Genomic DNA, 226,523 nt, shown 5'->3' with positions numbered 1-226,523 from the left:
ACTGCCCCGCGTACAGTGCCTTGCCCACGATCGCGCCTTCGACGCCGAGCGGTACCAGGTCGCGCAGCGCCGCGATGTCGTCGAGGCTCGACACCCCGCCCGACGCCACGATCGGCTTCGGGGTGCGCTGCGTCATCTCGCGCAGCAGTTCGATGTTCGGGCCGCGGAGCGTGCCGTCTTTGGTGACGTCGGTGACGACGTAGCGGCTGCAGCCGGCGTCTTCGAGCCGGTCGAGGACGGTCCACAGGTCGCCGCCGTCGCGGGTCCAGCCGCGCGCGGCGAGCGTGGTGCCGCGCACGTCGAGGCCGACGGCGATCGCCTCGCCGTAACGATTGATGACATCGGCGGCCCACTCGGGGTTCTCGAGCGCGGCCGTGCCGAGGTTGATGCGGCTCGCGCCGCTCTCGAGGGCGGCCTCGAGGGAGCGGTCGTCGCGGATGCCGCCCGACAGCTCGACCTGCACGCCCTTGACCTGCTTGATGACCTTGCGCATCACCGCGGCGTTGTTGCCGCGACCGAAGGCGGCGTCGAGGTCGACGAGGTGGATCCACTGCGCGCCCTGGCGTGCGAAGTCCGCGGCGGCGTCGACGGGGTCGCCGTAGCTGGTCTCGGTGCCGGCCTCACCCTGGGTCAGGCGGACGGCTTTGCCGTCGGCCACATCGACCGCGGGAAGCAGGACAAGTTCGGGCGTCGACGCGAAATCGTTCATGGCTCCTCGCACCCGTCAGCGCACTTCGCCGAGCCTGGGCACGAGGTCACACAGTAGTCGTGCGCAGCCCGTCGATCCAATTGGCCAGGAGCCGGATGCCGGCTTCGCCCGACTTCTCGGGGTGGAACTGCGTCGCCGACAGCGGACCGTTCTCGACCGCCGCGAGAAACGGTGCGCCATACGTGCACCACGTCAGTACGGGCTCCGGGAACGGCGGCGTGACCTCGAGCGACCACTGCTGCGCCGCATACGAGTGCACGAAGTAGAAGCGCTCCTTCTCGATGCCCTGGAACAGGCGCGACCCGTCTCCGGACGCCACGGTGTTCCAGCCCATGTGCGGCAGTACGGGCGCTTCGAGCTCGCCCACCGTGCCCGGCCACTCACCGAGCCCGGGGGTGTCGGCACCGCGCTCGACACCCCGCTCGAACATCACCTGCATGCCGACGCAGATACCGAGCACCGGGCGACCCCCGGCGAGCCGCCGGTCGATGATCTCTCCCCCGCGGCTGGCGTTCAGGGCGCCCATGACCGCGCTGTACGCACCCACACCGGGCACGAGGAGCCCGTCGGCGTCGAGGAGCAGCGCGCGGTCGGAGGTCAGTCGCGCATCGGCACCGGCTTCGATGAGCGCCTTGACGGCCGAGTGGACGTTGCCGGAACCGTAATCGAGGACCGCGACGACGGGCTTGCGCGTCACAACGCACCCTTGGTGCTGGGGATGCCGTCGACCAGCGGGTCGAGCGCCTTGGCCTGACGGAAGGCACGCGCGAACGCCTTGTACTCGGCCTCGGCGATGTGGTGCGGGTCGCGCCCACCCAGAACGCGCACGTGCACCGTGAGGCCGCCGTGGATCGAGATGGCCTCGAACGTGTGACGCACGAGCGAACCGGTGAAGTGTCCGCCGATGAGGTGGTGCTCGAAGCCCACGGGCTCACCGGTGTGCACGAGGTACGGGCGACCGCTGATATCGACGACCGCCTGGGCCAGCGCCTCGTCGAGGGGAACGAGCGCATCGCCGTAGCGGGCGATCCCCGACTTGTCGCCCAGGGCCTGACGAATCGCCTGGCCGAGCACGATCGCGGTGTCCTCGACCGTGTGGTGGGCGTCGATGTGGGTGTCGCCCGTAGCGCGCACCCGCAGATCGGTCAGCGAGTGCTTGGCGAAGGCCGTGAGCATGTGGTCGAAGAACGGCACCGTGGTCTGGATGTCGCTGACCCCGCGACCGTCGAGGTCGAGTTCGAGTTCGATGCGCGACTCGCTCGTCTCGCGCGTGATCGAGGCGGTACGGGGCGTGGCGGGGCCGGTCATGACCGCGATCCTACCGAGGCGAGGGCGTCGAGGAACGCGGTGGTCTCGTCGTCGGTACCGGCCGTGACACGCAGGTGGTGCGCGATGCCGACGTCGCGGATGAGCACACCGCGGTCGTACAGCGCCTTCCACGTGGCGGCGGGGTCGTCGACGCCGCCGAAGAGCACGAAGTTCGTCCACGACTCGTGGGCGGTGTACCCGAGGGCGGCCACGGTGGCCGAGATGCGGTCGCGCTGCGCGACGATCTCGTCGACCATCGACAGCATCGTTTCGGCGTGCACGAGGGCCGCCGTCGCGGCGGCCTGCGTGAGCGCGCTCAGGTGGTACGGAAGTCGGACGAGTCGCAGCGCGTCGACCAGAGCAGGATCGGCGGCCAGGTACCCCACGCGTGCGCCGGCGAAGGCGAAGGCCTTGCTCATGGTGCGCGACACCACCAGACGCGGGCGACCGGGCAGCAGCGACACGGCCGAGGGCTCGTCACGCGGAGCGAACTCCTGGTAGGCCTCGTCGACGATCACGATGCCGTCGGTCTCGGCGTATACGGCCTCGATCACATCGAGACGCAGCGGGGTACCCGTGGGGTTGTTCGGCGCGCAGAGGAAGACGATGTCGGGGCGGTGCTCACGCACCTGGGCCGCGGCGGCCTCGGCGCTCAGCGAGAAGTCGTGCGCGCGTTCCCCGGCGATCCATCGCGCGCCCGTCGCGCGGGTGAGGATCGGGTACATCGAGTAGGTGGGTGCGAAGCCCATGGCCGTCCGGCCCGGTCCACCGAAGGCCTGCAGGATGTGCTGGAGCACCTCGTTGGAGCCGTTGGCCGCCCAGATCTGCTCTCGCGTCAGGCCGTGACCGAGGTATGCGGCGAAGCTCTCTCGGAGCGCGGTGAACTCGCGGTCGGGATACCGGTTGACGTCGCGCAGGGCCCGAGCCACGGCGTCGAGGATGTCATCGGCCACCTCGGGCGGAACCGGATGCGTGTTCTCATTCACGTTGAGAGCCACGGGCAGGGCGGCCTGCGGGGCTCCGTAGGGGGTCATCCCCCGCAGATCGTCGCGAAGAGGCAGGTCGTCGAGGCGTACGGTCACCCCACCCATCGTAGGCGGCGTGCCGAGGAGCGGCTCATCGCGCACCCGCGGAGGTCAGCCGGCCTGGATGTACTCGGTGGGGATCGCGATGCGCTGACCGGCCGCGAGCGAGCCGCCCTGGAGGGCGTTCAGACGCGTGATCTCGGCGACGACGTCGCGCGGATCGGCCGCGGGGGCGATGTCTTCGGCGATCGACCACAGGGTCTCGCCGCTCATGACCGTGATCTCCGTGAACGAACCAGCCGGTGCGCCGGCGTCGCCCGAGGCGAGTGCTGCTCCCCCACCGACGGCGGCGACGCCGAGGGCGACGGCGAGCGGGAGGGCGACGACGAAGGCGACGACACGGCGCCCGCGGGCGGTGATACGCAGGCGGGTCGTCGAGGCGGTGGAGGTGATGCTGCTCATGGTGTGCTCCTTGGTGGGGAGAGATTCGCACCCCGCCCTCGGCCGGGAGGGCGGTGTGCGAATCTGTATTCCGAATCTATCTTCGATACTGCGACGGTGTCAACACACCGGTTGTCGGAAACGAATCGAACGCGACACGCGTGCGGCTCCGTGTCATTCGTGTCGTCGACCGGATACGGTTTCGACACGGAGACCTCATCACCAACCTCCGACATTCGAATTTCCGCCGCCCTTCCCGCGGCGCGAGGGGAGCACAGATGACCGACGCGACGACCGCCGCAGGGCGCGAACGACCGCAGACGCGACGGCGCAAGAACCTCAGCGACAAGCAGCTCGCGATCCTCGAAGTCATCCAGCGATCGATCGCGCGGCACGGTTACCCGCCGAGCATGCGCGAGATCGGCGACGCCGTCGGCCTGAAGTCGCTGTCGAGCGTCACGCACCAGCTGAACCAGCTCGAGCTCAGCGGCTACCTGCGCCGCGACCCGGGTAAGACCCGCGCCATGGAGGTGCTGATCGACCTTCCCGGCACCGCCGCCGAGAACCCCGCCGACACCGCCCCCGCGGTGGGCGACGCCGCCCTCGTGCCCCTGGTGGGCCGGATCGCGGCGGGCGTGCCCATCACCGCCGACCAGCACGTGGAGGAGATCTTCCCCCTCCCCCGCCAGCTCGTCGGCAAGGGCGAGTTGTTCATGCTCAAGGTCTCGGGCGACTCGATGATCGACGCGGCGATCTGCGACGGCGACTGGGTGGTCGTGCGTTCGCAGGCGAACGCGGAGAACGGCGAGATCGTGGCCGCGATGCTCGACGGCGAGGCCACGGTGAAGACGTTCCGTCGCCGTGACGGCCACACCTGGCTTCTCCCCCGCAACAGCGCGTTCGAGCCCATCCTCGGCGACGAGGCCGTCGTGCTCGGGCGCATCGTGGCGGTGCTGCGCGCGGTGTGAACCGTGCGTCGCGGTGGCGGGCGCGCCACAATGGCGCCATGACCGCCGGCCCGCCCTCGACCGCATCGACCTCGACCAAACGCGTCGCGAAGCCGTCCGTCGTGGTGCGCGTCACGGCATCCGTGGTGGTGCTGATCGTGGTGGCCCTGCTCACGCCGGTGGCCCTCGTCGCCTCGTGGGCGCGCGTGCAGCTCGTCGATGAGGACTCCTTCGTCGCCACGCTCGCGCCCCTCTCGTCCGACCCCGCCGTGCAAGACCTCGTCATCGCCGAGACGACGAGTGCCATCTCGGCGTCGGTCGACTTCTCGGCGATCGCGGGCGCGGGCGTCGACGGTCTCGTCGCCCTCGGCGTGCCGCAGGAAGCGGCGCGCGTCCTCGGCCTGGTGGCACAGCCGTCGGCCGACTCGCTGCGATCGATCACGCAGCAGGCGGTGACCGACGTGGTGCACTCCGACCGGTTCTCCGACGTCTGGTCGGGGGTCGTGCGAACCGCGCACCGCGCCTTCGTCTTCGGAGCCACCTCCGACGGTGGCGGCATCATCGTGCAGACTCCGGACGGCCTGGGAGTGCAGATCGGCGGGGTGGTCTCGGCGATCGTCGCCGAGCTGGACCTGCAGGGCTCGCCCGTGGCCGCCCTCGTCCCCCCGATCGACCGGGTCGTGGTCCTGAGCGACGGAACGACGCTGCAGGCCGTGCGGTCGGCGTACGCCGCCACCACCACGGCGGGAGTGGCGGCACCCCTGCTCGTGGGCGTGCTCCTGATCGGCGGGGTCGTCATCGCTCCCCGCCGGCGACGCGCACTGATCGGCGCCGCCATCGCGGTCGCCGTCGGCTCGGCCGCGGTGCTCGTGGCGGTCGCCGTGGGCGCGGCGCAGGCGCACCTCACCGCCGTTCTCCGGGGCCTCGACGCCGCGGGGATCGACGCCGTGGTGCGGCAGCTGTCGTCCGGTCTCGTGGGCACCGCGAGCGCGGTTCTGGGCATCGGCCTCGTCGCGGGCATCGCGGGCGTCCTGCTCGTCCGGCGTGCCCGACCCCGACGGATGTCGGAGCCCCGGCCTACGCTGGAGTGATGGCAGACACCCTCCCCTACGGTTCCTGGCCCTCGCCGATCACTCCCGAGTCGGTGGCGCAGTCCTCCCCCCGCATCGACGGCGCGCTGTTCGTCGGCGATGAGGTGTGGTGGGCGGAATCCGTGCCCGCCGAGGCGGGTCGCGTCGCGGTGAAACGGCGCCGCACCGACGGTGCGGTCGAGACGGTGCTGCCCGCACCCGCCAACGCCCGTTCCGCCGTTCACGAATACGGCGGCGGGGCCTGGACCGCCTCCGACGACGGGGAGCTGTTCTACGTCGAGAAGACCGACCAGCGCGTCTACGCCCTTCGCCCGGGCGGCGAGGCGCGCGCGCTGACGCCGGCCGACGACACGGTGCGCCACGGCGGGTTGCGGTTCGAGCACGGCACCCTGCTCGCCGTCCGCGAGACGCACGGGAGTGACCGCGTTCCCGCCCGCGCCATCGTGCGCATCTCGCTCGACGGCGCCGTCGACGTGCTCGCCGAGGGCAGCGACTTCGTCGCGCAGCCCGCGCTGTCGCCCGACGGCCGGTCTCTCGCGTGGGTGGCGTGGAGCCACCCCGACATGCCCTGGGATGCCACGACCCTGCGCGTGACCGAGATCGGCACCGGCGAGGTGCGCGAGATCGCCGACACCCCGCGCCGCGCCCCGCTCCAGCCCGTGTGGCTCGGCGACGACGAGCTGCTGTACGCCGACGACCCCGACGGCCGGTGGAACCTGTTCCGCCGTCCCCTCGACGGCGAGCCGCAGCCGGTGTCGCCGGTCGACGCCGACACGGGCGGCGGGCTGTGGGTGCTCGGGACGCGGTGGTTCGGAGCGACCGACGACGGGCGCATCGTCGCCGTCCGCACCGACGGTGCCGACGAGATCGTCGAGATCGCGCCGTCCGGCGTGCGCCCGGTGGACGTGCCCGTCGTGGCCGGCGCGGCGATCGATGACGTGCGCGGGCACCGAGTGCTCGTGTCGGGCTCCGACGCCGGCGGCCGCTCGGGGCTGTGGGCGGTCGACCTCGACGCCGGCACCGTCGACCTGGTGACCGGTGGATCCGGGGCCTGGGGCGACGAATGGATGCCGACGGCCCGTGCCCTCGAGACCGAGGGGCCGCACGGACCCGTGCACGCTTTCGCTTACGCGCCCACGAACCCCGACGTCGCCGCGCCCGAGAACGAGCGCCCGCCTTACGTCGTGCTCGTGCACGGTGGCCCCACCTCGCACGTGGGTCCGGCGCCGTCAGCCAAGACGGCGTTCTTCACGAGCCGTGGCATCGGCGTGCTCGACGTGAACTACGGCGGTTCCACCGGATACGGTCGCGACTACCGTGACCGGCTGAAGGGTCAGTGGGGCGTGGTCGATGTCGATGACGTCGCCGCCGCGGCCTCCGCCCTCGCCGAGGCGGGTCTGGCCGACCGCGAGCGCCTGGCGATCGCCGGGGGCTCCGCCGGCGGATGGACGGTGCTCGCCGCCGTGACGAACACCGACGTGTTCTCGGCCGGGATCTCGCGCTACGGCGTGGGCGACGCCCGTGCCCTCGCCGAAGACACTCACGACTTCGAGGCCCGGTATCTCGACGGCCTGATCGGACCGCTGCCCGAGGCCGAAGCGGTGTACGTGGAGCGCTCGCCTCTGAGCCATCCCGAGCGCTTCCGCGTTCCCCTGCTCATCCTGCAGGGAAGCGAGGACCGGGTCGTGCCGCCGTCGCAGGCCGAGGCGATCCGTGACGCCCTCGCGGCGCACGAGATTCCCCACGCGTACGTCCTGTACGAGGGCGAGGGCCACGGCTTCCGCCGCGCCGAGACGGTAGTCGACTCCCTGCGACGCGAACTGGGCTTCCTCGGGGCGGTTTTCGGCTTCGAGACCCCCGGTATTCCGCCGCTCGAGCTGAGCTGAGGCTGTCGCGCGGCTGAAGCGGGCGATGCAGGCTCTCGGTGCGGAAGAAGCCGAGGCGTCGGCGCGCGCGTCGGGACAGCGTCGGGGGCGAGGTCGGCGTGCACGGTGCGCGCCCCCGAACCGCACGCCGACGGGCCCCCACCGCGATCGGAGGGGGCCCGTCGTGCGACGGCCGTCAGGCCGCGAACTGCTCCAGCTCGGCCGCCAGGCGCGCCCCCACGTGAGCGTGCAGGAACGTCCCGGTGTCGCGGTGCTCCTGCGCCACGATGAGTCCGCTCTCGTGCACGGCCGACACGAGGTCACCACGGTCGTACGGGACGACCGCCTGCACCTCGACGGCGGGCAGGGGCAGAGCGTCCTCGATGGCGGCGCGAAGCTCCTCGATCCCCTCGCCCGTGCGCGACGAGACGAACTTCGCGTTCGGGGCGAGGCCGCGCAGCACCAGGCGTTCGTCCTCGGTCACGAGGTCGGCCTTGTTGAAGACGACGATCTCCTGACCGAAGTTCGCGTCGACATCGCCCATCACGTCGCGCACCGTCATCAGCTGCGCGGCCGGATCGGGATGCGACGCGTCGACGACGTGCAGGATGACGTCGGCGTCGCCGACCTCTTCCAACGTCGAGCGGAACGCCTCGACGAGCTGGTGCGGCAGGTTGCGCACGAAGCCGACCGTGTCGGTCAGCGTGTACACGCGCCCGTCGGTCGTCTCGGAACGGCGGACCGTGGCATCCAGGGTCGCGAACAGCGCGTTCTCGACCAGCACGCCCGCGCTGGTGAGGCGGTTGAGCAGGCTGGACTTTCCTGCGTTGGTGTACCCGGCGATCGCGACCGACGGGATGGTGTGACGCTTGCGCTCGGCACGCTTGGCCTCGCGCGCCGGGGCGAAGTCGCGCAGCTGCTTGCGCAGCAGAGCCATCTTCGTGCGGATGCGCCGACGATCGAGCTCGATCTTCGTCTCACCCGGACCGCGCGAGCCCATGCCCGCGCCTCCGGCACCGACCTGTCCACCGGCCTGGCGCGACATCGAGTCACCCCAGCCGCGCAGACGCGGCAGCAGGTATTCGAGCTGCGCGAGCTCGACCTGCGCCTTGCCCTCGCGGCTCTTGGCGTGCTGGCTGAAGATGTCGAGGATCACCGTGGTGCGGTCGATCACCTTCACCTTCACGACGTCCTCGAGCGCGCGACGCTGGCTGGGGGCGAGCTCGGTGTCGGCGATGACGGTGTCGGCGCCGACGGCGGCGACGATGTCGCGCAGCTCCGCCGCCTTGCCCCGACCGACGTAGGTCGCGGGGTCCGGATGCGGGCGGCGCTGCAGAACGCCGTCGAGCACGACGGCCCCGGCGGTCTCGGCCAGCGCCGACAGCTCGCGCAGGGAGTTCTCGGCATCGGCCTGCTCGCCCTGCGGGTGCACGCCGACGAGAACGACGTTCTCGAGGCGCAGCTGGCGGTACTCGACCTCGGTGACGTCTTGGAGCTCGGTCGACAAACCGGCCACGCGGCGCAGCGCTGCGCGTTCCTCGCGGTCCCACTGGTCGCCGTCGGCGTCGCCGCCGTACGCCGTGGAGGCGTCTTGGAGCGCCTGCGCTGCACCGAAGACCCGGACCCCGCGGTGCGCTTCGGCGCGCGACAGCACGCGGTCCACCGGGTCGACCGGCGTCGCGTCCGTGCTCGGGGGTGTGGTCTGTTCGGTCATGTGTTCCTTCCGTCCGCGGGTGTTCCCGCGGGTTTTCCTGGTGTTCTCGCACTTTAGCCGCCCGCGGCGTCGCGCGGCCGGGTCGGATATTCTGTGGGGATGGGGAGCGAGCACTACTTCAGCGCGTCGCCGTCGAGTCCCGAACAGCTCCGCCGTATCCGAGTGACACTCGCGGGGCGCGAATTCGAGGCCGTGACGGCGGGTGGCGTCTTCAGTCCCGATCACGTGGATGCCGGAACCTCGGTGCTGCTGCACAACACCCCTCCCCCTCCCGCCGGCGGGGACTTCCTCGACCTGGGGTGCGGGTGGGGTCCGATCTCGTTGTCGCTCGCGCTCGCCTCACCGCACGCGACCATCTGGGCGGTCGACGTCAACGAACGTGCTCTCGATCTCGTGAGGCGGAACGCACAGTCTCTCGGCCTCACCAACATCAACGCGGTGCGACCGGAAGATGTTCCCGACGACGTGTCGTTCCGGACGATCCGATCGAACCCGCCGATCCGCGTGGGCAAGAGCGAACTGCACGGCATGCTCGAGCACTGGATCCCGCGGCTCACCGAGCGCAGCGACGGGTGGTTCGTCGTGCAGCGCAACCTCGGCTCCGACTCGCTGCAGCGCTGGCTGTCCACGACGTTCGAGAACGGTTACAGCGTGCAGCGGGCCGCCACCGGGCGCGGTTTCCGTGTGCTCCGGGTGCGCCGTCACGGCTCGCCGCCGAGCGAGCCGATCGACATCATCGCCTGAGTCGCCGTCGTTCAGGCGCACGGAACGATCCCGGCCACCAGCGGGGTTCCCACGACCCCTCGACGCGCGCCGGACCGCGGCCCATCGACGGGCTCAGGCCAGTGCGACCTCGCCGGTGAACACCAGCGATGCCGGCCCCGACAGGAACACGCGCCCCTCGGCGACCCGCACCCCGAGCGTGCCGCCGGGGGTGTCCACGACCCACGAGTCGGGAGCAGCCGCCCCCGCCCAGTGCCGCACGGCCAGGGCGGCGGCCGCGACGCCGGTGCCGCAGCTGAGCGTCTCGCCGACGCCGCGTTCGAAGACGCGCAGGCGGATCGCGCCGACGCCGTCACGCACCAGCGGATCGGCGGGAACGACGAACTCCACGTTCGCCCCGTGCCGCGGCGCGGGATCGAGCACCGGCTGGTAGGCGAGCTCGAGGCCGTCGAGCTCGACCTCGGACGACAGCGCGACGACGACGTGCGGGTTGCCCACGTCGATGCCCACGCCCGGTCGCGCCACCGGAAGCCCCTTCGCGCGGACGAGGGTCTCTTCCGCCTCGATCGCGTAGGCCCCCAGATCGACCTCGAAGCCGCGATCGCTGCGGGTGAGGGTCTTGACCCCCGCGCGGGTGCCGATGCGCAGGCCCCCCTCGATCGAGGCGAGGCCGGTGTCGGTGAGGTAGCGGGCGAACACGCGTGTGCCGTTGCCGCACATCTCTGCCGCGGACCCGTCGGCGTTGCGATAGTCCATGAACCACTCGGCGCCGGATGCCATGGCATCCGCCCCCTCGTCGATCGCCGAGGAGCGCACCACGCGCAGCAGACCGTCGGCACCGATGCCGAAGTGGCGGTCGCAGAGCGCGGCGATCTGCGCGGCGGACAGGTCGAGCTCCCCGTCGGGGTCGGCCACGACCACGAAATCGTTGCCGGTGCCGTGGCCTTTGGTGAACGCGAGAGTCGCCATGCGACCAGTCTAGGAGCGGGCGTCGGGGTCGCTTCCCGGGGCGTCCACGAAACGGCACCGCGCGGGTGACGGCACGCGCTCTTCGCGGCGGTCGCTAGGCTGTCCCAGCCCTCCGCCCTTCCGTTCGAGGAGACCCATGCCGAAGCCCCCCGCCCTGGTCGGGCCCTCGTTCGATCGCCCTCCGCTGGACGATCTCGATCCGGGAGAGCCCGCGGCCCTCGCTCCCCGGGCGGCCCTGGAGGGGCTGTCGTTCCGCGACCTCCGCGTCGACGGTCTCGACCTCGAGAGCGCGGAACTGACGCTGTGCCGCATCGAGGGCCTCCGCGCGCCCGAGGTCACGCTGCGGTATGCGCACCTGTCCGAATCCGCGCTGTCGGGCTGGGACGTGCCGATCGTCCGGTCGGCGCGGACCACGTGGCGCGACGTCGAGATCGAGGGGTCGCGGACGGGATCGCTCGAGGCCTACGAGTCGACCTGGAACGGCGTGCATTTCGTCAACTGCCGACTCGGATTCGTGAACCTGCGCGGGTCCCACCTGCAAGACGTCGCCTTCACCGACTGCACGATCGACGAACTCGACCTGGGGCAGTCCCGGGTCACCCGCTTCGCCGCGAACGGCACCCGGATCTCGCAGCTCATCGTCGAGCAGGCGACGCTGCAGCACACCGACCTCCGCGGCGCCGAGCTGGAAGGCCTCGCGGGTCTGTCGGCGCTACGAGGCGCGACCATCTCGTCGATGCAGCTGCAGCAGCTGGCCCCGCTCCTGGCCGCGGACCGCGGCATCACCGTCCGGGACTGACACGAGCGGGCGCGGGTCGGCGATCGTCCCGTGCGACCGACGCGTGAGGCCCGCGCCGGAAACGCAGACCGCCGCGCTCAGCCGGGTGGCGGCGGTCCGCCGGGTCCGTCGACGACGAGCCTCTTCCCGGTGGCCCACGTCTCGAACGGTTCGTACCCCAGGGCGTCGTAGAAGCCCCGGGCGCCCGTGTTGTCGGGACGCACCATGAGCTGCACCTTCGGACAGCCGAGCGCCTCGAGCAGCCGCTCCGCCTCGGCCACGAGCAGGCGACCGACACCTCGACCGCGGTGCGACGCCGCCGCGGCCAGGTAGTAGAGCCATCCGCGGTGGCCGTCGTAGCCCGACATGACGCTGCCGACCACCGTGTCGCCGTCGACGGCCACGAGGAACAACTCCGGCTGCACCGTGAGCTTGCGGCGGATGTCGGCTCGGGGGTCGTTCCACGGTCGGGTGAGACCCGCCTCCTCCCAGAGGGCGACGACGGCGTCCTCGTCCTCGAGCTCGAAGCTCCGCACGACGATGCTCACTCCCCCGCCTCCCCCACGGACACCAGGGTCGTGGCATCCACGGTGCGGGCGTCGACCCATCGAGCCTCGGCGTAGCGGCGGAACCACGACACCTGTCGCCGCGCGTACCGACGAGTGAGGGCTTGCGTCTCGGCCACCGCCTCGTCTCGTGTCAGGTCGCCGCGGAGCTGGGCGAGGGCCTGTGCGTACCCGATCGCCCGTGCGGCCGTGATCCCGCGCTCGAGCCCGTCGCCGCGCAGCCGCTCGACCTCGTCGAGCATCCCGGCCGCCCACATGCCCTCCACACGGGCGTCGAGAAGCGGCACGAGCTGTTCGCGGTCGACCGTCGTCGCGATGATCCGGGTATCGGGATGCCAGAACTCCGGCGCGGAGGGAAGGGCGCCGCCGTGCGTCTCGCCGCCCTGTGCCAGCACCTCGAGCGCCCGCACCACGCGGCGACCGTTGCGCGGATCGATGCGCTCGGCGGCGGCGGGATCGGCCTCGCGCAGTCGCGCGTAGAGCGCACCCGCGCCGAGACGGTCGAGCTCCGCCTCGAGCCGCGCCCGGACGGCCTCGTCGCGCGGGGGGAACCGGAAGTCCCACAGCACTCCCGAGACGTACAGGCCGGAGCCGCCCACGAGGATCGCGTCGGCTCCGCGCCCGTGGATCTCGGCGATCGCCGCGCGGGCGGCATCCTGATACCAGGCCACCGCCGCCTCGTCGGTGACGGCGAGAGCGTCGAAGAGGTGATGCGCAATGCCGCGTCGGTCACCGACCGGGAGCTTCGCGGTCCCGATGTCCATGCCCCGGTACAGCTGCATGGCGTCGGCGTTCACGATCTCGGCCGCGCGTCCCCGGGCGGCGAGGGCCTCGGCGAGATCGAGGGAGAGCCCCGTCTTGCCGGTGCCGGTGGCCCCGACGACTGCCCACAGGCGCGGCGCGGCGGAACTCACACTCCGACGCGCAGGGACGGCAGACCGAGCGAGACCGCGCGCGGGGTCGCGGCGTCGCCCGCCGGCGCCGGGACACCGCAGGACTCCGCCTGCGAACGGTCCCAGGCATCTCCCGCGCGCGTCCGACGGATGCGCAGGGGCGCGGCATCGGGCGCGTCGGCCAGCAGGTGGAAGGGCGCGGCGTGCGTCACGGTGACCGAGACCACGTCGCCGGGGCGCGGGACGGGAGAGCCCGCCGGCACCTCGAAGTGCACGAGACGATTGTCTTCGGCGCGACCGGTGAGGCGGTGCGTCGCGGCGTCCTTCTTGCCCTCGCCGGCCGAGACGAGCACCTCGAGCGTGCGTCCGAGCTGCTTCTGGTTCTCTTCGGCCGCGATACGGTCCTGCAGCGCCATGAGCCGCTCATAGCGCTCCTGCACGACGGCCTTCGGGACCTGGTCGGGCATGGTGGCCGCCGGCGTCCCCTCACGGATGGAGTACTGGAACGTGAAGGCGGTCGCGAACCTCGATGCCTCGACGACCCGCAACGTCTCGAGGAAGTCCTCTTCGGTCTCGCCGGGGAAGCCCACGATGATGTCGGTCGTGATGGCCGCGTGCGGCATGCGATCGCGCACCCGGTCCAGGATGCCGAGGAACTTCTCGCTCCGGTAGGACCGGCGCATCGCCTTGAGCACACGGTCGGACCCGGACTGCAACGGCATGTGCAACTGCGGCATGACGGCGGGCGTCTCGGCCATCGCCGCGATGACATCGTCGGTGAACGCGGCGGGGTGCGGGCTCGTGAACCGGACGCGCTCAAGGCCCTCGATCTCGCCGGCCGCGCGCAGGAGCTTGCTGAAGGCGAGGCGGTCGCCGAATTCGACGCCGTAGGAATTGACGTTCTGGCCCAGGAGGGTGACCTCGATGGCACCGTCGTCGACCAGGAGGCGGATCTCGTTCAGGATGTCGCCGGGGCGACGGTCTTTTTCTTTGCCGCGCAGGCTCGGCACGATGCAGAACGTGCAGGTGTTGTTGCATCCCACCGAGATCGACACCCAGCCGCTGTGCACCGAGTCGCGCTTGGTGGGCAGGGTGGAGGGGAAGATCTCGAGCGACTCGAGGATCTCAAGCTCGGCTTCGCCGTTGTGGCGGGCGCGCTCAAGCATTCCGGGCAGCGATCCCATGTTATGCGTGCCGAAGACGACATCGACCCACGGCGCCTTCTGCTGCACGGCGTCCTTGTCCATCTGCGCCAGGCACCCCCCGACCGCGATCTGCATACCCGCGTGGGCGTCCTTGCGGGACTTCAGGTGCCCCAACGTCCCGTACAGCTTGCCGGCGGCGTTGTCGCGCACGGCGCACGTGTTGATCACGACGACGTCGGCCTCGGACCCGACATCGGCGCGGACGTACCCCGCGCTCTCGAGCGATCCCGACAGGCGCTCCGAATCGTGGACGTTCATCTGGCATCCGAAGGTGCGCACCTCGTAGGTGCGGGCGCCCGTCTCGCCCTGTGCGGCGGGAGAGGGAGCGATGAGCGTCGGGGAGGAAACGGGGGTCGTCATGATGCGAGCAAGTCTAAGCGCCGGGACGGGACGACCCTCGGGCCGGACTCGGCGTCACTCCGACAGGCGCGGAGCGACCGTGGTCGCCGGAGACTACCGAGAGGCACTACTGGTCGATGGCCGCGGACTACCGGTGTGCCACATTTAGCGCAAAAGGCGCATACGCTTCGGTTAAAGGCCGGACGACGCTGTGGTCAGTAGGTAGCCTTTTGGTCGTACGCCATAACCCGTCCGCCTGCGGGTTTTTCCGGGGGGAGATGGGCATGCGGAAAGAACGATCGAGGGAGTGGGCGAAAGCCCTCGTGGGGGCAGATCGGAACGCCGGCGTGCTGGCATCCCGACTGCGAGAGGGGACCTCTCTCGTGCTGGCGGGGCCACGAGGAAGTGGACGGAGCTACGTGCTCCGCACCGTCGCCGCCGAGCTCGAACGCTGGGGGTCCGCGCCCGTCGTGCTACGGCCGTCCGCCCTCTTGAGCGACATCCCGTTCGGCGCGATCGACGCCACCGACGACCCGCGGGCCTCCGCTCTGCGGGACGGCCCGCCACCCGACTCCGACCGCACCATCGTGATCGTCGACGACGTCGACGCGCTCGATACCGCCTCTACGACCGCGATCGTCCGCGCGGCGGCCGCGCGGCGGATCACCCTGCTCATCGGCGTGCGCACCGCGCGGGCGCGGGCAGCCCGCCCCACCGCAGAATCCGACGCGCAGCGCCTCGCCCTGGGACTGTGGCACGACGGCTTCGCGAAGCGGATCGATCTCGGCGAGCTCATCGCCCCCGACGCCGAGGAGCTCGTGGCCCTCTTCCCCGGGAGCGAGACTCTCGACAGTGCCACCCGCGCGGGGCTCGTGTGGCGCGCCGACGGCTCCCGCACGCTTTTGCGGCACCTGCTTCTCGAGGCCCTCTCGGCCGTGGCCGCGGGACGTGATCCCCTGCGCGCGCTCGAGAACATCGCACCGCAGAGCCGCCTGGCCGTCGCCGTCGAGAGTCACGTCGCCGACATCGCCCCCGACGACCTCATGTGCCTCTCCATCGTCCACCGACTCCCCCACCTCGAGCTCAGCGTGGCGACACGCCTGTTCCCGACCGACACCGTCGGCGGCCTGGTGGCCGGTGGACTGATGCACGCCGACGGCACTCCGGCTCGGCGCCTCACGGCGAACGATCTCATCGCGCGCGAGGCCGAACGCCAGCTCGGGTCGGCGTGCGTGCGCGCGGTCATCGACGCCGCCTGTGAACGCATGCTGGCCGAGGCAGAAGAATGGTGGAGCCTGCCGATCTCGCTCCACGTGGCCGAGAAGTGGCATCGTGACGGTTCCTCGGCGGCCGACGCCCCGCCGGTCGATCCCCTCGTCCGCGCGCGGATCGCGCTCGACGCGGCGAGGATCGCCAACGATCGAGGCGACTCCGCTCATGCGGCCGCACACGCCGCGCGGGGCCTGCGCGCCCACGATCATCCCGACCTGCGACTGGAGGCAGTGCTCGCCTCCGGGGGGTGGAACGATTCCGCGTCCGGAGTCGACGCGGTCGACGCGTCGGATCGCGACGTCCTCCGGCGACTCGCTCGGCTGCGCGCGCGACCGCGCGACGGAGCCGCTGACTCCGCAGCCCCGCGTGACGAGGGTGACGCGGACACCCAGATCGAGGTCTTGCTGGTGCGATCCGGCCAGGCGGGCCACGCCCTCGACTCGGCTGGGGCCGCCGACCTTGCGGCCCAGGCCGTGGCGGTCCAGGCTGCGTCGCCCGAAGCGCGTCTGCGCGCACTCATCACCGCCGGAACATCGGCGACCTTCCATGGCGGGTGGAGCGCCGCATGCCGGTACTACCGCGCCGCGGAAAGACTCCTCGACTCCCGCCAGAAGATCACGGGGATCGCGGCCAAGGACCGATTGTCAGCCGTGATGTTCATGCTCGCCGGGTATCAGGTGGCGGGGGCTGACGGCAACGACGTGCGCCAGCGGCTCGACGAAGAGCTGCGTACCGCGGCACGCGAGGGCGGGGCAGCAGAGCTGACGCTCGCGGGGGCTGCGGCCTCCATCGCCTTCGCCGGCGAGGGCCGACCCGTCGAGTCGCAGCGGGAGTTGGAGGCGGCGCTCGGCCGGCAGCCGCTCGCCGTCACAGACGCGAATGCCGCCATGATCGAGCTGGGCGTCGCCGAAGAGCTGGCGATGAGCGGGCGCACGAAGGAGGCACGCGCCTCTTTGGCGAGTCTCGACCTGGAAGCCAGCCCGATGCTCCTTCACGGCATGCGGTACGTCGAAACGACCATCCTCGCGGCCGAAGGGCGAGACGAGGAGGCGCGGGCGACCGCTCGCGCGGCGGCCGAAGTGACGGCCGGGACGACCGCCGCAGCGCTGCGGATCCGCGACCTCTTCCGCCTGTCGACCCTGGGAGCAGCCACCCGGGAGGAGACCGACGAACTCATCCAGCTCGCCGCCACCACAGACCTCCCCCTCGCCGCCGAAGCGGTGCGGCGGTTGTCGGCCCGTTCGGCGGAAGAGGAATCGACGCCCGTCGATGATCTGCGCTTGCACAACCTGTGGACCGCTGATCACGGCGAGCGGTGGACGCAACCGGGCGGGATCGAGCGGCTCCCCGCGCACTCCCCGGCCCTGGCCTCGGGCGAAGAACTGACCCGACGCGAGCACGAGATCGCCGTGCTGGTCGTCGAGGGCCTGACGAACCGAGAGATCGCGACACGGCTGTTCCTGTCGGTACGCACGGTCGAATCGCATGTGTACCAGGCGCGCTTGAAGGTCGGGGCGGCGAGTCGACGCGATCTGGGCCGTATGGTGGCCGCCGGTGTGGTGCCTGTGCCGCCCGGGGTGCGGTAGCAGGCCCGCCGCGCGTGCGGCGAGCGGACCCGCCGGGCGTGCGGCGAGCGGACCCGCCGGGCGTGCGGCGAGCGGGCCCGCGGTGGGCGGACCCGCGGTGGGCGGACCCACGGTGAGCGAGCCGCCCGGGCCGCGGTGAGCGGGCCCGCCGACGTCTGGCGTGCGCGACCCGTCGGGCGACGCGCGACACTCAGTCGTCGGGTGTGAAACGAACGCTCGTCGTCGGCGAAGACCGGAACGTCGAACGGCTGCGGCCCAGTCCGGCCTCGTCGAGCGCCGTCCGCGCCGCCGTCAACGCCACCGACGAGGGGTAGCCGCGTCGCGCGAGCTGGCCGACCAGGCGGCGCAGATCGGTGTCGAAGTCTTTGCCGCCCACCGACCGCACCTTCGATCGAGCGAAGTCCAACGCTCGCTCGGCGTCGTCGTCGGGCATCTCGGCGATCGTCGCCTCCGCGACATCGCGCGAGATGCCGCGCTTGCGCAGAGTCTCGGCCACCGCACGACGACCCTGCCCGCGGCGCTCGGTCGCCGACATGGCCAGCTGCTCGGCGAACGATGCGTCGTCGAGATAGCGGAGGTCGAGGAAATGATCGATGATCTCGGCCGTGATCGCGTCGTCGACGCCGTCGACACCGCGCAGAACCGTCCGCGCCTCGGACAACGACAGCGAGCGGGAGTTCAGCTTGCGCAGCAACACGGATTCGGCACGCTCGCGGATCTCTTCGGGGCTCGGCGCAGCCTCTTCGGGGACAAGACCTTCGTCGGCGTCGCCGGGGCCGTCGACTCGTGAGAACCCTCGTCTCGATCCTCGTGAGCCGCGTTGCGCCGGGTGCTCGTTCCGGTCGCGCCAGGACGACGATCCGGCGGGAGCGTCGCCCGATGCGCCTCGCGAGGGGTGCGGAGCCGATTTCGCTCCGCCGTTTCCGAAGAGCGGGATGACGGGAGCGAGGGTGTCGTCGTCGAGGGCGCGCAGCGCGGGCCGCGCACCTCGTGCGTCGTCGACGCCGAGCGAGGCCTCGTCGCTCGACGCGACCTCACCGACGGAGCCCGAGTCGACGGCGCCGAGCCCTCGGTCGTCGACATCGTCGGGGTTCTGGTCGCCGCCCGCCCGTCTGAACGGACGAAGACCAGAACCCGATTCGTGTTCCGTCATCAGGCCGGGCGGCGGGCAGCCAGCTCGTCGTCAGCGGGAGCTTCGGCGACGACGGGAGGTGCGCCGATGCCCGTCTTGTTCTTGATCTTGGTCTCGATGTCTCCGGCGATGTCGGGGTTCTTGATCAGGAAGTTTCGGGCGTTCTCTTTACCCTGACCCAGCTGCTCGCCGTCGTAGGTGTACCAGGCCCCGGACTTCTTGACGATGCCGTGCTCGACACCGAAGTCGATCAAGCTGCCCTCTCGCGAGATGCCCACGCCGTACAGGATGTCGAACTCCGCCTGCTTGAACGGCGGAGCCATCTTGTTCTTCACGACCTTGACGCGCGTGCGGTTTCCGACTGCCTCGGTGCCGTCCTTGAGCGTCTCGATACGACGGATGTCGAGGCGAACCGACGCGTAGAACTTCAGCGCCTTACCCCCGGCGGTCGTCTCGGGCGAGCCGAAGAACACGCCGATCTTCTCGCGCAGCTGGTTGATGAAGATCATGGTCGTGTTGGTGGTGTTGAGCCCACCCGTGAGCTTGCGCAGCGCCTGCGACATCAGACGGGCCTGCAGACCGACGTGCGAGTCGCCCATCTCGCCCTTGATCTCGGCCTCGGGCACGAGAGCGGCGACCGAGTCGATGACGACGAGGTCGATGGCTCCGGAACGGATCAGCATGTCGGCGATCTCGAGCGCCTGCTCACCGGTATCGGGCTGCGAGACCAGAAGCGCGTCGATGTCGACGCCGAGCTTCTTGGCGTACTCGGGGTCGAGCGCGTGCTCGGCGTCGATGAACGCGGCGATGCCGCCGGCGCGCTGCGCGTTGGCGATCGCGTGCAGGGTCAGCGTGGTCTTACCCGAGGACTCCGGGCCGTAGATCTCGATGATGCGGCCGCGGGGCAGTCCGCCGATACCCAGAGCGACGTCGAGGGCGACGGAACCGGTGGAGATGGTCGCGATGGGCGCACGGTCGTCGCTGCCCAGGCGCATGACCGAGCCTTTTCCGAACTGCCGGTCGATCTGGGCGAGGGCTGACTCGAGGGCCTTTTCGCGCTCTGCGGGTGAGGGCATGACGTCTTCTTTCTGCTCGCGTTCCGGTCGCCTATAGGCTGTCGCGCTCCCCATCGACGATGGGGCTGCCCGACAAGGCGTTCAGAGTGTCGTTCGACGTTGTCCACGTTAGGGAGGGCCTCCGACATTGGCGGAGGAGAACCTCCCCGATGGGGATGAACGCGTCGCAATCGCTCTTGTGAAGAAGCCTACCGACAATCGAACGAAGATTCGATGACCGCCGCGCCCGGCGTGTCCGACTCCCGAAACCTCAGTGTCGTCGCGGCTCGAGGCGTCCGACGCCGTACCGACGGTCGGCGGGCACGTCGGTCTCGGCACACAACGCCAGCCAGACGTCGCGCGGGTCGACTCCCGCCGCCAATGCGTCGACGCTCGTGCGGCCGCCGACCGCGGACAGGACGAGGTCGGTCAGCAGAGAGCCGCCGCGTGCGCCGAATTCATCTGCCACGGCGCGATCGAACTCGCTACGACGCATGGAAGACGACGAGTCGGCTGCTCAGCGCAGCGAGAGCTCGGGTTCGACCGATGCGACGAGCTCGTCGGGAACGACGTCGGGGAACGTCTGGAGCCCCTCGAGGACGGAAAGTCGGTCTCCGACTTCGCGCATGATGGTGGAGATGGGAACGTCGAGGGCCTCGGCCACCGAGGCGAGGATCTCGCTCGACGCCTCTTTCTGGCCACGCTCGACTTCGCTGAGGTACCCGAGGGCCACGCTCGCGCGGCTCGCGACCTGGCGGAGGGTGCGACCCTTCTGCTGGCGGAGGTCACGCAGGACTTCGCCGATCTCTTGACGAACCAGGATCATTTCGGGCCCTCCTCACTGCTGATTCCGTCGCTGTCCGGGTGGACAACTGTAAACACCGTCTGTGTCACCCTAATGCCGCGCGCTGTGCACCGGATGGGAATCGCTAGACGAAACCGGGATGTGCGACCATTTGTTCCCGCGAATTCGGGCGGGTTCTCGCGACGGCTCGCGGACGGTCTCGGCGTCCGGTCGCGAGTCGCCGTCACAGCGCCGCCAGAGCCCGTCGGATCGCCTGGTGGGCCGTCTCGTGACGGATGCGATCACGATCTCCCGCGATCACGAGCGAGTCGACTCGCGTTCCCAGGGGCGTGGAGACGGCGATGTGCACGGTACCCACCGGTTGTCCGTCTTGCTCGTCGGGACCGGCGACGCCGGTGGTCGCGATCCCCACCTGAGCCGCCGCGCCATCGATGCCGAGCACGTCACGGACACCGCGAGCCATCTGGCGCGCCACGCGGGGATGCACGGCCCCGTGCGCCTCGAGCAGAGCCGCATCGACGCCCAGCACGCTGTGCTTCAGATCGGTCGCGTACGCGACGACTCCGCCCCGCACGACGCGTGACGCCCCCGGCACATCGACCAGCGACGACACCACGAGCCCACCCGTGAGCGACTCGGCGACCGCGACGGTCCACCCCAGCTCCACCAGCCGCTCGATCAACGACGCCGCACTCTCACGAGGGTCCCGGACGAAGGTCTCGTCGAAGTCCTCGGGAACGCCGTCGATCATCGGGCGACTCGGCCCTTGCGCGCCGCTCTGATCTCGGTGATGACGTAATCGAGGCCCGAGGCGATGGTCAGCACGACCGCGATCGTCATGGTGATCACGCTCACCCACCAGACGGTGTCCTGCCACGCGCTCGCGTCGGACAGACCGGCGAACGGAACCAACGCGATCGAGAGCGCCACGGCCTGGGCCACGGTCTTCAGCTTGCCCATCCACGCGGCCGCCAGCACGTGGTCGCTGACGACGATGAAGCGGTAGATCGTGATGCCGATCTCTCGGATCAGCACGATGATCGTCACCCACCAGGGCAGTTCGCCGAGCAGAGACAGACCGACGAACGCCACGCCCGTCAGAGCCTTGTCGGCGATCGGATCGAGGAGTTTGCCGAGATCGCTGACGATGTCGTACCGACGGGCGATGTACCCGTCGATGCCGTCGGTCGCGATCGCGACGATGAAGACGACCGCGGCCGCCCACCGGAGTCCTCCGCCCCGTCCGTCATCGGCCAGCAGCAACCACAGGAACACCGGCGCGCACAGGATGCGCGCGATGGTGATCGCGTTGGGGAGTTGGGGGTGCACTGCCATCAGTCGCGTCCTGTCAGCTGCCAGGCGTCTTCCGAGCCTTCGTCGTCGTCGCTCTCGACGACCGGGAGGCCATCGTACTGAGACGCGATGGCATCGGTACCGTAGCGGTCATCATCGGCGAGGGCCGATGCCGCCGACGGAGCCGCTGCCGGCGCGGGTGCCGACGGGGCGTCGTCGCCGCGCAGACGAGCGATCACCGCGGGAAGCTGCTCGTTGGTGACGAGCACGTCGCGGGCCTTCGATCCCTCGGACGGTCCCACGATCTCTCGGGATTCGAGCAGGTCCATCAGGCGGCCGGCCTTCGCGAAGCCGACGCGGAGCTTGCGCTGCAACATCGAGGTCGACCCGAACTGCGTCGAGACCACGAGCTCCGCCGCAGCGAGCAGCAGCTCGAGGTCGTCGCCGATGTCGGCGTCGATCTCTTTCTTCTCGGCGGCCACCTGCACGTCGGACCGGTACTCGGGCCGCGCCTGCTGGGTGACGTGCGCGACGACCTTCTCGATCTCTTGCTCGCTGACCCACGCCCCCTGCACGCGGACGGCCTTCGAGGCCCCCATCGGCAGGAAGAGCCCGTCACCCTGACCGATGAGACGGTCGGCACCCGGCTGGTCGAGGATGACGCGGGAGTCGGTGACGCTCGTCACGGCGAACGCGAGACGCGAGGGCACGTTGGCCTTGATGAGACCGGTGACCACGTCGACCGACGGACGCTGCGTGGCGAGCACGAGGTGGATGCCGCTCGCACGGGCGAGCTGCGTGATGCGCACGATGGAGTCCTCGACGTCACGGGGCGCCACCATCATGAGGTCGGCGAGCTCGTCGACGACCACGAGCAGGTACGGGTACGGCTTGAGCACCCGCTCGCTGCCCGCGGGCAGCGTGATCTCGTTGTTGACGACGGCCTTGTTGAAGTCGTCGATGTGACGGAAGCCGAACGACGCAAGGTCGTCGTAACGCATATCCATCTCTTTCACGACCCACTGCAGCGCTTCGGCGGCCTTCTTGGGGTTCGTGATGATGGGCGTGATGAGGTGCGGAACGCCGGCGTACGACGTCAGCTCGACGCGCTTGGGGTCGATGAGGACCATGCGCACGTCGGAGGGCTTGGCCCGCATCAGCAGACTCGTGATCATCGAGTTGACGAAGCTCGACTTTCCGGATCCGGTGGAGCCGGCCACCAGGAGGTGGGGCATCTTCGCGAGGTTCGCCACGACGAATCCCCCACCGACGTCCTTGCCGACGCCGATCGTCATCGGGTGCGTGGACGACGTCGCCGCATCGGAGCGCAGGATGTCGCCGAGCGTGACGATCTCGCGGTCGGCGTTGGGGATCTCGACACCGATCGCGCTCTTGCCGGGGATGGGCGCGAGGATTCGCACTTCGTTCGAGGCGACGGCGTAGGCGATGTTGTTGGTGAGCGCGGTGATGCGCTCCACCTTCACGCCGTGCCCGACCTCGATCTCGTACTGCGTGACCGTGGGGCCGCGCGAGAAGCCCGTCACCCGGGCGTCGACCTTGAACTGCTCGAGGACGCTCTCGATGGCCTTGACCACCGCGTCGTTGGCGGCCGAACGCGCCTTCGGCGGGGTTCCGGCGGCCAACGCCGTGACCGCCGGCAGACGGTAGTTCGCCGCGGGCGGGGCCCCCGCATTGTCGCCGCCGAGGCCCGAGATGCCGGGCAGTTCGTGGTCGGGTGCGTCGTCGACGGGCGAGTCGTCGTGCAGCCCCCGACCGGCGGCGGCTCCGGCGAGGGCGCGCGCGTCGAACACCTCGGTGAGGGCATCGGGCGTGGGGGTCGACGGCACCGGCGGACGAAGGGGGGCGGTGACGGGCTCAGGTGCCACGACCGCGGATTCGAAGCCGCCCTGCGTGGTGCCGGGGCTGAGCAGGGTGGTGAGGTCGTCCGACCCCAGGGCGCCGTCGGTGTCTTCTTCGCGACCGGACTTGTTGCGCCGCCACCAGGGCAGCGACTTCTCGGCCGGCTCGTCGTCATGATCGTCGACGGGGAGGACCTTGGTGGTCGCGTCGCGCTCGACGCGCTCGGCGCCGAACATCCAGGCGTAGAGGTCGCCGAGGCGACGGCCGATGCGGTTGGGCGGCGTCTTGGTGAGGATGAGGACGCTGAGCACGGCCAGCAGGGACAGGGCGATGTACGCGCCCACCTCGGTCAGCAGGGTGAGCGGTTCTCCGACGATCCAGCCGGCGATCCCCCCGGCGCGGCTGAGGACCGGCGGTCCGCCCTCGTTGGGGGCTGGTCGGCCGCCCGCCACGTGACAGAAGCCCGACACGGTGACGACGAACAGGCCGAAGCCGATGCCGACCCGGCCGTTGTCGTGGACGGAGGAGGGATGCCGGAAGAGCCATCCCGCCAGAAGCAGCAACAGCACGGGGAGCACGAAGGCGACCCGCCCGAAGAGGAGCCCGAAGCTGTACGCGCTGATCAGCGCCGCCGCCTCGGTCCCGATGAAGAACCACTCCACGACGGCACCGACGACGGCGAGCACGACGAGGAAGAACGGGAAGCCGTCTCGACGCTGATCCCGCTCGAGGTTCTCGGGGCCGAAGGTGCGGAACATCCCGCCCACCCCGTGGGCGAGCGCCATCCAGGCGCGGACGGCGGCCGAGGGCTTCTCGGGCTCGTCGACGTAGCGCTTCGGCGCCGGAGCCGAGGCTTTCGATCGCGGAGACCCCTTCGCGGGGGCGCGACCGCCGGTGGGGGACGAACTGCGAGCCATGCCTCCACGGTAGGCGGGACCCCCGACATTCGCCCGCACCGACGCGGGGTTCAGCCCAGGCGCTTCACCATCACGTCGCGTCCGATCCCGGGGCGCGTGACCGCGAAGCCCTCGGATCGGTACAGGCTGACGGCGTAGTTCCCGCGCTCGACGCTGAGGCTGATCCGGGTGTAGCCCTGCGCACGGGCATGATCGACGAGGCGCTGCAGGAGCGCGCGCCCGACGCCGTGGGCACGCCAGACGGGCCGGACGCCGATGATCAGCTCGGGCACCCCGGTGCCCACCCACCCGAATCCGGGTTCGTCGCGCGGCAGCATCCGGTACCAGGCCGCGCCGACGGCTTCTCCCCCGGGCGACTCGGCGATGAAGCCGGCGTCTCCGGGACGCATCCATCCCGCGATGTACCGGCGGTACTCGGGGCTGCTCACGATCTCGTGACGAGCACGTGCCGCTCCCGCGCGCCACAGGGCGGCCTCGACCGTCATGTCGGCGAGGAAGGCGCCGTCGGAGGCGACGGCCGCGCGGATCGGGAGACCGGGCATGCCCGAATGATAGCGGCGGCGCGCCGCTCCCGCGCCGGGTGAATCGACGAAGCGCCGCCGGCGAACCCGAGGGTCGTCCGGCGGCGCTTCGGAATGCGGGTCAGGCCTCGATGACCATCGGCACGATCATCGGCCGACGGCGCAGCGACTGGTTGACCCAGCGACCGATCGTGCGGCGCACGACCTGCTGCAACGCGTGGTTGTCGCGGACACCCGACTTGGCCGCTTCGGCCAGGGCCGCTTCGATCTTGGGCTTGACGCTGTCGAAGACCTTGTCGTCTTCGGCGAAACCACGGGCGTGGATCTCGGGACCCGAGATGATCTTGCCGGTCGCCGAGTCGACGACGACGATCACCGAGATGAAGCCCTCCTCGCCCAGGATGCGACGGTCCTTGAGGTCGGCATCCGTGATCTCGCCCACCGACGAGCCGTCGACGTAGACGAAGCCGATGTCGATCTGACCGACCACGCGGGCGACACCGTCGCGCAGGTCGACGACCGTGCCGTTCTCGCCGAGGATCGTGTTCTCTTCGGGGATCCCGGTCTCGCGCGCGAGCTTCGCGTTGGCCATGAGGTGGCGGTACTCGCCGTGCACGGGCAGGACGTTCTTGGGCTTGAGGATGTTGTAGCAGTACAGCAGCTCGCCCGCGGCGGCGTGACCCGACACGTGCACCTTGGCGTTGCCCTTGTGCACGACGGTCGCGCCGAGCTTGGTCAGCCCGTCGATCACGCGGTAGATCGCGTTCTCGTTCCCCGGGATCTGGCTGGAGGCCAGGATGATCGTGTCGCCCTCGCCCGGCTCGATCGCGTGGTCGAGGTTGGCCATGCGACTGAGCACCGCCATCGGCTCGCCCTGCGAACCGGTCGACATGTAGACGATCTTGTCGTCGGGCAGGTCGCGGGCCTTCTTGTAGTCGATCAGCACGCCGTCGGGGACGTTGAGGTAGCCGAGGTCGGCGGCAATGCCCATGTTGCGCACCATGCTGCGACCGAGCAGCGCCACGCGCCGGCCGTTCGCGTGCGCGGCGTCGAGCACCTGCTGCACGCGGTGCACGTGGCTCGAGAAGCTGGCGACGACCACGCGGCGCGGAGCGCGCGCGATGACCTGATCGAGCACCGGGCCGATGCCCCGCTCGGTGGGCGTGAACCCGGGGACGTCGGCGTTGGTGGAATCGACGAGGAACAGGTCGACGCCCTCTTCCCCCAGGCGGGCGAACGCGCGCAGGTCGGTGATGCGGCCATCGAGAGGAAGCTGATCCATCTTGAAGTCGCCGGTGGCGAGCACGAGGCCGGCGGGCGTGCGGATCGCCACGGCGAGCGCGTCGGGGATGGAGTGGTTCACCGCGATGAACTCGAGGTCGAAGGGCCCGACCTTCTCGTGCTGTCCCTCTTTCACCGTCAGGGTGTAGGGGCGGATGCGGTGCTCTTTGAGCTTCGCCTCGATCAGCGCCAGCGTGAGCCCCGACCCGATGAGGGGGATGTCGCCCTTGAGCTTGAGCAGGTAGGGAACCGCGCCGATGTGGTCTTCGTGTCCGTGCGTCAGAACGACGCCGACGATGTCGTCGAGACGGTGCCTGATCGGCTCGAAGTCGGGCAGGATCAGGTCGACGCCGGGCTGGTGCTCCTCGGGGAACAGCACGCCGCAGTCGACGACGAGCAGCTTGCCCTCGTACTCGAAGACGGTCATGTTGCGTCCGACCTCGCCGAGACCGCCGAGCGGGACCACGCGCAGCGTGCCGGGCGCGAGTGCGGGGGGATCGTAAACAGTCGTGGGCATAAGTGCCTCCTCGGATGCCACCGCGTGGCATCCCCTCGTGTGGCGTCCCAGGCCGCGGATCGGCGGACGCCCATGTCTATCTCGTGGTGCCGTGCACCTTCGGCAGGGCACCGCCGGCGGCCGCGTTGCGGTCGGGGCGGAAGTTGGAGAAGTCGGCACCCGCGACGTCGGCGACCAGGGCGAGCTCGTCTTCGATCACCGCGGCCTCCCACTCTTCGGGGCCGACCAGGGGCAGGCGCACGCGCGGGCTGGCGATGCGCCCGAGGCCGTGCAGGATGTACTTCGCGGCGACCGTGCCGGGCACGTGCGTCATGACGGCGCGCACGAGCGGCTCGAGGCCCCGGTGTGCGGCGGTGGCCGTGGCGAGATCGCCGGCGTTCACGGCATCCACGATCGTGCGGTAAGGCGCGGCGGCGATGTTGGCCGTCACGCCGATGAGCCCGCTCGCACCGATCGACAGGTGCGGCAGCACGTTGGCGTCGTCACCCGAGAAGTACATGAGGTCGGTCTGGTTGAGCACCCGGCTGACCTCGCTGAAGTCGCCCTTGGCGTCTTTGATCGCGAGGATGTTGGGGTGCTTCGCCAGGCGCAGGATCGTCTCGTACTTGATGGGCACACCGGTGCGGCCCGGGATGTCGTACAGGATCACCGGGAGGTCGGTCGCGTCGGCGACGAGACGGAAGTGCGTCAGGATGCCGGCCTGGGTGGGCTTGTTGTAGTACGGCGTGACGATCATGATGCCGTCGGCGCCGGCCTTCTCGCTGGCCTTGTAGAGCTCGATCGCGTGCGCGGTCTCGTTGGACCCGCCGCCCGTGAGGATCTTGGCGCGGCCCGCCGAGACGTCTTTGCCGACCTCGACCAGACGCAGCTTCTCGGGGTCGGTCAGGGTGGAGGTCTCACCGGTGGTGCCGGTGACGACGATGCCGTCGGCGCCCGCGGTGATGACGTCGTCCATGTGCTTCTCGACGGCGGGCCAGTCGACTTCGCCGTCGGCGGTCATCGGGGTGATGAGCGCGACGAGCACCTGACCGAAGGGATTGCCGGAGTGCGTCATGCACCCAGGATATCGGTTCGCGGCCCGCTCTCCGCGGCGTCCATCTGCATGATCGGTGGGGCAGCAGTGAACATCGGGCGTCGAAGTGCCCCCGCTGCATGATGCCGGTCATGCATACCGACCACCGCGCGCGTGTGCGCGGCGCGCCAGGACCGCCGCCTCCACCAGATGCCATTCGTGCAGCACCATCGCATAGTCGAAGCGCAAGGTCTCGAAGCCCTGCGCCGCGGCAATCGCGTCCCGACGCAGATCTTTGTGCCGCAGCGACACCCCGTCATGGTTCTCGCGGCCGTCGACCTCCAGGATGATCCGCCCGTGGAGCAGGAAATCGACCACGCCGACGCCGGGAATGCGTATCTGACTCTCCAGGCGGATGCCGAGACGACTCAACCGCAGCCGAAGGATCGACTCGAGGCCGCTGTCGGCATCGGGACGCGCGAGGTCGACGAGCCATCGTCGTCCAGCGCGCAGTCCCGCCCTCACCTCGGCCCGTTGTGCACGATCGATCAGCCCCTTGCGCCATGCGGACTCGAAGGCGGCGAAGAAGACCTCGTCTCCGAGGCAGGTCGCCACTTGCACGAGAGCCTGAACGATCGACACGACACCGAACGAGGCAGTCCCGGCATCGTGGTGGTTGACGCACCGGCATCCGGGATGACCGTGGCGGCGACCCGAGGTGCCCAGCCACACGTGGACGCGCGCATCGTCCTCCCACAACCAGACCCCGTACCGGCGGAGGGCGGAGGCGCACGCGACGGATCCGCCGTGCATCGCCGCCGTCGCGACGAGCGGATCGGTCTCGGGCAGAGCGAGCACGCCGTCGCGCAGGCGTTCGAACACCTCGCCCCGCACGAATCGGCGGACGTCGGCATGCGTGGCACCGCGGCGGATCAGGTCGGCACGCCGCATCACGCCCCCGGCTCGCGCCACGAGTTCGATGGCGGTGGATGTGCGCACTCGTGCAGCGTGCCCGAGCGCGACCCGCGCTCGCGCGCCTCCGGGCGCGGCTGTGGATAACAGCCCGCCCGCCGGGCGGGCGGGGGGCGCGGTGGGCGGTCGATATGCATGATCGCTGGTGCGCCTGCGCACAGATGTGGCGAATGGAGCCGTCGCGCCCAGCCCGATCCTGCATCTGAACCACGGCACGAGCCGCGCCGTAGGGTGACCTCATGGCCTGGACCACCCGCGCATCGCGCACCGTCTACGAGAACCGCTGGATCCACGTGCGCGAAGACGAGGTGACGGGGCCCCACGGCGACGGCATCTACGGGGTCGTCCGCGTGCAGCACCCGGCGGTGTTCGTGATCGCCCTCGACGACGACGAGCGCGTGTGCGTCATCGAGCTCGAGCGCTACACGACCGGGCGTTCGCTCGAAGTGCCCGCGGGCGGCTCCGACGGCGAGGATCCGCTCGAGGCCGCGAAGCGGGAACTCCTCGAGGAGACCGGGGTCACGGCATCCGAGTGGCACTACCTCGGCCGTATGAACGCCCTCAACGGCATCGCCGACGCCCCGGAGCACGTGTACCTCGCGCGGGGTCTCGAGACGACGGATGCCACGGCGTCCCAGCACGAGGAGGGGATCGACCAGGTGCGATGGATCCCGTTCACGGAGCTGCTGGCCCTCGTGGCCGACGGCACCGTCTCGGACGGCGAGACGATCGCCGCCCTCGCGTTCGCCGGCATCCACCTGGGACGCTTCCGCTGAGCAGCGACCCGGCCGTCGCGGTGGCCCGAGCCGGCCGCGGCGAGGGGCGTTTCAGCGCCCTCGAGCGGCGGCGAGCACGACCAGCCCGTCGGGCAGCAGCCGCGACGCGGCGACCAGCGCCTTGTACCGCAGCGACGGCACCGACACCGCGCGTCCGCGCGCGGCATCGCGGAGTCCTTCGCGCACGACGTCTGTGGCCGTCAACCACATTCCCGGCGGCACCCCCTCTTCGCCGGGAGGCAGGCCCAGACGCTCGTGGAAGTTCGTGTGCACGAACCCCGGGCACACCGCGGTGACGCTGACGCCCCGCTTGCGGTAGGCGACGTTGGCCCAGCGGCTGAAGGAGATCAGCCACCCCTTCGCCGCGCCGTAGGTGCCGCGCGGCACGAAACCCGCCACCGAGGCGACGTTGACGATGCGTCCACTCCCCCGCGCGAGCATCGCCGGCAGCGCGGCGTGCGTGAGACGCAGGGCGACCTCGACGTGCAGACGCAGGTGACGCACCTCGTCGTCGACGGCGTTCTCGTCGAACGCGAGGTCGAGTCCGAAACCGGCATTGTTGACGAGGATGTCGACGCCCGCGGCCACCCGCCTCTCGACGAGGGCCACGGCATCGTCGTCGAGGAGGTCGGCGACGACGACCTCGACCCCGACGCCGTGCGCGGCCCGCACGTCGGCGGCGACGGCCTCGAGTGCCTCGCGATTGCGGCCCACGAGCACGACGTCGGCGCCGCGCGCGGCGAGCTGGCGGGCGAACTCCGCGCCCAGACCGGAACTCGCGCCCGTGATGAGAGCGGTGCGCTTCATGTCAGGCGCCCCGGCGCTCGTAGGTCTCGAAGCGGTACCGGATGCCGCTGCGCGACACGCGCCATCCCTCGACGGGGGTGGCGGCGACAAGCGACCATCCGTCGAGGCTCGGAGCGTGGGTGTCCCCGTCGACGGCGACGTCGAGACGGGTGAGCTCGATGCGGTCGGCATAGCCGATCGCCTCGGCGTAGAGCTGCCCGCCCCCGATGACCCACGCACGCTCTCCCTCGGCGCGGTCGAGTGCTGCGTCGAGCGACCCCGCGCGATCGGCACCCTCGGCGGACCAGTCGTCGGAGCGCGTGACCACGATGTTGCGCCGGCCGGGCAGCGGCCGGAAGCGCGGCGGGAGCGATTCCCACGTACGCCGACCCATGATGACGTCGGACGACCCGGTGACCTCGCGGAAGTGCGCGAGGTCTTCGGGGACGTGCCACGGCATTCCTCCGTCGGCGCCGATGACGCCGCCGTGGGCCTCGGCCCAGACGAGCCCGATCGAGGTCATACCGCGACGGCTCCCCTGATGGCGGGGTGGTGCTGGTAGCCCTCGACGATCACGTCGTCGTAGCGGTAGTCGAAGATCGAGTCGGGCGTGCGGGCGAATCGCAGCGTGGGCAGGGCGTACGGCTCCCGCGTGAGCTGCTCCTGCACCTGCGCGCGGTGGTTGTCGTAGACGTGGCAGTCGCCGCCCGTCCAGATGAACTCGCCGGGCTCCAGGCCGGTCTGCTGAGCGACCATCAGGGTCAACAGCGCGTAGGAGGCGATGTTGAACGGCACCCCCAGGAACATGTCGGCGCTGCGCTGGTACAGCTGGCACGACAGCTTTCCGTCGGCGACCGAGAACTGGAACAGCGCATGGCACGGCGCGAGTGCCATGTCGGGGATGTCGGCGGGATTCCACGCCGACACGATCAGCCGACGGGAGTCGGGGTCGCGCCGGATCTGCTCGACGACCTGTGCGATCTGATCGATCGTGCCGCCGTCGGCGGTGGGCCAGGAGCGCCACTGCACGCCGTACACGGGTCCGAGCTCGCCGTCGGCGTCGGCCCATTCGTCCCAGATCGAGACGCCGTTCTCTTTCAGCCAGCCGACGTTGGACTCACCGCGCAGGAACCACAACAGCTCGTACACTATGGACTTCAGGTGCACGCGCTTGGTCGTGATGAGAGGGAACCCGTCGGCGAGATCGAACCGGATCTGTCGGCCGAAGACGCTCGTGGTGCCGGTGCCGGTGCGATCGGACTTGTGCGTGCCGTTCTCGAACACGTCGCGCAGCAGGTCTTCGTACGGGGTGAGGATGTCGGCGGTCACGCGCTTCACGATACCCGCGCGGGGCCCGCGACGACCGTGCCCGTACGGCATCGCGGACATCCGCCATCTGGGGAGGAGGGGTACTCCCGTCACGCGACGACTCATCCGCCCCGGTGTCGGTGGCGGCGGCTACCGTTGACGATCGTGGACCTGACCCTCGCCCTCGTGATCGCCGCCGCGCTTCTCGCGGCGACCGCCGCGGTGGGCCTGCTCCTGCGGCGCGGTCAGGGGCGCGTCCGCGCCGTCGACTCCGCCGAGTCGATCGACCCGCGCACGCTCGGCACGGGCCCCCTGGGCGAGTACGCGACCCTTCTGCAGTTCAGCACCGAGTTGTGCTCGCGCTGCCCGGGCGTCCATCGTCTGTTGTCGGCGGTCGCCGACGAGCGCACCGGTGTCCGCCACCTCGACGTCGATCTCACTCATCGCCCCGACCTCGCCCAGCGGTTCCGCGTGCTCCAGACCCCTACGACCCTCGTGCTCGACCGCACCGGCACCATCCGCACCCGTATCGCCGGCGCACCGACCCGCGCCGTCGTCGAAACCGAACTCGATCGTCTGCACGAAGAGGCCCCGCATGTCTGAGAACGCCCGCATCGACGTCCGCGGCCCCCGGTTCGCCGCGTCGATCACCGCCGTCCTGTTACTGATCGCCACGGTGCTCAGCCTGATCGGCGTCGCGACGGCGCACGAGACGTCCTCCCCCAACGGCTGGCTGCTGCCACAGGTCTCGGTCGTCGCGCGGATCGTCGACCCGGGCTTCCTGCTGCTGCTCGTCATCGCCCTTCTGTTCGTCTGGGGGGTCGCCTCCCCGCGCACCGCCCCCTGGGGTGTGCTCTTCCGCCGGGTCGTCCGACCGCGCCTGTCGCCGCCGACCGAGTTCGAAGACCCGCGTCCCCCGCGGTTCGCCCAGGGCGTCGGCCTGTTCGTCACCGCGGTCGGTCTCGTCCTGCACCTCGCCGGGGTCCCCTGGGCCCTGCCGATCGCCGCCGCCATGGCCTTCGTCGCCGCCTTCCTCAACGCCGCGTTCGGCCTGTGCCTCGGATGCCAGCTCTACCTCGTTCTGCAGCGCGTCGGCCTCATCGGGCGCCGGGGCACGGCATCCGCCTGACAGCCACCTTCGCGGAGGCTGTCAAGACCCGAGCGGTGTGGCAGACCCTCGTTAGGCTGGCCGCGTCGCGGTCGCTCCGGACCGCGCGTGATGATGGAGGTCCCCATGGCCGTCACGAGCGAAGCAGCCACCGCCTGGAAGGGCAGCCTGTTCGAAGGTTCGGGTGAGGTGACGTTCACCTCGTCCGGCATCGGCACCTTCGGTGTGAACTGGAAGGCCCGCAGCGAGGGGTCGAACTCGGTCACGACCCCCGAAGAGCTGCTCGCCGGTGCGCACTCGGCGTGCTTCAGCATGGCGCTGTCGAACGCCCTCGCCGAGAACGGCACCCCTCCCGAGTCGGTCGACGCCACCGCGTCGATCACGTTCAAGCCCGGCACCGGCATCACCGGCAGCCACCTGAACGTCAACGCCGTCGTGCCCGGTCTCGACGCCGCGACGTTCGAGAAGATCGCCGCCGATGCGAAGGCCAACTGCCCCGTGTCGCAGGCGCTCGCGGGCATCGACATCACCCTCGAGGCCACGCTTGCCTGAGTCTTCGGCCCGACGCGTCGTCATCGCCGGCGCGTCGGGCCTCATCGGCTCCGCTCTGGCCGATTCGCTGCGCTCCGACGGCGTCGAGGTCACCGCTCTCGTCCGACACGAGCCACGCGACGCGAACGAGGTGCAGTGGCTCCAGAACGCCGCCCCGCTCGATCCCGACGTGCTGGCCGGAGCCGACGCGGTCGTGTGCCTGAACGGCGCATCGATCGGCCACTTCCCCTGGACGCCGTCGTACAAGAGCCAGCTGCTGTGGTCGCGCGTCACGCCGACGCGCACCCTCGCCGCGGCCGTACGCGCGTTGGGCGACGACGCTCCGGCCCTGATCAACGCGAGTGCCACCGGGTTCTACGGCTCGCAGCCCGGCATCGTACTGACCGAGACCTCTCGGTCGGGTCGGGGTCTGCTCGTCGACATCTGCGTCGAATGGGAGGCCGCGGCCCGCGGAGCGGGCGACAAGGCGCGCGTCGCGTTCCTGCGCACGGCTCCCGTCGTGCACGAGCAGGGGGTACTCAAGCCCCTGCTGCTGCTCACCAAACTCGGCATCTCGGGCCCCATCGGCCGCGGCACCCAGGTGTGGCCGTGGATCACGCTCGAAGACGAGGTACGCGCCATCCGGCACGTCATCGACTCCGACCTCGACGGCCCGGTCAACCTCACCGGTCCCACGCGGGCGACCGCCAACGATCTGGGGTTCGCCCTCGCCCGACGCATGAACCGGCCCTACGCCCTGCGCGCCCCGATCTGGGGCGTCAAGCTCGCTCTCGGTGTCGACGCCACCGAGGCGCTGCTGACCTCTGACGCCGACGTGCGTCCGACCGCCCTCGAGAACGACGGCTTCACCTTCACGCACCGCACGGTCGACGAGGCCGTCGCCTCGGCCGTCCCCGCCCACGACGCCGCCTGAGACGCCCGCGCCGGGCAGTGCTTCTCGCCCGGCGCGGTGCGGTCGCGGCGCCGTCGGCGCCCCGGCTGCGACTCAGCGCGCGCGGCGCTCCGCGCCCTCGAGTCGGATCGCCGTGCGCACCGACTCGCGGGCACGGCGCCGATCACCCGCCGCGTCGTAGGCGAGGGCCAGGCGGTATCGGGCCCGCCAGTCTTCGGGATGCGCCTCGACGTCGGCACGGTACTGCGGAAAGAGGGCGTCGCCGTCTTCGCGCTCGATGCGCCCGCTGGGACGCACCGGCAGGTCTTCGTCGGGCAGCCCGCCCTCGGCATCGAGGCACTCCCCCAGGCGTTGCGCGCCCACGCCGAACCACAGCTCCCGGCCGATGGCCCAGAGCGCCAGCAACGGAAGCACGAGGAGCGCGACGCCCATCGCGATCCCGACCCCGTCGCCGCTCGTGAGCAGCACGATGGCCCGCTGTCCGGCCAGGACCACGTACAGCAGAAGCAGCACCGTCATCACGGCGACGGCGATGCGCGTTTTCATGCGCTGGTGGCGCCCGCCACCTGGCCCGAGACGTCGCCGTCGGCGATCGGGGCCCCCGGCTCGATCGGGCGGGTGCGCACGCCGATGTCGATGAAGCTGTCGAGCCCGACGATGACGCCCCGCGCCTCGCGCGCCGCCGCGAGGGCGATGCGGATGCCGGGGGCATAGGCGGTGGCGGGCTCCACCGTGTCGTGCACGATCGTGAGCGACTCACCGGCCCCCGACAGCACAGTCTCTTGGCGAGCGACCACGCCCGGTCGACGCAGCGAGTGGATCGGCACGGAGGCCACCCGCTGACCCCGTGCGCGCTGGTCGACGTGCGGCGAGTCGACGGGACCGACCTCGGCGCGCGCCGCGGCGATGAGCTCGGCGGTGCGTACGGCGGTTCCACTCGGCGAGTCGATCTTGGTCTCGCGGTGGGCCTCGACGATCTCGATCGACGGGAAGAACGGGGCGGCCGCGGCCGCCAGCGCGCTGCCGATGACGGATCCGAGTGAGAAGTTGGGGATGAACACGGCACCCGTGCCACTGGCCTCGACGAGCGCGCGGACGAGGGCGATGCGCTCGTTCGACCAGCCCGACGTTCCGACGAGCACGTTGATGCCGCGCTCGATCGCGGCGCGCACGACATCGATCGACACGGCGGGGGTCGAGGCATCGACGACCAGGTCGGCGCCGTCGAGTTCGCTGAGGTCGGACTTCGACGTCAGGATCACCGAGACCTCGTACCCGTTCTCGGCCTCGACGACTTCGCGGATCACCCCGCCCAGTTTGCCGGTACCGCCCACGATGGCCACACGCGTCGTCATGCGTCCAGCCTAGGCGGCGCGCACACGTTCGACGCGCTGTCCACGGATGTACGGTGCGCGGGCCGTCAGACCGGGAGCGGGTCCATCAGCCCCGTGCGCAGCTCGACCGGCAGGTGCGCCAGGTCGTTGTGCGAGAGCAGCGTCCAGGGCCGGCCCTTCTTCTGCGCGATGACGGTCAAGCCGCAGTAAGCCTGATTGATCGTCATCCAACGCCAGTCGGGGGCCTGCAGCACCTCGCGGACGAACCACGAGATGACGAAGTTGTGGGTGATGACGAGCTCGTGCACCTCCCCCGCCTTGCGGGCGAGGAACTCGGCGGTGGCGTCGGCCATCTGCGCGCGGCCGGCCTCGATCTCGGCCTCGGAGACCGACCCGAAGAACGACTCGTAGGCCGCGGGCGTTTCGGGCGTCATCCCCGTGGGCACGCAGTCGAACAGCAGGGCCGACGACTCCGGAGCCACCGACGGCAGACGCTCGGCGACGGCTCGCGCCGTCTGCGCCGCACGCTCGAGCGGGGAGTGCCACACCGCGTCGAGCGGAAGCCCCGACAGCCGGTCGGCGAGCAGGGCCGCCTGACGCTGACCACGCGGAGACAGGGGGCCGTCGGTGAGCCCGTGCTCGGCATCCTGGTGCTCGCCGTGGCGCACCAGATAGATGTAGTGCGTCACGTCAGCTCACCTCGTCGTCGATCTGCCGTCCCCCGGCCCCGTGTTCCAGCCTACGTCACGCTCTCGCGCGCGGGCCGGTCACTCGGCGGCGCGTGCGATATCCGCCAGCTGGGCCCGGCTGAGGCGCACGCCCACGGCGCGCATGCATTCGACGACGTGACGAGGCGCGAAGGCGTTGACGATGGGGGCCGTGACGATCTTCTGCGCGAGCAGCCAGGCGACGGCCACCGCGGCATCCGGGATGCCGAGCTCGGTGCCGACGGTGTCGAGGGCGCGCAGCACACGAGTCCCCCGGCGGTTCAAGTTGGCGGCCAGTTGGAACCCCCGCACCGACTGCGACGAATGGTCGCGCGTGCGGGTCTCGCCGGAGAGGAAACCGTGCGCCAGGGCGTGCGACGGCGTCACGGCCATCCCCTGCGCGGACGCGATCAGTCGCAGGTCGCCGTCGAACTCGTTCCGGCGCAGCACGTTGTAGGGAACGTCGAGCACCGAGATGCGCGGGTAGCCCGCCGACGACAGGATGCGGGCCTCGACGAGCTGCGCGGCGGTGTACCCGTGCGCACCGATGGCCCGGACCTTGCCCGAGTCGACGAGCCACTCGCTGGTGGCGAGCGTGTCTTCGAGCAGGGCCGTGTCGCCGCGGGCGGCGTCGAGCGACAGCACGTCGATACGGTCGGTGCCCAGGCGCGTGAGCGACGCCTCGACGGCACGCACGAGGTTGACGGAGTCGAGCCCGGGGTTGTCGGGGTGTCCTCCGATGCGCACGGTGACCACGGCCTCGTCGCGCATGCGCCGGGTGCGCAGCCACTCGCCGATGATGAACTCGCTGCGGCCGGCCGCGTAGCTGTCGGCGGTGTGCAGCGCATTCCCACCGAGCTCGGCGTAGGCGTCGAGGATGTCGTGGCTGGCGCCGGCGTCGACGTTCCAGCCGAACTCCCCCCCACCGAGGAAGAGCGGGAAGACCTCGAAGCCGGTCTCACCGAGCGGAACCCGCACGTGGGAGCCCAGACCGGGCCCCTGCAGGGTGATCGGAGAAGAGGGGTGCGACGCGCGATCACGACGCAGGCGTGGCGAGGCCGTCTCGTCGACGCCCGGGCCGCTCATGGTGAATCCCCTCGATGCCGGGCGACGGTACGGCGACCCCGTAACTGCACGCCCCCCGACGTACTTCGAGGCTAAAGCTTCGCCCGCGGTGGGCCGCCGATTCGCCCGCCACGGCGATAAACATTGCGTAACGCTTGTGCACCGATCACCCCATGCGTCACACCCGTCACACGACGGATGCCCGCCCCGCGAGAAGCGGGACGGGCATCCGATCAGACGAGAGGATCAGCCTTCGGCGGGAGCCTCGGGGCCCTCGCTCGCGGCGGCCGAGCTCTGCGTGTCGGCGGGCTCGGTCGCGTCAGCGGCCTCGTCGACGACCGGCTCGAGCGACAGCTTGCCGCGGTCGTCGATCTTCGTGATGCGCACGAGGATCTTGCGACCGACCGACAGCACGTCTTCGACGTTCTCGACGCGCTTGCCACCGGCGAGCTTGCGGACCTCGCTGACGTGCAGCAGTCCGTCCTTGCCGGGCAGGAGCGAGACGAACGCACCGAAGGTCGCGATCTTGACGACCGTGCCCAGGAACTGCTCGCCGACCTCGGGGTTGGTCGGGTTGGCGATCGCGTTCACCTGCGCACGGGCAGCCTCGGCCGAGGGGCCGTCGGTCGCGCCGATGTACACGGTGCCGTCGTCTTCGATCGAGATCTGGGCGCCGGTCTCGTCCTGGATGGAGTTGATCGTCTTGCCCTTGGGTCCGATGAGCTCACCGATCTTGTCGACCGGGATCTGCACGCTGATGACGCGGGGCGCGGTGGGCGCCATCTCGTCGGGGGCGTCGATGGCCGAGTTCAGGACGTTGAGGATCGTCAGACGAGCCTCCTTCGCCTGGGTGAGGGCAGCGGCGAGCACCGACGACGGGATGCCGTCGAGCTTGGTGTCGAGCTGGATCGCCGTGATGAACTCCGACGTACCCGCGACCTTGAAGTCCATGTCGCCGAGGGCGTCTTCGGCGCCGAGGATGTCGGTCAGGGCGGCGTAGCGCGTCTGTCCGTCGACCTGGTCGGTGACCAGGCCCATGGCGATACCGGCGACGGGAGCGCGCAGCGGCACACCCGCGTTCAGCAGCGACAGGGTCGAGGCGCAGACGGAGCCCATCGAGGTGGAGCCGTTGGACCCGAGGGCCTCGGACACCTGACGGATCGCGTACGGGAACTCCTCGCGGCTGGGCAGCACGGGCACGAGCGCGCGCTCGGCCAGGAAGCCGTGCCCGATCTCGCGACGCTTGGGGCTGCCCACGCGACCGGTCTCACCGGTCGAGTACGGCGGGAAGTTGTAGTGGTGCAGGTAGCGCTTGCTCGTGATGGGCGACAGCGAGTCGATCTGCTGCTCCATCTTGAGCATGTTCAGCGTCGTGACGCCCAGGATCTGGGTCTCACCGCGCTGGAAGATCGCCGAGCCGTGAACGCGCGGGATGACCTGCACCTCGGCGTCGAGCGGACGGATGTCGGCCAGACCACGGCCGTCCATGCGGACGCCCTCGGCGAGGATGCGGCCGCGGACGATCGTCTTGGTGACCGACTTGTACGCGGCGCTGAACTCGAGCGTCGCGACGGCGGGCAGCTCACCCGACTCGACGGCGGCGACGAGCTCGGCCTTGACCGAGGTCTTGATCTCGTCGTCGGCGTTCTGACGCTCCTGCTTGTCGGCGATCTGGTACACCGGCACGAGGCGGTCGTAGGCGCGACCGGCGACGAAGTCGTACGTCTGCTGGCTGTAGGCCGGGAAGACGGGGAACGACTGGATCTCCTTGGCCGCCGTGCGGGCGACCTCGTTCTGGGCGTCGACCAGCTGGCGCAGGAACGGCTTGGCCGCTTCGAGGCCTTCGGCCACGACCTGCTCGTTGGGCTTGGTGGCGCCGCCCTTGATCATGTTCCAGCTGCCCTCGGTGGCCTCGGCCTCCACCATCATGATGGCGACGTCGCCGTCGTCGAGCACGCGGCCCGCGACGATGAGGTCGAAGACGGCCTCTTCGAGCTGCGTGACGGTCGGGAACGCGACCCACTGGTCGGCGTTCTCACCGTGGCCGGGGATGAGCGCGAGGCGCACACCGGCGATGGGACCCGAGAAGGGCAGACCCGAGATCTGGGTCGACAGCGACGCGGCGTTGATCGCGAGGGCGTCGTAGAACTCGCCGGGTGCGATCGACAGCACGGTGACGACGATCTGAACCTCGTTGCGCAGGCCCTCGACGAACGAGGGGCGCAGCGGGCGGTCGATGAGGCGGCAGACGAGAATGGCCTCGGTCGAGGGGCGACCCTCGCGGCGGAAGAACGAGCCGGGGATCTTGCCGGCGGCGTACGAACGCTCTTCGACGTCGACGGTCAGCGGGAAGAAGTCGAAGCCTTCACGCGGGTGCTTGCCGGCGCTGGTGGCCGACAGGAGCATGGTCTCTTCGTCGAGGTAGGCGGCAACGGCGCCCTGGGCCTGCTGAGCGAGGCGTCCGGTCTCGAAGCGGATGGTGCGGGTGCCGAAACGGCCGTTGTCGAGAACGGCTTCAGCGGCGGTGATTTCTGGACCTTCCAAGAGGTCCCTCCTTCTTTGTTTAGGCTCGCCGCCCCGTGTGGGCGACGAGCTGCATGCGAAGGAGCAGGAACAGGCAGAAAGGGCGCGCCGACGTGTCGGCCCGGAAATCCCGGCGACTGGCCACCAGTAGACGACCACCCGGCAAACGACGGGGAGTCCACCACAGGGGACCAGCGTCTGCCGGCCTGCTCCGTGAGCTCATGTGTAATTGAGCGGATGCCAAGACGGCATCGCCCTCACCCTACCAGCGCCGCGCGGAACGGGGTGGTCACCGCACGGCTTCGTGCTTTAGCGTGACCTCATGGGCATCATCCGTCGCAGCAGTCACACGCTCCTCGTGTGCGTGCTCCTCGGCTCGGCGATGGCCCCTCTGTCGGCCGCCGCCGCCTCACCCGCCTCCGCGACCAGGGCCGTGACCGCCGCCGTCGATGAGGCTGCCGTCGCCCAGGTGAAGCAGGCGCTGGATGCCGCGGAGCAGTCCGCCGCGTCGGCGTCGCGTCGCGCGCTCGACACCTCGGCGACCGCCGAGCGCACCCGTCTGCTCGCGGAGTCCACCGCCGCCCGCGCCGAGACGCTGACGGCGCAGAGCACCGCCGCCGACGCGCACCTCTCGTCCACCCGCACCCGGGCGGGCGCCAGCGCCTCACGCCTCTACCGCACCACCGGGAGCGGCCCCCTCGTGGCGCAGCTGCTGACGGGCGCCGATCCCGACTCCCTGCTGTCGCGTCTGGGCATCCTGGATCGGATGGCGACCGTGGCGGCGCGCACGGCCGGCCAGGCCCGCAGCGCGGCCGACGTCGCCACGTCTCTGCGCGCCCAGGCGGAGCAGGCCCGCGCCGAAGCCGCACGCCTGGCGGCCGAGGCGCAGACGACGGCGGCCACCGCCGCCGCCGAGGCCGCGACCGAGACGGCGACCGTCGCCGCCGCCCAGGCTCAGCTGAACGACCTGTACGCGCAGCTGGCCGAGTTGCGGCGCACGACCGCCGAGCAGGAGCGCGCGGCGCGCGAGCGCGAGAAGGCCGAACGCGACGCTGCCGAGCCCGGCGGGTCGACCGGCGGCGGTCCGGGCTCCGGGGACGAGGGCGGTGGGTCCGGCGGTGGCTCGGGCTCGGGCGGCGGCGACTCGGGCGGCGGGTCCACTCCCGGCGGCGGGTCCGGCGACGGCGGCGGCTCCGGGAGCGGGTCGAATCCCGGCGGCGGGAACGGCAACGGCTCCGGCAGCGGCGGCGGGGACTCAGGCGGCGGCGGGAACTCCGGCGGCGGCAGCGGCGGAAACGGCGACGGCTCGGGCGACGGCTCGGGCGACGGCTCGGGCGACGGCTCGGGCGGCGGCTCGACGGCCCCCGCCGGCCCGGTGATGAGTCCGAGCGAGGCGCGCACCTATGCGCGCGGAGCGATCAGCGGCTACGGCTGGGGCGACGACCAGTTCTCGTGCCTCGTGTCGCTGTGGAACCGCGAGTCGGGCTGGCGGGCCGACGCCCTGAATCCCGGGAGCGGCGCATACGGCATCCCTCAGGCCCTTCCCGGCGAGAAGATGGCCTCGGCGGGTCTCGACTGGCGCTCGAACGCGGCGACGCAGATCTCGTGGGGCCTGCGCTACATCGCCGACCGCTACGGCAGCCCCTGCGGCGCATGGGCGCACTCGGAACGCACCGGCTGGTACTGACGCGGCCCCGCCGCCCGCTAGGTCACGAGACCACCCGTCCTTCGCGAACGCACGGGCCGTGGCGTGTGCTCGCGGCGACGCCACCACGACGTCCGCGACAGGAGCGCTCGTCAGACGGTGCGGGTGCGCTCGCGATCGCCGCGGGTGGGCAGCTCGACGTAGCCCGCGTGCTTCGGCCGGATGCCGTCGCCCGCGGTGCGTCCGCGGACGCGGCGCCACACCCACGGCAGGGCGTCGCGCGTGAGCCAGGCGCCGTGCGGGGCGTCGTCGTCGGCGTGCAGAGCCTCGTCGAGTCCGAGCAGCGCCGACGCGTCGGGCACCCCCAGCGCCTCGGCCGCGCGATACGCCACGAGGCGATGCCCGGCCGAGCGCAGGTGCACCAGATCGTCGGCCCAGTGCGGCAGCTCGCCGAGGTCGGCGACGGCCTCGAGGTCGAGCAGGATCGCACCCTGCTCCTGCGCGATGCGACGCAGCTCGACGTTGTACGTCGCGAAGCGGCGCGCGAAGATGCGGGCCGCCGCGCGCCGGGGCAGGAAGGTCGTCACCAGGAGCACGTCGGCGCCCGTCCGGCGGATTGCGCGCACGGCGGACTCGACCTCGGCGACGATGGCCGGGATGACGGGCGCCGGTCCCACGAGGTCGTTGGCGCCGATGAGGATCGACACGAGGTCGGGCTCGAGGGCGAGCGCGGCGGGGACCTGCTCGTCGATCAGGTGACGCACCCGACGGCTGCGCACGGCCAGGTTGGCGTAGCGGAAAGGACCCGCGTCGCTGGTGTGCGCCAGCAGCTCGGCCAGACGATCCGCCCACCCGCGGTATTGCCCCGCCGGCATGCGCGACGCGTCGCACAGGCCCTCGGTCAGCGAGTCGCCGAGCGCGACGAAGCGCGTCCACCGCCCCCGGGTGCGGGATGCCGACAGGGTGGCCGGTCGCGTTCCCCCGCGCAGCAGCATGCTGTCGTCGACGGCGCGGAGGGCGACGGCATCCTGGTAGTGCCCGACCAGGTCGCGGGTGAGGGCCTGCCAGGTGCGCCCCTGTACCGCCTCGCGCGCGGCGCGGGCGAACGCGCGGCGCTTCGACTCGTCGCCGACGAGATCGGCGACGCGGGCGCGCAGGTCGTCGAGGTCACCGGGACGGTACAGCCAGCCGTCGACGCTGGAGCGCACCAGGTCGAGCGGCCCGCCCACGCCGGTCGCCACCACGGGAACGCCGCTGGCGAGGGCCTCCTGGATGGTCTGGCCGAACGTCTCGCTCTCACCCGGGTGCACGAAGACGTCGAAGCCCGCCATGGCCTGCGCCAACGCCGCACCCGACAGGTGCCCGGTGAAGACGGCATCCGGAATCGCCCTCTCGAGCGCGGGACGCGAGGGGCCGTCGCCGACGATCACCAGGCGCGTGCCGGGTACGTCGGCGAGCGCGCGCAGGTCGTCGACCTGCTTCTCGGGGGCGAGGCGCCCGACGTACCCCACGATGCGTTCACCGTTCGGGGCCACCTCGGCCCGCCACGCGTCGTCGCGGTGCTCGGGCGCGAAGCGGACGGCATCCACTCCCCGACCCCAGCGGCGGATGCGGTCGACGCCCAGACCCTCGAGCTGGCGCGTCGACGCCGACGACGGGGCGAGGGTGAGCGTGGCGCGGCGGTGCAGGCGGGCGACGTGCCCCGCGACGAGCGCCGTGGCGTGGGGCAGGCCGTACTTCTGCGAGTAGGCGACGACGTCGGTCTGGTACACCGCGACCGAGGGGATCCTCAGCGCGTCGGCGGCGGCGAGCCCCTGCCAGCCGAGCACGAACGGGGATGCCAGGTGCACCACGTCGGGATCGAAGTCGCGCAGGAGGGCCCCGAGGCGGGCGGCCCGGGCGAACACCACGCGCACCTCGGGGTACGACGGCAGCGGCACCGAGCGCAGCAGCTCGGTGCGCGCGCCGTGCAGATCGGCGGTGACATCGCCCGACTTCGGAGCGATGACCAGGGTCTCGTGCCCCGCCTCGGCCAGATGGCGCAGCACATGCAGAACGGAACCGGTGACCCCGTTCATGTGGGGAAGGAAGGATTCGGCCAGCAGCGCGACTCTCACGCCTCCAGGGTGGGACCTCGGGCGGGCCGGTGGGGGCCGGATCGGGGCCAGGTTCGCGATGTTCACCCGATGCTCCGCTGGGCGTCACCGCCGCGTGGGCGGGGCGTCTCGATCGGCGGCGGAGAGTGACGGAATGGACGGTGTCGACGGGTGGCTGCAGGCGATCGCCGCGAGCCCGTGGGCCCTGCTCGGCATGGCGGTCCTCGTGTTCGCCGACGCCTTCCTCGTCGTCATCCCGGGCGAGGCGGCCGTCACCGCCTTCGGGGCACTGGCGGTGTCGCACGGCACGCCGCCGCTCCTCGGGGTCGTGCTCGTCGCCGCAGCCGCGGCCTTCGCGGGCGACGCCTGCTGCTACCTGGTCGGTCGCACGGTCGGCGTCGAGCGCTGGGCGTGGATGCGCCGCCCCCGTGTGCGCGCCGCCCTCGACTGGGCGCGGGCACGCCTGGAACGCAACGCCGCGGTCGTGCTGTTCACCGCGCGGTTCGTGCCCTTCGCTCGCCTCGCGGTCAACCTGGCCGCGGGCGCCGCGCGGGTGGCTCCGGCGCGCTACCTCGGGGTGGCGGCGGTCGCGGCGCTCGCCTGGGCGGCGTACCAGGCCGTGATCGGCGCGATCGTGGCCGCGGTGGTGCCGGGCGGGCCGGTCGTCGCGGTGGTCGTGTCGATCGTCGTGGCGGTGGGGATCGGCGTGGGGATCGATCTCGTGCTGGCGCGTCGCGCGAAGCGCAGGGTGGCGTCGCGGAGCTGATCGTCGGCGGCGGATGCCGGACCCCGGGCGCGACGCCGGACGGGCCGGGTCTTCACACGACGTTCTCCGCGCGCGTCTGTCGCGATGTCGGAGGCCCCGGGCAGCATGGGGGCATGAGCGACGGCTACGACCCGGACTTCCTCGGCATCCCCCTGCCCCTCCCCTCCCCCACCGCGCCGGTCACCCGGCTCGACTACCCGCGGTTCTCGGTGCTCCTCGACGAGGAGCGTCGGTTCGCCGCCGTCACCGGGGTGGTCGTCGACGGGGCGACGCTGCGCGAGCAGCCGCGCACGGGCGAGTGGCGGCTCGATCCGCGCGTCTCCGCCGACGCGCAGGCGGGACCCGAGGTCTACAGCCGCAATGACCTCGACCGCGGCCATCTCGTGCGGCGGCGCGATCCGGGCTGGGGCTCGGCGTCCGAGGCTCGAGCTGCCACCGAGGCGACGTTCTTCTACACGAACGCCGCTCCCCAGGCTGCGGGTTTCAACCAGTCGAAAGAGCTCTGGCTGGGCCTCGAAGACCACGTGCTCGCCTACGCGGAGACGACCGACCAGCGTCTTGCGGTGTTCACCGCCCCGGTGCGGGGCGCCGACGACCCGCCGTATCGCGGCATCCGCGTGCCCCTGCGGTTCTGGAAGATCGCCGCCTGGCGCGACGGCGACGCCCTGGCTGCGGCGGGCTTCGTGCTCGATCAGAGCGCGCTCGTCGATACGCGGCAGGCTCTGACGGTGGCACCGCTCGGGGCGTTCCGCACGTTCCAGGTGCCCATCGCCGACATCGCGGCCGAGGCGGGGGTCGACGTGGGGCCGCTGCAGGCCGCCGACACGTTCGTGCGGCGGGGGCTGCGCCCGGTCGCGGCGCGCGAGCTGCGCAGCGCCGACGACATCGTGCTGTGAGGCGAGCGCTCGCGCCGACGCCTCGCTATTCCGCGCAGCACGGCGGCTCGCCCGTCGACGCCTCCGCGAGCGACGACCCCGCGACGTCGGGGCCGCCGACCCGGCGCGTCAGCCCACCCGCACCGCGTGCAGAAGGGTGTCGATCGCGGCGGAAGCGTGCCCGCCCCGCAGCTCGGCATCGGCGCTCGTGCGCGTGATGCGCTCGCAGCGCTCGATGCGGAACCCCTCGTCGAGGGCGCTGCGCAGCAGTTCGGGCGTGTACAGGATCGCGGGGTCGGTCGGTCCGTGACCACCGGCGGCGATGTTGTCGACATCGTGACCGATCACGACGAGCGACCCCCCGGGTGCGACCCACTCCGCGATCCGCGCGACGGCGGCGGCGCTGTCGGGCAGGTGCAGGTAGCACGACACGACGAGGTCGACGGGAGTCGCGGGCTCCCACTCGTGCACGTCTGCGCGCGTCCAGGTGACCGCGTCGCCCCCGGGCCGCGCCGCGGCGAGCGCGAGACCGGCGCCCGAGAAGTCGACTCCCGTGCAGGTCCAGCCGCGCCCGGCGAGCCACAGCGCCGTGCGCCCGTCGCCGGTCGCGACGTCGATGGCGGTTCCCGGCGGCAGCGTCGCCGCGATCTCGCGCACGGCGGCGGGCGGCTGGGTGGCCCACACTCCCCCGGCCGAGGCGCGGTATCGCTCGTCCCACTGCGCGGCATCCATCGCGGCTCCTCTGCTCGCCCCCACCCTAGGGCGGGTCCGCTCCGGGCCGGGTGCACGGGCTCAGCGATCGGCCGGTCCTCGAACGCGCGCGGCCGCCCACTCCCACGCCACAACCTCAGCGATGTGCACAACCTCAGCCCGAACGGGCCCCTCCCGACTGAGGTCGTGCGCATGACCGAGGTTGTGCGCGACCCCGCGCACGACGACGCCCCGCCGCCCGCGAGGGCGACGGGGCGTCATACGGGGTCACTCCCCCGACAGACCACCCAGCAGGTGGCCGAACGAGCGGCCCTCGCCGAGGTACGACGACGGGTCGAACGGATCGGCGTCGCGCACCGGCTCGCGCGCGGCGATCGCGTCAGCGAACTCCCGGGCTCCGCGGTCGACGCGCGAGCCCAGCGGGGCGACCTCGTCGGCGTTCGATCCCCAGTCGCTGGATGCCGCGAACACGCCGGTCGGCACGGGATTGGCGTGCAGGTAGGTGAACAGCGGCCGGATGGCGTAGTCGATCGCGAGCGAGTGGCGCGCCGTCCCCGCGTTCGCGCCGATCAGCACGGGCGTGCCGTTCAGCGCCTGCGGGTCGAGCACGTCGATGAACGACTTGAACAGGCCCGAGTAGCTGGTCGAGAAGATCGGCGTCACGGCGATGATGCCGTCGGCCGACACGACCGTGTTGATCATCTGCTCCAGCGCCGGGGGCGCGAAGCCGGTGAGCAGGTTGTCGGTGAGGTCGTGCGCGTAGTCGCGCAGTTCGAACACGTCACTGGTGGCGTCGATGCCGCGCTCGCGCAGCTCGGCCAGAGCCGCGTGGGCGAGGCGGTCACCGAGCATGCGCGTCGACGACGGCGTGGACAGTCCCGCGGTGATCACCGCGATGCGGCGGGCGGCCACGTCAGGCCCCCACGCGCGTCGCGGCGGAACCGAAGGCGCTGCCGGCCTTCGCGGCATCCTGGTACGGGCTGCCCGCGGTGAGGTTGTCGCCGCGGTTCGCGGCGGGAACGGCCTGGCGCGGAGCGGCACCGGCGTACGCCTTCTCAACCATGTTGGCGTGCGTGGGCGCGTCGGGCACCTCGGCGGGGCGGTTCTTCTGCAGCTCCTTGCGCAGCACCGGCACGACCTCGGAGCCCAGGATGTCGAGCTGCTCGAGCACGGTCTTGGTGGGAAGCCCCGCGTGGTCGATGAGGAACAGCTGGCGCTGGTAGTCGCCGTAGGTCTCGCGCATCGACGCGTAGCGGTCGATGATCTGCTGCGGCGAGCCGACGGTCAGCGGGGTCATCTCGCTGAAGTCCTCGAGGCTCGGGCCGTGGCCGTAGACGGGGGCGTTGTCGAAGTAGGGGCGGAACTCCCGCACGGCGTCCTGCGAGTTGGAGCGCATGAACACCTGTCCGCCGAGTCCGACGATCGCCTGCTGGGGCGTGCCGTGGCCGTAGTGGGCGAAGCGCTCGCGGTACAGCGTGATGAGGCGCTGGTAGTGCTCCTTGGGCCAGAAGATGTTGTTGGCGAAGAAGCCGTTGCCGTAGTACGCGGCCTGCTCGGCGATCTCCGGAGTGCGGATCGAGCCGTGCCAGACGAACGGCGCCACGCCGTCGAGAGGACGCGGGGTCGAGGTGAAGCCCTGCAGCGGGGTGCGGAACTTCCCCTCCCAGTCGACGACGTCCTCGCGCCACAGCTTGTGCAGCAGGTCGTAGTTCTCGATGGTCAGGGGCAGACCCTGGCGGATGTCCTTACCGAACCAGGGGTACACGGGTCCGGTGTTGCCCCGGCCGAGCATGAGGTCGGCGCGGCCCCCCGACACGTGCTGCAGCATGGCGAAGTCCTCGGCGATCTTCACCGGGTCGTTCGTGGTGATGAGTGTCGTCGAGGTCGTGAGGATGAGGCGCTCGGTCTGCGCGGCGATGTACGCCAGCGTCGTCGTGGGCGACGACGACCAGAACGGCGGGTTGTGGTGCTCGCCGAGGGCGAAGACGTCGAGGCCGACCTCTTCGGTGTGCTTCGCGATGGTCAGCGTGTCCTTGATGCGCTGCGCTTCGCTGGGCGTCTTACCGGTGGTCGGGTCCTGGGTGATGTCGCTCACCGTCATGACGCCGAACTGCATCCCGGGCCAGTTGTTCGTCTCGTTCACCGTGCTCATCTGAATCAGCGCCCCTCTTATTTGTATGCAACTGAATATACATGCTCCAACGTGCGAGACCGAGCTTTATTCCGCGTTACCTCATCGGCATCCGGAATCCACCCCCGTGGACCGCCGCTCCCGGCGGGGATATCGTCGCTGGCGATGACGACACCGACCCGTCTGCCCTTCTGGGACAACGCCCGCTTCGCCGCGATCGTGCTCGTCGTGTTCGGTCACGCCGTGCAGCGACTGACCTACGATTCGGATGCCGCCGAGGCGCTGTACCTGCTCGTCTACGCGTTCCACATGCCCCTCTTCGCCCTCGTGGCTGGCTACTTCTCGTCGTCGGCCGAACCGACCCGCCTGCGGATGGCGCGACTGTTCACCGACCTCATCGCGCCGTACCTGATCTTCGAGACGCTCTGGACCGTCACCCAACTGCTCGTGACCGGCCGGAGCAACCTCGATCCGGCGCAGCCGTCGTGGACGCTGTGGTTCCTGCTGGCGCTGGCGCTGTTCCGACTCGTGCTGCCGTATCTCGCGCTGCTGCGCGCGCCCGTGCTGTGGGCGTTGGCGATCTCGATCGTCGCCGGGTACCTCCCCGGCATCGACTCGACCCTCTCGCTCTCGCGCTTCCTCGGCCTGTTGCCGTTCTTCACCCTCGGGTGGTGGCTGCGCGAGCGCGACGTCGTCGCGCGCCGGGGGCTGCTCGACGCCCGACCGGTGTGGCTGCGGATCGTCGCCGTCCTCGTCCTGGCCGGAGCCGGGGCGATCGCGTTCGCCTTCGTCGACGTCTGGCGGGACGTGCGCCTGGGCACGTGGTTCTTCTTCGTCGACACGTACGCCGACCTGGACGCCCCGCAGTGGTGGGCGGGCGGGGTGCGGCTGGCGATCATCGCCCTCGCGCTCGTGCTGATGACGGCGTTCCTGCTGCTCGTCCCGCGCCGCGAGACGTCGTGGACGCACCTCGGCCGGTACACGATGTACGTCTACCTGCTGCACACGTTCGTGCTCTATCCGTTCCGCCAATCGGGCGTCCTGCGGGGTCTCGAACCCGCGGCGCTGTGGATCCCCCTCATCGCCGTCGCGAGCGTGGCGATCGCCGTCGGCCTGTCGAGCCGGCCCGTGCGCCGACTCACCCGCCCCCTGGTGGAACCCCGGATGCCGTGGCTCTTCCGCGACCGGGAGCTGGGGGCGGGTCGCGGGTCGCGGTAGGTGCCCCTCCGCGCCCCGCGCGCGTCGGCTCCCCTCACGCGCCGAGCAGCCCCGCCCCCACCGACTCCCCCGCGGCCGGCGCCGGCGGTACGGCCCACAGCCCCGACCCGACGTGACGCACGTACTCGTTCATCGCATCGGTCGACAGGGACCGCTGCAGGGTGACGTAGCGGTCGGGGGCCTTCTGGAACGACAGGAAGAAGAGCCCGGCGTTCAGCCGCCCGAGGTCGGTCGTCCCGTCGACGAAGTTGTACCCGCGGCGCAGGATCTGAATGCCGCCGTTCGTGTCGGGGTGCGCCAGGCGCACGTGGCTGCGCGGGTCGATGCGCGGTTGCCCCGCGGCATCCGTCGCCTGGAAGTCGGGCTTCGTGAACTCGTCGCCACCCGAGAGCGGCGCCCCCTGGCCCTTGTCGCGGCCGATCACGCGGTCCTGCTCGGCGAGGCGGGTGCGGTCCCACGTCTCGATGAGCATCGCGATGCGCCGCGCCACGAGGTACGACCCGCCGACCAGCCACGCCGGGCCCTCGGATGCCGACACCCAGACGTTGTCGTCGAGGGCGGCGGTGTCGTCGGCGAGCACGTTGGCCGTGCCGTCCTTGAATCCGAAGAGGTTCCGCGGGGTGGCCTGCGCGGCCGTGGTCTTGGACGTGCGGCCGAAGCCCAACTGCGACCACCGGATCGTCGCCCGCCCGAAGGCGATGCGGCTGAGGTTGCGGATCGCGTGCACGGCCACCTGCGGATCGTCGGCGCAGGCCTGGATGCACAGGTCGCCGTCGGACCGCAGCGGGTCGAGGTCGTCGCCGAGGAACGCCGGCAGCCGCTCGAGCCCCGCCGGACGCTGCCCCTCGAGGCCGAAGCGCGCGTCGAACAGGGTCGGACCGAAGCCGAACGTGATCGTGAGGTTGCTCGCGGGCAGCCCCACCGCCTCGCCCGTGTCGTCGGGCGGCGCCTGCGGCGACCCGCCGACCGCCCCCGTCGCACTGACGTCGAGCCCCTGCATCATTCGGGTGGCCGCGTACGTCCAGTCCGACAGCAGCTCGGCGAGATCGTCGCGGGTGGTGCGGGCCATCATGTCGTACGAGGCGAAGTGCAGGTGGTCCTGCACCGGTGTGGTGATGCCGACCTGGTGGATGCCGGAGGCCGGGGCCGTGGCATCCATCGCCCGCCGCGCCTGATCCTGACCGTACGCGGCACCGCCCGCGAACCCGCCGCCGGCGCCGACGGCGAGGCCGGCCGCACCCGCCCCGATCGCGAGCCCCATCAGGCCGCGTCGGGACAGGCCGGTGGCCTCCGGGTTCGGGTCGGAGACCGTGGTCGGGGTCTGCTCTTCGTCGGTCACGCTCACTCCAGAACGGTCACCGTGAGCTGCGAGAGCGGCTCGGCCAGCGCATTGATGAGATCGGTGAACTGGCGCTTGTCGGCGTCGGTCAGCTGCGAATAGGCGACGAAGCCCGCGTCGGCCGAACCGTGCGCGGCCAGGGCCGCTTCGAGGTCGGCGTACCCGGTGTCGATGCGGGTGACCAGGGTCGTGCCCTTGTCGCCCTTCGATTCGGCGAAGTCCCGCACGAGCGAGAAGGCCATCTTCGAACCCTCGACGTTGGCGGCGAAGTCGTACAGGTCGGTGCCCGACCACCAGTCCTCTTCGCCGCTGATCTTGCCCGTGGCGACCTCGTCGAGCAGCGCGATCGCCCCGTTCGAGATGCCCGCGACGCCCTGCGCGTCCAACGCCTGCACGAACTCGTCGCCGTGCACGTAGTCGTACAGCTCCTGCGTGTCGGCGATGAGCTTGTCGCCGTAGGTGGCGCGCTCGGCCGGGGTGGACGGCGCCCAGTCCTTCCACGCCGGCGTCTCGCCGTCGGCGTTCAGCGCGTCCTGCGCGGGAACCCACAGGTCCTTCTCGATGCGGTGGAAGCCGGTCCAGTCCAGGCCCTCCGCCACGGCGTCGACCTCGCGGTAGTCGATGCGCGGGTCGAGGTCGCCCAGGGCCTCGGCGATCGGCTCGATGCTCTCGTAGTAGGCCCGCACGCGCGGGAACTGCGTCTGCGCAGCCGCGTCGTCGCCCGATTCGTAGGCCGCGGCGAAGGTCTGCACCGCGGGGAGCAGCTGACCCACCTGGTCCTTCACGAAGGCGGCGTACAGGTCGACGGCCTGCTGCTTCTGCTCGGCATCCGGTCCCGTCACGGCCACGGCGTCGCCGGTGACCGAGAAGCTCGCCCGGCCCACGCCGTCGCCCACCATGCCGGGCTTGCAGAGCGTGAAGTAGTCGCCGGGCTGCGCGACGACGGTGAGGTTGCGCGAGGCGCCGGGGGCGATGTTCTCGACCTCGCCGACGATGCGCAGGCCGTCGGAGGCCAGCAGGTAGAACTCCGTCGTCTGGTCGCCCTTGTTGCTGACGTCGAAGGCGACGGTGCCGCTGGGGGCGGATCCCGCCGACACGGCGCACCCGTCACCGGTCGAGGTGACCGTGAGGGCACCGGAGGCGGCCGCGTCGGTCTTGGCGACGCAGCCCGAGAGGACGAGGACGGCCGCGCCGGCGACGGCCGTGGCCGCGAGGAGGCGAGTCGAGGTCATGATGCTCCATTCGGATGGGTGGATGCCGCGGCGTCGGGTACGCGAGCGGCGTCGAGGGTCTGTGGGGTGGGGTTCCCGCTCGCGTCCGGGGCCGCGTCGGCGGCGCGGGGCTTCGGTCGCCGGTTCGCGCGCACTCCGCGCACGAACAGCGGCACGACGATCGCGATGTACAGGGCCCAGGCGATGACCTGCAGCCAGGTCATGGCGGGCATGAAGCCGACCGTGGCCTGCAGCAGCGCGGCGAGCGCCTCACCGGGGGCGATGGTGTCCGAGACGTCGAACGCCCAGCCGAAGGGGAACCCGCTCCAGCCCGTCGCCACGAGGCCGGTGACGGGATCGAGGGGGGCGGCGCTGCCGAAGGGGCCGGGAAGGGCACCGGCTTCCTGCAGGTCGTGCAGCGCGTAGGCGAGCACCCCGGCGGCGACCACGACGAGGAAGCCGCCGGTCCAGGTGAAGAAGCGACCGAGGTTCAGGCGCAGCATCCCCCGCGCGATCAGCCAGCCCAGCAGAACGGCGGCGATCAGGCCGACGAGCGCGCCGAGAAGGGCAGCGGGCGTGTCGCCGAACGACTGCACCATCGACCACAGCAGCAGGGTCGTCTCGACCCCCTCGCGCGCCACCGAGACGAAGCCGATCGCGACGATCGCCCAGACGCCGCCGCGGAGCGCCCTGTCGACGCCCCCCTCGAGGCCGACCTTGAGCGTGCGGCCGGCCCGCTGCATCCAGAAGATCATCCAGGTGACCATCGCCACCGCGAGCAGCGACAGCCCGCCCCCGAGCAGCTCCTGCGCTTCGAACGTGAGCATGTACGCGCCGAAGGTGAACACGGCGCCGACGGCGAGGGCGAGGGCGATCGCCAGCCCCACGCCCATCCAGAGCCGCGGGAGGGCGTCGCGACGCCCGAGGCGCGTGAGGTAGGCCACGAGGATGCCCACGACGAGCGCGGCCTCGAGGCCTTCGCGAAGGCCGATGAGGAAGGTGGCGAAGAAGCTGGCAAGCACGGGCGGGGTTCCGACTCTCGGGTTTCGGGTGGGGCGCCGCGGCACTGCGGGAAGGTAAGGACAGCCTCACCTGACCAGGACACGATACGCATCTCCCTGGCCGGTTCGCACCCCGCCGATCGGCGGGGTTTGCCCCGGGAGCGCGATCGACTCGCCTTCGCGCCCCCTCCGTTCCGCCGTCCACGAAGGCTCCGTCGGTAACCATCGGCAACATTCGCGCGGCGCCACGCGGATCGACCTAGCCTCGTCGCATGTCCGACCTCACTCTCCCCGTGCTCGATTTGTCGCTCCTCGACCAGGGTCCGGATGCCGCCGCCCGCTTCCGAGACGAGCTGCGCGCCGCGACCCACGACGTCGGCTTCTTCTACCTGACCGGCACGGGGGTCAGCCCCGCGCTCGAGGCGAGCCTGCTGGCGGCCGCGAAGGGCTTCTTCGCGTTGCCCGAGGCCGACAAGCTCGCGATCGAGAACGTCACGAGCCCGCACTTCCGCGGATACACGCGGGTCGGCGGCGAGCGCACGCAGGGCCGGGTCGACTGGCGCGAGCAGATCGACATCGGACCCGAGCGCGAGGCCATCTGGGCCCACACGCCCGGAGGCTCGCCGCGGCGCGCAAGCGACGCGACGAGTGGGCGTGGGGACGACCCCGACGCTCCCGGGTACGACCGGCTGATCGGTCCCAACCTGTGGCCGGCGGCGCAGCCCGAGCTCAAAGAGGTCGTCACCGAGTGGCACGACCACCTCACCGGCGTCGCCCGCAAGCTCCTGCGCGCGTGGGCCCTCGCCCTGGGCGCCGAGGAGCAGTACTTCGACCGCCACTTCGGCGACCCGCAGACGCTCATCAAGATCGTCCGCTACCCCGGTAAGGACGACCCCACGCCCCAACAGGGTGTCGGTGCGCACAAGGACTCGGGCGTCCTGACGCTGCTCTGGGTCGAGCCCGGCAAGGGCGGCCTGCAGGTCGAGCGCGACGGCGAGTGGGTCGACGCCCCTCCGGTGTCGGGCGCTTTCGTCGTGAACATCGGAGAGCTTCTCGAGTACGCCACGCAGGGCTACCTCCGGGCGACGAACCACCGCGTGATCTCGCCGCGGTTCCCCGACGAGCGCATCTCCGTGCCGTTCTTCTTCAACCCGGCCCTCGACGCGCGCCTGCCGATCATCGAGCTGCCGGCCGACCTCGCGGCCGAGGCCCACGGCGTCGAAGACGACCCCACCAACCCCATCCACGCCACCTACGGCGAGAACGCGCTCAAGTCGCGCCTGCGCGCGCACCCCGACGTGGCCGAGCGGTGGCACCCCGACCTGGTGGCCGCGCGCGCGGCATCCTGAGTCCGCGTCTCTCGAACGCCCGTCGTCGGTCCGGCCGGCGGCGGGCGTTCGTCGTGCGCTGAGCGGGGCGGGGCGTGCGCGGCGCGGGCGGGCCGCGGCCCCGATAGCCCCGGGCACGGGGCTCGACGAGGTACCCGGTCTCATACGGCCCGACGCCGCGCTCCCTCCGGGCACGCATAAACGCCGTTCCTGCGCATAAACGCTCCGACACCGCGTTTATGCGCAGGAATGGCGTTTATGTGGAACTGGCGCCGGGGGACGCGGGCATCGACGCCAGACTCCGGATGCCGGGCCCCCGGCATCCGGGAACAGCGAAGGCCGCCCCACACCGTGGGACGGCCTTCGAGAAAGCGATATACGCGGGGTCGCGCTTAGCGACGGAGACCCAGGCGCTCGATCAGCGAGCGGTAACGCGCGATGTCGATGTCCTGGAGGTAGCCGAGCAGACGGCGGCGCTGACCCACCATCAAGAACAGACCACGACGCGAGTGGTGGTCGTGCTTGTGCTCCTTGAGGTGCTCGGTGAGGTCCTTGATGCGCTGCGTCAGCATCGCGACCTGCACCTCGGGGGATCCGGTGTCACCGGGGTGCGTCGCGTACTGTTCGATGATCGCCTTCTTGGCGTCAGACTCGAGTGGCATAGATGGGATCCCCTTTCTCTCATTGCGCGGCGCCCGACGCCTGATACGTGGGCTCTCTTTATCCGCGGCCGATCAAACGGCAACCGCATGAGTCTACAGCACGGCTCACCCGTTCACACACGCCCGATGCTCGGCGCCTGCGGCGACGCGATGTCGGAGGGCTGGCGTACCCTCAATCCGTGCAGCTCACCGTCTTCGTCAAGCCGGGTTCCCGCCGCGGCCCGCTGGTCGAAGACGGGCCCGACGGCCTGGTGGTGCACGTCCGCGAACGCGCGGTCGACGGGGCCGCGAACGCCGGCGCCGCGCGAGTGCTCGCGGCGCACTTCGACGTCGCCCCGAGCCGCGTCCGCGTCGTACGCGGCCACACCGCGCGCGTCAAACGCTTCGAGGTCGACGAGTGAGCCGTCAGAGCGCCTTCATCGACCTGCGGCCCCTCACCACGTCGCCCGCCTTCGCCCGTCTGTGGATCGGCTCCACCCTGTCGGGGCTCGGCGGGCAGCTGACGGTCGTCGCGGTCATGCTGCACGTGTTCGAGCTGACCCAGAGCACGCTGGCCGTGTCGATGATCGCCGTGGCGGGACTGGTGCCGATGGTCATCGCGGGCCTCTACGGCGGCATGCTCGCCGACGCGTTCGACCGCCGCACGGTCGCCCTGCTCGCCGCCCTCGTCACCTTCGCATCGACCGGCTTGCTCGCCGCCCTCGCGTGGTCGGGGCTCGAGACGGTCGGCTGGTTGTTCGTCCTGAGCGTCGTGAACTCGGCGGCGAACTCCATCGTCATGGCGACGAAGTCGGCGATCACCCCACGCCTCATCCCCCGCGACCTCCTTCCCGCCGCCGCGGCCCTGCAGGGCGTGACGGTCGGCATCATGGTGATGGCCGGACCCGCCCTCGCCGGTGTGCTCGTCGCCGTCGCGGGGTACGCGTGGACCTACTCGCTCGACGTGCTGCTGATGAGCTCGCTGTTCCTCGGGCTGTGGTCGCTCCCCCGGCTCCGCCCCGAGGGCGTCGTGGTGCGCCCGGGCCTCGAGTCGTTGCGCGACGGCGCGCGGTTCTTGAAACGCGCGCCCAACATCCGCCTGCAGTACGTGCTCGACATCATCGCCATGACCTTCGGCCAGCCGGTGGCGCTCTTCCCCGCCATCGGAGCGGTGCTGCTGGGCGGTGGCGCGATCACGACCGGGGTGCTGACCGCGGCGGTCGCGGCGGGGGCGTTCCTCTCCAGCCTGTTCTCGGGGCCGATCGGCCGCGTCCGTCGACAGGGGCTCGGCATCGAACGCGCGATCCAGGTCTACGGCCTCGCGATCGGCCTGTTCGGTCTCGTCCTGCTCGCCGCCAGCCTGGGCTGGCTGCGCCCCGACGTCGTCGACGAGACGCACGCCGCGGTCGCACTGATCGCCCTCGCCGCCGTGGTGCTGGCCGTCTCGGGAGCCGCCGACAACGTCAGCGCGATCTATCGCTCGACCATGATGCAGGCGGCCGTCCCGGATGCCATGCGCGGGCGCCTGCAGGGCATCTTCATCGTCGTGGTCGCCGGCGGCCCGCGCGTGGGAGCCCTGTACGCGGGCACCCTCGCGACGGCCACGGCCCTCTGGGTGCCGCCGCTGTTCGGCGGCATCGTGATCCTCGGCCTCGTCGGCACGCTGGTGCGCTTCACGCCCCGGTTCCGCGCGTACGACGCGCTGAACCCGCAGCCCTGACCCCCAGCGCGTCGAGAGCCGCGTTGCAGCGCATCGCGCGCATCCCGCTCCGCGGAGGGCACCCGTCCCCGGGTCTTCTCCCCGCAGGGACCCGGGACGCCCCTCGTGTCGCAGCTTCGTGCGAGCACAGCCCCGCACCCGCACTGCCGACCGTCGGCGGATTTCCGCCGTCGCATCCGCTTCGCCCGCGCGATGTCGGCACTCGGGCCTAGGGTCGGGATCGTGGCATCCGGTTCCTCTCCCTCCCCCGTCTCCATCGCCGTGCAGTTCGTGCTCACGGGCATCGTGTGGGGCTCGAGCTTCCTCTTCATCGCGATCGCCCTCACCGGAATGACCCCGGCGCAGGTCGCCGGCGGGCGGCTGCTGTTCGGTGCGCTCGCTCTCGCCGCGATCGTCGCGATCCGACGCGAACGCCTCCCCCGCAGCCGACGGGTGTGGGGTCACCTGTGCGTTCTGGCGGCCACGTTCTGCGTCGTGCCGTTCCTGCTGTTCGCCTGGGCCGAGCAGCACGTCTCGTCGGGGCTGGCGAGCATCTTCAACGCGACCACGCCGATCATGACGGCGATCATGGCGTGGGCGGTGTTCCGCGTCGAGAGCCTCAAGCCGGGCCAGCTGCTCGGCATCGCCGTGGGCATCGCCGGGGTCGTCGTGATCATCGCGCCCGGCGCGGTCGCCGACGTGGGCGACAGCACGGTCGCGCAGATCGCGCTGCTGGGCGCCACCGCCTGCTACGGCTTCAGCCTCGCGTACATGCGTCGGTTCCTCGGCGACACCGGACTGTCGGGCATCGCCTTCGCCTTCGGTTACATCGGCCCGGCGGCGGCGTTCATGGTGCTGCTGTCGCCCGTGATCCTCGCCGAGCCGATGGACCTGACGACCCCGGTGGTGCTCAGCATCGTCGCCCTGGGGGTACTCGGCACCGGCATCGCCTACGTCTGGAACCAGAACACCCTGCGCGCCTGGGGGCCCACCCGGGCCTCGACCGTCACGTACATCACCCCCGTGGTCGGGGTGGCTCTCGGCATCCTCGTGCTCGGGGAGCGCATCTCGTGGAACGAACCCGTGGGGGCGGCCGTGGTGTTCGTCGGCATCCTGCTCGTGCAGCAGAGGCTGCGCCTGCGGCGTCGCGTCACCGCGGGGTGACGCACCGCGGGCGGCGCCCGCGCACGACGGAGAAACCACAACGACCCCGGATGCCGAGCACCCGGGGTCGCCCGAGAAACGCGGAAGGCCCCGGATGCCGAGCACCCGGGGCCTTCGCGGAGATCACGCCTGGAGCGCGAGCTGCAGGTCGAGCTCGATGGTGACGTCCTTGCCGACCAGCACGCCGCCGGTCTCGAGGGCGGCGTTCCAGGTGAGGTCGAAGTCTTCGCGGTTGATGACCGTCTTGGCGGTCGCGCCGGCCTTGTAGTTGCCCCACGGGTCGGTGCCGAAGCCGCCGAAGTCGAGCGAGAAGGTGGCGGGCTTGGTGATGCCGCGGATGGTGAGGTCACCGTCGACGAGGAAGTCGCCCTTTTCGACGCGCACACCGGTGGAGCGGAAGTCCATCGTCGGGTAGGTCTCGATGTCGAAGAACTCGGCGGAGCGCAGGTGCTGGTCGCGGCCCTCGTCCTTGGTGTCGACGGAGGTCACGTCGACGGAGGCCTCGACGGTGGCCTCGAGCGGGTTCTCGGGGGCGACGATGGTGGCGCTCTTCACACCGAACGTGCCGCGCACCTTCGAGATCATCATGTGGCGCACCGAGAAGGTGACCTCGCTGTGCGACGGGTCGAGGACCCAGGTGCCGGTCTTGTAGCCGGGGATGTCGAGGGCGGTGGTGTCAGTCATGTCACTCCTAGAGGTCTGGGGAGCCGCTTCGGCGTCCTGCCGGGATCCAACTCCCATTCACACGAATGTATTCCACGATCGAGGAAAATAACGAACCCGAGGGAGCCGCAGCCCCCTCGGGTTCGTGAACGTTCCGTGAAGAAACGGCTGGTCAGCCGACCTTGAGCAGGTCGATGATGAAGATGAGGGTCTTGCCACCCAGGAAGTGTCCGCCGGCGGGACCGTAGGCCAGGTGCGGCGGGATCACGAGCTCGCGGCGACCGCCGACTTTCATGCCCGGGATGCCGTCCTGCCAGCCCTGGATGAGGCCACGGAGGGGGAACTGGATGCTCTCGCCCCGGCCCCACGAGGAGTCGAACTCTTCGCCCGACTCGTACTCCACACCGGCATAGTGCACGGTGACGGTGCCGCCGGGCTTCGCCTCGGCGCCGTCGCCGACGGCGATGTCGCGGATGACGAGGTCGGAGGGGGCGGGGCCGCTGGGAGCGTCGAACTCCGGCTTGGTGCGATCAGTCATGCCTCCATCCAAGCACGGCCCGGCGGTCGATGACCGCCCCTGGACAAAGACTCAGCGCCCGGTGCCGCGGCGATGCCTGCGTGTCTACCGGGCGCTGAGTTGGCCTACATCGATGGTGCTCCCGCCTCGCCGCGCTGTCAAGACCTCACGGCGCGAGCAGCGCCGCCCGCGCGTCGGTGGTGCGCTCGAGCAGGTACCGCTCGGTGGCGACCGCCTGCGGATCGCGCCCCGACAGGGCGCGCTGGCGCGCGGCGGCGAGTGCCGTGGCATCCGCGATGAAGGCCTTCATCACCGCCGTGCGGTCACCGGGCAACGTGCGCGCCCACGCGAGGGCCGAACGGCGCCCGGGGCGGGTGGCGAGCATGTCGACCTCTTGCGGCGTGAACCAGCCCGCGACGGCGTACTCGCCCAGCCGTGCGCGGGTGAGACGCGTCTCTTCGCGCCGCAGTGCCAGGATGCCGGCGATGAACGCCAGGAACAGCGGCACCTGCAGCGTGGCGTACACCTCGAAGAAGTTGGCGAACGTGGCCGAGCCGTTCCACAGCCCGTGCAGAACGATCGCGGCGAGCACTCCGGGGATCCCGTAGGCGAGGGCACCGCCCCCACGCAGCCCGCGACGCGCGGCGAGGCCCAACGCGAAGCCGGTGAGGCTGGTGAACATGACGTGCGCGAACGGCGACAGCACCGCGCGCAGGAAGAAGGTCGTGGCGACCTGGCCCGGGCCGCCCTCGAGATAGCTGATGGCGAAGTACTGCACGTTCTCGGTCAGGGCGAAGCCCGCACCGATCAGCGCGCCGTAGACGATCCCGTCGACCGGGCCGTCGAAGAACCGTCGGGCGAACACGAAGATCAGGAGCACGCCGAGGCCCTTCGCGAGCTCTTCGACGATCGGTGCCTGCACGACCGAGCTGAACTCGGCCGGCAGCCGGCCCACCGCCAGGGTGAGGACCAGGTCCACCCCCAGCGCGAGGGCGACGGCCGCCACCGCGCCCCAGGCCACGGCGAACACGAGCAGTCGTCTCGGTTCGGGCTCCCACCGGTCGATGTAGCGCACCGCGAACCAGACGATGACGAACGGGATCACCGCCAGCACGAGCCCGATGAACGAGGCCGCCGTTCCCAACACGCCCGTGAAGTAGCGGACGAGCAGGGCGAGCACCGGCACCAGGAGTACGGCCACCACCCACAGGGCGATGCCCCCGCGGCGCCGGCGCGGAGGCGCGGCCGAGCCGGCCGCCTGCGGTGCCGGGGAGATGCGGGCGGGCTCGGCGGAACCGGGCTGCGCCAACGGCGAGGGGTAGCTCATGCGCACAGCCTAGGGGCGGCCGGCGACACGGCATCCCGGGCTTGCGACGACTCCCCGCCGGTGCGGCCCGGTAGCGTGGAGGCATGCGATTCGCCCACGTCCGTTCCCCGGAGGGGGCGGAGTCCCCCCGTCTCGTCAGCGTCCACGATGACGAGTTCTCGTTCGTCGACGAGTTCTTCGAGGGCGCCCCCCGCCAGCTCGAACAGCTCATCGCCGGCGGTGACGCCCTGCTCGAGCGCGTGCGCGCGGCGTCCGTCGGTGCACCGCGGCATGCGCTCTCGGGCGTCGCCTTCGCCTCGGCGGTGCTCGCTCCCCCGGCGATCCTCGCGGTCGGCCTGAACTACGCCGCCCACTCGGGCGAGCTGGGGCTGAAGACCGACACCGGGCCCACCGTCTTCGTGCTGTGGCCCAACTCCCTCACCGCCCACGGTGCGACGACGACGTGGCCGCGACAGCTCAGCGAGGCCGTCGACTACGAGGCCGAACTCGGCGTGATCATCGGGCGCCCCGGGCGTGACGTCGCCGAGGCCGACGCCCTCGACCACGTGTGGGGCTACACCGTCGTCAACGACATCACGGCGCGCAACATCCAGTTCTCGGAGGCGCAGTGGTCGCGGTGCAAGTCGTTCGACGGCTTCACCCCGACGGGCCCGTTCGTGGTGACCGCCGACGAGATCCCCGACCCGCAGGATCTGCACATCTGGACCGTCGTCGACGGGCACACGGTGCAGGATGCCAGCACCGGCCAGATGGTGCGCACGGTCGCGACGCTCATCCACAAGCTGTCGGAGTCGGCGACCCTGCTGCCCGGCACGCTCATCTCGACCGGCAGCCCCGGCGGAGCGGGCTACTCGCGCGACCCGCAGATCTTCCTGCGCGACCGCTCGACGGTGACCGTGGGGATCGACGGGATCGGCGAGCTGACCACGCACTGCCGGATCGTCGACTGAGCCACGCCCGCGCGGCGACGGCGCCGCCGGACCGACGGTGACGGCTGCCCGGTGACCGACGCCCGACCCCCGGGCGGGCGACTCGGCGCTCACCCTCGACACGACGACGGGGCCGCGACCACTGGTCCCGGCCCCGGCGTTCGTTCGTCTCAGCCTTCGACGACGTCCTCGACGGCACGGATGACCGGGATCGCCTCTGTGATCGGGTGCAGGCCCGACAGGCGCGCCGGCGAAAGCTGCTTGATGACCTCGTCGCGCGTCATCAGCCCGGCCTCGACGACCAGGTCGGCGACGTTGCGGTGCGTCAGCAGAGCCGTCTTGGCCAGGGCCGCCGACGCCGCGTAGCCGATGAAGGGCGTCAGCGCCGTCACGACGCCGACCGAGGAGCCGACCATGGCTCCCAGGCGCTCGCGGTTCGCGGTGATGCCGTCAACGCAGTTGACCCGCAGGGTCCACATCGCCTGCCGCATCCACGTGATCGACTGGTAGATCGAGTGGGCGATGACGGGCTCGAAGGCGTTGAGCTGCAGCTGCCCGCCCTCGACCGCCATGGTCACCGTCATGTCGGCCCCCACGACCGAGAACGCGACCTGGTTCACGACCTCGGGGATGACGGGGTTGACCTTGCCGGGCATGATGCTCGAGCCGGCCTGGCGCGCCGGAAGGTTGATCTCGCCGAGGCCCGCCTGCGGACCGCTGGAGAGCAGACGCAGATCGTTGCAGATCTTCGACAGTTTGACGGCGTTGCGCTTGAGCGACGACGAGAACGACATGAACGCGCCGGTGTCGCTCGTGGATTCGACCAGGTCGGTCGCGGTCTCGAGATCGAGCCCGGTGATCTGGCGCAGGTGCCGCAGAACAGCGGCCCCGTACCCGGCGTGAGCGGTGATGCCCGTACCGATGGCCGTGGCGCCCATGTTGATCTCGTACAGCAGGTAGGCGTTCTCGGTCAGACGGCTGTAGTCCTCGCCCAACGTCGTGGCGAACCCGTGGAACTCCTGTCCGAGCGTCATGGGCACGGCATCCTGCAGCTGGGTGCGGCCGACCTTGAGGACGTCGTGGAACTCCTCGGACTTCGTCAGGAAAGACTGACGCAGCAACGCGAGCTCTTCGAGCAGGCTCTGCAGGGTGAGCGCCAGCCCGATCTTGATGGCCGTCGGGTAGACGTCGTTGGTGGACTGGCTGCGGTTGGTGTCGTCGATGGGCGAGAGGAAGCCGTAGTCGCCCTTCTCGCGGCCTGCGAGCTCGAGGGCGATGTTGGTGATGACCTCGTTGGCGTTCATGTTGGTCGAGGTGCCGGCCCCGCCCTGGATGACGCCCACGGTGAACTCGTCGTGGAACTCGCCGTCGATCACGCGCTGGGCGGCGCGGTCGATGAGGTCGGCCTTCGCGGCGTCGAGCACGCCGATCTCGCGGTTCGCGCGGGCCGAGGCCTGCTTGACCATCGCGAGGGCTCGCACGAGATCGGGGTAGACCGAGATCGGCCGCTTCGCGATGGGGAAGTTCTCGAGCGCGCGCGCGGTGTGGATGCCCCAGTACGCCTCGAAGGGGATCTCGAGGGATCCCAGGGAATCGGTCTCGGTACGGGTGCGCGTCATTGCGTCCAAAGCCATGTGGTGTCCTCGTGGGTTGTCACGGCGAGCAGGGATGCCACGAGCCTAGCCACCGGTCCCGTTGCGGTCGTTCGACACTGCGGCCTGTCGCCCGGCCGACACGCTCCGGCGCGTATACCGAACGCGGCGGCCGTCGCGGCGGCGTCACCGCTTGCGCGAGAACGCCTCGAGTCGCTCTTCGGGGCTCAACGCCGCCATGCGCGCCGTCCACTCGGGCGTGAAGAAGCCCGTGGCCTGTGCGTCGACGACCGGGACCACCGCGTGGGTGATCGTGTCGTCCCACACGTGCACGAGGTGGAACGCGCGCCCGGCGTCCATTCCATTGACCTCGTCGGCGGGGCGGGCGAGGTCCATCGTGTAGCAGGAGGCCGCGGCCACACTCACCGGCACCCCGGCGAAGGTCCCCGACGTCGAATAGTGCAGGTGGCCCGCGAGGATCGCGCGCACGTCGGTGCCCGCGATCGCGTCGGCGAGACCGCGCTGATCGCGTAACTCGAGGATGTCGAAGAACGGGATGTGCGAGGGCAGCGGCGGATGGTGCAGCGCCAGGATCGTGCCCCGCGGCGCCGGCTCGGCCAACTCGGCGCGCAACCACGAGAGCTGGGCGGCGTCGAGGTCGCCGTGGTGCCACCCCGGCACGGTCGAGTCGAGCGCGATGAGCCGGAGTCCCCCGAGGTCGTACACCCCGGTCACGGGCTCCTCGCTCGGCTCGCCGTCGAGCAGCTCGGCGCGCAGCGCGGGCCGTTCATCGTGGTTGCCGGCCACCCAGACGACCGGCGCCCCCAGACGCGCCGCCCACGGTTCGACCTCGGCGCGCAGCGCCCGGTAGGCCTCGGGCTCGCCGAGGTCGGTCAGATCGCCGGTGAAGACCACGGCATCCGGTCGCACCCCGGTCGCCTCGGCGGCCGCGAGCGTGCGGCGCAGGTGCTGCGCCGTGTCGTAGCGATCGCCGAGCAGCCGGCCGCCGCCCAGCAGGTGCGTATCGCTGAGGTGGAGGATCACGCGCGCGGCGGGCGCATGCTGACCGAACTGCACGGATGCCATGCCCCCAGCCTACGAGGGGCCTCCGACACCGCTCCCCGGGCGCCTCCGTGGGCGAGCAGGATCAGTGGTTGAGCAGGATCAGCAGCAGCGCGCCGAGCACGACTGCGGCGCACACGGCGAAGCAGAGGTAGGCGGCGACCAGCGAAAGGCGCTTCTGCCCCTCGCTCAGCGGGTTGCGCGCGGCGGCCTTGTCGACCGCCCTCTCGGCGCGACGCTTCTGCTTGTCGGTGAGCACGGTGATGGCGTCGGTGAACTCCGCCGGCGCCACCAGCGGCGGACGGCCACCGCGCACCAGCAGGCGCAAACCCAGGGCGTAGAACGTCACGACCACCGTCGCCCCGAGCAGGGCGGCGACGAAGACGTGCAGGAAGGCTTCCCAGTCGATGCTCACGCGCGGTCCTTCCTCGCGTCGTCGTGGCGGCGCTGGCCGCGCGTGGGCTCGGGCTTGCGCGGCACCTTCACGGCGGCGCCGGAGTCGGCGACCTCGCTCATCGCGTTGGCCGAGGTCACCGAGTCGCGCCGGGAGCGCAGGAACAGACCGAGAACGATGACGACCGCGATCACGGCATCCACCGCCACGCCCCATCCGCCCAACCAGACCACGATCAGGGCCGCGGCGGCGCCCACGGCGCCGGCGGCGGGAAGCGTGAGCACCCAGCCGATCATGATGCGGCCCACGGTGTTCCACCGCACGGTCGAGCCGCGGCGGCCGAGGCCCGAACCGATGACGGATCCCGAGGCCACCTGCGTCGTCGACAGCGCGAAGCCGAGGGCGCTGGATGCCAGGATCGTGGCCGCCGTGGAGGTCTCGGCCGAGAAGCCCTGCGCGGGCTTGACGTCGGTGAGCCCCTTGCCGAGCGTGCGGATGATGCGCCAGCCGCCCATGTAGGTGCCGAGCGCGATCGTGATCGCGCAGGCGAAGACGACCCACAGCTGCGGGTCGGGGTTCGCCGACGACTGCCACCCGACGGTGATGAGGGCGAGGGTGATGACGCCCATCGTCTTCTGCGCGTCGTTGGTGCCGTGCGCCAGAGCCACGAGCGACGAGGTGAAGATCTGGCCCCAGCGGAAGCCGTCGCGCCCGTCGGCCTTCATGTCGTACCGGCGCGTGATGCCGTAGGCGATCTTGGTGACGGTGAAGGCGATGATGCCGGCCGTCAGAGGGGCGATCAACGCCGGCAGGATCACCTTGCTCAGCACCACGCCCGTGTCGATCGCCGAGGCGCCGACGCCCACGAGCGTCGCGCCGATCAGGCCGCCGAACAGCGCGTGCGACGAGCTCGAGGGGAGCCCCAGCAGCCACGTCAGCATGTTCCAGGTGATCGCGCCGATCAGACCGGCGAAGATGATGGGCGGGAAGATGTCGGGACTCAACTGGTCTTCGCGGATCATGCCGCCCGAGATCGTCTTGGCGACCTCGGTCGACAGGAACGCGCCCACCAGGTTGAGCGAGGCCGCCAAGAGGACGGCGACCTTCGGCTTCAGCGCACCGGTGGCGATGGGGGTGGCCATCGCGTTGGCGGTGTCGTGGAATCCGTTGGTGAAATCGAAGAACAGTGCCAGCGCGATGACCAGCATGATGATGAGGGCTGCGCTCTCCACCGTTCGCTTTCCGTGAGAAGGAAGAAGGGATGCCGACGGGATCGGCGCGACGAACGAAGAGTTCACCTGGAGTTCGACACCCGTTCACCGGGGTCCCGTCCACATCCTGTCATCGGGGACCCCGGGGGTCAAACGCGCGCGGCTCGCTGAGCGTTCTCCGAAGCCCGCGTCGGAGGAGCGCACTACCGTGGAACGGTGACCGACCTCGACCCGCAGCCCACCCCGCCCGTCGCCGCCCGCCGGCCCGTCTCGCGCTCGCACCACGGCGACACCTTCGACGACCCGTACGAGTGGTTGCGCGCGAAAGACGACGCCGAGGTCGTCGGGCACCTCGAGGCCGAGAACGCCTACACGACGGCCCGCACCGGGCACCTCGCGGGCCTGCGCGACACGATCTTCGGCGAGATCAAGGGCCGCACCCTCGAAACCGACCTCTCGGTCCCCGCGCGCCGCGGCGACTGGTGGTACTACGGCCGCACCGTCGCGGGCGCGCAGTACGGCATCCAGTGCCGGGCGCCCCTGGACTCCCCCGACGACTGGACCCCGCCCACTCTCTCGCCCGGCACCCCCGTCGCCGGCGAGCAGGTGCTGTTCGACGGCAACGTCGAGGCCGAGGGCACCGACTTCTTCTCGCTCGGCAGCTTCGAGATCTCGAACGACGGCACCCGCATGCTCTACGGCGTCGACGTCGCCGGCGACGAGCGGTACACCGTGCGCGTGCGCGACCTGACCACCGGCGAGACGCTGGCCGACGAGATCCCCGACACCTTCTCGGGGGCGACCTTCTCGCCCGACGGGCGCTTCATCGTCTACACGACCGTCGACGACGCCTGGCGTCCCGACACCGTGTGGCTGCACGAGATCGGCACCCCCGTGGATGCCGACGTGAAGCTGTTCCACGAGCCCGACGACCGCTACTGGGTCGGCGCCGACTTCACCCGCAGCGATCGCTTCCTCGTGATCGAGATGGGTTCCTCCATCACGTCCGAGGAGTGGCTGCTCGACGCCGACGACCTCCGCGGCGAGCCCCGCGTGGTGTGGCCGCGTCGTGAGGGCGTCGAGTACTCCTCGTCGCACGCCGTCGTCGACGGCGACGACGTGCTCTACGTGCTCCACAACGACGGCGCCCTCGATTTCGAACTCGTGCGGGTCTCGGCATCCGATCCCGAAGGCCCCCGCGAGACGGTGATCCCCCACCGCACCGGTCAGCGGCTGCTCGGCGTCGACACGTTCCGCGACTGGGGCGTGGTCGGCTACCGTCGCGACGGCCTCGCGCGCCTGGGGATGCTGTCGTACGCCGATGGCGCGGTGACCGAGATCGCCTTCGACGAGCCGCTGTACAGCGTCGGCACCGGCGGCAACCCCGAGTACGCTCCCCCGGTCCTGCGGCTGGGCTACGGCTCGTTCGTCACCCCCGGCACCGTGTTCGACTACGTCGTCGCCACCGGCGAGCTGCTGCTGCGCAAGCGCCAGCCCGTGCTCGGCGGCTTCGACCCCGACGACTACGGCCAGGCACGGGTGTGGGCCCCCGCCGACGACGGCACGCAGGTGCCCGTGTCGCTGGTGTGGAAGCGCTCGTTCGGCGAGCCCGGTGCGGCTCCGCGTCCCGTGCACCTGTACGGCTACGGATCGTACGAGCACTCCATCGAGCCCGGCTTCTCGGTGCCGCGTCTCTCGCTGCTCGACCGAGGCGTCGTCTTCGCCGTGGCGCACGTGCGCGGCGGCGGCGAGATGGGTCGGCAGTGGTACGAAGACGGCAAGATGCGCGCCAAGCGCAACACGTTCACCGACTTCGTCGCCGCCGCCCGCCACCTCGTCGATGCCGGGTACACCACGCCCGACCGCATCGTCGCCGAGGGCGGCAGCGCGGGCGGACTGCTCATGGGCGCCGTCGCCAACCTCGCGCCCGAGCTGTTCGCCGGCATCCTCGCCGATGTGCCCTTCGTCGACGCGCTGACGACCATCCTCGACCCCTCGCTCCCCCTCACCGTCATCGAGTGGGACGAGTGGGGAGACCCCCTGCACGACGCCGACGTCTACGCGTACATGAAGTCGTACTCGCCGTACGAGAACGTGCGCGAGGGCGTCGAGTACCCCCGCATCCTGGCGGTCACCTCGCTCAACGACACCCGCGTGCTGTACGTCGAGCCCGCCAAGTGGGTCGCGCGCCTGCGCGACGTGGGCGCCGACGCGCTGCTGAAGTGCGAGATGGTCGCCGGCCACGGCGGCGTCAGCGGCCGCTACAACGCCTGGCGCGAGCGCGCCTTCGAGATCGCGTGGCTGCTCGACGTGCTGGGCCTGGCGGAGTAGGCCGAGCCGCCGCTGGATGCCCCGGTGCTGGACGCCTCGTCGCTTCGTGCGGCGGGGCGTTCGGCGTTATGGGCTGCAGGGCGTGTCCCACTTTGTGCAGCTATCGCGCCTGAATCTCGCACGAAGTGGGACACGGGCTCACGGCGGCCGCTCACCGTCGGCCGAGGCGGTGGCCGCCTGCCGTCGCCCCCGTGGGCATGTCCCAGTTTGTGCGGCTATCGCGCCTGAATCTCGCACGAAGTGGGACACGGGCTCACGGCGGCCGCTCACCGCCTGCTGAGCACCGTCGGGCGGGGACGGTCCTCCCCCGCGCGCCGATGCGCGCGGCCATCCACAGAACGCCCCGCGCACTCGTGACCGCAGTCGCAGTGCCTGCATCCTCGAGTGATGGTCGACGATCCGCTGATCTTCTCCGTCCGCGATGCCGTTGCGTCGGGGCGCTCGCGCTTCGCTCTGCGCCACGTCGGCATGCGGATGCCGTACCGCGGCGTTCGTTCCATCGCTGCGCCTGCGCCTCCCGACGATCTGCGCGCCCGCGCCGCCGAGTACGCGCCGCGCCTTCGCGACGGACAGTTCTTCAGCCACGAAACCGCGCTGGGGTTGCTCGGCGTTCCGTTGCCTCCGTATCCCTGGCTTCCCGGCATCCATGTGTCGGCGCATCGCCCGAGACGCGAGCCGCGCATCGGCGGCGTCCGCGGCCATCGACTTCAGACGCGTGACGCGGCCACCGCGCGCACACCGGAGGGCTGGCCCGTCGAGGACCCCGTCAGGGCATGGCGACAATGCGCGGCTCTCTGGCGCATCGACGACCTCGTCGCAGCGGCCGACTTCCTGCTCACCGAACTGCGCCCGCGGGTCGATGCCGATGACCTTCGCGCCGAGATCGCCCGCATGGGCGATAGCGAGGGTAAGGCGCTCGCCCGCGCGCTCGCGCTCAGCCGTCATGGACCGCGTTCGGCGGCCGAAACCCGCCTTCGCCTGGTGCTCGTGCGCAACGGTCTGCCCGAGCCGGAGATCTCCTGGGTGCTGCGCGATACCGAAGACCGCTTCGTCGCCGAGCTCGACCTGGCCTATCCCCAGTGGAAGGTCGGTGCCGAGTACGACGGCCGCGTCCACGCCGAAGACATGCGGCAGTTCGCACGGGACGCCGATCGATGGGACGCCATCCGAGCCTGCGGCTGGGAGCACGTGCGCGTCATCTTCCACCACATGCGGTCCGACGGCGCTCCGGCGGTTCGAAAGGTACGGGAGGCGCTCGAACGCGCGGGCTGGCGTGAGTGACCGCTCGCATGTCCCACTTCGTGCAGGTTTCCTCCGCCGCAACTGTACAAAGTGGGACATGGCAGGTAAGCCGCCAGATCACCGTCTGCGCAGATCGTGAGGCGTGTCTCCTCGCGACGGGCATGTCCCACTTCGAGCAGGAAAGCGACCGTAAAGCTGCACGAAGTGGGACACGCGCCTCGCCGAAACGCAGACGCCCCGCCCCGCGCGAGCGGGACGGGGCGACGAACGAGCGCGTCTCAACCGAACAGCGCGGCGGCCTCTTCGTAGCGGTACAGGGGCACGCTGTTCAGCTCGCCGAGGGCGTCGGCGAACGGCACGCGCACGATGTCGGTGCCGCGCATCGCGACCATCTGGCCCCAGGCGCCTTCGTTCAGCGCGTCGGCGGCGTGCAGGCCGAGGCGCGTCGCGAGAACGCGGTCGAAGCCCGACGGCGAGCCACCGCGCTGGATGTGGCCGAGCACCGTGGAGCGGGTCTCGATGCCGGTGAGGCGCTCGATCTCGGGCGCGAGCAGCTCGCCGATCCCGCCGAGGCGGGGACGGTTGAAGGCGTCGAGGCCCTTGTCGCTGAACGCTTCGTCCATGCCGGTGAGCTTGAAGCCCTCCGACACGACGACCAGCGGCGCGCGGCCGCGGTCGTGGGCGCGGGTGACCTGCTCGACGATCTCGTCGATCGACATCGGCACCTCGGGGATGCAGATGACGTGCGCGCCCGCGGCGATACCCGCGTGCAGCGCGATCCAGCCGACGTGGCGACCCATGACCTCGGCCACCATGCAGCGCTGGTGCGAGTCGCCGGTCGTGCGCAGGCGGTCCATGGCATCCGTCGCGATGTTCACGGCGGTGTCGAAGCCGAACGAGTAGTCGGTCGCGCGCAGGTCGTTGTCGATCGTCTTGGGGACGCCGAGCACGTTGATACCGTCCTTCGACAGACGGTCGGCCGCCGCGAGCGTGCCCTCGCCGCCGATGGCCAGGATGCCGTCGATGCGGTGCCCGTACATGGTCTTCGAGATGTTCTCGGCGCCGCCGCGCGCGCCCTCGTAGGGGTTGGTGCGGCTGGTGCCGAGGATGGTGCCGCCGACCTTGGACAGCCCCTTCACCTCGTGACGCGTCAGGGGGAAGAAATCGCCGTCGACGACGCCGCGCCACCCGTCACGGATGCCGACGAATTCGATGTCGTAGTTGGTCGTGCCTTTGAGCACGACGCCACGGATGACCGCGTTCAGCCCGGGGCAGTCGCCGCCGCTGGTCAGGATGCCGATCTTCATGGGCAGAGTCCTCAAGTGCTGTGGTTCGGGTGGAGGTCGGCGCCGTTGCCGTCTCCGACCCTATCGCCGCAGACGGGAGCGGTGCCACACGGCGGGGGCACCGCCTCCGGATGCCGTGGGCCCGGGACCCCGCGCAGCCGTCACGACCGGCGCCATCGGCGCTCGTCTCCGTGCGGGTCGATGACCCAGCTTTCCGCGGGACCCACTGTTGGCGCCACCTCGAACCAGAACGTCTCGTCCGGCCCCCAGCCGGCGAGCACGCTCGCCCCGAGATCGCCGACGTCGATGGCACGCCCGGCCGTCGTGAGGTATCCCGCGACACTGAGGTGCACGCCGACGGCCTCACGCGCGAACGCCGCCCAATCGGGTTGCACCCACGCTCCCTCACGTCCGGTGGTCATGGACCACACGTATCGGCGGGAGGCGGTGACGGGGAGCGGATGCCGCCGGCACAACGCCGCCCAGGTCTCGGGGCCGTCGATCTCGATGACGTCCCCATGGGGCGCGCGCACGGGCTCGACGCGGGCCGATTCCCATCCGAGGGAGTCTTCGACGAGGGTCAGTCCGGCGGGACCCGTCGTGCCGCGCACGCGAGTCGTGCGCGGGAGGCCGGTCGGAGGCGTCGACCACCAGGTTCCCGAGACGTCCCGGCCCGCGAATTCCGTCGCGAAGCTGTGTTCTTCCGCTGCGATATCGTCGCGCCAGCGGGCCAGGACCACGACCGGGTGTGCTGCCGGCGGGCGAGGAGTCTCCGAGCACACCGTCGCCTGGGCCGCGTGGTCCACCGGACTCGTCCACCACTCGGCAAGGGTCGAGGCGGCGATCGCTGCTGCCACCGGCTCGAGGACCGGATGCATCTCGTCGGTCGCCAACAGGACGTCCTCGCCGTACGGCGGCTGCCAGTAGGCGGCCAGATCGACGGCCACGGCGAGCGCCGTGTCGAGCACAGCACCGGTGACGGCGGTGGCCCGGAGGCGACCGAGCGCCGCGGCCGCGGCCGCGTCGGCGGGGCTCACCTGGGGCTCGACGAACGCGGACGTGTCGGACCCGATGACCAAGAACGTACCCGGGTTTTCGGCCAGGGGGCGCGCGGCCCACGACACCGCGGCGGCCGCATCCTCAACGCCGCGCCGGCCCTTCTCGCCCAGCAGAACCTCGAGACACAAGCGGCGCCCTCGTGGTCCCGCCAGCAACGCGTCGGGATGGAGGGTCATGTGCCGACCCTAGCCTCCCTGTTCCTCTCCGCCGCCGGACAGAGCCTGGAAATCGATCAACGCGCACGAACGCCCCGAGGCCGAAGCCCCGGGGCGTGCGAGAAGCGACGGCTCAGGCCGCGCCGAGCGCCTGACGCAGCAGGTGCATGAGCGCCGAGAGCTGCACGGAATCGCTGGAGCCGGCCTCGATCGACTGTCCGTCCAGGGCGCGCTGGGCGAGTCCCTCTTTCGAGTCGATGAGCTCGGCGATCTTCGTGTCGATCGTGTGCGCGGCGATGATGCGCCACGCGGTCACGGGCTCGCCCTGACCGATGCGGTGCACGCGGTCGATCGCCTGCGTCTGCTCGGCCGCGGTCCACGACAGTTCCGCGAGCACGACGTTCGACGCCGCCTGCATGTTCAGCCCGACGCCGGCGGCGGTGAGCGAACACACCGCGATGCCGACGCTCGGGTCGGTGTTGAAGGCGTCGATCGCAGCCTGGCGGGCCGTCGACGTCTGCTCTCCGCGCACCGACACGGCTTTGAGCCCGGATGCCTTGAAGTGGGCCTCGGCGGCATCCATCACGTCGATGTGCTTGGCGAAGAACACCACCTTGCCCACCGAGCGCTGCAGCTGCACGGCGTAGTCGGCCGCGAGGTGCGCCTTGGCCTGACCGATGCGGCGGACCATCGTGAAGACGTTCTCGCTGCCGGAACCGGCGGCCTTGGCCTCTTCGAGCTCGCCGTGGGCGACGAGGCGCACGATGTCGTCGTCGATCTCGCCGGCGGCAAGTCCGCGATCGCCGCGGGCCTCGATGATGCGGCGGTACTTCGCCGCGAGGCGGGCACCCAGCTCGCGCTCGGCCTGGCGGATCGAGCGACCGAATTCGTCGTCGAGCTCGACGGGCAGATCGGCCACGAGCTTGTCGGGTAGGTCGGCGGCGACGTCTTTCTTCTTGCGCCGCACGATGCCCATCGAGATGACGGCCTCACGCGCTTCGGGGTAGAACGCCTTGTCGGCGGGCGTCAGGCCCGTGGCATCCAGCTTCTCCATGAGCTCGGGACCGGGCTTCTCGCCGTTGGTCCAGCCGAGGAACCGCCAGATCGCGTCGAAGTCCTCGACGTCGTTGATCAGCGGGGTCCCCGTGAGGGCGAGCATGAGCGGATCCCGCGTCTGCTGACGGACGCGCGAGGCCAGGGCCAGCACGTTCTGCGAGCGCTGCGACGTGAGGTTCTTGATGAAGTGCGCCTCGTCGACGACGATGCCCTTCAGGCCGATCGACGACAGCCACGACAGGTGACGGTCGAGGATCTCGTAGTTGACGATGAAGACGTCGGCGAAGGCGTCGATGTCGGCTCCACCACCCGAGATGACGGTGGCCCGACGCTGCGGAGTCCAGCGCTGCACCTCGCGGGCCCAGTTCATCTTGACGACGTTGGGCACCACGACGAGCAGCGGGTACGCGTCGGCGACCGAGGCCGCGAGCACCGACTCGGCCGTCTTGCCGAGGCCGGGCTCGTCGGCGAGCAGGAAGGAGCGGTGCCCCTCGCGCACGGCTTCGAGGAAGCGCGACTGGTGCGGCATGACCTCGAGTCCACGCGGCGAGAGCCGGTCGAACTCGGGCACGGGCGGGAGGTCCATGCTGGCGGCCGAGCCACCGGCGCCGATCTCGAACGCCTTGTACAGCGGGCCCATGAGCTCCCAGCCGTCGAGCCGGCGCCGCGGGGCGTCACCGGTCGCGCGGGGGGTGAGGTCGGGGGCGAGGAACGGGTTCGCCATCTGGCGCGCCTCGATGGATGCCGGCACGACCTGCTTCTCGGCGAGAGCCGCCGAGACCATCGGCGTCACCTGCGGGGCGGTGTCGGTGATGATCAGCTCGTCGGGCGGCAGCTCGGCGCCCGACTCGATCAGCCAGTCGCGGCGCATGCGCCGGGCGACGGGCGAGGTGGTCTGGTCGACCTCGAGAAGCTGGATCAGCGAGGTGTCGCGCGCGGCGGTCTTGGCGAGGATCGTCGCCACACCGTCGAGCCGCTTGAGCAGCTCGGCGCGCGCGGCGTCGGTGATCTCGGTGTCGGCCTTGACCCGGGCGCGCTCTTCGCGCACCAGGAACGCGATGACCTGGAACTTGATGCGATTGGTCGGCCCCAGCTTTCCACGCTGGGCCTTGGCCTCGATCTCGCGCACCTTGCGGGCGAGGATCGGGATGACGGGGGCTTCTTCGTCGCGTCGGGATGACGTGGTCTTCCTGCGCCGCTGGCTCGAGCCTCGGGCGGCGGTTGCCGTGGTCGGCATGCTCCTCCTGAGCGTGTCGTCCGGATGACAGTCCGGAGCGTCCGGCGAATGCCGGTGGATCAGTGACCCCGGGAATCGTCGCGCGAACCGCCGCCGAAGAGGCGGTGTCGGCGACCCGCAACGCGTCTACGCCGGAACGGCTCGCGAGAAAGCGGATGACGAGGTCATCGATATTCTAGCGGTCCCGACCCCCTCCTCGCGTGAGGTGCCGATATTCGTCGCTTCCGAGCCCACTGAAGCGACAGATACTGGCACCTCCCGCGAACGGCCTCGGGTCAGGACGCGCGGCGCAGACGCAGGCTGTTGAGCACCACGAAGACGCTCGAGAAGGCCATGGCCGCCCCGGCGAGCATGGGGTTCAACAGTCCGAGTGCGGCGAGCGGCAGAGCGGCGACGTTGTACGCGAACGCCCAGAACAGGTTGCCGCGGATCACGCGCATCGTGCGACGGCTGAGCGCGACGGCGGTGACGATCCCGCGCGGGTCATCGCGCATGAGGGCGACGTCGCTGGCGTGCAGCGCGGCATCCGTTCCCCCGCCCATCGCGATCCCCAGATCGGCGGATGCCAGGGCGGCGGCGTCGTTGACCCCGTCACCGACCATGGCGACGGTGCGTCCCTCGGCCTTCAGCGCCGCGATCTCGGCGACCTTGCCCTCGGGAAGCACCCCGGCGCGGACGCGTTCGATGCCGAGCTCCGCGGCGACCGCGCGCGCGATGTGCGGGTTGTCGCCGGTGAGCAGCACCGGTTCCAGACCCATCCGGCGCAACTCGGCGACGGCCTCGGCGCTCTCGGGGCGCACGGCGTCGGCGACCTCGATCACGGCGCGGGCGTGCACGACGCCCAGATCGTCGGGCCATCCGGCCACGATCACCGTTCCGCGCTGCTCGCCCGCCTCGACCGCCGCGGCGAGCGCCGGCGGCAGCGCGGCGCCGAGGTCGGCGGCCAGCGCGGGACGCCCGGCGAACACGCGCACCCCGTCGACGACGCCGACGATCCCCCGACCGGGGAGCGCCTCGAGGTCGCCGGCGACGGGTCCGTCACCGGCGGCCGCCACGATCGCGTGGGCGACGGGGTGCTCCGACCCGCGCTCGACCGCCGCGATGCGCCGCAGGGCGTCGGCGGCATCCCCTCCGTCGACGACCGTGACGGTCGTGACGCTCATGCGGCCCGAGGTCAGGGTGCCGGTCTTGTCGAGAACGATCGTGTCGATGCGCTCGGCCGATTCCAGTGCCGCCGGACCCGTGACCAGGATGCCGAGCTGCGCGCCCCTCCCCGTGCCGACGAGGATGGCGATCGGGGTCGCCAGACCCAGCGCGCACGGGCAGGCGATGATGAGCACGGCCACGGCCGCGGTGAACCCGGCGGCGACCGGCTGACCGGCGACGAGCCATGCCACGAGGGTGAGCACCGCGAGCACGATGACGACGGGCACGAAGACGCCCGAGATGCGGTCGGCGAGGCGCTGCACGCGGCTCTTGCCGAGCTGGGCGTCTTCGACGAGGCGCGCGATGCGGGCGAGGCGCGTCTGCTCGCCGACACCCGTCGCGCGGACGACCAGGCGACCGCCCGCCGCGATCGTGCCGCCGGTGACCCGCGACCCGGGCCCGACCTCGACGGGAACCGACTCGCCGGTCAGCATGCTCTCGTCGACCGAGGCGCGCCCCTCGAGCACCTCGCCGTCGGTGGCGACGGTGGCGCCCGGGCGTACGACGAACTCGTCGCCCACGGCGAGAGCGTCGACGTCGATGCGGCGACCGTCGGCCAGCTCGGCCTCGCGCGCACCCAGGTCGAGCAGAGCGCGGAGCGCCGCGCCGGCGCGACGCGTCGATCGCTGCTCGATCACGCGACCCAGCAGCAGGAACACCGTCACGGCGGCGGCGACTTCGAAGTAGACGACCGAGGTGGAGTCGTGCACGGGACCGAACAGCATCACCTCGTGCCGGATGCCGATGCGCCCGGCCGTCCCGAACACGAGCGCCCACACGCTCCACAGGTAGGCCGCGAACGTGCCCAGGGTGATGAGCGTGTCCATCGTCGCCGCGCCGTGGCGCGCGTTGCGCAGGGTCGCGCGGTGGAAGGGCCACCCGCCCCAGAGCACGATCGGGGTGGCGAGCACGAGCGAGACCCACTGCCAGGCGGGGAACTGCCACGCGGGCACCATTCCGAGCGCGACGACCGGAACCGCCAGGCCGAGCGAGACCCAGAGGCGCACGCGCAGGGGCGTGGTTCCGGGGGCGTCGGCGTGGTCGTGGGCGTGAGCGCCGGGGGCGCCGGGAGCGTGCGCGTGATCGTGGTCGCCGGGGGCGCCGGGAGCATGATCGTGGTCGCCGTGGGCGTCGGGGCCGGCGTGGTCGTGCGTGCCAGCGTCGGATCCGGCGGCGGCGTCGTCGCGGGCGGTCTCGACCTCGACCGGGGTCGACACCGCGCGGCCGTGCGGCGCGACGATGTCACGACCGGTGACGGCGTCGATCTCTCCCCCCGGGGCGGGCACGGCGACCGCCGCGACGGGGGCGGGCGCTGCCGTCGCGCCGCGCGTGCGCACCCGGGCGTCGTACCCGGCCGCCCGCACGGCGTCGACCAGCGCGGCGGGGTCGAGCTCGGCCGGGTAGCGCACGCGCGCGGTCTCGGTCGCGAGGTTCACCGCCGCCTCGACGCCGTCGACGCGGTGCAGGCGCTTCTCGACGCGTGCGACGCAGCTTGCGCACGTCATGCCCTCGATGTCGAGCACCGCCTCGGCGGTGGGTGCGGTGGCATCCGTGTTCTCGCGCATGGCTCCTCCTCGTGTCCCCCGGGACAACACGATACCCCCTGGGGGTATTCCGGGGGGTCGCCCGGACACGATGCAGCAGTCCGCCGCGCACCCCGCGCCCCACCGCGCGCCGGCTCCGCTGCTCGAAGCTCCCTCCCGCGGCCGCCCGTCCCGCGGCCGAACCGGACCCGCCCCCGCCGCGCGACCCTACGCTGGAGCCATGGCCGAGCCGATGACACGCGAGCAGCGCACCGTTCTCGCGATCGCGGTCCTGGCCTCGTTCGTGTCGTTCCTCGACGGAACGGTCGTCAACGTCGCCCTCCCCGCGATCGCCGGTGAGCTGGGCGGGGGCTTGTCGACCCAGCAGTGGGTGGTCGACGCGTACCTGGTGACCCTCGGTGCGTTCATCCTCGTCGCCGGTTCGCTCAGCGACGTCTTCGGCCGCGTCGTCGTGCTCCGCGTCGGCCTGATCGGCTTCGGCATCACGTCGGTGGCGATCGCCTCGGCCCCGACGGCGGAGTTCCTCATCGTGGCGCGGGCGCTGCAGGGCGTGGCGGGGGCCCTGCTCGTGCCGAGCTCTCTCGCCCTCATCACGTCGACCTTCCGCGGCCCCGCGCAGTCCCGCGCGATCGGCATCTGGACCGGGGCCACCACCGTCGCCATGATCGCGGGTCCCCTGATCGGCGGCGTCTTCGTCGACACCCTGTCGTGGCGCCTGGTGTTCCTCGTCAACGTGCTGCCGATCGCGGTGACGATGTGGCTGCTCACCCGTCTGGGCCGACGGGACCATCGTCGCCCCGGCGCCCGGGTCGACATCCTCGGCGCGGTGCTCTGCGCAACGGGTCTCGGCGGGGTCGTCTTCGCCCTCATCGAGCAGCCGAACCTCGGGTGGACCTCACCGGTGATCTGGATGCCGGGGGTGATCGGCGCCGCAGCCTTCGTCGGCTTCCTCGTGCGTCAGCGCGTGGCGCGCGATCCGATGATGCCGCTCGATCTGTTCCGCGCCCGCAACTTCTGGGCCGGCAACCTCGCCACCGCGTTCGTGTACGCGGCCCTGTCGCTGAACGGCTTCGTCGTGAGCGTCTACCTGCAGCAGGGCGCGGGCCTGCCCGCCACGCTCGCGGGTCTCGCGTCGCTGCCGAGCACGCTGCTCATGATCGCGCTGAGTTCCCGGATGGGCGCCCTCGCCGGACGCTTCGGACCGCGCCTGTTCATGACCCTGGGCCCGCTCGCGATGGCCGCCGGCTCGCTGCTGCTGCTCACCGTGGGCGAGGACTTCGACTACTGGACGCAGGTGCTGCCCGGCATCGTCGTGTTCGGCCTGGGCCTGACCGCCACGATCTCGCCCCTCACCGCCGCCGTGCTCGGCGCGATCGACACCGAGCGCTCGGGCATCGCCTCGGCGGTCAACAACGCGGTCTCCCGCGTCGCCGGTCTCCTCGCCATCGCGGGCGTGTCGGCGGTGGTGGGCGGCGCGCTCGATCTCGGCGGCTTCCACCGGGCGGCCCTCTTCACCGCCGCGCTGATGGTGCTGGGCGCCACGGCCGCGTTCCTCGGCATCCGAAATCACCTGTCGCGGCAGGACTGACGGCCGGATCCGCTCGGCCGTGGGTGACCGCGCGGCCATGCCCCGCACCCCGGTGCCACATCCGACGCCCCCACCCGCAGCGCGCCGGCCCGACCCCGCCCGCCTCACGCGAGGATCGCGCGCGTCCGTTCCACGTCGTCGGCCATCTGCACGAGCAGCGCGTCGATGCCGTCGAACGCCGTCATCTCGCGCACCCGCTCGACGAACCGCACCTCGACGTGGTGTCCGTAGAGGTCGAGGTCGGTTTCGTCGAGCACGTACGCCTCGACCTGGCGGGAGTGCACGTCGTCGAACGTCGGGTTGGTGCCGACGCTGATCGCGGCGGGGTAGCTGATGCGCCGGCCGCCCTCGACATCGACGAGCCATCCGGCGTAGACGCCGTCGGCGGGCACGAAGCCCTCGAGGTCGCTCGACAGGTTGGCCGTCGGATACCCCAGCTCGCGCCCGCGCTTCAGGCCGTGCACGACCTCGCCCCAGACCGACGGCGCACGGCCGAGCAGTCGAGCCGCGGTGGTCACGTCTCCGGCCGACAGTGCCTCGCGGATCCAGGTCGACGACACCCGTCGGTCGGCGTGCACCGCGCGCACGTCGTCCACGACGTCGACGCGGAAGCCGTGCTGGGCGCCCAGGCGCGTGAGCAGCGCGGGGTCGCCCGCTCCCCCGGCACCGAAGCGGAAGTCGCTGCCGACCAGCACCGTCCGCGCTTGCAGGGCGTCCACGATGATGCGGCGGACGAACTCCTCGGCGGGAAGGGCCGCGAGCGCCTCGTCGAAGGTCAGCAGCAGGGTCGCGTCCACCCCGGCGCGCTCGAGCAGCTCGAGCTTCTGGTGCGGACCGATCACGTCGGTCGGGCACAGATCGGGCCGCAGCACGCGGAGCGGGTTGCGGTCGAAGGTGACGGCGACGACGCGGGCACCGTCGGAGGCATCGACCCGCGCGCGATCGATGACGGCCCGGTGCCCGGTGTGCACGCCGTCGAACTTGCCTATCGCGACGACCGAGGGGCCGAACCCCGCCGGCACCTCCGCCGGATCGCGGAAGACGATCACGGTGCCATCCGGCGGTGGCGCGTGAGCCACCACAGGCCGAGGAAGGGCAGGACGAGCGGGATGAAGAGGTAGCCGTAGCCGTACACCGACCACACCGTCGGGTGCTGGAACAGCGCCGGCAGCACGAGGCTGAGCGTCCCGACGACGAGCACGCCGACGAGTTCGAAGCCGATCGCGATCCAGGCGACGCGGTACCAGGCGGGCCGCGCCGAGAAGATGAGGGCGAGGGTGGCGAGGATGTACACGACCGCGGCGAGCGCCGACAGCGAGTACGCCAGCGGGGCGTCGTCGAACTCGCGCACGATCTGCACGAACGATCGGCCCGTGGCGGCGAGCGCCATGATGCCGTAGACGACGACGAGGACACGGCCGATGCCGGTCATCCCCCGGGAGCGGGTGGGAGTGGTGGATGCCATGACCCCACGATTCTAGTTCGCTCACGCCGTCGCCGAGCGGCGCTCCCCCGCCGCGGCCTGCTCGAGCCCGTCCAGGGCGTCGCGCCGCACGGCCCCGCCGCCGGCGTGGATACGCTCCCCGCGAGGTCGCCGAGCCCGTGGGGCACCCTGATGGCGCGATGCCTCGTGCGCGTGGTGGCTCGGCCGGATCGTCGGCGGAGACGATCAGGCGATCTGCACCGCCCAGATGACGTACATGCGCCACACCATGACCGCGACGGCGAGGGCGGCGACGCCCATGATCACGGTGCTCCAGCGGCTGCGCTCGATGAGCGCCCACGCGGCGCCGGCCACGGGGACGAGAGCCGCCGACACGAGGTAGGTCCAGAACTCGAGCAGACTGCCCGACGGCGGGTTTCCCGCGAACGGCGCGATGATCGCGACGACGATCTGCACGATGAGCAGCAGCTCGATGAGGGCGAGGGAGCCGACCGTGACGTCGCCCGGGCGGCGACCGGCGAGCCCCGCCACGACGGCGACGAGACCGGCGAGCACGGCGATGCCGACCTGCGCGAGGGTGAACCACAGGATCATCGGGCGGCCTCCGTCGGCATGTTCATGACGCTCTTCAGCTGCGCGCCGCGCTTCTCGACGACGCCGATCAGCTCTCCGTCGGGGTCGATGGCCGCGGCCACGGCTCCGGTGAGGCGCCCGCCGCCGTCGATGCGCTTGCCGTGTCGCAGGTCGCGGGCCTCGTCGGCGCCCACGGCCAACGCCCCCATCACGACGGCCGCGGCGGTCGCGGGGGGCACGAGCTCGTTCTCGGCGATGTCGTCGACGGGCGCCGCGACGGCGACGTCGAAGGAGCCGATCCGCGTGCGGCGCAGCATCGTCAGGTGCCCGCCCACCCCGAGGGCCGCACCCAGGTCGCGGGCGAGGGCGCGGATGTAGGTCCCGCTGGAGCAGTCGACGACGACGTCGAGCTCGATCGTCGCCTCACCCCGGCGGGTCTCTCGAACGGCGAAGCGCGACACCGTCACGCGCCGGGCCTTCAGCACGACCTCTTCCCCCGCGCGGGCCAGGTCGTAGGCGCGGCGCCCGTCCACCTTGATGGCCGACACCGTGCTCGGTACCTGCTCGATCTCGCCGGTCAGGTCGGCGATGCCCGCGGCGATGGCCGCGTCGGTCACGGCGGCCAGGGCCGTGGCATCCGCTCGGGCCGTCTCGATCCCGTCGGCGTCGTCGCTGTCGGTGGCGACACCCAGCAGGATGGTGGCCTCATAGGTCTTGTCGACGCCCACGATGTAGGTCAGCAGGCGCGTCGCCCCTTCGACGCCCAGCACGAGAAGGCCGGTCGCCATCGGGTCGAGGGTGCCGGCGTGCCCGATCTTGCGGGTGCCGAGCGCCTTGCGCGCCCGCGACACGACGTCATGGCTGGTGATGCCTCCCGGTTTGTCGACCAGGAGGATTCCGGGGCGCACCATCAGCAGAAGTCTCCGAAGACCTGCAAGGGGTGGGCGGGGTCGGAGTTCTCGACGATGACGGATGCCGCAGCCTTCGGTCGCGCCGTGCGGAGGTAGTGCTTCTCGGCCTCGGGCAGTTCCGGACGGGGCGTGCCGATGGGCGGGTTGCTCTCGAGCCAGATCGAGAAGTTCCAGAGTCCGCGCACCTCGGAGGCATGGAGGAAGCGTCCGGAGACGACGAGCACCGCGTCGGCGGGGGCGACCTCGCCCGGCCCGAACGACTCGCCCGCTCGGAAGGGCGCGATCAGGCGCTCACGGGCGCGCGGCGCCCCGTCGGCGAGGGCCGCTCGGAAGACCGCCGTGCCCTCCTCGTCGACAGCGGCCGCGAACGCATCGGCGAAGGCGCCCGCCGCCTCGGCGTCGAGCCCGTCGACGGCGACGACGACGCGCCCCGCGCGGTTGTTCTGCCGCATCAGGTCGCGCAGACTCCGCTGAAGATCACGGGCGGTGGTATCGGGCGACGACATGTTCCCAGCCTACTTTCGCCGCCGCGCAGCCCTCCCCCATCCGCGGAAACCGGTGTCCGCAGGACGCCCCGCCGCTCCCGCGCATAAACGCGATCCGTGCGCATAAACGCGCTCTCACCGTGTTTCTGCGCACGAACGGTGTTTATGCGCACCAACAGTGTTCATGCGTGCCGACGACGCCGACCCGGCCGACGGCCCGCCACGCCCGCGGCGTGCACGTGCCCGGCGCATCCCGCCGGCCGGCGCCCCCACCCACGCATAAACGCGATCCGTGCGCATAAACGCGCTCTCACCGTGTTTCTGCGCAGCGATAGCGTTTATGCGTGGCGAATCACGCTGCGGGCGCTCGTAGGCTGGACGGATGCCAGGACTCGCTGCCCCGCTCATCGAGTGGTACCGCGACGCGGCGCGCGATCTTCCGTGGCGCCGCGAGGGGTTCGGCGCGTGGGGCACGCTCGTCAGCGAGTTCATGCTGCAGCAGACCCCGGTCGCTCGGGTGATCCCGCACCTCGACGCCTGGCTCACCCGATGGCCGACGCCCTCGGACCTGGCCGCTGCTCCCCCGGCCGACGCCGTGACGCAGTGGGCCAATCTCGGCTACCCGCGGCGGGCCCTGTGGCTGCACCGCGCGGCGGTCGAGATCCACGATCGTCATGACGGTGTGGTTCCGCGCGACGTCGACGCGTTGCTGGCCCTCACCGGTATCGGTGACTACACGGCGCGCGCGGTCGCGGTCTTCGCGTACGGGGATCGGCATCCGGTCGTCGACACGAACACGCGGCGCGTCCTCGCCCGAGCCGTCGAGGGGCGCGCGCAGCCGGGATCCCCGAACAAGGCCGACCTGGCGCGGATGGATGCCGAGCTGCCCGACGACATCGTCGAGTCGGCCATCGTCAACGCGGCGGCGATGGAGCTGGGCGCGATCGTGTGCACGGCTCGGTCGCCGAGATGCGAGGTCTGCCCGCTGGCGGCGCAGTGCGCCTGGCGCGCGGCCGGATACCCCGAGTCGGAGGACCGCCGCCGACGTCAGGCGAAGTACGAGGGCAGCGACCGCCAGGCGCGCGGCGCCGTGCTGAGGGTGCTGCGCGAGGCCGCCCCCGCGCCCGTCGCCTTGTTCGCCGTCGTCCCCGACTGGCCCGACGCCGTTCAGCGCGACCGCGCGATCGACTCCCTCATCGCCGACGGCCTCGCCGAGGCATCGGACGGCCTCCTGCACCTGCCGGGCCACCCGGCATCCTGAGTCCCGCCCGGGAGCTCCGGCACGCCCGCGATACGAGAAACGGCCGGACACCGGCCCCGAGGGGCGGGCATCCGGCCGTGTCGTCGCGCGGGCTCAGGCCCGCGGGGCGTCTTCGTCGTCGGTGGCGGCGTCGTCGTCGTCCGCGTCACTTTCGTCGAGCTCGTCGTCGTCGTCGGCGTCGTCTTCGCGCGGCTTGACGTACGGGTCGGCGTCGCCGGCGTACGTGGCCGCGGCGGCGAGACCCGCGACCGACTGGTCGCGCTCGCGCGCTTCGCGCAGCAGCGCCGAGATGTGGTCGGCGTTCTCGGGAATGGCGTCGAGGATGAACTCCAGCGACGGGGTGAGGCGCGTGTTGAGGTTCTTTCCCACCTCGCTGCGCAGCAGTCCGGTCGCCGACTTCAATGCCGCTGCGGTGTCGTTGCGGTGCGCTTCGTCGCCCATGACGGTGTAGAACACCGACGCGTGCTGCAGGTCGCCCGTGACGCGTACGTCGGTGATCGTCACGAAACCGAGCCGCGGGTCGCGCAGCCCCTTCTCGAGACGTTCGGCGAGCACCACGCGGATCCGGTCCGCCACTCGTGCCTGTCGCTCTCCTGCCACTGCCTTCTCCTTTGTTTCACTACCGCCGCGAGTCGAGCGCCCCGTGGCTCATCCGCCGGGTGAGGTGGCGCCGTTCGCCGCTGCACCCAGCGTAGGCCGGAGGGGGTGTGCATTCTCCCGAGCATCGGGGTAGGGGCCCCGCTCTGCTCGGGGGAATGCACACCCCCGCAGGCCGAAGCGGGAGCCGCGCCGAACAGCGCGACCCCCGCCCCGTGGATCAGCCTCGCGGCTTCTCGATGAGTTCCGTCGTTTCGATCTCATCACCGATCTGGATGTCGTTGAACTTGCCGAGACCGATACCGGCCTCGAAGTCCGTACGCACCTCGGTGACGTCGTCCTTGAAGCGACGCAGCGACTCGATGGCCAGGCCATCGGCCAGCACGACACCGTCGCGGATGACACGAGCCTTGGCGTTTCGCGTGATCGTTCCCGATCGCACGATGACACCGGCGATGTTGCCGAACTTCGAGGAGCGGAACACCTCGCGGATCTCGGCGACACCCGACTGCACTTCTTCGAACTCCGGCTTGAGCAGGCCCTTGAGCGACTGCTCGACATCGTCGATCGCGTTGTAGATGACCGAGTAGAACCGCACGTCGACACCCTCGCGGGCGGCACGCTCGCGGGCCTTCGTGTCGGGACGGACGTTGAAGCCGATCACGATCGCGTTGTCGATCGTGGCCAGGTTGATGTCCGACTCGGTGATCGCACCCACACCGCGGTGGATGATGCGTAGCTGGACGCTGTCGTCGACCTCGATCTTGAGCAGCGATTCCTCGAGCGCCTCGACGGCACCCGACACGTCACCCTTGATGATGAGGTTGAGCGACTCGACCTTGCCCTCTTCGAGAGCACGGGTGAAGTCCTCGAGCGAGATGCGCTTGCGGGCCTTGGCCAGCTGGGCGTTGCGCTCGGCGGCTTCACGCTTCTCGGCGATCTGACGCGCGGTGCGGTCTTCTTCGGTGACGATGAAGACGTCGCCGGCGCGGGGAACCGAGTTGAGGCCCTGCACCGAGACGGGGCGCGAGGGGTAGGCCTCGTCGACCGCGTCGCCGTTCTCGTCCATCATCGCGCGGACGCGGCCGTAAGCCGTTCCGGCGACGATCGCGTCTCCGACGCGCAGAGTTCCCGACTGGATGAGCACCGTGGCGATCGAGCCGCGGCCCTTGTCGAGCCTCGCTTCGATCGCGACACCGCGGGCCGCCTTGTTCGGGTTGGCCGTGAGGTCCAGACCCGCGTCGGCGGTGAGCAGCACGGCATCCAGCAGAGCCTGGATGTTGAGGTTCTCGCGAGCCGACACGTCGACGAACATGACGTCTCCGCCGTACTCCTCGGCGACCAGACCGTACTCGGTGAGCTGCTGGCGCACCTTGGCCGGGTTGGCGTCGGGCTTGTCGACCTTGTTGACCGCGACCACGATCGGCACGTTGGCCGCCTGGGCGTGGTTCAACGCCTCGACCGTCTGGGGCATGATGCCGTCGTCGGCCGCGACCACGAGGATCGCGATGTCGGTCACCTGCGCACCGCGGGCACGCATGGCGGTGAACGCCTCGTGACCCGGGGTGTCGATGAAGGTGATCGCGCGCTCGATGCCGTCGTGCTCGGTCCAGATCTGGTACGCACCGATGTGCTGCGTGATGCCGCCGGCCTCGCCCGCCACGACGTTGGTCTGGCGGATGGCGTCGAGCAGTCGCGTCTTACCGTGGTCGACGTGGCCCATGACGGTGACCACGGGAGGACGGATCTCGAGATCGTCCTCGCTCTCGGCTTCGAGTTCGCCGTCGAGGTCGAGACCGAAGCCCTCGAGGAGCTCTTTGTCCTCGTCCTCGGGCGAGACCATCTGGATCTTGTAGCCGAGCTCGGCGCCGAGCACCTCGAAGGTGGCCTCGTCGAGCGACTCAGTCGCGGTGGCCATCTCGCCCAGGTTGAACAGGATGGTCACGAGCGTGCCGGGCTGCACGTTGTAGCCGCGCAGGGCCTCGAGCTTGTCCGCGAAGTCGGAGATCGATGCGCCGCGACGGAGGCGGATGATCTCGCCGTTACCCTTCGAGACGTTGACGCCGCCGACGACCGGCGCCGACCGCATCTCGAATTCCTGCCGCTTCGCCCGACGCGACTTACGCTGCTTCGACTTGCCGCCGCCCTTACCGAAGGCACCTGCGGTACCACCGCCGGGACCACGGCCACGACCGCCACCACCGCCGGGACGACCGGCGAAACCGCCGCCGCCCGCACCGGGTGCGCCACCGGGCCGCTGGAAGCCGCCACCGGCACCGCCGGGACGACCGGGGCCGCCGGGACGCTGCTGGAACGGGGCGCCCGGACGACCGGCACCGCCGGGACGACCGGCACCGCCGGGACGGGGAGCGCCGGGACGCGGGGCACCGGGACGCGGAGCCTGCGGGCGCGGGATGTTGCCGGGCGTCGGGCGTTGGCCCATGCCCTGCGCCGACGCGAACGGGTTGTTGCCCGGACGGGGACCGGCGGGACGCTGGCCCATGCCCTGGGCCGACGCGAACGGGTTGTTGCCCGGACGCGCGCCACCCGGACGCGGGGGCGAGCTCGGGCCGGGCTTGGGGGCACCGGGGGTCGCCGACGACGACGCCTCGGCGTCACCGGACGCGGGAGCTGCGGGAGCGGGGGTCGCCGCAGCCGGGGCGGAGGCCTCAGGAGCGGATGCCGCGGGGGTCGCTGCCGCGGGAGCGGCCTCGGCCGGAGCCGGGGCGGCGGGGGCTGCGGGCTTGGCGGGGCCCGGGGTTGGACCCGACGGGCGGGCGCCCGGGGTCGCTGCCGGACGAGCGGGGCCGGGACGGGCGCCGGGGCGCGCCGCAGCGGCGGCGGGCTTGGCATCCGAGGATCCGGAGGAGCTCTCGGCCGCGAGGGCGGCGCGGAGCTTACGAGCCACGGGGGGCTCGATGGTGGATGAGGGGCTCTTGACGAACTCGCCGAGCTCCTTCAGCTTCGCAAGCGCGACCTTGCTGTCGACGCCGAGCTCGGAAGCGATCTCGTGCACGCGTGGTTTTGCCACAATTCTCCTGTCTGAGGGCCTACCCCGGACAGGGCAGACCGTTACTTGCGGACGGGTCTCATTTCGAGCCGTTCACTTCGTGTCCATAGCCGTTCAGCCTTTTCGCTGGTGGTGTGATTCGAAGGTCTGCGTGTCAAGCGGGCTTGACACACGCAATGCTCGTACGAAGGCGCGACGCGCGAGAGCTTTTCTCACGCACGCGTCCGTCTCGTGCACCCACGCACCCCGGCCCGGCAGGACCGCCCGCTCGTCGGGGACGAGCTGAGATCCGTCGGCGACCACACGCAGAAGCGAGGATCGGGGGGCGCGTGCGCGGCATCCGACGCACGTTCGTACTGGTTCCATCGTACACCTCGCCGTCGCCGCAGCGACGGACGCTCAGTTGTCTTCGAGGATGCTGTCGGGCTGGATGTCGATCTTCGCGCCGGTCAGCTTGGCGGCCAGACGCGCGTTCTGCCCCTCTTTGCCGATCGCGAGCGACAGCTGGTAGTCGGGCACGAGCGCGCGGACGGCCTTGGTGGTGGCATCCAGAACGAAGCTCGAGGTGACCTTGGCCGGCGACAGCGCGTTCGCGACGAAGCGCGGCAGCTCGGCGTCGTAGTCGATGATGTCGATCTTCTCGCCCGCGAGCTCTTCGGTGACGGCGCGCACGCGGCGGCCGAGCTCACCGATGCAGGCGCCCTTGGCGTTGACTGTCGGGTCGTTGGCCTTGACGGCGATCTTCGAGCGGTGACCGGCTTCGCGGGCCAGCGACACGATCTCGACCAGGCCCGCCGCGATCTCGGGCACCTCGAGGGCGAAGAGCTTGCGGACCAGGCCCGGGTGCGTGCGCGACACGGTGATCTGCGGCCCCTTGTTGCCCTTGGACACGCTCGTCACGTAGACGCGCAGACGCGAGCCGTGCGCGTAGGTCTCGCCGGGAACCTGCTCCTCGGGCGGGAGGATCGCCTCGACCGTTCCGAGGTCGACGTGCACCATGCGCGGGTTCGGGCCCTGCTGCACGACGCCGGCGACGATGTCGCCCTCTTTGCCGCGGAACTCCCCCAGCACCGCGTCGTCGGCGATGTCGCGCAGACGCTGGCTGATGACCTGCTTGGCGGCGAAGGCGGCGATGCGACCGAAGTCGTCGGAGGACTGCTCCTCTTCGCCGATGACGATGTCTTCGTCGTCGGTCACGGGCGTGAAGACGCCGACGTGTCCGGTCTTGCGATCGAGTTCGACGCGGGCGCCGGCGGGGATCTCGCCGGTGGGCGAGATGTGCTTGGCGTAGGCGGTCAGGATCGCCTGCTCGATGATGCGCGCGAGTTCATCGAAGGGGATCTCCTTCTCGCGTTCGATCGTCTTCAGAAGTGCGAGATCGATGTCCACAAGGGCCCTCCGTTATTCAGCTCTCATCGACGCGACCGGCGCCGACAACCCCCCTACGATACCCGGGATGCCACCCGCCCCGCGACCCGGCGAGCGATTCGGCCGACGCCCGGGCTGCGCACGACTGCTGTGATCCGCCCGCCGCCTCCCCGCCGACACGCGGAATCTCGGCACCTCGACCCGCGCGACGTCGCGAAGTTCAGGAGTTCTGCACGGGAGGGCCGGTGGCGGGCAGCTCGACGCACGGGAGCCTGCGTCACAGGCGCTCGAGCGGGTTGGCGGCCAGCTTCGCGACCACTCCCCCCTCCGCCAGTCGGCGCGCCGCGGTGTCGGGCTTTCGCGCGGCCTGGTCGAGCACGCAGGCGCCGAACTCGGCGGCGAGCGTTCCCCGCGGATGGGCGCGGAGCACCTCGCGGCGGAAGTCCTCGGGCAGCGCGTCGGGGCGGGCGCCCGAGATGTCGAGCGCCGTCGCCGTCTCGAGCAGGTGGCCCTCGGCATCCATCGCCGGGTCGACGCTCGGCCAGTTGTGCCGCACGATCACCTCGAGCACGCGCTGGCGCCGCGCGGGCTCCCACCCCGCCCCCGTGGTCAGGGCGATGCCGACGTGGCCGCCCGCGTGCTCGTACGAGAGGGTGTGGTTGTCGTACTCGGCGACCGTGCCGACGTCGTGCAGCACGGCGGCGACGTACAGCAGCTCGTGGTCGATGCCGGTGATGCCGTCGACGCGCGCGAACGCCTCGGCCCACAGCCAGGAGCGCAGGGCGTGTGCGGTGATCGCGGGCGACTGGTACTGCGTCGCCAGTTCGAGAGCACCGCGCGCGGCGAGGGTGTCGGGCACGGGGATGTCGGCGATCTGCACGGGGCCTCCGGGGTCGGGTGAACCCTCACTCTTCCGCCGCGCGCCCGGCGCCGACAGACCCGCGCCGGTCAGCGACCGAAGGCATCCTGCCAGAGCGGGGCACCCTGCGGGACCCCGAGCGGCACGCCGGTCGTGCGTCGCGCACACGTCACGGAACGCGGATGCCGCGACCGAGGGGGCCGCGGCATCCGGAACCGCTCAGCTCACGGGCGACGCGTGCCAGATGCGCTCGAGGTAGTCGCGCATCGCGCGGTCCGACGAGAAGTACCCGCTGCGCGCGACGTTGAGGATCGCCGAGCGCACCCAGCCGTCCTGGTCGGCGTAGGCGGCGTCGACCCGCTCCTGCGCGTCGAGGTACGACGAGAAGTCGGCGAGGGCCATGAACCGGTCTTCGTACAGCAGGTTCGACACGAGCGGCTCGAACACCGTGCGGTCGCCGTCCGAGAACGCTCCCGAGGCGATGAGGTCGATGGCGCTGCGCAGCCGCTCGTCGCCCTGGTAGTGGTCGGCGGGGCGGTAGCCCTCGCTCCAGAGCGCCTCGACCTCGGGCTCGCTCATGCCGAAGAGGAAGAAGTTGTCGTCGCCGACCAGGCGGCGGATCTCGACGTTCGCTCCGTCGTCGGTGCCGATGGTGAGCGCTCCGTTGAGCGCGAGCTTCATGTTGCCCGTGCCCGAGGCCTCTTTGCCCGCGAGCGAGATCTGCTCCGACAGGTCGGCGGCGGGGATGATGCTCTCGGCCAACGTCACGTTGTAGTTCGCCGGGTACAGCAGCTGGAGCTTGCCCTCGACGCGCGGGTCGGCGCTGACGACCTCGCCCACGGCGTTGATGAGGTGGATGATGCGCTTGGCCATGCCGTACCCGGGTGCGGCCTTCGCCCCGAAGAGGAACGTGCGCGGTTGCACCTCGTCGATCGGCAGGCGCCCCGACACGATCCCCTCGTACGTGCTGACGATGTGCAGCACCTTCAGCGTCTGCCGCTTGTACTCGTGCAGGCGCTTGATCATCACGTCGAGCATGTGGGTGTCGTCGAGGGGCGCGTCACCGCGGGACTCGAGCACCCGCCCGAGGCGCCGCTTGTTGGCGAGCTTCACCGCGGCGAAGCGCTCGCGGAAGTCGCCGTCGTCGGCGAGGGCCTCGAGCCCCCGCAGCCGCTCGAGGTCGACCGTCCAGCCCGCGCCGAGCGCCTCGGTGATGAGGGCCGACAGGTCGGGGTTCGCCAGGCGCAGGAAGCGGCGCGGGGTCACGCCGTTCGTGACGTTGGTGAACTTGTCGGGCCACATCTGGGCGAAGTCCTTGAGCACGTTGTCGCGCAGCAGCTGCGAGTGCAGCTCGGCGACGCCGTTCACCTTGGAACCGGCGACGGTGGCGAGGTAGGCCATGCGCACCGAGCGGGAGGGGTGCTCGCCGATGATCGACATGTTGCGGATGAGCATCTCGTCGTCGCCGAAGCGCTCGCGCACCTCGAGCAGGAACTCGTCGTTGATGCGGTAGATGATCTCGAGGTGGCGGGGCAGCAGGCGGCCGAGCAGGTCGACCGGCCAGACCTCGAGCGCCTCGGGCAGCAGCGTGTGGCAGGTGTAGGCGAAGCACTTCTGCGTGATGGCCCAGGCGGCATCCCAGTCGAGCTTCTTCTCGTCGACGAGCACGCGCATGAGCTCGGGCACGCCGATGACGGGGTGGGTGTCGTTCAGCTGGAAGATGACGCGCTCGGGCAGTGCCTCGATGTCGAAGTCGTCGGGCAGCACGTTCTCGATGAAGTCGGCGATCGAGGCCGCGACGAAGAAGTACTGCTGCTGCAGGCGCAGCTCTTTACCCTGGGGCGTGGAGTCCTCGGGGTAGAGCACCTTCGAGATGTTCTCGGCGAACGTCTGCGCGCGCACCGACTCGACGTAGTCGCCCGAGTTGAAGGTGTGCAGGTCGAAGGCGTTGGTGGCCACCGCACGCCACAGGCGCAGGGTGTTGACGCGGCCGTTGTGATAGCCCGGGACCATCATGTTGTACGGCACCGCGAGCACGTTCCACTCGGGGACCCAGCGGGTGCGCTCGACGCCGTCGTCGTCGTACGTCTCGGTCGTGCCGGCGAACGAGACGGTCTGTGCGGCCTCGGGGTGCGGGAAGTCCCACGGCGAGCCCATGCGCAGCCACGCGTCGGGCTGCTCGATCTGCTGCCCGTCGGCGAACGCCTGACGGAAGATGCCGTACTCGTACCGGATGCCGTACCCGATGGTCGGCACGCTCATCGTCGCGAGCGAGTCGATGAAGCAGGCGGCCAGACGGCCCAGGCCGCCGTTGCCGAGGCCCGGCTCGATCTCGACCGCGCGCACGGCGTCGATGTCGATGCCGCACTGGGCGAGCGCCTCGGTGGCGATGTCGGTGAGGCGCGCCGCGAGCAGGTTGTTGTCGAGCTGACGGCCCAGCAGATACTCGGCCGAGAGGTAGCAGACGGTCTTCGCCTGCAGCTTCTTCTGCTGGGCGCGATCGTCGAACCAGCGCGCCATGAGGTAGTCGCGCACCGTGAACGCCAGCGCCAGGTACTGGTCGTTGACGTCGGACGCCGACAGGGTCACGCCCTGGTCGAAGTTCAGGTTCTGCAGGAACTGTTTCGTGAAGCCGTCGACCGAGGCTGCGGGCGCCACGACGGGCGCGATCGCGAGCGGGTGGGTGGGACGGAGCTCAGGTGTGTTCTCGGGCACCCTCCGACCGTAATCAGAACGACCCCGTCCTGCCAGGATTCACCGAGAACGACACATGATCTTCACCACCGCGCCGCACGACGACCGGGGAGCCGGATGCCGGATGCCGGATGCCGGCGGTCAGCGCAGACCGCACCCGTCGACGACCTGCGTCTTGCCTTCGATGAGGTTCTTCGTCCAGGTGTAGAGGACCGGCAGGAAACGCGACTTCGGCAGGATGGGGCGCAGGTGGTCGTAGCCCGCGTACGTCGCCCACCGCACCGGCTGCCCCTCGGCGCAGAGCTTCTGCACGTAGTCGCGCTGCAGGCTCGGCGGGATGACCTCGTCGTCGGCTCCCCAGGCCACGAGCATCGGCGTGCCGAGCGGCTCGGTCATGGTGTTTTCGGCGAGTCGGCGTCCGAGGGCGCCGTCGGTGAGGTCGGCGTTGTACAGCGGGCGGTCCTCCGACACCCCGAGCGCCGTCAGCACCGAGACGACGACGCCCGGCTCGGTGGGGCATCGCTGGGTCATCTCGAGCACGATCGAGCGCGAGCCCTGGGCGATGTAGTCGTCGAGGTGCACGTCGGCGTAGGTCTGCGAGTACGGCACCAGCACCCACGAGGTGATCACCGAGAGCATCGCGTTCGGCGGTCCCGACAGCAGCTCGCGCGCCAGGGCGGGCGGGTCGGCGACGGGGGCGACCACGGCCGTGCCGAGCACGTCGATCCCGGGGGCGTAGTCCTCGGCGATCGCGGTGGTCCACAGCGCTGCGTGTCCGCCCTGCGAGTGGCCCCAGACCACCGTGTCGGGCGAGAGCGTCACATCGGTGCGCAGCTCCGCCGTCGCCAGCACCGCGTCCAGCGACGAGCGCGCCTCGCCCCGGCCGATCAGGTAGGGGTAGGTGCCGGGTGCACCCTGGCCGGAGAAGTCCGAGGCGACGACCACCCAGCCGGCCTTGAGCGCCTGCTCGAGGGCCGGGATCGACCACCGGGTCGCCGAGGCGTCGCGCAGGCTCGGTGCGCACCCCTGGGCCACCCCCGTCGTGCCGTGGTTCCAGATGATGACGGGACGCGGTCCCGGGGGCGGGTCCTTGGGCATGATCACGAGGGCGCTCGCCACGGCGGGCCGGCTCACGGCATCCCTCGTCGTGTAGAGGATGCGCGTGACGTCGCCGTTCTGGGGAAGGCGGCCGAGGTAGGCGTCGGAGCGGATGAGACGGCCGTGACCGCTCGGCACCTCGGCCGGGGCGTCGTAGAAGGCGTCGACGACCGGCGCGCCGTCGTTGAGCCAGTCGTTCAGCCACCACCCGCCCGCGGCGGTCGCGACCAGCACGAGAGAGAGGGCGTAGCGGCCGGCGGCGGCCCAGCACAGCCGCGTCCGGCGACGTCGAACGGCCCGCGGCGCGTCGAACGGCGTCCGCGGCGCGTGCGGACGACGGATGCCGCGGACTCCGCGGGCGAACACCCCCACGCCGAACACGATCGTGCGCACCCCGAACACCACCGCAAGCACCAGGACCGTGACGTCGGGCCAGGTGAACGACAGCAGTCCGAGGGCGATCTGGGCGACACCCCAGGCCAACGACAGCACGCGGGCGCTGACCTCACCCGGCGAGACGGCGCGTCCCACCGACGCGAGCCCCCCGATGACGAGCAGCACCGCGAGCACGGGCGGCAGCAGTTCGAGGCTGCGCCCCAGCCAGACCAGGACAGCGACACCGGCGACGATCCAGGCGGCGGCCACCGACCGTGCCCACCATCCGGCGGGGCGCGCGACCAGCTCGACGATGCCCATCACCACGGCACTGGCACCCACGTAGATGCCCAGCAGCACCAGCGAGGTGAGCGGCCGCGACACGATCAACGCCCCCAGCACGACCACGACGATCCCGACGATCAGCAGCACGCGCGGCGGGGCGTGGCGGGTGAGCACCGGGAGCGCATTCCACCGGCGCGGGCGCGGGCGGCGGGGTGCGGGCATCAGGCAATCCTAGGCAACGCGGCACCGCGCGAATCGGGCGAGGGGCGGGGCGCGGGGCTCGGGCCTCCGCGGACGCCGCGAGACGACGCGCGACGGGCGCGGCCACGCGGGCGCGCAGGCGAACGCACGGCGCCGCACACGACGCAAGGGACACGGCACACGCGATTACCGGATTCCCGCACCGCGGCATACGGTTCGTCCGTGCCGTCTTCCGCCCGAGCAGCCGCTCGCGATGCCGAGGCCAACCCCGCCTTCCGCGTCGCGGCGCGCACGGGATACGTCGCCAACGGCATCCTGCACCTGCTCATCGGCGCCCTCGTGCTCGCCGTCGGCTTCGGTGCGGCCGAAGACACCGACCAGACCGGGGCATTCCGAGCCCTCGCGGCGGTGCCGCTCGGTGCCGTGGCCCTCTGGGCTCTGGCGATCGGACTCGTCGCCCTGGGCTGCTGGCACCTGCTGCAGGCCGTCGCTCCCCGTCACCTGTCGGGGTGGCGCCGCCTCGCGCGGATCGCGGCCGAGGCGCCGCAGGGCCTCGTCTTCGTCGTCATCGGGATCCTCTCGGCCTCGGTCGCGCTCGGCGCGCGCCCCCGCGCCGAGCAGGCCGCCGAAGACGCCAGCGCCGCCGTGCTGACCCTTCCCCTCGGCGGGCTGCTGCTGGGCACCACCGGAGTCGTCGTCGCGAGCGTCGGCATCGGCTTCGTGTGGATGGGACTGCGCCGCTCGTTCCACTCCAAGGTGCGCATCCCCGACGGACCGGCGGGCCACGCCCTCAGCGCGCTCGGGGTGGTCGGCTTCCTCGCCAAGGGCGTCGCGCTCGGGATCGTCGGGGTGCTGCTCGTCGTGGCCGCCGTGACCGTCGAGCCCGATACCGCGGGCGGCCTCGACGGCGCGGTGTCGGCGCTGATCGCGCTTCCCACCGGGCCGGTGCTGGCGTTCCTCGTGGGCCTGGGCTTCGTCGCCTACGGCGTGTTCACGGTGTTCCGTGCCCGCTACGCCCGGCTCGACGTCTGAGCGTCAGTCCAACGCGGGGTCGCGCCCGGTGCGCTCCCCCGTGTCGAGCGTGGCGATCGCCGCGTGGTCGTCGGCGTCGAGGGTGAAGTCGAAGACGTCGCCGTTCTCGCGCAGACGCGAGAGTGACACCGACTTGGGGAACACGACCAGGCCGCGGTCGAGGTGCCAGCGGACGACGACCTGGGCCGGAGTCTTGCCGTAGCGCTCGGCGATCCGCATCAGCACGGGCTCGTCGAGCAGTCCGCCGCGCGCCAGCGGCGCCCACGACTCGGTGACGATGCCGTGCGCGGAGTCCCAGTCGACGAGGCCGTTCTGCGGGAAGCGCGGGTGCAGTTCGACCTGGTTCACCGCGGGGAGCACGCCCGTCTCATCGCGCAGCCGCTCGAGGTGCGGGATGGCGAAGTTGCTGACGCCGATCGAGGTGGCCCGTCCCTCGTCGCGCAGGCGCAGCAGGGCGCGCCAGGTGTCGACGTAGCGGTCCGCGCTGGGGATGGGCCAGTGGATCAGGTACAGGTCGACCCGGTCGAGGCCCAGCCGTGCGCTGCTGGCGTCGAACGCGCGCAGCGTCTCATCGAACCCCTGGTCGTCGTTCCACACCTTGGTCGTGACGAACAGGTCGTCGCGGTCGAGCCCCGACGCGCGCAGTCCCTCGCCGACCTCGGTCTCGTTGCCGTAGAGCGCGGCCGTGTCGACGTGACGGTAGCCCGCGGCGAGCGCGCCGGCGACCAGGTCGGCGGTGACGTCGGCGGGCACCTTGTAGGTGCCGATGCCGAGCTGCGGGATCGTGGAATCGTCGGACAGCGACAGGCGGGGGGCGGCGATCATGGCATCCACGCTACCGGCGCGCGCACCTACCGGGTCGGTCAAAGGCGGAACGGCACCCCGGTCGACTTCGCGTCGGCGGGGTGCCGTTCCGGCGGATCGATCAGCGGGTGAGCGCCGCCACCGCGTCGGCGACCGCGAGCGTCTCGCGCTCGCCCGTGCGGCGGTCCCACAGCTCGACCTTGCCCTCGGCGGCGCCGCGGCCGACGATGAGGATGCGCGGGATGCCGACGAGCTCGGCGTCGCCGAACTTGACGCCGGGCGAGACCTTGGGGCGGTCGTCGTAGAGCACGTCGCGCCCCGCGGCCTCGAGCTGGGCGGCGACCGACTCGGCGAGCTCGAACGCCGCCGAGTCGCGACCGGTGGCGACGACGTGCACGTCGAAGGGGGCGACCGACTCGGGCCAGATCAGGCCCTTCGCGTCGTTGTTGAGCTCGGCGATGATCGCGAGGATGCGGGTGACGCCGATGCCGTACGAGCCCATCGTGACCGTGGCGAGCTTGCCGTTCTCGTCGAGCACCTTCAGGCCCAGGGCCTCGGCGTACTTGCGACCGAGCTGGAAGACGTGACCGATCTCCATGCCGCGCGCGAGCTCCACGGGGCCCGAGCCGTCGGGAGCGGGGTCTCCGGGGCGCACGGTCGACACCTCGACGAAGCCGTCGCCGACGAAGTCGCGGCCGGCGACGAGCGAGTGCACGTGCTTCTGGTCGACGTTGGCGCCGGTGATCCAGGCGGTGCCGTCGACGACGCGCGGGTCGAGGACGTAACGGATGCCGGTGGCCGATTCCTCGCCCAGCACGGCGCCCGTCGGCGACCAGGGGCCGATGTAGCCCTTGACCAGCAGGGGGTGCTTGGCGAAGTCTGCTTCGGTCGCGGCTTCGACCTCGGCGGGCGCGAAGGCGACCTCGACGCGCTTGTCGTCGACGTCGCGGTCGCCGGGAAGACCCACGACGACGAGCTCGCGCGTGCCGTCGAGGTGGGTGAGGGCCATCACGACGTTCTTCAGCGTGTGGGCGGCGGTCCACTCGGTGGCCCCGTCGGTCGCCGGGCCGGCGATGCCGGGGGCGGGTGCGTCGAGGTGGGCGTTGCTGTGGTCGACGAGGGTCGCGATGGTGGGGGTGTTCGGGGAGTCGAAGATCACGGCATCCGGGCGGCCCTCGATCGACAGCGACTCGGGCACGACCGTGGTGAACGCCTCGACGTTGGCCGCGTAGCCTCCGGCGGAGCGCACGAAGGTGTCTTCGCCGATGGGGGTCGGGTGCAGGAACTCCTCCGACTTCGAGCCGCCCATGGCACCGGCGTCAGCGGCGACGATGACGTACTCGAGGCCCAGGCGCGTGAAGATGCGCTCGTAGGCATCGCGCTGCGCCTGGTACGAGACGTCGAGTCCCGCATCGGTCGCGTCGAACGAGTACGCGTCCTTCATCGTGAACTCGCGGCCGCGCAGCAGGCCGGCGCGGGGGCGCGCCTCGTCACGGTACTTGTCCTGGATCTGGTAGAGCGTCAGCGGCAGGTCCTTGTACGAGGAGTACAGGTCCTTCACCAGCAGGGTGAACATCTCTTCGTGCGTGGGAGCGAGCAGGTAGTCGGCACCCTTGCGATCCTGAAGGCGGAACAGCGCGTCGCCGTACTCCTCCCATCGACCGGTCTGCTCGTACGGATCGCGGGGCAGGAGCGCGGGGAAGTGCACCTCGAAGGCACCGGCGTTCGCCATCTCCTCGCGCACGACCGCCTCGATCTTGGCCTTGACCTTCAGGCCCAGCGGCAGCCAGGCGAAGATGCCCGGCGCGTTACGGCGGATGTAGCCGGCCCGCACGAGCAGGCGGTGGCTGGCCACCTCGGCATCGGAGGGGTCTTCACGGAGCGTGCGGAGGAAGAAGTTCGACAGACGGGTCACCACGAGAGTCGAGTCTAGGGCGGCGGGTGGGAGGTGGATGCCGAGAGCTCAGCCGAGGGCGGAGATGATCGCCGCGGTCACGGCTCGCAGCTGTTCCCGCGACAGATTCTCGCCGCTGACGTCGACGACCCCTCCGGCGGCGTTCGCGAGAAGGCGCCCGCCGTTGCCGTCTGCCGCGGGCATCCACCAGGCTGCTTGCGCTCCGCCGACCTCGACGGGGCTGCCGCCCGACTGCTCCCCCTCGCCCGGATCGGATCGCGCACCCGCGGCGAGGCTGACCCGCAGGCTGGGAGGATTCGTCTCGTCGTACGAGACCGGGGCGAACGTGCACCAGGATGCCGCGCCCCGGGCCGTGAGAACCTCCCAGGCCTGACCTTGCGGCACGTTGTCGGTTCCGAGCGGTCCGAGATCGTCACGCCCGAGTGCCCCCTCCACCGCCCCCTCGAGCTGCTCGCCGCAGTCGGCGAGGCGCCACGCGCCGGGCGAGAGGGGCCGCTCGGTCCCCGGCGACACGGCTGCGCGCGCACCCGCCTCCGCGACCGCACGTACCGCGGTGGCGCCGTCGTCGGAACCGACGACCACCCACGCGTCGCCGAACCGCTCCGAGTAGTCGCAGGGTCCACCCCCGTCGCAGACGGGTGCCGCGCCGACCCGCGACCGGACCTCGTCCGGCACGACGGACCACGGCAGGACGGTGAGGTTCACCACCTGCCATTCGGTCGGGTCCTGGGCGCGCCACTGGCACGAGATCCCGCCGAGCCACCTCGCGTCCCACACGATCGGCTCCCGCGACAGCCGCATCTCCACGCCCGCGACGGCCGAGACCGTGCTGTCGTCGAAGACGGTCGAACAGTCGCCGCCGAAAGCCAGAGCCGGCGCGGTCGGGGTCGGCGAGGGAGCGGTCGGGCTCAGGGTGGGCGTCGGCGTCGCGGTGAAGCGGGGCGTCGGCGCGGTCGCGCTCGGCGACGGCGGGGTCGCGATCTCGGGCGCGCTCAGCGTCGACGTCGCCGCCACTCCCCCGGCGATCGCGACGATCAGAGCCGCCGCCACCGATCCCGCGATCCAGGTGCCCCGGTGGGCGCCCGTCGGGGTGATCCCCCGCGCACCGCCGAGGATGCGTGCGCGCATCGCCGCTCGCTCATCGGGCGTCAGCTCGTCGTTCATGCGCGTGCTCCTTCCGGCGCGAGGTCGTCGCGCATCTTCGCCTTCGCGCGGGCGAGACGCGACTTGACCGTTCCCGCGGGGATGCCGAGGGCTTGGGCCACCTCGCGTTCGGCGTAGCCCTCGAGCACCGCCAGCACGACGACGGCCTGCTCCCGTTCGGGGAGCCGTTTCAGGGCGCCCAGCACGGCGCCGTCGTCGACGTCGGGCGCCGGAGCGGGCAGTGCCGCGGGCACACGCTCGAGCAGGGTGCGGTACCGCCTCCCCGAGCGCTCGAGGTTGCGGGCGCAGTGCGCCACCGCCGTCAGCAGCCACGGCAGCGGAGACCCGTCGACCAGACGCACCGCCGCGCGTTTGCGCCAGAGTTCGAAGAACGCCACCGTCACGGCATCCTTCGCGTCCTCCCGGTGCGTGAGCAGTCTCGTGGCGTGGCGGAACAGCCGCGCTTCGTGCCGATCGAACAGCGCGGCGAGCGCGAGCTCGTCGCCTCGGCATACCCGGGACCAGAGCCCGGCGTCGTCGTCATCCACACTCTGTAGTGTCCACATCCCGCCCATCGGTTCCCTCGCGGGGAATGTTTTCGATGTCGAATCGGTAACGACGTCGCCGATCGGCGTCGACGGGCGCGCCGGATGCCGGGTGTGCGGCGCCCGCGCCGCGGGCATCGTCGACGCAGCCCCCGCGCCGTAGCCTGGAACGATGACCACGGTGCTTCTCACGGGCTTCGAGCCGTTCGCCGGTGACGCGACCAACCCCTCCGGTGATGCGGTGCGCGCCGTCTCGGCGGGCTGGAGCGGCCCCGAAGAGCTGATCGTCGAGGTGCTGCCGGTCACCTTCGACCGGGCGGACGCGCAGCTGCGGGCCCTCATCGACCGGCATCGACCCGACGTGGTGATCGCCACGGGACTCGCCGGCGGTCGCACGCAGGTCACCCCGGAGCGCGTGGCCATCAACCTGGCCGATGCCCGCATCCCCGACAACGACGGCGCCCAGCCCGTCGACCGCCCGATCGTCGAGGGCGCGCCCGCGGCGTACTTCGCGACCGTCCCGGTCAAGGCGATGGCGGCGGCGATGGGCGAGGCCGGCCTTCCCGCCGCGGTGTCGTACTCGGCGGGCACGTTCGTGTGCAACCACGTGATGTTCGCCGCCCTGCACGCGACGGCATCGACGCCGGGGGCGCGCGCCGGGTTCGTGCACGTCCCGTACGCGAGCGAGGACGCCCCGGCCGGCGCCCCGTCGCTCCCGCTGGCCGACATCGTGCGCGCGCTCGAGAGCGCGGTGCGCGCCGCGATCGACGTGCCGACGGATCTCGCCGTGTCGGCCGGCACCCTGCACTGAGGCCGCGCGCAGCCCCCGGGCTTACCCGGCGCGACGCCCCACGTGCAGCACCGCGCGCGTGACGAGGCCCGCCACGAGCGCCCAGAAGGCCGCGCTCACCCCGAACACCGCGATCCCGGATGCCGCGACCAGGAACGTCACCACGGCGGGGAGCCGCTCGCCGGGATCATCGATGGCCTGCTGCACCGCCGAGCCGAACGCGCCGAACAGCGCGACGCCCGCCACCGCCGGGATGACGCCCGCCGGGGCCAGCAGCACGATCGCGGCGAAGGCCGCCGACAGCGCGCCCAGAACGAGATAGGTGCTGCCCGCCGAGACGCCCGCCACCCAGCGCTTCTTCGGGTCGGGGTGGGAGTCGGGGCCGGCGGCGATCGCCGCGCTGATGGCCCCCAGGTTCATCGCGTGTCCGCCGAAGCCCGCCGCGGCGGCCGATCCGAGGCCGGTGACCAGCATCGCGGGGCGCCACGGGATCGTGTAGCCGAGGCTGCGCATCACGGCGACGCCGGGGACGTTCTGCGACGCCATGGTCACCACGAACAGCGGCAGCGCGATGCCCACCACCGATCCGACGGTGAGCGTGGGAACGGTGAACTCCAGCCGCGGCAGCAAGGTCGCGGCATCCGCGTCGACGCCGGTGCGCGCCAGCTCCACGGCGACCACGGCGATGGCGGCGAGGAAGGCCAGCGGCACGGCCCAGCGGGGCAGCAGACGCGAGGCCACGAGCCAGACGATCAGCACCGGCGCCACGCCCCACGGGTCTTGGATCAGGCCGAGGAACGGGGCCACGCACAGCGGCAGCAGCACGCCGGCCAGCATCGCCTGCGCGATCGAGGGGGGAATGCGGGCGATCAGGGCCCCGAGCGGGGGGAAGAGCGCGGTGCAGAGGATGAGCGCCGCCGACACGAGGAAGCCGCCCACCACGGCCGGCCATTCGCCGTCGACGGCGCCCGTGGCGGCGAGAAGCGCGACGCCGGGGGTCGACCACGCGACGGTGATCGGGATGCGGTAGCGCCCCGCGAGAACGATGCACCCGACACCGACGACGAGGGTGATGGCGAGCAGCCCGCTGGCCGCCTGCTCCGCCGTCGCCCCGACGGCCCGGAGACCGGTGAGGACGACCGCGAAGGTGCTGGTGAAACCGACGAGGGCGGTGACCACCCCGGCGATGAGCGGACGGGTGAGGGAGGCGGCGGGATTCTCGGTCATGACGATGCCGACGCTAGCGGACCGTCACGGCGCAACGCCCGCACTGCGCACGCAGGCCAGCGCTCGGCGCGCCGGGTCTCCCCGCGGCCGGGCGGAGCCGGGGCGCGTCAGGCCGTGATGACCTGCGCGGTACCGGTGGCGGCGTCGGGGCCCATCTCGGCGGCGAGGCGGTTGGCCTCGGCGATGAGGGTCGCCACGATCTCGGACTCGGGGACGGTCTTCACGACCTCGCCCTTCACGAAGATCTGGCCCTTGCCGTTGCCGGAGGCGACGCCCAGGTCGGCGTCGCGCGCCTCACCGGGGCCGTTGACGACGCAGCCCATGACGGCCACGCGCAGCGGCACGGTCATGTCCTTGAGGCCCTCGGTGACGTCGTCGGCGAGCGTGTAGACGTCGACCTGCGCACGGCCGCACGAGGGGCACGAGACGATCTCGAGCTTGCGCTCGCGGAGGTTCAGCGACTGCAGGATCTGGTGGCCGACCTTGACCTCCTCGGCGGGCGGGGCCGAGAGCGAGACGCGGATCGTGTCGCCGATGCCCTCCGACAGCAGGATGCCGAACGCCGTGGCGCTCTTGATGGTGCCCTGGAACGCGGGGCCGGCCTCGGTCACACCGAGGTGCAGGGGCCAGTCGCCCCGCTGGGCGAGCAGGCGGTAGGCCTTCACCATGACGATGGGGTCGTTGTGCTTGACCGAGATCTTGAAGTCGTGGAAGTCGTGCTCCTCGAACAGCGAGGCCTCCCACACGGCGCTCTCGACGAGCGCCTCGGGCGTGGCCTTGCCGTACTTCTCGAGCAGGCGGCGATCGAGCGACCCGGCGTTGACGCCGATACGCAGCGACACGCCCGCGGCCTTGGCCGCCTTCGCGATCGCGCCGACCTGGTCGTCGAACTTGCGGATGTTGCCCGGGTTCACGCGCACCGCGCCACAGCCGGCGTCGATCGCCTGGAAGACGTACTTCGGCTGGAAGTGGATGTCGGCGATGACCGGGATCTGGCTCTTCTTGGCGATGATGTGCAGCACGTCGGCGTCGTCTTGCGACGGTACGGCCACGCGCACGATCTCGCAGCCGGATGCCGTGAGCTCGGCGATCTGCTGAAGGGTGGCGTTGATGTTGGTGGTGGGAGTCGTGCACATCGATTGCACGCTCACGGGGGCGTCACCGCCCACGAGCACCTTGCCCACCTTGATCTGGCGGGTCTTGCGACGAGGCGCGAGGACCTCCGGCACGCGGGGCATCCCGATGTTCACTGCAGGCACGGACTCAGCCTACGCCGTGGTACCCGGACGGGGGCTGAAGGTGCCCTGTGGTAGGTTCGGCGCCATGCGCGCGCACACATCCTGGTGGCACACCGTCTAGGCGGTGCGCTCGCATGCAACAGACCGCCCTCCCCCTGGGGAACCCGGGCGGTCTTCGTGTTTTCGGCGGCCGCTTTGGACCCTCGCTCACAGACGGAAGTTATCTCGATGACCGGGCCCGACCCCTCCTCCCTGCTCCTCGACCTCGCCGCAGGTTCTGCTCCCTTCGCCGTGATCGCCCGTGACGGCGTCACGGTCGAAGTCCTCACGGGCGACGTCGTCGACGTCGACCTGCTGGCCGACGTGCCGCTCGTCGACGACGCCGGCACACCCCGCGAAGTGCTCGCCCTCGTGCCGTACCGCCAGGTGCGCGAGCGCGGCTTCGTCTGCCACGACGACGGCGCGCCGCTGCGATGCCTCGTGATCGACCAGCGCGTCTCGCTCCCCCGCGCCGAGGTGCTGGCATCGCTGCCGACGACCGCGATCCCCCTGCAGGACGCCGGCTTCGACATCACCGACGAGGACTACGCCGACATCGTGCGCGAGGTCATCGCCGATGAGATCGGCCGCGGCGAGGGCGCCAACTTCGTCATCCGTCGCGACTTCGTCGCCGGGGTCGACGTCGACCCGCGGATCGCCGCGCTCACCTGGTTCCGGGCGCTGCTCGAGCACGAGAAGGGCGCCTACTGGACCTTCGCCGTCGTCACGGACGGGCACATCGCCGTGGGCGCGAGCCCCGAGGCGCACGTCAGCGCCCAGGGCGGCATCGTCACGATGAACCCCATCTCGGGCACCTTCCGCCACCCGGCGGGCGGGGCGACGGCCGAGACCCTCGCGGAGTTCCTGCGCTCGACCAAAGAGACCGAAGAGCTCTTCATGGTCGTCGACGAGGAGCTGAAGATGATGAGCGCCGTCTGCAGCGACGGCGGACGCATCACCGGTCCCCACCTCAAAGAGATGTCGCGGCTCACGCACACCGAGTACATGCTGCGCGGGCGCAGCGACCTCGACCCGCGCGACATCCTGCGCGAGACGATGTTCGCGCCCACCGTCACCGGCTCCCCCATGCAGAACGCCTGCACGGTCATCGCGCGCCACGAGACGACCCCCCGCGGCTACTACTCCGGGGTCGCCGCCCTCTTCACACCCAACGGCGCCACCGAGGGACCCACGCACGACCTCGACGCGCCCATCCTCATCCGCACGGCCTACCTGGTCGACGGGCGCCTGCGCGTGCCGGTCGGCGCGACGCTCGTGCGCCACTCCGACCCGTACGGCGAGGTCGGCGAGACCCACGGCAAGGCCGCCGGTGTGCTCGGCGCCATCGGCGCGATCCCCCGCGACACGACGCCCGCCGCTCCCGCCGACGCCGACCCCGACGCACCGGCGGCCCCGCGCCGCCCCCTCGGCGAGGATCCCGCGATCGCCGAGCTGCTGGCATCCCGCAACGACCGTCTCGCCCCGTTCTGGATGAACCCGCAGGACCCCGACGGATCCGGTCCCTTCGCCGGTCGCACGGCGCTCGTCGTCGACGCCGAGGACCGCTTCACCACGATGCTCGCGCACCAGCTGCGCCACCTGGGTCTCGACACCCGTATCGTGCACTGGTCCGAGGTCTCCGACGACGACCTCGACGCCGCCGACCTGGTGGTCTCGGGCCCCGGCCCCGGCGACCCGCGCGACGACAGCCCGCGGATGAGCGCGATGCGCCACGTCGTCGGACGCCGCCGCGCCGCATCGACGCCGCTCCTGGCGGTGTGCCTGAGCCACCAGATCCTCGCCGACTCGCTGGGGATCGACCTCGAACCCCTCGCCCGGCCGCACCAGGGCCTGCAGAAGAGCGTCGAGCTGTTCGGCGAGTCCGCCTCGATCGGGTTCTACAACACGTTCACGGCGCGGGTGGCTGCCGGAGACACGCAGCGCGGCCTCGCCGTCGGCTCCGCAGCCGGCACGACGCAGACCGTCACCGACGTCGCGGCGGATGCCGAGACGGGCGACGTCTACGCGCTCCGTGGCCCGGGCTACGCCTCGGTGCAGGGTCACCTCGAGTCGATCCTGTCGCGCGACGGCATGCGCACGCTGGAGCGTCTCATCGGCCACGTGCTCTGAGGCCGGGGGCGAACAGCACGCCTCCTGCACAAGCGACAGCGGCCGCCCCCGTTCCGGGTGCGGCCGCGTCGATGTGCCGGAGCACTGCGCCGGCGACGAGAGCGCCGCGTCCGCCTAGAGCAGCTTCACCGGGTTGAAGATGTCGGCGAGGAACAGCACGCCGCCCATCCCGACGAGCAGGATCACCACCACGAAGGTCACCGGCACCAGGCGGGTGGCGTCGACCGGCTTCGCGATGCGCCCGCGAGCCCGCGCGAGGGCTTTCTTCAGACCGTCCCACAGGGCGACGACGATGTGGCCGCCGTCGAGCGGCAGCAGCGGGATGAGGTTGAAGACGAAGAGAGCGACGTTCAGACCCGCCAGGAGGGCGATGATCGACTGCACTCGGTCGAGGATCGGCGCGTCCACCGCGGCGATGTCGCCCGCGAGGCGGCCCGCACCCACCACGCTCATGGGGCTGGTGGGGTCTCGGGGCTGACCGGTGAGGGTGTCGACCGCGGTGTCGTAGATGCGCACGGGCAGGGTCGCCACGATCCGACCGACCGCCTCGATCTGGGTGATCGTCGCCTGGGGACCGCTCCACAGGGGCTGCGGCACGAGGGACTGCTGCGCGGTCACGCCGGCGAAGCCGACGGTCTCGAACTCGGGGGCACCCGACGCGTCGACGACCGGGCGACCCTGGGCGTCGGTGACGGCGCGATCGGTGGTCTGCGGGGTGAACTGCACGGTCTGCTGCGCGCCATCGCGTTCGATGACGACCGAGAGAGGCGTGCCCGGCGAGCGCTGGATGATCGCCGCGGCGTCGGCGAACGTCGCCACCGGCGTCCCGTCGATCGACACGATCGTGTCGCCCGGCTCGATGCCCGCGGCGGCGGCGGGGGCGACGGGATCGGTCGACGTGCACGCGTCGCGCTGCTGGCTCGCCGGGATCACGCACTGCGAGACCGACGCGACGGTGGTGGTGCCCTGCTGCACGCCGATGCCGCTCAGCGCGATCGAGAACAGCACGACGGCGAGCACGAGGTTCATCAGCGGGCCGCCGAGCATGACGATGACGCGCTTCCAGACCGGGAGCTTGTAGAAGACGCGATCGTCGGCGGCGACGAGCGTCTCGGCGTTGGCGTCGCGGGCGTCCTGCACCATCGTGGCGAAGAAGCGCGACCGGCGGGTGCCGGGCTCGCCCTCGTCGGGGGCGGGCGGATACATGCCCGCCATCGAGATGTACCCGCCGAGCGGCAGGGCCTTGACGCCGTACTCGGTCTCGCCGATGCGCTTGGACCAGAGCGTGGGCCCCAGGCCGATCATGTACTGCCCGACGCGCACGCCGAAGAGTTTGGCGGGCACCAGGTGCCCGACCTCGTGCAACGCGATCGAGACGGCCAGGCCGAGCACGAGCACGATGACGCCGAGGAGGAACGCGATCGCAGTCACCCGCCGACGATACCGCCGCATCCCTTTGAACCGCCCGTGCGGCCGCGATGCGGTGTCTGTGCGACACCGGATGCGACAATGGACGAGATGCCGACCCACGCGCCCTCGAACCTCCCGCCCGTGCTCCGGCCGGAGCGTCCGCCCCGCCGCGACCTCGCGGAACTCGCCCGCCGCTTCGGCGTGCGCAGCTCCGGCGACGTCGACGGCACGACCCTCACCGGCATCACGCTGGCCACCGCCGATCTGCGCGCGGGCGAGGCCTTCGTCGCGATCCGCGGAGTCAACCGCCACGGTGCCGAGTTCAGCGCGACCGCCGCCGAGCGCGGTGCGGTCGCGGTGATCACCGATGCCGACGGCGCCGAGATCGCGGGCCCCGCGGGTCTTCCGATCGTCGTGGTCGACGACCCCCGCGCCCTGCTGGGCGACCTGTCGGCCTGGGTCTACGGCACCGGTCCCGACGACGAGCTCCCCCAACTGCTCGCCACGACCGGCACGAACGGCAAGACGAGCGTGTCGCACCTGCTCGAGGGGATCCTGGGGCAGCTCGGGGTCGTCACGGGTCTGTCGTCGACGGCCGAGCGTCACATCGCGGGCGACGTCATCGTGTCGCGGTTGACGACTCCCGAGGCCTCGGAGTTCCATGCCCTGCTCGCCCTCATGCGCGAGCGCGGCGTGCAGGCCGTCGCGGTCGAGGTCAGCGCGCAGGCGCTCACCCGGCACCGCGTCGACGGTCTGGTCTTCGACGTCGCCGGCTTCACTAACCTCACCCACGACCACCTCGACGACTACGCCGACATGCGCGAGTACTTCGAGGCCAAGCTCCCGCTGTTCCGTCCCGACCGCGCACGACGGGGGGTCGTCTGCCTCGACTCCGCCTCGGGTGCCGAGATCGCGGCCCGCGCCGAGATCCCCGTCGTGACCATCGCGACGCCGGCCATCGCCGACGACGCCGCCGCGGCGGAGCACGCCGACTGGGTCGTCGAGATCGTCGACGAGCGTCAGGAGGGCACCGAGTTCACGCTGCGCGATCGCGCGGGCCGCTCGCTCACCACGGTGGTGCCGGTGATCGGCCGGCACATGGCCGCCAACGCGGGTCTGGCGATCGTCATGCTGCTCGAGACCGGCTACACGTGGGAGCACCTGTTCAGCACCCTCGACGGCGAGCGCATCGAGGCCTCGCTCCCCGGCCGCACGCAGCTCGTCTCGGGCGCCGACGGGCCCGCGGTCTACGTCGACTTCGGGCACTCCCCCGACGCGTTCAAGAAGACGCTCGCGGCGGTCCGCCGCGTGACGCCCGGAAAGGTCGTCATGGTGTTCGGCGCCGACGGCGATCGCGACGCGACCAAGCGTCTCGACATGGGCCGCACCGCCGTCCTGGGCAGCGACGTGCTCATCGTCACCGACCACCACCCCCGTCACGAGAACCCGGATGCCATTCGCACGGTGCTCGTCGAGGGCGCGCGTCGTGCCCGCCCCGACGCCGAGGTCCACGAGTTCACCCCGCCCGAGCGGGCGATCCTCGAGGCCGTGAAGCTCGTCGGCGAGGGCGACGCCATCCTGTGGGCCGGCCCCGGCCACCAGGATTACCGCGACATCCGGGGCGTTCGCACCCCGTACTCGGCGCGGGAGCTCTCGCGCCGCGCGCTGCGCGCGGCCGGCTGGGCCGTGCCGGATCCGCAGTGGCCCGTCCCGTATCCCGCCGACCAGACGCCGTCGTCGGATCCCGAGCGCCCGGTCGACTTCCCGGCCTGACGCCCGCCCGTCCCGCGGATCCGCGGCCCGACGCCGCCCGGCGCGTGAGGACGGCGCTGCCGCCCCGCGCGCGAAGCCCCGCGGGAGCGGGAGCCCGCGAGCCGTCGTCAGCGCGCGGCGATGATCTCGTCGGCCGTGCGTCGCGCCCAGGCCTCGGCCTCGGCCAGCGACTCCCGCGTGAGCGTGGACGGCGGCTCGTGCTGGTCGACCACGCGTTCGATGAGGTCGACGATGTCCAGGAAGCTCAGCCGCCCCTCGTGGAACGCGTCGACGGCCTGCTCGTTGGCGGCGTTGAACACGGCGGGGTAGGTCGCCCCCGCGCGTCCGACGCGCTTGGCCAGGGCGACCGAGCCGAAGGCCTCCTCATCGAGGGGCTCGAAGGTCCACTGCGAGGCGCGCGTCCAATCCAGGGGCGCGCCGACGCCGGCGACGCGGTGCGGCCAGTCGAGCCCGAGCGAGATGGGCAGTCGCATGTCGGGCGGCGACGCCTGGGCGATCGTGGAGCCGTCGACGAACTCCACCATCGAGTGCACGATCGACTGCGGGTGCACCGTGACGTCGATGCGGTCGTAGGGCACGTCGAACAGCAGGTGCGCCTCGATGACCTCGAGGCCCTTGTTGACCAGGGTGGCGGAGTTGGTGGTGACCACGCGGCCCATGTCCCAGGTCGGGTGCGCGAGCGCCTCGGCGGGGGTGACCTCGGCGAGCTGGGCCCGCGAGCGCCCGCGGAACGGACCTCCGGATGCCGTGAGCACCAGCCGGCGCACCTCGTGCGCCTCACCGGAGCGCAACGCCTGCGCGATCGCGGAGTGCTCGGAGTCGACCGGAACGATCTGGCCCGGCGCGGCGAGCGCGGTGACGAGCGGACCGCCGACGATCAGCGACTCCTTGTTGGCGAGGGCGAGGGTGCGGCCCTCTTCGAGCGCGGCGATCGTGGGGCCGAGGCCGACCGAACCGGTGATCCCGTTGAGCACCACGTCGGCGTCGACGTCGCGGACGAGATGCTCGGCGTCGGTCGCGCCGAGCGCCGTGTGCTCCACGCCGAACTCGACGGCCTGCGCCTGGAGTCCGGCGCGATCGGTGCCGGCGGCGAGGCCGACGACCTCGAAGCGGTCGGCGTTGGCGCGGATGACGTCGAGCGCCTGGGTGCCGATCGAACCGGTGGAACCGAGGATGAGGACGCGGCGCATCCCGTCAGCCTACTGAGCGGCGGCGGGAGCGTGCTGGACGCCGAGGATGTCGACCACGAAGACGAGGGTCGAGTTCGCCGGGATCGATCCTTTCTCCTCGTCGCCGTAGCCGTCGGCGGGAGGGATGACGGCGAGCACCTGCGAGCCGACCGTCTGGCCCTCGAGAGCCTGCCGGAAGCCCGCGACGACACCCGTGGTCGGGAACTCGGTGGGCATGCCCTTGTCCCAGCTCGAGTCGAACACGGTACCGCCGTCGTAGAGCACGCCGGTGTACTGCACGATCACCTGGTCGCCGGGGTTGACCACGTCGCCGTCGCCCCGGCGCAGGTTCTCGATGCGCGTCTCGGCGGGAGCGGGCGTGGTCGGCACGGTGATGGTGGGAGCGCCGTCGTCGGCCAGCGTGACCGTGGGCATGCCGTCGACAGGCGGGACCTCGGTGCCGGTGGCGCGCGTGGGCAGCTCTGCGATGGCGTCGGCCACGAGCACGTAGGCCGGCGACCCGTCGCCGAGCAGCCCGGCGGGGAAGGTCGACACCGTGCGCGAGCCGATCGGCACGCACGACAGGGCCGCGCCGAAGATCTGCTGCGCGTTGACGACCATGTCCATGCCCGCGGGATCGGTCGTCAGGGAGTCGAGCGCGACGGCACCGCTGGCGGCGTCGATCACGGTGTAGTTCGCCCTGACGATGTCGCCGGGGGCGATCTCGGCGCCCGAGCCCTCGATGAGGGTGGTGCGCTGCACGTCGGTCGGCGCGAAGCCGTCGGGACGCGTGACGGTGACGGGGCCCTGGAAGTCGCCCGACACCTCGAGCCCGGCGGGGACCTCGCCGGTGAACGGGGTCTGGCACGCTCCGGCGTCCGGGGTCGCACTGGCATCCGGGGTCTGCGCCTGATCGGGCGAACCGGTGCATCCGGCCAGCAGCAGCACCGCGGCGGCGGCGACGGACAGGGAAGCGATCGGGCGGAAGCGCACGGGAGACCTCTCGAGAAGAACGGGGAACGTCCATCCTGACGCACCCGGCTTTGTCGATCCTGGGAGTCCCCGCGCGCACACCGTCGCGCCCGGGCACGCAGACGCGGGTGCGCACACGCGGGCGGGCATGCGCGACCCGGCATGCGGCGGCGAGTAACCTCGACAGGTGAGTTCCGACGCTGCCGAGACCCCCGCCGCCGCGCCGCAGCAGATGGGTGCGGCCTACGGCCTCGGCCGTTTCCTGATCGCCCCGCTGGCGCGGGCCGTCTACCGCCCGCGCATCGAGGGCCGTGAGAACGTGCCGCGCACCGGACCGGTGATCTTCGCCAGCAACCACCTGTCGTTCATCGACTCGATCGCCATCCCGGTCGCCGCTCCCCGCCCCGTGCACTTCATGGCGAAGTCGTCGTACTTCGAGAAGTGGGCCTCGCGGCAGTTCTTCACCGCCATCGGCGCGATCCCCGTCGAGCGCGGCGCCGGTCAGAAGGCCCTCGACGCGCTCGATCAGCAGCGCGCCCTGCTCGACGACGGCCGCGCGGTGGCCCTGTACCCCGAGGGCACGCGGTCTCTCGACGGCCGGTTGTACAAGGGGCGCACGGGTGTGGCGTTCCTCGCTCTGCAGACCGGGGCCCCCGTCGTTCCGGTCGGTCTCATCGGCACCGACAAGGTCATGCCCGTGGGCGCGAAGATCCCGACGACCCAGGAGCGCATCACGGTGCGCTTCGGCACGCCCCTCGACCTCTCCCCGCACGGCCCCGCGTCCTCGGGCCGCGCGCGTCGACTCGCGACCGACGAGATCATGGCCGCGATCCACGCGCTCAGCGAGCAGCAGCTCGCGAACGCGTACAACGAGGCTCCGGCCCAGAACCCCCTCGAGCGCATCAAGCAGGTCTTGCCGCACGAGCGCCTCTGAGCCTTTGCCGCTTGACGCGGCGACGCACGGCGAGCAGGGTCGGGAGTGACGGCCCCGCGCCGTCGACGCCACGACGAGGAGGCACCCGTGAAGAAGTTCGTGAACGACCCGGCCGACGTTCTGGCCGAAGCTCTGCGAGGGATCCAGGCCGCGCACCCCGAGTTACGGGTGGATGCCGAGAACCGGGTGATTCTGCGGGCGGAACCCACGCGCACGGGCAAGGTGGCGCTGGTGTCGGGCGGAGGGTCCGGTCACGAGCCGATGCACGGCGGGTTCGTCGGGCGGGGCATGCTCGACGCCGCCGCCGCGGGCGAGGTGTTCACCTCCCCCACCCCCGACCAGGTGCTCGCCGCCACGCAGGCGGTCGATGCGGGCGCCGGCGTGCTGCACATCGTGAAGAACTACACCGGCGACGTGCTGAACTTCGAGATGGCGGCCGAGCTCGCCGCCGCCGAGGGCGTCGAGGTCGAGTCGGTCCTCGTCGCCGACGACGTGGCCGTGCAGGATTCGACCTGGACCGCCGGACGCCGCGGGACCGGCACCACCGTCATCCTCGAGAAGATCGTCGGGGCACGGGCCGAAGAAGGCGCCGACCTCGCCGCCGTGGCCGACCTCGCACGACGCGTCGCCGCCGCCGGGCGTTCGATGGGCGTCGCGCTCACGAGTTGCACGGTGCCCGCCGCCGGTCGCCCCACGTTCGAGCTGCCCGACGACGAGATGGAGGTCGGAGTCGGCATCCACGGCGAACCGGGCCGCTCGCGCGTGAAGCTGGCATCCGCGCACGAGATCGCCGCCCTCCTGGTCGACCCGATCGTCCACGACTTCGGCGAGCCGGTGGGACCCGCGATCGTCCTGCTGTCGGGTCTGGGCGCGACGCCCCTCATCGAGCAGTACCTGCTCTACGGAGAGATCGCTCCGCTGCTGGCCGCGGCCGGCGTCGAGGTGCAGCGGGTGCTGATCGGCGACTACATCACGAGTCTCGACATGGCCGGCGCCTCGCTCACCGTCGTGAAGGCCGACGACGAGATGCTGCGCCTCTGGGATGCGCCCGTCGTGACCCCGGGCCTGCGGTGGGGCGCATGAGCGGCACCGTCGCGCTCGACGACCTCGTGTCGTGGATCCGGGCGTTCCGCGACACCGTCCAGCAGCACAAAGACGAGCTGACGCAGCTCGACTCCGCCATCGGCGACGCCGATCACGGCTCGAACATGGCGCGCGGTCTCGATGCCGTCGTCGCGCGGCTCGACCCCCTGCCCGCCAGCCCGACCGACCTGTTCAAGACCGTCGGAATGACGCTCGTCTCGTCGGTCGGCGGCGCGAGCGGTCCGCTGTACGGCACCCTGTTCCTGCGCATGGGGCCCGCGCTGAGCGAGGGAGAGGTGGATGCCACCACCCTCGGTGCCGCCCTCCGCGCCGGCGTCGAGGGGGTCGTCGCCCGGGGCAAGGCCGAGCTCGGCGACAAGACGATGATCGACGCGCTCTCGCCCGCCGTGGACGCCTGGGACACCGCCGCGGCCGCCGGGGCGACGCCGGCCGACGCCGCGCGGGCCGCGGCCGAGGCGGCGGCCCGCGGTCGCGACGCGACCGAGCCGCTCGTCGCCCGCAAGGGCCGGGCGAGCTACCTCGGCGAGCGCAGCGCCGGCCACCTCGACCCCGGGGCGACCTCGGCGACGATGCTGCTCGAGGCCCTACGCGACACGTTGGCGGCGGCCGAGTGATCGGGATCGTCGCGGTCTCGCACAGCCGCGCGCTGGCCGATGCCGCCGTGCACCTGGCCCTGCAGATGGGCGGCGAGCAGCCGCCCGGGGTGCGCGTGGCCGCGGGCGGTCCCGACGGCGATCTGGGCACGGATGCCGTCGCCATCGCCGCCGCGATCGACGACGCCGACTCCGGCGACGGGGTGCTCGTGCTGATGGACCTCGGTTCCGCGATCCTCAGCGCCGAGACCGCCCTCGAGTTCGTCGCCGCGCCCGACCGGGTGAGGCTGAGCTCCGCGCCGTTCGTCGAGGGGCTCGTGGCCGCGGTGGTCACCGCGGCCGGCGGCGCCGACCTCGACGCCGTGGCCGCCGAGGTGCGGGGCGCGGGCGCGGCGAAACAGCGTCAGCTCGGCGAGGGCGAGGCCACGGCATCCGCGGATCGCGACGACGAACCGACGGCGCACGGCACCGACTCCCCGGCCTCGGTACCCGCCGGCGACAGGGACGCGATCTCGTTCGAGACGGTGGTCGTCAACCCGTCGGGCCTGCACGCGCGCCCGGCGGCCACGTTCGTCAAGGCGGCGTCGCGGTACGACGCCGAGGTGCGTATCGCCGACCTCGACGCGGGCTCCGACGAGGTGTCGGCGCGGAGCCTGCTCGCTCTCATGGCGCTCGGCGTCCGGCAGGGTGCACGGGTGCGGGTGAGCGCGAGTGGCCCGCAGGCCCGTCAGGCCCTCGACGAGCTCCGCGCCCTGATCGACGAGGGCTTCGGCGAGCGCTGACCGAGGCTGGTCAGCGGGTCACGCTCAGCAGGCGGCGCGCCAGCGACTCCTCGACGACGAGCTCCGTGATCAGACCGGCGGCGAGGGCCCCGCGCAGGCCGTCGAGCTTCGAGAGGCTCGACACGACGCAGAAGCGGCGCGGAATGCGCCGGACCGTGTCGAGGTCGGGCCCGCTGGAGCGCGCGTTCAGTTCGGGGACGTCGCTCGAGCCGTCGGCGCGGTAGAACACCGTCGCGCAGTCCCCCACGATGCCCTCGCGTTCGATGACGGCGCGGTCGCGCTCGTCGAAGTAGTCGCCGCTGTAGACGTGCGAGGGCACGTCGGCGTGCGGCGAGCCGAGTCCGAAGACGAACAGGCCGACGCGCTGCTGGATCTCGAGCACGGAGCGCACCGAGCGCTCCCGCCACATCGCCTGCTTGGTGCGCGGGTCGTCGAACAGCGCGGGCACCGGGAATTGGTGCACCGACGACGACCAGGCGGTGCCGAACTTCGACAGGATCTCGCCGGCGTACGGGATGCCGGAGGTGCGCACGTTCGCGGCTCCGTTCATCTGCACGATGTGGGTGTCATGCACGTCTTTCAGCGGCACGTGACGGGCGACGGCCGAGAGGGTCGACCCCCAGGCGACGCCGACGGTCATCGACGACTCCACCCGCTCGGCGAGGATGCGCGCCGCGGTCAGCGCCGTGCGCTCCAGGCGCTCGGCCTCGGAGGTGCGGGCCGGGGTCGGCACGACGTGCGCGGTGATGCCGAATCGATCGGCGATGCGCTGTGCCATCTGGCCCCGGGCGTCGTCGGGCGGGCTGATCGAGATCGTGACGAGACCCACGTCGCGGGCGTGCTGGAGCAGGCGCGACACCGACGAGCGTGACACGCGCATCTCGTGCGCGATGGCGTCCATCGTCAGGTCCTGCATGTAGTACAGCTGCGCCGCGCGCAGTGCATCACGGGACCGCTCTTCCGCCTGCGTCACCATGGTTGCGTTCCCATGAACACCATTGTGCACGTTTGTTCAAGGGGCTTGCAACAACGTGCAGACAGGCGCATTGTGACTGTCGTACCAACAACGAAAGGTCGCAGTCGACATGTCGTCCCCCGCAACACAGCTCCGCGCCGACGTCCAGGCGCTCCGCGACGCCGAGAACCTCGACGTCCTCATCATCGGCGGGGGCATCAACGGCCTCGCCACCCTCCGCGATCTCGCCCTGCAGGGCGTCAGCGTCGCCCTCGTCGAGCGCGGCGACTTCGTGTCGGGCGCCTCGTCGGCGTCGAGCCACATGGTGCACGGCGGTATCCGTTACCTCGAGAACGGCGAGTTCCGCCTCGTCAAAGAGGCCGTGACCGAGCGCAACGACCTGCTCAAGACCGCGCCCCACTACGTCAAGCCGCTCGAGACGACGATCCCGATCTACAAGACGTTCTCCGGCATCCTGTCGGCGCCCTTCCGCCTGCTCGTCACCCACGGCCGCGGAAAGCCCAACGAGCGTGGTGCGTTGCTGATCAAGGTCGGCCTCATCATGTACGACACCTTCTCGCGCGACGGTGGCTCCGTTCCCCGCCACAAGTTCCTCGGCAAGAAGAAGTCGCTGACCGAGCTCCCCCAGCTCAACCCCGACCTGGCCTACACGGCCACGTACTTCGACGCCTCGATGCACGACCCCGAGCGCATCGCGCTCGACGTGCTGCGCGATGGCATCGAAGCCGGCGCCGGTCGCACCCAGGCCGTCAACTACGTCTCGGCGGTCGGCGCCGACGCGAACGGCGTTCGCGTGCGCGACGAGGTCTCGGGCGAGGAGTTCTCGGTCAAGGCGAAGGTCGTGCTCAACACCGCCGGCCCCTGGACCGACCTCGCGAACTCCGCCATGGGGCTCACGACGCAGTTCATGGGCGGCACCAAGGGCTCGCACATCGTGCTCGACAACCCGGAGCTGTTCGCGGCGACCGGTGGGCGCGAGATCTTCTTCGAGCACTCCGACGGCCGCATCGTGCTCATCTACCCGCTCAAGGACCGCGTCCTCGTCGGCACGACCGACATCGACGCCGACCCGTCGAAGCCGGTCGTGTGCACCGACGACGAGATCGAGTACTTCTTCGACCTGATCGGCCACGTGTTCCCCCGCGTCGCCGTCGACCGCTCGCAGATCGTGTACACCTTCTCGGGTATCCGTCCGCTCCCCCGCCACGACGACACCGCGCCCGGCTTCGTGTCGCGCGACTACCGCATCGTCGAAGACGAGGTCGCCGGTGTCCCCTCGATGAGCCTCGTCGGCGGCAAGTGGACCACGTTCCGCGCGCTGGCCGAGCACTTGAGCATGAAAACGCTGCAGAAGCTGCGTCGTCCGCACCGCATCAGCACGCAGGGCCTGCCCATCGGCGGCGGCGCGGGCTTCCCCTCGACCCCCGAGCAGCGGCGCCGCTGGATCGCCACGCGCACGAATGCGCACTCGGCCGAGCTCGTGGATGCCATGCTCGAGCGGTACGGCACGCGCGCCGACGCGATCCTCGCGGTTCTCCCCGCCGAGCCCACCGCCCTGGCGGACGCGGCCGGTTACTACCGCGAAGAGCTGGTCTGGATCGCCCAGAACGAGCAGGTCGTGCACCTGATCGACGTGCTGCTGCGCCGCACCCACCTCGCCTTCGTGGGCGGGATGACCGAGCGCACGCTGCGAGAGGTCGCCGAGACGATCGCGGAGCCCCTCGGTTGGGACTCCGCCCGTGTCGACGAAGAAGTGAACCGTACGACCGAGATCCTGCGCTCCGCCCACCGCGTCGATCTGGCGTCGGCCGGCGTCGCGCGAATCTGAGAGAACGTGCGGGCGCGCCGCCTGTTGCGCGCCCGCACGCTCGCCGTAGGTTCGGAGCACCGAGCCGCACAACACCACCCGTGCCGAAGTTGTCCGGGTGACAGAAGAAAGGTCGATGACGACATGCAAGAAGTCAACTTGGGGCTGTACTTCCTCTCGGAGGTGGTCGGCACCGCGATGCTCATCCTGCTGGGATGTGGCGTGGTCGCCAACGTGGCCCTGGCCAAGACCAAGGGCAACGCCGGCGGCACCCTGATGGTCAACTGGGGATGGGGCCTGGCGGTCTTCGCCGGTGTCATCGTCTCGGCGTACTCCGGTGCGCAGCTGAACCCGGCCGTCTCGATCGGCCTCCTCGTGGCCGGCAAGATCGCCTTCGTCCAGTTCCTCGTGGCCGTGGCCGCGCAGCTGGTCGGTGCCATCATCGGCGCCGTGCTCGCGTGGGCGTCCTACAAGCAGCACTTCGACGACGAGCCCGACCCGGCCGCCAAGCTGGGCGTGTTCTCGACCGGCCCCGCGATCCGTTCGTACGGCTTCAACTTCCTCACCGAGGTCATCGCCACCTTCGTCCTGGTCTTCGTGATCTTCGGCTTCGGTGACTACGGCGTGGCCGACATCGGCGTTCCGGGTGGCATCGGCGGTCTCGCGGCCGTTCCCGTCGCCCTGCTCGTGGTCGGCATCGGCGCCTCGCTCGGTGGTCCCACCGGTTACGCCATCAACCCGGCCCGTGACCTCGGCCCCCGCATCGCGCACGCGATCCTCCCCATCAAGGGCAAGGGTTCCAGCGACTGGGGCTACGCCTGGGTGCCGGTCGCCGGTCCCCTCGTCGGTGGTCTGCTCGCGGGTCTGCTGGCCCCCGTGCTGCTCAGCCTCGGCAACTGACACTCCCGCGGGGGCGACTCGCCCCTCGACTGCGCGTCGCCCCCGCACCCGTCTTCACCCCTTCCTCACACTGAACTAGACAAAGGAGTCCTTCCATGGCCGACTACGTCCTCGCCATCGACCAGGGCACGACCTCGACGCGCGCGATGATCTTCGACAAGTCCGGGAGCGTCGTCTCCGTCGGGCAGAAGGAGCACGAGCAGATCTTCCCGCGCGCGGGATGGGTCGAGCACGACCCCCTCGAGATCTGGCGCAACACCCAGGAGGTGATCGGCCTGGCCCTCAGCCGCGCCGACATCACCCGCCACGACATCGCCGCCGTCGGCATCACCAACCAGCGCGAGACCGCGGTGGTCTGGGACAAGAACACCGGCAAGCCCGTCTACAACGCCATCGTGTGGCAGGACACCCGCACGCAGTCGATCGTCGACCGTCTCGCCGACGGCGACCCGGAGCGCTACAAGAGCGTCGTCGGCCTTCCCCTGGCGACGTACTTCTCGGGCACGAAGATCGTCTGGATCCTGGAGAACGTCGACGGAGCCCGCGAGAAGGCCGAGGCCGGCGACCTCGTGTTCGGCACCACCGACACCTGGGTGCTGTGGAACCTCACCGGCGGTATCGACGGCGGCGTCCACGCCACCGACGTGACCAACGCCAGCCGCACCCTGTTCATGGACCTCGAGACCCTCGAGTGGCGCGACGACATCCTCGCCGACTTCGGCGTGCCGCGCTCGATGATGCCCGAGATCCGCTCCTCGTCCGAGGTGTACGGCGCCGTCGAGTCCTCGTCGCTGCTGCGCGAGACCCCGATCGCCGGCATCCTGGGCGACCAGCAGGCCGCGACCTTCGGCCAGGCCGCCTTCGACCCGGGTGAGAGCAAGAACACCTACGGCACCGGTAACTTCCTCATCTTCCAGACGGGTGAAGAGATCGTCCGCTCGAAGAACGGGCTGCTGACCACCCTCGGATACAAGCTCGGCGACCAGCCCGCGCACTACGCACTCGAGGGATCGATCGCCGTCACCGGCTCGCTCATCCAGTGGCTGCGCGATCAGCTCGGCATCATCTCCTCGGCTCCCGAGGTGGAGGCCCTGGCCCGCACCGTCGACGACAACGGCGGGGTGTACTTCGTCCCGGCGTTCTCGGGTCTGTTCGCGCCGTACTGGCGCCCGGATGCCCGCGGTGCGATCGTCGGCATGACCCGCTTCGTCAACAAGGGCCACATCGCCCGCGCGGCCCTCGAGGCCACGGCCTTCCAGACCCGCGAGGTGCTCGAGGCCGTCAACGCCGACTCGGGCGTCGACCTGACCGAGCTCAAGGTCGACGGCGGCATGACCGCCAACGACGAGCTCATGCAGTTCCAGGCTGACATCCTCGGCGTGCCGGTCGTGCGTCCCGTCGTCGCCGAGACGACGGCCCTCGGCGCCGCCTACGCCGCGGGCCTCGCCGTCGGCTTCTGGAACAACCTCGACGACCTCCGCGCCAACTGGCAGGAAGACAAGCGCTGGGAGCCCGACATGGACTCCGACGAGCGCGACCGCGAGCTGCGCCTGTGGAAGAAGGCCGTCACCAAATCGATGGACTGGGTCGACGACGACGTGCGCTGAGCACCCTCTTCACGAAACGGACCCCGTCGGCCTCGCGCCGGCGGGGTCCTTTCCGTTGCGCGACCGAGCGACATCGCCGGCGGTGGCCACCGTGTCGGGACTCCCGGCGGGGCACGCACGACTCCTGCACACCCCGCGCTCGGAGCGCGAAGGGCCCCTCGTGAGGTCACGATGCCGGAAGCGTGCTCGCCGCGGTGCCCGCGATCACGCCGGGTCTCCGGCATCCGGATGCCGAGAACTCAGCGTTCAGGCTTGGGATACGCCGCCCGCATGACATCGGACTGCAGGTAGTCCGACACCCCGATCAGCAGCACCGCGAAGAGGATCTGCTCGGTGACGACCCAGAACGGGTACAACCCGGGGATGGCCGCGAGCACCAGGGCGACGATGGGGAAGATCCGACTGAACAGCTGCAGGCGGCGGAACGCCCAGTACCACCCGGCGCGAGCGCGCCACAGGAAGTAGAACAACGTCGTGGTGATGGCGAGCACGACGAGGCAGCGCATCCACACCGCGAGGCCGACGTCGGCGCCGTCGAGCGTCATGACCAGCGCGACGACGACGGTGGCGATCCCCAGCACGAAGCCGATCGCCAGCAGGACGGTGACCGAGCGGAACGACCGGACCACGCGGGGGTCGTCGGAGACGGCGACGCGATGATCGGCGTGGCGTCCGCCGGCGATCCGGTCGAGGCGGCGGAGGGCCGGTTCGAACTGCATGCGCTCACTGTACGACGCCGCCGCGCGCCGTCGCAGCGGACGGCTCAGCCGACGGTGATCTCGGGTTCGTGACGCACGGGGAAGTTCACCGAGTTCGCGATGAAGCACCACTCGCGCGCCTGCCGGTGTGCGGCGCGGGCGGCCTCGACCATCGACTCCTCCGCGACCTGCACGCGAGGACGAAGCACCACCTCGGTGAACGCCCCGCCGCTGTTGCCGTCCTCCTGCATCGTGCCCGACGCATCGTCGACATACGCGGTCACGACGACGCCGGTGGTGACGCAGGCGTGCAGGTACGACAGCAGGTGGCACTCGCTCAGCGCCGCGAGCAGCAGCTCTTCGGGGTTCCACTTGCCGGGGTCGCCGCGGAAGGGCGTGTCGGCGGATGCCGCGACCTCGGGCTTGCCGTCGACGTGGAGCGTGACGGAGCGGTCGTAGTCGCGGTAGCCGCTCGTCCCGCTCCCCCGGTCGCCGGTCCAGGTCGAGCGCAGGCGGTAGTGGTGTTCTCCGTTCATGCTCTCCAGTCTGCCGCCCCCGCCGACCCTCGGGCGTGAGCTGCCAGGATGTGTCGCTTCGGCCACGGCCGAAGCGATGAATACCGGCACCTCACGCGGGTGGCAGACCCGGGATACGAGGGGGCCGCGGGGATACGATGGAGGGATGCCCGCCACGCCCCCCGCCTCCGTCGAGCTCGCCGTCATCGAACGCAGCGGATTCGTCGAGTCCCGCCACTACGGCGTCGCCGTCGTGCTCGCCCCCGACGGTTCCGAGAAGCTGACTCTGGGCGAGGCGTCCGCGTCGTTCCTCCCGCGTTCGAGCATGAAGCCGCTGCAGGCGTTGGCCTGCCTGTCGGCGGGCGCCGACCTGTCCGGTGAGCGTCTGGCGATCGCAATGGCCAGCCACTGCGGCACCGAGCGTCACGTCGAGGTGGCCCGTGGCATCCTGCAGTCGGCCGGACTGACCGAAGACGACCTGGGCTGCCCCGCCGCGTGGCCGAGCGACACCGCCGCGCGCGACGAGCTCGTCCGCGACCACGGTGCCCCCTCACCCCTGCGGATGAACTGCTCCGGCAAGCACGCGGCCATGCTGCTCACGTGCGTGGCGAACGGCTGGCCCACCGCCGACTACCTCGACGAACAGCACCCCCTGCAGGTGCACATCCGCGAGGTGCTGGAGCGTCTGGTCGGCGAGCGCATGACCACGACCGCGATCGACGGCTGCGGTGCCCCGGTCTACGCCATGAGCCTCATCGGCCTCGCGCGCGCGATCCAGCGCATCGCGACCTCGTCGGAGCGCTCCCCCTTCGCCCTGCACCGCAGCGCCGGCACCCTCGTGCGCGCCGTGCGGGAGCACCCGTGGACGATCGACGGCCCCGGTCGCCCCGACACCGTGGTGATCGAGCGTCTCGGCGTCTTCTCGAAGATGGGCGCCGAGGGCGTGCAGGTCATGACGGCCCCCGACGGCACCACCGTGGCGTTGAAGATGCTCGACGGTTCCAACCGCGCCGGCCACGCCGTCGCGCTGCGCCTGCTCGAGCGCGCCGGAGCCCTGTCCCCCGAGGCCGTCGCCGACACGCTCGCCCTGCTGCCCCTGAGCATCTCGGGCGGTGGCCGCGAAGTCGGCGCCATCCGCTCCGCGGTCTGACCCGCCCCGATCCGTCGCGAGACCAGACGCGCAACGTGTGCTCTCGTGGGTGCGCGTGCCCGGCCGGGCACCACGACGCGTCTCCCCGACGCCCGGCCGAGCGGAGCGCGGCCTAGATACCGCCGTCGACCGAGCGCGGGTACGCGATCGGCTCGTCGGGCACGAGCACCTCGGTCTCGCGGTTGAGGCTCTCGCCGCGGAAGAACGGCTTCGACGCGGGGACGAGGAACCACGCGACCATCAGCACGACGCCGATCGCCAGCGCGCCGATGCCGACGACGAAGGTGCCGCCGATGCCGAACAGCACGGTGTTGCCGTACTCCGGGTCCCACATGTCGATCGCCGACTGCACGAAGGCGTAGGTCAGCATGAGCGCGCCCAGCAGGGGCAGGATGCCGCGGTACACGAGGTGCTTGCCCGAGCGGAACAGCTCACGTCGGTAATACCAGACGCAGGCGTAGCCGGTCATGGCGTAGTAGAACGCGATCGCCAGCCCGAGCGACAGGATCGAATCCTGCAGGATGTTGTCGCTGATGAGCGTCATTCCGACGTAGTAGACGCTCGCGACGATACCCATCACCAGCGTCGAGAACGACGGCGTGTGGAAGCGCGGGTGCACGGTGCGGAACCGCTCGGGCAGCGCCTTGTACGCCGCCATCGCGAGCGTGCCGCGCGCCGTGGGCAGAATGGTCGTCTGCGTCGACGAGACCGCCGAGATCAGCACGGCCACGATCAGCACCCACGCGAAGGGGCCGAAGAGGTCGTCCTTCAGCGCGAGGAACACGTCGTCGGCGTTCTCGGCGTTCGCGAGTCCCGCGCCGTCTTCGCCGACCCCGGCGTACATCATGGCGGCCACCGTGACGGTGACGTAGGTCGCGAGCAGGATGACCGTGGTCAGCAGGGCGGCGCGGCCCGGGATGCGCTTCGGGTCCTTGGTCTCTTCGTTCAGGGCGAGGCAGGTGTCCCAGCCCCAGTAGATGAACAGCGCCAGCAGCACGGCCTCGGTGAAGCCGCTCCAGTCGGTGAACCCCAGCGGGTTGAACCACGCCAGGTCGAACGGCGTCGGGTTGGGTGCGGTGCCGTCGAAGAACTTCCACAGGGCCACGACGACGAACAGCACCAGAACGAGGTACTGCACCGCGAGCAGGATGTTCTGGATCCGCTCGCCGATCTCGACCCCGCGGTAGCTGATGTAGGTCATCGCGGCGATGAACGCCACGCCCGTCGCCGTCACCAGGGGCACGTTCTCGGCGAGTGATCCGTCACCGATGAGCGACCACAGGTAGATGCCGGCGATCTGCGAGAGGTTCGCCAGCACGACCATGCCCGCCACGGCGACGCCCCAGCCGCCCATCCACCCGATCCAGGGGCCGAAGGCCTTGGTGCCCCACGTGAAGGTGGTGCCGCAGTCGGGCATCTCGTTGTTCAGCTCGCGGTAGGCGAAGGCGATGAACAGCATCGGGATGAACGCGAGCACGAAGGCGATCGGCGCCGAGGCACCGACGGCGAGCACGACGAAACCGAGGGTGGCGACGAGGGAGTAGACGGGAGCAGTGGAGGCCAGTCCGATCACGGTCGAACCCCAGAGTCCGAGCGTCCCGCTGGCCAATCCCTTGCCCGACGTCCGTTCGGGAGCGGAGGTCATATGCCGAACGTAGAATCCGCGGGTCACCGCGGTCAAGAGGAGATTCTCAGGCGGAGCGGCGGGCCACGTCGAGGACGACGATCGTGATGTTGTCGCGACCGCCGTTTTCGAGCGCCGCCGCCATCATGGCTTCGACCGCTGCGGCCGGATCGGCGTTGGCCTCGAGGAAGTGGCGGATGCCGAAATCGGTCAGCTCTTTCGTGAGCCCGTCGGAGCAGATGACGAAACGGTCACCGTCGAGGACGTCGAGGCGCAGGTAGTCGGGCTTGACGGTTTCGCTCGGGCCGACGGCGCGCGTGATCACGTTGCCGTAGGGGTGGTTCTCGGCCTCTTCGGGGCTGAGACGTCCTGCCGCGATGAGTTCCTGCACCACGGAATGGTCGGTGGTGACCTGCACGATCTCGTCGTCGCGCAGCAGGTAGACGCGTGAATCGCCGATGTTCAGGGTGACCCAGTGCGGCTCGTCGGTGTGCGTCTCGAGATACAGGCCGGTGAGCGTCGTGCCGGTGCCCTCGTCGGTGGTCTCGGGGTGGGCGATGATGTCCTTCACCGCGCGCGACAGGGCCTTCTCGATGCTCTTCGACGAGACGGATCCGGTGGCGACGACGGCGCTCAGCCGGTCGACGGTGCTCGCACTGGCGATCTCACCGCCCAGGTGTCCGCCCATGCCGTCGGCGACGACGAACAGCGGATACTCGGCGAGCACGGCGTCTTGATTGACCTCGCGACGGCGGCCCGTGTCGGTGCTCGCCGCCCACGACAGCTCGACGTCGCCCGCGCCGAGGGGAACGGTACGCGTGTGGGTGGTCACCTCGGGCACGAAAGATCCTCCGGTTGGCCGACAGCTGCGCCGGCGGAAACGCACGGCTCTGTCATCTTAGTGGACACCCCGGCATCGCCCGGGGACGCGCCGCGCCCCATCATCCCGCCGCGGGATCGGCGGGGAGGGCGAAGATGCCGTCGATCTCGTCGAGGTCGGCGGCGGCGGGGGTCCAGGCCGTGGCGGCCGCGGCGTTGGCTCGCACCTGGTCGGCGCTGGTCGCCCCGGCGATGACGCTCGCCACGTGGGGGTTCGCGAGGAACCAGGCGAACGTCGCCTCGAGCATGCTGATGCCGCGCGCGTCGCAGAAGGCCTGGTAGCGCTCGAGGGCGTCCCACGGCGCGTCGCGCCACAGGTGGGGACGCTGACGCATGATGCGGCTCCCCTCGGGACCGCCCTCGCGCGTGAACTTGCCGGTGAGCAGTCCGTTGTGCAGCGGGAAGAAGGGCAGCAGCCCGAGCCCGAAGCGCTCGGCCGCGGGGAGCACCTCGCGCTCGGCCGCGCGCGCCAGCAGGCTGTACTGGTTCTGGGTCGAGACGAACCGCACTCCGGATGCCGCGTACTCGGCCTCGGCGATCTGCCACCCCGCGAAGTTGGAGTGGCCGATGTATCGCACCTTGCCCTCGCGGACGAGGTCGGCCAGGGCGTCGAGCGTTTCGTCGATCGGCGTGGAGTCGTCGGGGGTGTGCAGCTGGTACAGGTCGATCCAGTCGGTGCGCAGGCGCCGCAGCGAGCCCTCGACGGCACGACGGATGTGAGCGCGAGAACCCTTGGAGCCGCCGGGGAGTGCGGGCGCCAGGTGCGAGTGGCCGAACTTCGTCGCGAGCACCACCTCGTCGCGGCGCCCCTCGAGCGCCTCGCCCATGAGGGTCTCGGACAACCCGAACTCGCGACCGTAGACGTCGGCGGTGTCGAGGAACGTGACCCCCGCGTCGATCGCGGCGCCCAGCACGGCGCGCGTGCCGTCGAGGGTCTCGGTGGCGGTGCCGGCTCGGCCGAAGTTGTTGCAGCCGAGCCCGACGGCCGAGACACGCAGACCGGAGCGACCGACGGAGCGAAGGGGAAGCGCGGGGGATGTCATCCCTCCACGCTATCCCCGACCGACGACACCGGGACCCGAACCCTGCGTGCTCCGGCCGGGTGAAGGCTCTCGGCATCCCGGCGCACCGCGAAGGAGCACAGCGAAGGGCCCCCCGCCGAAGCGGAGGGCCCTCTGCGAAATCAGACCTGCGGCATCAGACCTGCGGGCCGGCCGGCGGAGCCGGGGGCGGCGGCGTCGGGCCTGCCGCGGGCGGGGTCTGCGGGGGCGTGTAGCCCTGCGCCGGAGGAGCGGTGGGCGGCACGTAGCCCGGCCCCGCGGCGGGSGAGCCGTAACCGGCACCGCCGGCGCCACCCGAGACGTTCTGGTAGGGCTGAACGGGGATGCCGTTCCAGACGGTCTTGTCTGCCAGGAAGGTCTTCGCCCACGGCGAGGGACCGACCTCGGGGTTCCAGCGGTTGCTGCTGAAGGCGACGATCGCCAGCCAGATCAAGCCACCGATGCCCGGGATGAGCCAGAGGAACAGCAGGGGCCAGTCCTTGCCCAGCTTGACCCCGATGCGGTACGAGTACATGAGACCCGCGGCGAGGGGCACGAGCGACAGGATCCAGCCGATCACCGGGATGTTCGAGAGGACGCCGGAAGCGACGACGGCGATGAGGAAGACCCACGGCGAGAGGTCGCCGAGCTTCGCGGCGACCAGGGTGTTGTAGATCGGCACCCACGCGCGCCACTTGCCCTGCACACCCGCCTTCTCGAAGATCTTCATGTAGAGGAACGACGAGACGACGTAGGCGATGGCCACGAAGAAGAGCAGGATGGGGATCAGAATGGCCAGGAACGCCAGCAGTGCGAAGCCGCCGTCGTCGGAGTAATAGTAGGAGTCATCCATTGCGGATTCCTTTCCAGGCGAATGAGCGGCGGAGCGTCCGTGCGCCCCGTGCGAGTCACATGCTAGCGAAGCTGAGACTTTCCTGACAGGGCCACGCCGGGCTCAGACCACAAGCTCCATCTCACCCGCCGGCTTTTCCCGGACGATCCACCCCGCGCCGCCCGCCCAGGCGAGGAACTCGGCGCGCGTCGCGATGTCGGCGCCCGAGAGGGCCAGCGCGCGAACGAGGTCACCCTTGGCGTGTTTGTTGAAGTGGTTCAGCGCACGCACCGCGCCCCCCTCGCCCTCGGTCACCACCCGCACGTATGCCGCGTCGACCCCCGCCGGCACCGGTCCGAGCGCCACGTACGCCTCCGAGCGCAGGTCGAGCACGAACGACGCGCCCCGCGCCGACAACGCGGTCGTCACGGCCTCCGCCCAGACGCGGCGCAGCACCGGCAGCCCCGGCACCGACGTCCCCGCGGCCAACCGGTACGCCGGAATGCCGTCGAGGGCGCCGACCGGCCCGAAGGGCGCCGAGTGCACCAGCACGTGCGCGCCGAGCCAGGAGCGCTGCTCGGCGTTCAGGGTCCCGGCATCCAGCGCGTCGAAGAGCACGCCGGTGTACCGGTCGATCGCCGGCAGGGTCGGCGCCGAGCGCAGGGCCGCATTGTCGGCGACCTCGTGTCGGCGCTTCGCGCCGAGCTTGAGCACGCGGGCGGCCTCGTCCTCGTCCGACGACAGAGCGACGAGCGCGTCGATCACGGCCGCACGGTGTGGTCGCAACGACGGCAGAGCGAGCGCCCGGAGGTCGAGCGGGGTGCCGTCACCGCCCGGGCGCTTGGTTTCCGACGGGGGAAGCAGGACCAGCATGAACACCCTCGCGCAGGAAAGACGCGCGCCGCCCGGCGAACCGGGCGACGCGCGTCGTGATCGAAAAAGTCGTCAGGAGACGAGGGCGGCGTTACCGGCGACGATGGTGAGTTCGTCGTCGGCCATCGACAGGAAGCCGTCCTTGGCGTTGGCCAGGATCTTCGTGCCGTCGGTCCGCGTGATGCGCACCTCACCCTGAGCGAGGATCGCGAGCACCGGCTCGTGACCCTGCATGAAGCCGATCTCGCCCTCGACGGTCTTGGCCACGACGAGAGAGGCTTCTCCCGTCCACACCTCGGCGTCGGCCGAGACCAGGCTCACACGCAACGACATGTCAGCCGTTCTCCTTCTGGATCTGCGCCCACTTCTCTTCGACGTCGCCGATGCCGCCGACGTTGAAGAACGCCTGCTCGGCGACGTGGTCGAAGTCACCCTTGACGATGGCGTCGAACGACTCGATGGTCTCCTTGATCGGGACCGTGGAGCCCTCGACGCCGGTGAACTTCTTCGCCATGTAGGTGTTCTGCGAGAGGAACTGCTGGATGCGGCGTGCGCGCGACACGACGATCTTGTCTTCCTCGGAGAGCTCGTCGACACCGAGGATGGCGATGATCTCCTGGAGTTCCTTGTTCTTCTGCAGGATCTGCTTCACCGAGGTGGCCACGCGGTAGTGGTCGGCACCGATGTAGCGCGGGTCGAGGATGCGGCTGGTCGAGCTCAGCGGGTCGACGGCGGGGTACAGACCCTTCGACGCGATCTCACGCGAGAGCTCGGTGGTGGCATCCAGGTGGGCGAACGTGGTCGCCGGCGCCGGGTCGGTGTAGTCGTCGGCGGGCACGTAGATCGCCTGCAGCGAGGTGATCGAGTGGCCACGCGTCGAGGTGATGCGCTCCTGGAGCACACCCATCTCGTCGGCGAGGTTGGGCTGGTAGCCCACGGCCGAGGGCATGCGGCCCAGCAGCGTCGAGACCTCGGAACCGGCCTGCGTGAAGCGGAAGATGTTGTCGATGAACAACAGCACGTCCTGCTTCTGCACGTCGCGGAAGTACTCCGCCATCGTCAGCGCCGACAGGGCGACGCGCAGACGCGTTCCCGGCGGCTCGTCCATCTGGCCGAACACGAGGGCGGTCTTGTCGAAGACGCCCGCTTCTTCCATCTCGTGGATGAGGTCGTTGCCCTCACGGGTGCGCTCACCGACACCGGCGAACACCGACACGCCGCCGTGGTCCTGCGCGACGCGCTGGATCATCTCCTGGATGAGGACGGTCTTGCCGACGCCGGCACCACCGAACAGGCCGATCTTTCCACCCTGCACGTACGGGGTGAGAAGGTCGATGACCTTGATGCCGGTCTCGAACATCGTGGTCTTCGACTCGAGCTGGTCGAAGCTCGGCGCCTTACGGTGGATGCCCCAGCGCTCGGTGATCTCGACGGTCTCGCCGGGCGCTGCGTTGAGCACCTCGCCGGTGACGTCGAACACCTTGCCCTTGGTGACATCGCCGACGGGCACCGAGATGGGGCCGCCGGTGTTGCGCACTTCCTGGCCGCGCACGACACCGTCGGTCGGCTTCAGGGCGATCGCGCGAACGAGGTCGTCACCGAGGTGCTGGGCGACCTCGAGCGTGATCTCGTTGGAGACGCCGTCGATGACGATCGTCGTCTTCAGCGCGTTGTAGATCTCGGGGATCGAGTCGTGGGGGAACTCGATGTCGATGACCGGGCCGGTGACGCGCGCGACGCGCCCGACGACGGTCGCGTCGCTCTTCTCGGCGGTGAGGCTCATGGCTTCTTCTCTCCTTGGGACTTACTTGCCGGATGCCAGAGCATCGGCGCCGCCGACGATCTCGGCGATCTGCTGCGTGATCTCCGCCTGACGCGCGTTGTTGCGCAGGCGGGTGTAGTCGGTGATGAGCTTGTCGGCGTTGTCGCTGGCCGACTTCATGGCCTTCTGCGTGGCGGCGTGCTTTGCCGCCGACGACTGCAGGAGGGCGTTGAAGATTCGGCTCTGCACGTACACCGGCAGGAGCGCGTCGAGAACGGTCTCGGCGTCCGGCTCGAATTCGTAGAGCGGGTAGACGGTCGCGGGGGCCGCGGCGGTGTCTGCTTCGACCACCTCGAGAGGAAGCAGGCGCACCGTCTCGGGCGACTGCGTCATCATGCTGACGAAACGGTTGTAGACGAGGTGGATCTCATCGACGCCGTCGTTCTCGCCGGAGCGGCGGTACGACTCCAGCACGGCGGCCGAGATCTCTTCGGCCGTCGAGAACTGGGGCGTGTCCGTGTCGCCGGTCCACTGGGCCTTGCTGGCCATGCGTCGGAACTGGAAGTAGCCGACGGCCTTGCGACCCACGAGGTAGTACTCCACCTCTTTGCCCTGCGAACGCAGCAGCTCGCTCAGCTCGAGACCCTCACGGAGGATCTGCGAGTTGAACGCGCCCGCGAGTCCGCGGTCGGAGGTGAAGATCACCACGGCGGAGCGACGGATGGTCTCACGCTCGGTGGTCAGCGGGTGGTCGACGCTCGAGTGCGTCGCCACCGCCGACACCGCGCTGGTCACGGCACGCGCGAAGGGCGACGCCGCGCGCACACGCGCCATCGCCTTCTGGATGCGCGACGCAGCGATGAGCTCCATCGCCTTCGTGATCTTCTTGGTCGTCTGAGCAGAACTGATCTTCTGCTTGTAGACCCGTAGTTGTGCGCCCATGATTCCGTTCTCGTGTCGTCGCTTTAGCGACGGCCCTTGACGATCCGCTCCTGGTTGACGTCTTCGGCCTCGGCGGCCTCGACCTTCTCGGTGCCGACCAGAGCCTGGTCGTCGCCCGCCTGGAACTCGAGGATGAACTGGTCGACCTTCTGCGTGAGCTCGGCGACGGTGTCGTCACCCAGCACGTTGGTCTCGCGCAGCGTGTCGAGCACGGTCGAGTTGCGACGCAGGTAATCGAGCAGCTCGCGCTCGAAACGCAGCACGTCGGAGACCTCGATCGTGTCGAGCTTGCCGTTCGTTCCGGCCCAGATCGAGACGACCTGCTCCTCGACGGGGTACGGCGAGTACTGCGGCTGCTTGAGCAGCTCGGTCAGGCGCGCACCGCGGGCGAGCTGACGACGCGACGCCGCGTCGAGGTCGCTGGCGAACATCGCGAACGCCTCGAGCGAGCGGTACTGAGCGAGCTCGAGCTTCAGCGTTCCCGAGACCTTCTTGATCGACTTCACCTGGGCGTCACCACCGACGCGCGAGACCGAGATACCCACGTCGACCGCGGGACGCTGGTTGGCGTTGAACAGGTCGGACTGCAGGAAGATCTGGCCGTCGGTGATCGAGATCACGTTGGTCGGGATGTACGCCGAGACGTCGTTGGCCTTGGTCTCGATGATGGGCAGACCCGTCATCGAACCGGCGCCGAGCTCGTCGGACAGCTTCGCGCAACGCTCGAGCAGACGCGAGTGCAGGTAGAAGACGTCGCCGGGGTACGCCTCGCGGCCCGGCGGGCGGCGCAGCAGCAGCGATACGGCGCGGTAGGCCTCGGCCTGCTTCGACAGGTCGTCGAAGATGATCAGGACGTGCTTGCCCTCGTACATCCAGTGCTGGCCGATGGCCGAACCGGTGTAGGGAGCGAGGTACTTGAAGCCGGCGGGGTCCGACGCGGGAGCCGCGACGATGGTGGTGTACTCCATCGCGCCGGCCTCTTCGAGCGCGCCCTTCACCGAAGCGATGGTCGAGCCCTTCTGGCCGATGGCGACGTAGATGCAACGCACCTGCTTGTTGACGTCGCCCGACTCCCAGTTGGCCTTCTGGTTGATGATCGTGTCGATCGCGATGGCCGTCTTACCGGTCTGGCGGTCGCCGATGATCAGCTGACGCTGGCCACGGCCGACGGGGATCATGGCGTCGATGGCCTTGATGCCGGTCTGCAGGGGCTCGTGCACGCTCTTGCGCTGCATGACGCCCGGAGCCTGGAGCTCGAGGGCACGACGGCCGGAGGTCGCGACCTCGCCGAGGCCGTCGATCGGGTTGCCGAGCGGGTCGACCACGCGGCCGAGGTAGCCCTCGCCGACGCCGACCGAGAGCACCTCGCCGGTGCGGGTGACCGGCTGGCCCTCTTCGACGCCGGAGAACTCGCCGAGCACGACGACGCCGATCTGGTTCTCGTCGAGGTTCTGCGCCAGGCCGAGCGTGCCGTCCGCGAAGCGCACGAGCTCGTTCGCCATGACACCGGGGAGGCCTTCGACGTGAGCGATGCCGTCACCGGCATCCACGACCGAACCGACCTCGTTCGCCGCGGCGCCAGTGGCCTCGTAGGCGTTGACGAAGTCCTTCAGCGCGTCACGGATGACGTCGGGGCTGATAGAGAGGTCTGCCATTGTCTTCCTTCGTTCGTGGGGCCATCGGCCCCCAGATCTCCGCCCGTTCAGGCGGGAAGTCTTAGCCTGCGATCCGCTGCCGCAGGTCGGCGAGACGCGCCGAGACGCTCGCGTCGATGACGTCGTCGGCGATCTGCACGCGCAGTCCACCCACCACCGTCGGGTCGATGACCGTGTTGAGGGTCACGACGGCGCCGTACCGGGCGCCGAGGGCGTTCTGCAGACGGGTCGCCTGCGCCTCGCTGAGCGGAGCGACGGCGTGCACCGTGGCCACGACGCGACCGCGCTGCTCGGCGACGAGCCGCTCGGCCCACCGCAGGAGCGAACGCACGCGACGCTCACGGGGCTGCTGCACGAGCGACGAGGCGACCAGCACCGTGGCGGCGCTGACGCGCCCCTCGAGGAGCGACGCGACGAGCGCGCCCTTCGCGGCGGGCTCGCCCACACGGCTGCCGAGCGCGAGCTCGAGTTCGCCGTTGGCGGCGACGGTGCGCGAGAACTGGAACAGCTCCCCCTCGACGTCGCTCTGCGTGTCGGCCACGGCGGCGGCACGGATCGCGAGCTCTTCGAGCCCGTCGATCAGGTCGCTGACGCTCGACCAGCGCTGCTCGACGACGGAGCGCAGCAGCGCCACCGTCGTCGGAGCGAACGACGGGCCGAAGACGGCCGTGACCACGTCGGCCCGCGCCGAAGCGGGCGCCGACGAGTCGGCCAGCGCGCCGCTCAGGTGCGACGACGAGTCCACGGTGCGTGCCGCGGCGAAGAGCTCGCGGGTGACGTCGAGGTCGACACCGCTCGCGGCGCCGAGGGCGCCGGCGACGGTAGCCCGCGCCTGAGTGGTCGCGCTGCCCATTACTTGGCCGCCTTCTCGGATGCCTCGAGGTCGGCCAGGAAGCGGTCGACCACGGCCTGCGCCTTCGCGTCGTCGGAGAGGGACTCCCCGATGACGTTGCCGGCGAGGTCGACGGCGAGCGTGCCCACCTCGGCGCGCAGCGACACCAGAGCGGTCTGACGCTCGGCCTCGATCTGCGTGTGCGCCGCGGCGGTCAGACGAGCCGCTTCGAGAGACGCGGTGTCCTTGGCCTCGTTGACGATCTTGCGACCGTCTTCACGAGCGGACTCGCGGATCTCGCCGGCCTCTTTGCGAGCGGCGGCGAGCTGCGCGGTGTACTCCTCGAGAGCGGCCTCGGCCTTGCGCTGAGCCTCGTCGGCCTTCGCGATGTTGCCCTCGATGGCCGTGCTGCGCTGATCCAGCACCGCGCCGACGCGCGGAAGCGCGACGCGCCACACGACGAAGGCGATGATGACGAAGCAGACCGCAGACCAGGTGATGTCGTAAATGGCCGGCAGCAGCGGGTTACCGCTGGAGCCTTCCTCGGCTGCGACCGTGACAAGAGCCTGAAGCATCCTGTCTCCTTACTCGGGGATCGGGTGGATCAGAGCGCGCCGAAGATGAAGGGCGTGGCGATGCCGATCAGCGCGAGGATCTCGATGAATGCGACACCGATGAACATGGTGGTCTGCAGGCGGCCGGCGAGCTCGGGCTGACGGGCGGTCGACTCGATGGTCTTGCCGATCATGATGCCGAGACCGATGGCCGGGCCGATGGCAGCGAGACCGTAGCCCACGGTCGCGATGTTGCCCGTGACCTGAGCGAGAATCGTCGTTGCGTCCACTGAGGGTTTCCTTTCGTAGGGCGAACAGCCGGGCGGCTGGTCGTCAGTGCTCTTCCGCCACCGCGAGCTGGATGTAGACCGCGGTGAGGATCGTGAAGACGTAGGCCTGCAGCAGCGCCACGAACACCTCGAAGAGGGTGAATGCGAACCCGAGGGCCAGCGTTCCCGCAGCGAGAGGCGTGAGCAGGTTGAAGCTGAAGAAGAAGAACTGGGTGGCCGAGAAGAACAGGACGAGCATGAGGTGCCCGACGATCATGTTCAGCAGCAGTCGGAGGAAGAGCGACACGGGCCGTGCGATGAAGACCGAGATCAGCTCGACGATCGCGATGATCGGCACGAGGTAGACCGGCACACCGCTCGGCACGAGCGAGTTCTTCAGGAAGTGACCCACGCCGTGGCGCCGGATGCCCGCGTAGACGAATGCGACGTACGCGGTCAGGGCGAAGACCAGCGGTGCTCCGGCCACCGAGGTACCCGGGATGTTGAGTCCGGGGATGACACCGGTGAGGTTGAGCGCGAGGATCGTGAAGAACATCGCGGTCAGCAGCGGAAGGAAGCGCTTGCCGTCCTTCTCGCCGAGGACCTGGAAGGCGATCTGCTCGCGGATGAATCCGAAGCCGAGCTCCATCACGCTCTGGAAGCGACCCGGCACGACCGTCATGCGGCGCGTGCCGACGACGATGATGAGAACCATCACCGCGGTGGCGAGCAGCTGCACGACGGTGATGCGCGTGACCGCGAACGGCGTCCCGGCGAACAGCAGTTCGGGCGGGAAGAAGTCCGAGATGGACGGGGGGTGGAATGTGTTCGCGTCAGCAACGATGTGCGCGATCGTATTCGCCTGAGTCAACGGGGTGGCTCCAGCTTCTCGAGCCGCAACGAAGCGGTTCGGGGAGGGTGGGAAACGTCTCTCCCCGGGGCCTCGGCGTTACCGCCGCACACCGGCCGAGGTGCGTATGAACACAGTATCAAAGATCGGTGGATTTGCGGCATCCGAGTGTGGTCAGACCTCATTGGGATCGCTGTGCGTCGGCAGGACGGTCTCGGAGACCGCGGGAAGACGCATGCGCGAGATGACGACGAGGTCCACGACGAGCGAGCTGACGGCCGTGGCCAGCAGCGCGAAGAAGAACACCGGCGCCACCACCCACTCCAGGCGCAGCAGCACCAGGAAGGCCACGATGACGAGCACGAACTTCAGCAGCCACCCGCCCAGCACGACGCCGAAGAAGATCTGCAGCCACGACGGGTGGCCGTAGAAGCGGTTGGCGACGAGGATGCTCACGGCCGTCAGCGCCGGGAAGATGGCGCCCACCGCGGCTCCCACTCCCCCGCTGAGCGCTCCGTCACCCCCGGCGACGAGAGCGCCGACCCCGACGGCGACGACGAGCACGACCACCGCGACCACCGCCGACCAGATCAGGGCGGCGCGCAGAACGGGGGTGCTGGAGAGCGGGGCGGTCATGACGGTTCCTCACGGACGGGGCGACGCGCGAAGCGCCGGGACGGAAGCAGGGTGAGCACCACGCAGGCGGCGACGCCGACGATGCCGAAGACGATGCCGAAGGCGTAGTCGCCGGGCCAGCTCTGCTGGGTGCCGATGTACATGAGCAGGAACGCCAGGCTCACCACGGCGGTCCAGCTGTAGAAGATGAGCACGGCATCGCGATCGGTGTGACCCATGTCGAGCATGCGATGGTGCAGGTGTTTGCGGTCGGGCGAGAACGGCGAGCGTCCGGCCCACTGGCGCCGCGCGACGGCGAGCCCGAAGTCGAGCAGGGGAAGCAGCACGATCACGACCGGCAGCAGGATGGGGATGAACGCACCCAGCAGCTGCGATCGCCCGATCTTCTCGGGGTCGAGCACGGCGGGGTCGAGCTGCCCGGTGATCGCGATGGCCGAGCTCGCCATGAGCAGACCGAGCATGAGCGCCCCGGCGTCGCCCATGAAGAGCTTGGCGGGCGTCCAGTTCATCGGGAGGAACCCGAGACAGGCCCCCACCAGCACCGCCGCGATGAACGACGCCAGGTTGAAGTAGGTGCTGGCGCCGGTGTCGCGCACGAGCAGGTACGAGTACGCGAAGAAGACCCCGTTGGCGATGAGGCAGACCCCCGCGACCAGACCGTTGAGCCCGTCGATGAAGTTCACGGCGTTCATGACGACGACGAGGGCGAAGACGGTGAGCAGGAAACTCACCCAGCTCGACCCGACCGTGAGGGCGCCGATCGGCAGCGAGAGGATCTGCAACTGGCCGAACCAGGCGATGATCCCGGCGGCGATGAACTGCGCGCCGAGCTTGATCATCCAGTCCAGGTCCCACAGGTCGTCGGCGACACCGACGAGGACGATCAGCAGCACCGCGCCGAGCAGCGAGAGCACCGGAACCGGGTCGGTCCAGAAGATCGAGAAGTAGGGGTTGCGGCTCGACAGCGCGAAGGCGGCCACGACGCCGAGGAACATCGCGACCCCGCCCAGGCGCGGGGTCGGCGTCTTGTGCACGTCGCGATCGCGGATCCCGGGGTACAGCTTGAACCGCAGGGCGAGCTTCCACACCACCCACGACAGCGCCAGCGTCACCGCTGCCGTGAAGAGGATGGTGAGAAGGTACTGGGTCACGGACCCGGCGCCTCGGAATCCGGGGTCTCGTGAGCGTCGGCCCGCGGCGCGGGGTCGGACGACGAGGGGGTGTCGAGCGACACGGGAGCGGACGGGGTCACGTCGCGGTCGTCGACCGGGTCGGGCTCGAGCAGGTCGCCGAGCACCTCGCGCAGGCGCTCGCGCGAGATCGCCCCCTCGCGCAGCACGCGCACCCGGGGCTCCGCTCCCCCGACCAGGGTGGTCGCGTCGACGATGGTCGAGGCGATGCCGGTCTCGCTCACCCCGGCGTCGAGGTAGGCCGCGACACTGTCGCCGAGCATGTCGCGCGCGGAGTCGATGTTCACCGCGGCGGGCATGCCGGTGCGGTTGGCGCTCGAGACGGCGAGGGGACCGGTCTCCTCGAGCAGTTCGAGGGTGAGCTTGTGGGCCGGCATGCGCACGGCCACGGTGCCGTGGGTGTCGCCGAGATCCCACGACAGCGAGGGCTGCGCGGGCAGCACGATGGTCAGACCTCCCGGCCAGAACTCACGCACGAGGTCGTCGACCGCGGGCGGGATCTCGGCGACGAGGGCGCGGAGCGTCCCGACGCCGGCGACGAGCACGGGCGGCGGCTGCTGGCGGCCGCGGCCCTTCGCCTCGAGGAGTCCCGTGACGGCACGCGCATTGAACGCGTCGGCGGCGATTCCGTAGACGGTGTCGGTGGGGAGCACGACGAGTTCGCCTCGGCCGATCGCCTGACGCGCGTGGCGCATTCCGGGAAGCAGCTGCGACTCGTCACGGCAGTCGTAGACGGGTGACATAACGCGCGCCAGTCTAGTCGCGCGCGCGGCCGATCATGGTCAGGGGCGTACGGCCGTCGTCGCGCGGTCCCGGGCGGTGAGGTCGGGGTGCGTCGCCGCCGCGCGCCAGCCGTCGGCGGTGAGGATGTCGCGGATGGCCGCTCCCTGCCACTCGCCGTGCTCGATGACGATCGAGCCGCCGGGATGGGCGAGACGCAGACCCACGCGGCTCAGCTGCCGCACGGCATCCAATCCGTCGGGTCCGCCGTAGAGCGCTGCCGGCGGATCGAACAACCGCACCTCCGGGTCGCGGGGAATCGCGTCGTCGGGCACGTAGGGCGGGTTGGATGCCACGACCGACACCGTGCCGTCGAGCTCGGGGAACGCGTCGGCGAGGTCGATGAAGGCGAGCGTGACGTTGCGCGCGCCGATGCGGTCGGCGTTCTGCTTCGTCCAGATGTAGGCGTCGACCGAGTTCTCGGCCGCGAAGACCCGCGCGTGCGACACCTCGGTGGCCATCGCGAGCGCGATCGCGCCGCTGCCCGTGCCGAGGTCGACGGCGATCGGACTCTCGGATGCCACGGAGCGCAACGCATCGATCGCCAGTTGCGCCACCATCTCGGTCTCGGGTCGCGGCACGAAGACGCCCGGCCCGACCGCCAGTTCCAGGGAGCGGAAGGGCGCAAGACCCGTCAGGTGCTGCAGCGGTTCGCGCGCGCAGCGTCGGTCGACGAGCGGCGCCAGGGCCGCGACGGCGGGGGGCGGCATCCGATCGCCCCGGATGGCGGCGGCCTGCACTCCCCCGCGAGAGGAGTCGAGCACGTGCGCGACGAGCAGCTCGGCATCGACCTGCGGGTCGGGGACTCCGGCTGCGCTGAAGCGCCGGGCGGTGTCGCGGACGACGTCGGCGACCGACGGCGGGGCGGGGGCGAGGACGGTCTCTGGCATGACGGGAGCCCAGCCTAGTCGCGCGGCGTCATACGGCCGGAGACGTCGGTGGCCTCGCCTAAAATGAGGGGGTTCTGATCGACGGCGAAAGGCGAGCCATGCCCGGCATCCACTCCGACATCACCTCCGCGTTCGGCGACACGCCGCTCGTGCGACTGAACCGCGTGGCGGAGGGTACCGACGCGCAGATCCTCGCCAAGCTCGAGTTCTACAACCCGGCCTCCAGCGTGAAGGACCGACTGGGCATCGCCATCGTCGACGCGGCCGAAGCCTCGGGCGAGCTGAAGCCGGGCGGCACGATCGTCGAGTCCACCAGCGGCAACACCGGCATCGCCCTCGCGATGGTGGGCGCCGCCCGCGGCTACAAGGTCATCCTGACGATGCCGGCGTCGATGTCGAAAGAGCGTCGCATCCTGCTCAAGGCCTTCGGCGCCGACCTCGTGCTGACCGACCCCACCAAGGGCATGTCGCACGCCGTCGACGAGGCCAAGCGCATCGTGGCCGAGACCCCGGGAGCCGTCTGGGCCCGCCAGTTCGAGAACGAGGCGAACCCGGCGATCCACCGCAAGACGACGGCCGAAGAGATCCTGCGCGACACCGACGGCAAGGTCGACTACTTCGTGGCCGGCATCGGCACGGGCGGCACGATCACGGGCGTCGGCCAGGTGCTCAAAGAGCGCGTGCCCGGCGTGCAGATCGTCGCCGTCGAGCCGGCCGACTCCCCCGTCCTCACCAAGGGCCACCCCGGACCCCACAAGATCCAGGGCATCGGTCCCAACTTCGTGCCCGCGATCCTCGACCGCGACATCATCGACGAGGTCATCGACGTCGAGTTCGACGACGCGATCCGTCTGGCCCGCGAGACCGCGGCCAAAGACGGCATCCTGGTCGGCATGTCGTCGGGTGCCGCCATCTGGGCGGCTCTCGAGGTGGCCCGCCGCCCCGAAGCCGCCGGCAAGAACATCGTCGTGATCATCCCCTCGTACGGCGAGCGGTACCTCTCGACGGCCCTGTACGAGCACCTGCGCGAAGACTGACGTGGGGGCCATCTCCCGCATCCGCGAAGACGTCGCCGCCGCCAAACTCCGTGATCCGGCAGCCCGGAGCGGGCTCGAGATCGCCCTGCTGTACCCGGGCCTGCACGCGGTGTGGATGCACCGCGTCTCGCACCGCCTGTGGCGACAGGGTCTGCGCTTCCCGGCGCGGGCCCTGTCGCAGGTGACCCGGTGGCTCACCGGGATCGAGATCCATCCGGGCGCCACGATCGGCCGACGCTTCTTCATCGACCACGGCATGGGTGTCGTCATCGGCGAGACGGCCGAGGTCGGCGACGACGTCATGCTGTATCACGGGGTCACGCTCGGCGGTCGTCAGCGCGAGGGGGGCAAGCGGCATCCCACCCTGCACGACGGCGTCGCCGTCGGAGCCGGAGCGAAGGTGCTCGGCCCGATCACCCTGGGTGCGCACAGCGTCGTCGGGGCCAACGCCGTCGTGACGCGCGACGCCCCCGCCGACAGCGTTCTGGTCGGTGTTCCCGCCACGGCGCGCTCGCGACGGGGCGGCGAAGACACGCGCGCCCTGCTGACCGCGCCCGAGTACTCGATCTGACGCAGGCCCCACTCATGACGCGGCTGCACGATCTCTCCCTCGCCGCGCAGGTCGCAGCGCTGCGCGCGGGCGATCTCTCGCCCACCGACCTCGCTGCCCACTACCTCGCCCGCATCCGACGGTTCGCGGATCTGGGGGCGTTCGCCGAGGTGACCCCGGATGCCGCGATCCGCCGAGCCGGTGAGGTCGCCGCCTCCCCCACCCGGGGTCCGCTGTGGGGGATCCCCCTCGCCGACAAGGACCTCGTCGCCCGCGCCGGGGTGCCGACGCGGTACGGCTCGCGCTCCCGCACCCATCTCGTCCCCTCGACGTCCGATCCGCTGGCCGAGGCGCTCGACGCCGCGGGCGCGGTGAACCTCGGCAAGACGAGCACGTCCGAGTTCGGCCTCACCGGCTTCACCGAACCCCTCATCCACGCGCCGGCCCGCGATCCCTGGCGCCTCTCGGCGGGCGCGGGCGGTTCGAGCGGCGGCGCCGCCGTCGCGGTCGCCGCGGGGCTGCTGCCCGCCGCGGTGGGGTCCGACGGTGGCGGATCGATCCGTATCCCGTCGGCGACGACGGGCGTCGTCGGGCTCAAGCCCTCGCGCGGACGGCTGCCGATCGGCTCGGGCTTCGATTCCCCCGACGGGCTGTCGGTCACCGGCCCGATCGCGCGGAGCGTCGAAGATGCGGCACTGCTGCTGGACGCCCTGGTGGGACTTGGCCCGTTCACCTACGCCACGGCCGCCCCCGGCACCGGCCCGTTCGTCGACGCCGCACGGCGCGACCCGGGCCCGCTCCGCATCGGCGTCACCACGGTCTCGCCGTGGGACGACGACGAGAACATCACCCTCGATCCCGATGCGCGCTCGGCCTACGACACGGCCGCCGCCTGGCTCGCCGACGCCGGGCACGACGTCGAGGACGCCGACTGGCATCCGTTCGGCTACGCGTCGCTCTTCCACGTGCTGTGGCGCGCGAGCGCCGCGCGCATCCCCCTCAGCGACGACGACATGACACTGGTCGAGCCGCTGACGGCGTGGCTCGTGCGCGAGGGGCGCGGACTGTCGTCGCTCGACCTGCTGGGAGGTCTCGCCTCGGCGCGTGCTTTCGAACGGCGCACGATCGCCGGCTTCGCCGCGTTCGACGCGGTGCTCACCCCCGCGTTGGCGCAGGCTCCCCAGCCCGTGGGCTCCTACGCGGGGCACGATCCCGAACGCACTTTCGCGATGCAGGTCGAGTACGCGCCGTACTCGAGCTTCGTCAACGTCGCGGGGCTCCCGGCCCTGACGCTGCCGGTGACGACGGATGCCGCCGGGCACCCGGTCTCGGTGCAGCTCGTCGGTCGCCCCGGCGGCGAAGCCGTGCTGTTGTCGTTCGCCGCTCAGCTCGAGGGCCGTCGCGGAGCGCTCCCCCACCCGCCGGTGTGGGACGCCTGAGCATCTCGGGGCCGGCGGGCGAGCCGAACTCCTATGACTCTCGTGTCGCACCGGCGCCCGGCGCGAGCGGAGTCGCCAGATCGCCGATTCGTCAGGAGTTCGGGCCGCGACGCGGCGGCGTCACTCGCCGGCCAATGCCGTCAGACGCGCCTCTTCGTCGGCCGTGATGGCCGACTCGATGATCGGACCGAGGGCGCCGTCCATCACCTGGTCGAGGTTGTAGGCCTTGTACCCGGTGCGGTGGTCGGCGATGCGGTTCTCGGGGAAGTTGTAGGTGCGGATGCGCTCGGAGCGGTCCATGCCGCGGATCTGCGACTTGCGCGCGTCGGCGGCGACCGCGTCGCGCTCCTCCTGCTGCTTGGCGAGCAGGCGGGCGCGCAGGACGCGCATGCCGGCCTCGCGGTTCTGCAGCTGCGACTTCTCGTTCTGCATCGACACGACGATGCCGGTGGGCACGTGCGTGATGCGCACGGCCGAATCGGTCGTGTTGACCGACTGGCCGCCCGGTCCCGACGAGCGGAACACGTCGATCTTCAGGTCGTTGGGGTCGATCCCGACCTCTTCGGGCTCGTCGACCTCGGGGAACACCAGCACGCCGGTCGTCGAGGTGTGGATGCGCCCCTGCGACTCGGTCGCCGGCACCCGCTGCACGCGGTGCACGCCGCCCTCGTACTTCAGGTGCGCCCACACACCCTGCGCGGGATCACTCGACGACCCCTTGATCGCGACCTGCACGTCTTTGTAGCCGCCGAGGTCGGACTCGGTGCGTTCGAGCATCTCGGTCTTCCACCCCATCGATGCCGCGTACTGCAGGTACATGCGCAGCAGATCGGCGGCGAACAGGGCGCTCTCGGCCCCGCCCTCACCGCCCTTGATCTCCATGATCACGTCGCGGGCGTCGTCGGGGTCGCGCGGGATGAGAAGGCGCCGAAGACGCTCCTGCGTCTCGACGACGCGCTCCTCCAGTGCCGGCACCTCGTCGGCGAACGCCTGGTCCTCGCGGGCGAGTTCGCGGGCAGCGTCCAGATCATCGGATGCCGTGACCCAGGACTCGTACGCGTGCACGATGCGGCTGAGCTCGGCGTAGCGCCGGTTGACCCGCTTGGCGCGCACCGCATCGGCGTGCACCGCCGGGTCGGAGAGCTCCTCCTGAACGGCTTTGTGCTCGTCGAGCAGGCTGCGCACCGACTCGAACATCGCGGGTACCGACATCGCGACTCCCGGTCGGATCAGCGGATGCTGTTGTCGTCACCGCCGCGCGCGGGCGCGGGGATCGACTTCTGCATCTGCACGAGGAACTCGACGTTCGACTGGGTCTCTTTGAGCTTGCCGAGCACGACCTCGAGGGCCTGCTGGGGCTCGAGACCGGCCAGCGCGCGGCGGAGCTTCCAGGTGATCTTGACCTCGTCGTTCGACAGGAGCATCTCTTCGCGACGCGTGCTCGACGCGTTGACGTCGACCGCCGGGAAGATGCGCTTGTCGGCGAGCTGACGGTTCAGGCGCAGCTCGCTATTGCCGGTGCCCTTGAACTCCTCGAAGATCACGTCATCCATCTTGGAGCCGGTCTCCACCAGCGCGGTGGCGAGGATCGTGAGCGATCCGCCGTTCTCGATGTTGCGCGCGGCACCGAAGAAGCGCTTCGGCGGGTACAGCGCCGACGCGTCGACGCCACCCGAGAGCACGCGGCCCGAGGTGGGCGCGGCCAGGTTGTAGGCGCGGCCGAGACGGGTGATCGAGTCGAGCAGCACGACCACGTCGCGACCGAGCTCGACCAGACGCTTGGCGCGCTCGATGGCGAGCTCGGCGACCGTGGTGTGGTCTTCGGCCGGGCGGTCGAACGTCGAGGCGATGACCTCGCCGCGAACGGTCCGCTGCATGTCGGTGACCTCTTCGGGACGCTCGTCGACGAGCACGACCATGAGGTGGACCTCGGGGTTGTTCGTGGCGATCGCGTTGGCGATCTGCTGCAGAACGATCGTCTTGCCGGCCTTGGGCGGCGCCACGATGAGACCGCGCTGGCCCTTGCCGACCGGGGCGACCAGGTCGATGATGCGCTGGGTGAGCTTCTCGGGACCGGTCTCGAGGCGCAGGCGCTCCTGCGGGTAGAGCGGCGTGAGGTTGTTGAACTCGACGCGCGTCGCGGCATCTTCGACCGAGAGGCCGTTGATGGAGTCCACCTGCACGAGCGCGTTGTACTTCTGACGCCCCTGCTGCTCACCCTCGCGGGGCTGCTTGATCGCGCCGACGACGGCGTCGCCCTTGCGCAGGTTGTACTTCTTCACCTGACCGAGCGAGACGTAGACGTCGCTCGGGCCCGAGAGGTAGCCGGTCGTGCGCACGAAGGCGTAGTTGTCGAGCACGTCGAGCACACCGGCGATCGGAACGAGCACGTCGTCCTCGCCGATCTCGGTCTCGAACTCGTCGCCCGTGGTGTTCTGGCCGCGGCGCTTGTTGCGCTGACGGTTGCGGTTGCTCGTGCCGTCCTGCTGCTGCTGGGCCTGCTGGCCGTTCTGGCGGTTGCCGTCACGCTGGGCGGCGTCACGCTGGCTGCCGTCACGCTGGTTCGAGTCACGCTGGTTGTCGCGCTGCCCGGCCTCGCGCTGGTTGTCACGCTGGTTCGAGTCGCGCTGGTTGTCACGCTGACCACCGTCACGCTGGTTGTCGCGCTGGCCACCCTGCTGCGGGGCCTCGGCCTCGTCGGCGGGGGCGGCCGCGGCCTGCGCCTCGGGCTTGTCCGCGGCGTCGGGCTTGTTGCGGTTGCGGTTGCGCGACCGGCTGCGGCCACGGCCGCGGGCGGGGGTCTCGTCGGCCTGGTCTGCGCCGTCGGCGTCGGAGGTGGACGCGTCAGCGGCCTCGTCGGCGGCCGGGGCGTCGACGGCGGGTGCGTCGACGGCGGGTGCATCGGCGACGGGCGCGTCAGCGGTCGGGGCGTCGGCCTCGACGGTCGAGGTCGCCTCGGCGGCGGCCACCTCGTCGGCGACATCGGCCGCGGTGGTCACGGGAGTGGTCGCGGCGTCGTCCGAGGCGGACTCGGCGGCGGGCGCCTCGACGACCGCAGCGTCAGCTGCGGCCTCGTCGGCGGCTTCGACGGCGGCGGCGTCAGCCGCAGCCTTCTCTTCGGCCGCAGCGGCCTCGGCGGCGGCCTTCTCTTTGGCGGTGGCCGTCGTCGCGCGGCGAGGTGCGCGCTTGCGCGGTGCCCGGGCGGGCTTCTCGACCGGCGCGGGCTCTTCGGCCGGCGCTTCGGCGGCGGCGGGCTCCGCGACGTCGGACGCGGCCTCGGCGGCCGGTGCGTCCGAGGCGAGCGCCTCGTCGGTGAACAGTGCCTCGGGCTGCGCCGCGTCGGTCGCGGCGGCGGAGGCAGCGGCATCCGGAGCGTCGACGCCCTCGGCATCCGTCGTCTCGGCGACGGCCTCGGCCTGCGCGGTGTCGGTACCCGGCGTCGCAGCCGTGGGCTGCTCTTCGGCGGGGGTCTCGGCGCCCTCGGGCGCGTCGATGGGCTGGGTCTCGGAGATGGACTCCACGAGTGCTCCTCTGAAGTGCTACGTGATCAGATCGCGCTTCGCCGTGCAGAACGCAGACGAAGAGACACCAGCGGTTCGGGAGACTGCAGCCGATACCGGGTTCGCGATGTGTTGCGGATTTCGCAGGTGGTGCAGAGGCTCAGATTCGCGAAGTTACGCGGAACCCTCTGCGTTTTTCACTGTACCACCCTTGACGTCGACGGCGAGCATGAGCGCCTGCCACGGGGTGTCGACCACGGATGCCATAAGATCCGCCGCGGCGAGTCGCTGTCCGGGACCGTCGGCGAGCACGAGCACGCTGGGCCCCGCACCCGACACGACCGCGGCGTAGCCCTCTGACCGCAACGCCCGCACGAGGCGGTCGGTTTCGGGCATGGCCTGCGCGCGGTAGTTCTGGTGCAGCTTGTCTTCGGTGGCGGCCATGAGCAGCTCGGGGCTCTGCGTCATCGCGGCGATGAGCAGCGCCGAGCGAGAGACGTTGAACACGGCGTCCTCGCGGGGCACCTGCAGCGGCTGCAGACTGCGGGCGACCGCGGTCGACATGGTGAAGCTCGGCACGAACACGAGGGGCGACACTCCGCGGTGCACGATGAGCTGCTTGTGCTGCGGTCCCGCGGCATCCATCCACGCGATGGTGAGCCCGCCGAAGAGGCCCGGCGCGACGTTGTCGGGGTGCCCCTCGAGCTCGGTGGCCAGGCGCAGCAGGTCGACGTCGCTGAAGTCGGCGTCGCCCTCGAGCAGCCCCTTCGCGGCGAGGATGCCGGCGACCACGGCGGCCCCCGACGATCCCATGCCGCGCCCGTGCGGGATCACGTTGCGCGCCGTCAATCGCAGCCCCGGGAGGGAGCGGCCGACGGAGGCGTAGGTGTGGGCCATGGCCCGCACGACGAGGTGCGAGGCGTCGCGCGGGACGTCGGCGACGCCCTCGCCCTCGACCTCGATCTCGAGGCGGTCGCCGTCGAGCTGCTCGACGACGAGCTCGTCGTACACGCTGAGCGCGAGGCCGAGCGTGTCGAAGCCGGGTCCGAGGTTCGCGCTGGTGGCGGGAACGCGGACCGCGACCCGACGGCCGGGGCCTGCGGTCACGCGCTCACCGGCCGCAGGTCCAGGACGGATGCCACCTCCGAGGTGGTGGCGTCGACGACGGTGGGCTGCACGTCGGTGCCGTCGGGCTGACGGAGGGCCCACTGCGGGTCCTTGAGTCCGTGCCCGGTGACCGTGAGGACGACCTTGGCGCCGGCGGAGATGACCCCGGCCTCGGCCCGGTCGAGCAGTCCGGCGACGCTGATCGCCGAGGCGGGCTCGACGAAGATGCCGACCTCGCCGGCCAGGATCTTCTGCGCTTCGAGGATGCGGGCATCGTCGATCGCGCCGAACCAGCCGTCGGTGGCGTCGCGCGCTTCGAGGGCGAGATCCCACGAGGCGGGGTTGCCGATGCGGATGGCGCTGGCGATCGTCTCGGGGTTCTTCACGACCTCGCCGCGCACGAGCGGGGCGGAGCCGGCGGCCTGGAAGCCGAACATGCGGGGCACGGTCGTGGCGGCGCCGCGGGCGGCCTCTTCGCGGTAGCCGCGCGAGTAGGCGGTGTAGTTGCCCGCGTTGCCGACGGGGATGAAGTGGAAGTCGGGGGCGTCGCCAAGAACCTCGACGACCTCGTAGGCGGCGGTCTTCTGCCCCTCGATGCGGTCGGGGTTGACCGAGTTCACGAGGTGCACCGGGTAGTGGTCGGCCAGCTCGCGGGCGATCTCGAGGCAGTCGTCGAAGTTGCCGCGGATCTGGATGAGGCGGCCGTTGTGCGCGACGGCCTGGCTCAGCTTGCCCATGGCGATCTTGCCCTCGGGCACGAGCACCGCGGCGGTGATGCCGGCGTGCGCGGCGTAGGCGGCCGCCGACGCCGAGGTGTTGCCGGTCGAGGCGCAGATGACGGCCTTGGCGCCGTGCTCGACGGCGCGCGAGAGGGCGACCGTCATGCCGCGGTCCTTGAAGGAGCCGGTGGGGTTCATCCCCTCGAACTTCACCCAGACGTCGGCGCCCGTGCGGCGCGACAGCGACGGGGCGGGCAGGAGCGGCGTGCCGCCCTCGCCGAGGGTGACGACGGTGGAGGCGTCGGTGACGCCCAGACGGTCGGCGTATTCGCGGAGGACTCCGCGCCAGAGGTGTGCCATGTTCAGTTCCCTTCCACGCGCAGCACGGAGACCACGCGCTCGACGACGCCGCTCGCGGCGAGACGCTCGACGGTCTCGCTCAGGTCCTGCTCGCGGGCCTTGTGTGTTCCGATGACCAGACGGGCGGAGCCGCCGGTCTGAGTGTTCTCGTCGGCCTCGATGACGGTCTGCTCGACCGTGGCGATCGACACGCGACCCTCGCTCAGGATGCCGGCGACGGTGGCGAGCACGCCCGGCTTGTCATCGACTTCGAGCGTGATCTGGTACCGCGTGATGACGTGACCGATCGGCACGGCGGGGAGATTCGCACGGGTCGATTCGCCCACGCCCACTCCCCCGGCGATGTGGCGGCGCGCGGCCGACACGACGTCACCGAGCACGGCCGACGCGGTCTGCACGCCACCGGCGCCCGCGCCGTAGAACATGAGGTCGCCGGCGGCTTCGGCCTGCACGAAGACGGCGTTGTTCGCTCCGTGCACGCTCGCGAGGGGGTGACTGCGGTCGACCAGAGCCGGGTACACGCGCACCGAGATCGACTCGGTGCCGCCCTCTTCGGCGGCGAGACGCTCGCACACGGCGAGCAGCTTGATGACGTAGCCGGCGTGACGCGCCGATTCGATCATCGCGGCGTCGACCGAGGTGATGCCTTCGCGGTACACGGCATCCAGCGGCACGGTGGTGTGGAAGGCGAGACTCGCGAGGATCGCGGCCTTCTGGGCTGCGTCGTAGCCCTCGACATCGGCGGTGGGGTCGGCTTCGGCGTAGCCGAGGGCCTGCGCCTGGGCGAGCACGTCGGCGAAGTCGGCGCCCTCGGTGTCCATGCGGTCGAGGATGTAGTTCGTCGTTCCGTTGACGATGCCCATGATGCGCACGACGCGGTCGCCGGCGAGCGAGTCGCGCAGCGGTCGGATGATCGGGATCGCGCCGGCGGCGGCGGCTTCGTAGTACACCTCGGCGCCGACCTGATCGGCGGCCTCGAACACCTCGGAGCCGTGGGTCGCGAGCAGCGCCTTGTTGGCGGTGACCACGTCGGCTCCCGAGGCGATCGCGTGCAGCACCTGGGTACGGGCCGGCTCGATGCCGCCCATCAGCTCGATGACGATGTCGGAGCCGACGATGAGCGTCTCGGCATCGGTGGTGAAGAGCTCGCGGGGCAGGTCGGCCTCGCGCTTGGCGTCGAGGTTGCGCACGGCGATGCCGGCGAGTTCGAGCTTGGCGCCCGCGCGGTCGGCGAGCTCGTCGCCGTGCTTGAGCAGCAGGTCGGCGACCTGCGAGCCGACGGCGCCGGCGCCGAGGAGCGCCACGCGGAGCGTGCGGTAGTCGGTCATTCGGTGTCTCCGTGGGGTGTGTCGATCAGGGTGGATGCCGGAACGCCGACGTCGCGAGAGAGGAGGTCGTCGATGCTCTCGCCGCGCACGATCACGCGGGCGGCTCCGTCGCGCACGGCGACGACGGGCGGACGCGGCGTGTAGTTGTAGTTGCTCGCGAGCGAGAAGCAGTAGGCGCCGGTCGCGGGCACGGCGAGCAGATCGCCCGGGGTGACGTCGCCCGGGAGGTATTCGGCATCCACGACGATGTCGCCCGATTCGCAGTGCCGCCCGACGACGCGCGACAGCACCGGGGTCTCGGGGCTGCTGCGCGAGACGATGCGGGCAGAGAAATCGGCGCCGTAGAGCGCCGGGCGGGCGTTGTCGCTCATGCCGCCGTCGACGCTGACGTAGGTGCGGTCGAGGTTCTCGCCCGCGGTGACGGTCTTCACGGTGCCGACCTCGTACAGGGTGACGCCGGCCTGACCGACGATGATGCGTCCGGGTTCGCATGCGACGTCGGGCATGGGGATGCCGCGCACCGCGCACTCGTCGGCGATGGCGTCGAGGATGCCGTCGGCGATCGCTTCGAGGGGTTTCGGGTCGTCGACCGAGGTGTACGAGATGCCGAAGCCGCCGCCGACGTTCAGCAGGGGGATCTCTCCCCCGGCGAGCAGGTCGGCGTGCAGGTCGACCAGGCGGGCGGCGGATTCGCGGAAGCCGGAGGAATCGAAGATCTGCGAGCCGATGTGCGCGTGCAGGCCCACGAAGCGCAGGCTGGGAAGCTCGCGGATGCGGGCGACCGCGTCGGCCGCGCCCTCGAGCGAGAAGCCGAACTTCTGGTCTTCGTGCGCGGTGGCGAGGAAGGCATGGGTCTCGGCGTGCACGCCGGTGCGCACGCGCACGAGCACCGACTGCACCGCACCGCGACGGTCGGCGAGGGCAGCGAGACGCTCGATCTCGATGGGGCTGTCGACGACGACCGAGCCGACACCGACCTCGACCGCGCGCTCGAGTTCACCCACGCTTTTGTTGTTGCCGTGGAATCCCAGTCGCGCGGGGTCCGCGCCCCCGGCGAGGGCGACCTCGAGCTCGCCGCGCGTGCAGACGTCGACGGCGAGTCCCTCGTCGACCACCCAGCGCACGACCTCGGTCGACAGGAACGCCTTGCCCGCGTAGTACACGCGAGCCCGGATGCCATGACGAGCCGCCGCGGCCTCGAACGCCTCGCGCGCGCGCCGCGCGTGGGCACGCACCTCGTTCTCGTCGAGGACGTAGAGCGGGGTGCCGAAGCGGTCACGGAGGTCGAAGACCGAGACGCCGCCGATCTCGACGGAACCGTCGTCGACGCGGTGAGCGGACGACGGCCAGACGGGGGCAACGAGTTCATTCGCTTCGGCCGGGGCGGTGAGCCACTCGGGCACGAGCGCGGAGTGCGAGGCGGACACAGGAGAACCAATCGGGTTTTGCGGCGACGCGACGGCCGCGGATCACGGCGCCCACCCGCGCGGAGAGTCACGCGGCGGGTAGTCCCTGCAGTCTAGGGCACACGCGGATGCCGCCCGACTCAGGAGCGCGCGGCTCCGGCGGTGCGGGTGAAGCGGAAGGTGAACATTCCCCGGCCGGCATCCCGCCCCGCACGGAACGCAGTTCCGGGACGCCGAACGCGTCGGCATCCGTCGCCTACCGTGAGGCGGTGTCGAGCCGTGCATCCTCCCCCGCAGCGAACGTGATGACCGTGGATGCCGTCGGCGTCCGCATCGGCATCGATCTCACCGCCCTCGATCCACCGGAGCGCCTGGCCGTGCGCTCGGCATGGCGGAGCGCCGTCTCGGCCTCGTCGGCGCAGCCGGATCGCACCCTCTCGCCGCAGCGGTTCGCCGAGACCGGCGAGATGCTCGCGCACCTTTCCGGTGCGGTGACCCACGCCGCCGTCACGGCACCGCGCCACGACCGGTGGATGCTGCACGCCGCCGGGCTGGCGCGCCCCGACGGCGGCGTCGTGGTGCTGATCGGCCGATCGGGCGCCGGCAAGACCACCGCCTCGAGATTCCTCGCCCGACAGTGGGGCTACGTCTCGGACGAGACGATCGGCATCGACGCCGACGGCACCGTCCACGCGTACCGCAAGCCGCTCTCGGTCATCACCGACGGCGTCGGGTTCAAAGTGCAGCGCGCCCCGGAGGACCTCGGCCTGCAGCCCCTGCCCGGCGCATCCCTGCACCTGTCGCGCCTCGTGCTGCTCGACCGGCAGCCGGGGCCCTCCGCCGCCGCGCTGGTCTCCGTGCCCGACGTCGAGGCGCTGGCCGAGCTCACCCGCCATTCGAGCGCCCTCACCACCACGGTCCGCCCTGTGCAGACCATCGTGCAGCTCCTCGCGAAGACGGGAGGGGCGGTCCGGGCGCAGTACTCCGAGGCACGTGACCTGGTGCCGCTCCTCGACGACCTCACCGCCGCCCACGCGGCGGTCGGGGGCACGGCGCGGCCCGAACCCGGATGGTCCGGCAACGCTCCACCACTCGATGACGGCGACGTCACTCCCGCGTCGGGCACGCGCTTCCGACGGGTTCCGGTCGTCGACTGGTGCCGCCTCGACGACGGGCTCCTGGCCGTGCTCACCGCCGAGACGAGCGGCGAGGGCACCGTGCGGGTGCTGGCGGGCGTCGCCCCGGAGATCTGGTTGGCCGCCGAGTACACCCTCTTCGAGGATCTGGTGGATGCCGTGACCCGGCGCCACCGCGCCCCTGACGCGACCGCGGCCACACGGGCTGCGCTCGACGCGCTCGTGGCGGCAGGTCTGGTGACGGGCACCGCCTGACACGCGAGAGCCCCGCGACCCGGCGTGAGCGCGGGTCGCGGGGCTTCTGCGTTCTGTCGTCCGACTACGCGGCGACGACGTCGCATCGCGTCGCCGACCTGCGACGTCGCCCCGCCCGGCGCATTCCGCGCCCGGGCAGGGCGACGATCGAGCCCTGAGGGACTCCCCAGGTCAGGAGGTGATGGTGAACATGCGGTACGAGACGGGCGAGTTCGTCATCAGTGCGGTCACCGAGCGTCCGGCCAGTCCCGCCACGGCGACGGGTGCGGCGTGGTTGGCCGTGGAACCGTCACCGAGCTGACCGGAAGAGTTGTCTCCCCACGCGACGACTGAACCGTCCGTCTTGATCGCGTACGCCGAAAGACCCGATGCCGAGATGACGCGCACCCCGGAGTTCAAACCCTGTACGGGTGTCGCCACGGACCGCGACGTGCTCGTCCCGTCACCGATGGTGCCGCTCACACCGTCACCCCAGGCGAAAACGGAACCGTCGGAGGCCAATGCCACACCACCGCTCGTGAACCCGGCCACCGCGGTCACCGTCTTACCCGACAACCCCGCCACCTGCACCGGCGTCGCCGAGCTGTAGACCGAGCCCCCCGGAGACCACCGCGGCGGCACCGGAGTCGTCCCACTGCCCAACGCGCCGGAGTAGTCGACCCCCCATGACCACACCGACCCATCGTTCTTCAGCGCGATGCCTCCGCCCGCGCGGCCGGCGATCTGCGCCACGCCCGACAGGCCCGTCACCTGCACCGCCGTCGACGTGTCGGGCTGGGTCGTGCTGCCCGTCCCCAGAGACGCACCTCCGAGACCCACGGACCAGACGGAACCGTCGGTCACCAGGAAGTACGCGTTCTGAGACGCCGCGCTGACCTGCCTCACCGTCGGCAGCCCGGGCACCTGCACCGGAGTCTGCGCACGACCCTGCGCCGGAGCGTTCGCCCCGATCTGACCGAAATAGTTGTCGCCCCACGCCCAGACCTTGCCCGAACCGTCCAGCGCGTAGACCGACAGGTTGCCCGCACTGATCTGCGTGATAGCCGGAAGACCCGGCACCTTCGTCCAGGACGCGTGGTACGCCTCCACACCATCGCCGATCTGACCGTGACTATTGCCACCGACCGCCCACACGCTCCCGTCCTGCAACAACGCGAACGAAGAGTTGTAGCTGTAGAACGAGTCGCTGCCCGCCCCCGTCGACACCATCTGCACCACCGGGGACGGGAACTCCCGCCACAACTGCGTCGCCTGCGTTCGCGACACACTGGTCGACGATGACTGCGGCCCTGCCGCCCCGTCACCACCCAACTCGTACCCGGTCTGCCGACCGAACCCCAGCGCGTTGGCCCCCAGCACCCGGTACGTGTCGGCCCCGGAACCGAGGTCGCTGTTCGCGGCGACCCGCAGCACCGAACCCGGCATGGTCCAGACGTCGGGGGTGACGCTCGTCTGGTAGGCACCCGCGTTGCTGGTCGAGCCCGAGGCCGAGCCGAGCACGGCACCGCCCGTGGCCGACAACGTCAGCGACGCGTTCGCCACCGGCGCCGACGCCGCCGTGACGGCGACCTGCACGACCCCCGCCGTTCCTGCCGTCACCTGCGCATCGACGTCGACCGTGACCGTGGCGTCTGCGGTGATCAGGTAGGCGCCGGCGGCGGAGATACCGGCGTCGATCCGAGAAATCGGGCGACCGCCGATGCCGGTCATCTGCACCGGGGATTTGCGGAGGTCAGTGGTTCCGTCGCCGAGTTGACCACTGCTGTTCTGACCCCATCCCCACACCTGACCGTTGGAAAGGAGGGCGTAGCCGCCGCCCCATCCATCGGCGATCTGCGACACGGCGGCCAGTGCGGACACCGGAGTCGGGCTCAGCACCGGCGACGTCGACACGGAGCCGATACCGAGCTGCCCGACGTCGTTCGCCCCCCAGCCGACGACCGTTTTATCCGCGCGCAGGGCGTGGAAGAACCCGAAGCCGAAACCGAGCGCCGACACGTTCGACAGACCGGCCACCTGCACGGGCACCGCACTGGTGGCCGCCGTGCCGTTGCCGAGCGTTCCGCTGGTCGCGCTGCACGTCCAGACGGTTCCGTCGGTGCGGAGGGCGGCGGTCTGCTGGTGATCGCCGCCGATGTCCCGCACGGTTCCCCACGCGGGCACCGCCACCGGGGTCAACTGATCGGTGTTGCCGCCGTTGCCCAGGCTGCCCCCGTCGTTCTTGCCCCAGGCTCGCACCGAATCGTCACCCATGATGGCGAACGCCGACCGGTAGGCGCCGCAGATGCGCTTCACTCCGGCCAGGTTCGGCACCTGCACGGGAGTCGCCTGGTCGACCGTGTTCCCGTTTCCGATCTGCCCGTTGCCATTCCAGCCCCACGCGTACACGTTTCCCTCGGCGGTCAAGGCGTACACCGTGGAACGACCACCGGTGATCTGAACGATGTCGGACGGAAGATTCGGTACCCGCCCCCACGTGTTCGTCCCCGCCGAGGGGTTTCCCAGCTGGCCGTAGTCGTTCCGCCCCACCGACCACACCGATCCGTCTGCGAGCAATGCCACGGCGAAGATGTAGCCGGTGTACACCTGAACCACCGGGGACGAGAACACGCGCGACGGTTGGGTCGCCACCGTGTGATTCGCGACCTGGCCATCGCCGCCCGCACCCGCCAGCCCGTAGCCGGCGTGCAGAAGGTTGGCACCGAGCACGGTGTAGGTATCGGTCGCCGTACCGGCGTCGCACGACGCGGTCACGCGCAACACCGAACCCGGCCGCGTCCACACGTTCGGAGTCACCGTCGTGCTGAAGTGCCCGGCGCCGTCGGTCGTTCCCGACGTGGCACCCAAGGTGGTGTTCCCCGTCGCCGACAGCGTCAGCGCCGTGTTCATCACCGCGCTCGACGGGGCCACGACCGAGGCTGTGACGGCGCCGGCGGTACCCGCGGTCACCTGCGCGTCGACGTCGACGGTCACCGACGTCGACTCGGCGACGAAGTACGCCGCCGTCATGCGCGCTCCCGAAGAGATCGCGCTGATGAACCGTCCCGAGAGACCCGCGACGGGCGTCGGGGTGTTGCGGGTGGTCGAATCGCCGGTACCGAGCTCGCCATTGGTGTTGAGTCCCCATGCGAAGACCGTGGAGTCGGCTTTCTTGGCATAGACGCTCGAGACTCCCGCGGCGAGAAGGACGGTGTTGGTCATGCCGTCGACCTCGCGGGGAAGGAGCTCGGTGGGTGCCCCTGCCGGTCCGCTGCCGACCTGGCCTTCATTGTTCCTGCCCCACGCCACGACCTGCTTCGTGTCGGCGAGGAGGGCGTACCCCGTGTCCCCACCGCGGGCGATCGCCGAGTATCGGACCGGGTTCAGGGGGGCGACCCTCACCGGCGTCAGCTGAGTGATGTTCGTGCCGTCGCCGACCTGGCCCTGGTCATTCGCGCCCCACGCCCACACCGTCCCGTCGTTGCGCAGCGCGGAGTGCGTGTCGTTTCCGCCCGCGAGCTGCACGATGCCGGAGAGGCCGGTCACCGTCACCGGGGTGAGCTGATTGCTCGTGCTGCCGTTGCCCACCTGGCCCTTCTCGTTCGCACCTCCCCACGACCGTACGGTGCCGTCGGTGAGGATCACCAGGCCGTTCACCCGGCCCGCCGCCAGAGTGGTGACACCGGACAGGCCGCTGACCAGGGTGGGGCGATCCCGGTCGGTCGTCGTGCCGTCACCGACCTGGCCCCAGTTGTTCCATCCCCACGCGTAGACCTTGTCGGCCACGAGCGCATAGCAGCCGTTCCACTGCGCCGCGATCTGCGTGACATCCGACAAGCCGGGCACCTGACCGAACTGGGTGTAGGGCACGACCGTCGTGTCGCGGCCCAGGCGCCCAAAGGCGGGGTTTCCCGCCGTCCACACCGTGCCGTTCGCCAGCAGAACGACCGCGTGCGCCTCGCCGCTGGCCACCTGCACCACGGGGCTCGGGAACACGGGCAGCGTCTGCGCCGGGGTGGTCCAGCCCCCACCCGGGGCACCATTGCCGATGTGACCCCACGTGTTCGGCCCCGTCGCCAGCATGTTCGAGCCGGCAACCGTGAAGGCCTGCGACGCGCTCGTTCCGGTGGAGACGGCGGTGATCGTGATCGTCGTTCCGGGGGTGATCCACGGCTTCGCCAGCCAGAACGTCGTCGTGAACCGCCCCGAGCCGTCGGTGGTGCCGTCGCTCGAGGCAAAGTTCGAGTCGGGCGGCCCCGTCAGAGAGACCACCTGCCCGGGCAGCACGGCGCCCGCAAGCGAGCGGACGGTCACCGTGACGGCGACGGGTCCCGTGGCCGGAATGACTCCCCCGGCCGCCTCGATCGCGATCTGCGGAAGGACGGAGGTGTTCGCCGACGCGGGCGACTGGCTGAGGAGGGTGACGGCCGGAACGGCGAAGACACCGGCTGCCACGACCGAACGACGCGAGAGACCCGCGCCGGTGGGTGATGCGGTCGGAGGGGATTCGAGGATCGAGGAGACAGAGCTGATGTCGGCCATGAGTGGGTGCTCCCGCGTGTGACGACGCGCCGTGACGGCGATGAGGACGATGAACGTCGCCGACCTCGATTCGAACCGAGGCCACCGACATCGTCACGCTATGAGGAGTAGTCACCGACCGATCACGCAGGACACTTCGACTTGCGCAGGTGAAATACGGCCACACGCAGGGTGAGTCGCGCCAACCCGTCGCCCCGGCGGACGACGCGTCCCCGGGCGACGTCAGCCGCAGGAGCCGTCGGCCTGCAGGGCCGGGTCGTTCACGATGCCGCCGGCGATGTCGAACGTCGCCACCAGATCCTGGCCCTGCACGGTCGCCGAAGCGAGGGTGAGCCCCGCGGGCAGACGATCGGCGATGCACAGGGTCGAGGTCTGCAGCACCGCGTCGGCCACGCCGCCGAACTGCTGACGGAGCGTGTCGGCATCCACCGCATTGCCGCCGACGGAGAACGTGGACGGTGCCAGGGTGAGGTCTCCGTCGGAGGCGCCCGGGGTCACCCCGACGCCGACCGGGATGGCGATGCCGAACAGCGACAACGACGCCTGGAGCATCACGTCGGGCGCGGCGATCGTCACGGTGCTCGCCGGCAGGTCGGGGATCTGGGCGAGGAGCTCGCGCAGCTGATCCTGGTCGAGACGCACGGATGCAGTGCCCCCCTCGGCGGCGGCGCCACCCGATACGGGGACGCCCCGCAGATCGACGAGCACGTCACCGGTGATCGGACCGAGGGTGACGTCGTCCGAGGCGACGGTGACCTCGGACAGTCGTCCGCCGAGCACCTGCGGGAGCACCAGGCCACCGCCCACCTGCACATCGACGTCTTGGTCGTCGGGAAGACCGACGTTCTCGACCACGAGCGAGCGCACCGTCCCGGTCACGATCGAGCGCGCGATGAACTCCGCTGCGACCACGGCCGCCACCAGCAGCACGATGGCCACGACGATCACCGCGATTCGGCGACGGGGCCGACGGCTTTGCGTCGTGGCATCCGTCATCGTTTACATCCGCTCCGGAGCGCTGACGCCCAGCAGCGTCAGGCCGTTGCGCAGCACCTGGCCGGTGGCGTCGTTCAGCCACAGGCGCGTGCGGTGCACCGACTCGACGGGCGCATCGCCCAGCGGGATGACGCGGCAGTTGTCGTACCAGCGGTGGTAGAGACCCGCGAGCTCCTCGAGGTACCGCGCGACGCGGTGCGGCTCGCGCACCTCGGCGGCGAACGACACGATGCGCGGGAACTCCTGCAGAGCACCCAGCAGAGCCGACTCGGTCTCGTGGTCGAGCAGTTCGGGCGCGAACTCGGAGCGGTCGACCCCGGATGCCGCGGCGTTGCGCGCCACGTTGTGCGTACGAGCGTGCGCGTACTGCACGTAGAAGACCGGGTTGTCGTTCGTGCGCTTCTGCAGCACGTCGAGGTCGATGTCGAGGTTCGAGTCGGCCGAGCTGCGTGTGAGGGCGTAGCGGGCGGCATCCACCCCGACGATCTCGACGAGGTCTTCGAGGGTGACCACGGTGCCGGCGCGCTTGGACATGCGCATGGGCTGACCGTCGCGCACGAGGTTCACCATCTGACCGATGAGCACCTGGAGGTTGACGTTCGGCTCGTCGCCGAAGGCCGCGCACATCGCCATCAGGCGCTGGACGTAGCCGTGGTGATCGGCGCCGAGCATGATGATGCAGCGGTTGAAGCCGCGCTCGCGCTTGTCGAGGTAGTACGCCAGATCGCCCGAGATGTAGGCGGGCTGCCCGTCGGACTTGATGATGACGCGGTCTTTGTCGTCGCCGAACTCGGTCGAACGCAGCCAGGTCGCCCCGTCGGCTTCGAAGATGTGGCCGAGTTCGCGCAGGCGAGCGACCGCGCGCTCGACGGCGCCCGAGTCGTGCAGGTCGTTCTCGTGGAAGTACACGTCGAAGTCGACGCCGAACTCGTGCAGCGACTGCTTGATCTCGCCGAACATGAGGTTGACGCCGAGCTCGCGGAAGGCCTCTTGCTTGGCCTCGGCGTCGAGGGCGTCGATGTCACCGTCGTACGCCTCGACCACGCGCTGCGCGATGTCACCGATGTAGGCGCCGCCGTAGCCGTCTTCGGGCGTCGGGTCGCCCTGATGGGCGGCGACGAGGCTGCGGGCGAAGCGGTCGATCTGCGCGCCGTGGTCGTTGAAGTAGTACTCGCGCGTCACCTGGGCGCCCTGCGCCGACAGCATGCGGGCGAGAGCGTCGCCGGCGGCGGCCCACCGCGTGCCGCCGAGGTGGATGGGCCCGGTGGGGTTGGCGCTGACGAACTCGAGGTTGATGATCTCGTCGGCGCGGGAGTCGTTGGTCCCGAAGGCCGCGCCCTGGTCGACGATCGTCTTGGCGAGCGCACCCGCGGCGGCCGCGTCGAGGCGGATGTTGATGAAGCCGGGACCGGCGACCTCGACGCTGGCGATGCCGTCGACGGCCTCGAGACCCGCGGCGATGTCGGCGGCGAACTCCCGCGGGTTGGCGCCGACGACCTTCGACAGCTTCATCGCGGCGTTGGAGGCCCAGTCGCCGTGGTCACGGTTCTTCGGGCGCTCGAGCGGAAGGTCGGCGGCCGTGATCCCCGCCGAAGAGCCCTCTCGTCGCGCCTCCGCGAGCGGGGCGATGACGGCGAGCAGGGCAGCGGAGAGGGCAGCGGGATCCATAGCCCTGCAATTCTAGGCGGAGCCGGCTGCACGCTCCCCGCGCGCACGATACGGGAGTCGCGGCCGTGGGGGCCTCAGGCGATCTGCACCAGGGCTTCGTGGTCGTCGGGGATCGCGGCATCCGGGACCTCGTTCTCGAGCACCGCGTCGACGTGCAGGCGATCGAGGCCGACGTAGCCGCCGTAGAAGCTCAGGAACGCGCAGTCCGACGCGTCGCGTCCGGTCGCGATGCGCACGAGCGAGCGCCGGTCGGCGAGGCGGGTGGCGTCGATCACGTACCAGGCGCCGTCGAGGTACGCCTCGGCGACGGCGTGGAAGTCCATCGGTTCGAGTCCCGGCGCGTAGCACGCGGCGTAGCGGGCGGGCATGTCCATGGCCCGCAACAGCGCGATCACGACGTGCGCGTAGTCGCGGCAGACGCCCTGGCCGGTCATCAGCGTGGTGACCGCGCTGTCGGTACCGAGGCTCAACCCGGGGGTGTATGTGACGGTGGACGCCACGAAGTTCGAGACCGCCGAGACCAACTCCGCGCCGGTGAGTCCGCGGAACTGGCGGCGAGCCTGGGCGAATACCTCGTCGGACTGGCAGTACCGGCTGGGGCGCAGGTAGGTGATGGTCTCGAGGTCGCTCGTGCGGGGGCTCTGCGACGGGCCGTGCGCCCGCGCTTCGTACCGCACGGACAGCGGGCCCTGCTCCCCCGTGAGACGGTGCAAGCGGCTGCCCGATTGATCGACGATCTCGGTCGGCGTGTACACGCGATCGCCCTGCGAGAAGGTCAGCGTCTCGCTCACGAGGGGCACGCCCTGGGCGGCGGTGATCTGGAAGATCAGGTCGACGGACGACCCCAGATCGAGGTCGAGTTCAGCGGTCACTCGGCGCGGCACCGGGCCATCCTCGCACGCCGCACGGGGACGACGGCTCGCGACCGGCGAAAGCGGATGGGTGGATGCCATCCGGCGGCCACGCGACACGATGGGGCGTCGTCGTCCGGGGTCGGAATCGTGACGTGATCGACCCTCGAGACCTCCGCCGACGCGGGGACGGCGCCGCCGCGGTCTTCACCCGGACTCAGCCGTCCTTCTTGCCCGATCCGCCGCCTTGGCCGGGGCCGCCGTCTTTCCCGTTCCCGTTGCCGTTGTTGCCGTTGCCGTTGCCGCCCGGCGCCTGGTCGGACGGCCCGTTGCCCGGTCCCTGGTCGCCCGGGTCGACCTCGTCGTCGGTGCCGTCATCGCTCGAACCGTCTTCTTCCGGCACGGTCGGCTGCTGCACGGGCTCGCTCGTCTGCACCGGCTCCGGCGTCGGCGTGGGAGTGGGCGTGGGCGTCGGCGTGAGTGAGGTGAGGTCGGCGCGCACGGTGGCGATGCGGCTGAGGATCGCCTCGGCCTCGCTTGCGGCGAGTTCTCCGGCGTCGCGGCGAGCGGTGACCTCGGCCTCGAGAGCATCGAGCGTCGCCAGGGCGGCGGCGTAGTCACCGCCGGACGCCTGCGCGGCGACCGTCTCGACCGTCGACTGCCATGCGGTCGGCTCGGCCGCGGGCGGCGTGCACGCCGAGAGGGTCAGGACCGCAGCCAACACGAGACCGGCGGCGGGAGCGATACGGCGCCTCATGGACCGACTTCCTTCCAGAGGTCATCGACGTGCTGATCGAGCGGCTGCGGGAGCGACGGGAGCTCGGGCTGCACGCTCGATCCCGCGCTCGACACGGCGACGGCCGCCGTCACCGCTCCGGCGGCGAGGAGCACCGCGAGCACGGACGCCACGATCACGAGCCGACGCGAGGGGCGACGAGACGTCGACGCGGGTGAGTGGAGGATGCGCGTGGGCGCGGTCGCGTCGGGCAGCGGCGCGGTGCGCGGAGAGGACGCGGCCGGCGACGTCTCGAGGTCGGACAGGGGGCGCAACACGGCGATGAGGCCCGCGGCATCCGGTCGCTTCGCCGGGTCGACGGCCGTCATGTCCTGCAGCACCGTGCGCCAGCGGTCGGGGATCGACGGCGGGATCTCGGGGGCTGCGACCAGACGCGCGGCGAGCGCCTCGTGCGGCGTGCGGCCGGCGAAGGCGCGCGTTCCCGTCAGCGCCTCGAGCAGCACGAGGCCGAGGGCGTACACGTCGCTGGGCGGGGCCGCGGGCATCCCCCGCGCCTGCTCGGGACTGAGGTAGGCGGCGGTGCCGATGACGGTGTCGGCGCGTGTCAGGCGCGTCGCGCCCACCAGCGACGCGATCCCGAAGTCGGCCAGCGTCGCGCGGGGGCTCTCTCCCGCGTGGGCGGCGGGGCGGACGAGGATGTTCGACGGCTTGACGTCGCGGTGCACGATGCCGCGGGAGTGGATGACGGTGAGCGCCTCGGCGATCTCGCGCCCCGTGCGGGCGACGTCGGGGCCGGGGAGGGGTCCGCGGGCGATGAGCTCGCTCAGCGTCGGGCCGGCGATCAGTTCCATCGACAGGTAGGCCGGTTCGGCGGCGAGACGCGCGTCGTAGAGCGTGACGAGCGACGGGTGCGACAGTGAGGCGAGCAGGCGGATCTCGGAACGCACGCGCGCGGCGTCCGACGGGTCGGCGCTGCCCGCGTCGATCACCTTCAGCGCGACGGTGCGCCCGAGACTCGTGTCGACAGCCTCGTACACGCGGGCGTACCCACCCCGTCCGAGCACGCGGCCCAGACGGTACCGACCGTCGAAGAGGCCGCCGACAGCGGAATCGTCGGCGACGGTGGGAGGGGGTTCGGTCATGGCGGGGCCCTCGGGGTGATGCCCCCGAGAGCGATCAGACGAGGTCGTCGTTCGAGGAGCGGGTGGTGGAACGGGTGACCTGCGCGCCGCCCGCGGCCTCGGTGCGGGTGACGGTGTCGGTCTGACGGCGGCGAACCAGCAGCACGAGCCCGATCACGAACACGACCGCCCCCGCGCCCATCATGATGTACCCGATCATGCTGAGGTCCACGAATTCATTCGGCAGGTTCACCGCGAATGCGAGGATGGCGCCGATGACGAAGAGCGCAATGCCGGCTCCGATACTCATGACAGACCCCTTTCCAAGGTGGGTCCAGCATCGCAAGCGGTGACGAATGCGTCGACCGGTCTTGACAAAGGGCCGGCGTGCGCGATTCGGCCGCGGACACCGACAGTTTCACCCGGTCGACCGTCGCGCTCGGCGGGCACCGCCGGTATCGACCACCTCGCACACTCGGTAGCCGTGCCGCCCCCGCAACGGCACGGGGAGGGTCTCATGTCCGTGCCGACCACCGCCGACGCCGATCTCGACATCGAGGCACTCGGGGTCGTCGTGCGCATGGCGATCGCAGGGCTCCCCCCGTGCGACCGCGACCTGCTGGGCGAAGCCTGGTCTGGCGCTCGCCCGGCGCATCTGCGGTCGCCCGTCGCCACGGTGGCTCCCCGCCCGCATTTCCCCTTCGACGCGACCGTCGCCGATCTGACGACCCAGGTGACCCACGCCGCGCTCTCCGCCCGACGCGGCCGGCTCTGGATGGTCCACGCGGGAGCCATCGCCGATGACCGGGGCCGGGTGATCCTCTTCTCCGGTCGGTCCGGCATGGGCAAGACCACGCTCATGTCGCGTCTCGCACGCGAGTACGCCTACGTCAGCGACGAGAGCGTCGGCGTCACCGCAGAGGGCGGGGTGCTGGCCTATCGCAAGCCGCTGTCGATCATCGACGATGTCGCGCGGGCCAAGCGACAGTTGTCTCCGCGCAGCCTGGGGCTGCGGGATCTTCCCGACGCACCTCTGCGGCTGCACGCCATCGTGGCTCTCGATCGCCTGAGCGACGACGCGCCGCCGCGACTCGTCGAGCTTCCCGTCGACGAGGCCGTCGCCGCCCTCGCCCCGCAGTGCAGCTATCTCGGCGAGCTCACGGCGCCCCTGCAGACCCTCATCGGCCACATCCAGGCGACGGGAGGCGCGCTCGGCCTGCGCTACCGCGAGGCCGATGAGGTACTCCCCCTCGTGCGGGCCCTGTTCGACACCGAGCGGGCGGCCCTGCCGGGTGCCACCGCGCTGAATGTTCCCCTCGCCCGGAACAATCGCCATCGCACCGACGTGCACCCCTTCCGCCGGACACCGGTTCAGGATGCCGTCGAGCTCGACGGGCGTCTGGCGCTGCTGACGAGAGCTCCCGACGACCAGACCACCGTGCACCTCCTCGACGGGATCGGCCCCACCCTGTGGCTCGCCGCCGACGGCGCCTCATTCGACGAACTCGTCACCGCCGCCGTGGATACCCATGGACCACCCGAAGGGGACGACGCGCGGGCGTCGGTTCGGCAGACTCTCGACTCACTGCTCGACGTGGGGTTGCTCACGGGGCCGCGTCACACCGACGATCACGGCTGAGCACCCGCCGCGCGACCGCGCAGGGCGGCGATCCACTCTCGACCGACCACGGCTGGCACTCACCACCGATGCGGGTGAATTCGCCTTATGACCGGGTGAGTCGCCGGGTGTGCACGCGTCGGTGAACGAGAAGAGGGCCGCGGAGTCTGAATGACTCGCGGCCCTCTGCAGACATGTGCCCCCGACGGGAATCGAACCAGCGACCTTTGGTACCGGGAACCCTGTCCGAGCCGCATCATCGCGCTCGCGTACCGAGGGACCGCGTGAATCCGGGCCGATTCTGATCACCACACCCCTGCACGATGATGCTCGCTCACGACTTCTGTTGCCACGGTGTTGCCACCGCGAGGGTCGTCCGACGGGGGTCCAAGAATGACTCACATGGCGTCGGCGAAGTGACACACGCACAGGTTCGCAGCAGCCCGGGTGAACCGGTCCGAGCGGACCATCCGGTACTGGCGCCAGTGGGGCATGCCGACGGAGTGGCGGCTGATCGAAGGTCAGAAGACCCACCATGAAGACTCGGGCAGCGCTGATCTCTCGTCGGAGCGAAGAGCGGCCCGCGTGACGCCCGACCTCGGTGAGGATAGAGCGCGGTCGAAGGCCGTCCGGTTGCGGGATGCGAGGGCGTGTCGGAGGGGGCTTCTACAGTGGCGGCCATGGAACCCCGCGCGAACGCCGTCCCCGGCCGAGTCGACACCGCCACCGAGCTGACGTACCTCCGCGCCGGCGCAGATGCACCGTGGGAGCGACCGCATTGCGACGGCGTCGACGTCACGGACATCCCGGAGCTGCAGACCGCGTATCAGCGGCAGCGGCGCGCTGAGTACGTCTCACGAGTCCAGGGGTACCGAGAGCGCGGACTCGTCTGAAACGGACACTCACGAGGCGCACACAGCCGCGCGCATGTAGGTTCACCCCCGTGTCACAGCCGATCGCCGAAGTGTCCGGCATCAACGCACCCGTCACCGTCACACGGACCCCTGCCGCGGGTGACGACGAGTTCCTCATCCAGGTTCAACTCCCCGACAGTGAGCTCGAGCTGTTCGGTCGACAGGCGCGGGCGCTGGCCGCCGCGCTGAAGTTCGCGGTGGGCGACGGTATAACCCACGAGGAGCTCACCGCGGATCCCGACCTCCGTATCTCGTTCGAGGGCTGAGAGGTGCCCCGCAACGGTGGGCGCCGGGGGCTTCTGCGTTGCCGGTAGGCCACTCCGGAAAAGTATTCAACGGGGTTAACTACTAAGCTTTTTTGCGTGAATGACGACGCTCTGGCGGAATCGCCGCCACGCCGCAGCCGGGAACTGCTCCGCACGTGGGTGCAGGAATTCATCGACCAGGGTCACCTCGTAGCCAGTGACGTGCACGTCGCCGACCAGGAAGACACGGAAGGACGCGACACCGGACTCGTCGTCGTCGGCCTCAAGCACGCCGACGGTTCTATTCACCTCGAGCCGGTCGGCTATGACGAACCCCTGTGGCAGGTAAACCTGTCCCTCTATGACGGGGATGCAACGATGCCCCCGTACGTTCTCGCGAGCCTCGCCGCCGAACTCGTCGTCGCCGGCAACCTGTGCACGTTTCTGCAGTGGAAGTCGTTGGAGTGGGATCGGGACAGCGGCCGACACGAAACCTCCTGACCGCCCCCACCCCATAGTTACCTGAGGAGCCCCGTTGGGTCGTCTGATCTACCAAGAGCGTCACGTCCTCGACATCGAGGACCGCCTGCTCTCGCACCTGCGCGTCGTCATCATGAACAAGCTGCGCAGGCAGGAACCATTCATGCTCATGGCGCCGCACTCCGAGCAGGGCATGCTCAGCTTGTGGCTGCACCCCGCGACGCCGATCACGATGCAGTTTTACGGCAGCCGCGCGCCGCAACTGGACACTCAGCTCATCGAGCAGATGATGCACGACGCCAGCGGTCCAAACGGGCTGGTCCTCGACGCCACGACGTGACTACGAAACGCACCGAGCGTCCCGCTCCAAAGCGGGGGGCGCCGGGGGTGGTGCGGGGCAGGGTGGACGGGTTGATCTTGGCGTCGACCTCTTCGCCGCCGGGGAGCACGAGGCGGTAGTACATGAGGCCGTGGGCCATGTCGCTCTCAACGCTCACGAGGCCACCCCCGCGACGCTCCGGAACATCTGCTGGCCGTCCCAGTGGAAAACCGTCTCGTCGCCCGCGATGCTGGTCCACAGGACCTCGACATTCGACGCCTCGATGGTCGTCGGCAAGCGGTCGGGGTCCGCCTTCGCCGCGCACTCGTCCCCGTCAATCCGAAGATTGTACGAACGGAGTCTCATCGCCTGAGCCGTCGCGCGAGCCCGCATTCCGCCGTCGGCCATGTTGGCCAGCCGCGATGACCCTCGACACCTACGCAGACCTCTTGGACGACGACCTGGACGCCGTGGCGGCCGCTCTCGATCAGGCCCGCCGCTCAGCGAATGTTGCCACCCTGTTGCCATGAAGAAAGGGACCGCGGGTCTCAATGACCCGCGATCCCTTGTCTCGTATGGTGCCCCCGACTGGAATCGAACCAGCGGCCTTTGGTACCGGAAACCAACGCTCTATCCCCTGAGCTACGGAGGCGGACCGGTCCAGGTTATCACCGCGTCCGCGGCATCCCCGACGCCGTGGGGCGGGGGCGAGGACTCGCGCTCCGACCCCACGGCATCCGGTTCACTCGCCGTCGATGATCCCGATGCCGGTGGCCTGGTGGTCGGCGTTCGGGTCGTCCTTGGTGGGGGCCTTCGAGCCCTCGTCGGGGTCGGTCTCCTGGCTCGGCTTGACCGTCGGGTCGTCGCCGAGGTCGGTTGCGTCGTCGGCCGGGGCGGAGTTCTGCGGGTCGCTCATGGTGTTCCCTTCGTCGCGTACCGGTCCAGCCTGTCAACGCGGAGGCCTCGGCCCCAACGGCTTGACCGCGGAGGCGACGGAGGCCTAGCGTCCGAACATCCCGCGCATGCGACGACCGAGCGGCTGCGTCAGGACCACGCGTCGGCCGTCGACGTCGAGGGTCACGGTCGACCCTCCGAAGCCGTGCCCCTGCGTGGGCGCGGCGTCACCGCGGACATAGGCCTCGGCGACATCCACGTAGACGGCCAGCAGGCGCGCGCTCTCGTCTTTCGACGACGACGCGTCGATGAGCTCCGTGCGGTGACCGGTGTCGGTCTCGACCGAGAACCAGCGAGAACCGGGGGTCGAGACGACGGCCCACCGCGCGCCTCGGGCGAATCGCGCGCGGGCGGCGCCATCGCGCAGCTCGGTGGACACCTCGAGGTCGGTGTGCGCGATCGCCAGCACCTCGAGCATCGCGAGGGCCTCGGGCGCGGTGACGAAATCGCCCCGACCGGCGCTCAGGCCGCCCCACTCGAATCGGCTCTCGCCCATGCCGTCCGCCTCCGCCATCGCTCGACCTGCACCGAGCGTAATCCCGGCGGTACGCTCCGGCGCCGGATCGCGCACCCTGGGAACTCCCTGACAACGCCCTACGATGAGCCCATGCTGACTTCGAGCCCGTCCTCCATCACCGAGCAGACCTCGCTCTTCGCGCTCAGCGCGACCAACTCGCTTCTCGCCATCGCCGTGTACGTCGTGCTGGTCATCGCGCTCTGGCGTGTCTTCACCAAGGCGGGGTATGCCGGGTGGCTGGCGATCATCCCCCTCGTGAACGTCGTCTACCTCACCAAGATCGCCGGGTTCTCGGGCTGGTTCGCGCTGCTCTACCTGGTGCCGATCGTCGGTTTCGTCTTCCACATCATCGTGTCGCTGCGGGTGGGCCGCGCCTTCGGCCACGGGTGGTTCTTCTCGCTCGTTCTGCTCGTGGTGTTCCATGTCATCGGCTACCTCATCCTCGGCTTCAGCGGCGACAAGTACCGGGCCGAACGTCTGAGCTGACCCGGATCGGATGCCACCACGGGGCCCCGGCGAGCGCACACTGCGCGTGCTCGCGGGGGCCCTCGCGTGTGTCCGCGCTACACCGACCTCAGGCGCTCGTCGGGGTGAAGACTGCGCAGCCGGACCGACCCGTCGACGATCGCGCGCAGCGCCCGGGGGCTGAGCTCCAGTTCGGCCGAGACGCGCTCGACACCCGCGCCCGACGACACCGCGGCACGCAGCGCCGCCTCCGCCTCGCCGGCGACCTCGTCGACATCAGCAGCCGTACTGGCGATGAATTCCGCCAGGCGGGCCTGCGCCGCGCGGATGCGGGCTCTCTGCCGCTCGAGCGTTGCGGTTGCGGTGTCGACGGGGCGCTCGACGGTCGGCACGGGAGCCGAGTCGGCGGTCGGGGGCATGGGTTCTCCGCTCCGGGGGGGCATTCGACGCCTGCGCGGTGCGGCAGACATTGATCCCATGCTGTCGAACCGGGGGAAGTGACCGCATCCTCCCAGAGGTGTATCTCCCCCCGCTGATCGGTGGAATCACCCGCCGAGAGCGACCCGGCGAACGCCACCGGCGGGAGCAGGATGCCACGGGTACGTCGGCCGCGCCCGTGGCATCCTGTTCAGTCGCCCTTCACGTTGACGATCTGCCGCAGCGTGTGTCGCACGCTCACCAGGTCGGCGGCGTCCGCCATGACCCGATCGATCGGCTTGTACGCCTGCGGGATCTCGTCGATGAACGCGTCGGTGTCGCGATACTCGATACCCGCCATCGCGTCACGCAACTGCTCGTGCGTGAAGGTCTTGCGGGCCGCCGATCGCGAGTACTCCCGGCCTGCTCCGTGCGGTGACGAATTCAGCGCGACAGGATTGCCGCGCCCCTCGACGACGTACGACGCGGTGCCCATCGACCCGGGGATGAGTCCCGGCCGACCTTCGTCGGCCATGATGGCACCCTTCCGCGAGACCCACACGCGCTTGCCGAAGTGCCTCTCGGACTCCGTGAAGTTGTGGTGGCAGTTGATGCGCTCCCGCTCCTCGACGGTCGTGTCGAGGAAACGTCCGAGCTGATTCGCGACGCGATCCATCATCTCCTCACGATTCAGGAGGGCGAAGTGCTGTGCCCACCGGAGCTCGCGGATGTAGCGCGTGAACTCCGGGGTCCCCTCGACGAGGTACGCCAGGTCGGGATGCGGGAGCTCGATCCACCACTGCTTCGCCAGGCGCTGCGCGACCTTGATGTGGTGCTGCGCGATGCGGTTGCCGACACCCCGGGAGCCGGAATGCAGGAACATCCACACGTCGTCGTTCTCGTCGAGCGAGATCTCGATGAAGTGGTTGCCGCTGCCCAGCGAACCGAGCTGGTGCCGCCAGTGACCGGCGTATTTCGCGGGGTCGAATTCGGCCTTCTCGGCGAGCGACTCGAGCTCGGCCACGCGCGGCTCGGCGGTGGCGACGATCTTGCGGTTGTCGCGACCGGCCGACAGCGGGATGGCCCGCTCGATCTGCTGCCGCAGCTCCGCGAGGTCGCGACCGGCCAGGTCGGCAGCCGTGAACTGCGTCTTGACCGCGATCATGCCGCAGCCGATGTCGACCCCGACGGCCGCGGGCATGATCGCTCCGAGAGTCGGGATGACCGACCCGACCGTCGCGCCCAGGCCCAGGTGGGCGTCGGGCATGAGGGCGAGGTGGGGGTAGATGAACGGCATGCGTGACGAGGTACGGGCCTGTTCGGTGGTTTTGTCATCGATCAGGCTCGCCCACGACACCAGTCGTTCGGTGAGCTTCTGCATGGATCCTTTCCTTCGTGTGGTGCGCGGATGCGCGGTGGGGGTGAGCTCCGGTCGGAGCACTCCCCCACACGGTGGAAAGAGAAAAGCCCCGACCTGACGGGCGGGGCGCGAGAGAACGAGGTCTAGGCGGCCGGCACCGGAGGGTACGACGAAAGCACGAACGGCAGGTACGTGACCTGCTGCTCCTGACGAAGATCGCGCATCGCGGTCATCGTGTCGTCCCCTCGGCTCATCGTGCCGGTCGGCACGGACTTGCGAACATAGCGGACGCCGCGAACCCGGCGCAAGGCTCGCGGCGTAGCCCCCACCCTGCGGAGCCCGGGCATCACCCGCACCGGCCGTCAGGCCTGTGTCGGCTGGTCGAAGTCCCAGTCGATGGGCTCGTCGTCGCCCTCGTCGGACTCCGAGGGCTCGACAGCGCGCAGGTGCGCTCGCGGGAAGAAACGGTGGTCCTTCAGCTCCTGGGCCGCGTGCGAGAAGTCCGGCTCCTCGTCGGTCCAGTCCACCGGTGCCGACAACACGTCGTTGCCGACCCCGATGACGAGTTCCGCCTGGGCCACCTTCTTGTCGTCGGTGACGATCGGGATACTGACGGCCTCGGCTTGGCCTTCCTTCGCCACCGCCGCCGTCAACAGGATCAGTGACGACGCGACGTCGTCGGTGGTGAGGACGGTTTCTCCGGCGTAGGTGACACAGCGCATGCTCACAGACTGCGGGTCACCGTCGCCCGAAGGGGGGCGGGTTGCCGGGCTTGCCGACGTGAGGTACCGATCAGTCGCGTCGCTGCACCGTGCGGAACATCGCCTCGTCGAGCTCGAACCAGACGGCTCGAACCGTCTCGAACTCCCCGAAGGGTTCAGGTTGCGGATCGCTCAGAGACAGACGGTAGCCGCGCGGCAGATCATCCACGTGCTGTCCGTCGCGGGGGCCGCCGACGAGCACGTAGATCACGGGGAGTCGACCGCCGGGGTCTCGACCGCGACGCCGTCGACCGCGTCGCTCATCCGCCGGAGGAAGGCGACGACGCTCGCCGATTCTTCGGGTGTCATGTCGATCACCGCGGCCAGCATGCGGTCGTGCATGGTGCCCAGGGTCTGCCGCACCTCTTCATCGGCGCGCGGCGTCGCCTGCACGAAGATGCTGCGGCGGTCGTCGGGATTGGCGGCGCGGGTGAGGTGCCCGGATCGCTCCAACCGGTCGAGGATGGCCGTGGTGGACGCCGTCGACAGACCCAGGTACTTCGTCAACTCCCCCGGTCGTACGCGGCGGGCGGAATCGCGCAGCAGGTAACGCAGAACGAGGAGCTCGTTCTCGCCCATCGACATCGAGTCGCGCGTGCGGCGACGCATCGCGACCTCGGCCGCGCGGTACACCCGGAGCGATTCGAGGACGGCCTTGCTGCGCATACGGCGGTCGGCGGGTTCGTCGCCGTACCAGTAGCTCGGCTCAGCGGAGTCGGCCGGAGGGGCGCTCTCGCGAGGCGCGACGCGGACATCTGTCACGACACACTCCTCCCTGGTGGAGAAACTATATCGCCAAACCAATAGTTAGACAAACTAGTTACTAGTCGAATATGTTTGTAAACCAGCAAACCGCTGCGAGAGGAGAACCCCATGGGGCAGTTGTTCTACGGCACGACGAGCGAGTCGATCCAGATCCCCGATCGACTGCTGTCGCACCTGAAAGTCGTCGCGACCACCAAACTCCGCCGCAGCGAGAGCTTCACTCTGAGCTGGGCTCACGTCGACGGCATCCCGGGACGATCGACGATCTGGCTGCAGCCGGCGATCCCAATGCGCTTCGTCTTCGATTCGGCCGAGCCCGAGGCCCTCAACCCCCGCGTTCTCAAGGACATGGCCGACATGGCGAACTCGTCGGCCGGTCTGGTCGTCGACCTGAACGCCGAGATCCCCAAGGCCGAGGCACCCGCCCGTGCCGCCGCGACGCGCGGCACCGCGCCCGCTGCTCGGCGCCCCAGCCTGTCTGTGGCGGCGTGACATGAGCACCGCTTCCCTCGCGCCTCTCAGCGCGCTCGCCTCCACCCGTGTCCTCTGGGCGAAGGTCGACACCGGCTTCTGGGTCGCCCATCGCGGCGGCGAGTATTTCGGTTGCGTCGACCAGGTCACCGGCGGATACGTCTCGCGCGACGCGCACGGCATCCCCGTCGGTCGCTACGACGAGCTCTCCGCCGCGAAATCCTCCCTGCGTTCGACGACGCACCCGGCCAACACCGCCCGGCGTCACCGCGCCGAACGTGCGACTGCCACCGCGGCCACGGTCGTCGGCGGCACGGCCCTGGCGTTCGCGCTGACAGCCGGTGCCCTCGCCCCGTTCCTGTGAGCCGAACCGGGCTCCCCGCCACACCACCGTCCGCGTGACGGCGGCCGCGCCCGACCGCTGGGCCCTCGTCGACCCCCTGGACACGCACGTCGACGCGTGACAGCGTCGGCCCGGGTCGACACGACGCCCCCTGACGGATGGAGATGACATGACCGACATCGACGGACGCACCGACGACGCTCCCGACCAGGACTCGAACGGCGCGGGAAGCGAATCCCCCGAAGAAGGAGCGGCGGCCCAGAAGGACGCCGACGACGCCTCGAACACCGCGGACTCCCCCACCGGCGACATCTCCTGATCGCGCGCTGCACGCGACGGTCCGGCGGCTCCTCGGCGACGAGGGCCGCCGGCGCCGCGACAGTCCCGGCTTTCGGCGGTGCCGACACCGCGCCGTGACCCGCAGCGAGTTCTCGTTCTCGGCGGCCGCGCTGTTCTACCCCGGTGATCCGACCTCGGCGCCCGAGGGCACCGGCTGGCACCGCGGGCACCACCAGGTGCGTCGCCGCTCGGGGTCGTCGACCACCTCGGCGCGCACCTGAACCCGGGTGCCGCACCGCAGGCACGGGCGCCCCGCTCGGCCCGCCACCCAGTGCGATGAACCGCGGCGTCGGTCGCCCGTTGTCACCTGGTACATCCCCGGCACGGTCGCCGACGTCCGCAGGCACCGCGCGGCGAGGGCCACCAGCGCGGGCAGATCCGTCGCTCCGATCGGCGCGAGGGGATGGATGCCGCGGGGGAAGGCGAGTTCGTTCACCCACAGGTTGCCGAGACCGGCGAGGCGCGTCTGGTCGAGCAGGGCGGCGACGAACGTGCGCTCCGGCCGCGCCGACAGCCGGCGCACGGCCTCGGCGGCATCCCAGTCGTCGCGCAGCGGATCGGGGCCCAGGTGACCGATCACGTCACGCTCGCGGGCCGTGGCGACGAGCTCGACGACGGGGAGGTCGATGCCCCACATCTCCCGGCCGTCGTCGAACCGCAGGCGCACGCGCGCCCGCTCGCGCTCGGCCGTCGGCAGGGAGCGCCCGGCGCGCGTGATCGTCCAGCTGCCCTGCATGCGCAGGTGCGTGTGCAGGGTCGTGGCATCGTCGAACCGGGTGAGCAGGTGTTTGCCGTGGGTGTCGTACCCCTCGATCCGCAGCCCCGCGAGCGACCTGCCGGCCGCCGAACCGGAGCGCAGCTCGCCCTCGGCCACGCGGGCGCCGCGCGTCGCGGCATCCAACCGCCGACGCAGGCGCAGAACGCTGTCGCCCTCGGGCACCGTCAGGGCGCCGAGGTGAAGACCTGATCGGCGCGCGGGGCGAGGTCGGGCCGCAGGCGCGTGCCGAACTCGTGCCGCAGGGCGCTGAGGGCCGCCTGCCACCCGGCGAGGCCGTGCACTCCGGGGCCCGGACTGGTCGACGAGGAGCACAGGTACACGCCCTTCATCGGGGTGCGCCAGGGTTCGGGGCTGTACACCGGCCGCCCCAGCAGCTGAGGGAGCGTCGGCGCGCCCGCCGAGATGTCGCCGCCGGGGAAGTTCGGATTCCACGCGGCGATGTCGACGGCCGTGCGCGACGACGAGGCCAGAACCGTGTCGCGGAAGCCGGGCGCGAAGCGCTCGATCTGACGCACCACCGCCTCCTCGCGGTCGGCGGGGCTCCCCGCCGGCACGTGCGTGTACGCCCAGAGCACGTGCTTGCCCTCGGGCGCACGGGCGGGGTCGAAGAGCGTCGGCTGCGCGGCGAGCACGTAGGGCGCGTCGGGCAGATCGCCGCGCGCGACGGCGTTCTCGGCGGCGGCGATCTCGGCCCGCGTCCCGCCGATGTGCACCGTTCCGGCGCCGCCGATGTCGGGGTGGGTCCACGGCACGGGGTCGCTCAGCGCGAAGTCGACCTTGGCGACACCCCCGCCGTAGCGGAACCGCTGCAGGGCGCGGCGGTACGCCGCCGGCATCCGGTCACCGGCCAGGCGGATCAATGCCCGGGGCGTCGTGTCGAGCAGCACCGCCCGCGACGGCGGCAACTCGTCGAGGGCGGTGACCTCGACGCCCGCGTGGAACACGCCCCCGTTCGCGCGGATGTCGGCGATCATCGCGTCGGCGATCGATTGGCTGCCGCCGACGGGGATCGGCCATCCGCGGCCGTGCCCGTAGGTGGCGAGCACGAGACCGGCACCGCCGGCCGCGAGGCTCGGCTGGTGCAGGATCGTGTGCGCGGAGACACCGGTGGCCAGCGCCGGCGCGACGTCTTCGCGGAACCGCGCGTTCCACCAGGGCCCGCCCTGCTCGAGAGAGCGGATGCCGAAGAAGAAGGCCGCGAGGGGGTCCCCCGGCACACGCAGGAGGGCGTTGCCGGTGAAGTCGGCGACCCCGCGCAGGTGATCGACGAGGGGACGCATGAGGCGTTCATAGGCGGGACCGTCGACGCCCAGGCCCTCGGCCGCGCGGGAGAGATCGCGGTAGGCGAGCCCGGCGCGTCCGCCGTCGAGGGGGTGCGCGTACGAGATCTCGGGAACGATGAGCGGCACGCGCCGATCGAGACCGAACTCGCGGAAGAACCACGATTCGAGGGCGAGGGGATGAACCGCTGAGCCCACGTCGTGCCGGAAACCCGGCAGGGTCAGTTCGGCTGTCGAGGCGGCGCCCCCGAAGGTCGTCGAGCGCTCGTACACCGCGACCGACAACCCCGCGCGCGCCAGGGTGACCGCCGCGGCCAAGCCGTTGGGTCCGGATCCGACGATGATCGCGTCGTAGGTCTCGCTCATCGGTCGATCGGCTCCCTCTCGGCGGTGGATTCGTACCCGAGGGCCGACGCTCCGCCCTGTGTTCCGGGGGCGCCCCCCTCCGCCAGGTAGGCGAGGCGGTGCAGCGTCTCGGCGTTGCGCCAGCGCGTGATCGCGTCGAAGACCGTGTCGGGAAGCAGGGTCGTCGGTCCGGTGACCGGCTCCTCCTGGATGCGGACGACGCACATGTCACCGCGCGCCTTCACGTCGATCGCCACGCGGGCGACACCGATGGGCCCGCCGTGCGGTTCGAGCACCGCGCGATACGGCGGCTCCCACACGCGCATGGTGGTGGTGTCATTGATGAGGGCGGGCCACGACCCGAAGGAGTGGTGAAGCGTGGAGCCCTCGGCCGGCCAGGCCTCGGAGACGTCGCGCATCCGCGAGGTCCCCACCACCCACAGGGGGTAGAGCCACCCGTTCGCCAGCACGCGGAAGACGTCGTCGGGGGTGCAGCGCATCAGTCGCACGTTGCGGGCCATGGGACGCTCCTCCTCGGCGGCGGGGGTTCGGGCGAGACGGATGACGGGCCGCCGCGTCTCGATGGGCCCACGCTACGGCTCACGCGGCACCGTGTCGCGATGGTTGCGTCCGGCGGCTGCGGCCGGTAACGGTCAGGCGGCGTCCTGCAGAGGGAGCACGAACCACGCCCGGGTACCTCCGGCGGGCGACGCGTCGAGTCCGATCGATCCCCGATGCGCGTCGATGATGCGCCGGCACGTCGCGAGACCGATGCCGATGCCCGGAACCTCGCCACCGTGGCCGCGTTGCATGGGCTCGAACACGCGTTCGCGCAGCTCGGGGTCGACCGCCTCGCCGTTGTCGTCGACGCTGATGCGCCAGCCATCGGGCAGGACCTCGACGCTCACGCGGATGGTCGGCGTCTTCTCGGCGGCCACCGTGAACTTCACCGCGTTGGCGATGAGGTTCTGCAGCAGGACGCGGAGCAGAGTGTCGTCGGCGATCACCCGGGCCGAGGCGTCGACGGTCACCTCGGCGCCGGTGCGCACGAGAGCGCCATCGAGGTCTTCGAGCACCGCGTCGACGGTGTCGGCGACGTCGACCTCGACGAGGTGGGGACGCGTGCCCCCCATGCGCGCGAAGTCGAGCAGGTCGGTGACCATCGAGGTCATACGCCCGGCGGCGGCCTCCGCCCGCACGAGCGACTGCGCCGCGCGCGGCGCGGCCGCCATCTCGGGGCTGTCCGAGGCGAGCTCGATGAAGCCCGTCAGCGCCGTCAGCGGGTTGCGCAGGTCGTGGCTGACCTGCACGGCGAAGTGCTCGAGCGACGCGTTCGATTCGATCAGGTCGCGCTGCACGCGACGCAGCTCGAGCACGTCGATCACCTGGTGGGCGAGCAGATCGAGCGCGCGGCTGCTGGCATCCGAGAGTTCTCCGACCACGTCGTCGAAGACGCAGAGCGTTCCGATCGCGACCCCGGCCGGGGTGATCAGGGGGCTCGATGCGTAGAAACGTACGTGGGCGATCTCGCCGGTGACGAACCCGCTCCGCGCGAAACGTTCGTCGAGACGCGCGTCGGGCACGACGACGCGACCGGGCGTGCTGATGACCGCGGCGCACATGGAGTCCTCGCGGGCGCACGACGCCGCCTGGATGCCCACCGCCGCGACCTGGTGCTGCATGCGATCGTCGATGATGTTGATCACCGCGGTGGGAACCCCGCAAATGGTCGCCGCGAGCTCGACGAGCCCCTGAAGATCGGGCTCGGAGGGTTCGCCGACTAATCGGTACTGCGCGATCGCCTCGCGTCGCGTCACATCGTGCGCCGTGGACACGTTTTTCCCTTCCCGTCGTTCCCCCGTCGTCGAGCCTAGCGCCGGTACACCCCGCGCGGCCCGGCGGAAAGGGGGTCGCACGATCAGCACGCGCCGCCCAGAGTGGGGGCATGAGCACCCCGACCCCCCTCCCCCAGACTCCCTCCGACCCGGGAACCCCGTCGATCCCCGACGAGCCGCTCGCCCCGACCCCGTCGGAACCGACGGCCCCGACCCCCGCGGAACCCACGGTGCCGCTCGCTCCCGAGACCGCGCCCGCACCGGCCGGTCACGACGACGACTCCGCGGGAGCCTTCGCCGACGACGAGAGCGGCGCGGTCGGCACCGCCGAGATGGATGCCGACAACGCCGTCGAGCAGGACATGATCGACGCCATCGATCCGGCCGGCCGTCCCGACTGACCCCCGCGAGAACGACGAAGGGGCGACGCCGTCACGGCGTCGCCCCTTCGTCTTTCGGAGGTCAGCGGATCACGGGTTGCCGCGAGTCCACAGCAGCAGGATCGCCACGACCTGCAGCACGAGGCATCCGACGAGGATCGCCGTGCGGCGCCGGGGCGTCGACGACCACCGTTCGTCGCCCATCAGGGGCGCCATCGGCATGAGCAGTCGGAACGTGCTCTGCTGCGGGAGGAACACGGCCAGGATGTAGATGCCGTAGCTGAAGCCGTAGGTCACCACCATGAGGCCCAGGCGACGGACGGGACGCGACCACATCAGGGCCAGGAAGGCCACGATCAGGGCGACGACCAGGATGATGCCCACGACGCCCAGGTGCGTTCCCGCCTGGCGGAACCAGGGCGTGAACGGGGTGAACTCGTCGTTTCCGACGTAGTCGAGCCACCACCCCAGCTCCGTGCGGATGTAGGCATTGTGCGTGCCCGTGAAGTGCTGCGCGATGTGGTTCCACGACAGTCCCGCGGCGGCGATGACGAGTCCGCTCGCCATGAGCGAGGCCCACTCGCGCACGGGGAACGGGTCGACCCGGCGTCGGAAGAACCGCACCAGGAAGACCATGCCGAGCGCCAACCCCAGGGCCAGAACCCCGGGACGCGTGTACGCCGTCATCAGACCGATGGGCAGGATCCAGAGATAACGCCGTTTGATCGCCAGCAGCATGCCGGCGAACATCAGCAGCATGAACAGGCCCTCGCTGTAGCCGATCACGAAGAGGAACGACATCGGGGCGAAAGAGAAGAAGACCACGGCCCACCACGCCGGCTGCGGCTTGGTGACCGTGCGCAGCAGCAGGAAGAGCAACCAGGTCGCCCCCAGGCTCGCGCCCAGGCTGAGCAGGATCGCGACCGGCTGCCACCCCAGGCCCGTCGCACCCGAGAGCACGCGCACCATCGTGGGGAACACCGGCAGGAACGCCCAGTTGTTCGGCAGGATGTCGCCCGAGACGTTCATCGGCAGCGAGGTGGGATAGCCCTGCGCGGCGATCTGGCCGTAGCGGTCGGCGTCCCACCCGGTCAGGTAGTCGAAGAACGTGCCGAGGCGCTCGCTGTCGGGACCGAAGCCCCACCGTGCCGCCTTGGCGATGGAGTAGAAACCCCACAGGAAACCGAAGTTGACCGCGCGCGCGATGGCCCACAGCAGCAGGACGCGCGTGAACGCGCCGCGCTCGACGGGGACGATGCCCTCGGGCGTACGCAGCACGTCGTGCCCGTACTGACGCAGTGCCCGACCCACTCGGGAGTCGCGCAAGCGGTCGAGTCGACTCGGTCGCTCGATGACGCGCGACGGACGCGTCGGGGAGGCAAGCTCGCTCGGCGGTGCGCTCACTCGGAACCTTTCACAGGGGAAGATGTGGGCGAGTGACGACGGTGTCGGGCCCGGACAAGTGCAGTGAAGCCAGATAGTAGCGGATCAACCCGAACGTTCCCTGCGGTTGACTTTCGGGAAATCCCTGGTCAGTGGGCGTCGCCCACCAGTTTCAGGCCGATCACGCACCCGACGAGGCCCAGCACGAGCAGCACCTTCACGACCGAGATCGCCTCGGCGCCGCTGATCATGGCGACCACCACCGTCAGTGCGGCGCCGATGCCGACCCACACCGCGTACGCCGTGCCGGTGGGGATGTCCCGCATCGCATAGGCGAGCCCGCCCATCGATGTCACCAGCGCGACGCCGAAGACGACGCTCGGCCAGAGCTTGGTGAAGCCCTCGGAACGCCCGAGGGCGGTGGCCCAGACGGCCTCGAGGACACCGGACACGATGAGGACGATCCACGACATGGCTGTACTCCTTGGCCAGTCTTGTCGCAGTCCGGGTACTGATCCGTCGTCCGGGGACGCGGGAGGCGTCCGACCCTCAGGCTAGCGAGCGCGCCTGGGCAGCACCCGTGCACGCGTCGGACGACGCGAACGACGCCGGGGCCCGGCATCCGGGATCGACCTCAGATGAGGAAGATCGATGCCGCGCCGGGGTTGTGGGCGTGCACCAGCACTCCGAAGACGACGGCGTCGAACAGCAGGTGCACCGTCACGACGTACCAGAGCGACCGGGTCTTCAAGAAGAGGAAGCCCTGGATGAGGGCGAACGGGATCGTCAGCGCCGGACCCCAGGCCTGGTAGCCGAGCTCCCACAGGAACGACACGAACACGATCGTCTGCAGCAGATTGGCCGTGAGGTCGGGGAAATGCCGGCGCAGGAGCACGAACACCGTGCAGATGAAGAACAGCTCGTCCCAGATCCCCACCGCGCCCACGCCGACGAACAGGCGCGCGATCATCTCGGGGGTGTCGACGACCGGCCAGTTCATGTAGACGCCGGAGGTGATGAAGTAGAACGGCAGGATCAGGTAGCCGAGCACGATCACGCCGCCCAGCCACGCCCACTGCCACCACGTCCACCGCCCGCCGCCGCGCCACGGGAAACGGATCGCGTGGTCGCGGTAGACGAACCTCGAGATCACGTACGGCACGAGCACGGCCCCGCCCAGCGCGAGCGTGAAGCGCAGGAAGGCGGGGTTGTCGAGTTCGGCCTGCAGCGGGATGAGGCTGACGATGAACTGCCCGAGGGCGACGAGCGAGACGTCGCGGGCGATGCTCGGCTCGGGGTCGCGACCGGGCACGACGGCGACGCCGGCGCGCCGGTCGACGAGGATTCCGGATGCCACGGCCAGCGCCAGCAGCAGCCAGCCGAGCCAGATGACCTGTACGACGAACAGCGCCGGGGCGGCGAGGCAGACCAGCAGCGCCGGCACGAGTTTCAGCGAGAGCGTGGAGCGCTCGCGCTCGGCGACCGCGGCGTGCGCGGTCACGGCGCCACCCGCGTGTACGTCAGGTCGCGGATGTCGCGACCCACCCGCAGCCCCTTCTGCTCGAACGCGGTGAGCACGCGGCCCTCGAAGCGTTCCGCCCAGTCGCCCGAGAAGGCCCGCGAGAACTCGGGCGCCTCGTCGAGCACCTCGCGCATCTGGTCGGCGTAGTCCTGCCAGTCGGTCGCGAGGCGCAGCGTCGCCCCGGGCCCCAGCGCCAGGGCGGCGACGCGGACGAAATCGGGGGCGATCAGTCGCCGCTTGGTGTGCTTGTTCTTGTGCCACGGATCGGGGAAGAACACCCACAGCTCATCGACGGAGCCGGCCGGCAGCAGGTGCTCCAGCGCCTCGGGGGCGTTGGCCTCGGCGAGTCGGAGGTTCTTCACCCCCGCGCGGTCGGCGTCGAGCATGGTGCGGGCGAGGCCGGCGGTGAACACCTCGACCGCGAGGAAGTCGTTGTCGGGATCGGCGGCGGCGGCCGACACGATCTGGTGCCCCTGGCCCGAACCGATCTCGACGGTCAGGCGGGCCCGACGCCCGTAGACCTCGACCGGGTCGATCGCCGATCCCTCTTTGACGCTCGTGGTGGCCGCGCCCCGCTCGACGGGGAGCAGGTAGGTCGGCGAGAACTCCGCCCAGGCGCGGTCCTGGGCCTCGGACATGCGTCCGCTGCGCCGGACGAACGACACGGGCTTGTCGCGGAAGACGGGCGCGGCATCCATGGCATCCAGGCTATCCGCCGCGCGAGTCGCCCTATCCTGTCGCTTCTCGTCGGCGGGAGCGACAGATTCCGGCGACTCACGCGAGGTGGCACGCTTGCGGCCGCTCACGGGACGGTCACGAAGTCGATGAGTTCCTCGACGCGGCCGAGCAGGGCCGGTTCGAGGTCGCGGAACGTGGTGACGCGCGACAGGATGTGCTGCCAGGCGCGTGCCGTGTCGGCCTGCTCCTCGGCGGGCCAGCCGAGGGCGCGGCAGACGCCGACCTTCCACTCGATGCCGCGGGGTACCTCCGGCCACGCGGCGATGCCGAGGGCGCGGGGCGTGACGCACTGCCAGACGTCGACGAAGGGGTGGCCGACGATCCGCACGTGCGCGCCGTGGCGGCCTCGGGCGATCTTGTCGGCGATCCGCGACTCCTTGGAGTTCGGCACGAGGTGGTCGACGAGAACGCCGTAGCGACGTTCGGCGGTGGGCGGCTCGGCATCCAGTGCCTGTTCGAGCAGGTCGACGCCCTCGAGGAACTCCACGACCACGCCCTCGGCGCGCAGGTCGGCGCCCCAGACCTTCTCGACGAGCTCGGCGTCGTGCTTGCCCTCGACGAAGATGCGGCTCGCTCGGGCTGTGCGGGCGCGCTGATCGGCGACGGCGAACGAGCCCGAGGCCGTGCGCGTGCGTCCCTTCGGGGCCGCCGTCGGCGCGTCGAGCACGACCGGGGCGCCGTCGACGAGGAAGCCGCCGCCGAGGGGGAACAGGCGTCGCTTGCCGAAGCGGTCCTCGAGCTCGACGTTCATGCCGTCGACGCGGGTCACCGCCCCGCAGAATCCGTCGCCGACCACTTCGACGACCAGGTCTGCGGATGCCGCGACGCGGGCGGGCGGGGTGCGTCCGGCGTCGCGCCAGCCGCGGGCGAGCACATCGGTGCCGTAACGGTCGTCCATGGGTACCTCCGAACGCTCGAGCCTAGGCGGCGCGATTGTGCGCTGACAGCGGACGCGCCGGTCCTTCCCCGGTGTCGGCGGTCGTTTATAGGCTGGGGACTTCGGGTCGTCGAAAGGGGAGGCATGCGAAAGCCGAAGGCGGCACACGTGCTGGCGACTCTGCTGCTGGCCGTGGGGGGAATCCTCGGCGGGCCTCTCGCGGCCCTCGCCGTTCCCCCTCCCTCGCTGGGCTCCAGCTACGTCGTCGACCAGGCCGACGTGCTCACCGACGCTCAAGAGGCGCAGGTGCAGTCGCGCATGATCACGCTGTCCACGCAGACGGGGCTCGACCTGTGGGTCGTGTACGTCGATGGGTTCACCGATCCGCCCGCCGCCGAGGACTGGGCGAACGAGACGGCCAACCGCAACCAGCTCGGACCCCACCAGTACCTGCTCGCCGTCGCGATCGAAGACGGCGCCGCCACGTTCTACCTCTCGGGCGACGTCGACGACGGCGCACTGACCGCCGCGCAGCTCGGCGCCATCGAACAGGAACGCGTGCAGCCCCTGCTCGCCGCGGGCGACGACGCGGGGGCGGCGATCTCGGCGGCCGACGGCATCCGCGCCGCCTACTCCGAAGCGGGGGGCAACCAGCCCGCTCCCCCGCCCACTCCCGCCACGCAGAGCGGACCGGCGATCGGACCCATCGTGGTGGTGGGCCTGCTCCTCGTGGCCATCGCGGGCGGACTCGTGTGGTTCGGCCTGCGTCGTCGGCGCGCGACGGCGGGCGCCGCGGGAGGCCCCGCCGAGAGCATCGACGACCTCTCCCGGCGCGCGGGGTCGGCGCTGGTCGCCACCGACGACGCCGTCAAGACCAGCGAGCAGGAGCTCGGCTTCGCCCGCGCCCAGTTCGGCGACGCCGCCGCCGCACCGTTCGTCGAGGTGCTGGCCAAGGCCAAGGCCGACCTCGATGCGGCCTTCTCGATCCAGCAGCAGCTCGACGACGAGACCCCCGAGACCCCCGAGCAGCAGCGCGCCGGGTACGCCGAGATCGTGCGCCTGTGCGCCGCCGCCGACGCGGCACTCGATGCCAAGACCGCGGCCTTCGACGAGTTGCGGGCGTTGGAGGCCGACGCCCCCGCCGCCCTGGCCGCCACGACGCAGCAGCAGACGGCCGTCGCGGCGGCCCTGGCTGCGGCCGAGGCGGATCTCGCGCGTCTGCGTGCGCAGTACGCCGACGATGCCCTGACCACCGTGGCCGACAACCCCGTGCAGGCGCGCGCCCGACTCGACCTCGCCGCTGAGCAGACGGCCGCGGCGCAGGCGGCCCTCGGCGCCGGGCGCACGGGCGAGGCGGCGGTCGCCATCCGCGCCGCCCAAGCCGCGGTCGCCCAGGCCGACGTGCTCGAGCGCGCGATCACCACCCTCGACACCGACCTCGCCGACGCGCAGCGGCGGGCGGGCGCACTCGTCGCCGAGATCGAGGGCGACCTCGCGGCGGCGGCGCAGCTCACCGACACCGACGGACGCATCGCCGGGGCGGCCGCCTCGGCGCGATCGCAGCTCGACGCCGCCCGCGCGACCCTTGCGTCCCCGCGCCCCAGTCCCCTGCGCGCCCTCGAGGGGTTGCAGCAGGCCAACGCGACCATCGACGCCGTGCTCGACGAAGCCCGTGACGCCGCCGAGCGACGCCGCCGCGCCGAGAGCCAGCTCGACGGCACGCTGGCCCAGGCCCGCGCGCAGGTGTCGGCGACCGAGGACTTCATCTCGGCGCGGCGCGGAGCCGTGGGGCCCACCGCACGCACGCGCCTGGCCGAGGCCGGCGCCGCCCTCGTGCAGGCGGAGCAGACGCGCTCCACCGACCCGGCGGCGGCGCTGTCGCTCGCCCAGCGCGCCGCGCAGTTGGGCTCGCAGGCGGGGTCGCTCGCCCAGAACGACGTCGGCGCCTTCGGCGGCGGCGGGGGTCAGGGCGGGGGCGGCGACATGATGGGCGCCCTGCTCGGCGGGATCGCGATCAACTCTCTGCTCGGCGGCGGTGGCCGACGCGGCGGCTTCGGCGGCGGCGGCCCGGGTGGCCTCGGCGGCTTCGGCGGCGGCGGACGGAGCGGCGGCTCGGGCGGCTTCGGGGGCTTCGGCGGCGGCGGACGCTCCCGCAGCGGAGGCGGCATGGCCGGGGGCGGCGGCGGACGCAGCCGTTCCGGCGGAGGACGTGTCAATCGACGCTGATCCACCCCTATCGGCGACCGGGCCGATCACAGAGAATTCGTAGCATCCGACACCAGACTCGACATCGTCGCCCTCAGGAAGGAACACCCCGCATGGCCAAGCAGTCCATCTTCGGTCGCATCTCGACCCTCGTTCGCGCGAACATCAATTCGCTCCTCGATCAGGCCGAGGACCCGCAGAAGATGCTCGACCAGCTCGTGCGCGATTACTCGAACTCGATCGCCGACGCCGAGTCGGCCATCGCCGAGACCATCGGCAACCTGCGTCTGCTCGAGCGCGACCACCAAGAAGACGTGCAGGCGGCGGCCGAGTGGGGCAACAAGGCCCTCGCCGCCAGCCGTAAGGGCGACGAGCTGCGCGCCACCGGCAACGCGAGCGAGGCCGACAAGTTCGACAACCTCGCGAAGATCGCCCTGCAGCGTCAGATCACCGCCGAGAGCGAGGCGAAGTCGGCCGCGCCCACGATCGCGTCGCAGACCGAGGTCGTCGACAAGCTCAAGGACGGCCTCAACGGCATGAAGGGCAAGCTCGAGCAGCTGCGCTCCAAGCGCAGCGAGCTGCTGGCCCGCGCCAAGGTCGCCGAGGCCCAGAACAAGGTGCACGACGCCGTCAAGTCGATCGACGTGCTCGACCCCACCAGCGAGCTCGGCCGTTTCGAAGACAAGATCCGTCGCGAAGAAGCCCTCGCCGCCGGCAAGCAGGAGCTCGCCGCCTCCAGCATCGACGCCCAGTTCAACGCGCTCGACGACGTGGGCGAGCTCACCGAGGTCGAGGCACGTCTCGCCGCACTGAAGGTCGGCGGCCCCCAGCGCGCCGCGATCGACGCGCCCAGCCCCGACCTCTGATCGACACCGAGAGTGCATCGCCCGGCCCGCCGGGCGATGCACTCTCGTCTCTTCGCGAGGAACACCCATGACGCGTTTCATCGTCGCCCCGCAGTGGCAGGGCTCGTCGTCGTCGCGGGCGATGCAGCTCATCGACGGCGCCGACGCCATCGCCGGTGACCTGCCCCGCGCCTCGACGACGGTGCTCGAGGCCCCGACCGAGGCCGGAGACGCCCAGGGCACGCGCGTCCACCGGCTCACCGCCCTCTGGCGCATGCGCGAGCGGATCGAAGACGCCGTACGCGGTTCCGTCGAACCGGCGATCGTCGTGGGCGGGGATTGCGGCGTCGCCCTCGGCGCGGTGGCGGCCGTGGCCGACGACGACCTCGCCGTCGTGTGGATCGATGCGCACCCCGACCTCCACACCCCCGCGTCCTCCCCCAGCGGCGCGTTCACCGGCATGGTGCTGCGCGCGATCACGGGCGAGGGCGAAGACCCCCTGCGCCTGCACCCCGGCATCGCCGCCTCGCGTCTCGTGCTGGCGGGCACCCGATCGCTCGACGACGAGGAGCAGCGCTACGTCGACGACAACGCCGTGCGCGTCGTCTCGGCCGACGCGTTGGCCGACCCCGACGCCCTGGCCGACGCGGTCGCCGGCACCGGGGCCTCGCGCGTCTACGTGCACGTCGATCTCGACGTCCTCGACCCCGCCGAGATCTCCGGCGTCGCCCACCCCGTGCCTTTCGGCGCGCGCACGGCCGACGTCGTGGCATCCATTCGTCGCCTGAGAGAACGGATGCCGATGGCGGGGGCGACCCTGACCGAGTTCTCGCCGTCGTCGCCCGCCGCCGCCGTGGACGACCTCGGAACGATCCTTCGACTGATCGGAGCCCTGGCATGAGCCCCCTCCCGCGCCCTCCGGCCGGCTGGCGCGAGCGCGCGGACCGCGCCGTCGCGCGCGGTCGCGTCTGGGATCGCTTCATTCCCGCCGTGCTGCTCGACTCCCCCGTCAGCCGCGTCGGCTACTGGTACGGCTGCACGGTCGGGTGGGTGTGGGGATCACTGTGGAGCACCGGCCGCATCGAGAAGCGGCAGGGCCTCTGGGTGTTCCGCGGCCTGCCCTCGTGGGCGTTCCCGCGCGGCGGAGTGTGCGTCGGGGGATGCTTCCTCACCGGAGACGCCCGCCCCACCGACGTCGTCCTCGGACACGAGGCCGTGCATCACCGCCAGTGGCGTCGCTACGGTTTTCTCATGCCCGTGCTCTACGCGCTCGCGGGCCGCGATCCGCTGGGCAACCGCTTCGAGATCGAGGCGGGCCTGATCGAGGGCAACTACGTGCCGCGAGGCAGCTGAACCGAACCATCACCGTCGGTGTGGACGGCCGCGGGGTCTTCGCGGGGCCCGCTTCAGCGGGCGGTCGCCAGACCGAAGCGCTCGGGCGTGTGGATCGACTGCGCGTCGACGCCGTGACGCGCGACCAGGTCGTCGACGATCTCGGCGGTACCCAGGTAGCCGCCCAGCAGGAACACGCGCGTGGCGTCGTCGTCGCAGCACAGCATCTCGCCGGACCAGCCGGCGACGGCCCGCGCCAGGGCTTCGCCCGGGGCGCAACCGCGGCCGGTGCCCGGGGCGCCGCCGCGGCGCGAACGGTCGAGCCACGAGAGCGTCATGCGAGCGGGGGCGGCGATGCGTCCGATCCACGACTCGTCGGGCACCTCGACGAACACCCGCCCGGTCGAGCAGATCGGCAACGTCGCGAGCAGAGCTTGGAGCTCGACGAGAGAGGTCTCGTCGGCGGTCACCAGGTGCTGCACGCGGGTGTGCCGCGACGTGCGGCACGCGGCGTCGTTGTGCTCGGTGGAGGTGGTCATGATGGCTCCCACTATACCGCGAGTGAAGGGTTGCCTAACCTGAGTTCCCCCTTTGTATCTCGACGTCGACGAGACGGCGGGCCTCGGCCCCCGCGGTTCAGCCCACCAGCACCGCACGCAGCCGGCGCAGCTCGTCGTCGCTCAGCCCGTGCGCCCGCAGGTAACCGGCCGGCGAGCCGTACTCGCGGTCGAGCCGGTCGAGCAGTGCGCGCATCACCGGCGCCGGAGACCGGGTCGCCAAGTCCTCGACGTGCACGTTGCCGGGGTGCACCGCGCGGATCGCGGCCAGCACGGCGGCGTTGCGTTCGGCGGGCAGCAGAGCCTCGGTGCGCGCATAGTCGGCGATGACGGCCTCGCGATCCACCCCCGCCGCGGCGAGCGCGATCGCGACCGTGACCCCCGTGCGGTCCTTGCCGACGGTGCAGTGCACGAGCACGGGCTGGGCGTCGAGCAGGCCGCGCACCACCTCGACGACGCGGTCGGCGGAGTCGTCGACGATGCCGTCGTACATGTCGGCGAGGCTCAGATCGCGCGCGAAGAACGACGCCACCGATCCGAGGAACAGCGGGGTGTGCTGCACGTCGACCGGCACGTCGTCGAAGCGGCTGGGCGCGTGGGCGACCTCGGCCTCGTCGCGCAGGTCGATCACGCGCCGGATGCCGAGCTCGCGCAGCGTCTGCACCCCGGCGTCGTCGAGGTGCACGAGGTTGCCGGAGCGGAACAGCACCCCCTCGCGCGTGCGTCCCTCTCGGGTCGGCAGACCTCCGACGTCGCGGAAGTTCGTCGCACCCGACACGAGCGATCGCGACGCGGACGATCGCGACTCCGGCGACCCGGTCACGCGGGGTCCTCGCCGTGGAGGTGGGCGGCGGGGGCGGGGCCGTCGGCGACGCCCCCGGCGGACCCCCCGCGCGGGGGAACGGGGTACCGACCCGCGATCGCCACGCGGTTGAAGGCGTTGATCGCCACGAGCACCCAGCTGAGGGCGACGTACTCCTGCTCGCTCAAGATGCCGCCGGCCTGGTCGTACACCTCGTCGGGAATGCCGTCTGCGTGGATGAACGTGAACGATTCGGTCAGTTCGAGCGCCGCCCGCTCCCGCTCGTCGAAGACCCCCGACTCACGCCAGGTGGCGATCTGGGCGATGACGTCGGCGTCGAGGCCGGCCTTCACCGCCGCGTCGACGTGCACGCGCACGCAGAAGGCGCAGCCGTTGAGCTGCGACGCGTGGATCTGCACGATCTCGCGCAGCCGCGCGTCGATGCCGGCTTCGGCGGCGATCCGGCCGACCGTGGTCGAGAACGATCGCAGGGCCGCATAGGCCTCGGGAGCCTTCTTCGACAGGTGCACGCGCTGTTCCTCGCCCATGGCGACAGCCTACGGCGGGCGGGTGCGACCGGTGCCGCGTTCGCCGACCCACCGGTCGCGTCCTGCCGTCGATCGGGCGCCGACCGTGACGCCCGCCGTGACGCCCCGAGGCGCCGAGGTGGCGGCATCCGGGCCCGCGATGACAGGGTGGCTGTCATGCCCGAGGTCGACGAGTTCTCGTTCCTTCCCGCGCAGGCCGACGATCTCGGCCTCGACGTCCCCTCCGTCGAGCGGGTGCAGCTCACCCTGCCCGACGGACGCACGCTGAGCGGCCTGCGGTGGGGCGACGCTCCGCCCGAGGTCACCCTGCTGCACGGTGCCGGGCTGAACGCCCACACGTGGGACACGACGCTGCTCCACCTGGGGGTCCCCGCCCTCGCCCTCGACCTGCCGGGCCACGGCGACTCCTCGTGGCGCGACGACGCCGCCTATGTCGCGCGCGTGCTGGCCCCCGACGTCGCGATCGCCCTCGAAGCCTGGACCGAAGGCCCGCAGACGCTGGTCGGACACTCGCTCGGCGGGCTCACGGCGGTCGCCGTCGCGGCATCCCGTCCCGAGCTCGTCGCGCGTCTCGTGGTCGTCGACATCACCCCGGGGGTCGATCCGAGCGCCGGGCCCGCGCAGATCCGCGCGTTCTTCGCCGGCCCCACCGACTGGGCGTCGCGCGACGAGCTGGTCGACCGCGCCCTGTCGTTCGGGCTCGGCGGCACGCGCGACGCCGCGGAGCGCGGGGTCTTCCTCAACTCGCGCGTGCGGGCCGACGGCCGCGTCGAGTGGAAGCACCACTTCGCCCACCTCGCCGCAGCGGCGGCGAACGCCGGTGCCGACGCGACGACCCCGGATGCCGTTCGCGCGGTGCTCTCGAGTACCGGGTGGGACGACGTGGCCGGTGTCTCCGCCCCGATCACGCTGATCCGCGGGGAACGCGGTTTCGTCACCGCGGCCGACGCCGACCAGTTCGTCGAACGGGTGCCCGGTGCCGCCGTGCGCGTGCTCCCCACCGGCCACAACGCGCAGGAGGAAGACCCGGCGGCGCTCGCCGACATCATCCGCGACGCGGCCGCCCCCGCCTGAGCCTCGGCGCGGCCCGCGGGGCTCACCCGAAGGCGGGTTCCTCGTCATACGGCGTCGCGCACCGTCATGAAGGACGTGGAGGGAATGCGGGTGAAAGTAGGCTGTTCCCACCCCATGCACGGCATCCACAGCACTCGGATGCCCTCGGCCTGCGAAAGGACATCCCCGCAATGCTGCGCCGCACCGCCCTCGCCACGAGCGCGCTCCTGATCGGAGCCCTCCTCCTCACCTCCTGCACCGGCGGGAACACCGCATCGGCCCCGACCGGTGACGTCGACCCCGACGCCACCCTCACGGTGGGTCTGTCGCTGGAACCGTCGAACCTCGACATCCGCCACACGAGCGGAGCCGCCCTCGAGCAGGCCCTCGTCGACAACGTCTACCAGGGTCTCGTGACCCGCAACGGCGACGACGACAACGCGATCGTCCCGGCCCTGGCCACGGAGTGGACCATCTCGCCCGACGGGCTGACCTACACCTTCACCCTGCGGGAGGGCGTGACCTTCCACGACGGCACCGCGATGACCGCCGACGACGTGGTCACCTCGCTGCAGACGGCGAAGGACGACGCGACCATCCAGAACAGCGCCGACCTCGCCAACGTCGCCTCGATCGCCTCGCCCGACGCGTCCACCGTCGTACTGACGCTCGCGCAGCCGAACATCGACTTCCTGTTCACCCTGACCGGCCGCGCCGGACTCGTGTTCAAGAACGCCGACACGACGAACTTCCAGACCGCCGCGAACGGCACCGGGCCGTTCACGGTGGCGTCGCGCAACACCGGTCAGAGCCTCACGCTCGCCCGATACGACGGGTACTGGGGCGACAAGGCCGGCGTCGCCGAGGTCGTCCTCGACTACATCCCCGACCGCAGCGCGGCCGTCAACGCCGCCGTCAGCGGCGACCTCGACGTCGCCCTCGAGGTCGACCCCGAACTGCAGAGCCAGGTCGAGGGCACCGGGAACTTCACGATCGACACGGGCCTGACCACCGACAAGGCGACTCTGGCGTTCAACAACCAGCGCGCCCCCCTCACCGACCAGCGGGTGCGCGAAGCCCTGCGTCTGGCCATCGACCACGACGCCCTCGTCGAGACGGTCATCGCCGCGCAGACCCTGAACGGTCCGATCCCCCCGCTCGACCCCGGGTACGAAGACCTCACGGGCAGCGTGTCGTACAACCCCGACCGCGCCCGCGACCTGCTCGCCCAGGCCGGTGCCGAGAACCTCGAGCTGACGCTGACGATCCCCAACGTCTACCCCACGTCGATCCCGACGTTCCTCGTGTCGTCGTTCGCCGACGTGGGCGTCACGCTCAAGGTCGAATCGGTGGACTTCTCGACCTGGCTGCAGGACGTCTACACGAACCACGACTACGACCTGAGCTTCGTGCGTCACGTCGAGGCGCGGGACTTCGGCAACTGGGCGAACCCCACGTACTACTTCGGGTACGACAACGCGACGGTGCAGAGCCTGTACGCGCAGGCCCAGGCGACCACCGACGAGCAGCAGTCCTCCGACCTGCTCGCCGAGGCCGCCCGCATCGTCGACGACGAGGATGCCGCCGACTGGCTGCTCCTGGCCACCCCGCGCACCGCGGTCGGCACGAACGTCGCGAACTTCCCGAAGAACTCGCTCAACGTGCGCCTGCCCCTCGCGGGCGTGACGGTCTCATCGGAGTGATCCGCTACGCGCTGACACGGCTGGGCCTGCTTCTCCTGGGCCTGGCCGTGGCCAGCGCGCTGATCTTCCTGTCGCTGCGGGTGCTCCCCGGCGACGTCGCGCAGCTGATCGCCGGAACGCAGTCGACCCCCGAACAGGTCGCCGCCCTGCGCGAGAGCCTGGGCCTCGACGTGCCGCTGTGGACGCAGTACCTCGACTGGATCGGCGGGCTGCTGCGAGGCGATCTGGGTACCTCCCTGGTCACCGGCGAATCGGTCGCCGCCGAACTCCTCGACAAGGCGCGGGTCACCGTACCCCTCGCGGTCATGTCGCTCACGGTCGCCCTGCTCATCGGCATCCCGCTCGGAGTGCTGTCGGCCCTCGGCCGGCGCACCGCCGGGGGGACCGCCCTCAGCGTCGCGTCGCAGGCCCTGGCCGCCGTGCCGGTGGTGTGGGCGGGGATGCTGCTGGTGGTCGTGTTCGCCGTCTGGTTGGGCTGGCTGCCGCCGCAGGGGTTCCCCCGCGCCGGGTGGAACGACCCCGGGGCCGCGTTCCGCGCCCTCGTTCTTCCCGCGCTCACCATCGGCGTGGTCGAGGGCGCGATGCTCCTGCGGTTCGTCCGCAGCGCCACCCTGCAGGCCCTCGGACAGGACTACGTGCGCACGGCCGCGGCGAAGGGACTGACCCGCACGCGGGCGTTGGTGCGCCACGGACTGCCGAACGTCGGACTGTCGGTGATCACGGTGCTCGGACTGCAGATCGCCGGCATCATCGTCGGCGCCGTCGTGATCGAGCAGCTGTTCACCCTTCCCGGCGTCGGCCGCATGCTCGTCGCCGACGTCGCGGCGCGCGACCTCCCGAAGGTGCAGGGCGAGCTGCTCGCCCTCACCGGGTTCGTGCTGCTCGTCGGCTTCGTCGTCGACCTCGTGCACCGCCTGATCGATCCCCGCCAGCGGGAGGCCTCGTGAGCACCCTGAAACGCCTGTGGAATCTGGGCACCGGCCGGTTCGGCATCCTGATCGTCGTGCTCCTGGTGATCACGGCCGTGGTGTCGCTGGTGTGGACGCCGTTCGATCCCGCCGCCGTCGACGCGCGTGCGCGCTGGCTCTCCCCCTCGTGGCCGCACGTGCTCGGCACCGACAACAACGGTCGCGACATCGCGAGCCTGCTCATGGCGGGGGCCCGCACGACGATCGTCGTCGCCGTCGGGGCCGGGATCGTCGCGTCGGTGCTCGGCCTCGCCCTCGCCGCCCTCGGCTCGCTCACCGCGCGGTGGATCCGCGAGAGCATCGCCGTGCTCGTCGACATCCTGATCGCGTTCCCCGTGCTCATCATCGCCATGATGATCTCGGCCGTCTGGGGCGGCTCCCTCGCCGTGGTCATCTGGTCGGTGGGGATCGGCTTCGGCGTCAACATCGCCCGCGTGACGCGCCCGGAACTGCGTCGCGTGCTGCACAGCGACTTCGTGCTCGCGGGGCGTGCCAGCGGTTTGACCCCCTGGCAGAACCTCACCCGGCACCTGCTGCCCAACGTCGCCCCCGTCTTCATCGTGCAGCTGTCGTGGGGCATGGCGGTCGCCGTGCTCGCCGAGGCCGGACTGTCGTACCTGGGCTTCGGCGCCCCGGTCACCCAACCGTCGTGGGGCGTCCTGCTGAGCGATCTGCAGTCGTACATCTCGGTGCACCCGCTCACCGTCGTCTGGCCGGGGCTGGCGATCACCCTCACCGTGCTGGGGCTCAACCTGCTCGGCGACGCCCTGCGCGAAGCCGCCGACCCGACGCTCGCCCAGCGTGCACCCGCCGCCCGCACCCACGTTCCGGGAGTGGTCGCATGAGCCTCGTCGTGAAAGACCTGCGCGTCGAGATCGGCGGCCGCGCCGTCGTCGACGGCGTGTCGTTCGAGGTGCCCGACGGCGCGCGGGTGGGCATCATCGGCGAATCGGGCTCGGGCAAGTCCCTCACCGCCCTGGCGATCCTGGGGCTGCTGCCCGACGACGCCCGGGCCTCGGGGAGCGTGAGATGGAACGACCGCGAGATCCTGGGTCTCGACGACCGCGAGCTCGCGCGCCTGCGCGGCGACGACATCGGCATGGTCTTCCAAGAGCCGCGGACCGCCCTCAACCCCATCCGCACGGTCGGGCGCCAGATCGGCGAATCGGTGCGCATCCACGAGGGCGTCTCCCGCCGAGAGGCGGCGCGCCGCGCCGTGATCGAGGCGGAACGCGTCGCCCTCCCCGACCCGGAGCGCATCGTCGCGCGCTATCCGCACCAGCTCTCGGGCGGTCAACGCCAGCGGGTCGCGATCGCGATGGCGCTCGCGTGCCGTCCCCGTCTGCTGATCGCCGACGAACCGACCACGGCCCTCGACGTCACCATCCAGGCCGGGATCCTTTCGCTGCTGCGGTCCCTGGTCCACGACGCCGGGATGTCCCTCGTCTTCATCACGCACGATCTCGCGGTGCTGGCGCAGGTCGCCACCCACGCCGTGGTCCTCGAGCACGGCCGCGTGGTCGAGCACGGAGCGGTCGCCGACCTGCTGCGGGCGCCGTCGTCGCCGGTCACGCGAGCGCTGTTGCGTGACGCGACCGCGACGCTCTGGCATCCCGAGACCGCCGGTCACGATGCCGCGACCCCGGCCGGCGTGCCGGTCGAGCCCGCACAGCGCGACGCGGGCGGGTCCGGCGCGACCGCCGCTGCCCCCGACGCCGCGCCGACCGGTGGGGAGACGCCATGACCGAGACGCTCATCCACGCGCGCGGGCTCTCGCGCACCTATCCCGCACCGCGGAAGGGCTTCGCCCGGCCCGAACGCACGACGGCCCTCGACGACGTCGACCTGTCGGTGCTCGCGGGCTCGGCGGTGGGGATCATCGGCGAGTCGGGATCGGGCAAGTCCACGCTCGTCCGGCTGCTGCTGGGCCTGGACACCCCGTCGGCGGGCACCGTGGAGGTGACGGGGCGCCCCGTCGTCGCCGGCGGCTCCGCCCGCTCGCTGCACTGGCTGCGCCGCACCACCGGCATGGTGTTCCAAGACCCGTACGCGTCGCTCGATCCGCGCATGGACGTCGGTCGCACCGTGGGCGAACCCCTCTGGGCCCTGGGCGTCGACGGCGACCGGCGCGCCCGGGTGCGCGACGTGCTCGTGCAGGTCGGCCTCGATGCCGACATGGCTTCGCGCTTCCCCCACGAGTTCTCGGGCGGTCAGCGCCAGCGCATCGCGCTCGCGCGCGCCATCGTGCACCGCCCGCGGATCCTCGTCGGCGACGAGCCGCTGTCGGCCCTCGACGTGACCGTGCGCGCGCAGATCCTGCGCCTCCTCGCGCGCCTGCGCGCCGAAGAAGACCTGACCCTCGTGCTCGTCTCGCACGACATCGGCGTCGTGCAGAGCGTGTGCGACCAGGTCGTGGTGATGAAGGACGGCAAGGTCGTCGAGCAGGGCCCGACCGAGAAGGTGCTGCTGCAGCCCCAGGCGGCGTACACGCGGCAGCTGCTGGCGTCGATCCCGACCCTGCCGCGCTGAAGTTTCACCGCCGCCCCGGGAACGGGCTTCGGCGCGGCTGGTTTCGCGCGGATGGCCCCATCCCATGCGCTGCGGAGCCCCATCGTGCGCGTGAGCAAGGGATGCCGCGATGTCGGAGGTCGGCGCTAACCTCGGCGCATGTACCCCGGCATCGTTCCCCCGTTCCTGCTCGATCGGCTCGCGTCCACCGACGACCCGCGGCTCGCACGCGCGGCCGCCGCGGCACGCAAGACCCTGGCGATGCCGCGGCCGCCGCGGCCCACACGCACCCGGCTCCGGCTGTCGATCGACGGCGACGCGCTCGTCGCCGAAGCGGTTCCCGCCCCCGATCGCATCATCTCCGACGCGCAGAACAGCGAGAACCTGCCCGGTCGACGCGTGCGCAGCGAAGACGAAGAGCCCGTCGGCGACGCCGCCGTCGACGAGGCGTACGACGGTCTCGGTGCCACCTACGACTTCTTCTGGGACGCCTTCGCGCGCGACGGCATCGACGCGGCGGGCGGCTCGCTGCTCGCGACGGTGCACTTCGGCGACGACTACGACAACGCGTTCTGGAACGGCGAGCGCATGGTGTTCGGCGACGGCGACGGCGAGGTGTTCGTCGGGTTCACCCGCTCGCTCAGCGTCATCGCGCACGAGCTCGGCCACGGGGTGACCGAGGCCGCCGGGGGTCTCGAGTACCAGGGGCAGTCCGGCGCCCTGAACGAGTCGTTGTCCGACGTGTTCGGCGCCCTCGCCGAGCAGCACCGGCTCGGCCAGAGCGCCGACGAAGCGTCGTGGCTGATCGGCGCGGGCATCTTCGCGCCCGACGTGCAGGGCGAGGCCCTGCGGTCGATGAAGGCACCCGGTACCGCCTACGACGACGACGTGCTCGGCACCGACCCGCAGCCCGGACACATGCGCGACTACGTCGAGACCGACGACGACAACGGGGGCGTGCACATCAACTCCGGCATCCCCAACCGCGCCTTCCACGTCGCCGCGACGACACTGGGCGGCTTCGCCTGGGAGCGCGCCGGACTCATCTGGTACCGCACCCTCACCGCGGGCACCCTCTCCCCCACCGCCGACTTCGCCGCCTTCGCCGCCGCCACGCGCGCCACCGCCGCCAGCGAGTACGGTGAGGAGTCCGAGGAGGTCGCCGCCGTCCGCGCCGCATGGGTCGCAGTCGGCGTCGAGGAGGATGCCGCAGCCTGACGCCGCGAACGACGAGCGCTTCGCCGTGGTCGTCGTGCGCTCGGGTGGCCTCGCCGGACTGCAGAAGCAGTGGCGGGCCGAGCCCGACCCGGCGCGTCTTGCTCAGTGGCGCGAACTCGTCGAGAACTGCCCGTGGGATGCCGCCCCCTCTGCGTCGTCGGGTGCCGACCGCTATCAGTGGCGCATCGAGGTGCATCGCGGAGACATCGCCGTGCGGCGGGTGCGACTCGGCGACGGTCAGGTCGACGGCCCCTGGCGCACGCTCGTCGACGAAGTGCGCCGGGCCGCACCCTCGACGCCGCGGCGGCGCTGACCCGAGAGGCGCGCGGGCGCGCGTCAGCCGAACAGCCTCCGACGCTTCTTCTTCGACACGATGCTCTTCTGCAGGTACACGACCCCGAGCCAGCGGCCGAACTTGAAGCCCACGCGGCCCATGCGACCCACCTCGGTGAACCCCAGCTTCTCGTGCAGGGCGATCGACGCGTCGGCGCCCTTGTCGCTGATCGCGGCGACCATCTCGCGGATGCCGAGCTCCTGGCACGCGGAGATCAGCGCCTCCAGCAGGGCGCGGCCGAGTCCCTTGCCCGCCGCGGCCTGACCGAGGTAGATCGAGTTCTCGACCGTGTACCGGTACGCCGACTTGGACTGCCAGGGCTGCACCAGCGCGTACCCGAGCACTTGACCGCTGGGCGACTCCGCCACGAGGAAGGGCAGTCCGAGCTTGCTCAACGTGGCGAACTTGTCGCGCCACTTCGCGATCGTCCAGGCCTTCTCGTCGAAGGTCACGACGGAATTGCGCACGTAATAGTTGTAGATCTCGCGGATGTGGGGGATGTCGGCCTCGGTGGCCGGGCGGATCTCATACGTGAACGGTCGTTCGGGCTCCGGCGCACGCCGCAGGTGCGTGGGCAACCGACGGCGGGCCTTCTCGTACTCCTCTTCCAGCACGCTCGACACTTTACGCACAGCGGCGTTTCGAGCGTGTGACCCCGGGCCGCGCGGCGACGTCGTCAGGCCGGGAGACGCCAATCGACGGGGTCCGCGCCCTGCTCCTCGAGCAGGGTGTTGACCCGCGAGAACGGCTTCGAGCCGAAGAACCCCCGGCTGGCCGACAGGGGCGACGGATGCGGCGACGACACGATGGCGGTATCACCGAGCAGGGGGGCCAGGTTCATGGCATCCTTCCCCCACAGCACCGCGACCAGCGGAGCTTCGCGGGCGACGAGGCTGCGGATGGCGTGGTCGGTCACGCGCTCCCACCCCCACCCCCGATGGGATGCCGGGGAGCCCGGCGCCACGGTGAGCACACGGTTCAGCAGCATGACGCCCTGCGCGCCCCAGGCCGAGAGGTCGCCGTGCGGCGCGGGGGCGATCCCCAGGTCGTCGGAGAGCTCGCGGTAGATGTTCGACAGGCTCCGCGGCACGGGCCGCACGTGCGGGTCGACCGCGAACGACAGGCCGATCGGGTGCCCCGGGGTGGGGTACGGATCCTGGCCGACGATCAGCACGCGCACCGCGTCGATCGGCGTGCGGAACGCACGCAGCACGAGGTCACCGGCGGGGAGGTACGGTTGCCCCTCGGTGCGCAGGCGCTCCCCGAGCGCCGCGATGTCGTCGGCGACGGGGGCGAGGGGCGTCACCCACGACGCGTCGATCAGGCCGGCATCGGCGAGCTGCGCGAGAGTCTTGCCGCTCACGCGGCGTCTTCTTCGTGCACCGACCCTTGGTGCGACCAGGGGAAGTCGATCCAGAGATCGGTGTCCTTCCACGCGTAATCGGGGGTGATGATCGTCGACGGCTTCGTGTAGATCACGGCGGAACGGGTCTCGGCGCCGTGCCGGCCGAGGAGCTTCACGGCGAGGTCGAGGGTGCGACCGCTGTCGGCGACGTCGTCGACGAGGAGCACCCGTCGTCCGGTGAGGTACGACAGGTCGAGCTCGGGGGGCAGCAGTTCGGGCGCATCGAGGACGGTGCCGACGCCGGTGTAGAACTCGACGTTGAGAGCGCCGCAGTTCTTCACACCCAGTCCGTACGCGATGGCGCCGCCCGGCAGCAGTCCGCCTCGGGCGATCGCGACGACCACCTCGGGGTGGAACCCGTCGGCGACGATCGCCCGGGAGATGTCGCGCGTGGCGACCCCGAAATCGTCCCAGCTCAACCGCTCGCGCTCGTCCGTCACACCGGACTCCTCTCGTCGACTCGTCTCACCCTAGGGCGTGATCGGGACGCCGCCGCGCCCGATGCCGCCTCGTCGCGGGGTGCCCGGTGCGATCCGTGGCACCCCGGCGGGGAGTCGATTGCGGATGCCGAGGGCGGCGGCGGTGCTATCGTCGCGCCATGTCGCGCATCTCGGGTGCGGTCGGACGGGTGCGCACCTCGGCGCTCGGGGTGACCGCGGGGCTCATCGGGTGGTTCGTGCTGGTGGAGCTCGCCAGCGGCATCCTGCAGGGGTTCTACGTCCCCCTGCTGCCCGACATCGTCACGCACCTGGGGATCCGCGACGCCGACGTCAACTGGTTCGAAGCCGCGCAGCTTCTGCTGTCGGCGCTCGTGCTGCCGGTGCTGGCCAAACTCGGCGACATGTTCGGGCACAAGCGCGTGCTGCTGTTCTCGGCGATCGCGACCGCGGCGGCGAGCTGGTGGCTCGTCTTCGCCGACTCATTCACGACGTTCCTGCTGGCCTGGGCCCTGCAGGGCTTCTACGTCGTGTGGCTGCCGCTCGAGATCGCCCTGATCTTCGACCGTGGACGCCGGCAGCAGCGGGGGGTGTCGCAGACCCGCCGCGCCGCAGGTCTGCTCGTCGTGGGATTGCAGGCCGGCGCGATCATCGGCGCCCTGGCTGCGGGGCGCCTGTTCACCGCGACCGGGGGCGATCTGCGCCTCTCGCTCGCCGTCCCCGCGATCGTCGTGACGCTCATCTGCCTGGTGATCTGGTGGGGCGTGCCCGAGTCCGAGCCGTCGACGAGCGACCGCCGCCTCGACCTCGGCGGCTTCACGATCCTCGCCGGCGCTCTGCTCTGCGTCACCGGCGCCCTGTCGTTCGTGCGGCTCCCCGACGGCCCGGGTCCGATCGCGATCGTCGGGCTGCTGGCCGCGGGCCTCGTGCTGGGCGTGGTCTTCGTGCTGTTCGAGCTCCGTCAACGCGACCCGGCCATCGACATCCGCGTGCTGCGCCGCCCCGAGATGTGGCCGGTGCAGGCCACGGCCTTCCTCGTGGGCATCAGCCTGCTGGGAGCGCAGGGCCCGCTCGCGACCTACGCCGGCACCGACCGCGCGCTCGGCTACGGCCTGGGTCTCGATGCCGCGGACCGATCGAACGTCATCGGCGTCTACCTCGTCTCGCTCATCGTCGGCGCTGTGCTGTTCGCCGTGACCTCGCGGTGGGCGCGTCCGCGCGCGATGCTGATCGGGGCCGCGACGCTCGTGGGTGCGGGATACGCGCTCCTGCTCCCCCTGCACGTCGAGCTCTGGCAGGTGCTGCTGTGCCTCGCGATCGCCGGGATGGGCTCGGGCGCCCTCGTCGCGGCGATGCCCGCGGCCGCGGCCGCCGCCGCTCCTCGCGGGCAGACGGGGGTGGCATCCGCCCTCACCAACACCACCAAGACCGTGGGCGGGACCATGTCGTCCGCCGTCTTCGGCGTGGTCCTCGCCGGTGGAGCCGGGGCGGCCGTGGCCGCCACCGCCGCACCGCTCGCGGGCTACCTGACGGTGTGGGCGATCTGCGCGGCGGGCGGGTTCGCCGCGGCCGTGCTGCTGTTCTTCGTGCCGAAAGTGGCGTTCGCCGACAGTGCCGGGACCGAGACCGCCGCCCACGCCGCACGGGGCGAGGTGGCCTGAACGACGACCTCGGGCTCGACCGGCCGAGGATCGATGGGCTGGCGGCAATGCGGCGGTGAGACCGACGGTGACGGCCGTTCAGCTGCTCCTTGCGTTCACTCCGACGGGGACAGCCCATCGGCGACACGGGCGCCAGCTCTGCCGGGAACCGGCCTCTCGGCTACTCCGGGCGCTCGCTCTGGCGGGGGCGCAGCGGCCCCCGCGCGAGCAGGTGCTGCGCCGACTGCGCGACGGGACGCATCGTCACGAGGTCGAGGTTGACGTGCCCCGGTGCATCGAGCGCGTAGGCGATGACGTCGGCGACGTCGTCGGCGACCAGGGGGGCCTCGACGCCCTCGTAGAGCTTGTCGACGGCATCGTGGTCGCCGCCCACGCGGTTGAGGGTGAACTCCTCGGTGCGCACCATGCCCGGCGCGATCTCGATCACACGGATCGGTTCGCCGTTCAGTTCGAGCCGCAGGGCGTTCACGAGCATGGCCTCGCCCGCCTTGGCGGCGTTGTACCCCGCACCGCCCGGGTACGCCGTCTGCGCGGCGGTGGAGGTGACGAACAGCGCGTCCGCGTGCCCGACGCGCGTCGCGGCGTCGCGGAGGAGCGGGAGAAGGGATGCCACGAGCCGCTGCGACGAGAGCACGTTGGCCTCGAACATCCAGCGCCAGTCGTCGGCGTCACCGTCTTCGACCCGGTCGGTTCCGCGCGCCCCACCGGCCACCTGCACCAGCGCATCGACGCCACCGGTCTCGGCGAGCCAGGCCGACAGGTCGGCGATGTCGTCGGCGACGGTGAGGTCGGCCGCGCGGGCGACGACACCGGTCTCGGCTTCGAGCGCAGCGAGCCGCTCGGCCCGGCGGGCGACGCCCACCACGTCCCACCCGCGCGAGCGCAGCAGTCGCGCCGTCGCCTCTCCGATACCCGAACTGGCCCCGGTCACCACTGCACGTCGCGTCATGGCATCCACGCTACCGGCACCCTCCGACACGGGTGTTACGGCGCGTGTCCGCCCCTGTTGTCGGTGTCGGAGGCGGTGTCTACGCTCGCATCAGGCCACGGCGACCGCCCAGGCCACCCGAGCTGAGGAGCGGCCATGTCGGCATCCGAGAACTGGCGTTTCGAGACCAAGCAGATCCACACCGGAGCCCAGCCCGATCCGGTGACCAAGGCCCGGGCCACGCCGATCTACCAGACCACCTCGTACGTGTTCGACAACGCCGACCACGCCGCGAACCTGTTCTCGCTGGCCGAGTTCGGCAACATCTACACGCGCATCCAGAACCCCACGCAAGACGTCGTCGAACAGCGCGTCGCGGGGCTCGAGGGCGGCACGGGCGCTCTGCTCGTCGCCAGCGGCCAGGCGGCCGAGACCATCGCCGTGCTCAACATCGCGCAGGCCGGCGACCACATCGTGTCGTCGAGCTCGATCTACGGCGGCACCTACAACCTCTTCAAGTACACCCTCGCGAAGCTCGGCATCGAGACGACGTTCGTCGAGAACCAGGACGACCCCGCCGCCTGGCGTGCCGCCGTGCGTCCCAACACCAAGCTCTTCTTCGCCGAGACCATCGGAAACCCGAAGATCAACGTGCTCGACATCCGCACGGTCGCCGATGTCGCGCACGAGGCCGGCGTGCCGCTCATCGTCGACAACACGATCGCGACGCCCTACCTCATCCGTCCCTTCGAGCACGGCGCCGACATCATCGTGCACTCCGCGACCAAGTTCCTCGGCGGGCACGGCACCACGATCGGCGGCGTCATCGTCGACGGCGGCACCTTCCCCTGGTCGGAGCACTCCGACCGGTTCCCCGGCCTGACCACACCCGATCCCTCGTACCACGGCGCCGTGTACACGCAGGCGGTCGGCGACGGTCTCGCGTACATCATCAAGGCGCGCGTGCAGCTGCTTCGCGACCTGGGTGCCTCCATCGCGCCGCAGAGCGCCTGGCAGCTCATCCAGGGCATCGAGACCCTGTCGCTGCGCATCGAGCGTCACGTGCAGAACGCGCAAGAGATCGCGGAGTGGCTCGAGTCGCACCCCGATGTCGCGACCGTGAACTACTCGGGCCTGCCCACCTCGCCCTGGTACGCCGCCGCCAACAACTACGCCCCCAAGGGCGTGGGTGCCGTGCTCTCGTTCGAGCTCAAGGGCGGTGTCGAGGCGGGTCGCGAGTTCGTCAACTCGCTCAGCCTGTTCAGCCACCTCGCCAACATCGGCGACGTGCGCTCGCTCGTCATCCACCCGGCATCCACCACGCACTCGCAGCTCACGCCCGAGCAGCAGCTCACCGCCGGTGTCACGCCGGGCCTCGTGCGCCTGTCGGTGGGTCTCGAGAACATCGCCGACCTCAAGGCCGACCTCGACCAGGCCCTCGCCGCCGCGCGGCGCCTGTCCGAGGCCTCGCGCGTCTGACTCCCTCTCGCGAAACGCCCCGACCCGGACACCCGGGTCGGGGCGTTTCGCGGCGTCGAGGGACGTGTCGTCTTCGTGTCCGGCGCGTCGCGTCGCGCAGCGCGCGGGCAGCTCGGCGTCGCGCACCGCGCGGCTCGGCGCCGGGTGACGAGCGGAGGGCGAGGTATTCCGGGAGGACCCGCACCGCGCAGCGACCCTCCCTCCGTCCCTGACCCTCCGCTGATCACGCGCAGCGGCACCGCGCGACGTCCGCGTCAGACCTTCTGGCGCGGGCGCAGGCTCCCGAGGCCCCCGTCGACCCCGATGATCTGGCCCGTCATCCATGCGTTCTCGGGCGAGAGCAGGAACTCCACCGCCCGAGCCACGTCCTCGGGCTCGCCCAGGCGTCCGAGGGGGTGCATGGCCTCCGACACTCTCCGAGACATGTCGGTCGACGTGAGCTTCGCGGTCAGCCGCGTCTGAACCAGGCCCGGCGCGACGGCGTTCACCCGCAGCCCGTGCGATGCGTAGCTGGCGGCGGCCGACAGCGTCAGCCCGATGACCCCGGCCTTCGCGGCGGCGATGCCGTCGTGGTTCGGCAGTCCCGCCAGGGCCGCGGCCGAAGACACCAGCACCACCGCGCCGCCGTCGCGCATGTGCGTCCCGGCTGCCCGCACGGCGGCGAACGACGTGGTCAGAGAGGCGGCGATGAGGCCGTCATATTGCTCGCGCGAGGTCAGGTGCGCGGGCTTGAGCAGCATCGAGCCCGCGAACACCGCAATACCGTCGAGCTCGCCCACCTCGCCGACCACGCGGTCGACGGCGTCGAAGTCCGTGGCATCCAGAACGAAGTCGGGCTCGATGACCGAGGAATCCCGCGCCGTCGTGACAACGCGATGACCGGCGTCGCGCAGTCGGGTCGCGGTCGCCCCGCCGATGTCGCTCGAGGCCGCAATGAGAAGGAAGGTCGCCATGCGGCGATTCTGACCACCCCACCGCGACCGAAGCGGGGGCTGGACAAGGAGGTCAGACGGTGGTCAGCGCCGCGCGCAGGCGTTCGTTCTCGGCGTGCCAGTCGGGGTCGTCCTCCCAGAGCTCGGCCAGTTCACCGTCGTCAGAGGTCGCGTGGACGACCGCGGCGTCGGCCAACGACACCAACTCGGCGGACGGCGCCGACGCGCGCGCCACGAACGCCGTGACCTCGTCGGAGAAGGCTCGGCCGGGCACCCGCCCCAGCCCCCGCGCGACGACCTCGGCGGCCGCGATCGCCACCGTCGCGGCGTCGGAGTCGAGCTGCGAGCCCTCGGTATCGGCGGCGACGCGCAGTGCGTCGCGCACGACGTTCCAGTCGGTCTGCCCTTCGAGCTCGTACGCCCGGTCGGCAGCGGTGTCGTTCCCGAACGGTTCTGCGCTCCATGCACCCATGCGCCGAATCGTACGCGCGGTCTCCGACATCGACGTAACAGTCCGGTCGGGCCGCCGGCGACCGACGAGAATGGATGCCATGGACTGGCAGATCTCCGAAGACACGGTGCCCTCGGCCCCGGTGACGGAGGCCGATGCCCGATCGCTGCTCGGACGCCCCCCGGCGACCGGCGCGTGGCGCGACGGCGACCCCGCGGGGGACCGCCGATTCGCCTCGTTCGGCGCGTTCGCGACCGAGACCGGGCAGTCGCTGCCCCACGTGCGTCTCGCGTACGAGACGTGGGGACAGCTCTCCCCCGCCCGCGACAACGCCGTGCTGATCCTTCACGCGCTCACCGGCGACAGCCATGTGCGCGGTGCCGCCGGTCCGGGGCACCCCACCGCCGGGTGGTGGAGCGACCTCGTGGGCCCCGGTGCGGCCATCGACACCGACCGCTGGTTCGTGGTCGCCCCCAACATGCTGGGCGGATGCCAGGGCTCGACGGGACCGGCGAGCATCGCCCCCGACGGCTACGAGTGGGCTTCGCGCTTCCCGTACCTCACGATCCGCGACCAGGTCGAGGCTCAGGCCCTGCTCGCCGACGAGCTCGGCGTCGAGCGGTGGTTCGCCGTGGTCGGCGGGTCGATGGGCGGAATGCACGCGATCGAGTGGGCCGTCGGCCACCCCGACCGCGTCGCCCGCGCCGCGATCCTCTCGGCCCCGCCGATCACGACCGCCGACCAGATCGCCCTGAACTCGGTGCAGCTCGACACCGTGCGCATCGACCCCCGCTTCGCCGGCGGCGAGTATTACGACGCCGGCGACGGCGACGGCCCGCACCGCGGACTCGCCCTCGCTCGGCGCATGGCACTGCTGAACTACCGCAGCCCGACCGAGCTCAACCAGCGATTCCAACGTTCATGGCAGTCGGGGGTGAGCCCGCTGGGCCGCGGCGGACGCTTCGCCGTCGAGTCGTACCTCGATTTCCACGGCAACAAGTTCACCCGCCGTTTCGACGCGAACAGCTACCTCACCCTCGTCGAGGCCATGAACTCGCACGACGTCGGCCGCGACCGCGACGGCGTCGAAGACGCCCTGGGACGCGTCACGGCGACGACCCTGGTGCTCGGCATCGACAGCGACCGCCTGTTCCCCATCGACGGGCAGCATCGCATCGCCCGCGGCATTCCGAACACGCTCGACGGAGACGACGCCGTCGTGCTCTCGAGCGACTTCGGCCACGACGGCTTCCTCATCGAGACCGCCGCCGTCGCCCTGCACCTGCGTCGTCTTTTCGCGTCCTGACGATTCCGGATGCCGGGCACCGCGGCATCCGTTCCCTCCGGCCCCTCGTCGGTCGGGGAAGAGGTCGTGCGTTCCGTGTTAGGGCCGCGCCGCTGCCGCGGCGAGCCGGCACCTGGACGCATGCCCGGCGCGTTCCGGACACTCACCCGAGCGGCGCGCCGTCGCCGCGACCGCCCGCACACACCGTCGAGTGTCCAGAACACTCCGCATCCCCGGGCCCCAAGGCGGCGTGTCCGAGACACTCGCGCCGGGTTCAGCGCCGCGTCAGCCGCGGCCCGTGGTCGACACGACGCGCGCTCAGCGCTGCGTCGGGATCGAACCGGTGATCGCGGTCTGCGCGGCTTCGGCGGCCGGCACCCGATGTTCGGGGTGGCGTCCGCTGCGGTCCTCGACGCGGTACGAGACCACGGCGACGACCAGTCCGCCCAGGGCGAGCAGCGCGCCCACCCACGCCGGGGCGACGAGTCCGAGGCCCGCGGCGATGGCGAGGCCGCCGAGGAAGGCGCCGAGGCTGTTGCCGATGTTGAGCGCCGAGTGGTTCAACGCCGCGGCGATGGACTGGTTGTCCTCGGCGACGTCCATGAGTCGCGTCTGGATCGCCGGGCTCAGGGCGGCACCGCAGAACGCCACCAGGAACGCGAACAGCACCAGCGCCACGATCCACCCGGCCGTGAGAGCCAGGCCCACCGATGCCGCACCGAGGGCGATGAGCCCGACGTACAACCAGAACCGCAGGTCTTTGTCGGCGAGCGCGCCGCCGACGATGTTGCCGATCGTCATGCCGATCCCCACGAGCACGAGTACGAGCGAGACGGCCCACTCGGGCTGGCCCGCGACATCGGTGATCATGGGCGCGATGTAGCTGTACATCGCGAAGAATCCGCCGAACCCGACGGCGCCGATGCCGAGGGCGAACCAGACCTGTCCGATGCGGAACACGCGCAGTTCGTCACGCAATCGACGACCGGGCGAACCGGGGTGCTTCGGTACGAAGAGGGCGATGCAGATCGTGGCGAGCAGGAAGATCCCGGTCACCACGGCGAACGCCGCGCGCCAGCCGACCTGCTGGCCGAGAAGGGTGCCCAGCGGCACACCGACGACGTTGGCGATCGTGAGCCCGGTGAGGACGAACGCCACGCCCTTGGCGCGATTGCCCGGGCCGAGCGCATCGGCGGCCACCAGGGCGCCGATGCCGAAGTAGGCGCCGTGCGGAAGTCCGGCGAGGAATCGGGATGCCGCGACGAGCTCGAACGTGGGGGCGATGACGGTCAGCAGGGTGAAGAACGCCAGCGCGGCGGCGAGCACGATCATCACGCGATGACGCGGGAACCGTGCCACGGAGCCGGCGATCGTCGGCGCTCCGACGACCACGCCGAGGGCGTAGAGCGAGATGAGCCAGCCGGCCTGGGCGATGGCGTCGTCGGGCGAGGCCGCCCACGCGCCGGGGACGAGTTCGCGGGCGATGTTGGGCAGCAGGCCCATCACCACGAACTCGGTCATGCCGATGCCGAAGCTGCCGATGGCGAGAGAAAGGAGCGCCCGCATCGCCGCACCTCTCGAGGAAGTCGAAGAGGTCACCTTGCGATGCTAGTCCGCGCGGCCGCGAGCGTCGAATCGTTTCGAGGGCCGGGTGCGGCGGGTGAGGTCGGCGTCACGGTCGACCGTGCACCCCGCGGACTGCTCCTCCCCACCCGCACCGCGGGTGAACTTCTCCCGATCTTCGCGGTCGAGCGGTTCCACCCCCACGGAAAGCTGACAGTCTGGGTTTCCTCACCGCGGGATGAACGGATGCCGGACGTGACGGAACCGCAAGTATGGGTGCTCATCGGAACCTTCGCCGCGACTGTTCTGGGCGGCATGACGTTCAGCACGAACCTCATCATGGGTTCGCTCGCGAAAGTGATCACGGCGAACACCGACCGGCTCGAGGCACGTCTCGACGCCGTGCGATACGAGACGGTGGCCGAGATCCACGTCACGAGGACCCGGGTCGACACCGTCGAAGCCGGTCTCACCGCCAAGATCGACACCGTCGAAGCCGGTCTCACCGCCAAGATCGACACCGTCGAAGCCGGCCTGAGCGCCAAGATCGACACCGTCGAAGCCGGCCTGAGCGCCAAGATCGACAGCGTCGAGAGCCGCCTGCGCGGAGACCTCGCCCGCATCGACGCCGACGTCACCGCCATCACCAGGCGCATCTGGAACGACCCGCCCGCCGGGTGAACCTGGCGCGGCCCCACCCGTTCGCGTCACCGTTGACGACGGGGCCGTCACGGCTCAGCCGATCGGCTCAGTCGACGTGACGCTCCAGCGCGTCCTCGAGTCGCTCGATCTTGCCGTCGATCTCGCCCGTGCGTCCGGGGCGGATGTCGGCTTTCAGCACCAGCGACACCCGCGATCCGTAGGGCAGCACGGCATCCGTCGCCCGTTTGACGACGTCGAACACCTCGTCCCACTCCCCCTCGACCTCGGTGAACATCGAGGTCGTGCGATGAGGCAGACCCGAGGCGCGCACGACGGCGACGGCGGCGGCGACGGCGTCGTGCACCGACGCGTCGGGGTTTTCCGAGGCGACGGTTCCGACACCCGAGGGAGCGACAGAGAAGGCGATGAGCATGATTCGAGACTAGGCCGCGGGCGGCCTCGGCGGAACGGGCCGCGTCGCCACCGCGCCGCACAGCGCTGCGCAGCGACGAGCCGCGCCGCACCGCGAAGTGAAGCGCCGCGTGTCTCCGTCGGACGACGCCGCGTGCACCCCGGTCGCGGCACAGCGTCTCGCGGTAGCACCGCGCCTAGACGCGACCCCCGGGTCAGCCGCGCGGAGCGATCCGCGTCCGCGCCGGACGCCGCCCGGTCACGATCTCGTGCAGCCCGGCGGGGGGACGGACGCGGTCGATCGGCGCACGGACGACGCGCACGACGGCCCACACCAGCAGCACGAGGGCGAGCAGGTTCCGGGTTTCGAGCACGAAGACGGGGAACGGGTTCGGGTGCGTCGCCATGAGCCCGTCGTACAGCAGTGGGTACATCCACTGCGTGAGCGCCGCGATCACGAGCGTCATGCCCGCGAATCCGTACCAGCGGCGGCGATCGATCATCAACCCCAGAACGACGGGGGCGAAGAGCCACACGTAGTACTGCGGCGAGCCGACCTTGTTCAGCGCGATGAAGGCGGTGACGAGAGCGAGCGAGAGCGGCGGGAAGAGGCTCACGAAGGTCGCCCCGCGCCGCAGCTTCACGATGCCGACGATGGCGATCCCGACCATGACGAGCAGCATGATGGGCGTCATCGCGGCGATGAGGGGGTCGGCGCCGGGTCCCGTCACCTGGAAGGTGAGCACGCCGCCGTCGTAGTACACCTCGGAGCCGGGAACGTAGAAGGCGGCGAGGAACATGTACAGCCCGCCGACGGGGGCCTCCATCTGGATGCCGCGGGTGGTCTGGTCGCCGACGAAGCCGAAGACGTAGGGCGCACCGCCCAGGGCGACGACCGCGATGACGGTGGTCACCGACACCGCGACGGCACCCCAGATGAGGGCCAGGCGACGGCGGGCGGCGATGAGACCGGCGGCCAGGATCGCCGCGGGCCACACCTTCATCCACACGGCGATCGACAGCAGCAGGGAGGCCACGAACGGGCGGCGCAGCAGCCAGATGCTGCCGAGGATCGCGAACGGCACCGTGATGCCGTCGATGCGGTACAGGCCGACCGGCCCGATGAGCAGGATGGCCGCGAGCCAGAACCAGGCGGCGATCACACGACCGCGCGAGCGTCCCTTGCCCACGAGCACGACGAAGGCGACCAGGTTGGCGAGCGCGACGGTGATGACCCAGGCGGGCGTGTACCCGACGGCCCAGGCGAACAGCCAGGCGAACGTCATCGGCAGGAACGCGAGCTGCGGATAGATCCACTTCTCGGTGATGCCCGGCCAGGCCCACGCGTCGGAGCGCGTGCACGAGGTGACGTCGATGCCGCCGAACAGCGCGCAGCGCGACCAGGGTTCGTACACCAGGTACACGTCGCCCATCGGCTCGTTGGGCTGCTGATAGCCCAGGATGCCGACGACGACATGTACGGCGACGAACGCGATCAACAAGGGAACGACACGCCTCACCACCGCATCATCCTAAGCGGGCGCCCCTGAGCGTCCCGGACGCGCGGCTCGCGCTCCCCCGCCGTCGCGCGGGTCGCGACGACAACCGTTACCCGATCGAGTCCGCCTGCAGCCCGGCCACGACCGAGGGCAGCTCCCCGGCGATGTCGAGCGCGGTGATCGGCCCGCCGAGGCCGCCGTAGGCCTGTGATGCCCGTGTGCCGGCCGTTCCGTGCAGCCACGCGGCGGTGGCCGCGCACGCGGCGAGGTGGTCGAGCGAGGTGCGATCGGCGGCGACCGACCCGGCGGTGACGGCGCCGAGCACACCGGCGAGCACGTCGCCGGTGCCGGCGGTGGCGAGCCACGGCGTGCCCGTCGTCACGCGGCGGGTCCATCCGCCCGCGGCGGCGACGATCGTGACGGCGCCCTTCAGCAGGACCACCGCGCCGATGGCCTCGGCGGTCTCGCGCGCGGCCGCCTCGCGGGCGTCGTCGTCTCGCGGATCGGCCGCTTCGAGGCCCAGGCTCTCGCGCAGTCGGTCGAGCTCTCGCGCGTGCGGCGTCACGATGACCGGTGCCGTGGCCCCGGCGACCAGGCCCAGGGCTCCCGCGTCGACGACGACCGGCACGTCGGCGCGCAGGATGCCGCGCAGCGCCGCGGTCTCGGCGGCGTCGCGCTCCGCGGCATCCGTTCCCGATCCCATCACCCACGCCTGCACCCGCCCGTCGGCGGTCACCGTCTCGGGGCGACGCTGCAGCACGAGGTTCTGCGCGCGCTCGGGTCCGAGGTAGCGGACCATACCCGTTCCGGTGCGCCACGCGGCCTCGACTCCCAGCATCGCCGCGCCCGGATACCGGGTGGACCCCGTACGCATCCCCACGACCCCGCGGGAATACTTGTCGTCGTGCGCCGTTGGCCACCGCAGTGTGCGACCGGCATCGCGCCCGGTCCAGTCCTTCGCCGTCATGGCGTCACCCTAAAGCGCAAAGGTCTTCCATGAGTGCCCTCTTCACACCCCTGTCCATCCGCGGTATCGAGATGCGCAACCGGCTCTGGGTCTCGCCGATGTGCCAGTACAGCGCGGTCGACGGCGTGCCGAACGACTGGCACCACGTGCACCTCGCCCAGTTCGCCGCGGGCGGCGCCGGTCTCGTGATCGCCGAGGCCACGGCGGTGTCGCCCGAAGGCCGCATCTCGCCCGAAGACGCCGGCATCTGGACCGACGCGCAGTCCGATGCCTGGGCCCCCATCGTCGCGGCGATCCGCGCGCGGGGCGCCGTCGCGGGCGTGCAGCTGGGCCACGCCGGCCGCAAGGCGTCGACCACCTCCCCGCTCACCGGCGGCCGCGGCACCGTCGCGCCCGAGGCCGGCGGCTGGACCACGCTCGCCCCCTCGGCGCTCGCGTACGACACGTTCGCCGAGCCCGTCGCCCTCGATGCCGCGGGCATCGAGAAGGTCGTCGAGGACTTCGCGGATGCCGCCCGCCGGGCCGTCGCGGCCGGGTTCGAGGTCGTCGAGCTGCACGCGGCCCACGGCTACCTGCTGCACCAGTTCCTGTCACCGCTCACGAACCACCGCGACGACGAGTACGGCGGCTCGTTCGAGAACCGGGTGCGCCTGCTCGTGCGCGTGACCGAGGCCGTGCGCGCGGCCATCCCCGACGTCGTCCTGTTCGTGCGCTTCTCGGCGACGGACGCCGCCGAGGGCGGCTGGAGCGTCGCCGACACCGTCGCCGCCGCACGGCTGGTGGGTGCGGTCGGCGCCGACCTGATCGACGTTTCCAGCGGCGGCCTCGTGCCGCAGCAGCGCATCGTGACAGGCCCCGGCTACCAGGTCGAGTACGCCGCGACCGTGCGCCGCGAGACGGGACTGCGGGTCGCCGCCGTCGGCATGATCGACGACCCCTCCCTGGCCGAGAACGTCGTCGCCGACGACCGGGCCGACGCCGTGCTGTCGGGCCGCGAGTGGCTCCGCGACCCGCACTACGGCCTGCGCGCCGCCGCCGCGCTCGGCGCCGACTCGCCCGCGCCGGCCCAGTACACCCGCGCGTACTGAGCCGCGCCGCGACGTCCTGACCCGGGTCCCGCCCGACGGCGGATCGGCGAGCACTCACCCCCGCGAATGAGAACACCGGATGCCACGACCCCTCGGGGCCGTGGCATCCGGTGTGTCAGGCCTCAGACGAAGCGACGGCGCTCGGTGGCGTCCTGCACCTCGCCGACGAGCTCCTCGATGATGTCCTCGAGGAACAGCACGGCCTTCACGTCGCCGCTCTCGTCGCGCACCTGCGCCAGGTGGCGACCCGAGCGGCGCATGAGCGCCAGGGCGTCTTCGAGATCGGTCGTCTCGAGCACCGACACCATCTGATGGATGCGCTTGGCGGGGATCGGACGCGCCATGTCGGCGGCCGTCCCGTCGGCCGCGCGCAGGACGTCTTTGAGGTGGACGTACCCGGTGGGGTTGCCGGTGTCATCGACGATCACGTACCGCGAATAGCCGTGCTGCGCGACGGCACGCTCGATCTCGCCCGGAGTGGTCCGGGCGGGGAGCGTCACGAGGTCGCTCATGGGAACGGCGACGTCGGCGGCGGTCTTCTCGGTGAACTCCACCACCGCGCTGACGGTTCCCGACGCGTCGTCGAGCATGCCCTCTCGCCGTGACTGGCTCACGATCGTCGCGACCTCGTCGAGGGTGAAGGTCGAGGCGGCCTCGTCCTTCGGCTCGACGCGGAACAGGCGCAGCACGTGGTTCGCCGTCCAGTTGAGGGCGACGATGATCGGGTAGAACGCCTTCGACACGGCCACCAGGGGCGGCGCGAGCATGAGCACCGCGCGGTCGGGCAGCGAGAACGCCAGGTTCTTCGGAACCATCTCGCCGAACACGACGTGCAGGTACGACACGATCAGCAGCGCCACGATGAACGCCACCACGTCGACGGCCGCCTCGGGCAGACCGGTGAGGCCGAGGGGCCCCGCCAGCAGGTGGTGGATGGCGGGCTCGGACACGTTCAGGATCAGCAGCGAGCAGATCGTGATGCCGAGTTGGCACGTGGCCAACATGAGCGTGGCGTGCTCCATCGCGTACAGCGCGGTCTTCGCCGCCCGCGAGCCGCGGTCGGCGTGGGGTTCGATCTGCGATCGCCGCGCCGAGATCACCGCGAACTCCGCGCCGACGAAGAAGGCGTTGGCCACGAGCAGCACGACCAGCCAGGCGATTCCCGCCCAATCGTTCATCGCTGATCACCGCCCTTCGCCGCGCGCACGAGGTCGCCGACGTTCTGCTCCACCGGCTTCGGGGTGAACTGCACGCGGTCGACGCGACGGCCGTCCATGCGGTGCACGCTCAGGACCCCTTCGTCGGTCTCGACGGTGTCGCCCACCGCGGGGATCCGCTCGAGCTCGGCCATGATGAAGCCGCCCACGGTGTCGTAGACCTCTCCTTCGGGCACGCGCACGCCCGCGCGGTCGAGGGCTTCATCGGGCCGCAGGTCTCCGGGGAACATCACGGATGCCGCGGAGCGCACCACCCCCGCGCGGGAGCGGTCGTGCTCGTCGAGCACCTCGCCCACGATCTCTTCGACGAGGTCTTCGAGGGTGACCACGCCCGCGGTCCCGCCGTACTCGTCGACCACGATCGCCATCTGGTAGCCGCGCGAACGCAGCTCCGAGACGAGGGTGTCGAGGTGCACCGTCTCGGGGACGCGCAGCGGCTCCGTCGACAGCGCGGCCACGGGCACGTCGCCGCGCCTGTCGCGCGGCACGCCGATCGCGGCCTTGAGGTGCACGACGCCGACGATGTCGTCCATCGACTCGCCGTACACGGGGAAGCGGCTGTGCCCGGTGCGCCGGGCCAACTGCACGACGTCGTCGGCGGGGTCGCCCGCGGCGAGCGCGTGCACGCTGGGGCGCGGGGTCATCACGTCGGCGGCGCTGAGGCGGGCGAAGGTGAGGCTTCGGTCGAGGAGCGAGGCGGTGTCCTTCTCGAGCATGCCGGCGCTGGCCGAGCGCTTGACGAGGCTCGAGAGCTCCTCGGCCGAACGGGCGCCCGAGAGCTCCTCTTTCGGCTCGACGCCGATGGAGCGGAGCACCCCGTTGGCGCTGCCGTTGAGCACGAGGATGGCGGGCTTGAAGACGGCGGTGAACGCAATCTGGAACGGCAGGACGAGCTTGGCCGTCTGCCGTGGGATCGCGAGGGCGAAGTTCTTGGGGACGAGCTCGCCGAGGATCATCGACAGCACGGTGGCGAAACCGACGCCGATGATCGCGGCGAGGGCGACCATGACCGCCTCGGGCAGTCCCCACGCCTGGAAGACCGGCCGCAGCAGGTTCGAGATGGCCGGTTCCATCGTGTAACCGGTGAGGAGCGTCGTCAGGGTGATGCCGAGCTGGGCGCTCGACAGGTGCGTCGAGGTGATGCGCAGCGCATCGATCGTGAGCGAGAGCCGCGTCTCGCCCGCCTCGCGGCGGGCTTCGAGGTCGGCGCGGTCCAGGTTCACCAGGGCGAATTCGCTGGCGACGAAGAGTCCCGTTCCGACGGTGAGGATGAGCCCCACGCCGAGCATGACGTAATCCATCAGGCATCACCTCCGCTCGACCGGGGGTCGGTGTCGAAGGGGCGGCGTCGGGGCCTGGGTCTACAACTGGGAGGGTCGTCCATCGTGCGCACGATTCTATTGCAGCCCCAGGCCCCTGGCATCCGGATTCTGCGCATCCCGGCACCTGGGGAGGATGGGTGCATGGATGCCGAGACCACGGCCGGCGAGCGCGCCGCCACCGCTGAACGTCAGGTGACGGACCGCTTCGTGCACCGCTACGGCCCGGTGGCCTGGGCGAGGGCGGCACTGCCCGGCGCCGGCGGCGAGCGCACGTGGCATTACTGGTGGCACGCGCACGTGCTGCACGTGCTCGGCGACGCCGAGCGCAACCGGCCCGACGCGCGCCGTCGGCGGATGATGCGGCGCCTCGCCCGGGGGGTGACCCTGCGCACGATCGGCCGGTGGACGACCCCGTACTACGACGACATCGCCTGGATGGGCCTGGCGCTCGCGCGCACGCACCTGAACGCCCGCGCCCTGCGCCGCATCTCGCGGGTGCTGCACCGGGCGATCGATCCGCGCGTGGGCGCACTGCCCTGGTGCGTCGGCAGTGACCTCTTCAACGCTCCGGCGAACGCGCCCGGCGCCATGGTGCTCGCTCTGACCGGCCACCGGGCCGAGGCCGTCGCACTCGACGCGTGGATGGCATCCACCCTGGATCACCCCGACACGGGCCTCGTCCGCGACGGCGTCGAGCACGGCGTCGTGCGGAGCGAACTGTGGACGTACAACCAGGGCGCGGCCCTGGGGCTCGCCCTGCTGCTGGGCGAGCGGGCCCTGGCCGACGACACGCATCCGGCGTGGGCGTACGTGGAGCGCGCCCGGGCTCTCGTCGCCGCGGTCGAACGGTGGTGCGCCGCCGACGACGGACTGTTCCCCGCGGCGGGCGGGGGCGACGGCGGCCTGTTCGCCGGGATCCTGGCGCGTTATCTCGCCGAGGCGGCGATGGATCTCGCCGAGAGCGGCGACGCCGAGGGCGATGCCCTCTCGCGCACCGCGCGGCGCCTCGTCCAGCGCAACGCCGACGCGCTCTGGGACGCACGCCGCGGCGGGTTGTTCCCGGCCGATCCCCGCCGCCCCGCGCGCGCCGAGGGCGACGACCTCGATCTGTCGGTGCAGGTCGGGGCGTGGATCACGATCGAGGCCGCGGCCGACCTCGAGCGGGTGTTCACCAGCTGACCGGAAGCGCCTTGCCCTCGTCGTACCCGGCCGCCGACTGCAGGCCCACACGAGCGCGCTCGTGGAACTCGGCGACGGTGGCGGCGCCGGCGTAGGTGAACGAGGAGCGCACGCCCGACGTGATCATGTCGAGCAGGTCTTCCAGGCCGGGGCGCTGCGGGTCGAGGTAGATGCGCGACGACGAGATGCCCTCGGCGAAGAGCTCCTTGCGGGCCCGCTCGAACGGGTCGAGTGCCCCGAAGCGCCCGTGCACGGCCTTGGTCGAGGCCATGCCCCACGACTCCTTGTACGTGCGGCCGTCGGCGTCGGCACGCAGGCGCCCGGGCGACTCGATCGTGCCGGCGAACCACGAACCGACCATGACCGATGCCGCACCCGCCGCCAGCGCCAGGGCGACGTCGCGCGGATATCGCACTCCGCCGTCGGCCCAGACGTGCGCCCCGACGCTGCGCGCGGCCTCCGCCGTCTCGAGCACGGCCGAGAACTGCGGCCGCCCCACGGCGGTCATCATGCGGGTCGTGCACATCGCCCCCGGCCCCACCCCGACCTTGAGAATCGTCGCACCCGCGTCGGTGAGGTCGCGCACGCCCTCGGCGGTGACGACGTTGCCGGCGGCGATCGGGATGCCGAGATCCAGCGCGGCGACCTCGCGCAGCGCCCGGAGCATCTGCGCCTGGTGACCGTGGGCGGTGTCGACGACGAGGACGTCGACGCCGGCGTCGGCGAGGGCGCGCGCCTTGCCGGCGACGTCACCGTTGACCCCCACCGCGGCCGCGACGATCAGGCGCCCCTCGGCGTCGACCGCCGGGCGGTAGACCGAGTCGCGCACGGCGCTCCGCGCCGACAGCGTGCCCACCACGCGGTCCGCGTCGACGACGGCGACGATGTCGGCCTCCCCCACCAGCGCGAAGACGGCACGGGGATCCCCCAGCTGACCGACCGAGACCACCGGGGCGTCGCCCCGCGCGATGTCGCCGAGCGTGGCATCCGGGAGCGCCGTCGCGAGGCGCGTGGCCGGAACGATCCCGCGGAAGGCCGAGAGGGCGACGACCCCGTCGTCTCGGGTCTCGGCGACGACGATGCCGCGCCCGGGCACCGGCGGGAGCACCAGACGCGCGTCGGCGACCGTCGCGGTCGGAGGCAGCACGAGCGGGGCGTCCCAGGCCGTCGGCTGCGCCTTGACCCAGGCGACGGCGTCGAGCAGGTCGGGCAGCGCGAGGTCCTGCGGGAGCACGCCGAGGCCGCCGCGACGCGCCAGGGTCGCCGCGAGTCGGGTTCCCGTGACGGAGTTCATGTTCGCCGACACGAGCGGAAGGGTGGCACCGCTCCCGTCGCCGGGTGCCAGGTCCACGTCGAGGCGGCTGCGCACCTCGGAATGACGCGGGACCAGGAACACGTCCGAGTAGGTCAGATCGACATCGGGTTGAGCGCCGGAGAACTCCATGGCATCCACCTCACCACATCAAGGGAACGTAAAGACCCGCAGACCGCCCAGGAACCTCGGCTAGGCTTGACGACGCGCCGGACGGTGACGTTCGCGCGTATCCACAGGAATCTTCATCGAGGAAAGCAGGCGATCGACTGTGTCGAGCCAGGTGGCGGGCGTCGGTACTTCGAGCGAGGGCGAGTTCGGCGCGAACGAGTGGCTCGTAGACGAACTCTACGAGCAGTTCAAAGTCGACAAGCACTCCGTAGACAAGGCCTGGTGGCCGATCCTGGAGGCGTACCACCCGGTCGTCGACGGGTCTGCCGCGGCAGCGCCGCCCTCGGAGCCCAAGCCGGTCACCGCGCCGATCCCGGTGGTCGGTCAGGCCCCCGTCGCGCGCACCACCGCCAAGCCCGCGAAGCCGCAGCCGATCCCGGCGCAGGCCCCCGCCTCGACGCCCGCGGCCGCAGCCCCGAGCACCGAAGAGGACCGCGTCACCGTCCTCAAGGGGATGCCGAAGGCCCTGGCCTCCAACATGGACGACTCGCTCACGGTCCCCACCGCGACCAGCGTCCGCACCGTGCCCGCGAAGCTGATGATCGACAACCGCATCGTCATCAACAACCACATGTCGCGCACGCGCGGCGGCAAGATCAGCTTCACGCACCTCATCGGCTGGGCGCTCATCCAGGCACTCAAGGAGTTCCCGAGCCAGAACGTCTACTACGCCGAGATCGACGGCAAGCCCTCGGTGGTGGCCCCCGCGCACATCAACCTGGGTATCGCGATCGACATGCCCAAGCCCGACGGAACCCGCGCGCTGCTGGTGCCCAGCATCAAGCGCGCCGACACCCTCAGCTTCAGCGACTTCCTCGACGCGTACGAAGACCTGGTGCGTCGCGCCCGCGGCAACAAGCTCACGCCCGGCGATTTCCAGGGCACGACGCTGTCGCTGACGAACCCCGGCGGCATCGGCACCGTGCACTCGGTCCCCCGTCTCATGCGCGGTCAGGGCGCCATCATCGGCGCGGGTGCGCTGGACTACCCCGCCGAGTTCCAGGGCGCGAGCGACAAGACGCTCAACGAGCTGGCCATCGGCAAGACCATCACGCTCACCAGCACCTACGACCACCGGGTCATCCAGGGCGCGGGGTCGGGCGAGTTCCTCAAGAAGGTGCACGAGCTGCTCATCGGGCAGCGCGGCTTCTACGACGACATCTTCGCGGCGCTGCGCATCCCCTACGCGCCCATCCACTGGGCGGCCGACATCAGCGTCGACCTCTCGGAGCGCATCGACAAGAGCGCCCGCGTGCAGGAGCTCATTAACTCGTACCGCGTGCGCGGCCACCTCATGGCCGACATCGACCCGCTCGAATACGTGCAGCGCACCCACCCCGACCTCGAGATCGAGTCGCACGGCCTGACCTTCTGGGACCTCGACCGCGAGTTCGTCACCGGCGGTCTGGGCACGAAGCGCGTCGCCAAGCTCCGCGACATCCTCGGCGTGCTCCGCGACTCGTACTGCCGCACCATGGGTGTCGAGTACATGCACATCCAGGACCCGATCCAGCGTCAGTGGTTCCAGAGCAACATCGAAGTCAAGTACACCAAGCCCGGGCACGACGAACAGCTGCGCATCCTGTCGAAGCTCAACCAGGCCGAGGCGTTCGAGACCTTCCTGCAGACCAAGTACGTCGGCCAGAAGCGCTTCAGCCTCGAGGGCGGCGAGTCGCTCATCCCGCTGCTCGACCAGATCCTCCAGGGCGCGGCGTCCAAGGGCCTCGACGGAGCCGCGATCGGCATGGCCCACCGCGGTCGCCTCAACGTGCTCACCAACATCGGCGGTAAGACGTACGGCCAGGTGTTCCGCGAGTTCGAGGGTGCGGTCGCCACCGGCAGCAAGCGCGGCTCGGGCGACGTGAAGTACCACCTCGGCACCGAGGGCACCTTCGTCGGCGACGAGGGCGATGAGCTCCCCGTCTACCTGGCGGCCAACCCCTCGCACCTCGAGACCGTCGACGGCGTGCTCGAGGGCATCGTCCGCGCCAAGCAGGACCGCAAGCCCATCGGCACGTTCTCGTGGCTGCCCATCCTCGTTCACGGCGACGCCGCGTTCGCGGGTCAGGGCGTCGTCGTCGAGACGCTGCAGATGTCGCAGCTGCGCGGGTACCGCACCGGCGGCACGATCCACGTCGTGGTGAACAACCAGGTCGGCTTCACCACCACCCCCACCGACGCGCGCACCTCCGTGTACGCCACCGATGTGGCCAAGACCATCCAGGCCCCCGTGCTGCACGTGAACGGCGACGACCCCGAGGCCGTCGTCCGCGCGGCCGAGCTGGCGTTCCTGTACCGCGAAGAGTTCCACCGCGACATCATCATCGACCTGGTCTGCTACCGCCGACGCGGCCACAACGAGGGCGACGACCCCTCGATGACGCAGCCGCTGATGACCAACCTCATCGAGGCCAAGCGCTCGGTGCGCCGTCTGTACACGGAGTCCCTCGTCGGTCGCGGCGACATCACCGAAGACGAGTACGAGCAGGCCAAGCAGGACTTCCAGAACCGTCTCGAAGTCGCGTTCGCCGACACCCACGAAGCCGAGACCGGTACGACCCCCGTCGTCACGGCCGACGCGGTCGACGACGTGCCCACGGGCGCGCCCGAGACCACCGGCGTCTCGCGCGAGGTCGTGCAGCACATCGGCGACGCGTTCGTGAACAAGCCCGACGGCTTCACCGTGCACAACAAGCTGCAGCAGCTGCTCGACAAGCGTCTCGACATGAGCCGCAACGGCAACATCGACTGGGCCTTCGGCGAGCTCCTCGCCTTCGGCTCGGTGCTGATGGAGGGCACCCCGGTGCGCCTGGCCGGTCAGGACTCGCGCCGAGGCACGTTCGTCCAGCGCCACTCGGTGCTGCACGACCGCGACAACGGTCAGGAATGGCTGCCGCTGGCGAACCTCAGCGAGAACCAGGGACGTTTCTGGGTCTACGACTCGCTGCTGAGCGAGTACGCGGCCATGGCGTTCGAGTACGGCTACTCGGTCGAGCGCGCCGACTCCCTGGTGCTGTGGGAGGCGCAGTTCGGCGACTTCGCCAACGGCGCGCAGTCGGTCATCGACGAGTTCATCTCGTCGGCCGATCAGAAGTGGGCTCAACAGTCGAGTGTCGTGCTGCTGCTCCCCCACGGCTATGAGGGCCAGGGACCCGACCACTCGTCGGCCCGCATCGAGCGCTACCTGCAGATGTGCGCGCAGGACAACATGATCGTCGCGCGCCCGTCGACGCCGGCCTCGTACTTCCACCTGCTGCGCCGCCAGGCGTACCAGCGTCCGCGTCGTCCGCTCATCGTCTTCACCCCGAAGGCCATGCTGCGTCTGCGCGGAGCCACGAGCCCCGTCGAGGACTTCCTCGAGGGTCGCTTCGAGCCGGTGCTCGACGACAACCGCGGTGTCGACCGCGGCGCCGTCACGCGCGTGCTGCTGCACGCCGGAAAGATCCACTGGGATCTGCGCGCCGAGCTCGACAAGAACCCGAACCCGAACATCGCCCTCGTGCGCCTGGAGCAGTACTACCCGGCGCCGATCGAAGAGCTGACCCGCGTGCTCGATCAGTACCCGAACGCCGAACTGGTGTGGGTCCAGGACGAGCCCGAGAACCAGGGCGCGTGGCCGTTCATCGCGCTCGAGATCGCCGACCAGCTCGGTGGCCGCTCGATCCGCAACATCTCGCGTGCCTCCGCGGCGTCGACCGCGACCGGCTCGCCCAAGGTGCACGCCAACGAGCACGCCGCCATCATGGCGGAGGCGCTCGCGCGCTGATCCGTACGTCGAAGGGCCCGGTCGATATCGTCGACCGGGCCCTTTCGCGTGGGCGGATTCCTCGCGTCAGGATGCCGAGACCGCCGAGGCGTCAGGATGCCGGCGGCGCCAGTCCGAGCGTCGGAGCCAGCGCGGGGATGGCGAACTCGAGGCTCGCGTCGAGCGCCTCGCCGGTGTGGCCCGCGCCCTCGACGATGTGCGTCAGCACGGTGAACCCGGCGGCCTGCGCGGCCTCGGAGTTGGCCTGCTGTCCCGGGCCGTAGGTGGTGTCGGCGCTTCCCCACGTGAAGATCGCCAGGTGGCCGGTGTAGGTCCCGGCGGGAGCTGCCGCCATGATCACCGACGGCTTGTTGGCCTGGAACGCGCCCGCGTCACCGTTGTACGTGTCGGCCACGGTCTCGGCGACGTGCTCGGATCCCGGGAACTCGTTGCCCATGACGTCGAGCATCTGCCCCCACACGTCCGGGTACTTCGAGCCGTACATCGCGGCGCACGAGCCACCGTTCGAGAAGCCCCCGATGGTCCAGTACCGGTGGTCCTTCACGACGTTGAGGTTCTTCCCGGCCCACTGCGGCACGAGCTGGTTGATGTAGGTCGACACGGCGCCGTACTTCGCGGAGTCGACGCACGCGGGATCACGGTCGGGAGCCCCCAGCTGGTCGACGACGACGGCGATCGGGGCGAGGCCCCTGTTCTTCGCCGCGAAGGCATCGAGCGCTTTGGCCAGCGCCGTCGGATCCGGTGAACCGGGCTGCCCCATCATGAAGACGAGCAGCGGCAGGGCCGGCGGGTTCGCGACCTGTGCCGCGGGCGGAAGGTACAACGAGGCGTCTCGCGCCGCGAACTGCCCGGTGGGAATCTTCGCGTTCCCTGACAGGGCACTCAGCGCCCCCTGCGCCGGCATCCCCGCGGGCGGCTCCCAGGTCTGGTAGAGCGTCGCCGGGTCTCCCGCGACGGCGGCCTGAGCGGGAAGAGCCGCGGGATCGAGCGCCTGCACGCCGAGGATGGCGGCGAGGTTATGCGTCACCCCGTAGGCGGCGTTGACGCCGAGCGCGGCGGCCAGGAGCGCCGCCACCACCGTCAGCGCACCGGCGCCCCGACGCCCCCACGGGCGTCGGCAGATGCCCACGACGCCCACCGCGGCCGCAGCGACGCCGCTCGCCGCCCAGACGGCGGCCCCGGCGGGTAGCGGACCCTGGAAGAGGTTCAGGGCCTCGAGGATGTGGGCGACGATGTACATCACCACCCCCGCGGCGACGCCGATGACGAGCGTGCGGACCACGCGGCGCGGAGCCCACGACACCACGGCGAGCGCACCCACCCCGGCGATGATCGCGCACACGATCAGCAGCGGACTGTCGATCAGCTCGAACGACAGCAGGAAACGGTTCATCGGCGGCCCTCCCACGCACTCCTCGCCAGAGCGACCATCTCATGACGGGAGGCGTCGGGAAGGTAGGCGCGTCCGACGGCGGCCCCGATCGCGGGGAGCTGGAGCGGGTCGCGGTACGCCAGGGCGAGCGGACGGTACCGGGGGCGGAACTTGCCCTTGAAGCGGAACAGCGAGGCGAAACCGTATGCCGGCTCGAGCACCTCCGCCAGCCAGCGCAGCAGTGCCCGCAGCGGGGCGGGGTCGCCGTCGACCGGCTCGGCCGGGTCGTCGGCGAGCGGAGCGCCCGACAGGCTGAGCACCGTGGCGCCCTCCTCCTGCAACTGCAACGCGGCCTTCGCGATGAGGAACTCCATCATGCCGTTGGGTCCGTCGGTGCGACGGCGCATGAAGTCGAGGGTCCACCCGGTGATCTCACCGTCGGTCCAGCTCGGCATCCAGCTCGTCACCGCTTCGACACGGTCGTCGGGGCCGACCGCGAGGAGCAGACGCACCTCGCGGTCGCGCAGCTCGTCGAGGGAGCCGAGCGTGAAACCCATCTCGGGCAGCGCGCGGTCGGCCACCCACTCCTCGTCGATCGCGACGACCTGCGACGCCTGACCCACGGTCAGCTCGTGCCACCGCGTCCACACCGCGGTGTAGCCCTCGCGTTCGGCGCGGGTGAGCGGCTGGCGCACTTTCTGCCAGGTCTTGCCGGCGAAGGTCAGACCCGCGAGGTCCATGACCGTCTCGACCCCGACGGGCACGTGCCGCCACCCGAGGCTCACGAGGTCGTCGAGGGTGTCGCCGTGCACGCTGTAGAAGGCGGGGATCCAGCCGTGCTCGAGGCAGTAGTCGGTGAACCCGCGCAGCGCCTCGACCCGGCGGCCCGCGGGGGCCAGAGGATCGGCGACGGCCAGGGCGACGTCACCGGTCAGCCGGTACGCCACGGCGCACTCGCGATCGTCCGAGTACCAGTGGCGGTTGCCCTCCCACGTGCCGAGGAAGCCGAGGGTGTCGCTCCCGCGCCGCAGCAACTCGCGGTAGTGCGCGTGTCCCCCCGCGACGGGACGGCGGGCACGACGGTAGAGCCAGAGGATCGCGGCGACCACGACGGCCCAGAACAGCACCCCGATCCACTGGTAGACGAACAGCGCGGGACCCTGATGCGGGAAGGCCGACGAGCCACCGGGGTGGGTGAACGACGGCGGCAGGAAGCGCCGCAGGGTGAGGCCGAGCATCTCGGGAAGCGACAGGTCGCGGTTGAACGAGCGGCGGTTGAGCGACTCCACGACGAAGAACGTCGTCCCGCAGGCGACGAAGGCGACGGCGACGACGGCGGTGACCACTGCGGCGGCCTTGCGCGTGGCGCGCACCGAGAAGCGCGCGCGGGTGACGACGAGAGCCGCCGCCAAAGCGAGCGGGATGACGATGGTCGCGATCGCCCAGAGCACGTATTCGGCGCCGCTGCCATCGACCCACGGGTCGATCTGCAGGCGGCCGTCGAGCAGCGAGATCACCGGCAGCACGGCGGATGCCACGAGCACCAGCATCGCGAGGACCCACGCCGCCCGCCGCCCTCGGCGCAAGCCCCACGCCGCGATCAGCAGGAGCACGAGCGGCACGATCGCCAGCAGAGCGGGGCCGGCGCCCCGGGTCATGAGGAGGGCGATCTGTTCGTCGCACACCGCCTCGGCGACCCGGCCGCATCGGCTGAGCATTGCATCGTCGTACTGGGTGTAGGCCTCGACGACGAGCGAGAGGGGTCCGCGACCACCGCCGCTGACGAGGGCCACGAGGGGGCCGCTGCCCACGACCGCGACGAGCATCGCGAACAGCGTGCGGGTCTCGCGTGTCGAGCTGCGATGCCACGAGCGGCGCTCGCGTCCCCGCGCGAGCACGGCGCCGACGCCGAGGCCGATGACCGCGGCGGTCAGGCGGTACCACGAGTCGGCGTCGCCCGCGTAGAGCGCGAACAACGCCAGCAGGGCGAAGCCCACCAGCCGCAGCCGTCGACGCCAGAGCGTCGGGGCGAAGGCGGATGCCGCCATGACCACCCCGGCGATGGGGGTCGTGGGATCGAGCACGGGAACCTCGGCGGCGACCACCGGACGCAGATCGGTCACCGTCCACGCCGCCGCGTGCAGGCCGATCCCGACCACGAGACCGCTCAGTCCCAGCACGACCAGCAGCAGACCGGCCCGGCGCGAGCCCAGCAGGCGCTCGGCGTACGCCAGCACCGTCAGCGCGAGCAGCACCGACGACACGGCGTCGATCGTCGAGTCGGGCACCACCAGCGCGGTGACCAGGGTCCACCACCGTCCGTTGGCGAAGGTGGCGAGCGGACCCGCCCCCCAGACGAGGGCGTCCTCGCCCCAGAGCGACCCGGTCGCGGCCGCGGTGGCGAGCACGGCCACCACCACGCAGAGCGACACGGGGTGGTCTCGCACGTACCGGCGGGACACCGCGCCGAGGGTGCGCAGCCGCGCGCGGAGGCGCGACGGCGCCCGCTCAGCGGACAGGGGTGGGGAGGGTTCGGACATCGCCCCGGATTTTACGGGGAAAGGCTATGGACGAGGGGTCAGTACCAGATGTCGAGGAGCGGGGTCGCTTCGGGGGTGAAAGCGCCGTCGAGGGCGGCGAGGGCTTCTGCGTCGCCGAGCACCGTTCCCGCGGCCGCCAGCTCCGTTGCGCGCACGCCACCCAGGAGCAACGACGAGAGGGCCCCCACACTCAGCTCGACGTCGGGGGCGTCGTCGCCGGCCGGGGTGACCGTCGCCTCTCCGGACTCATCGATGCGCACGGCCCACGAACCGTCGGCGAAACCGAGCGGGTCGTGCACGGCGAGCACGAGATCGAGCGTTCCGGCGTAGCGGCGCGAGGTCAGCGCGCCGGCGACGTCGAGGATGCGGAGCCAGTGATGGTCGGTGAGGGTGGCGGTGACAGCCCGGCGATCGGACACCATCCACTGCACCGGAGGCACGACCGGCTGCAGCGATGCCGTCACGCGCGCGACGAGGTCGTGCTCGATCGCGTAACGCCAGAGCGCCGCGTACGCCTCGTCACCGTCGGCGAAGAGGGCGCGGATGCTGAGTTCGTGCGCCGTGTAGTCGTCGCCCGGATCCTCGCCGATCGTGTAGACCAGGATGCCGCGTTCCACGCCGTCGAGATCGCGATACGCGACCGCCCGCACCTTCTTGCCGTCTTTCGCATCGGGGGTGAGTCCCGCCATCCCCCGCCAGCGGCCCTCCCACCCGGCGACGGATCCGGGCCGACGCGTACGGATGCGCTCGTGCACCGCTGCCAACCGCTCGGGGAGGCTCTCGCGCGGGACGAAATCGAGACGGCCGGGGGCCACGGGGCCGGTCCAGCGCGCCCGCCGGGTGTCGACGACGACGTCGCTCGCCCAGGCGGCGGGCGAGAAGCCCCAGCGCCCGTAGATGGTCGCCTCGGTGACGGTGAGCCCCGCGATCGCGTACCCGGCCGACACCGCAGTGCGCAGCTCGCCGGTCAGCATGGCGCGCGCGATGCCGCGCCGGCGGTGGGTCGGCGCGACGGTGACGGCGCTGATCGAGTACAGCGGCGCGATGCGCCCCGGAGACACGGTCAACTCAGCCGGCCAGGAGTCCACCGTCGCCACCGGCGAGGCGGGCTCTGAGCCGGCGGGGTCGAACACGCCGACCAGTCGACGCGAACGCAGCGCGCGACGGGCGCTCTCGACCTCGTCGTCCGACGGCTCCTCACCGAGGAAACCGCGCGAGACCGATCTCAGGAAGTCGACGAACCCCGACCCGTCGGGGTCGACCACCGCGTAGTCGAAGCCGGAGTCGGACAGGGTCGCCGAGGACTCGGCATCCGCGGGAAGAGGGAGCGTGTCGATGATCGCCATGCCCCCAGCCTACGGACGGCCTCCGACACGCGCCGAGCCGGGGCCCGGAAGGGTCAGTGCGTCGCCTGGATCGCCCGCAGGCGCGAGAGCACCTGATCGCGCAGTTCGTCGGGCGCGGTCTCTTTGCACGCACGCGCGACCACGTCGGTCAGCGTGCGGGCCACGAGGGCTTCGTCCTGGCATCCCGGGCAACTCTCGAGGTGCTCCCGAATGTCTTTGTGCTGGGTCTTGCAGACCTCATTGCGCAGGTACTCTTCGAGGTCGCGTCGTGCTTGGTCGCAGCCGCAGTCGCTCATTTCGTCTCTCCCGTGGCGGTCTGGATGCCGCGCTCTCTGGCGTAGTCCGACAGCAGGTCGCGCAGCAGCCGCCGGCCGCGGTGCAGACGGCTCATGACCGTGCCGATCGGAGTTTTCATGATGTCGGCGATCTCCTGGTAGGCGAAGCCCTCGACGTCGGCGAGGTACACCGCCATCCGGAAATCCTCGGGGATCGACTGCAACGCGTCCTTGACCACGGATGCCGGCATGTGGTCAATCGCTTCGGCTTCCGCCGAACGGGAACTGCTCGCGGTGGTCGACTCGGCACCGCCGAGCTGCCAGTCCTCCAGATCGTCGATGGCGCTCTGGTAGGGCTCGCGCTGCTTCTTGCGGTACGTGTTGATGTACGTGTTCGTCAGGATGCGGTAGAGCCACGCCTTCAGGTTCGTGCCCTGCGTGAACGACGCCCACGAGCCGAAGGCCTTCACGAAGGTCTCCTGCACGAGATCGGCCGCATCGGCGGGATTGCGCGTCATGCGCATCGCCGCGGCGTAGAGCTGATCCATGAAGGGCAGCGCCTGCTCTTCGAACTGTTCGCGAGGCTCCACGTGGAGTGGGCTCGCGTTCGCCGTGTCGTCCATTGCGCGCCAGTCTACGTCGGGCATCGCGAGGGTCACCGGAGTGGCCCCTGCCCTGCTCTCGCGCTCGAGAAGTGCGGTCACGTGTCGTCCCCTTTCACTAGGCTAGGAACCGATGACTCCCCTCGGGTATTCCCCTTCAACCGCCACTCCCCGCGGTGCGTGGAACGCGCCCACCGCCATCGGTCCCGTGGATGCCACGGTCACGGTGCCCGGGTCCAAGTCCCTCACCAACCGCGAACTCGTGCTCGCCGCCATCGCCGACGGCCCGGGCACCCTGCACGCGCCCCTGCACTCCGACGACTCCGCGCGCATGATCGATGCGCTCCGAGCCCTCGGCGTCGGCATCGACGAGGTCGAGACCGACTCCCCGTTCGGGCCCGACCTGCTCATCACCCCGCCCGCGTCGTTCACGGGCGACTCGACCGTCGACTGCGGCCAAGCCGGAACCGTCATGCGGTTCGTCGCCCCCCTCGCGGGCCTCGCCCGCGGCGACGTGCACGTCACGGCGCACGAGAGCGCGCTACACCGCCCCATGGGCGCGATGATCCGCGCCCTGCGCGAGGTGGGCGTCGACATCGACGACGGCGGGCACTGGGCGCTGCCGTTCTCGGTCCGCGGCCACGGCCACGTGCGCGGCGGCGAGGTCGAGATCGACGCGAGCCAGTCCAGCCAGTTCGTCTCGGGCCTGCTGCTGGCCGCCCCGCGCTTCGACGTCGGGCTGCACCTGCGTCACGTGGGCTCGCGGCTGCCCAGCATCCCGCACATCGACATGACCGTCGAGGCCCTCGCTCACCGGGGGATCCACGTCGAGCGCCCGGCGCCCGGCGAGTGGATCGTGCCCGCCGGACCCGTCCGCGCGAAAGACGTCTCGATCGAGCCCGACCTCTCCAACGCCGCACCGTTCCTCGCCGCCGCGATGGTCACCGGGGGCTCGGTCACCGTCACGGGCTGGCCGTTGCACAGCACCCAGCCCGGAGCCCTGCTGGGCGACATCCTCGCCGAGATGGGCGCGCGCGTCAGCCGCCGGGCCGGAGCGCTCACCGTCGCCGCGGGCGAGGGCATCAGCGGGGTCGAGCTCGACCTCTCGGCCGCGGGCGAGCTCGCGCCGACCCTCTTCGGTCTCGCGGCCTTCGCCGACGGCCCCACCACGCTGCACGGCATCGGGCACATCCGCGGCCACGAGACCGACCGCATCGCAGCGCTGGTCGGCAACCTGCGTTCGCTCGGGGGCGAGGCCCACGAGCTCGAAGACGGCATCCGCATCGTGCCGCAGACTTTGCGCGGCGGCGAGTGGAAGGCCCACCACGACCACCGCCTCGCGACGACCGGCGCGCTGCTCGGTCTGCGCGTCGCCGGCGTGCAGGTCGACGACATCGGCACGACCGCCAAGACCCTCCCCCAGTTCGCCGCGCTCTGGCGCGCAATGCTCGATCCGGACGGATCGACGGATGCCGCGGGCTGACGCGTGAGCTGGCTCGACGACAGCGACGACGACGACCTGGAGTACGACGAGTCGTCGATCCGAACGCGCCCGAACCCGAAGGCCAACCGGCCGCGCACCAAGCGTCGACCCGCGCACGCCGACGCGCAGATCGCCCGGGTGCTCGGCGTCGACCGCGGCCGCTACACCGTGTTGATCGACGAAGACGGGCCCGACGAACGACGCGTGCTCGCCACGCGGGCGCGCGAGCTGCGCAAGCAGCCCATCGTCAACGGCGACCGGGCCCGCGTCGTCGGCGACCAGTCGGGTGACGAGGGCACCCTCGGGCGCATCATCGGTCTCGAGGAGCGCACGTCTCTGTTGCGCCGCAGTGCCGACGACACCGATCAGGTGGAGCGGGTGATCGTCGCCAACGCCGACCAGATGCTGATCGTCGTGGCCGCCGCCGACCCCGAGCCCCGCGAGCGCCTCGTCGACCGCTATCTCGTCGCGGCCCTCGACGCCGGCATCCGTCCCCTGCTCGTCGTCACCAAGACCGACCTCGCCGACCCCACCGAGTTCCTGTCGCACTTCGACGGCATCGACCTGCGCGTGTTCACGAGCGCGCAGGGGGCGATGCCCCTCGACGCCATCGGCGAAGCCATCGCGGGGCACTCCACCGTCTTCGTCGGACACTCCGGCGTCGGCAAGTCCACCCTCGTCAACGCGCTGACAGGTTCGGAGCGAGCCATCGGTCACGTCAACGTGGTCACCGGACGCGGGCGGCACACCTCGTCGTCGGCGGTGTCGCTGCGCTATCGCGGTCCCGCGGGGTCGGGGTGGGTCATCGACACCCCGGGCGTCCGCTCCTTCGGCCTCGGCCACGTCAACCCCGCGCACGTGCTGGGGGCCTTCACCGACCTCGCCGAAGCCGCCGAGGAGTGCCCGCGCGGCTGCACGCATCTTCCCGATGCGCCCGACTGCGCGATCGCCGAAGCCGTGGCATCCGGTCGCCTGGGTCCCGGGGCTGCGGCGCGCCTCGACTCCCTGCATCGCCTGCTGACCACGTTCCAGGCCATCGAGCGTTCTAGGCTGGAGGGGTGACGAACCTCGCGAAGGGCGACACTGCGCCCGATTTCACCCTGCTCGATCAAGACGAGCACCCCGTCTCGCTGAGCGACTTCCGTGGCCGCCGCGTGATCCTGTACTTCTACCCCGCGGCCCAGACTCCCGGCTGCACGACGCAGGCCTGCGATTTCCGCGACAGCCTCGCATCGCTTCAGGGCGCCGGATACACCGTGCTCGGCCTCTCGCGCGACCTGCCCGAGAAGCTGCGGGCGTTCCGCGACAGCGACGGGCTGACCTTCCCGCTGCTGAGCGACGCCGACCACGCGGTGCACGAGGCCTACGGCGCGTGGGGCGAGAAGCAGAACTACGGCAAGACCGTCACCGGTGTGCTGCGCTCGACCTTCGTTATCGACGAAGAGGGCACCATCGCCGAGGCGCTCTACAACGTTAAGGCCACCGGCCACGTCGCGCGTCTGCGCAAGACCCTCGGTCTCGCCGCCGCCTGACCCGCGCTGCCACGACCCCGTCCCGCTCCGGCGGCGGCGGGGTCTTCGCGTGGGTGCCGGGCGGAGCGCTCAGGACTCGTCGTCGCGCCGGCGCGGCGCCGAGGCCCGCACCGCGAGCACCAGCAGCACCAGGCCGACGACCCCGGGGACCGCGATGAGCAGGGCGATGCCCGGCGCCGCCCACTCCCCCGTGATCGCACCGATAGCGACCGACAGGATCAGCAGCTGGGTGACGATTCCGCCCGAGCGCCCGGCCGACACGTCGCGCGCGGTGGCGACGGCGAAGGCGCCGACGATGGCCGCGCCGATGACGGTGAGCACGATGAGCGCGAGGGAGCTGACGATCGAGTCGGTGTCACCCCCGAGCAACGCCACGATCTGCCAGCCGGCGAGAGCTAGGATGCCGACGGCCTCGAGAGCCAGAAGAGCGGCGGCCGTGAGACGAACAGGCATCGAACAGGCCCTCCCGACGGCGCAGCGGCGCCGTTACGTTCCGGAAACCTACCGGTTACCTCTTGATCAGGCGGAAACGCTATGGGAGCATGGAACAAGCCGTGTGCTCCCACAGCGAAGTGGGGCGAGCAATCGCTCGCGTTCCCACCAGGGTACCGGACCCGAATCTCGGTGCCGAATCGATCATTTTTCTGTTACAAGGAGCACCCCTATGGATTGGCGCGACAAAGCAGCCTGCCTGACCGTCGACCCCGAATTGTTCTTCCCGGTCGGCAACACCGGCCCCGCGGTCGACCAGATCGAGAAGGCCAAGTCGGTCTGCGCGCGCTGCACCGTCACGGAGGTCTGCCTGCAGTACGCCCTCGAGTCCGGTCAGGACTCGGGCGTGTGGGGTGGCCTCAGCGAAGACGAGCGTCGCGCCCTCAAGCGCCGCGCCGCGCGCGCCCGCCGCGCCTCCTGACGTCGTCACCGAGAAGGCCCATCCCTCTGGGGTGGGCCTTCTCGGCGTTTCGGTCCGACCCGCGCGCCCTCGGCCCGAGCTCAGACCGACGAACCACCGATGTAGCGCAGCGGGATCTCGATGGTCACCTCGGTGCCGCTGCCCATGAGCGTGTGCCAGTCGATCGTGCCGCCGAGCTCTCCCTGGATGAGGGTGCGCACGATCTGCGTGCCGAGGCCGCGACCCACCTGACCCTCGGGAAGGCCCACTCCGGTGTCGCGGACCTTCACCTCGAGCATCTCGTCGCCGCGCTCGGCGGCGATCTCGACGTCGCCCTCCTGCCCCGCGAGCCCGTGCTCGACGGCGTTGGTCACGAGTTCGGTGAGAGCGAGGGCGAGCGGCGTGGCGAACTGGCTCGGCAGCGTGCCGAACTTGCCGGTGCTGCGGGTGCGCGCGCGGGTGTTGGGCGCCGCCGCGACCTCGGCCACGAGCTTCAGCACCCGCGCGAAGACGTCGTCGAAGTCGACGTTCTGCGCCAGTCCCTCCGAGAGCGTGTCGTGCACGACGGCGATCGCCGAGACGCGACGCATCGCCTGGCTGAGGGCATCCCGGGCCTCGTCGGAGTGGGTTCGACGAGCCTGGATGCGAAGGAGCGAAGCGACCGTCTGCAGGTTGTTCTTGACGCGATGGTGGATCTCGCGGATCGTGGCGTCCTTGGTGATGAGCTCCTGCTCCTGGTGGCGGATCTCGGTGACGTCGCGGCT

The 226,523-nt window shown here is 70.9% G+C and carries 215 protein-coding genes, 1 tRNA gene and 1 riboswitch (2 of these 217 running past the window's edge); of the genes, 73 read left to right on the top strand and 143 right to left on the bottom strand.

The features are described 5' to 3' along the window. The 5 genes in view from priA to ASF96_RS06495 are tightly spaced (at most 46 nt apart) and all read right to left on the bottom strand, a layout consistent with a single transcriptional unit that may run on beyond the window. A protein-coding gene (gene priA, locus ASF96_RS06515; RefSeq protein ID WP_055835208.1) for a bifunctional 1-(5-phosphoribosyl)-5-((5-phosphoribosylamino)methylideneamino)imidazole-4-carboxamide isomerase/phosphoribosylanthranilate isomerase PriA crosses the window boundary here: on the bottom strand, positions 1-709 show its 5' portion. The gene continues 38 nt to the left of window position 1, outside the view; the window shows 709 of its 747 coding nt (coding positions 1-709); its start codon is at positions 707-709; its stop codon lies off the left edge, out of view. Between the two features lie 46 nt (positions 710-755). Next, positions 756-1,406 carry an imidazole glycerol phosphate synthase subunit HisH gene (gene hisH, locus ASF96_RS06510; RefSeq protein WP_055835204.1) on the bottom strand — a complete coding sequence of 217 codons (651 nt, stop codon included), beginning with the start codon at positions 1,404-1,406 and terminating at the stop codon, positions 756-758. After that, a complete protein-coding gene (hisB, locus tag ASF96_RS06505; RefSeq protein ID WP_055937123.1) occupies positions 1,403-2,017 on the bottom strand; it encodes an imidazoleglycerol-phosphate dehydratase HisB in 615 nt (204 codons plus the stop codon). Before hisB ends, hisH begins: the two co-directional genes overlap by 4 nt. Next, a complete protein-coding gene (locus ASF96_RS06500; protein WP_082509313.1) occupies positions 2,014-3,108 on the bottom strand; it encodes a histidinol-phosphate transaminase in 1,095 nt (364 codons plus the stop codon). Before ASF96_RS06500 ends, hisB begins: the two co-directional genes overlap by 4 nt. A gap of 45 nt (positions 3,109-3,153) precedes the next feature. Then, the gene (locus ASF96_RS06495; RefSeq protein WP_055835195.1) at positions 3,154-3,504 is read right to left on the bottom strand and encodes a LysM peptidoglycan-binding domain-containing protein; all 351 of its coding nucleotides are present in this window, start codon (positions 3,502-3,504) and stop codon (positions 3,154-3,156) included. Between the two features lie 257 nt (positions 3,505-3,761). On the opposite strand from ASF96_RS06495, the gene lexA reads away from it, so the two are divergent. From lexA to ASF96_RS06480, 3 genes are read left to right on the top strand one after another with little or no spacing between them, the layout of a single operon-like run. Continuing rightward, complete coding sequence (gene lexA, locus ASF96_RS06490; RefSeq protein WP_055937120.1) at positions 3,762-4,451, top strand: transcriptional repressor LexA; 690 nt, start codon at positions 3,762-3,764, stop codon at positions 4,449-4,451. Positions 4,452-4,489: 38 nt separating this feature from the next. Continuing rightward, positions 4,490-5,521: a hypothetical protein gene (locus ASF96_RS06485; protein ID WP_055937117.1), complete on the top strand. Its 1,032-nt coding sequence runs from the start codon at positions 4,490-4,492 to the stop codon at positions 5,519-5,521. After that, on the top strand, positions 5,521-7,407 hold the full coding sequence (locus tag ASF96_RS06480) for a S9 family peptidase (protein ID WP_055937114.1): 1,887 nt from the start codon (positions 5,521-5,523) through the stop codon (positions 7,405-7,407). The genes ASF96_RS06485 and ASF96_RS06480 overlap by 1 nt, the downstream gene beginning before the upstream one ends. A gap of 175 nt (positions 7,408-7,582) precedes the next feature. On the opposite strand, the gene hflX is transcribed toward ASF96_RS06480, so the two are convergent. Next, positions 7,583-9,100 carry a GTPase HflX gene (gene hflX, locus ASF96_RS06475; RefSeq protein WP_055937112.1) on the bottom strand — a complete coding sequence of 506 codons (1,518 nt, stop codon included), beginning with the start codon at positions 9,098-9,100 and terminating at the stop codon, positions 7,583-7,585. 99 nt (positions 9,101-9,199) lie between these two features. Here hflX and ASF96_RS06470 point away from each other — a divergent pair, with 99 nt between their 5' ends. Further along, complete coding sequence (locus ASF96_RS06470; RefSeq protein ID WP_055937108.1) at positions 9,200-9,844, top strand: class I SAM-dependent methyltransferase; 645 nt, start codon at positions 9,200-9,202, stop codon at positions 9,842-9,844. Between the two features lie 93 nt (positions 9,845-9,937). Here ASF96_RS06470 and dapF read toward each other — a convergent pair whose 3' ends face one another. Beyond that, positions 9,938-10,792: a diaminopimelate epimerase gene (gene dapF / locus ASF96_RS06465; protein WP_055937105.1), complete on the bottom strand. Its 855-nt coding sequence runs from the start codon at positions 10,790-10,792 to the stop codon at positions 9,938-9,940. 136 nt (positions 10,793-10,928) lie between these two features. On the opposite strand from dapF, the gene ASF96_RS06460 reads away from it, so the two are divergent. Beyond that, positions 10,929-11,591 (top strand): pentapeptide repeat-containing protein, encoded by a 663-nt coding sequence (locus tag ASF96_RS06460; protein WP_055937102.1) that lies wholly within the window; start codon positions 10,929-10,931, stop codon positions 11,589-11,591. A 77-nt stretch (positions 11,592-11,668) separates the two neighbouring features. On the opposite strand, the gene ASF96_RS06455 is transcribed toward ASF96_RS06460, so the two are convergent. From ASF96_RS06455 to miaB, 3 genes are read right to left on the bottom strand one after another with little or no spacing between them, the layout of a single operon-like run. Beyond that, positions 11,669-12,118, bottom strand: coding sequence for a GNAT family acetyltransferase (locus ASF96_RS06455; protein ID WP_055937099.1), 450 nt, complete (start codon positions 12,116-12,118; stop codon positions 11,669-11,671). Further along, positions 12,115-13,050, bottom strand: coding sequence for a tRNA (adenosine(37)-N6)-dimethylallyltransferase MiaA (gene miaA / locus ASF96_RS06450; RefSeq protein ID WP_055937097.1), 936 nt, complete (start codon positions 13,048-13,050; stop codon positions 12,115-12,117). Before miaA ends, ASF96_RS06455 begins: the two co-directional genes overlap by 4 nt. Further along, a complete protein-coding gene (miaB, locus tag ASF96_RS06445) occupies positions 13,047-14,594 on the bottom strand; it encodes a tRNA (N6-isopentenyl adenosine(37)-C2)-methylthiotransferase MiaB (RefSeq protein ID WP_055937094.1) in 1,548 nt (515 codons plus the stop codon). Before miaB ends, miaA begins: the two co-directional genes overlap by 4 nt. A gap of 398 nt (positions 14,595-14,992) precedes the next feature. Here miaB and ASF96_RS06440 point away from each other — a divergent pair, with 398 nt between their 5' ends. After that, positions 14,993-17,431, top strand: a complete 2,439-nt coding sequence (locus ASF96_RS06440) for a helix-turn-helix transcriptional regulator (RefSeq protein WP_055937091.1) — start codon at positions 14,993-14,995, stop codon at positions 17,429-17,431. Between the two features lie 190 nt (positions 17,432-17,621). On the opposite strand, the gene ASF96_RS06435 is transcribed toward ASF96_RS06440, so the two are convergent. From ASF96_RS06435 to ASF96_RS06385, 11 genes are all read right to left on the bottom strand, one after another. After that, on the bottom strand, positions 17,622-18,584 hold the full coding sequence (locus ASF96_RS06435; RefSeq protein ID WP_055937088.1) for a regulatory protein RecX: 963 nt from the start codon (positions 18,582-18,584) through the stop codon (positions 17,622-17,624). Next, positions 18,584-19,639 (bottom strand): recombinase RecA, encoded by a 1,056-nt coding sequence (gene recA / locus ASF96_RS06430; RefSeq protein ID WP_055835155.1) that lies wholly within the window; start codon positions 19,637-19,639, stop codon positions 18,584-18,586. Before recA ends, ASF96_RS06435 begins: the two co-directional genes overlap by 1 nt. A gap of 250 nt (positions 19,640-19,889) precedes the next feature. Then, complete coding sequence (locus ASF96_RS06425; RefSeq protein WP_055835152.1) at positions 19,890-20,114, bottom strand: DUF3046 domain-containing protein; 225 nt, start codon at positions 20,112-20,114, stop codon at positions 19,890-19,892. A 21-nt stretch (positions 20,115-20,135) separates the two neighbouring features. Continuing rightward, positions 20,136-20,444, bottom strand: a complete 309-nt coding sequence (locus ASF96_RS06420) for a helix-turn-helix domain-containing protein (RefSeq protein WP_055835145.1) — start codon at positions 20,442-20,444, stop codon at positions 20,136-20,138. A gap of 202 nt (positions 20,445-20,646) precedes the next feature. Further along, entirely contained in the window at positions 20,647-21,174 is a 528-nt protein-coding gene (locus ASF96_RS06415; RefSeq protein WP_055835141.1) for a CinA family protein, read from the bottom strand. Then, entirely contained in the window at positions 21,171-21,758 is a 588-nt protein-coding gene (gene pgsA, locus ASF96_RS06410; protein WP_055937085.1) for a CDP-diacylglycerol--glycerol-3-phosphate 3-phosphatidyltransferase, read from the bottom strand. Before pgsA ends, ASF96_RS06415 begins: the two co-directional genes overlap by 4 nt. Beyond that, the gene (locus tag ASF96_RS06405) at positions 21,758-24,493 is read right to left on the bottom strand and encodes a DNA translocase FtsK (protein ID WP_055937082.1); all 2,736 of its coding nucleotides are present in this window, start codon (positions 24,491-24,493) and stop codon (positions 21,758-21,760) included. The genes pgsA and ASF96_RS06405 overlap by 1 nt, the downstream gene beginning before the upstream one ends. Before the next feature lie 50 nt (positions 24,494-24,543). Next, the gene (locus ASF96_RS06400) at positions 24,544-25,035 is read right to left on the bottom strand and encodes a GNAT family N-acetyltransferase (RefSeq protein ID WP_055937079.1); all 492 of its coding nucleotides are present in this window, start codon (positions 25,033-25,035) and stop codon (positions 24,544-24,546) included. A 100-nt stretch (positions 25,036-25,135) separates the two neighbouring features. Beyond that, the gene (locus tag ASF96_RS06395) at positions 25,136-26,812 is read right to left on the bottom strand and encodes a ribonuclease J (protein ID WP_055937076.1); all 1,677 of its coding nucleotides are present in this window, start codon (positions 26,810-26,812) and stop codon (positions 25,136-25,138) included. Between the two features lie 76 nt (positions 26,813-26,888). After that, positions 26,889-27,866, bottom strand: coding sequence for a 4-hydroxy-tetrahydrodipicolinate synthase (dapA, locus tag ASF96_RS06390; RefSeq protein WP_055937074.1), 978 nt, complete (start codon positions 27,864-27,866; stop codon positions 26,889-26,891). A gap of 108 nt (positions 27,867-27,974) precedes the next feature. Next, a complete protein-coding gene (locus ASF96_RS06385) occupies positions 27,975-28,955 on the bottom strand; it encodes an endonuclease domain-containing protein (protein ID WP_156458748.1) in 981 nt (326 codons plus the stop codon). Between the two features lie 80 nt (positions 28,956-29,035). On the opposite strand from ASF96_RS06385, the gene ASF96_RS06380 reads away from it, so the two are divergent. After that, positions 29,036-29,572, top strand: a complete 537-nt coding sequence (locus ASF96_RS06380; RefSeq protein ID WP_055937069.1) for an NUDIX domain-containing protein — start codon at positions 29,036-29,038, stop codon at positions 29,570-29,572. Between the two features lie 51 nt (positions 29,573-29,623). On the opposite strand, the gene ASF96_RS06375 is transcribed toward ASF96_RS06380, so the two are convergent. From ASF96_RS06375 to ASF96_RS06365, 3 genes are read right to left on the bottom strand one after another with little or no spacing between them, the layout of a single operon-like run. Further along, on the bottom strand, positions 29,624-30,379 hold the full coding sequence (locus ASF96_RS06375) for an SDR family NAD(P)-dependent oxidoreductase (protein ID WP_055937067.1): 756 nt from the start codon (positions 30,377-30,379) through the stop codon (positions 29,624-29,626). 1 nt (position 30,380) lies between these two features. Then, positions 30,381-30,881, bottom strand: coding sequence for a dihydrofolate reductase (locus tag ASF96_RS06370; RefSeq protein WP_055937064.1), 501 nt, complete (start codon positions 30,879-30,881; stop codon positions 30,381-30,383). Continuing rightward, positions 30,878-31,738 carry a thymidylate synthase gene (locus tag ASF96_RS06365; protein WP_055937062.1) on the bottom strand — a complete coding sequence of 287 codons (861 nt, stop codon included), beginning with the start codon at positions 31,736-31,738 and terminating at the stop codon, positions 30,878-30,880. The genes ASF96_RS06370 and ASF96_RS06365 overlap by 4 nt, the downstream gene beginning before the upstream one ends. 93 nt (positions 31,739-31,831) lie before the next feature. On the opposite strand from ASF96_RS06365, the gene ASF96_RS06360 reads away from it, so the two are divergent. The 4 genes from ASF96_RS06360 to ASF96_RS06345 all read left to right on the top strand — a co-directional run bounded on the left by ASF96_RS06360 (position 31,832) and on the right by ASF96_RS06345 (position 34,239). Further along, positions 31,832-32,269, top strand: coding sequence for a TlpA family protein disulfide reductase (locus ASF96_RS06360; protein WP_055937056.1), 438 nt, complete (start codon positions 31,832-31,834; stop codon positions 32,267-32,269). Then, entirely contained in the window at positions 32,262-32,795 is a 534-nt protein-coding gene (locus ASF96_RS06355) for a DUF4395 domain-containing protein (RefSeq protein ID WP_055835101.1), read from the top strand. The genes ASF96_RS06360 and ASF96_RS06355 overlap by 8 nt, the downstream gene beginning before the upstream one ends. A 105-nt stretch (positions 32,796-32,900) precedes the next feature. Continuing rightward, positions 32,901-33,326, top strand: a complete 426-nt coding sequence (locus ASF96_RS06350; protein ID WP_055835097.1) for an OsmC family peroxiredoxin — start codon at positions 32,901-32,903, stop codon at positions 33,324-33,326. Then, positions 33,319-34,239, top strand: coding sequence for a TIGR01777 family oxidoreductase (locus ASF96_RS06345; RefSeq protein WP_055937053.1), 921 nt, complete (start codon positions 33,319-33,321; stop codon positions 34,237-34,239). The genes ASF96_RS06350 and ASF96_RS06345 overlap by 8 nt, the downstream gene beginning before the upstream one ends. Positions 34,240-34,311: 72 nt before the next feature. Here the strand turns inward: ASF96_RS06345 and ASF96_RS06340 are convergent, their stop codons facing one another. The 5 genes from ASF96_RS06340 to ASF96_RS06320 form a co-directional block, all read right to left on the bottom strand. Further along, complete coding sequence (locus tag ASF96_RS06340) at positions 34,312-34,764, bottom strand: hypothetical protein (RefSeq protein ID WP_055937051.1); 453 nt, start codon at positions 34,762-34,764, stop codon at positions 34,312-34,314. Further along, entirely contained in the window at positions 34,761-35,573 is an 813-nt protein-coding gene (gene dapB / locus ASF96_RS06335; RefSeq protein ID WP_055937049.1) for a 4-hydroxy-tetrahydrodipicolinate reductase, read from the bottom strand. The genes ASF96_RS06340 and dapB overlap by 4 nt, the downstream gene beginning before the upstream one ends. Positions 35,574-35,638: 65 nt before the next feature. After that, a complete protein-coding gene (locus ASF96_RS06330; RefSeq protein WP_055835084.1) occupies positions 35,639-36,241 on the bottom strand; it encodes a histidine phosphatase family protein in 603 nt (200 codons plus the stop codon). A 78-nt stretch (positions 36,242-36,319) separates the two neighbouring features. Then, a complete protein-coding gene (locus ASF96_RS06325; protein WP_055937043.1) occupies positions 36,320-37,345 on the bottom strand; it encodes an aldo/keto reductase in 1,026 nt (341 codons plus the stop codon). A 225-nt stretch (positions 37,346-37,570) separates the two neighbouring features. Then, on the bottom strand, positions 37,571-39,868 hold the full coding sequence (locus ASF96_RS06320) for a polyribonucleotide nucleotidyltransferase (protein WP_055937040.1): 2,298 nt from the start codon (positions 39,866-39,868) through the stop codon (positions 37,571-37,573). A 301-nt stretch (positions 39,869-40,169) separates the two neighbouring features. Here ASF96_RS06320 and ASF96_RS17355 point away from each other — a divergent pair, with 301 nt between their 5' ends. Then, positions 40,170-41,534: a lytic transglycosylase domain-containing protein gene (locus tag ASF96_RS17355; protein WP_055937039.1), complete on the top strand. Its 1,365-nt coding sequence runs from the start codon at positions 40,170-40,172 to the stop codon at positions 41,532-41,534. A 110-nt stretch (positions 41,535-41,644) separates the two neighbouring features. Here ASF96_RS17355 and ASF96_RS06310 read toward each other — a convergent pair whose 3' ends face one another. After that, positions 41,645-43,609, bottom strand: coding sequence for a glycosyltransferase (locus ASF96_RS06310; protein ID WP_055937037.1), 1,965 nt, complete (start codon positions 43,607-43,609; stop codon positions 41,645-41,647). 133 nt (positions 43,610-43,742) lie between these two features. Between ASF96_RS06310 and ASF96_RS06305 the strand changes: the two genes are divergently transcribed. Together ASF96_RS06305 and ASF96_RS06300 are read left to right on the top strand one after the other, a co-directional pair. Further along, positions 43,743-44,354, top strand: coding sequence for a DedA family protein (locus ASF96_RS06305; RefSeq protein ID WP_055937030.1), 612 nt, complete (start codon positions 43,743-43,745; stop codon positions 44,352-44,354). Between the two features lie 113 nt (positions 44,355-44,467). After that, on the top strand, positions 44,468-45,250 hold the full coding sequence (locus tag ASF96_RS06300; RefSeq protein ID WP_055937026.1) for a DNA/RNA non-specific endonuclease: 783 nt from the start codon (positions 44,468-44,470) through the stop codon (positions 45,248-45,250). A 108-nt stretch (positions 45,251-45,358) separates the two neighbouring features. Here the strand turns inward: ASF96_RS06300 and ASF96_RS06295 are convergent, their stop codons facing one another. The 3 genes from ASF96_RS06295 to ASF96_RS06285 form a co-directional block, all read right to left on the bottom strand. Then, on the bottom strand, positions 45,359-45,961 hold the full coding sequence (locus ASF96_RS06295; protein WP_055937023.1) for a class I SAM-dependent methyltransferase: 603 nt from the start codon (positions 45,959-45,961) through the stop codon (positions 45,359-45,361). 246 nt (positions 45,962-46,207) lie between these two features. Next, positions 46,208-46,852 carry an FMN reductase gene (locus tag ASF96_RS06290; RefSeq protein ID WP_055835059.1) on the bottom strand — a complete coding sequence of 215 codons (645 nt, stop codon included), beginning with the start codon at positions 46,850-46,852 and terminating at the stop codon, positions 46,208-46,210. A 1-nt stretch (position 46,853) separates the two neighbouring features. Continuing rightward, positions 46,854-48,056 carry an LLM class flavin-dependent oxidoreductase gene (locus tag ASF96_RS06285; protein ID WP_156458772.1) on the bottom strand — a complete coding sequence of 401 codons (1,203 nt, stop codon included), beginning with the start codon at positions 48,054-48,056 and terminating at the stop codon, positions 46,854-46,856. Positions 48,057-48,236: 180 nt separating this feature from the next. Here ASF96_RS06285 and ASF96_RS06280 point away from each other — a divergent pair, with 180 nt between their 5' ends. Further along, on the top strand, positions 48,237-49,289 hold the full coding sequence (locus ASF96_RS06280; protein ID WP_055937020.1) for an acyltransferase family protein: 1,053 nt from the start codon (positions 48,237-48,239) through the stop codon (positions 49,287-49,289). A gap of 34 nt (positions 49,290-49,323) precedes the next feature. Here the strand turns inward: ASF96_RS06280 and efeB are convergent, their stop codons facing one another. From efeB to efeU, 3 genes are read right to left on the bottom strand one after another with little or no spacing between them, the layout of a single operon-like run. Next, the gene (gene efeB, locus ASF96_RS06275; RefSeq protein WP_055937017.1) at positions 49,324-50,628 is read right to left on the bottom strand and encodes an iron uptake transporter deferrochelatase/peroxidase subunit; all 1,305 of its coding nucleotides are present in this window, start codon (positions 50,626-50,628) and stop codon (positions 49,324-49,326) included. Between the two features lie 2 nt (positions 50,629-50,630). Next, positions 50,631-51,860, bottom strand: a complete 1,230-nt coding sequence (efeO, locus tag ASF96_RS06270) for an iron uptake system protein EfeO (protein WP_055937015.1) — start codon at positions 51,858-51,860, stop codon at positions 50,631-50,633. After that, the gene (gene efeU / locus ASF96_RS06265; protein ID WP_055937012.1) at positions 51,857-52,861 is read right to left on the bottom strand and encodes an iron uptake transporter permease EfeU; all 1,005 of its coding nucleotides are present in this window, start codon (positions 52,859-52,861) and stop codon (positions 51,857-51,859) included. The genes efeO and efeU overlap by 4 nt, the downstream gene beginning before the upstream one ends. Before the next feature lie 251 nt (positions 52,862-53,112). Between efeU and ASF96_RS06260 the strand changes: the two genes are divergently transcribed. Continuing rightward, a complete protein-coding gene (locus ASF96_RS06260; protein WP_055937009.1) occupies positions 53,113-54,189 on the top strand; it encodes an isopenicillin N synthase family dioxygenase in 1,077 nt (358 codons plus the stop codon). Between the two features lie 371 nt (positions 54,190-54,560). Here ASF96_RS06260 and rpsO read toward each other — a convergent pair whose 3' ends face one another. After that, entirely contained in the window at positions 54,561-54,830 is a 270-nt protein-coding gene (rpsO, locus tag ASF96_RS06255; RefSeq protein WP_055835040.1) for a 30S ribosomal protein S15, read from the bottom strand. Between the two features lie 179 nt (positions 54,831-55,009). Here rpsO and ASF96_RS06250 point away from each other — a divergent pair, with 179 nt between their 5' ends. The 3 genes from ASF96_RS06250 to ASF96_RS06240 all read left to right on the top strand — a co-directional run bounded on the left by ASF96_RS06250 (position 55,010) and on the right by ASF96_RS06240 (position 57,672). Continuing rightward, positions 55,010-55,231 carry a DUF167 domain-containing protein gene (locus ASF96_RS06250; protein WP_055835037.1) on the top strand — a complete coding sequence of 74 codons (222 nt, stop codon included), beginning with the start codon at positions 55,010-55,012 and terminating at the stop codon, positions 55,229-55,231. Continuing rightward, a complete protein-coding gene (locus tag ASF96_RS06245) occupies positions 55,228-56,529 on the top strand; it encodes an MFS transporter (RefSeq protein ID WP_055835034.1) in 1,302 nt (433 codons plus the stop codon). The genes ASF96_RS06250 and ASF96_RS06245 overlap by 4 nt, the downstream gene beginning before the upstream one ends. A 222-nt stretch (positions 56,530-56,751) precedes the next feature. Beyond that, positions 56,752-57,672, top strand: coding sequence for a DMT family transporter (locus ASF96_RS06240; RefSeq protein WP_082509310.1), 921 nt, complete (start codon positions 56,752-56,754; stop codon positions 57,670-57,672). Between the two features lie 123 nt (positions 57,673-57,795). Here ASF96_RS06240 and ASF96_RS06235 read toward each other — a convergent pair whose 3' ends face one another. The 3 genes from ASF96_RS06235 to ASF96_RS06225 form a co-directional block, all read right to left on the bottom strand. Beyond that, positions 57,796-58,356, bottom strand: coding sequence for a YceI family protein (locus tag ASF96_RS06235; RefSeq protein WP_055835027.1), 561 nt, complete (start codon positions 58,354-58,356; stop codon positions 57,796-57,798). A 151-nt stretch (positions 58,357-58,507) separates the two neighbouring features. After that, positions 58,508-58,873, bottom strand: a complete 366-nt coding sequence (locus ASF96_RS06230) for an FKBP-type peptidyl-prolyl cis-trans isomerase (protein WP_055937004.1) — start codon at positions 58,871-58,873, stop codon at positions 58,508-58,510. A gap of 145 nt (positions 58,874-59,018) precedes the next feature. Further along, entirely contained in the window at positions 59,019-60,179 is a 1,161-nt protein-coding gene (locus ASF96_RS06225; protein WP_055937001.1) for a PrsW family intramembrane metalloprotease, read from the bottom strand. 83 nt (positions 60,180-60,262) lie between these two features. On the opposite strand from ASF96_RS06225, the gene ASF96_RS06220 reads away from it, so the two are divergent. After that, positions 60,263-61,129 (top strand): fumarylacetoacetate hydrolase family protein, encoded by an 867-nt coding sequence (locus ASF96_RS06220; protein ID WP_055936998.1) that lies wholly within the window; start codon positions 60,263-60,265, stop codon positions 61,127-61,129. Between the two features lie 149 nt (positions 61,130-61,278). Here ASF96_RS06220 and ASF96_RS06215 read toward each other — a convergent pair whose 3' ends face one another. From ASF96_RS06215 to ASF96_RS06200, 4 genes are all read right to left on the bottom strand, one after another. Next, positions 61,279-62,742 carry an aspartate ammonia-lyase gene (locus tag ASF96_RS06215; protein ID WP_055835015.1) on the bottom strand — a complete coding sequence of 488 codons (1,464 nt, stop codon included), beginning with the start codon at positions 62,740-62,742 and terminating at the stop codon, positions 61,279-61,281. Positions 62,743-62,886: 144 nt separating this feature from the next. Beyond that, entirely contained in the window at positions 62,887-63,786 is a 900-nt protein-coding gene (locus tag ASF96_RS06210; RefSeq protein WP_055936995.1) for a phosphodiesterase, read from the bottom strand. A gap of 61 nt (positions 63,787-63,847) precedes the next feature. Continuing rightward, the gene (locus tag ASF96_RS06205) at positions 63,848-64,177 is read right to left on the bottom strand and encodes a hypothetical protein (protein ID WP_055835008.1); all 330 of its coding nucleotides are present in this window, start codon (positions 64,175-64,177) and stop codon (positions 63,848-63,850) included. Further along, a complete protein-coding gene (locus tag ASF96_RS06200; protein WP_055936992.1) occupies positions 64,174-65,388 on the bottom strand; it encodes an inorganic phosphate transporter in 1,215 nt (404 codons plus the stop codon). The genes ASF96_RS06205 and ASF96_RS06200 overlap by 4 nt, the downstream gene beginning before the upstream one ends. Before the next feature lie 195 nt (positions 65,389-65,583). Between ASF96_RS06200 and ASF96_RS06195 the strand changes: the two genes are divergently transcribed. Both ASF96_RS06195 and ASF96_RS06190 read left to right on the top strand, forming a co-directional pair. Beyond that, the gene (locus tag ASF96_RS06195) at positions 65,584-67,698 is read left to right on the top strand and encodes a S9 family peptidase (protein WP_055936989.1); all 2,115 of its coding nucleotides are present in this window, start codon (positions 65,584-65,586) and stop codon (positions 67,696-67,698) included. Between the two features lie 387 nt (positions 67,699-68,085). After that, positions 68,086-68,979 carry a hypothetical protein gene (locus tag ASF96_RS06190; protein ID WP_055936986.1) on the top strand — a complete coding sequence of 298 codons (894 nt, stop codon included), beginning with the start codon at positions 68,086-68,088 and terminating at the stop codon, positions 68,977-68,979. 239 nt (positions 68,980-69,218) lie between these two features. Here the strand turns inward: ASF96_RS06190 and ASF96_RS06185 are convergent, their stop codons facing one another. From ASF96_RS06185 to ASF96_RS06170, 4 genes are all read right to left on the bottom strand, one after another. Beyond that, positions 69,219-70,247 carry a 6-phosphofructokinase gene (locus ASF96_RS06185; RefSeq protein WP_055834994.1) on the bottom strand — a complete coding sequence of 343 codons (1,029 nt, stop codon included), beginning with the start codon at positions 70,245-70,247 and terminating at the stop codon, positions 69,219-69,221. 140 nt (positions 70,248-70,387) lie between these two features. Further along, the gene (locus ASF96_RS06180) at positions 70,388-71,461 is read right to left on the bottom strand and encodes a hypothetical protein (protein ID WP_156458747.1); all 1,074 of its coding nucleotides are present in this window, start codon (positions 71,459-71,461) and stop codon (positions 70,388-70,390) included. 112 nt (positions 71,462-71,573) lie between these two features. After that, positions 71,574-73,733: a DEAD/DEAH box helicase gene (locus ASF96_RS06175; protein ID WP_055936981.1), complete on the bottom strand. Its 2,160-nt coding sequence runs from the start codon at positions 73,731-73,733 to the stop codon at positions 71,574-71,576. A gap of 275 nt (positions 73,734-74,008) precedes the next feature. Next, complete coding sequence (locus tag ASF96_RS06170; protein WP_055936978.1) at positions 74,009-76,504, bottom strand: heavy metal translocating P-type ATPase; 2,496 nt, start codon at positions 76,502-76,504, stop codon at positions 74,009-74,011. Positions 76,505-76,703: 199 nt separating this feature from the next. On the opposite strand from ASF96_RS06170, the gene ASF96_RS06165 reads away from it, so the two are divergent. Beyond that, positions 76,704-78,071, top strand: coding sequence for an MFS transporter (locus tag ASF96_RS06165; RefSeq protein WP_055936975.1), 1,368 nt, complete (start codon positions 76,704-76,706; stop codon positions 78,069-78,071). Between the two features lie 104 nt (positions 78,072-78,175). Here ASF96_RS06165 and ASF96_RS06160 read toward each other — a convergent pair whose 3' ends face one another. From ASF96_RS06160 to ASF96_RS06140, 5 genes are all read right to left on the bottom strand, one after another. Then, positions 78,176-79,120, bottom strand: coding sequence for a bifunctional riboflavin kinase/FAD synthetase (locus ASF96_RS06160; RefSeq protein ID WP_055834980.1), 945 nt, complete (start codon positions 79,118-79,120; stop codon positions 78,176-78,178). Further along, complete coding sequence (locus ASF96_RS06155) at positions 79,117-79,536, bottom strand: hypothetical protein (protein WP_055936972.1); 420 nt, start codon at positions 79,534-79,536, stop codon at positions 79,117-79,119. Before ASF96_RS06155 ends, ASF96_RS06160 begins: the two co-directional genes overlap by 4 nt. Positions 79,537-79,740: 204 nt before the next feature. Further along, positions 79,741-80,109: a hypothetical protein gene (locus ASF96_RS06150; RefSeq protein WP_055936969.1), complete on the bottom strand. Its 369-nt coding sequence runs from the start codon at positions 80,107-80,109 to the stop codon at positions 79,741-79,743. Continuing rightward, complete coding sequence (gene truB / locus ASF96_RS06145; RefSeq protein WP_055834971.1) at positions 80,106-80,999, bottom strand: tRNA pseudouridine(55) synthase TruB; 894 nt, start codon at positions 80,997-80,999, stop codon at positions 80,106-80,108. The genes ASF96_RS06150 and truB overlap by 4 nt, the downstream gene beginning before the upstream one ends. Continuing rightward, positions 80,999-81,505, bottom strand: a complete 507-nt coding sequence (locus ASF96_RS06140) for a hypothetical protein (protein WP_055936966.1) — start codon at positions 81,503-81,505, stop codon at positions 80,999-81,001. Before ASF96_RS06140 ends, truB begins: the two co-directional genes overlap by 1 nt. A gap of 361 nt (positions 81,506-81,866) precedes the next feature. Here ASF96_RS06140 and ASF96_RS06135 point away from each other — a divergent pair, with 361 nt between their 5' ends. Further along, positions 81,867-82,745: an A/G-specific adenine glycosylase gene (locus tag ASF96_RS06135; RefSeq protein ID WP_055936961.1), complete on the top strand. Its 879-nt coding sequence runs from the start codon at positions 81,867-81,869 to the stop codon at positions 82,743-82,745. A 93-nt stretch (positions 82,746-82,838) separates the two neighbouring features. On the opposite strand, the gene rbfA is transcribed toward ASF96_RS06135, so the two are convergent. The 7 genes from rbfA to ASF96_RS06105 form a co-directional block, all read right to left on the bottom strand. Beyond that, complete coding sequence (gene rbfA, locus ASF96_RS06130) at positions 82,839-83,345, bottom strand: 30S ribosome-binding factor RbfA (RefSeq protein WP_055936960.1); 507 nt, start codon at positions 83,343-83,345, stop codon at positions 82,839-82,841. Between the two features lie 217 nt (positions 83,346-83,562). Further along, entirely contained in the window at positions 83,563-86,373 is a 2,811-nt protein-coding gene (infB, locus tag ASF96_RS06125) for a translation initiation factor IF-2 (protein ID WP_191915314.1), read from the bottom strand. A 93-nt stretch (positions 86,374-86,466) separates the two neighbouring features. Continuing rightward, positions 86,467-86,718 carry a YlxR family protein gene (locus ASF96_RS16410; protein ID WP_082509308.1) on the bottom strand — a complete coding sequence of 84 codons (252 nt, stop codon included), beginning with the start codon at positions 86,716-86,718 and terminating at the stop codon, positions 86,467-86,469. A 33-nt stretch (positions 86,719-86,751) separates the two neighbouring features. After that, entirely contained in the window at positions 86,752-87,741 is a 990-nt protein-coding gene (nusA, locus tag ASF96_RS06120) for a transcription termination factor NusA (RefSeq protein ID WP_055834956.1), read from the bottom strand. Positions 87,742-87,997: 256 nt separating this feature from the next. Beyond that, the gene (locus tag ASF96_RS06115; protein WP_055834953.1) at positions 87,998-88,600 is read right to left on the bottom strand and encodes an HD domain-containing protein; all 603 of its coding nucleotides are present in this window, start codon (positions 88,598-88,600) and stop codon (positions 87,998-88,000) included. Between the two features lie 198 nt (positions 88,601-88,798). Further along, positions 88,799-91,294 carry a glycogen/starch/alpha-glucan phosphorylase gene (locus tag ASF96_RS06110; RefSeq protein ID WP_055936954.1) on the bottom strand — a complete coding sequence of 832 codons (2,496 nt, stop codon included), beginning with the start codon at positions 91,292-91,294 and terminating at the stop codon, positions 88,799-88,801. A 120-nt stretch (positions 91,295-91,414) separates the two neighbouring features. Further along, entirely contained in the window at positions 91,415-93,253 is a 1,839-nt protein-coding gene (locus tag ASF96_RS06105; protein WP_055936951.1) for a lipase family protein, read from the bottom strand. Between the two features lie 201 nt (positions 93,254-93,454). On the opposite strand from ASF96_RS06105, the gene ASF96_RS16795 reads away from it, so the two are divergent. After that, positions 93,455-94,264: a DUF1206 domain-containing protein gene (locus ASF96_RS16795; protein ID WP_055834944.1), complete on the top strand. Its 810-nt coding sequence runs from the start codon at positions 93,455-93,457 to the stop codon at positions 94,262-94,264. 3 nt (positions 94,265-94,267) lie between these two features. Here the strand turns inward: ASF96_RS16795 and ASF96_RS06095 are convergent, their stop codons facing one another. From ASF96_RS06095 to ASF96_RS06080, 4 genes are all read right to left on the bottom strand, one after another. After that, positions 94,268-95,089 (bottom strand): aldo/keto reductase, encoded by an 822-nt coding sequence (locus tag ASF96_RS06095; RefSeq protein WP_055936948.1) that lies wholly within the window; start codon positions 95,087-95,089, stop codon positions 94,268-94,270. A gap of 100 nt (positions 95,090-95,189) precedes the next feature. Beyond that, positions 95,190-96,986 (bottom strand): proline--tRNA ligase, encoded by a 1,797-nt coding sequence (locus tag ASF96_RS06090; protein WP_055936945.1) that lies wholly within the window; start codon positions 96,984-96,986, stop codon positions 95,190-95,192. Positions 96,987-97,031: 45 nt separating this feature from the next. Continuing rightward, positions 97,032-98,147 (bottom strand): hypothetical protein, encoded by a 1,116-nt coding sequence (locus ASF96_RS06085; RefSeq protein WP_055936942.1) that lies wholly within the window; start codon positions 98,145-98,147, stop codon positions 97,032-97,034. Continuing rightward, entirely contained in the window at positions 98,144-98,674 is a 531-nt protein-coding gene (locus ASF96_RS06080) for an RNA polymerase sigma factor (protein ID WP_055936939.1), read from the bottom strand. The genes ASF96_RS06085 and ASF96_RS06080 overlap by 4 nt, the downstream gene beginning before the upstream one ends. 169 nt (positions 98,675-98,843) lie before the next feature. On the opposite strand from ASF96_RS06080, the gene pcp reads away from it, so the two are divergent. Then, entirely contained in the window at positions 98,844-99,482 is a 639-nt protein-coding gene (gene pcp, locus ASF96_RS06075) for a pyroglutamyl-peptidase I (RefSeq protein ID WP_055936935.1), read from the top strand. A 21-nt stretch (positions 99,483-99,503) separates the two neighbouring features. Here pcp and ASF96_RS06070 read toward each other — a convergent pair whose 3' ends face one another. Beyond that, entirely contained in the window at positions 99,504-100,688 is a 1,185-nt protein-coding gene (locus tag ASF96_RS06070) for a benzoate/H(+) symporter BenE family transporter (RefSeq protein WP_055936932.1), read from the bottom strand. A 107-nt stretch (positions 100,689-100,795) separates the two neighbouring features. Next, positions 100,796-101,947: a flavodoxin-dependent (E)-4-hydroxy-3-methylbut-2-enyl-diphosphate synthase gene (gene ispG, locus ASF96_RS06065; RefSeq protein WP_200934074.1), complete on the bottom strand. Its 1,152-nt coding sequence runs from the start codon at positions 101,945-101,947 to the stop codon at positions 100,796-100,798. 207 nt (positions 101,948-102,154) lie between these two features. Between ispG and ASF96_RS06060 the strand changes: the two genes are divergently transcribed. Beyond that, a complete protein-coding gene (locus ASF96_RS06060; RefSeq protein WP_055936929.1) occupies positions 102,155-104,095 on the top strand; it encodes an anthranilate synthase family protein in 1,941 nt (646 codons plus the stop codon). Between the two features lie 114 nt (positions 104,096-104,209). On the opposite strand, the gene ASF96_RS06055 is transcribed toward ASF96_RS06060, so the two are convergent. Continuing rightward, the gene (locus ASF96_RS06055; protein WP_055936926.1) at positions 104,210-105,526 is read right to left on the bottom strand and encodes a M50 family metallopeptidase; all 1,317 of its coding nucleotides are present in this window, start codon (positions 105,524-105,526) and stop codon (positions 104,210-104,212) included. Positions 105,527-105,613: 87 nt separating this feature from the next. Here ASF96_RS06055 and ASF96_RS06050 point away from each other — a divergent pair, with 87 nt between their 5' ends. Continuing rightward, positions 105,614-107,278: a Mur ligase family protein gene (locus ASF96_RS06050; protein ID WP_055937747.1), complete on the top strand. Its 1,665-nt coding sequence runs from the start codon at positions 105,614-105,616 to the stop codon at positions 107,276-107,278. 107 nt (positions 107,279-107,385) lie between these two features. Here the strand turns inward: ASF96_RS06050 and dxr are convergent, their stop codons facing one another. Both dxr and ASF96_RS06040 read right to left on the bottom strand, forming a co-directional pair. Continuing rightward, a complete protein-coding gene (gene dxr / locus ASF96_RS06045; RefSeq protein WP_055936920.1) occupies positions 107,386-108,468 on the bottom strand; it encodes a 1-deoxy-D-xylulose-5-phosphate reductoisomerase in 1,083 nt (360 codons plus the stop codon). 9 nt (positions 108,469-108,477) lie between these two features. After that, the gene (locus ASF96_RS06040; RefSeq protein ID WP_055936917.1) at positions 108,478-109,440 is read right to left on the bottom strand and encodes an FKBP-type peptidyl-prolyl cis-trans isomerase; all 963 of its coding nucleotides are present in this window, start codon (positions 109,438-109,440) and stop codon (positions 108,478-108,480) included. A 211-nt stretch (positions 109,441-109,651) separates the two neighbouring features. Here ASF96_RS06040 and ASF96_RS06035 point away from each other — a divergent pair, with 211 nt between their 5' ends. The 4 genes from ASF96_RS06035 to dhaM all read left to right on the top strand — a co-directional run bounded on the left by ASF96_RS06035 (position 109,652) and on the right by dhaM (position 112,832). After that, on the top strand, positions 109,652-110,353 hold the full coding sequence (locus ASF96_RS06035) for a lysophospholipid acyltransferase family protein (protein WP_194717045.1): 702 nt from the start codon (positions 109,652-109,654) through the stop codon (positions 110,351-110,353). Positions 110,354-110,440: 87 nt separating this feature from the next. After that, positions 110,441-111,436: a dihydroxyacetone kinase subunit DhaK gene (gene dhaK / locus ASF96_RS06030; RefSeq protein ID WP_055936914.1), complete on the top strand. Its 996-nt coding sequence runs from the start codon at positions 110,441-110,443 to the stop codon at positions 111,434-111,436. Next, entirely contained in the window at positions 111,433-112,071 is a 639-nt protein-coding gene (dhaL, locus tag ASF96_RS06025; protein WP_055937744.1) for a dihydroxyacetone kinase subunit DhaL, read from the top strand. Before dhaK ends, dhaL begins: the two co-directional genes overlap by 4 nt. Then, the gene (dhaM, locus tag ASF96_RS06020) at positions 112,068-112,832 is read left to right on the top strand and encodes a dihydroxyacetone kinase phosphoryl donor subunit DhaM (protein WP_055936911.1); all 765 of its coding nucleotides are present in this window, start codon (positions 112,068-112,070) and stop codon (positions 112,830-112,832) included. Before dhaL ends, dhaM begins: the two co-directional genes overlap by 4 nt. A 10-nt stretch (positions 112,833-112,842) precedes the next feature. Here dhaM and ASF96_RS06015 read toward each other — a convergent pair whose 3' ends face one another. Next, complete coding sequence (locus ASF96_RS06015) at positions 112,843-113,808, bottom strand: sugar-binding transcriptional regulator (RefSeq protein ID WP_055834901.1); 966 nt, start codon at positions 113,806-113,808, stop codon at positions 112,843-112,845. A gap of 109 nt (positions 113,809-113,917) precedes the next feature. On the opposite strand from ASF96_RS06015, the gene ASF96_RS06010 reads away from it, so the two are divergent. The 3 genes from ASF96_RS06010 (at position 113,918) to glpK (ending at position 118,122) form a co-directional block, all read left to right on the top strand. Continuing rightward, on the top strand, positions 113,918-115,636 hold the full coding sequence (locus ASF96_RS06010; RefSeq protein WP_055834898.1) for a glycerol-3-phosphate dehydrogenase/oxidase: 1,719 nt from the start codon (positions 113,918-113,920) through the stop codon (positions 115,634-115,636). Between the two features lie 123 nt (positions 115,637-115,759). Then, positions 115,760-116,515 carry an MIP/aquaporin family protein gene (locus ASF96_RS06005; RefSeq protein ID WP_055834894.1) on the top strand — a complete coding sequence of 252 codons (756 nt, stop codon included), beginning with the start codon at positions 115,760-115,762 and terminating at the stop codon, positions 116,513-116,515. Positions 116,516-116,610: 95 nt separating this feature from the next. After that, complete coding sequence (gene glpK, locus ASF96_RS06000; RefSeq protein ID WP_055834891.1) at positions 116,611-118,122, top strand: glycerol kinase GlpK; 1,512 nt, start codon at positions 116,611-116,613, stop codon at positions 118,120-118,122. A gap of 239 nt (positions 118,123-118,361) precedes the next feature. Here the strand turns inward: glpK and ASF96_RS05995 are convergent, their stop codons facing one another. Both ASF96_RS05995 and ASF96_RS05990 read right to left on the bottom strand, forming a co-directional pair. Next, positions 118,362-118,841, bottom strand: coding sequence for a hypothetical protein (locus tag ASF96_RS05995; RefSeq protein ID WP_055936908.1), 480 nt, complete (start codon positions 118,839-118,841; stop codon positions 118,362-118,364). A 44-nt stretch (positions 118,842-118,885) separates the two neighbouring features. Beyond that, a complete protein-coding gene (locus ASF96_RS05990; protein WP_055834885.1) occupies positions 118,886-119,356 on the bottom strand; it encodes an OsmC family protein in 471 nt (156 codons plus the stop codon). Positions 119,357-119,501: 145 nt separating this feature from the next. Between ASF96_RS05990 and ASF96_RS05985 the strand changes: the two genes are divergently transcribed. Further along, positions 119,502-120,485, top strand: coding sequence for an asparaginase (locus ASF96_RS05985; protein ID WP_055834882.1), 984 nt, complete (start codon positions 119,502-119,504; stop codon positions 120,483-120,485). 112 nt (positions 120,486-120,597) lie between these two features. Here ASF96_RS05985 and ASF96_RS05980 read toward each other — a convergent pair whose 3' ends face one another. From ASF96_RS05980 to prmC, 17 genes are all read right to left on the bottom strand, one after another. Then, positions 120,598-122,130, bottom strand: coding sequence for an APC family permease (locus ASF96_RS05980; protein ID WP_055936905.1), 1,533 nt, complete (start codon positions 122,128-122,130; stop codon positions 120,598-120,600). 46 nt (positions 122,131-122,176) lie between these two features. Next, positions 122,177-122,950, bottom strand: a complete 774-nt coding sequence (locus ASF96_RS05975; protein WP_055834876.1) for a PP2C family protein-serine/threonine phosphatase — start codon at positions 122,948-122,950, stop codon at positions 122,177-122,179. 100 nt (positions 122,951-123,050) lie between these two features. Continuing rightward, positions 123,051-124,031 carry an aldo/keto reductase gene (locus ASF96_RS05970; protein WP_055936902.1) on the bottom strand — a complete coding sequence of 327 codons (981 nt, stop codon included), beginning with the start codon at positions 124,029-124,031 and terminating at the stop codon, positions 123,051-123,053. 154 nt (positions 124,032-124,185) lie between these two features. Then, complete coding sequence (locus ASF96_RS05965) at positions 124,186-124,881, bottom strand: hypothetical protein (protein ID WP_055936899.1); 696 nt, start codon at positions 124,879-124,881, stop codon at positions 124,186-124,188. A gap of 102 nt (positions 124,882-124,983) precedes the next feature. Then, positions 124,984-125,733, bottom strand: coding sequence for a YaaA family protein (locus ASF96_RS05960; protein ID WP_055937740.1), 750 nt, complete (start codon positions 125,731-125,733; stop codon positions 124,984-124,986). Between the two features lie 72 nt (positions 125,734-125,805). Then, positions 125,806-126,066 (bottom strand): F0F1 ATP synthase subunit epsilon, encoded by a 261-nt coding sequence (locus ASF96_RS05955; protein ID WP_055834867.1) that lies wholly within the window; start codon positions 126,064-126,066, stop codon positions 125,806-125,808. A gap of 1 nt (position 126,067) precedes the next feature. Next, entirely contained in the window at positions 126,068-127,516 is a 1,449-nt protein-coding gene (gene atpD, locus ASF96_RS05950; RefSeq protein WP_055834865.1) for a F0F1 ATP synthase subunit beta, read from the bottom strand. Positions 127,517-127,537: 21 nt separating this feature from the next. Continuing rightward, the gene (locus ASF96_RS05945) at positions 127,538-128,437 is read right to left on the bottom strand and encodes a F0F1 ATP synthase subunit gamma (protein ID WP_055834862.1); all 900 of its coding nucleotides are present in this window, start codon (positions 128,435-128,437) and stop codon (positions 127,538-127,540) included. A gap of 23 nt (positions 128,438-128,460) precedes the next feature. Further along, a complete protein-coding gene (atpA, locus tag ASF96_RS05940; RefSeq protein WP_055834859.1) occupies positions 128,461-130,092 on the bottom strand; it encodes a F0F1 ATP synthase subunit alpha in 1,632 nt (543 codons plus the stop codon). Positions 130,093-130,153: 61 nt separating this feature from the next. After that, on the bottom strand, positions 130,154-130,945 hold the full coding sequence (locus tag ASF96_RS05935; RefSeq protein ID WP_055834856.1) for a F0F1 ATP synthase subunit delta: 792 nt from the start codon (positions 130,943-130,945) through the stop codon (positions 130,154-130,156). Continuing rightward, positions 130,945-131,499 carry a F0F1 ATP synthase subunit B gene (locus ASF96_RS05930; RefSeq protein ID WP_055834853.1) on the bottom strand — a complete coding sequence of 185 codons (555 nt, stop codon included), beginning with the start codon at positions 131,497-131,499 and terminating at the stop codon, positions 130,945-130,947. The genes ASF96_RS05935 and ASF96_RS05930 overlap by 1 nt, the downstream gene beginning before the upstream one ends. A gap of 29 nt (positions 131,500-131,528) precedes the next feature. After that, on the bottom strand, positions 131,529-131,768 hold the full coding sequence (atpE, locus tag ASF96_RS05925; protein WP_055834851.1) for a F0F1 ATP synthase subunit C: 240 nt from the start codon (positions 131,766-131,768) through the stop codon (positions 131,529-131,531). Between the two features lie 43 nt (positions 131,769-131,811). Then, positions 131,812-132,618: a F0F1 ATP synthase subunit A gene (gene atpB, locus ASF96_RS05920; protein WP_235560535.1), complete on the bottom strand. Its 807-nt coding sequence runs from the start codon at positions 132,616-132,618 to the stop codon at positions 131,812-131,814. Positions 132,619-132,771: 153 nt separating this feature from the next. Further along, positions 132,772-133,233 carry a hypothetical protein gene (locus ASF96_RS05915; protein WP_055834849.1) on the bottom strand — a complete coding sequence of 154 codons (462 nt, stop codon included), beginning with the start codon at positions 133,231-133,233 and terminating at the stop codon, positions 132,772-132,774. Continuing rightward, entirely contained in the window at positions 133,230-134,384 is a 1,155-nt protein-coding gene (locus ASF96_RS05910) for an MraY family glycosyltransferase (RefSeq protein WP_055834846.1), read from the bottom strand. The genes ASF96_RS05915 and ASF96_RS05910 overlap by 4 nt, the downstream gene beginning before the upstream one ends. Next, the gene (locus ASF96_RS05905) at positions 134,381-135,166 is read right to left on the bottom strand and encodes an L-threonylcarbamoyladenylate synthase (RefSeq protein ID WP_055936896.1); all 786 of its coding nucleotides are present in this window, start codon (positions 135,164-135,166) and stop codon (positions 134,381-134,383) included. The genes ASF96_RS05910 and ASF96_RS05905 overlap by 4 nt, the downstream gene beginning before the upstream one ends. A gap of 39 nt (positions 135,167-135,205) precedes the next feature. Beyond that, positions 135,206-136,093 carry a peptide chain release factor N(5)-glutamine methyltransferase gene (gene prmC, locus ASF96_RS05900; RefSeq protein ID WP_055936893.1) on the bottom strand — a complete coding sequence of 296 codons (888 nt, stop codon included), beginning with the start codon at positions 136,091-136,093 and terminating at the stop codon, positions 135,206-135,208. A gap of 98 nt (positions 136,094-136,191) precedes the next feature. Between prmC and cysK the strand changes: the two genes are divergently transcribed. From cysK to ASF96_RS05885, 3 genes are read left to right on the top strand one after another with little or no spacing between them, the layout of a single operon-like run. Then, positions 136,192-137,130: a cysteine synthase A gene (gene cysK / locus ASF96_RS05895; RefSeq protein ID WP_055834839.1), complete on the top strand. Its 939-nt coding sequence runs from the start codon at positions 136,192-136,194 to the stop codon at positions 137,128-137,130. A gap of 1 nt (position 137,131) precedes the next feature. Continuing rightward, positions 137,132-137,701 carry a serine O-acetyltransferase EpsC gene (gene epsC / locus ASF96_RS05890; protein WP_055936890.1) on the top strand — a complete coding sequence of 190 codons (570 nt, stop codon included), beginning with the start codon at positions 137,132-137,134 and terminating at the stop codon, positions 137,699-137,701. Positions 137,702-137,715: 14 nt separating this feature from the next. Then, on the top strand, positions 137,716-139,119 hold the full coding sequence (locus ASF96_RS05885) for an amidase (RefSeq protein ID WP_055936887.1): 1,404 nt from the start codon (positions 137,716-137,718) through the stop codon (positions 139,117-139,119). A gap of 120 nt (positions 139,120-139,239) precedes the next feature. Here ASF96_RS05885 and prfA read toward each other — a convergent pair whose 3' ends face one another. The 6 genes from prfA to lysA form a co-directional block, all read right to left on the bottom strand. Beyond that, a complete protein-coding gene (gene prfA / locus ASF96_RS05880; RefSeq protein ID WP_055835947.1) occupies positions 139,240-140,316 on the bottom strand; it encodes a peptide chain release factor 1 in 1,077 nt (358 codons plus the stop codon). A gap of 32 nt (positions 140,317-140,348) precedes the next feature. After that, on the bottom strand, positions 140,349-142,640 hold the full coding sequence (rho, locus tag ASF96_RS05875; RefSeq protein ID WP_055936884.1) for a transcription termination factor Rho: 2,292 nt from the start codon (positions 142,638-142,640) through the stop codon (positions 140,349-140,351). A gap of 153 nt (positions 142,641-142,793) precedes the next feature. After that, complete coding sequence (gene thrB, locus ASF96_RS05870) at positions 142,794-143,726, bottom strand: homoserine kinase (protein WP_055936881.1); 933 nt, start codon at positions 143,724-143,726, stop codon at positions 142,794-142,796. After that, positions 143,723-144,805: a threonine synthase gene (gene thrC / locus ASF96_RS05865; protein WP_055834824.1), complete on the bottom strand. Its 1,083-nt coding sequence runs from the start codon at positions 144,803-144,805 to the stop codon at positions 143,723-143,725. Before thrC ends, thrB begins: the two co-directional genes overlap by 4 nt. Before the next feature lie 2 nt (positions 144,806-144,807). Then, positions 144,808-146,133: a homoserine dehydrogenase gene (locus tag ASF96_RS05860; protein WP_055834822.1), complete on the bottom strand. Its 1,326-nt coding sequence runs from the start codon at positions 146,131-146,133 to the stop codon at positions 144,808-144,810. Then, positions 146,130-147,560: a diaminopimelate decarboxylase gene (gene lysA, locus ASF96_RS05855; protein ID WP_082509305.1), complete on the bottom strand. Its 1,431-nt coding sequence runs from the start codon at positions 147,558-147,560 to the stop codon at positions 146,130-146,132. The genes ASF96_RS05860 and lysA overlap by 4 nt, the downstream gene beginning before the upstream one ends. 248 nt (positions 147,561-147,808) lie before the next feature. Between lysA and ASF96_RS05850 the strand changes: the two genes are divergently transcribed. After that, a complete protein-coding gene (locus ASF96_RS05850; protein ID WP_156458744.1) occupies positions 147,809-148,930 on the top strand; it encodes a hypothetical protein in 1,122 nt (373 codons plus the stop codon). A 171-nt stretch (positions 148,931-149,101) separates the two neighbouring features. On the opposite strand, the gene ASF96_RS05845 is transcribed toward ASF96_RS05850, so the two are convergent. From ASF96_RS05845 to ASF96_RS05815, 7 genes are all read right to left on the bottom strand, one after another. Next, complete coding sequence (locus tag ASF96_RS05845) at positions 149,102-153,451, bottom strand: RCC1 domain-containing protein (RefSeq protein ID WP_055936871.1); 4,350 nt, start codon at positions 153,449-153,451, stop codon at positions 149,102-149,104. A gap of 222 nt (positions 153,452-153,673) precedes the next feature. After that, entirely contained in the window at positions 153,674-154,447 is a 774-nt protein-coding gene (locus ASF96_RS05840; protein ID WP_055936868.1) for an LmeA family phospholipid-binding protein, read from the bottom strand. A gap of 3 nt (positions 154,448-154,450) precedes the next feature. Continuing rightward, complete coding sequence (gene argS / locus ASF96_RS05835) at positions 154,451-156,115, bottom strand: arginine--tRNA ligase (RefSeq protein WP_055834805.1); 1,665 nt, start codon at positions 156,113-156,115, stop codon at positions 154,451-154,453. A 74-nt stretch (positions 156,116-156,189) separates the two neighbouring features. Then, positions 156,190-156,999, bottom strand: a complete 810-nt coding sequence (locus tag ASF96_RS05830) for a transglutaminase-like domain-containing protein (RefSeq protein ID WP_055936866.1) — start codon at positions 156,997-156,999, stop codon at positions 156,190-156,192. 184 nt (positions 157,000-157,183) lie between these two features. Further along, positions 157,184-157,723, bottom strand: a complete 540-nt coding sequence (locus ASF96_RS05825) for a hypothetical protein (protein WP_055936863.1) — start codon at positions 157,721-157,723, stop codon at positions 157,184-157,186. Next, complete coding sequence (locus tag ASF96_RS05820; RefSeq protein ID WP_055936861.1) at positions 157,720-158,844, bottom strand: serine/threonine-protein kinase; 1,125 nt, start codon at positions 158,842-158,844, stop codon at positions 157,720-157,722. Before ASF96_RS05820 ends, ASF96_RS05825 begins: the two co-directional genes overlap by 4 nt. A gap of 34 nt (positions 158,845-158,878) precedes the next feature. Then, complete coding sequence (locus ASF96_RS05815) at positions 158,879-159,133, bottom strand: DUF6458 family protein (RefSeq protein ID WP_055834791.1); 255 nt, start codon at positions 159,131-159,133, stop codon at positions 158,879-158,881. 207 nt (positions 159,134-159,340) lie between these two features. Between ASF96_RS05815 and ASF96_RS05810 the strand changes: the two genes are divergently transcribed. The 5 genes from ASF96_RS05810 to ASF96_RS05790 all read left to right on the top strand — a co-directional run bounded on the left by ASF96_RS05810 (position 159,341) and on the right by ASF96_RS05790 (position 162,420). Next, complete coding sequence (locus tag ASF96_RS05810) at positions 159,341-160,462, top strand: ATP-binding protein (RefSeq protein ID WP_055936857.1); 1,122 nt, start codon at positions 159,341-159,343, stop codon at positions 160,460-160,462. Between the two features lie 659 nt (positions 160,463-161,121). After that, positions 161,122-161,334 (top strand): hypothetical protein, encoded by a 213-nt coding sequence (locus ASF96_RS05805; protein WP_055936853.1) that lies wholly within the window; start codon positions 161,122-161,124, stop codon positions 161,332-161,334. A 50-nt stretch (positions 161,335-161,384) separates the two neighbouring features. Further along, the gene (locus ASF96_RS05800; protein WP_055936852.1) at positions 161,385-161,621 is read left to right on the top strand and encodes a hypothetical protein; all 237 of its coding nucleotides are present in this window, start codon (positions 161,385-161,387) and stop codon (positions 161,619-161,621) included. 96 nt (positions 161,622-161,717) lie between these two features. Continuing rightward, positions 161,718-162,101, top strand: coding sequence for a hypothetical protein (locus ASF96_RS05795; RefSeq protein WP_156458743.1), 384 nt, complete (start codon positions 161,718-161,720; stop codon positions 162,099-162,101). 34 nt (positions 162,102-162,135) lie between these two features. Then, on the top strand, positions 162,136-162,420 hold the full coding sequence (locus ASF96_RS05790) for a DUF7882 family protein (protein WP_055936846.1): 285 nt from the start codon (positions 162,136-162,138) through the stop codon (positions 162,418-162,420). 153 nt (positions 162,421-162,573) lie between these two features. Here the strand turns inward: ASF96_RS05790 and ASF96_RS17515 are convergent, their stop codons facing one another. From ASF96_RS17515 to ASF96_RS05775, 4 genes are all read right to left on the bottom strand, one after another. After that, the gene (locus ASF96_RS17515; protein WP_268768479.1) at positions 162,574-162,696 is read right to left on the bottom strand and encodes a hypothetical protein; all 123 of its coding nucleotides are present in this window, start codon (positions 162,694-162,696) and stop codon (positions 162,574-162,576) included. Between the two features lie 279 nt (positions 162,697-162,975). After that, positions 162,976-163,051 (bottom strand) — tRNA-Arg (locus ASF96_RS05780). A 90-nt stretch (positions 163,052-163,141) separates the two neighbouring features. Then, complete coding sequence (locus ASF96_RS16790) at positions 163,142-163,315, bottom strand: hypothetical protein (protein ID WP_156458742.1); 174 nt, start codon at positions 163,313-163,315, stop codon at positions 163,142-163,144. A gap of 84 nt (positions 163,316-163,399) precedes the next feature. After that, the gene (locus ASF96_RS05775) at positions 163,400-163,867 is read right to left on the bottom strand and encodes a hypothetical protein (RefSeq protein ID WP_055936840.1); all 468 of its coding nucleotides are present in this window, start codon (positions 163,865-163,867) and stop codon (positions 163,400-163,402) included. Between the two features lie 93 nt (positions 163,868-163,960). Here ASF96_RS05775 and ASF96_RS05770 point away from each other — a divergent pair, with 93 nt between their 5' ends. Beyond that, positions 163,961-164,356, top strand: a complete 396-nt coding sequence (locus ASF96_RS05770; protein WP_055936837.1) for a DUF5684 domain-containing protein — start codon at positions 163,961-163,963, stop codon at positions 164,354-164,356. 77 nt (positions 164,357-164,433) lie between these two features. Here the strand turns inward: ASF96_RS05770 and ASF96_RS05765 are convergent, their stop codons facing one another. From ASF96_RS05765 to ASF96_RS05745, 5 genes are all read right to left on the bottom strand, one after another. After that, positions 164,434-164,754: a hypothetical protein gene (locus ASF96_RS05765; protein WP_055936834.1), complete on the bottom strand. Its 321-nt coding sequence runs from the start codon at positions 164,752-164,754 to the stop codon at positions 164,434-164,436. A gap of 209 nt (positions 164,755-164,963) precedes the next feature. After that, the gene (locus ASF96_RS05760) at positions 164,964-166,133 is read right to left on the bottom strand and encodes an RtcB family protein (protein ID WP_055936830.1); all 1,170 of its coding nucleotides are present in this window, start codon (positions 166,131-166,133) and stop codon (positions 164,964-164,966) included. A 341-nt stretch (positions 166,134-166,474) separates the two neighbouring features. Further along, positions 166,475-166,834 carry a hypothetical protein gene (locus tag ASF96_RS05755; RefSeq protein ID WP_055834761.1) on the bottom strand — a complete coding sequence of 120 codons (360 nt, stop codon included), beginning with the start codon at positions 166,832-166,834 and terminating at the stop codon, positions 166,475-166,477. 70 nt (positions 166,835-166,904) lie between these two features. After that, positions 166,905-167,084 carry a hypothetical protein gene (locus ASF96_RS05750; protein WP_055834758.1) on the bottom strand — a complete coding sequence of 60 codons (180 nt, stop codon included), beginning with the start codon at positions 167,082-167,084 and terminating at the stop codon, positions 166,905-166,907. Next, positions 167,081-167,635 carry a MarR family winged helix-turn-helix transcriptional regulator gene (locus ASF96_RS05745; protein ID WP_055936827.1) on the bottom strand — a complete coding sequence of 185 codons (555 nt, stop codon included), beginning with the start codon at positions 167,633-167,635 and terminating at the stop codon, positions 167,081-167,083. The genes ASF96_RS05750 and ASF96_RS05745 overlap by 4 nt, the downstream gene beginning before the upstream one ends. A 111-nt stretch (positions 167,636-167,746) precedes the next feature. On the opposite strand from ASF96_RS05745, the gene ASF96_RS05740 reads away from it, so the two are divergent. The 3 genes from ASF96_RS05740 to ASF96_RS16785 all read left to right on the top strand — a co-directional run bounded on the left by ASF96_RS05740 (position 167,747) and on the right by ASF96_RS16785 (position 168,771). After that, the gene (locus tag ASF96_RS05740) at positions 167,747-168,130 is read left to right on the top strand and encodes a DUF7882 family protein (protein WP_055936825.1); all 384 of its coding nucleotides are present in this window, start codon (positions 167,747-167,749) and stop codon (positions 168,128-168,130) included. A gap of 1 nt (position 168,131) precedes the next feature. Then, the gene (locus ASF96_RS05735) at positions 168,132-168,473 is read left to right on the top strand and encodes a hypothetical protein (RefSeq protein WP_055834749.1); all 342 of its coding nucleotides are present in this window, start codon (positions 168,132-168,134) and stop codon (positions 168,471-168,473) included. A 148-nt stretch (positions 168,474-168,621) separates the two neighbouring features. Beyond that, entirely contained in the window at positions 168,622-168,771 is a 150-nt protein-coding gene (locus tag ASF96_RS16785) for a hypothetical protein (protein WP_156458740.1), read from the top strand. Positions 168,772-168,906: 135 nt separating this feature from the next. Here ASF96_RS16785 and ASF96_RS05730 read toward each other — a convergent pair whose 3' ends face one another. From ASF96_RS05730 to ASF96_RS05715, 4 genes are all read right to left on the bottom strand, one after another. After that, positions 168,907-169,731 carry a DNA-formamidopyrimidine glycosylase family protein gene (locus ASF96_RS05730; RefSeq protein ID WP_055936822.1) on the bottom strand — a complete coding sequence of 275 codons (825 nt, stop codon included), beginning with the start codon at positions 169,729-169,731 and terminating at the stop codon, positions 168,907-168,909. A gap of 2 nt (positions 169,732-169,733) precedes the next feature. Then, complete coding sequence (locus tag ASF96_RS05725; RefSeq protein WP_055936819.1) at positions 169,734-171,215, bottom strand: phytoene desaturase family protein; 1,482 nt, start codon at positions 171,213-171,215, stop codon at positions 169,734-169,736. Beyond that, complete coding sequence (locus ASF96_RS05720) at positions 171,212-171,715, bottom strand: SRPBCC family protein (protein WP_055936815.1); 504 nt, start codon at positions 171,713-171,715, stop codon at positions 171,212-171,214. Before ASF96_RS05720 ends, ASF96_RS05725 begins: the two co-directional genes overlap by 4 nt. Positions 171,716-171,847: 132 nt before the next feature. After that, positions 171,848-173,029, bottom strand: a complete 1,182-nt coding sequence (locus ASF96_RS05715; protein WP_055936812.1) for a sensor histidine kinase — start codon at positions 173,027-173,029, stop codon at positions 171,848-171,850. Positions 173,030-173,139: 110 nt separating this feature from the next. On the opposite strand from ASF96_RS05715, the gene ASF96_RS05710 reads away from it, so the two are divergent. After that, complete coding sequence (locus ASF96_RS05710) at positions 173,140-173,430, top strand: hypothetical protein (RefSeq protein ID WP_055936808.1); 291 nt, start codon at positions 173,140-173,142, stop codon at positions 173,428-173,430. Positions 173,431-173,499: 69 nt separating this feature from the next. Here the strand turns inward: ASF96_RS05710 and ASF96_RS05705 are convergent, their stop codons facing one another. From ASF96_RS05705 to ASF96_RS05685, 5 genes are all read right to left on the bottom strand, one after another. Further along, positions 173,500-174,735, bottom strand: a complete 1,236-nt coding sequence (locus ASF96_RS05705) for a hypothetical protein (protein ID WP_156458739.1) — start codon at positions 174,733-174,735, stop codon at positions 173,500-173,502. 206 nt (positions 174,736-174,941) lie between these two features. Beyond that, entirely contained in the window at positions 174,942-175,265 is a 324-nt protein-coding gene (locus ASF96_RS05700; protein ID WP_055936806.1) for a DMT family transporter, read from the bottom strand. Between the two features lie 10 nt (positions 175,266-175,275). Next, positions 175,276-175,340: riboswitch (guanidine-III (ykkC-III) riboswitch) on the bottom strand. A gap of 86 nt (positions 175,341-175,426) precedes the next feature. Then, positions 175,427-176,293 (bottom strand): CPBP family intramembrane glutamic endopeptidase, encoded by an 867-nt coding sequence (locus ASF96_RS05695; protein ID WP_055936803.1) that lies wholly within the window; start codon positions 176,291-176,293, stop codon positions 175,427-175,429. Beyond that, the gene (gene trmB / locus ASF96_RS05690; protein WP_055936799.1) at positions 176,290-177,012 is read right to left on the bottom strand and encodes a tRNA (guanosine(46)-N7)-methyltransferase TrmB; all 723 of its coding nucleotides are present in this window, start codon (positions 177,010-177,012) and stop codon (positions 176,290-176,292) included. Before trmB ends, ASF96_RS05695 begins: the two co-directional genes overlap by 4 nt. Positions 177,013-177,116: 104 nt before the next feature. Next, a complete protein-coding gene (locus ASF96_RS05685) occupies positions 177,117-177,950 on the bottom strand; it encodes a DUF3097 domain-containing protein (protein WP_055936796.1) in 834 nt (277 codons plus the stop codon). A gap of 123 nt (positions 177,951-178,073) precedes the next feature. Between ASF96_RS05685 and ASF96_RS17510 the strand changes: the two genes are divergently transcribed. The 4 genes from ASF96_RS17510 (at position 178,074) to ASF96_RS05665 (ending at position 182,332) form a co-directional block, all read left to right on the top strand. Then, complete coding sequence (locus ASF96_RS17510; RefSeq protein WP_055936793.1) at positions 178,074-180,155, top strand: TPM domain-containing protein; 2,082 nt, start codon at positions 178,074-178,076, stop codon at positions 180,153-180,155. Between the two features lie 92 nt (positions 180,156-180,247). After that, the gene (locus ASF96_RS05675) at positions 180,248-181,000 is read left to right on the top strand and encodes a PspA/IM30 family protein (RefSeq protein ID WP_055834714.1); all 753 of its coding nucleotides are present in this window, start codon (positions 180,248-180,250) and stop codon (positions 180,998-181,000) included. A 67-nt stretch (positions 181,001-181,067) separates the two neighbouring features. Then, positions 181,068-181,880: an arginase family protein gene (locus tag ASF96_RS05670; RefSeq protein WP_055936790.1), complete on the top strand. Its 813-nt coding sequence runs from the start codon at positions 181,068-181,070 to the stop codon at positions 181,878-181,880. Then, positions 181,877-182,332 carry a hypothetical protein gene (locus ASF96_RS05665; RefSeq protein ID WP_055936787.1) on the top strand — a complete coding sequence of 152 codons (456 nt, stop codon included), beginning with the start codon at positions 181,877-181,879 and terminating at the stop codon, positions 182,330-182,332. The genes ASF96_RS05670 and ASF96_RS05665 overlap by 4 nt, the downstream gene beginning before the upstream one ends. A 53-nt stretch (positions 182,333-182,385) precedes the next feature. On the opposite strand, the gene ASF96_RS05660 is transcribed toward ASF96_RS05665, so the two are convergent. From ASF96_RS05660 to ASF96_RS05650, 3 genes are all read right to left on the bottom strand, one after another. After that, positions 182,386-182,850, bottom strand: a complete 465-nt coding sequence (locus tag ASF96_RS05660; protein WP_055834704.1) for an SIP domain-containing protein — start codon at positions 182,848-182,850, stop codon at positions 182,386-182,388. 97 nt (positions 182,851-182,947) lie between these two features. Continuing rightward, complete coding sequence (locus ASF96_RS05655) at positions 182,948-183,691, bottom strand: tyrosine-protein phosphatase (RefSeq protein WP_082509304.1); 744 nt, start codon at positions 183,689-183,691, stop codon at positions 182,948-182,950. Continuing rightward, on the bottom strand, positions 183,688-184,218 hold the full coding sequence (locus tag ASF96_RS05650) for a carboxymuconolactone decarboxylase family protein (protein ID WP_055936784.1): 531 nt from the start codon (positions 184,216-184,218) through the stop codon (positions 183,688-183,690). The genes ASF96_RS05655 and ASF96_RS05650 overlap by 4 nt, the downstream gene beginning before the upstream one ends. Before the next feature lie 156 nt (positions 184,219-184,374). Between ASF96_RS05650 and ASF96_RS05645 the strand changes: the two genes are divergently transcribed. The 8 genes from ASF96_RS05645 (at position 184,375) to ASF96_RS05610 (ending at position 191,981) form a co-directional block, all read left to right on the top strand. After that, positions 184,375-185,292 (top strand): alpha/beta fold hydrolase, encoded by a 918-nt coding sequence (locus tag ASF96_RS05645; protein WP_055936780.1) that lies wholly within the window; start codon positions 184,375-184,377, stop codon positions 185,290-185,292. A gap of 170 nt (positions 185,293-185,462) precedes the next feature. Next, complete coding sequence (locus ASF96_RS05640) at positions 185,463-186,974, top strand: ABC transporter substrate-binding protein (RefSeq protein ID WP_055936777.1); 1,512 nt, start codon at positions 185,463-185,465, stop codon at positions 186,972-186,974. Continuing rightward, positions 186,971-187,921, top strand: a complete 951-nt coding sequence (locus tag ASF96_RS05635; protein WP_055834693.1) for an ABC transporter permease — start codon at positions 186,971-186,973, stop codon at positions 187,919-187,921. Before ASF96_RS05640 ends, ASF96_RS05635 begins: the two co-directional genes overlap by 4 nt. Further along, positions 187,918-188,787 (top strand): ABC transporter permease, encoded by an 870-nt coding sequence (locus ASF96_RS05630; RefSeq protein WP_055936774.1) that lies wholly within the window; start codon positions 187,918-187,920, stop codon positions 188,785-188,787. The genes ASF96_RS05635 and ASF96_RS05630 overlap by 4 nt, the downstream gene beginning before the upstream one ends. Next, positions 188,784-189,686 carry an ATP-binding cassette domain-containing protein gene (locus ASF96_RS05625; RefSeq protein ID WP_082509303.1) on the top strand — a complete coding sequence of 301 codons (903 nt, stop codon included), beginning with the start codon at positions 188,784-188,786 and terminating at the stop codon, positions 189,684-189,686. The genes ASF96_RS05630 and ASF96_RS05625 overlap by 4 nt, the downstream gene beginning before the upstream one ends. Then, entirely contained in the window at positions 189,683-190,471 is a 789-nt protein-coding gene (locus ASF96_RS05620; protein WP_200934073.1) for an ABC transporter ATP-binding protein, read from the top strand. The genes ASF96_RS05625 and ASF96_RS05620 overlap by 4 nt, the downstream gene beginning before the upstream one ends. Positions 190,472-190,609: 138 nt before the next feature. After that, positions 190,610-191,668: a M4 family metallopeptidase gene (locus ASF96_RS05615; protein ID WP_055936772.1), complete on the top strand. Its 1,059-nt coding sequence runs from the start codon at positions 190,610-190,612 to the stop codon at positions 191,666-191,668. Beyond that, entirely contained in the window at positions 191,655-191,981 is a 327-nt protein-coding gene (locus ASF96_RS05610) for a protealysin inhibitor emfourin (RefSeq protein ID WP_055936769.1), read from the top strand. Before ASF96_RS05615 ends, ASF96_RS05610 begins: the two co-directional genes overlap by 14 nt. Before the next feature lie 23 nt (positions 191,982-192,004). Here the strand turns inward: ASF96_RS05610 and ASF96_RS05605 are convergent, their stop codons facing one another. The 3 genes from ASF96_RS05605 to ASF96_RS05595 all read right to left on the bottom strand — a co-directional run bounded on the left by ASF96_RS05605 (position 192,005) and on the right by ASF96_RS05595 (position 193,847). Beyond that, positions 192,005-192,616 (bottom strand): GNAT family N-acetyltransferase, encoded by a 612-nt coding sequence (locus ASF96_RS05605; RefSeq protein WP_055937735.1) that lies wholly within the window; start codon positions 192,614-192,616, stop codon positions 192,005-192,007. 62 nt (positions 192,617-192,678) lie between these two features. Continuing rightward, positions 192,679-193,365 (bottom strand): uracil-DNA glycosylase, encoded by a 687-nt coding sequence (locus ASF96_RS05600; RefSeq protein WP_055834681.1) that lies wholly within the window; start codon positions 193,363-193,365, stop codon positions 192,679-192,681. Continuing rightward, positions 193,362-193,847: a phosphoribosyltransferase gene (locus ASF96_RS05595; RefSeq protein ID WP_055834678.1), complete on the bottom strand. Its 486-nt coding sequence runs from the start codon at positions 193,845-193,847 to the stop codon at positions 193,362-193,364. Before ASF96_RS05595 ends, ASF96_RS05600 begins: the two co-directional genes overlap by 4 nt. Positions 193,848-194,005: 158 nt before the next feature. Between ASF96_RS05595 and ASF96_RS05590 the strand changes: the two genes are divergently transcribed. Then, complete coding sequence (locus tag ASF96_RS05590; RefSeq protein WP_200934072.1) at positions 194,006-195,505, top strand: MFS transporter; 1,500 nt, start codon at positions 194,006-194,008, stop codon at positions 195,503-195,505. A 160-nt stretch (positions 195,506-195,665) separates the two neighbouring features. Here the strand turns inward: ASF96_RS05590 and ASF96_RS05585 are convergent, their stop codons facing one another. Further along, positions 195,666-196,454 (bottom strand): SDR family oxidoreductase, encoded by a 789-nt coding sequence (locus ASF96_RS05585; RefSeq protein ID WP_200934071.1) that lies wholly within the window; start codon positions 196,452-196,454, stop codon positions 195,666-195,668. 135 nt (positions 196,455-196,589) lie between these two features. Here ASF96_RS05585 and ASF96_RS05580 point away from each other — a divergent pair, with 135 nt between their 5' ends. Next, positions 196,590-197,912: a bifunctional o-acetylhomoserine/o-acetylserine sulfhydrylase gene (locus ASF96_RS05580; RefSeq protein ID WP_055936764.1), complete on the top strand. Its 1,323-nt coding sequence runs from the start codon at positions 196,590-196,592 to the stop codon at positions 197,910-197,912. 254 nt (positions 197,913-198,166) lie between these two features. Here the strand turns inward: ASF96_RS05580 and ASF96_RS05575 are convergent, their stop codons facing one another. Beyond that, the gene (locus ASF96_RS05575) at positions 198,167-198,865 is read right to left on the bottom strand and encodes an SDR family NAD(P)-dependent oxidoreductase (RefSeq protein ID WP_055936761.1); all 699 of its coding nucleotides are present in this window, start codon (positions 198,863-198,865) and stop codon (positions 198,167-198,169) included. A gap of 52 nt (positions 198,866-198,917) precedes the next feature. Further along, the gene (locus ASF96_RS05570) at positions 198,918-199,316 is read right to left on the bottom strand and encodes a DUF4259 domain-containing protein (protein ID WP_055936758.1); all 399 of its coding nucleotides are present in this window, start codon (positions 199,314-199,316) and stop codon (positions 198,918-198,920) included. A 79-nt stretch (positions 199,317-199,395) separates the two neighbouring features. Here ASF96_RS05570 and metX point away from each other — a divergent pair, with 79 nt between their 5' ends. Next, positions 199,396-200,601 carry a homoserine O-acetyltransferase MetX gene (gene metX, locus ASF96_RS05565; protein WP_055936755.1) on the top strand — a complete coding sequence of 402 codons (1,206 nt, stop codon included), beginning with the start codon at positions 199,396-199,398 and terminating at the stop codon, positions 200,599-200,601. A 297-nt stretch (positions 200,602-200,898) separates the two neighbouring features. Here metX and ASF96_RS05560 read toward each other — a convergent pair whose 3' ends face one another. Further along, positions 200,899-202,146, bottom strand: coding sequence for an MFS transporter (locus tag ASF96_RS05560; protein ID WP_055936752.1), 1,248 nt, complete (start codon positions 202,144-202,146; stop codon positions 200,899-200,901). A 243-nt stretch (positions 202,147-202,389) separates the two neighbouring features. Between ASF96_RS05560 and ASF96_RS05555 the strand changes: the two genes are divergently transcribed. Continuing rightward, complete coding sequence (locus ASF96_RS05555) at positions 202,390-202,824, top strand: hypothetical protein (RefSeq protein WP_162239403.1); 435 nt, start codon at positions 202,390-202,392, stop codon at positions 202,822-202,824. Positions 202,825-202,891: 67 nt separating this feature from the next. On the opposite strand, the gene ASF96_RS05550 is transcribed toward ASF96_RS05555, so the two are convergent. The 3 genes from ASF96_RS05550 to ASF96_RS05540 form a co-directional block, all read right to left on the bottom strand. Continuing rightward, a complete protein-coding gene (locus ASF96_RS05550) occupies positions 202,892-203,218 on the bottom strand; it encodes a thiamine-binding protein (protein WP_055936747.1) in 327 nt (108 codons plus the stop codon). Between the two features lie 193 nt (positions 203,219-203,411). Then, a complete protein-coding gene (locus ASF96_RS05545) occupies positions 203,412-204,719 on the bottom strand; it encodes a glycosyltransferase family 87 protein (protein WP_055936744.1) in 1,308 nt (435 codons plus the stop codon). Between the two features lie 85 nt (positions 204,720-204,804). After that, a complete protein-coding gene (locus ASF96_RS05540; RefSeq protein WP_055936741.1) occupies positions 204,805-205,662 on the bottom strand; it encodes an ADP-dependent NAD(P)H-hydrate dehydratase in 858 nt (285 codons plus the stop codon). Between the two features lie 29 nt (positions 205,663-205,691). Here ASF96_RS05540 and ASF96_RS05535 point away from each other — a divergent pair, with 29 nt between their 5' ends. After that, a complete protein-coding gene (locus ASF96_RS05535) occupies positions 205,692-206,750 on the top strand; it encodes an NADH:flavin oxidoreductase/NADH oxidase (RefSeq protein WP_055936737.1) in 1,059 nt (352 codons plus the stop codon). 122 nt (positions 206,751-206,872) lie between these two features. Here the strand turns inward: ASF96_RS05535 and ASF96_RS05530 are convergent, their stop codons facing one another. Further along, positions 206,873-207,928, bottom strand: coding sequence for a hemolysin family protein (locus ASF96_RS05530; RefSeq protein ID WP_055936734.1), 1,056 nt, complete (start codon positions 207,926-207,928; stop codon positions 206,873-206,875). Next, positions 207,925-209,268, bottom strand: a complete 1,344-nt coding sequence (locus ASF96_RS05525) for a hemolysin family protein (protein WP_055936731.1) — start codon at positions 209,266-209,268, stop codon at positions 207,925-207,927. The genes ASF96_RS05530 and ASF96_RS05525 overlap by 4 nt, the downstream gene beginning before the upstream one ends. Positions 209,269-209,430: 162 nt before the next feature. Here ASF96_RS05525 and ASF96_RS05520 point away from each other — a divergent pair, with 162 nt between their 5' ends. Further along, positions 209,431-210,468, top strand: a complete 1,038-nt coding sequence (locus ASF96_RS05520) for a glycoside hydrolase family 76 protein (RefSeq protein WP_055936728.1) — start codon at positions 209,431-209,433, stop codon at positions 210,466-210,468. Here the strand turns inward: ASF96_RS05520 and ASF96_RS05515 are convergent. Further along, the gene (locus ASF96_RS05515) at positions 210,458-211,912 is read right to left on the bottom strand and encodes a GuaB1 family IMP dehydrogenase-related protein (protein ID WP_055936725.1); all 1,455 of its coding nucleotides are present in this window, start codon (positions 211,910-211,912) and stop codon (positions 210,458-210,460) included. The two genes, ASF96_RS05520 and ASF96_RS05515, sit on opposite strands and share 11 nt — an antisense overlap. 139 nt (positions 211,913-212,051) lie before the next feature. On the opposite strand from ASF96_RS05515, the gene ASF96_RS05510 reads away from it, so the two are divergent. Beyond that, positions 212,052-215,717: a multifunctional oxoglutarate decarboxylase/oxoglutarate dehydrogenase thiamine pyrophosphate-binding subunit/dihydrolipoyllysine-residue succinyltransferase subunit gene (locus tag ASF96_RS05510; protein ID WP_082509301.1), complete on the top strand. Its 3,666-nt coding sequence runs from the start codon at positions 212,052-212,054 to the stop codon at positions 215,715-215,717. Between the two features lie 91 nt (positions 215,718-215,808). Here the strand turns inward: ASF96_RS05510 and ASF96_RS05505 are convergent, their stop codons facing one another. The 5 genes from ASF96_RS05505 to ASF96_RS05485 are packed head-to-tail and all read right to left on the bottom strand — an operon-like array spanning position 215,809 to position 221,873. Further along, on the bottom strand, positions 215,809-217,110 hold the full coding sequence (locus tag ASF96_RS05505) for an alpha/beta hydrolase (protein ID WP_055936722.1): 1,302 nt from the start codon (positions 217,108-217,110) through the stop codon (positions 215,809-215,811). Further along, on the bottom strand, positions 217,107-219,629 hold the full coding sequence (locus ASF96_RS05500; RefSeq protein WP_156458737.1) for a bifunctional lysylphosphatidylglycerol flippase/synthetase MprF: 2,523 nt from the start codon (positions 219,627-219,629) through the stop codon (positions 217,107-217,109). Before ASF96_RS05500 ends, ASF96_RS05505 begins: the two co-directional genes overlap by 4 nt. Before the next feature lie 38 nt (positions 219,630-219,667). Then, the gene (locus ASF96_RS05495; RefSeq protein ID WP_055834622.1) at positions 219,668-220,975 is read right to left on the bottom strand and encodes a GNAT family N-acetyltransferase; all 1,308 of its coding nucleotides are present in this window, start codon (positions 220,973-220,975) and stop codon (positions 219,668-219,670) included. A 53-nt stretch (positions 220,976-221,028) separates the two neighbouring features. Then, complete coding sequence (locus tag ASF96_RS05490; protein WP_055834618.1) at positions 221,029-221,271, bottom strand: zf-HC2 domain-containing protein; 243 nt, start codon at positions 221,269-221,271, stop codon at positions 221,029-221,031. Further along, positions 221,268-221,873 carry a sigma-70 family RNA polymerase sigma factor gene (locus tag ASF96_RS05485; RefSeq protein WP_235560549.1) on the bottom strand — a complete coding sequence of 202 codons (606 nt, stop codon included), beginning with the start codon at positions 221,871-221,873 and terminating at the stop codon, positions 221,268-221,270. The genes ASF96_RS05490 and ASF96_RS05485 overlap by 4 nt, the downstream gene beginning before the upstream one ends. A gap of 112 nt (positions 221,874-221,985) precedes the next feature. Here ASF96_RS05485 and aroA point away from each other — a divergent pair, with 112 nt between their 5' ends. The 3 genes from aroA to bcp are packed head-to-tail and all read left to right on the top strand — an operon-like array spanning position 221,986 to position 224,867. After that, entirely contained in the window at positions 221,986-223,335 is a 1,350-nt protein-coding gene (gene aroA / locus ASF96_RS05480) for a 3-phosphoshikimate 1-carboxyvinyltransferase (protein WP_055936716.1), read from the top strand. A 3-nt stretch (positions 223,336-223,338) separates the two neighbouring features. Next, positions 223,339-224,397 (top strand): ribosome small subunit-dependent GTPase A, encoded by a 1,059-nt coding sequence (gene rsgA, locus ASF96_RS05475; protein WP_055936713.1) that lies wholly within the window; start codon positions 223,339-223,341, stop codon positions 224,395-224,397. Further along, a complete protein-coding gene (bcp, locus tag ASF96_RS05470) occupies positions 224,394-224,867 on the top strand; it encodes a thioredoxin-dependent thiol peroxidase (protein WP_055936710.1) in 474 nt (157 codons plus the stop codon). Before rsgA ends, bcp begins: the two co-directional genes overlap by 4 nt. Before the next feature lie 69 nt (positions 224,868-224,936). On the opposite strand, the gene ASF96_RS05465 is transcribed toward bcp, so the two are convergent. After that, positions 224,937-225,320 (bottom strand): hypothetical protein, encoded by a 384-nt coding sequence (locus ASF96_RS05465; protein WP_055936707.1) that lies wholly within the window; start codon positions 225,318-225,320, stop codon positions 224,937-224,939. A 211-nt stretch (positions 225,321-225,531) separates the two neighbouring features. Between ASF96_RS05465 and ASF96_RS05460 the strand changes: the two genes are divergently transcribed. Beyond that, positions 225,532-225,780: a WhiB family transcriptional regulator gene (locus ASF96_RS05460; RefSeq protein ID WP_013583608.1), complete on the top strand. Its 249-nt coding sequence runs from the start codon at positions 225,532-225,534 to the stop codon at positions 225,778-225,780. A gap of 80 nt (positions 225,781-225,860) precedes the next feature. Here the strand turns inward: ASF96_RS05460 and ASF96_RS05455 are convergent, their stop codons facing one another. After that, positions 225,861-226,523, bottom strand: partial view of a sensor histidine kinase gene (locus ASF96_RS05455; RefSeq protein WP_055936704.1) — the 3' end only. It continues 834 nt past the right edge of the window; 663 of the gene's 1,497 nt are visible here — the last part of the coding sequence; its start codon lies off the right edge, out of view; it ends in the stop codon at positions 225,861-225,863.

This window comes from Microbacterium sp. Leaf179, assembly GCF_001423785.1.
GTDB lineage: Bacteria > Actinomycetota > Actinomycetes > Actinomycetales > Microbacteriaceae > Microbacterium.
Note: the sequence above shows the minus strand (reverse complement) of the source record. Positions and strands in the feature narration are given on the sequence as shown.

What these genes read in the sequence shown, in the direction of transcription:
- hisB (WP_055937123.1), bottom strand. Translation starts at nt 2,017, where the DNA reads ATGACCGGCCCCGCCACGCCCCGTACCGCCTCGATCACGCGCGAGACG.
- ASF96_RS06500 (WP_082509313.1), bottom strand. Translation starts at nt 3,108, where the DNA reads ATGGGTGGGGTGACCGTACGCCTCGACGACCTGCCTCTTCGCGACGAT.
- ASF96_RS06495 (WP_055835195.1), bottom strand. Translation starts at nt 3,504, where the DNA reads ATGAGCAGCATCACCTCCACCGCCTCGACGACCCGCCTGCGTATCACC.
- lexA (WP_055937120.1), top strand. Translation starts at nt 3,762, where the DNA reads ATGACCGACGCGACGACCGCCGCAGGGCGCGAACGACCGCAGACGCGA.
- ASF96_RS06485 (WP_055937117.1), top strand. Translation starts at nt 4,490, where the DNA reads ATGACCGCCGGCCCGCCCTCGACCGCATCGACCTCGACCAAACGCGTC.
- ASF96_RS06480 (WP_055937114.1), top strand. Translation starts at nt 5,521, where the DNA reads ATGGCAGACACCCTCCCCTACGGTTCCTGGCCCTCGCCGATCACTCCC.
- hflX (WP_055937112.1), bottom strand. Translation starts at nt 9,100, where the DNA reads ATGACCGAACAGACCACACCCCCGAGCACGGACGCGACGCCGGTCGAC.
- ASF96_RS06470 (WP_055937108.1), top strand. Translation starts at nt 9,200, where the DNA reads ATGGGGAGCGAGCACTACTTCAGCGCGTCGCCGTCGAGTCCCGAACAG.
- dapF (WP_055937105.1), bottom strand. Translation starts at nt 10,792, where the DNA reads ATGGCGACTCTCGCGTTCACCAAAGGCCACGGCACCGGCAACGATTTC.
- ASF96_RS06460 (WP_055937102.1), top strand. Translation starts at nt 10,929, where the DNA reads ATGCCGAAGCCCCCCGCCCTGGTCGGGCCCTCGTTCGATCGCCCTCCG.
- miaB (WP_055937094.1), bottom strand. Translation starts at nt 14,594, where the DNA reads ATGACGACCCCCGTTTCCTCCCCGACGCTCATCGCTCCCTCTCCCGCC.
- ASF96_RS06435 (WP_055937088.1), bottom strand. Translation starts at nt 18,584, where the DNA reads ATGACGGAACACGAATCGGGTTCTGGTCTTCGTCCGTTCAGACGGGCG.
- recA (WP_055835155.1), bottom strand. Translation starts at nt 19,639, where the DNA reads ATGCCCTCACCCGCAGAGCGCGAAAAGGCCCTCGAGTCAGCCCTCGCC.
- ASF96_RS06425 (WP_055835152.1), bottom strand. Translation starts at nt 20,114, where the DNA reads ATGCGTCGTAGCGAGTTCGATCGCGCCGTGGCAGATGAATTCGGCGCA.
- ASF96_RS06420 (WP_055835145.1), bottom strand. Translation starts at nt 20,444, where the DNA reads ATGATCCTGGTTCGTCAAGAGATCGGCGAAGTCCTGCGTGACCTCCGC.
- ASF96_RS06415 (WP_055835141.1), bottom strand. Translation starts at nt 21,174, where the DNA reads ATGATCGACGGCGTTCCCGAGGACTTCGACGAGACCTTCGTCCGGGAC.
- pgsA (WP_055937085.1), bottom strand. Translation starts at nt 21,758, where the DNA reads ATGGCAGTGCACCCCCAACTCCCCAACGCGATCACCATCGCGCGCATC.
- ASF96_RS06405 (WP_055937082.1), bottom strand. Translation starts at nt 24,493, where the DNA reads ATGGCTCGCAGTTCGTCCCCCACCGGCGGTCGCGCCCCCGCGAAGGGG.
- ASF96_RS06400 (WP_055937079.1), bottom strand. Translation starts at nt 25,035, where the DNA reads ATGCCCGGTCTCCCGATCCGCGCGGCCGTCGCCTCCGACGGCGCCTTC.
- ASF96_RS06395 (WP_055937076.1), bottom strand. Translation starts at nt 26,812, where the DNA reads ATGCCCACGACTGTTTACGATCCCCCCGCACTCGCGCCCGGCACGCTG.
- dapA (WP_055937074.1), bottom strand. Translation starts at nt 27,866, where the DNA reads ATGACGCACTCCGGCAATCCCTTCGGTCAGGTGCTCGTCGCGCTCATC.
- ASF96_RS06380 (WP_055937069.1), top strand. Translation starts at nt 29,036, where the DNA reads ATGGCCTGGACCACCCGCGCATCGCGCACCGTCTACGAGAACCGCTGG.
- ASF96_RS06375 (WP_055937067.1), bottom strand. Translation starts at nt 30,379, where the DNA reads ATGAAGCGCACCGCTCTCATCACGGGCGCGAGTTCCGGTCTGGGCGCG.
- ASF96_RS06370 (WP_055937064.1), bottom strand. Translation starts at nt 30,881, where the DNA reads ATGACCTCGATCGGGCTCGTCTGGGCCGAGGCCCACGGCGGCGTCATC.
- ASF96_RS06365 (WP_055937062.1), bottom strand. Translation starts at nt 31,738, where the DNA reads ATGCCGTACGGGCACGGTCGTCGCGGGCCCCGCGCGGGTATCGTGAAG.
- ASF96_RS06355 (WP_055835101.1), top strand. Translation starts at nt 32,262, where the DNA reads ATGTCTGAGAACGCCCGCATCGACGTCCGCGGCCCCCGGTTCGCCGCG.
- ASF96_RS06350 (WP_055835097.1), top strand. Translation starts at nt 32,901, where the DNA reads ATGGCCGTCACGAGCGAAGCAGCCACCGCCTGGAAGGGCAGCCTGTTC.
- ASF96_RS06340 (WP_055937051.1), bottom strand. Translation starts at nt 34,764, where the DNA reads ATGAAAACGCGCATCGCCGTCGCCGTGATGACGGTGCTGCTTCTGCTG.
- dapB (WP_055937049.1), bottom strand. Translation starts at nt 35,573, where the DNA reads ATGACGACGCGTGTGGCCATCGTGGGCGGTACCGGCAAACTGGGCGGG.
- ASF96_RS06325 (WP_055937043.1), bottom strand. Translation starts at nt 37,345, where the DNA reads ATGAGCGGCCCGGGCGTCGACGAGACGGCCTCGCCACGCCTGCGTCGT.
- ASF96_RS17355 (WP_055937039.1), top strand. Translation starts at nt 40,170, where the DNA reads ATGGGCATCATCCGTCGCAGCAGTCACACGCTCCTCGTGTGCGTGCTC.
- ASF96_RS06305 (WP_055937030.1), top strand. Translation starts at nt 43,743, where the DNA reads ATGGACGGTGTCGACGGGTGGCTGCAGGCGATCGCCGCGAGCCCGTGG.
- ASF96_RS06300 (WP_055937026.1), top strand. Translation starts at nt 44,468, where the DNA reads ATGAGCGACGGCTACGACCCGGACTTCCTCGGCATCCCCCTGCCCCTC.
- ASF96_RS06295 (WP_055937023.1), bottom strand. Translation starts at nt 45,961, where the DNA reads ATGGATGCCGCGCAGTGGGACGAGCGATACCGCGCCTCGGCCGGGGGA.
- ASF96_RS06285 (WP_156458772.1), bottom strand. Translation starts at nt 48,056, where the DNA reads ATGCAGTTCGGCGTCATGACGGTGAGCGACATCACCCAGGACCCGACC.
- ASF96_RS06280 (WP_055937020.1), top strand. Translation starts at nt 48,237, where the DNA reads ATGACGACACCGACCCGTCTGCCCTTCTGGGACAACGCCCGCTTCGCC.
- efeO (WP_055937015.1), bottom strand. Translation starts at nt 51,860, where the DNA reads ATGACCTCGACTCGCCTCCTCGCGGCCACGGCCGTCGCCGGCGCGGCC.
- ASF96_RS06260 (WP_055937009.1), top strand. Translation starts at nt 53,113, where the DNA reads ATGTCCGACCTCACTCTCCCCGTGCTCGATTTGTCGCTCCTCGACCAG.
- rpsO (WP_055835040.1), bottom strand. Translation starts at nt 54,830, where the DNA reads ATGCCACTCGAGTCTGACGCCAAGAAGGCGATCATCGAACAGTACGCG.
- ASF96_RS06235 (WP_055835027.1), bottom strand. Translation starts at nt 58,356, where the DNA reads ATGACTGACACCACCGCCCTCGACATCCCCGGCTACAAGACCGGCACC.
- ASF96_RS06230 (WP_055937004.1), bottom strand. Translation starts at nt 58,873, where the DNA reads ATGACTGATCGCACCAAGCCGGAGTTCGACGCTCCCAGCGGCCCCGCC.
- ASF96_RS06225 (WP_055937001.1), bottom strand. Translation starts at nt 60,179, where the DNA reads ATGAGCTACCCCTCGCCGTTGGCGCAGCCCGGTTCCGCCGAGCCCGCC.
- ASF96_RS06220 (WP_055936998.1), top strand. Translation starts at nt 60,263, where the DNA reads ATGCGATTCGCCCACGTCCGTTCCCCGGAGGGGGCGGAGTCCCCCCGT.
- ASF96_RS06215 (WP_055835015.1), bottom strand. Translation starts at nt 62,742, where the DNA reads ATGGCTTTGGACGCAATGACGCGCACCCGTACCGAGACCGATTCCCTG.
- ASF96_RS06210 (WP_055936995.1), bottom strand. Translation starts at nt 63,786, where the DNA reads ATGGCATCCGTGCAGTTCGGTCAGCATGCGCCCGCCGCGCGCGTGATC.
- ASF96_RS06190 (WP_055936986.1), top strand. Translation starts at nt 68,086, where the DNA reads ATGGTCGACGATCCGCTGATCTTCTCCGTCCGCGATGCCGTTGCGTCG.
- ASF96_RS06185 (WP_055834994.1), bottom strand. Translation starts at nt 70,247, where the DNA reads ATGAAGATCGGCATCCTGACCAGCGGCGGCGACTGCCCCGGGCTGAAC.
- ASF96_RS06180 (WP_156458747.1), bottom strand. Translation starts at nt 71,461, where the DNA reads ATGACCCTCCATCCCGACGCGTTGCTGGCGGGACCACGAGGGCGCCGC.
- ASF96_RS06175 (WP_055936981.1), bottom strand. Translation starts at nt 73,733, where the DNA reads ATGCCGACCACGGCAACCGCCGCCCGAGGCTCGAGCCAGCGGCGCAGG.
- ASF96_RS06170 (WP_055936978.1), bottom strand. Translation starts at nt 76,504, where the DNA reads ATGCGCGAGAACACGGATGCCACCGCACCCACCGCCGAGGCGGTGCTC.
- ASF96_RS06165 (WP_055936975.1), top strand. Translation starts at nt 76,704, where the DNA reads ATGGCCGAGCCGATGACACGCGAGCAGCGCACCGTTCTCGCGATCGCG.
- ASF96_RS06155 (WP_055936972.1), bottom strand. Translation starts at nt 79,536, where the DNA reads ATGGCATCCACCACTCCCACCCGCTCCCGGGGGATGACCGGCATCGGC.
- ASF96_RS06150 (WP_055936969.1), bottom strand. Translation starts at nt 80,109, where the DNA reads ATGATCCTGTGGTTCACCCTCGCGCAGGTCGGCATCGCCGTGCTCGCC.
- truB (WP_055834971.1), bottom strand. Translation starts at nt 80,999, where the DNA reads ATGGTGCGCCCCGGAATCCTCCTGGTCGACAAACCGGGAGGCATCACC.
- ASF96_RS06140 (WP_055936966.1), bottom strand. Translation starts at nt 81,505, where the DNA reads ATGTCGTCGCCCGATACCACCGCCCGTGATCTTCAGCGGAGTCTGCGC.
- ASF96_RS06135 (WP_055936961.1), top strand. Translation starts at nt 81,867, where the DNA reads ATGCCAGGACTCGCTGCCCCGCTCATCGAGTGGTACCGCGACGCGGCG.
- ASF96_RS16410 (WP_082509308.1), bottom strand. Translation starts at nt 86,718, where the DNA reads ATGGAACCAGTACGAACGTGCGTCGGATGCCGCGCACGCGCCCCCCGA.
- ASF96_RS06105 (WP_055936951.1), bottom strand. Translation starts at nt 93,253, where the DNA reads ATGCCCGCACCCCGCCGCCCGCGCCCGCGCCGGTGGAATGCGCTCCCG.
- ASF96_RS06095 (WP_055936948.1), bottom strand. Translation starts at nt 95,089, where the DNA reads ATGATCGCCGCCCCCCGCCTGTCGCTGTCCGACGATTCCACGATCCCG.
- ASF96_RS06085 (WP_055936942.1), bottom strand. Translation starts at nt 98,147, where the DNA reads ATGAACGACGAGCTGACGCCCGATGAGCGAGCGGCGATGCGCGCACGC.
- pcp (WP_055936935.1), top strand. Translation starts at nt 98,844, where the DNA reads ATGACCACGGTGCTTCTCACGGGCTTCGAGCCGTTCGCCGGTGACGCG.
- ASF96_RS06070 (WP_055936932.1), bottom strand. Translation starts at nt 100,688, where the DNA reads ATGACCGAGAATCCCGCCGCCTCCCTCACCCGTCCGCTCATCGCCGGG.
- ASF96_RS06060 (WP_055936929.1), top strand. Translation starts at nt 102,155, where the DNA reads ATGACCGGGCCCGACCCCTCCTCCCTGCTCCTCGACCTCGCCGCAGGT.
- ASF96_RS06050 (WP_055937747.1), top strand. Translation starts at nt 105,614, where the DNA reads ATGCCGACCCACGCGCCCTCGAACCTCCCGCCCGTGCTCCGGCCGGAG.
- dxr (WP_055936920.1), bottom strand. Translation starts at nt 108,468, where the DNA reads ATGCGCCGCGTCCTCATCCTCGGTTCCACCGGTTCGATCGGCACCCAG.
- ASF96_RS06035 (WP_194717045.1), top strand. Translation starts at nt 109,652, where the DNA reads ATGGGTGCGGCCTACGGCCTCGGCCGTTTCCTGATCGCCCCGCTGGCG.
- dhaL (WP_055937744.1), top strand. Translation starts at nt 111,433, where the DNA reads ATGAGCGGCACCGTCGCGCTCGACGACCTCGTGTCGTGGATCCGGGCG.
- ASF96_RS06015 (WP_055834901.1), bottom strand. Translation starts at nt 113,808, where the DNA reads ATGGTGACGCAGGCGGAAGAGCGGTCCCGTGATGCACTGCGCGCGGCG.
- ASF96_RS06010 (WP_055834898.1), top strand. Translation starts at nt 113,918, where the DNA reads ATGTCGTCCCCCGCAACACAGCTCCGCGCCGACGTCCAGGCGCTCCGC.
- ASF96_RS06005 (WP_055834894.1), top strand. Translation starts at nt 115,760, where the DNA reads ATGCAAGAAGTCAACTTGGGGCTGTACTTCCTCTCGGAGGTGGTCGGC.
- glpK (WP_055834891.1), top strand. Translation starts at nt 116,611, where the DNA reads ATGGCCGACTACGTCCTCGCCATCGACCAGGGCACGACCTCGACGCGC.
- ASF96_RS05995 (WP_055936908.1), bottom strand. Translation starts at nt 118,841, where the DNA reads ATGCAGTTCGAACCGGCCCTCCGCCGCCTCGACCGGATCGCCGGCGGA.
- ASF96_RS05990 (WP_055834885.1), bottom strand. Translation starts at nt 119,356, where the DNA reads ATGAACGGAGAACACCACTACCGCCTGCGCTCGACCTGGACCGGCGAC.
- ASF96_RS05985 (WP_055834882.1), top strand. Translation starts at nt 119,502, where the DNA reads ATGCCCGCCACGCCCCCCGCCTCCGTCGAGCTCGCCGTCATCGAACGC.
- ASF96_RS05980 (WP_055936905.1), bottom strand. Translation starts at nt 122,130, where the DNA reads ATGACCTCCGCTCCCGAACGGACGTCGGGCAAGGGATTGGCCAGCGGG.
- ASF96_RS05970 (WP_055936902.1), bottom strand. Translation starts at nt 124,031, where the DNA reads ATGACATCCCCCGCGCTTCCCCTTCGCTCCGTCGGTCGCTCCGGTCTG.
- ASF96_RS05960 (WP_055937740.1), bottom strand. Translation starts at nt 125,733, where the DNA reads ATGCTGGTCCTGCTTCCCCCGTCGGAAACCAAGCGCCCGGGCGGTGAC.
- ASF96_RS05955 (WP_055834867.1), bottom strand. Translation starts at nt 126,066, where the DNA reads ATGTCGTTGCGTGTGAGCCTGGTCTCGGCCGACGCCGAGGTGTGGACG.
- atpD (WP_055834865.1), bottom strand. Translation starts at nt 127,516, where the DNA reads ATGAGCCTCACCGCCGAGAAGAGCGACGCGACCGTCGTCGGGCGCGTC.
- ASF96_RS05945 (WP_055834862.1), bottom strand. Translation starts at nt 128,437, where the DNA reads ATGGGCGCACAACTACGGGTCTACAAGCAGAAGATCAGTTCTGCTCAG.
- atpA (WP_055834859.1), bottom strand. Translation starts at nt 130,092, where the DNA reads ATGGCAGACCTCTCTATCAGCCCCGACGTCATCCGTGACGCGCTGAAG.
- ASF96_RS05935 (WP_055834856.1), bottom strand. Translation starts at nt 130,945, where the DNA reads ATGGGCAGCGCGACCACTCAGGCGCGGGCTACCGTCGCCGGCGCCCTC.
- ASF96_RS05930 (WP_055834853.1), bottom strand. Translation starts at nt 131,499, where the DNA reads ATGCTTCAGGCTCTTGTCACGGTCGCAGCCGAGGAAGGCTCCAGCGGT.
- ASF96_RS05915 (WP_055834849.1), bottom strand. Translation starts at nt 133,233, where the DNA reads ATGACCGCCCCGCTCTCCAGCACCCCCGTTCTGCGCGCCGCCCTGATC.
- ASF96_RS05905 (WP_055936896.1), bottom strand. Translation starts at nt 135,166, where the DNA reads ATGTCACCCGTCTACGACTGCCGTGACGAGTCGCAGCTGCTTCCCGGA.
- prmC (WP_055936893.1), bottom strand. Translation starts at nt 136,093, where the DNA reads ATGCCAGAGACCGTCCTCGCCCCCGCCCCGCCGTCGGTCGCCGACGTC.
- cysK (WP_055834839.1), top strand. Translation starts at nt 136,192, where the DNA reads ATGCCCGGCATCCACTCCGACATCACCTCCGCGTTCGGCGACACGCCG.
- ASF96_RS05885 (WP_055936887.1), top strand. Translation starts at nt 137,716, where the DNA reads ATGACGCGGCTGCACGATCTCTCCCTCGCCGCGCAGGTCGCAGCGCTG.
- prfA (WP_055835947.1), bottom strand. Translation starts at nt 140,316, where the DNA reads ATGTTCGAGTCGGTGCGCAGCCTGCTCGACGAGCACAAAGCCGTTCAG.
- thrC (WP_055834824.1), bottom strand. Translation starts at nt 144,805, where the DNA reads ATGGCACACCTCTGGCGCGGAGTCCTCCGCGAATACGCCGACCGTCTG.
- ASF96_RS05860 (WP_055834822.1), bottom strand. Translation starts at nt 146,133, where the DNA reads ATGACCGACTACCGCACGCTCCGCGTGGCGCTCCTCGGCGCCGGCGCC.
- ASF96_RS05845 (WP_055936871.1), bottom strand. Translation starts at nt 153,451, where the DNA reads ATGGCCGACATCAGCTCTGTCTCCTCGATCCTCGAATCCCCTCCGACC.
- ASF96_RS05840 (WP_055936868.1), bottom strand. Translation starts at nt 154,447, where the DNA reads ATGACGGATGCCACGACGCAAAGCCGTCGGCCCCGTCGCCGAATCGCG.
- argS (WP_055834805.1), bottom strand. Translation starts at nt 156,115, where the DNA reads ATGGATCCCGCTGCCCTCTCCGCTGCCCTGCTCGCCGTCATCGCCCCG.
- ASF96_RS05825 (WP_055936863.1), bottom strand. Translation starts at nt 157,723, where the DNA reads ATGAGGCGCCGTATCGCTCCCGCCGCCGGTCTCGTGTTGGCTGCGGTC.
- ASF96_RS05820 (WP_055936861.1), bottom strand. Translation starts at nt 158,844, where the DNA reads ATGACCGAACCCCCTCCCACCGTCGCCGACGATTCCGCTGTCGGCGGC.
- ASF96_RS05815 (WP_055834791.1), bottom strand. Translation starts at nt 159,133, where the DNA reads ATGAGTATCGGAGCCGGCATTGCGCTCTTCGTCATCGGCGCCATCCTC.
- ASF96_RS05810 (WP_055936857.1), top strand. Translation starts at nt 159,341, where the DNA reads ATGTCCGTGCCGACCACCGCCGACGCCGATCTCGACATCGAGGCACTC.
- ASF96_RS05805 (WP_055936853.1), top strand. Translation starts at nt 161,122, where the DNA reads ATGGAACCCCGCGCGAACGCCGTCCCCGGCCGAGTCGACACCGCCACC.
- ASF96_RS16790 (WP_156458742.1), bottom strand. Translation starts at nt 163,315, where the DNA reads ATGAGCGACCCGCAGAACTCCGCCCCGGCCGACGACGCAACCGACCTC.
- ASF96_RS05775 (WP_055936840.1), bottom strand. Translation starts at nt 163,867, where the DNA reads ATGGCGGAGGCGGACGGCATGGGCGAGAGCCGATTCGAGTGGGGCGGC.
- ASF96_RS05770 (WP_055936837.1), top strand. Translation starts at nt 163,961, where the DNA reads ATGCTGACTTCGAGCCCGTCCTCCATCACCGAGCAGACCTCGCTCTTC.
- ASF96_RS05765 (WP_055936834.1), bottom strand. Translation starts at nt 164,754, where the DNA reads ATGCCCCCGACCGCCGACTCGGCTCCCGTGCCGACCGTCGAGCGCCCC.
- ASF96_RS05760 (WP_055936830.1), bottom strand. Translation starts at nt 166,133, where the DNA reads ATGCAGAAGCTCACCGAACGACTGGTGTCGTGGGCGAGCCTGATCGAT.
- ASF96_RS05755 (WP_055834761.1), bottom strand. Translation starts at nt 166,834, where the DNA reads ATGCGCTGTGTCACCTACGCCGGAGAAACCGTCCTCACCACCGACGAC.
- ASF96_RS05740 (WP_055936825.1), top strand. Translation starts at nt 167,747, where the DNA reads ATGGGGCAGTTGTTCTACGGCACGACGAGCGAGTCGATCCAGATCCCC.
- ASF96_RS05735 (WP_055834749.1), top strand. Translation starts at nt 168,132, where the DNA reads ATGAGCACCGCTTCCCTCGCGCCTCTCAGCGCGCTCGCCTCCACCCGT.
- ASF96_RS16785 (WP_156458740.1), top strand. Translation starts at nt 168,622, where the DNA reads ATGACCGACATCGACGGACGCACCGACGACGCTCCCGACCAGGACTCG.
- ASF96_RS05725 (WP_055936819.1), bottom strand. Translation starts at nt 171,215, where the DNA reads ATGAGCGAGACCTACGACGCGATCATCGTCGGATCCGGACCCAACGGC.
- ASF96_RS05720 (WP_055936815.1), bottom strand. Translation starts at nt 171,715, where the DNA reads ATGGCCCGCAACGTGCGACTGATGCGCTGCACCCCCGACGACGTCTTC.
- ASF96_RS05710 (WP_055936808.1), top strand. Translation starts at nt 173,140, where the DNA reads ATGAGCACCCCGACCCCCCTCCCCCAGACTCCCTCCGACCCGGGAACC.
- ASF96_RS05700 (WP_055936806.1), bottom strand. Translation starts at nt 175,265, where the DNA reads ATGTCGTGGATCGTCCTCATCGTGTCCGGTGTCCTCGAGGCCGTCTGG.
- trmB (WP_055936799.1), bottom strand. Translation starts at nt 177,012, where the DNA reads ATGGATGCCGCGCCCGTCTTCCGCGACAAGCCCGTGTCGTTCGTCCGG.
- ASF96_RS05685 (WP_055936796.1), bottom strand. Translation starts at nt 177,950, where the DNA reads ATGGACGACCGTTACGGCACCGATGTGCTCGCCCGCGGCTGGCGCGAC.
- ASF96_RS17510 (WP_055936793.1), top strand. Translation starts at nt 178,074, where the DNA reads ATGCGAAAGCCGAAGGCGGCACACGTGCTGGCGACTCTGCTGCTGGCC.
- ASF96_RS05675 (WP_055834714.1), top strand. Translation starts at nt 180,248, where the DNA reads ATGGCCAAGCAGTCCATCTTCGGTCGCATCTCGACCCTCGTTCGCGCG.
- ASF96_RS05670 (WP_055936790.1), top strand. Translation starts at nt 181,068, where the DNA reads ATGACGCGTTTCATCGTCGCCCCGCAGTGGCAGGGCTCGTCGTCGTCG.
- ASF96_RS05665 (WP_055936787.1), top strand. Translation starts at nt 181,877, where the DNA reads ATGAGCCCCCTCCCGCGCCCTCCGGCCGGCTGGCGCGAGCGCGCGGAC.
- ASF96_RS05660 (WP_055834704.1), bottom strand. Translation starts at nt 182,850, where the DNA reads ATGACCACCTCCACCGAGCACAACGACGCCGCGTGCCGCACGTCGCGG.
- ASF96_RS05650 (WP_055936784.1), bottom strand. Translation starts at nt 184,218, where the DNA reads ATGGGCGAGGAACAGCGCGTGCACCTGTCGAAGAAGGCTCCCGAGGCC.
- ASF96_RS05645 (WP_055936780.1), top strand. Translation starts at nt 184,375, where the DNA reads ATGCCCGAGGTCGACGAGTTCTCGTTCCTTCCCGCGCAGGCCGACGAT.
- ASF96_RS05640 (WP_055936777.1), top strand. Translation starts at nt 185,463, where the DNA reads ATGCTGCGCCGCACCGCCCTCGCCACGAGCGCGCTCCTGATCGGAGCC.
- ASF96_RS05625 (WP_082509303.1), top strand. Translation starts at nt 188,784, where the DNA reads ATGAGCCTCGTCGTGAAAGACCTGCGCGTCGAGATCGGCGGCCGCGCC.
- ASF96_RS05620 (WP_200934073.1), top strand. Translation starts at nt 189,683, where the DNA reads ATGACCGAGACGCTCATCCACGCGCGCGGGCTCTCGCGCACCTATCCC.
- ASF96_RS05615 (WP_055936772.1), top strand. Translation starts at nt 190,610, where the DNA reads ATGTACCCCGGCATCGTTCCCCCGTTCCTGCTCGATCGGCTCGCGTCC.
- ASF96_RS05610 (WP_055936769.1), top strand. Translation starts at nt 191,655, where the DNA reads ATGCCGCAGCCTGACGCCGCGAACGACGAGCGCTTCGCCGTGGTCGTC.
- ASF96_RS05590 (WP_200934072.1), top strand. Translation starts at nt 194,006, where the DNA reads ATGTCGCGCATCTCGGGTGCGGTCGGACGGGTGCGCACCTCGGCGCTC.
- ASF96_RS05585 (WP_200934071.1), bottom strand. Translation starts at nt 196,454, where the DNA reads ATGACGCGACGTGCAGTGGTGACCGGGGCCAGTTCGGGTATCGGAGAG.
- ASF96_RS05580 (WP_055936764.1), top strand. Translation starts at nt 196,590, where the DNA reads ATGTCGGCATCCGAGAACTGGCGTTTCGAGACCAAGCAGATCCACACC.
- ASF96_RS05575 (WP_055936761.1), bottom strand. Translation starts at nt 198,865, where the DNA reads ATGGCGACCTTCCTTCTCATTGCGGCCTCGAGCGACATCGGCGGGGCG.
- ASF96_RS05570 (WP_055936758.1), bottom strand. Translation starts at nt 199,316, where the DNA reads ATGGGTGCATGGAGCGCAGAACCGTTCGGGAACGACACCGCTGCCGAC.
- metX (WP_055936755.1), top strand. Translation starts at nt 199,396, where the DNA reads ATGGACTGGCAGATCTCCGAAGACACGGTGCCCTCGGCCCCGGTGACG.
- ASF96_RS05560 (WP_055936752.1), bottom strand. Translation starts at nt 202,146, where the DNA reads ATGCGGGCGCTCCTTTCTCTCGCCATCGGCAGCTTCGGCATCGGCATG.
- ASF96_RS05555 (WP_162239403.1), top strand. Translation starts at nt 202,390, where the DNA reads ATGCCGGACGTGACGGAACCGCAAGTATGGGTGCTCATCGGAACCTTC.
- ASF96_RS05550 (WP_055936747.1), bottom strand. Translation starts at nt 203,218, where the DNA reads ATGCTCATCGCCTTCTCTGTCGCTCCCTCGGGTGTCGGAACCGTCGCC.
- ASF96_RS05540 (WP_055936741.1), bottom strand. Translation starts at nt 205,662, where the DNA reads ATGACGGCGAAGGACTGGACCGGGCGCGATGCCGGTCGCACACTGCGG.
- ASF96_RS05535 (WP_055936737.1), top strand. Translation starts at nt 205,692, where the DNA reads ATGAGTGCCCTCTTCACACCCCTGTCCATCCGCGGTATCGAGATGCGC.
- ASF96_RS05530 (WP_055936734.1), bottom strand. Translation starts at nt 207,928, where the DNA reads ATGAACGATTGGGCGGGAATCGCCTGGCTGGTCGTGCTGCTCGTGGCC.
- ASF96_RS05525 (WP_055936731.1), bottom strand. Translation starts at nt 209,268, where the DNA reads ATGGATTACGTCATGCTCGGCGTGGGGCTCATCCTCACCGTCGGAACG.
- ASF96_RS05520 (WP_055936728.1), top strand. Translation starts at nt 209,431, where the DNA reads ATGGATGCCGAGACCACGGCCGGCGAGCGCGCCGCCACCGCTGAACGT.
- ASF96_RS05515 (WP_055936725.1), bottom strand. Translation starts at nt 211,912, where the DNA reads ATGGAGTTCTCCGGCGCTCAACCCGATGTCGATCTGACCTACTCGGAC.
- ASF96_RS05505 (WP_055936722.1), bottom strand. Translation starts at nt 217,110, where the DNA reads ATGAACCGTTTCCTGCTGTCGTTCGAGCTGATCGACAGTCCGCTGCTG.
- ASF96_RS05500 (WP_156458737.1), bottom strand. Translation starts at nt 219,629, where the DNA reads ATGTCCGAACCCTCCCCACCCCTGTCCGCTGAGCGGGCGCCGTCGCGC.
- ASF96_RS05495 (WP_055834622.1), bottom strand. Translation starts at nt 220,975, where the DNA reads ATGGCGATCATCGACACGCTCCCTCTTCCCGCGGATGCCGAGTCCTCG.
- ASF96_RS05490 (WP_055834618.1), bottom strand. Translation starts at nt 221,271, where the DNA reads ATGAGCGACTGCGGCTGCGACCAAGCACGACGCGACCTCGAAGAGTAC.
- ASF96_RS05485 (WP_235560549.1), bottom strand. Translation starts at nt 221,873, where the DNA reads ATGGACGACACGGCGAACGCGAGCCCACTCCACGTGGAGCCTCGCGAA.
- aroA (WP_055936716.1), top strand. Translation starts at nt 221,986, where the DNA reads ATGACTCCCCTCGGGTATTCCCCTTCAACCGCCACTCCCCGCGGTGCG.
- ASF96_RS05465 (WP_055936707.1), bottom strand. Translation starts at nt 225,320, where the DNA reads ATGCCTGTTCGTCTCACGGCCGCCGCTCTTCTGGCTCTCGAGGCCGTC.
- ASF96_RS05460 (WP_013583608.1), top strand. Translation starts at nt 225,532, where the DNA reads ATGGATTGGCGCGACAAAGCAGCCTGCCTGACCGTCGACCCCGAATTG.